Below are 221,383 nucleotides of genomic sequence, written 5' to 3' on the forward strand. Positions count from 1 at the left end.
CTGGAGGACGTTCAGCGCCGGCTTCCCGGCGGAGCCGGTCGGCTCGCCGTCGTCGCTCGAATACTCGCGGAGCAGCACGTCTCCGGGCGCCGTCGACGCGTCGTCGCCGGCCGGGACGCGGTAGGCGGGGACGTTGTGCGTGGCGTCGTCGTATTCGGCTTCGACGGCGGCGACGAACGCCTCGGCTTCGTCGACGGTGTCCGCCGGGGCGACGTGGCCGATGAACTCCGAGCCCTGCACGACGAACTCGGCGGCCGCCCGCTCTGCGACGGTCCGGTACGACTCCATGGCGGCCGTTGGGCGTCAGCGCTGAAAGGTCACTCGTCCGGCGCGGACTCCGCCGCGCCATCCACGTCGTCCACGCCGTCCCTGCTGTTCGCGCTCTTCGCGCTGTTCGCGCCGTGCTGCGCCTCCGGGTCGCCGACGAACAGCGCGAGGAACGCGGCGACGCCGACCAGTTCCGCGGCGAACGACACCAGCGCGAGCGCGTCGGTCGCGAGGTGGCCGGCGACGATGGTGACCGGGTTCCCGACGCCGTGGCCGGAGTAGAGGCCGCCGTGGCCGGTGAGGTGCCACCAGCAGTAGCCGACGAGGTACGTCCCGAGGACGCCGGCGGTCAGCGCGTACAGCCGACGGTGGTGTGCGCCGCGGACGACGACGGCCGCGAGCACCAGGAGCAGCACCGCCGACGGGACGAACAGGTACGGGCGCGGGTCGGCCGCCGAGAGCAGCGGCAGGTACACCGCCAGTTTCGGGAGTCCGACGAACAGGTGGACGGCGGCGGCGACGGCGGCGGCCTGTACGCCGATGATTCGGAGGACGGTCGCGGCGCGGTCGTTCATGGCTCGGCGTCGGGACTCGGCGGCGAAGAACACGTCGGTTCCGTCCGCGCGGCCTCAGAATTCGAGGCTCTTGACGTACGGCAGCTCCCGGATTTCGACGAGCAGGTCGCCCGGCACCGGCTCGTCGGTGATGACGTACAGCTTCGGGTCGTCGGCGAACTCCGGGTCGTCCGACAGCACCTGCCGCAGCGAGATGTCCGCGTCCGCGAGCATCCCCGTGATGTCGGCGACGATGCCGGCGGCGTCCGGGTCGCCCACCTCGACGGTGAGCACTGTCAGCCCGAGCACCGGCGCGAGGTCCATCAGGCTCGGCACGGACGTGATGTTCTCGAAGATGCTGCGTAGCTCGTCGTCCTCCAGAATCGCGGTCGTGGTCGTGTCGACGACGCGGCGGTCCACGCCGGCCTCCCGCGCGATGCCGGTGTTCGGGATCTCGATGCCGCCGGAGACGACGCGGCCGTCCTCGTTCACGGAGAAGCCCCGCTCCAACAGCAGCCGGATGACGGCCTGCTGACCGGGCGACCCCTCGAACTTCCCCATGATTTCGTCGAACATCCGTGTCCCACAGTGTACAGGGTTGGGCATAACAGTTCGGTGTCGCCGTCGCCGCCGCGTCGCCGCCGGGCCGGTGTTCCGTCGCTGCCGGGTCGCCGGGTCGACGCGGTCGGGCGTCACACCTCTGTCCGACGGAAGGCACTTGGCCTCCCGCGCCGACGTGGCTGACATGCGCGAACTCGACTGCGACTTCTGCGGCGCGCCGGCCGCCGGCGCCTACGAGGTCGTCCCGGAGGAACTCGACCCGGCGCCCGCCGAACAGGTCCGCGTCGTCCTCTGCGCCGACTGCCGCGCCACTCTCGACACCGTCGTCGGCCCGCTGCTCGACCGCCTCGGCGTCGACGACGCCGCCGACACCGCCGCCGCGGGCGACGTCAGAACCGGCGGCGGCGACGCCGACGCCAACGCCAACGCCGCGGCCGGCCAGGAGCGCACCCCTGGACCCGACGCGGGCGGAGACGCAGGCGGCGCGGGCGGCGACGACGACGGCCCCGCGGACGCCGAACGCGGCCGGAAACTGTCGCCGGCGGACGACGCCGTCATCATCGACCCGGCGGGCCGCGTCGACAGCGAGGACGGCGCGCAGGCGGCGGCCCGCAGCGGCGACGACGGCGGCGACGCCGGATTCGACGACGGCGGGGACTCGCTCAACAGCCTCGTCACCGAGGCCGGCGGCGGCGACGCCGACGCGGAGAACGGGGCCGGGGACGCGGCGCGCGGTTCCGGCGACCCGACCGCCGCGGACGCCGACTCGGGCGGCGCCGACGACGCTGACGACGACGACTCGGCCGCCGGCGCCGGGGCCGAACCGCCGAACTTCCGGAAGGTCATGCGGCTGTTGAACAACCGCGAGTTCCCGGTCGACCGCGCCGAAATCGTCGAGCTCGCCAGCGGCGCCTACGAACTCGACACGCGCGATGTCGACGACATCATCGACTACGCCGTCGACCGCGGCGTGCTCGCCGAGGAGAACGGCGCGCTCACGAAGGCGTGAGGCGCTGCGGCGGCGGCCGCGGCGGCGACGGTTCTGGTGAACGGTAGCGGCGGTGACGGCGACGGCCGCGGCGGCGACGGTTCTGGTGAACGGTAGCGGCGGTGACGGCCGCGACGGGCGCCTGTTACAGTTCGCCTTTCGTGCTCGGCGTGTCGCTGCGGCGGTCGTCGAGCCGCGTCGCGTCGTCGAGCGCCCGGGCGAGCGCCTTGAACAGCGCCTCGACCTCGTGGTGGGCGTTGACGCCGCGCTCCACCTCCGCGTGCAGCGTCAGGCCGGCGTTCGTCGCCAGCGAGTACGCGAAGTGCCGCGCCATGTCGCTGGTGAAGCCGCCGACCTGCGCCTGTGAGAACTCGCCGCGGAACTCGAAGTACGGCCGGCCGGCGACGTCGACGACGACGTTCGCGACGGCCTCGTCCAGCGGGACGCGCCGGTCGGCGTACCGCCGGATGCCGCGCTTGTCGCCGAGCGCCTCGTCGAGCGCCTCGCCGAGCACGATAGCGACGTCCTCGACGGTGTGGTGGTCGTCGACCGCGAGGTCGCCGTCACACCGCACCGTCAGGTCGAACAGGCCGTGTTTGGCGAGCGCCTCCAGCATGTGGTCGAAGAAGCCGATGCCGGTGTCGACCTCAGCGTCGCCGTCGCCGTCGACGGTCAGCGTGACCTCGACTGTCGTCTCCGCGGTGTCGCGGCTGACGGCCGCCGTGCGCTCGGTCATCGTCGGACCGACGACGCCGCGCGACAAGACCGTTGCGGAACCGCGGGTGTGGCGGAACCGCGGGTGTGGCGGAACCGTGGGTGCCCTGGAACCGCGGACGTGTCCGGCCGCCGCGTCGCCCGTGTCACCCCTCCGCCGTCTCCCCTGCCGTCTCTCCTGTCGCGGCGTCAGACCGCCATCGCCTCCTGCAGCGTGAACCGACCCTCGTACAGCGCGGTGCCGACGACGACCGCGGCGGCGCCGGCGTCCCGGAGTTCCTCGATGTCGTACAGCGTCGCGACGCCGCCGGAGGCGATGACCGGGATGTCGACGGCGTCGGCGACCGCGGCGACCGCGTCGCGGTTCACGCCCTCCAGTTGCCCCTCGACGTCGACGTCGGTGAACAGGATGGCGCCGGCGCCGAGGTCCTCGTAGCGCGCCGCCGCCTCGGCCGGGTCCAGCCCGGTGGCTTCGGTCCAGCCGGAGACGACGACCTCGCCGTCTTTCGCGTCGAGGCTGACGACGACGCTGCCGGGGTGCTCCGCCGATATCTCCTCGACGACGTCGGGGTTCTCGACGGCGGCGGTGCCGAGGATGACGCGGTCGACGCCGTACTCCAGCAGCCACGTCGCGTCCGCGACCGACCGGATGCCGCCGCCGACCTGCACCGCCACGTCGTCGCCGACGGCGTCCACGACCGCCTCCAGCGCCGGCGCGTTCGCCCGCTCGCCGACGAACGCCCCGTCGAGGTCGACGAGGTGCAGCGTCTTCGCGCCCGCGTCCACCCACCGCTGTGCGACCTCGACCGGGTCGCCGTACCGCGACTCCGTGCCCGGCTCCCCCTGCACGAGCTGGACGGTTTCGCCGTCTTTCACGTCGACCGCCGGGATGACCTCGAACTCCGGAAACAGGCTCATGTCCCCGTGGTCAGCGGCGCCGGGCAAAACGTTCGTGGTCCCGACGGACCTGGTGCATCGACCGGAATCGGGGAGTCGACCCGGCTCGGCGGTCTCGGGGTCGCCGTCGCGGCGCTGCCCCACACTTATCTCGGCGCGCCGCGTCGGTCCGACGACAGATGACGGTGTACGAGTCGGATCTGCCGGGGGTGGGGAAGAAACACGAACTGGAGCTGAGCGACGGCGCCAGGCTCGTCGTCGTGACGCACAACTCCGGGAAGCGCGAGGTGTTCCGCCGCGCCTCGGCGGACGCGGACGCCGAGAAGCTGTTCGAACTCCCGGACGAACTCGCGCGGACGTTCGGGACCGTCCTCGAGGGCGCGTACTTCCAGCCGGTGCAGTCCGCCGGCGCCGAGACGGTGCTTGGCGGCGACACGCTCCTCGAGTGGCACGAACTGCCCGCGGACTCGCCGCTCGTCGGGCAGACGCTGCAGGACGCGGACGTCCGCGGGCGGACGGGCGTCACCGTCATCGCGGTGCAGCGCGGCGACGAGACGATTCGGAACCCGTTCCCGGACACGACGCTGACGGACGGTGACACCGTCATCGTCGTCGGCACCGACGACCAGATGGACGCGTTCGCCGCCGAGTACAGGCTGGACTGATGGCGGGCGCCGGAGTCGGCGGCCTGCTCGCGCTCGGCGTCCTGTTCGCCGCCGTCGCCGCCGCCGGCGCGGTCGGTCGCCGCGTCGACCTCCCGTCGGTGCCGCTGTACGTCGTCGCCGGCGTCGTCGTCGGCCCGCACGTCGCCGGCGCGGTCGCTCCGTCGCTCGCCGTCCAGCCGACGGCGGGCGTCACGCTGCTCGCGGAGGTCGGCGTCGTGCTGCTGCTGTTCTTCCTCGGCCTGGAGTTCAGCATCGACCGGCTGCTCGCCGCGCGCCGCCGCCTCACCGCCGCCGCCGGCGTCGACCTGCTGGTGAACTTCCCGCTCGGCGTCGCCGTCGGCCTCCTGTTCGGCTGGGGGCCGGTCGCGGCGTTCCTGCTCGGCGGCGTCGTCTACGTCTCCTCGTCGGCGGTCATCACGAAGTCGCTCGTCGACCTCGGCTGGATCGCCGACCCCGAAGCCGAGCCGGTGCTCGGCGTCCTCGTCGCCGAAGACCTCGTCGTCGCCGTCTACCTCGCGCTCGCCGCCGCGCTCGTCGCCGGCGGCGACCCGGCGACGGCGCTGCCGTCCATCGCCGTCGCCGTTGGGTTCCTGCTCGTCGTCGCCGCCGCGGCGCAGTTCCTCGCGCCCCGGGTCGGCCACCTGTTCGGCGGCAACGACGAGGAGCTGGTGCTCCGGGTGCTCGCGCTCGCGCTCGTCGTCTCGGGCGTCGCGCTCGCCGTCGGCGCCTCCGAGGGCGTCGCCGGCTTCTTCGTCGGCGTCGGCGTCGGCGGCACGTCGCTGCACGACCGCGCCGCGGAGACGCTCGCACCGGTCAGGGACGCCGTCGCCGCCGTCTTCTTCGCGTGGGTCGGCCTCCGGACCGACCCGTGGCTGGTGATCGGCGTCGCCGCTCCGCTCGTCGTCGCCGTCGCGGTCACGGTGCCCGCGAAGGTCGTCTCGGGCACGTTCGCCGGGCGGCTGTACGGGCTCTCCGACCGGCGCGCCGTCCGCGTCGGGCTCGCGATGGTGCCGCGCGGCGAGTTCTCGCTCGTCATCGCCGCGCTCGCCGCCGCCTCCCCGAACCCGGTCGTCGCCGCGACGGTTCCGGCGTTCGCCGTCGGCTACGTGCTGTTCACGGCGTTCCTCGGCACCGTCGGGATGAGCCAGGCTGACCGCGTCGGCCGTTTCGTGGGCGTCGGTGACTATCACAACTGAATCGAGGGGCGAAACTGTCAAGTCCTCCTGGGTGTAGCGAAGAGTATGACCGAGTCGGTCGTCGCGGACTTCATCGGCCGGTTTTTCGTCCCCGGCGTTCGGGGGGAACCGCCGACCGGCCGCATCATCCTCAGCCAGCGCCGGCTGGTGCTGGCGGCCGACGACCACAAGGAGACGGTGCCGCTCTCGAAGGTGTTCGACGTGAAAGTCGGGCAGGTGCCGCCGGAGATGGCCGGCTACTTCAACGACACCGTCACCGTCGCGTACCGCTCCGGCGACGAGCGCCGCGTCGCCGCCATCGAAGGGAAGGACAAGAACATCGACCGGTTCGCGACGGTGCTGTTCAAGGTGCTGCTCAACGGCACCCCCGCGCTCGTCCGCCACCCGGCGCGCGTCGGCGGCCGGGTCACGGACGCCGACTCCGCGAGGGCGACGCTGGACGTCACCCGCGGCGCGCTGACGTTCGCGGACTGCCCGGAGCCGTTCACGGTCGACCTGAGCGCCGTCATCGACGTCGAACGGGAGGACCGCAACATCGGCGGCGGGAAGACCGCCGTCATCTCGTTCCGGCACATCCCGGACGGCACCGCCGTCACCTCGGAGGTGTCCATCGACTCCCCGCGGCTCACCAACATCCTCGGCCGCTACATCCGCCTGAAGTACGCCGACGTCCGCGAGGAGCTCGACGACGTCGACCTGCAGGAGCCCGAACTGGAGGTGCTCACCGCCATCTACTCCGCGGGCGAAGCCGTGTCGCTGTCGGCGGTCATCGACATGGAGCCCCAGCGGCTCACGATGCTGCTCAACGGCCTCGCCGACGACGGCCTCGTCGCCGACACCGAGTCCGGCACGACGCTCACCGCGAAAGGCCGCGTCGTCGTCGGCCAGCGCCTCGAATCCGTCAACACCTGACGCGGCCGCCGCAGCCGCGGTTCCTGTTCAGCCGGCCGCGACGACCTGGTTCTGTCAGCCGCCGTCGTCGACCCGATCTGTTCCGCCGCCGGCGACGCTTTTCACCTCGCGTCGTCCCTGCGGCTCCGGCCGGTACGCTTCGAAAATAGCGGCGTCGTTACTGTTCGTTCATCGCCTCGCTGGCGATGTTGCGGCCGCGCGGCATCAGGTTCACTTCCCGGCGCGTCCGGACCTCCTCGAGCACGTCGAGTTCGATGAGCCGCTCGAACGTCTCCTCGACGCGGTCGACGTCCATCCCGAGGAAGTTCGGGACCTCGAACGAGGAGACGCCGGAGTACAGCGCCATCAGGACTTCGCGCTCGGCCTCGGAGAGTTCGACGGCGCCCTGGTTCTGCTGTTGGCCCTGCTTCAGGTACGACTTCAGGACGGCGACGTGCCACGTCTCCCCGGAGAGGTACGTCTGGACGGACGTGCCGTTCTCGTCGGTGTGTTCGGCTTCGATGACGCCGCGCTTCTCGTCGAAGACGGTGCGCTCCACCTCTTCGAGCGTCCCGATGTCGTCGAGTTCGAGCCGGACGAACGCGCCGCTCTGGAGCGCGACGCTGACGCCGTCCGCCTCGATTTTGACGCGGGCGCGCTCGAACTCGGTGTCCTGGACGACGCCGCCCTCGACGGCGGGGTGGCGCGCGAAGATGACTTTCCGGTCGAGGAACGCCCGGTAGAGGTTCGTCCGGAACTCCTCGTGGTCCTCGGTGGTGAGCAGGAACACCTCGTCGTCGAACCGGAGGCTGACGTAGTTCGAGACGCGCGCCACCTCCTGGCTCGCGTCGTAGCGGCCGCCGAGCCCCTCGACTTTCGACAGCGACAGGGTGCGTTTCCCCTCGTTGCCGACGAGGACGATGCGCTTGTTCGACAGGATGATGCGGCCGTTCGTCCACGACACGTCGTTGATCTTCCGGCCGCCCTTCATCGCCTGCGCGAACCGGCCGCGGGTGTCCGTCACCTTGTACTCTTCTTGCTCCTGCTCTTTGCGTTGCTCCGTCATTGTCTAGCACCTCCGAGTTTCGACAGCGAGGCGAACGCTCGCTTCCGCACCTCCTTTTCGACGTCCTCGTCCGTGATTCGGTCGAGCGCCTCCTTCGCCCGCGACCCGCCGACGTCGCCGAGCGAGTACGCCGCCTTCGCGCGCGCCTCCGTCGACGCCTCGTCGTCGCGCAGCAGCGAGATAAGCGTCGACTCCACGTACAGCCCGTCGAGGTTGCTGATGCTGGTCGCGGCGAACTGCGCCGTCATCTTGTCGTCGTCGCCGAGCGCCTCCACGAGCGCGTCCACGACGGCGTCCGGCGGGTCGTCGCTGGTGACGCGCCCGAGAAACCAGACGGCGTTCCGTCGCTGACGGGCCTGCGAGGCGTCCTCGAGGATCTCGGTGAGCGGCCCGAGCACGGTCTCGTCGTCGGCCTGCTTCAGTTCGGAGACGACGGCGTCGCGGACGGCGTGGCTCTGCTTCGTCGGCGCGTTCGACAGCAGCTCGATGATGGAGAACACGGCGGTCCGCCGCACCGTGTCGTGCTCGTCGCCGAGCGCCGACGCCAGCATCGGCACCGGCTCCGCGCTGGAGGCGTTCCCGAGCGCGTTCGCGGCGACGCGCCGGATGCTGGGGTTGTCGTCGTCCAGCAGGTCGACCAGCGCGCTCAGCGCCGGCTGGGAGGCGATGGTGCCGAGCGCGTCCGCGGCGGCGGCCTTCACGGCGCCGTGGTCGTCGTCGAGTCGCTGCTTCAGTTTGCCGACCGGCCGCGGGTCGCCGATCTGGCCGAGCGCGTAGCAGGCGCGTTCGCGGACCCGCGGGTCATCGTCGCCGAGCCCGCCGACCAGCGGCTTCACGGCGTCCGAGTCGCCGAGGTCGCCGAGCGCGTTCGCCGCCGCCATCCGGAACTCCGGCACCGACGACTGCAGCGCCTTCGCGTACGCCCGGACCGCCGCCCAGTCGGCCGCCGCCGGGTCGACGCCGAACTCCTCGGCGAGCAGCCGCTCGACGCAGCCGTCGCCGAGGTCGCCGAGCGCGTCGACGCCGGCCGCCCGCACCGAGTCGTCGTCGTCGTTGCGCGCGAGGTGGATGAGGACGTCGACGGTCCGGTCGTCCCCCGGGTCGCCGACGTCGCCGAGCATCTCCGCGGCGCGGCGGCGAACAGCGGCGCTGTCGCTGTTTTTCGCTCTGTCGGTGAGCGTCTCCATGTCGTTATCGCGGGCGAGTTTGTACAGCGACATTATCCCGTGTACTGGTAGATTCGGCTGCGTTTCGCGACGGCGTCGAACGCGTCACGGCAGCCGGGCGGCACCGTCTCGGTCTTCCCGACGACGAGGTAGCCGCCCGGCCGCAGCGCGGTCTGCAGCGTCTCGAACAGCGGCTCCTTGTACGCCGCGTCGATGTAGATGAGCAGGTTCCGGCAGAACAGCAGGTCGACGTCGGTCCGCGGCCGGTCCTGAATCAGGTCGTGCGTCTCGAACGTGACCCGCCGCTTCAGCGACTCGCGGATGCGGAACGTCGCGTCCTCCTGTTCGACGTACGGCTCGTAGCTCGTCAGCGGCCCGAGCTCCTCGCCGATGTCGGTGGTGCGCGTCGTCTCGTAGATGCCGGTGCGCGCCGCCTCGATGGCCTCCTCGCTGATGTCGCAGGCGTAGATGTCGAGGCTGCGGTCGTCGATGTCCGGGTCGTCCGCCGCCAGCATCGCCAGCGAGTACGGCTCGCGGCCGTCGGCGCACGGCGCGCTCCACGCCGTCACCGACCGCTGCTCGGCGGTGAGTTCCTGCACCACCGGCCGGAGGTCCGCCCACATGTCCGGGTCGCGGAAGAACCCGGTGACGTTGATGGTGAGCGCGTCGAGCAGCGCCTGCCGCTCGTCGTCGTCGCCGCGGAGGACGCCGAGGTAGTCGTCGTGGCTGTCGGCGTTCCGCCGCTGCATCCGCGCGGCGATGCGGCGCTGCAGGTACGCCTCGTTGTAGTACCCCGGCTCGAACGGCACCTCGTCTTCGACGTAGCGGATGACCCGCGACAGCCCGTCGTTCTCCACGGAACTCATCGCGGCTCCCCCAGCGTCTCCACGTCGAGGATGGTGACGACGTCGCCGTCGCCGAGCACCGCCGTCCCGGACAGCCCCGGGATGCCCGACAGGATGCCTTCGAGCGGCTTCACGACGACCTCCTCCTGGTGGAGCACGTCGTCGCAGTGCAGCGCGATCGGCCGCTTCTCCTCCCGGATTCGGAGCAGCATCCCGTCGTCCTCGTCGCCGCCGGCGTCGGTGCCGGCGCTGCCGGCGTCGCCGCCGTAGCCGTCCGCGTCCCGGTCGCCGGGGACTGCGGCCGGGTCGTCCGGGTCGCTGCCGCCGTCGGCGTACGCCGCGTTCGCGGAGTCGCTGAGCACGTCGCCGAGCCGGACGACCGGGTAGATGTCGTCGTCGTGCCGGACGACCTCGTCTCCGTGGGCCGTGTCGATGCCGCCGGCGCGGGACACCTCCGCGATGTTCTTGATGGGGACGCCGTACTCGACGCCGTCGACCTCGACGAACATGACGCGGACGATGGCGACCGTCACGGGCAGCCGAATCTCGAACCGGGTGCCTTCGCCGGGCGTCGACTCCAGCGTGACGGCGCCGTCGAGCTGCTTGACGGTGGTGCGGACGACGTCCATGCCGACGCCGCGGCCCGACACGTCCGTCACTTCGTCGTTCGTGGAGAACCCGGGGTGGAACACGAGGTCGCGGGCCTCCGCGTCGTCCATCGCGTCGACTTCGGCCTGGGTCTTCACGCCCTTCTCGACGGCCTTCTCGCGGAGCGCGTCCGCCTCGATGCCGCCGCCGTCGTCCTCGACGACGATGGTGACGTGGTCGCGTTCGCGGCTCGCCCGGAGCTCGATGGTTCCCTCCGGGTCCTTCCCGGCGGCCTCGCGCTCGGCGGGCGGCTCGATGCCGTGGTCGACCGCGTTCCGCAGGATGTGCACCAGCGGGTCGCGGATCTCGGTGAGGATAGTGCGGTCGAGTTCGATGTCGCGGCCGTCGATGTCGAACTGCACCTGCTTGTCCTGGTCGCGCGCCAGGTCGCGGACGAGCCGCGGGAACGTGTCCACGACCGCCGACAGCGGGATGAGCCGCATGTCCATCACGGTGTTCTGGAGGTTCGACGAGATCTTGTCGAGCTCGTCGAGGTTCTCCGACTCGATGCCGGCGGTCTCCATCTCGCGGCGGAGCTTGATGCGGCTCGTCACGAGCTGTTCGACCAGCCCGTACAGGTCGTCGAGCTGCTCGACGTCCACTCGGACCGACGAAATCGTGTCCGAGGAGCTGCTCGACCCGCCGGAGTCCCCGGTTTCGCCGTCCGCGGCGTCTCCAGCGTCGCCCTCCGCGTCGTCCGCGGTGTCGGAAGCGTCGGCGGCGGGCTCGCCGGTCGAACTGCCCGCCGCGGCTTCGTCGCCACCGGCGGCGTCGTCGCTGTCAGCGTCGCTGCCGGCGTCCGCGGATTCCGGAGCGTCGTCGCCGGGCGCCGGGTCGACCGCGTCCACGGACACCTCGTCGACCTGGCTGACGGCGTCGAGGCCGGCGGCGACGGCGTCGCCGGTGGTCGCCGGGACGTACACGTCGAACGTGTCGTCGTAGTCGCCGTCCTCGACCGCGTCGCGGTCCGGGTCCGTGCCGACGGCGCCGAACGCCTCCTCGACGGCCTCCAGCACGAACATCGCGTCGACGCCCGGCATCTCGGTGTCGCCGAGCGAGACGGTTCCGCGGTAGACGCCCTCGTCGTCTCCCGGCTCGATGCCGTGGTCGACGTCGACGTCGACGCCGGCCGACTCGGCGTCGCCGCTGCTGGGTTCCGATTCGAGGTCCGTGTCCGCCGTCGTCGCCGACTCCGATTCGGCCGCCGATTCCGTGTCTGCGTCGTCGCCGTCGCCCTGGCCGACGTCGGCGTCGAGCGCCTCGGGGCCGTCCTCGGCGAGGGTGCGGAGCGCCTCCTCGGTGTCGGTCGGGTCGACGGCGGTGTCGCCGGTCTCGTCGATGTCGCCGAGCATCTCGTCGAGCAGGTCGACGCCCTCGAACAGCAGGTCCATGAGCTCCGGCGACACGTCGATGTCGCCGTCGCGGACCTCGTCGAGCAGGTCCTCCATCGCGTGCGCGAGCCCGGAGAAGTCGCCGAACCCCATCGCCGCGGCGTTCCCCTTCAGGGTGTGCGCGGTCCGGAAGATGGCGTCCATCGCCTCCGCGTCGTCCGGGTCGGATTCGAGCGCGAGCAGCGAGTTGTTCAGCTCCGTGATTCCCTCCTCGGACTCGCGGACGAACGCCCGGATGTGCGCTTCGGACATCAGCGCTCACCTCCGACGATGCCGACAGCGACGTCGTCGAGCGGCACCACGGAGTCGACGCTGCCGGTCTCGGCGGCGCGCTTCGGCATCCCGTAGACGACGCAGCTCTGTTCGTCCTGCGCGACGACGCGGCCGCCGGCGCGGCTGATGGCCTCGACGCCGTCGGCGCCGTCGCTCCCCATTCCGGTGAGGATGACGCCGACGAGCGGACCGTCGATGACCGCGGCCGCGGACTCCATCGTGACGTTCGCGGACGGCCGGACGCCCTGCCCGCGGTCCTCGTCGACGAGTTTCACGCGGAGCCGGCCGTCGCGGTAGTCCGACACCTCCATGTGGGCGCCGCCGCGCGCGACGAGCGCCTCGCCGCGGCCGATTCGGGCGCCGTCGGTCGCCTCCGACACGTCGAGGTCGCAGGCGTCGTCGAGCCGCTCGGCGAACCGGCCCGTGAACGCCTCCGGCATGTGCTGGACGACGAGGACGCGGATGTCGGCGTCGCCCGGGAGCCCCGAGAGGACGCGCTCGACGGCGTCCGGTCCGCCGGTCGACGAGCCGATGACGACCGTCGTGTTCGGCTCCACGTCGTGCGTCGACGTCGCGGTCGACGCCGCGGTCGTCCCGGTCGCGGACCGGCTCGCTGTCGTCGTGGACGCGCCGCCGCCCGAGATGTCGGCGCCCGCGACCGACCGGACCGTGTCCACGAGCTGGTCTTCGAGCCGTGAGACGCCCATCGACACCTCTCCGCCCGGCTTCGCGAAGAAGTCGACGGCGCCCGCGTCGAGCGCTTCGAACGTCTCCTCGGCGCCGTCTTCGGTGTACGCCGACAGCATCAACACCGGCGTCGGGTGTTCGCGCATCAGTTCCTCGACGGCTTCGATGCCGTCCATCTGCGGCATTTCGACGTCCATCGTGACGACGTCCGGGTCGGTGTCGCGGACGACCGACAGCACCTCCGTGCCGTCTTTCGCTTCCCCGACGACGTCCACCCCGCCCGCCTCCAGGATGTCCGTGATGAGTCCCCGCATGAACCGGGAGTCGTCCACGACGACCGTCCGCGGCGCAGCGGTGCCGCCGCGTGCGCTCCCTCCGGGCCGCGTGGCGTGTCGCGTCATGGCTTCAGCTTCCAACACGCCGTTCTTCAAGGCTCCGTCCCGAATTTCAGCGGTGATACCTCGGGGAGTACGGTTAAGGTCGGCGACCCGCCCGAATCGGGTATGGCGAGCACGCAACGCACATCTGACGGCGACGCGGCGGCGGAGGCGGACGTCACGCAGGTACTCGAGTTCGGCCTCGGCGAGGAAACGTACTGTCTCGACATCGCGTACATCGACGAGATCGTCGACGCGGCCGACCTGACGGCCATCCCGAACTCGCCCCGGCACGTCGAGGGCGTCATGGACCTCCGCGGCAAGACGACGACCATCATCGACCCGAAGACGCTGCTCGGCGTCGCGGAGAGCGGCGCGCGCGAACGAATCATCGTGTTCGACCCGGACGAGGTCAACGACGGCAACACCGTCGGCTGGGTCGTCGACGAGGTGTTCCAGGTCCGCGACGTCGCCGCCGACCAGGTCGACGAGGCGACGACCGCCGGCGACGACGACGTCCGCGGCATCGTCAAGGGCGACGACCGGTTCGTCGTCTGGGTCGAACCGCAGACCGAGTAACCCGGCCGCGTCGCGCCGGCGAAACTCCGATTCCAGTTCCGCGGTGTCGCTTCGACACCGCTTCACTGACGGTTCGATGATGGTTCTACGGTGCTTCTTCGACGCTTTAGTGACGCTTCGATAGCACGTCGACGTATTATCGACATCGCTTTTCTGCGGCTCCCCGGCGAAGCTGTCCGGGCTCTCTTCGCTCGCGCCCCCAGTCCGTTATCACGCCTGAGAGTCGGGGACGAATCCTTATGCGGCGCGTCGGCGCAGCACGACCATGCGCGTATCGAGCGGCGTGGACGGGTTCGACCGCCTGGTCGACGGCGGGCTCCCGGGCGGCAGGCTCTACGTCATCTGCGGCCCCCCGGGCAGCGGCAAGACGACGTTCTCCGCACAGTTCGTCGCCGACGGCGCCACCGACGGCGAGCGCTGCCTGTTCATCAGCATGCACGAGAGCCGCGATGACCTCGAACAGGACATGGCCGGCTACGACTTCGGCTTCGCGGAGGTGCTCGACTCCGGGAACGTCACGTTCCTCGACGCCTTCTCCTCCGACGGCAAACGGTTCTTCGGGATGCCGGGCGAACGCCGCGACCTCAACAGCATCTCCAACCGAATCACGTCGTTCGTCGAGTCCCGCGACGTCGACCGCGTCGTCATCGACTCGACGATGCTGCTCCGCTACTACCTCGACGACACCGACGACACCGTGATGCGGTTCCTCTCGTCGCTCAAGCGGACCGACGCCACGACGTACCTCATCTCCGAGATGACCGACCCGTCCGCGTACGCCGACGAACACTACCTGGCGCACGGCGTCATCTTCTTCCACAACTACATGGAGGACGACGGGATGCGCCGCGGCGTCCAGGTCGTGAAGATGCGGGGCACCGACGTCGACACCGACATCCACGACCTCCGGTTCACCGACGCCGGCCTCGCCGTCGGCGACGCCGACACCACGATTCCCCAGTGATGTACGAGGAACGACTCGGCACCGACTGGACCGACATCTCCTCGGACGAAGCCATCCGCCGGGCGTACGCGCTCGGCGTCGCCGCCTCGTTCGGCTACCGGAACGACGACGAGTTCGACCGGCTCCGCGACGCCCTCGACACCTCCTACGACCGCAGCATCATCGACCTCGCCTACCAGGAGGGGAAACAGACCGCGACCGAACTCCGCGGCACCGACGACGTCGACGGCGCCGACGACGTCTGGACCCACCTCGTCACGGGCGCGTCGCCCACGGACCCCGGCGACGTCGACGCCGAGGACGACCCGGGGACTCCCGGCCCTGCCGGCGAGTTCCCGACGATGCTCGACCGCGCCGCCCTCCTCGACCGCGCCGAACTGCTCGACGGGGGCGCCGACCTCGGCGCGCTCGGCTTCCCGTCGCTGCTCGGCTCGCCAACCGACCGGTCCGACGCGGAGGAGTGACTCGCCGTGTACTCCCCGAAGCGCATGGCGGCGCGGGCGTGGACAAAGGTTTTAGCCGTCGACCGCGTCGTTTCTCGTATGTTGGAGGACGCCCCGTTCTCTATCGACGGCACCCACGAGGGCCGGAGCCTCCTCATCGCCGGGCCGCCGATGACGGGGAAGTACGACCTGATGTTCCGGCTGCTCGCCGAGAACGCCGACCGCGGCATCATCATCACGACGGGTGACGCCGCCGAGGACGTCCGCGCCGACTTCGCCGAGGCCGCCGGCGTCGACCCGGAACTCGTCGGCGTCGTCGACTGCGTCTCCCGGCAGCGCGGGGCGTCCGTCACCGACTCCGAACGCGTCCGCTACGTCTCCTCGCCGAAGAACGTCACCGAAATCGGGATGAAGTTCACGGACCTCTTCGAAGTGTACCGCGAACACGGCGCCCCGGTCGGCGTCGGCATCCACTCGCTGTCGGAGCTGCTGATGTACCTCGATCCGCAGGACGTCTACCAGTTCGTCCGCGTGCTCACGAAGCAAGCCGAGAGCGAAGGCTGGTTCACCGTCTCCGTCATCGGCTCGACGATGCACGACGAACAGACGCTCCACACCATGTACGAGCCGTTCGACACCGTCATCAACACCCGCGAACAGGACGGCGCCCGCGAACTCCGCGTCCGCGACCGGCAGCAGACCGCGACCGCCTGGACGTCGTTCTGACCCGGGCCGGCCGGCTCCCGGCTCGGTGACTCCGCGGCCGCGCGACTTTTCCCGCGTCACGGCCCCGTCGACTCGGCAATCCGTGGAACCGAAAGTTCAATCATCGGCCGAGGGGAACCGTCGGCCGTGACAGACCACGTTCCGTTCACCGACATCTACGTCGACGACGACATCGTCGACGAGGTCACGGAGGTTCTCCAGAGCACCCGCTACGTCAAGGGCGAACGGCTCGAACAGTTCGAGGCGGCGTTCGCCCGCGAGGCCGGCGTCGAGCACGCCGTCGGACTGTCGAGCGGGACGGCGGCGCTGCTGTTGGCGCTCGAAGGGCTGGGTCTCGGTGACGGGGACGACGTGTTCGTCCCCGGCCTGACCTTCTTCGCGACCGCGAGCACGGTTCTGAGGGCGGGTGCGACGCCGAAGTTCGTCGACGTCGACCCGGAGACGTACACGATGGACCCCGCGGAGCTGGAGCAGGCGGTCGAGGCGTCGGAGAACCCGGCGGCCGTCGTCCCGGTCCACATCTACGGGCAGATGGCGGACATGGAGGCCATCAACCGAATCGCCGACGAACACGACCTCGCCGTCGTCGAAGACGCCTGTCAGGCTCACTTCGCGGAACGTGGCGGCGAACTCGCCGGGACGGCGGGCGACGCAGGCGCGTTCAGTTTCTACCCGTCGAAGAACATGACCGTCGGCGGCGACGGCGGGATGCTCGTCACCGACGCCGGCGGCCTCGCCGACAAGGCGCGCGCGCTCCGAAACCACGGGCGGGGCGACGACGGCGTTCACCGCTACCTCGGCTTGAACTTCCGGCTCGACGAGGTCAGCGCCGTCGTCGGCGACGCGCAACTCGACCACATCCGAGCGTGGAACGACGGGCGCCGCCGAGCGGCGCATCGCTACACCGACGCGCTGGCCGACGTCGACGAGGTGGTCACGCCGACGGAGGCCGAAGACGCCACACACGTCTATCACCTGTACGTCGTCCAGGCTCCGGACCGGGACGCGCTTCGGGCACACCTCGACGACCGCGGCATCGACACCGGCGTCCACTACCCGACGCCGCTGCACGAACACCCGGCCATCGAGGAGCGCGTCGGTGACGTGACGCTCGAACGGACGGAGGCGCTCTGTGACCGCATCGTCTCTCTCCCGATGCATCCCCGGCTGTCCGACGAGGAAATCGACGAGGTCTGTGCGGCCATCGAGGAGTTCTACCGATGAAGTACGCCGTCATCGGCACGGGCTACTGGGGCAGCAACCACGCCCGAATCGCCTCGGAGCTCCGCAGCGAGGGGGTCATCGAGGAGGCGTACCTCTGTGACGCCGACGAGGAGCGCGTCTCCGAAATCGCGGAGGCGTACGACCTCCCGTACGTCACCGACTACGCCGACCTCCCGGACGAAGGCGTCACCGCGGCGACGCTTTCGACACCGTCGCCGACACACCACGACATCGCCGTCGACCTCCTCGAGTCGGGCGTCGACCTGCTCATCGAGAAGCCGCTGGCGCTCGACAGCGACGACGCGTGGAGCATCGTCGAAACCGCCGACGCCGAAAACCGGGTTCTCGCCGTCGGCCACATCTTCCGGTTCCACCCGGCGCTGAAGGAACTCAAGCGCCGCATCGACCGCGGCGAACTCGGCCGAATCAAGTACATGAACACGCGTCGCTTCTCGTTCCGCGTCCCCCGCGCGACCACCGGCGTCCTCTACTCGCTCGCCGTCCACGACGTGGACATCTCGAACTACCTGCTCGACGACGCGCCGAACGACATCTACTGCCGGCTCGACAGCGTCGTCCGCGACGACATCGACGAGACGGCGACGCTCGTGTTGAACTACGACGAGGCGACCTCCGTCATCAACGAGTCCTGGCAGGTACCGGTCTTCGGGAAGCAGCGAGACCTCGTCGTCGTCGGCTCGGAGAAAGCGGCGTACGTGGACTACCTCGAGGACAACGTGGTCGAAATCCACGAGAGCCGCGTCGTCAAACACGGCGACGAACTCCGCGCGCTCGAAGAAGGCGGGAAGACGTACGAGGTCGAAAACGACGAGCCGCTCCGGGTCGAAGTCGACGACTTCGTCTCAGCCTGCAAGGAACGGACGGAGCCGAGTTCGCCGGGGAGAATCGGTGCGGAGGTCGTCGAGCAACTCGAACTCGCCGAAAAGTCCTCCGAGCGGAACCAGACGGTTCCGCTCGACCGGTAGCTACTCCCGGGAGTACCCGGTTTTCGTCAGGTAGATTCGTCGGCCGTTCAGCTCCGTGTACGCCGGTTCGAACGGCGGGAAGTCGACCGCGCGGATGCGGTCGTACAGTTCGACGTCGTCCGGGTCGCCGAGCTCCTCCGGGTCGACCTGCTTCACGTCGTTGAGGCTGTCCTTGGTGTAGAAGTACCGCTCGCCGCCGAACTCCGACTGCGGCGTTCCCATCTCCATGACGTCACCGGAGACGATGTGCGGAAGCATGTCCTCGAACAGCGCCTCGGACGCTTCTCGGGTTCGCTCGTACAGCGACCGCGCGGTGTCGTCATCGTCGATTTCGACGAACCGGCGGTCGATGATGTCGCCGGCGTCGACGTCCTCGGCCATGAAGTGCATCGTGGTGCCGTGCTTCCAGTAATCGTCCTTCCGAGCGTTCATGATCGAGTGGCTGAAGACGTTGCTTCCGCGGTACCGTGGGAGTTCGGCCTGGTGGAGATTGATCGGCGCCTGGTCGGGGTGGTTCAGGAGTTCGGGGCCGAGGATGTTCGGGTAGTAGACGCTGATGAGGTAGTCCACCGGGTGGTCCAGCACCTCCCGCTCGGAGTCGATTGGCAGGACGTTCTCGTAGCCGAGTTCGTTCGCCCGCTCTCGAACCGACCCCTCCCACCACCGGTCGGAGTCGGCTCGGTACGTCACGATGACTTCGACGTCCACGTCGGGGTGCTCGTGGAGCCGTTCGAGACACCGAACACCCAGCGTGTGGCTTCCCAGAAAAGCGACCGTAACCATGCCGTTAGGTGCGGTGTACGAGACTAAACGCTTGCGATGGTGCCTCCCCTCGCCGTAAATCGATTCACCACTTTCGAACCCCCGCGACCCGCACCGGATTCTGTATCGCGGCATAGGATTTATGGTCTGGACCGCCGGGCTTACGTCCGCGCCGCCGAATCCTTCGGTAATGGCCGAGTTCGACCCCGAGCAGTTCGAGGACAAGTACGCGAACTACTTTCCGGAGCTGCAGCGCGCGTACAAGAACGCGTTCGAGACGATGAACGACGCGTACGACTCGGAGCTGATTCACGCCATCGACCAGCAGGTGCTCAACGAGTCCGAGCCGTTCTACGACGAGGGGGCGTTCCGCGTCGAACTGCCCGAGAATCCGACGGAGCGCGTCACGGGCGTCGTCGTCGACGACGAGAAACTGGAGCGGACGCTCGACCGCTACGTCGAGGAGATCGAAGCGGAGCTGTACCGCGTGTTCGCCGTCGAGCCGCCCGCTGACGCGGACGTGTCCCCTGACGAGCACAAGGCATAAACCCACGTACTCCCAATTCGGACGTAATGAGTACCGACTCACAGGACGGCGACGACCTGCGTGACCGCGTCACGAACTTCCTGCGGCGGAACTTCCCGCAGATTCAGATGCACGGCGGCAGCGCCGCGATTCAGCACCTCGACCGCGAGACCGGCGAAATCAGTATTTCGCTCGGCGGCGCCTGCTCCGGCTGTGGCATCTCGCCGATGACGATTCAGGCCATCAAGTCCCGGATGACGAAGGAAATCCCGGAGATCACCCAGGTCCACGCCGACACCGGCATGGGCGGCGGCGCCGACGGCGACCTCGGCGGGATGAGCCACTCGAGCGACGGCATGTCCCCGTCGTTCCCCGGTGAGAGCGACGACGGCGAGGACGACGAAGGCCCGCAGGCCCCCTTCTAACTCGGCACTTCTTCCCTCTGTTTTCGCGGCTCGATAGCTACAGCGCCGTTCTACCGCCCAAATTCGGGTTCGCGGAGCCTCGGCGTTGCCGCCACGGCACGGCTGACTCTGTACGGGTGAATCCGTCGGTGTAAACCCGTACTCGCTATATCGAATCTGCCGTATCGGGGTGTCCGTCCTGGATTGCCGCGTCGGTGGTGGAGACCAGAAGACGGATTAACGGCGAGCGGGATTCCGCAGGTAATGAGCAACGACTCGCCGGAGAACGTCCTCTTCGTCGTGTTAGACACGGTCCGGAAGGACCGACTCGGTCCGTACGGCTACGACGGCGGCACGACGCCGGGGCTCGACGAGTTCGCCGCGGAGGCGACGGTGTTCGAGAACGCGGTCGCACCGGCGCCGTGGACGCTTCCGGTGCACGCGTCGCTGTTCACCGGGATGTACCCGCACCAGCACGGCGCGGACCAGGAGAACCCGTACCTGGAGGGCGCGACGACGCTCGCGGAGACGCTGTCGGGCGCCGGCTACCGGACGGCGTGCTACTCGTCGAACGCCTGGATTACGCCGTACACGCACCTCACCGACGGCTTCGACGACCAGGACAACTTCTTCGAGGTGATGCCCGGTGACCTGCTCTCCGGGCCGCTCGCGAAGGCGTGGAAGACGATGAACGACAGCGACGCCCTCCGCACCGTCGCGGACAAACTGGTGTCGCTCGGCAACGTCGCCCACGAGTACCTCGCGTCCGGCGAGGGAGCCGACTCGAAGACGCCGGCCGTGATGGACCGGACCCGGGAGTTCATCAAGGCGGCCGACGACGACGGCGACGACTGGTTCACGTTCATCAATCTGATGGACGCACACCTCCCGTACCACCCGCCCGAGGAGTACGTCGAGGAGTTCGCGCCGGGCGTCGACTCCACCGAGGTCTGCCAGAACTCGAAGGAGTACAACTGCGGCGCCCGCGACATCGACGACGACGAGTTCGACGCCATCCGCGGGCTGTACGACGCCGAAATCGCGCACATCGACGACCAGCTCACGGCGCTGTTCGACTGGCTGAAAGACACCGGCCGCTGGGACGACACCGCCGTCGTCGTCTGCGCCGACCACGGCGAACTCCACGGCGAACACGACCTGTACGGCCACGAGTTCAGCCTGTACGACCCGCTCGTGAACGTCCCGCTGATGGTGAAACACCCGGACCTCGACGGCGGCCGCCGCGAGGACACCGTCGAACTCGTCGACCTCTACCACACCGTCCTTGACGCACTCGGCGTCGACGGCGGCGACCCGGCGTCGGCGGGCGACGCAGCCGTTCCGCGTGACTCGACTCGGTCGCTGCTGTCGGCCGACTACCGCGAGTTCGCCGGCGTCGACGACCCGGACCCGGGGCAGGTCGGCGGCCCGACCGGCGAGTACGGCTTCGTCGAGTACTCCCGGCCCGTCGTCGAACTGAAACAGCTGGAGGAGAAGGCGTCGGCGGCCGGCATCGACCTCCCGGAGGACTCCCGATTCTACTCGCGGATGCGGGCCGCACGCGGCGCCGACGCCAAGTACGTCCGCATCGACCGCATCCCCGACGAGGCGTATCGGCTCGACAGCGACCCCGGCGAAACCCGGAACCTCGCCGGCGGGAGCGACGACCGCGTCGCCGACGCGGAAGCCGCACTCGGCGAGTTCGAAGCCGAAGCCGGCGGCGCGTGGACAGGTGCGGCTGACGGCGACGTCACCGACGACTCGCTCGACGAGATGGACGACGAAGCGAAAGACCGACTCCGCGACCTCGGCTACGTCGAGTAGGTCGGGCTCCGATTCGTTCCGCAGCACCGCGGTTTCCGACTATCGGTCGCGGTCGGATTCGGCGCCGCTCGCGCCGCGTCGGGGCTGCCGCGTGCTCCGCGCGTCGCGGACGCGGCCGCCGTCGCGAATCTTGTCGTCGCAGAACGGGCAGCACCGCGGCTGGTCCATCGACTCCGGCGTGAACACGCGGAGGTAGTCGTCCGAGACGTACTCGCCGCAGTTCGCGCACTCTGGCATACCTCACCGAGGGGTCGCGGACGCAGTATACCCGCGCAATCGGTCGGAGTCCGCCGGGCGTCGCCCGCCTCACACGGACGTTCCCGGCTTCGGAGCGGCCCCGAATTGGTTCCTCCAATTCGCATCTCAGTACTGCGATTATTCGAATATTCGTTACTCAGCGAAATCCGCGTGCTGACTCCCACGTCCGGAGTATATCCACGAGCGTCCGATTCGTCGCCGCCGCGACGTCGTGGCCGGCGGCGCGGTCGACGACCGCTCCGTTGATCGCGTCCACCTCGGTTCGTCTGCCGGCGTCGACGTCTTGCAGCATCGACGACCGGTTCGCGGCCGTGTCGTCCGCGACGGCGTCGAGCGCGTCCACGGCGTCGCCGTCGGACAGCGGAACGCCCTCTGCGCGGGCGACTCGGGCGGTTTCGCGGGCGGCGCGCACCGCGGGCTCGCGGCCGGGCGCGTCCGTCACCGCGCCGTTGCGGACCCGCGCGAGCGCCGTCACGGCGTTGATGCCGGCGTTGACCGCGAGTTTCTCCCAGCGGCGACGCGGCATCTCCGGGTCGGCCGCACAGCGCAGGCCGGCGTCGCGGAACGCCGACGCGACCCGCTCGGCGCGGTCGCTGCCGCCGCCGTCGAGTTCGCCGACGTGGATGCGGCCGACGCCGGTGCACTCGACGCGACCCGGCTCCGCGAGTTCGGCGCCGTAGCTCGCGGTGCCGGCGAGCACCCGGTCGCCGAGCGCCTCGGCCAGCACCGCCTCGGTCAGGCCGTTCTGGAGCGAGCAGACGACCGTCGGGTCGCCGTCGCGGAGCGCCGCGGCGGCGTCGGCGGTGTCGTACGTCTTGACGGTGACGAGCGCGAGGTCCGGCCCCGCGCCGTCGACGTCGCTCCCGGCGTCGACTCCGTCGTTGCGTTCGGCGTCGCGTCCGCCGCGTTCGCCGGGGCTCGGGGGCCAGTCGGTGACGGCGTCCGGGTAGGTGTGCGCGTCGAGCGCGCCGGTGACGCGGAGCCCGGCCTCGCGGACGCGGCTGACGTGCGGGTCGCGTCCGACGAGCGTGACGTCGTGTTCCCGGGCCAGCACGCCGCCGACGAGGCTGCCGAGCGAGCCGGCGCCGAACACCACGATGTCCATGGCGACGCCTCGTCGCGCGCCGAAAAGAGCGGTTCGGTGCCGCCCGCCGAGCGGGCGTGCCGTCGCGTCGCTGCCTCACGGTGCCGTTGGCTCACGGAGTCGCTGCGTCGCGGTGCCGTCGTGCTGCGTCGCTGCGGCGCCTCGCCGTTTCAGTCCTCGGTCCAGTAGTAGAGGTACTCCCTGGCGGCGCCGCAGTCCGGGCACTCGTCGGGGAGTTCGTCGATGTCACCCATCGCGCCGCACTCGCTGCAGCGCCACACCAGTTCGCCCTCGCCGAACTCGTGGCCGGCGCGCTCGTGTTCGACGGACAGCGACGCGATTCCCTCCCGCGTCGTCACGTAGAAGCCGTCCTCGTCGAACCCGCGGACCGTGCCGAGTTTCTCGCCCGACTCCGTGTACACTGCCGCTCCGACGCCGACTGACGGTTCGTCTTCGGCCATACCCGGACGTGACACCGCATCAGGCAAAAACACGCCGGCCGATTCGGGGTCCCGGCGGCCGATCGTCGGTCACCACGGCCGCGTCAGTCCGTCGCTCGAACGACGAGCGGCATGAGCGCACCGCCGACGGCGACGACGCTCGACCCGACGACGATGACGGTCGGATTCCCCCGAAGAACCCCGGCGACGACGGCGGCGGCGCCGGCGACGACGGCGAGCAGACAGCAGCCGAGCAGCACCGACGAACGGGTCGCGTCCACCATCACGAGACGGATTGCGGCGCCGCCGGAGTAAAGGCTCGGTCGGCCGCCCGGCGCGCTACATGAAGTCCGCGATGCTCCCCTGCTTGTTCTTGTCGTTCTCGAAGATGGACTCCAGCGACCGGTCGAGGATTTCGAGCCGCTGTTTCGTGTACTCCCGGCAGCCGAACTCCTCGGCGACCTGCTTCGCTGTGTCCATGTACTTGTTGACGGAGCCGCGGTGCACCGTCAGCGTCATCCGGCCGCCGCACTCCCGGCAGTCCCCGGTCAGCGGCACCCGCCGGTACTTCTCGCCGCAGTCGAGACACCGCGTCTCCTGCCGCGAGAACGCCCGCAGATTCCCGATGAGGTCCGGCAGGAAGTGGTACTCGATGACGCGCTCCGCCACGTCCGTCTCGTCGACCGCGCGGAGCTTCCGCGCCAACTCCAGCTGCGCGTCCATCTTGTCCATCATCGACCCGAGCGTCTTGTACGCCGACAGGTCCGGGCCGAGCGCGATGTCCGACGTGTCGTGCGTGTGGTCGAACCCGCGGTACTCGTCGTCCGTCCCGAGCGTCTCCTCCGCGATCTGGACGTCGACCTCCTCCGGGTCCGCCATCTCCAGCGTCGCCTCGTAGAACTCCCGCGGATACCGCCGCACGATGTCCATGTTGTGCGCCTCGTCGTCGATTTCGCTCGGGTCGATGCGCGACGACATCACGAGCGGCGCGTCCATCTGCCCGCCGCGCTTGTCCGGCAGGAACTCCTTCGAGAAGTTCAGCAGGCCGTCCATCAGCAGCATCACGCAGTCCTCGTCGCCGTCACAATTGCGACGTTTCGCGGCGTGGAAGTACGGGTGTGCGTAGCCGACGGCGGCGCTGGTGAAGCCGACGACGCGGCCGACGACGGCGGCGGAGGTGTGCGGCGCCATGCCGAAGACGAGTTCGCCGACGAGGTCGTCGCGTTCGTTCACTTCGTAGAACGGGTCGAGGCCGTAGAAGTCGGTGAGGAGTTCGTCGACGAAGTCCGCGGTCTTCATCATGTGTTCGGCGGCGCCGTCCGACAGCACGATGTCCTGGACGCGGAGTTCGACGAGCTGGTCGTCGTGGACGAGCGGTTCGCCGTCGATGTCGGTTTCGTAGCCGAGTTCGTGGAAGTGGTCGGCGGTGACGTCGAGCTCTTCGGGGCGGACGGCGGTGACCGGGAGGTCGGTCATGTCGTAGCGGACGGTGCCGTCTTTGAACGCGGAGACGCCGTGTTTGGCGCGCAGCACGCCTTTCTCCATCGCTTCGGGCGTCTTGTTCGCGGAGGTGAGCCCCTTGACGCCTTTCAGCATCTCGAAGGAGGCTTCGCGTTCGCCGAGGGCGTCGAGCGCGCTCCAGTACTCGTCGTTGAGGTCGACGGTGTGCCAGTCGGTGCTGTCGACGACGCGTTCGCAGTGCGGGCATTCGACGCGGCCGGATTCGTCGGGTTCGCAGACGGTGCCGCAGTCGTCGCATTCGAAGTACGGCTCGGTGTGGGTGTCGCAGTCCGGGCAGCTGACCTTGTAGGTGTGGGTGCCGCAGCCGGGGCATTCGCGGTCGCCGAGTCGGACGTCGACGACGCCGCGGCCGCGGTCGGTGTGTTCGGAGGCGGCTTCGCCGACGGAGCGCTGGCTGCCGCCGGCGTCGTTGATTGGGAACAGCGTGTGGACGGCCGGGGAGAGGTCGCGGCTCTCGGATTTCTCGGGGCGACCCATCCGGTTGCCGATGCGGGTCGGGGCGCGTTCGCGGACCGTGAACGGCGCGACGTCGTTGACCGCGCGGACGGCGTTGTCGCCGCCGGCCCAGTTCCGGGCGTCGGCGCTGAGTTCCTCCCATTCGCGCTGCAGTCCGTCGGTTACGCCGAGTTGACGGAGCAGCGGGCGGAAGTCGGGGATGCGGAGCGAGTCCGGCGTCTGGCTGTGTTCGACGAGCAGCGATTCGAGGGTGCGTCGAACCCGGTCGGTGTTCTCGACGACGAGCAGGTCGCCGGTGACGTCGCCGTCGGTGACGGCGTCGACGAGCGCCTCGAAGTCGTCGACGCTGACGTCGTGCCACAGGTAGGTGTACGCGGGGTGGAGCGGCGCGTCGTACTCGGCGGCCCATTCGAGCGCGCGGTCGGCGGCGGGGTCGTCGAGGTCGACGCGGCGGTCGTCGCGGAGCGCCTGGAGGTCGGCGCCGGCGGCGGCGAGGTCCTGCTCCCACCACTCGACGACGTACGAGGCGGGGGCGAGCGGATGGTTGTTCTCGACGAACTCGCCGTAGTTCACGAGGTACTCGCCGAGGTCGAGGATCTCCTCGACGCCGTTCCGGATTTCGAGCGCCTCCTTCGGGTCGTCGATGCGGCGGACGTCGCCGTTCGCCAGCCGAACCGTCGGGCCGTCGATGGAGTCGACGGGGACGACGCCGCCGGCTTTCCCGGGCCGCTCGGTCTTGATCTGGGTGCCGGTGGCGAGGAAGTCGTCGACGAGGTGCATCGTCGCCGGGTGGACGCCGGCGGTCGCGAAGCCGTGGTTTCGCGACCGGCCGTACCGGAGGCGGAAGCCGCCGGGCTCCGACGGGTGGCCGAACACGGGGCGGCCGGCGATGAGGTCGCGCAGGAACTTCTCGGACGGCTCGACGCGCTTTGGGCCATCCGGCTCAGCGCCGTCCGGCAGGCCGCCGTCGTCGGCGTCGTCGGCGTCGGCGGACGCGGCTTCGCCGTCGGGTTCTCCCCCGTCGTCGCCGCCGTCACCGTCAGCGCCGTTCTCCTCGCCGTCCGCGTCGCCAGCGTCGCCGCCGCCGTCGGCGTAGGTGCCGTCGATGAGGTCCTGGAGCCACGGCCAGTCGACCTCGTCGAGCTGGCGGGTGTACCGCTGAATCTTCGGCGCCTTCAGCGCGATGCCCTCCGCGAGCACGAGACACATGCCGCCGCGGGCGGAGTTCGTGTCGACGCGTTCGAGGTCGCGGAAGCCGGACACCTCCTCGTCGCCGGTGGCTTCCCCGTCCAGCATAATCGGCATGTGCTCGGCGATGAACTTCGTCTCCTTGTCCTTCGGCGTGTACTGCAGCCCGGTCTCCTTGTCGTACAGCGACACCTCCTCGGCGTACCGCTCGATTTCGTCGGTGCGGGCGCTGTACTCCTCGATGCCGAGCAGCGACCGGGCGTAGTCGCCGACGAGCACGGACAGCGCCTGCGCGGTTCCGCCGGCGGACCGGATCGGGCCGGCGTAGTAGACGTTCACGAACTCCGTGCCGTCGTCGTTCTCCAGGAGTTCGACGCGGTCGATTCCTTCGATCGGCGCGGCGACGACGCCTTCGGTGAGCAGCGCGACCGCTGTGCGGACGGCGCCCTCGACTTTGCCTTCGCGGCTGTCGAAGTCGCCGACGGTGCCCTCGACGAAGTCCGTGACCAGTTCGAGCGCCGCCTCCTCGCGGCTCATCTCGCCTTCGAGTTCCCGGACGCGCTCGGCGACGCCGGGGATGCCGAGGATGTTCTCGACGCGGTCGGCCATGTCGCGCGCCACCGGAATCTCGATGTCGGTGCCCGGGTCCTTCCCCTGTGCGCGCGCGGCTTCGGCGCGCTCGAACGCCTCGTCGAGCCGGTCTTCGATGCGGGCGAAGTAGCGTTCGTCGTCCGGTCTCATCGCGGCCGCTCCCTCCGTTCTACGGGTGACGTCCCCTGCGTCGCGGGCCGCGTCGTCGACGCGGCGGCCGCGGCTCTGTTCGAAGTTCGGGGTCGTCGATACACGTCACTCTCCAGCGCAGGCCAAGGTAAAAACAGTTCGTCCCGCACCGGCCGCGCGGCTGTCCGTCCCTGGCGTCGACCCGCCGATAGACCCCGGTCTGCCACGGTTTTCGGCCGTTACAGCCAGAGGTCGAGGTCGGTGACGTCGTCGTGTTCGCGGTCGAGCGGCGTCTCGAACGCGCGGAGGTACACTTCGCCGGCGAAGACGGTGCCGGCGTTCAGGTGGCCGGCGAGCGCCTGGCCGCTCCGCCGGGACAGCACGGCGTGGGTGTGCGCGAACCGGTCGCCGTCGAGACGTGCGACGTTGCCGACGCAGGCGGCGACCTCCAGCGGTTCGTCGAACTCGACCGAGCGGTACTCGGTGTCCTCCTGGTCGTAGAACCACACCTCGGCGTCCTGTACGGCGCCCATGGCGTTGAACCACGCGGCGTCCGCCTCGACGCGGTCCGCGAGCGCCTCGATCTCTTCGCGCCAGTCCGCGCCGTTGTCGAGGCTCGCGAGATACTCGCCCGACACCTCCACTTCGCGGTAGTTCATGCGGGAACCGTCGGCCGTTCCGGAGTAAAACCTTGCTCCCGTCTCCCCCGGCGCGCCGAGCGGAACGCCGAGCCGAACGTTCAAACCAGAAGCCGCGGCCAGTCGCCGCCGTGACCTGACAGTGGCCGCGCGGCGCCCAGCGGGTGCGCGACACGCCGCCGCGCGGACAGCAGCGCGCCGTGTCGCCTGCCAGCCATCCGTTCAGCCGCGCCGCTGCAGCGCCGCGCCGCCGTGGCCTGAAGCCCGGATCGTCGGTGTCACCCGGAGAACAGGCTGGCGTGCACCGGGGCGCGCTCGCTGCGCTGCTCCTCGCGGTCGTCGTCGCCGCGGTCCTCGCCGCGGACCGCGCGGCCGTCGACGCCGTCGGCGAAGAAGTCGCGGAGCGGCGGCCCGACCGACTCCGGCTCGACGAGGAAGGCGTCGTGGCCGTGGTCCGAGTCGACGACGTGGTGGGCGACCGGGACGTCGACGTCGTCGAAGGCGGCGGCGAGCGACCGCGACGCCTCGACCGTGAAGTGCCAGTCGCCGGTGAACGAGACGACGAGCGCCTCGCCCTCGAAGGCGGCGAGCGCGTCGGCGTCGGAGCCGTAGCCGGCGGCGAGGTCGTAGTCGTCCATCGCCCGGGTCAGGTAGCGGTAGCTGTTCGCGTCGAACCGCTCGACGAACCGGTCGGCGTTGTAGTCGAGGTACGACTCGACTTCGCGGTACGGGAAGAACGACGCCGCCGGGTCCTCCGGGAAGCGGTCGCTCCCGGCGTCGCGGCCAGCGGCGCGCCGCCCGAACTTCCGCTCCATCGACGCCTTCGAGAGGTACATGACGTGGCCGAGCTGCCGGGCGAGCGCGAGCCCCTGGTCCGGGTCGGGGCCGTCGCCGTAGTAGTCGCCGCCGTTCCAGTGCGGGTCGGTGGCGATGGCGCGGCGCGCCACGGCATTGATGCCGAGACACTGCGGGTCGAGCCGCGCCGCGGTCGCGACGGCGGCGACGCGCCGGACGTCGTCGGGGTAGCGTTTCGCCCAGTCGAGCGCGTTCATCCCGCCGACGCTGCCGCCGACGACCGCGTGCAGCCGCCCGACGCCGAGCTCGTCGAGCAGCGCGCGCTGCGCCCGCGTCCAGTCCGCGACCGTGACCGGCGGGAACTCCGTCCCCCACGGATCGCCGTCCGGCGCTTCGCTCGCGGGGCCGGACGAGCCGTAGCAGGAGCCGGGGACGTTCACGCAGACGACGTAGTACTCCGTGGTGTCGATTGCCTTCCCGGGGCCGACGACGTCGTTCCACCAGGCGCGCGCCTGCCCGGCGGTGCCGCCGGCGCCGTCCGCGTCGCCGCCGCTGTCTGCGTCGCCGTTCCCGCCGTCCGCAGCGTCGGCGTCGCCGGCGTCGTCCCGTCGCCAACTGTCGCTGCGCGGCGGCTCGGCGACGTGGTGGCTGCCGGTGAGCGCGTGACAGACCAGCACGGCGTTCGAGCCGTCGAACTCGCCGTAGGTCTCGTAGGTGAGTTCGAGCTCCGGGATGGACTCGCCGCACTCGAACTGGAACTCGCCGAGCGTCTCTGTGGACGGCATTCAGACCACCTCCGCGATGGCGCGGTCGAGGTCGGCGATGACGTCTTCGGGGTCTTCGATGCCGACGGAGCACCGCAGCAGGTCCGGGGTGACGCCGGCGGCGCGCTGCTCCGTCTCGCTGAGCTGTGCGTGGGTGGTGCTCGCGGGGTGGATGATGAGGGTGCGGGCGTCGCCGATGTTCGCGAGGAACGACGCCAGCTCCACCTCCTCGCAGAGCCGCTTCCCGGCGTCGAACCCGCCTTCGAGGCCGAACACGACCATGCCGCCGTAGTCGTCGAGGTACGTCGCGGCGTTGTCGTGGGTCGGGTGGTCCTCGAAGCCGGGGTAGGTGACCCACGCGACGTCGGGGTGGTCGCGGAGGTGTTCGGCGACGACGCGGGCGTTCTCGCAGTGGCGGTCCATGCGGAGCGGGAGCGTCGCGAGCCCCTGGATGGTCTGCCAGGCGTCGAACGGGGACTGGCAGTTGCCGAGTGCGCGGACGCTGCGGTGCCGGACGACCTCCGCGAAGGCGCGCTCGCCGAACCGCTCGGTGAAGTCGACGCCGAACGCCTCGTTTTCGCCGCTGAGTTCGTCGTAGTCGGCGTCCGGGTGGTCCCACGGGAAGGTGCCGCCGTCGACGAGGATGCCGCCGACGGTGGTGCCGCTGCCGTGTATCCACTTCGTGGTGGAGTTCCAGACGACGTCGGCGCCGTGGTCGATTGGGTTGCAGAGCGCCGGCGTGCCGAACGTGTTGTCGACGACGAGCGGGACGGCGTGGTCGTGGGCGATGTCGGCGACCCGTTCGAAGTCGGGCGTGACGAGCGACGGGTTCGCGACGGTTTCGACGTGGACGAAGGCGGTGTCGTCGTCGATGGCGTCGGCGTAGGCGTCGTAGTCGGTCGTCTCGACGGTGGTGAGGTCGACGCCGCGGCGGGACGCCATGTGGCTGAAGTAGGCGCTGGTGCCGCCGTACATGTCGGCGGACGCGACGATGTTGTCGCCGGCGCGCGCGAGCACGGAGGTCGCGGCGTCGAGCGCGGCCATCCCGGATGCGGTGGCGATGGCGTCGGCGCCGCCTTCGAGCGCGGCGAGTCGGTGTTCGAGGACGCGGGTCGTCGGGTTCGAGATGCGAGTGTAGACGTCGCCGTCGCGTTCGAGCGCGTACAGGTCGGCGGCGACGTCGGCGTCTTCGAACCGGTACGACGTGGTCTGATAGATGGGCGGTGCGCGCGCGCCGGTCGCGGGGTCGCCCTGCCACCCGGCGTGTAGCGCCGTCGTGCGGGCGCCCCAGCCGTCCTCGGCGGCCCGTCGGCCGTCGTCGCCGGGGCTGTCTACCCCGCCAGCGTCCTCGGTCATGTGTACGAAACATATTCCTCTTCGCTCTTATGCACGTCAGTTACGGCAAGCGCTGCCGGACGATGCCCGGACTCCCAAACGCTTTAGCGGAGACCGCGGGAACCGGCGGACATGGCCGCCATCGAGTTGGACGGCGTCACGAAGCGGTACGGCGACGTGACCGCCGTCCGCGACCTCGACGTCACCGTCGAGGAAGGCGAAGTGTACGGCTTCCTCGGGCCGAACGGCGCCGGGAAGTCGACGACCATCAACATGCTGTTGGACTTCGTTCGGCCCTCCAGCGGCAGCGTCGAGGTGCTCTCGCGCGACGCGCAAGCGGAGTCCGTCGCGGTCCGGCAACGCACCGGCGTCCTCCCGGAGGGATACGACGTCTACGACCGGCTCACCGGCCGGAAGCACGTCGAGTTCGCGATGCGGTCGAAGGAACTCGACGGCGACCCGGACGCGATTCTCGACCGGGTCGGCATCGCGGACGCCGCCGACCGGAAGGCGGGCGACTACTCGAAGGGGATGCAGCAGCGACTCGTCCTCGGGATGGCGCTCGTCGGCGACCCGGACCTGCTCATCCTCGACGAGCCGTCGTCCGGGCTCGACCCGGCGGGCGCGAAGGAGATGCGCGAAATCGTGCGGGCGGAGGCGGACCGCGGCGCGACCGTGTTCTTCTCCAGCCACGTCCTCGGGCAGGTCGAGGCGGTGTGCGACCGCGTCGGCATCATGCGCGACGGCGAACTGGTCGCGGAGGACAGCATCTCGGGGCTGCGCGAAGCGGTCGGCGGCGAAGAGCAGCTCGTCATCACCGTCGACGCGGCGTCCGACGACGACCTCGAAGCGGTGCGGGCGCTCGACGGCGTCTCCACCGCGGACACGGACGGCGGCACCGTCACGGTGACCTGTGACAGCGACGCGAAGACCGCGGTCATCTCGGCGCTCGAAGACGCCGGCGTCGCAGTCAAGGACTTCTCGACGGAGGAGGCGAGCCTCGAAGACCTGTTCTTGCACTACACGAGCGCGGAGGACACGGAGACGGAGGTGACGGCATGAGCCTCGAAGCGGTCGCGCGCAAGGACTTCGAGGACGCGGTGCGGTCGCGGTGGCTGCTGGCGCTGTCGGCGGTGTTCGTGCTGCTGGTGACGCTCGTGGTCTTCCTGGTGCGGCCGGGGCAGGGGCAGACGCTGACGACCGGCGACCTGCTCGGCTCCATCTTCATCAAGGACGCGCTGGTGACGACGCTCATCCCGCTCATCGCGCTGGTCGTCTCGTACAACGCCGTGGTCGGCGAGCGCGCGACCGGGTCGCTGAAACTGCTGCTGTCGCTGCCGCACAGCCGGGCGGACGTCGTCTTCGGGAAGGTGGTCGGCCGCGCCGGCGCCATCGCGGTCCCCATCGTCGTCGGCTTCCTGCTCCCCGGGGTCGTCGCGGCCGTCGGACCGCTGCAGCTCCAGCCCGGCGTCTTCGTCGGCTACGTGCTGCTGACGGTGCTGCTCGCCGCGACGTTCGTCTCCATCGCCGTCGGCTTCTCGGCGGCGCTGGCGTCGAACCGGCTCGCCATCGGCGGCGCCGTCGGCCTCTACTTCCTGTTCGTGCCGCTGTGGGGCGCGATTCAGTTCCCGCTCCGGCTCTACCTCGGAATCGGCGGGACGCCGTCGTGGCTCCCCGTCTCCGGGTCGTCGCTGCTGCGGTTCCTGAAGCTCGTGAACCCGACCGGGTCGTTCAAAATCGTCTCCGGCGAGTTCGTCGGCGGCGCGCTGCTCGCAGGCGGCGCCGCCGGTCAGGGTGCCGGCGGCTTCGCGATGAACACCGAAATCGCGGCGTTCGCGATGCTGCTCGCCTGGCTGCTCGTCCCGCCGCTTCTGGGTCTCTGGCGGTTCGAACAGGCCGACCTGTAAACCGTCGCTCGCTTCCGCGAGCAGCCCGGCTCAGCCCTCGACTTCCTCTTCGGGCGGCCACTCGATGCCGTTGTCGGCGAGCAGGTCGGCGAAGCCCGACTCGTCGAGTTCGGGGACGCCGTGCTCGTCGGCGTCCTCCCGCTTCGTGGTGCCGGGGTCGTCGCCGACGACGAGGTAGTCGGTGTTTCCGGAGACGGAACTGGTGGCGTCGCCGCCGTTCGCCTCGACGGTCTCTTCGGCGGCGCGGCGCGGCACGGAGAGCGACCCGGTGAACACGAACGTCAGGCCGTCGAGCGGGCCGCCGGCTTCCACGCGGGCTTCCTGCGGCGTGACGTGTTCGAGCAGCGCGTCGATTTCGGCCTGGTTCTCCTCGTTCGCGAAGAAGTCGCGGATCTTCTCGGCGACCGTCGGCCCGACGTCGGGGACGTCGCGGAGCGCCGCCTCCGAGGCGGACCGGACGGCGTCGAAACTGCCGAACTCGCGGGCGAGCGCTCGGGCGGTCGCCGGGCCGACCTCCGGGATGCCGAGCGCGACCAGGAAGTCCGGGAGCGCCGGCTCGGTCGACGCCTCGATTTCGCTGACGAGGTTGTCGGCACTCGTCTCGCCCCACCCGTCCAGCGCCGCGAGTTCGTCCCGGCGGTCGGGGAGGTCGTACAGGTCGGAGACGGCTTCGAGCAGCCCGGCGTCGTGGAGCTGCTCGACGGTCTCCTCGCCGAGCCCCTCGATGTCGAGCGCGTCGCGGCTGGCGTAGTGTTCGATTGCGCGTTCGAGCTGTGCGGCGCACACCAGTCCGCCGGTGCAGAACGCGAGCGGGCCGTCGCGCTCCACGTCGCTGCCGCACACCGGGCACTCGTCGGGGAACTCGAACGGCTCTTCGGTGTTCGACTCGACGACCTCGGCGACCTGCGGGATGACGTCGCCGGCGCGTTTCACCCGGACCTTGTCGCCGACGTTGACGCCGAGCTCCTCGATTTCGTCGGGGTTGTGCAGCGTCGCCCGCGACACCGTGACGCCGCCGACGTCGACGGGGTCGAGCAGCGCGACCGGAGTGAGCCGGCCGGTCCGGCCGACCTGCACGACGACGTCCTCGACGGTCGTCTCTTCCGAGCGCGCCGGGAACTTGTAGGCGTACGCCCACCGGTAGCTCCGCGCCGTCGTCCCGAGTTCGTCGCACTTCGCCTCGTCGTTCACCTTGATGACGGTGCCGTCGATTTCGTAGTTCAGGTCCTCGCGGACCGCCAGCAGGTCGTCGCGGTAGTCGATGGCGGCGTCGACGTCGTCGACGAGTTCCGGCCGGTCGTTCGTGTGGAGGCCGAGCGCGTCGACGCGCCGCAGCTCCTCCCAGTTCGTCGCCGGGCGGTCCGGGCCGCCGTCGCCGGCGTCCCAGCCGAGCACGTCGTAGAAGAAGCAGTCGAGCGGCCGCTCCGCGACGGCGTCGAGGTCCAGCTGCCGAAGCGTGCCGGCGGCGGCGTTCCGCGGATTCGCGAACGGCTCCTCGCCGCGCTCGACGCGCTCGCGGTTGTACTCCTGGAACGCGTCGCGCGGCATGTACACCTCGCCGCGGACCGCGAGGAACGCGGGGGCGCCGCCGCCGAGCCGCTCCGGAATCGACCGGATGGTGCGCACCTGCTCGGTGACGTCGTCGCCCTCCTCGCCGTCGCCGCGGGTCGCCGCCCGGGTGTACCGGCCGTCCTCGTAGACGACCTCGACGGACAGCCCGTCGAACTTCGGCTCGCAGACGTAGTCGACGTCGCCGACTGCGTCCCGGACGCGCCGGTCGAAGTCCCGGATGTCCTCGGCGTCGGTCGACTGGTCGATGCTGAGCATCGGCGCGACGTGCTCGACGGTCGCCAGTTCGTCGAGCGTTCCGCCGCCCACCCGCCGCGTCGGCGAGTCAGCGGTCGCGAGGTCGAACGCCTCCTCCAGCTCCGCCAGCCGCGCGAACAGCTCGTCGTACGCCCGGTCGGAAATCAGCGGGTCGTTCTCCGCGTAGTACCGGTAGTCGTGTTCGCGGATCGCGGGCCTGAGCAGCTCGACCTGCCGCTCGGCCTCCGTCTCGCTGAGCTCGTCGACCGGCGCGAACTCCGTGTCCGGGTCGAGCAGGTACGGATTGTCGGGGTCGGCGTGACGGAGGTCCTCCGCGTCGACCTCGGCGGACTGGCTCATCACGTGGCCGTTGGAGTGGTTCCGCCTAAAGCGGTGGGGCGGCTCGACTCGGCGGTGGCTGCGGGAGTGCGGCGTCCGGGGAGGACGGCGATGCTTGCGTAGCCCGCGGGGCTTATCCCGTCCGCGTGGCACGTCCCGGTATGGACGACGACGACGAGGAGTTCCTGCTCCTCAACCCCGGCCCCGTACCGGTCCGAGACCACGTCCTCGACGCGATGAGCGAGCCGATGGTGTCCCACCGGTCGGCCGACTTCGAGGCGGTGTACGAGCGCGCGCAGTCCGGCGTCGACTACGTGTTCGAACACTCCGACCCGGACGGCGGCCGGACCGCCGCGGGCGGCACGTCGCTGCTGTTGAACGGCACCGCGACGATGGGGATGGAGGCGGCCGTCGCGAACCTCGTCTCCGACGGCGACGAGGTCGTCGTCCCGTACAACGGGAAGTTCGGCCGCCGGTTCGCCCGCATCGCCGAGCGCCACACCGACGACGTCGTCCGCGTCGACGTCGACTGGGGCGAATCCATCCCGGTCGACGCCGTCGCCGACGCCGTCAGCGACGACACCGCGCTCGTCGCGATGGTCCACAACGAGACCTCGACGGGCCTGCTGAACCCGGTCGAGCAGGTCGGCGAACTCGCCGCGGACCACGACGCCCGGTTCGTCGTCGACGGCGTGACCAGCGTCGGCGGCGACGAGTTCCGCGTCGACGACTGGAACGTCGACGTCGCCGTCACGGACGCCCAGAAGGCGCTCGAAGCGCCGCCCGGCATCTCCGCGCTGTACGTCGCCGACGGCGCCGCAGCCCACTTCGACGGCGAGGACGCGCCCTTCTACGAGGACCTCGACTGGCACCTCCGGAAGGCCGACAGTCACCAGACGCCGTTCACCTCGGCGGTGCCGCTGTTCCGCGGGATGGCGGAGGCCGTCGAGGCTATCGAGGCCGAGACGATGCCCGACCGCATCGCCCGGCACCGCCGGCAGGCCGCGGCGTTCCGCGACGGCTTCGACGCGATGGGGCTGGAGCGGTTCCCGGAGCCGACCGGCGACACCGAACTGTCGAACACGGTGACGGCCATCGCGCTCCCGGACTCGATTCGCGGCGACGCCGACGACTTCTTCGACGCGGTCGCCGCCCGCAACGTCTCCATCTCCGGCGGGCAGGCGCACCTCGGCGGCGACATCTTCCGCGTCTCCAACATGGGGTCGCTCACCGACGCGCAGATACTCCGCGGCGTCCGCACCGTCGGCGAAGCGATGACCGACGCCGACGTCGACGTCGACGTCGCGGCCGGCGTCGACGCGGCGGACGCGCGGCTGGACTGACCGGCGACCACGCACCGGCGACTCGCGGACCGTCTACGTTTCCGGCTCCGTTTCGGCGGTGAGCAGGCCGTCCTCCTCGAACAGCGTCGCGAGCGCGGCCATCGAGTCGACGACGACGTCGCAGGCCGGCTCGACGGCCGGCTTCGGCTCGTAGCCGACGGCGAGCCCCGCGACCTCCAGCATCGGCAGGTCGTTCGCGCCGTCGCCGACGGCGACGGTTCGGCTCAGCGGGACGCCCTGCTCGTCGGCGAGCCGTTCGAGCTGCTCGTCTTTCGTGCCCTCGATGAGCGGCCCGTCGACCTCGCCGGTGAGCCGGCCGCCCGACACCGGGAGCCGATTCGAGACGATTTCGTCGACCGCGACGCCCTCCCGCTCCAGCGCGCGCTGCACGCCGCGCTCGAAGCCGCCGGTGAGGATGGCGACGTAGTGGCCGTCGTCGCGGAGCCGCCGAATCACGTCGGCCGCGCCGGGCCGAAGCCGGACCTCGCCGTAGGCGGCTTCGGCGTCCTCGTCCGGGAGGCCGTCGAGCAGGTCGGCGCGCGACCGGAGGCTCTCGGCGTAACTGAGTTCGTCGTTCATCGCTCGCTCCGTGATGTCTTGCATCTGGTCGGCGACGCCCTTCCGGTCGCCGAGCAGCACCGTCATCTCCGAGTCGGAGAGCGTCCCGTCGAAGTCGAACGCGACCAGTTTCGTCATGGACGCCGATTGGCGCTCGGAGGCTTGAAACCACGCGGTCCGCGGCGAACTTCGCGGTCCGTGCCGTCTCCGCCGGGCCGACCCACGCGGCTGCGGAGCCGAGTCGCCTCCGGCGCCGACCGCGACCTGACGGCACGTCTCGGTGCATCGGCGGGATTTAACCGGATTCACGCCTAGTCGTAGCCATGGCCGACACGCCGGACATGGAGGACCTCATCGACACTGAGGACCCGAGCTTCGGGCACGTGATGGCGTGCGTGTTCGGGATTCAAGAACACGAGAGCCGGACGTACCTCCGGCTGCTCGACCACCCGGGCAGCACCGTCGAAGAGCTCGCCGGCGTGCTCGACCGCGACCGCTCGAACGTGAACCGGTCGCTGACGACGCTGCTGGAGAAGGGGCTAGCCGAACGCGAACGGCGGCTGCTCGACCCCGGCGGCTACGTCTACCAGTACACGGCGACGCCACTCCCGGAGGCGAAAGAGCTGCTGCACGAGGCGCTCGACGAGTGGGTCGAGAACGTCCACGACCGCATCGAGGAGTTCGGTGGCGACGACGCGCTCCCGACGGAATCGGACGCGTAGCGCCCGCGGACCGCCGACGCAACGACGCGGAACCTCGATTCCTCCCGGCGCCAGTGGCCGCTCGGCATCACTTAGCCTCACGGCGCCAGTGGCCGTTCGGCATCACTCTCCTCCCGGCGACGGTTGCCGTTCGGCATCACCCGCCCCAATCCGCCGCTTTTTCACCGGCGAGGCCGACTGCCCGACCATGACCGACCTCGTCCTCGACGCGCCAGCCCAGTCCGCGCCGCCGGAAGCCGACGACGGCGTCTGGCTGGAGTGTATCGCCTGCGGCGAGCAGTTCGCGCCGTTCGACGCCGTCCGCTACACCTGCGACGACTGCGACGGCCTGCTCGAAGCCCGGTACGCCGACCACCCGACGTTCGACGACTTCTCCGGCGAAGGCGTCTGGCGGTACGCCGCCGCGCTGCCGTTCGCGGAAGACGAGATGGGGGGCGACGCGGACGGCGGCGCCGAATCCGGCGGCGCCTGGTACTCGCTGCCGGAGGGGCACACGCCGCTGCACGAGGTGCCGCGGCTCCGCGAGGAGGTCGGCGTGAACCGCCTGCGCGTGAAACACGAAGGGATGAACCCGACCGGGTCGTTCAAGGACCGCGGCATGACCGTCGGCGTCCGCGTCGCCCGCGAACTCGGCGTCGGCCGGCTCGCGTGCGCCTCCACCGGCAACACGTCGGCGGCGCTCGCGGCGTACGGCGCCCGCGCCGGCATGGAGACGCTCGTGCTGCTCCCCGCCGGGAAAGTCGCCGCCGGGAAGGTCGCGCAGGCGAGCCTCCACGGCGCCCGAATCCTGGAGGTCGACGGCAACTTCGACGACTGCCTCGACATCGTTCAGGAGCTCGCGACCGACGGCGAGGCGTACCTCCTCAACTCCCTGAACCCGTTCCGGCTGGAGGGGCAGAAGACCATCGGCTTCGAGATTCTCGAACGGTTCCACGCCGACTACGGCACCTACCCGAACCGCGTCGTCCTCCCCGTCGGCAACGCCGGCAACACGGCGGCGCTGTTCAAGGCGTTCCGCGAACTCGTCGCCGCCGGCGAACTCACGCCCGACCAGGTCCCGGCGCTCACCGGCGTCCAGGCCGAAGGCGCCGCGCCGATGGTCGAGGCCATCGAGGACGGCGCCGACGAGGTGCGCCGCTGGCCCGACGTCGAGACGCGAGCGACCGCCATCCGCATCGGCAACCCGGTGAACGCGCCGAAGGCGCTCCCCGGCATCCGCGAGACCGGCGGCACCGCCGTCGCCGTCTCGGACGACGAAATCACGGACGCCCAGCGCGCCCTCGCCGGCGAGGGGGTCGGCGTCGAACCGGCGTCGGCCGCCTCCGTCGCCGGCCTCCGAAAACTCCGCGACGCCGGCGAAATCGCCGCCGACGAGGACGTCGTCTGTCTCACCACCGGGCACCTGCTGAAGGACCCGGACGCCGCCTTCGCCGCCGGCGACGACCCGGAGCCGGTCGCGAACTCGACCGAAGCCGTCCTCGACCTGCTCGAATAGCCGGCCCGGCAGCGACACCCGGCACCGCGTCTGCCGCCCGTCTCCCGGCCGTTCGACGCCCGTCGGACGGACGCTGACGCCCGTCCGACGGGTGCTTTTGTGCGCTCGCTGACTACGTGATAGCATGGCACTCGCGAGCGACGACGGTCCGCGGGAGTCCCGCGAGGGCGGCGGGGCCGAGGCGTCGGCGGCCGCCGCGCCGCCGACGCCGGCCGAACTGGCGCGGCTCCGCCGCGAGAACGAACGGCTTCGGGAGGCGGTCGAGGCGGAGCGCCGCCGCAGACGCCGCGTCATCACCCGCTACGAGTCGGTGCTGCAGGCGGACGACGAGGACGCCGCCGTCGTCACGCCGACGCCGCCGGCCGCCGCCGGGGATTCGGCCGCCGACTCGGCCGTCGACTCGGCCGCCGACGCTGCCCCGCGGAACGCCGGCGACGGCGCGGCGACCGTCTCCGGCGACGACAGGGGAACTGACTCCGGCGCCGACCGGGACGCTCACACCGGAGACCGGTCCGCTCTGCGGCGCTTCGCGGCGTGGGTCGGCAGCGTCACCCATCGGCTCACGCTGGTCGGCAGGCGGTAGCAGCCGGCAGCCGCCGGTCGCGCGGTGGAGCGCACGGAATGCGGACAGCGAGGGTCGTGCCGCCGGTACCTCCAGCCGGGTGTTCACCACCGATGTCAGACACCGCTCCCTGCTGTGCCGACTGTGCGTGTACGACCGCCGAACCGCCCTGCGAGTGCGACGACTGCACCTGCGACCCCTGCTGCTGCTGAGCCGGTCGCGCGCGCGCTGACGGCGCCGCAGCGCCCGCCGCCATCGGCACCGACGTTTCTTTTAAATACTGGTAGGGCGTCTCGCTGGTGACTCGTCGCGTCCGTCGCCGTCTTCACAGCGCTCGCGCCGCCTCGGCGACTCACTCAGCCCATGGCTCTACAGGTGACCCCCGAACTCTGAGCGTCGGTGTTCGCGGCCGTCGTGAGCGGCGCGGTCGCCGGTGCGATGTGGCGCCGACGCGGCACGCCCGGGGCGAAGCCGCTCGCGCTGTTCGCGGCCGCCGTCACCGTCTGGACCGCCGGCAACGCCGCGCAGGTCGCGGCGACGACGCTGCCGCTGAAACTGGCCGCGGTGAACCTCCAGTACGTCGGGCTGCTGGTCATCCCGCCGGCGTGGCTGTGGTTCGCGGCGGCGTACACCGGCCGGTCGGACCTGCTGACCCGCCGCGTCGCCGCCGCGCTCGCCGTCCAGCCGGCCGTCACGATGGCGCTCACGCTCACGAACTGCTCACACCACCTGCTCCGGCTCACCGCGGAACTCGCCGTCGTCGACGGCGTCGTCGTGTTGACCCGGACGTTCGGGCCGTGGTTCTGGCTCACGATGGCGTACTCGAATCTGCTGCTCGCCGCCGGCACCGTGCTGCTGCTGCGAGCGATGGTTCGCTCCCACCGGCTCTACCGCGGCCAGGTCGTCGCCGTCATCGGCGGGACGCTCGCGCCGTTCGTCGCGTCGCTCGCGTTCTACGGCGGCGTCTCGCCCATCGAGCCGGAGGTGTTCTTCTCGGTGACCGCCGCGGGGTTCTGGCTGGCGCTCACCCGCTACGGTCTGTTCGACGTCGCGCCGGTCGCCCGCGACGCCATCATCCGCGACCTCCCCGACCCGATGTTCGTCGTCGACGGCACCGGCCGCGTCGTCGACGCGAACCCGGCGGCAACAGCCCTGCTCGCCGGCGCCTTCCCGGGCCGCGGGGATTCCGCCGACGCCGCCACCACCGCCGACGGGTCGCGCTCTGCCGACCCGGTCGGGTCGTTCGTCGACGACGCCGTCGCCGGCCTCGACGACGCGTGGCGCGGCGACCTCCGGTCCGTGCTCGCCGGCGACGACGCGCCCGAGGTGGTGCGGTTCGTCGGCGGCGACGAGGTCAGGTACTTCGCGCCGCACACCGTCCCGGCGCCGGGCCGCGACGCCGCCGCCGGCCGCATCGTGCTGCTGCGGGACGTCACGGACGTCGTCGAGCCGCACCGGCAACTCGAACAGCGGAACCGGCAGCTCGAACACGTCGCGGACGTGCTGAGCCACGACCTCCGGAACCTCATCAACGTCGCCGACGGCTACCTCGAACTGGCGCTCGCCGGCGAACCGGACGCCGAAGACCGCGTCCACTCCGCACACCGCCGGATGAACGAACTCATCGAGGAGACGCTGGAGGCGTCCCGCGCCGGCACCGGGACGCCCGACGTGGAGCCGGTGTCGCTGTCGGCCGCCGCGACCCGGGCGTGGAGCAACGTCGACACCGCGGACGCGACGCTCGACGTCGCCGAGGACGTGACGCTGCTCGCGGACGGCTCACAGCTCCGGACGCTGCTCGAGAACCTGTTCCGGAACAGCGTCGAGCACGCCGGCAGCGACGTCGCGGTCACCGTCGGCCGGTTCGCGGACGGCGACGTCGACGGCTTCTTCGTCGCGGACGACGGCCCCGGCATCCCGGCGGCCGACCGCCGCAGCGTCTTCGACCGCGGCCGCACCGGCGACGACGGCGGCACCGGGCTCGGCCTCTCCATCGTGAACGGCGTCGCCGACGCGCACGGCTGGGTCGTGTCGATTGCGGACGCCGACGGCGGCGGCGCGCGGTTCGAAGTCCGCGGCGTCGACGTGGCGCCGACGGCGGCCTCAGCGCCGGATTCGGAGTCAGCGTCAGGGCCAGCGTCGGAGCATTCGTCGGCGTCGTCGGGGGCGGTCGCCGCCGACGAAGGGAGCGGCAGCAGCGACGACGCCGGCAGTCGTCGCGGCGGGAAAAACGGCGGTGCGGCCAGCGCGGAATAGGCGGCGTCGCCGGACGCGGCGGCGGTGCCGACCCGGGTTTCGTCGGCGCTACTCCTCGTCGAGCGTGATGCTGGTCGCCTCGATGATGCGGTCGTCGTCGTGCAGCCGGTCGAGCGCCTCGTCCGGGACGGGGCCGTCGAGGTTGTAGACGGTGAGCGCCTCGCCGCCGATGGTCTCGCGGGCGTTGAACATCCCGGCGATGTTGACGTCGGCGTCGCCGAGGACGGTGCCGATGAAGCCGATGACGCCCGGCTCGTCGCGGTTGCGCGCGACCAGCATGTGGCCGTACGGGACGGCGTCGACGCGGTAGCCGTCGATGCGGACGACCCGCGGGTCGTCGCCGGCGAACAGCGTCCCGTCGACGGTCATCGAGCTGTCGCCGTCGTTGACGGTGACCGAGACGAGCGACTGGAAGTCCTCGGTCTGCCGCGTCTTGCTCTCGGTGACCTCGATGCCGCGGTCCTCCGCGAGCTGCGGCGCGTTCACCGCGTTCACCTCGTATTCGAGCTGCGAGAACACGCCCTTCAGCGCCGACGCCGTCACCAGTTCGACCTCCTCGTCGGCGATGTCGCCCTCGTAGCTCACCTCGACCGACGAGATGCGCTTGCCGAGGAGCTGTGCGGCGATGCGGCCGGCGGTTTCGGCGACGTCGATGTACGGCTTCACGCGCGGGAACGCCGACTCGTCCATCGACGGCGCGTTCAGCGCGTTCATCACCGGCTCGTCGTCGAACGCGGCGAGCACCTGCTTCGCCGTGTCGACGGCGACGTTCTCCTGGGCGGCCTCCGTCGACGCGCCGAGGTGCGGCGTCACGATGACGTCGTCGACGTCGAGCAGCGGCGAGTCCTCGGGCAGCGGCTCCTCCGCGAACACGTCGAGGGCGGCGCCGCGGACCGGGCCGTCCTCGACGGCGTCCGCGAGCGCGGCCTCGTCGACGATGCCGCCGCGGGCGCAGTTCACGAGGATGCCGTCGCCGAGCGCCTCCAGCTCCTCGGCGCCGACCATCCCCTCCGTCTCGGGGAGCAGCGGCGTGTGGATGGTCGCGAAGTCCGCGCGGGAGAGACACTCGTCGAGCTCTTCGACCAGTTCCGCGCCGAACTGGTCGGCGCGCTCCTCGGAGATGTACGGGTCGTAGACGACGAGGTCCATGCCGAGCGAGTCGAGCCGCTTCGCCACCTCCTGGCCGACGCGGCCGAGCCCGACGATGCCGAGCGTCTTGTGGTTGAGTTCGCGGCCGAGGTAGTCGCCTTTCGCCCACTCGCCCTCCTTCAGCCGGGCGTGCGCCTGCGGGATGGAGCGCGCGGCGGCGAACGCCATCGCGACGGTGTGCTCGGCGGCGGCGCGGACGTTCCCCTCCGGCGCGTTCGCGACGATGACGCCGTGGTCGGTCGCGGCGTCGATGTCGATGTTGTCGACGCCGATGCCGGCGCGGCCGACGATGACGAGTTCCGGCGCGGCCTCGAACAGTTCCTCGGAGACGTCGGTGCCGGAGCGAACGATGAGCGCGTTCGCGTCGGCGACGGCGTCCAGAAGCGCCTGCCCGTCGAGGTCGTAGCCCGTTTCGACCTCGTGGCCGGCGTCTCGCAGCAGCTCCAGCCCGGCGTCGGACACCGGGTCGGTGACGAGTACCTTCATGCTCCGAGGGAGCCTCGGCGCTCGGGTAAGCCTTTCTCCGTCGGCGGAACCTGCCCCGCCGAACCTATCCACGGACGCGCACACCGAACCCCTCCGTTTCGGGTGGAGTATCCGAACACCTGGGGTGAAACCGAGTCACAAACCGCGTCGCCGGCGCGGTCGGCGCTGCGTTGCCGCCGGCGTTGCGTTGCCACCGCCGCTACATCGCTGCCGCGTCGCCGCCGCTGCTGCACCGATAGTCGACGTTGCTGCCGCCGCGTCGCCGTCACTCGGCTTCCGCTTCCGGGGCGCGGCCGTACCCCATCTCCTCGATGCACGACCGCATCTCGTCCTCCTCGGCGTGCTTGTGGAGCCGCGTCGGCGTGTCGCAGTAGAACACGTCGCCGTCGTGCCGCAGCGTCAGGTCGCGCTCGTCGCCGAACAGTTCCGCGGTGACGACGACTCGGCGCCCCTCGCGCAGCGTGTCGAGAATCTCCTCGGTCGTCAGCTCTCCGGCGTCGACGCGGAGTGGGTCCATGCATACCGCTCGGGGTCGGCGGCTAATGGATTTGTCGCGCCGCCCCAGAATCGCCGGCGGTCAGGAGTCGGTAGCGGTCGGCAGGGGGCAGTCGTAATCGGTCGTCAGCGGTCGGCCGTCGCCGTCAGTTCGTCGTGGATTTCGAGCCGCCTTCGCTGGCCTGCTCGACGCTCTCGACGGGCGGCTCCGCGCCCTCCGCGGCCTCGGCGCCCGCCAGTTCCTTGTCGGTGTCGACGTGCCACCGGTCGACTTCGCTCTCGTACTCGGCGAGCCGGTCGGACACCGCCTGCTTCAGGTCGTCGTCGTTGACGTTCACCTCGAAGACGAACTCCTCGTCGGCGCCGCCGCGGTTCGTCTGCTGGATGTTCGCCGACACCAGTTCGTTGTCGAAGTAGTACGGCGCGAGCTGCGTCATCACGTTCCGGTAGACGGTGTCCTCCACCTTCCGGACGGCCTTCCGGCCGGCGGAGTCGGCGGCGCGGGCGACGTGGTCGATGGAGTCTTTCCACGACGACAGCGCGCCCTCGCTGTCGCCCTCCTCGACTTTCTCGTACGCGCCGGAGAGCTTTTCCCCGGCGGTCTGGAGGTCCTCCTCCGGCGTCTTCCCCTCCTTCTCGCCGGCGCCCTCGCCGACGCTGGCCTGCTCGGCCGTCTTCTCGGAGACGTCGCTGCGGAGATGCTCGTGCACCTTCGGCCGCCACTCGTTCCACGCCTCGAAGGCGTCGGGGTACTCCTCGCTGGCGTCGGCGTCCCGGAGCGCGCGAGTGATGCGTTCGCCGTGTTCGACGACGTCGCCCCACTCGCCGCGCTGTTTGAACCCGGAGATGCTCTCCTCCATTGCGGTTGGCGACCCGCTACGTGGCGGAACCGTATAAACGTCTCTCCGCCGTCGTGCGGTCGTCTGACGCGTGAACGGTTCCCACGGACGCGGTGGGGTTGCCGCCGGATTCGGTCGTCGCCCACGGCGGCTTACAGCGTCTCCTTGTACGCTTCGAGCGTCTCCTCGACGTCCTCGTCGGTGTGGGCGTACGAGACGAACTGGGACTCGAACTGGTTCGCGGTGAGCCAGACGCCGCGGTCTTTCATCTCCTGCCAGAACACGCGCTCCCAGCGGTCGGTCGCCGCCGCGGCGACGTCGGCGGCGTTCTTCGGGCAGAGGTCGTACCGCGGACACGACTCGCGCTGCCGGCAGCCGGCCTGACAGTGCCCCTCGAACGTCTCGGGCGCCTCGCGCGTGAAGACGGTCTTGAACATCGAGTCGGTGCCGACGACCGTGTACTCCGGGGCGCGGTCCTCGCAGATGTCCTGGATGCCGGCGCGGAGCTTCTCGCCGAGCCGGTTCACGTGGTCGTACACGTCGTTTTCGGCGGCGTAGCTGAGGTACTCGTAGCCGGCCGCCATCGTCACCGGGTGGCCGGAGAACGTCCCGGACTGGAAGACGTCGCCGGCGGGCGTGAACTGCTCGACGATTTCGGCGCGGCCGCCGACCGCGCCGACCGGGAAGCCGCCGCCGATGATCTTCCCGAACGTCGTCAGGTCCGGCGTGACGCCGAACTTCCCCTGCGCGCACTGCAGGCCGCCGACGCGGAAGCCGGTGATGACCTCGTCGAACACGAGCAGCGCGCCGTGGTCGTCACACAGCGACCGCAGCGTGTCGTGGTAGCCGTCGACCGGGTGGACGATACCGGTGTTCCCGAGAATCGGCTCGGTGAGCACCGCCGCGATGTCGTCGCCGTGCTCCGCGAACACCTCGGTCACCGCCGCCTCGTCGTTGAACGGCACCGCGATGGTGTGCTCGGCGAACGACTCCGGGACGCCCGGCGTCGACGGCTGCGTCTCCGTCGGGTCGTCGCCCGCCTCGACCAGCGTCGACTCCTGCGCGCCGTGGTAGCCGCCCTGCATCACGACGATCTTGTCGCGGCCCGTGTAGCCGCGCGCCAGCCGCACCGCCGACACCGTCGCTTCGGTGCCGGAGTTCACGAACCGCAGCATCTCTACGGACGGCACGTGCCGCTCGACGAACTCCGCCAGCTCCACCTCGATTTCGGTCGGCGCGCCGTACATCGGCCCCTGGCTGCTGTGCTGCTGAATCGCCGCCTGCACCGGCTCCGGCGCGTCGTGGCCGTACAGCAGCGGCCCGTACCCCATCACGTAGTCCACGTAGCGGTTCCCGTCCGCGTCGACGACGTGCGCGCCGTCGCCGCGCTCGACGAAGAACGGGTACGGCCGCGTCGCCCGCACGGAGGAGTTGACGCCGCCGGCCAGCACCGAAAGCGCCCGGTCGTACAGCTCCCGCGAACGCTGATGATTCATGGGCGACGCTACGACCGGACCGCTGAAAGTAGTTTCCGGCTCACGTCGCGTCGCGCGCGGGCTCGACGGGCCGGACTTCGCTGCAGTACAGCGACCGCGCCTGCCCGTCGTCGTCGGTCGGCGGGGACGCCGGCCGCACGACGTAGCCGTCCTGCAGCCGCGAGAGTTTCACCGGCGCCCGGTCCACGGTCGGCGGGTTCTCCGGCGCCTCGTCCCAGTCGTCGGAGCAGTCGTCACACCACTGCATGTCTGCGCCGACGGCTGGCACACAGGAGTAGGCCGCAGAATCGGCGGACTGCGTCGGAGTCCGTCGGGCGTCGCTGCCGCGTCCGCCGGCGGAGACCGGCGGTCCGTCGGGACGGGCGTGTCGACGGCGCGCGCCGCCGACAGCCGGTCCAGTGGTCCAACCTAGACGCGTCGCCGGGTCGGCGACTGCGGCGGCCACGGGGCGTGGCGGATACATCCACGTGGCGGCGCCGGCCGCCCGGATGAGCACCAGCGGAGGCGGCCGAACGCGCCCCGAGGCCGCGTCCGCGTCGGCGACGCGACGGGCGTCGAGGTCGGAGGGCGATGGTCGTGAAGCGGTACGTGCTTGCTGCGGAGCGATACTGCGTCGAGCGCGCGGCCGAGGGAGGCCGCGGACCGAATCGGGACAAGACCGCGGACCGACCCGAGACGAGCCGGCGGGCCGAGCCGGGACGAGTCAGCGAGCCGATTCGAACCGGAGTCGGTGCCTACACCGCGTCGGGCCCGGTCTCTTCGGTCCGAATCTGGTAGGCCTCGTCGACGGGGAGGACGAACACCTTCCCGTCGCCCTTCTCGCCGGTCCGCGCGGCGTCGCTGATGGCCTCGGCGACGTCGGACGCGGGGACGTCGGCGACGACGCACTCCACTTTCACCTTCTGGTGGAGGTCGACGGTGTACTCCTCGCCGCGCCACTGGCCCTTCTTCGCGGGCTGGCTGCCGCGGCCGGAGACGTTCGTCACCGTGAGCGACGGCGCGCCGATTTCGGCGAGCCCCTTCTTCACGTCTGAGAGTTTGTCGGGCCGAATGTACGCCATCACCATCTTGATGTCGCGGCTCTCGGGTTCGCCGCCGTCGGTGCGGATTTCGCGACCGCCGTCAGTACGGATTTCGCGGCCGCCGTCGGTGCGAATCTCCTCGCCGCCGTCGGTCCGCACGTCGGTGCCGCCGTCAGTGCGGGCCTGGGCGCCGCCGTCGGCGACCGCGGGCTCGTCGGTTCCGCTCGTGAACTCGGGGTACGCGGAGAGGCCGTGCTCGCTCTGGTCGAGACCGGCTTCCTCGTCCTCGTGGCTGACGCGGAGGCCGATGACTGCGTCGATGGCTTTCATCGTGATGTAGGTGGTGACGACTGTCCAGGCGACGATAACGGCTGCGCCGACGACCTGAATCGCGAGCTGCGGGACGGAGAAACCGGCGACGTCGAAGAACGGGATGAGGATGGTCCCGATGATGCCGGCGGAGCCGTGGACCGCGAAGACGCCGCAGACGTCGTCGATCTTCAGCGAGTCGACGACCCAGCGGTAGACGATGGGCGTCTGCGCGCCGCCGATGAGACCGATGACGATGGCACCGGTCCAGGTGACGTGCGCGCAGGCGCCGGTGATGGCGACCAGGCCTGCGAGCAGGCCGTTCGCGGCGAACAGCGGGTCGGTGTCGCCGGTCCGCATCGAGGTCACGATGGTGGACGCGATCGCGCCGGTCCCCATCGCGAGCGTCGTGTTCAGGGCGACGCGGCCGAGCGCCGCGCCCTGGAAGGCGCCGTCGGCCGTGAGCACGGTCGCCTGCGTTCCGACGTTGAACGCGTACCAGCCGAACGCGAGGATGAGCGTCCCGATGACCGCGAACAGGACGCTGTGGCCCGGAATCGCGTTCGCGGAGCCGTCCTCGGAGAAGCGGCCTTCGCGCGGCCCGAGGACGTACGCCGCCGTGAGGCCGGCGACGCCGCCGAGCGCGTGGACGACCGTCGCGCCGGCGAAGTCCTTGTAGCCCGCGCCGATTGCCTGGCCGAGGTAGCCGGCCGACGAGAGCAGGCCGTTGCCGCCCCACGCGAACCCCTGAATCACGGGGTAGATGACGGCGGTCATGACGACCGCGAGGACGACGTACGCCTCGAACTTGATGCGGCCCGCGACGGCGCCGGAGACGATGGTCGCCGCCGTCATCGCGAAGACGGCGCCGAACAGCCAGCCGATCCACGCCGTCGGGTCGTTGACGTAGGCGAACGCCGAGGCGACGCTGAACGGGTCACCGTCGGTCGTCAGGTAGCCGGCGAGGCTCGCGATGCCCGCGCCGAGCAGGAAGTAGACGACGACGCCGAGCGACCAGTCCATCAGGTTCTTCATGACGACGTTCCCGGCGTTCTTCGCCCGGACCTGCCCGGCTTCCAGCAGCGCGAACCCCGGCTGCATGAAGAAGATGAGGAACGACACCATGAGCACCCAGACGGCGTTCACGCTGTTCGCGATCGCCGTCACGTCCGTCTGCAGGAGGAACGGTTCCATCACTCGACCCCTCCGATTGGTACACACTTGTTCACCGATTCCGTTGTATCCGTTTGGTCTGCGCACATCTGCACGCCGAGTAGGCTGAAACGGAAGGGCATAAAGGTTGGAGTTGAAAAATAACAAATTGCGGCTGGAAAATCGGCCAAACTGCCAATCTATTGCGGAATCAGATGTGTATAAGGACGTATTACCGCGAACTGGTTGGCAAACGTTGCAAAGAAACTCGACGCTCGTAATGTAAACAATCTGTCTATTCGGGTACTATCCGGCCGATTTCCCTCGCGCGCGCCACACCGACACACGTGTGAGACACTCACGCTCGCAAAAACTGCCGGCCGCGTCGGGGTGCCGCGCATCGTCGGTCGCCCGTCGGTCTGTCGGCCCGTCGCGCGTCGCCGCCGCCGCCGGCGGTCGCCGCCTCGGCTCGCTACTCGCGGAGCACGACGAGGTAGGTCAGCGCGGCGATGACGACGGTCGCGACCGCGAGGTTCCTCGGCGTGAACGACGCGACCCCGACGTAGTCCGCTGCGAACAGCGCGACGGCGCCGAACACCGCCGACAGAACCAGGTCGATACCGATGAGCACGCGGATGTCGCCGTCTGAAGCCATCGTCCGTGCCGTGTCGCGCGCGGACTTCAACCCTCCGCCGACCACCGCCGGACGACTGCCCCGGGCGACTGACCCAAGACGGCTGCCCGGGTCAGAGCGCGACGGCGTCGTCCTCCAGCGTCGGGAACCGCTCGGCGGCGTCCGACCAGTCCGCCTCCAGTTCCTCGTCGGTCAGGAGGCAGTCGTCGAGCGCCGCGCGGAGCGCCGCCTCGTCGACGTCGCGGCCGATGACGACGAACTCGGTGCGGCGGTCGCCCCACTCGTCGTGCCACTCCACGTCCGGGTGCATCCGGCGCTGCATCTCCCGGCGCGACTCCGACATCGCCGCCATCCACTCGCCGGACGGCTCCACACGGACCGACGGCCCGGCCTGCTCGACGTGCAGCGCGACGTCGTTCCGCCCCGCGACCCACACCCGGCCCTTCGACCGCAGCACCGACGACGGCAGGTCGTCCAGCAGCGACGCGAACCGCTCGGGGTGCAGCGGCCGCCGCGCGCGGAACACGAACGAACCCACGCCGTACTCCGCCTCCGGGCCGTGTTCGTGCCCGTCGTGGCTGTCGTCGCCGTGTTCGTCGTCGTGACCGTCACCGTCGCCGTGGCCGTGCTGGTCTGCGTGTTCGGCGGCGCGCTGCCACGCCGCGGTTTCGCTGACCGTGTCGTGGTCGAACAGCCCGGTGCCGAGCAGGTCGGCCGGGTCGACCGCGCCGTGCGTCGTCTCGACGATTCGGGCCTCCGGGTTCAGCCGCCGGAGCAGCTCCACGGTCTCCGCGAGCGCGTCGTCGTCGACGCGGTCGGTCTTGTTGCACAGCAGGACGTTCGCGCACTCAACCTGCGCGACCAGGAGCTCCGACAGCGGCCGCGTCTCGCCGGCGTCCCGCTCGACCTGCCCCGGCCGGCGACGCCGAATCTCCTCGGTCTCCACGACGTCGTCGTCCGCCAGCGTCTCCCGGAACGTCTCGGCGTTGACGACGGTGGCGAGCGTGTCGAGGTCGTACGGCGCCGAGGCCGCGCCGGTGGTGAACTGCTGAGCGACCGGCGCCGGCTCCGAGATACCGGACGACTCCACGACGAGCGTGTCGAAGTCGCGTTCGCGCGCCAGCCGACTCACCGCGACCTCCAGGTCGTCCCGGAGGTCACAGCAGATACAGCCGTTCGACAGCTCCGCGACGCCGTCGCTGCCCGCCTGCACCCGTTCGGCGTCGACGTTCACCTCGCCCATGTCGTTGACGAGGACGGCGATGCGGCGGTCGCCCGGATTCGACAGCAGGTGGTTCAGCGTCGTCGTCTTCCCGGCGCCGAGCGCCCCGCTGAGGACGGTGACGGGAATCCCACGGCTCATAGTGGTCTGGTACCGCCACGCACACTTAGCCTCCTCGCCTCCTCGCCTCGTCGCTTCCGCCGCCCCTCGCCTCGTCGCTTCCGCCGCCCCGGTCGCTTCCGGCTGCTGCGCTTCCCGCGGCAGCGCGACCGCCCCGACACGCTTTTGGGTTCTTCATGGTAGTTGTGGGCATGAACCTCACTGACCGAATCGCCGCGTTCCGCGAGACGGTCGAGGAGTGGCTCCGCGGCCTCTATCACGGCATGATCTCCCACCCGGCGTACGAACTCATCGAGAAGGAGGCCGAAGACCAGGAGGACGCGTTCCTGCTGGCGTGCTTCCCGGACGCGTTCGGCATCCCGAGTCCGGTGTCGTACTACACCGCCGAACTGCTGCCGTACCTCGGCGAGGAGTTCGAGCAGTGGGAGCGCCGGATGTGGGACCGCGGCTCGGTGCTCGAACGCAAGGGCCAGCAGTACCACTTCTGATGGACCCGTTCGTCTTCTTCGGCGGCAAGGGCGGCGTCGGCAAAACCACCGTGTCATCGGCGTACGCGCACAGGTGCGCACGCGAGGGCGTCGACACGCTGCTCGTCTCGACCGACCCGGCCCACAGCACCGCCGACGTGTTCGACCAGTCGTTCTCGGACGACCCGACGCCGGTCGACGGCTACGACGCCCTCGAGGTCATGGAGATCGACCCGGAGGAGGCCGTCGACGAGCACCTGCTCGGCATCAAGCGCCAGCTCGGCGACCAGGTCAGCCCCGCCATCGTCAACGAGATCGACCGGCAAATCGAGCTGGCCCACCAGACGCCGGGCGCCCACGAGGCGGCGCTGTTCGACCGCTTCATCGACGTGATGCGCGACGCCGACCACGACCGCGTCGTCTTCGACACGTCGCCGACCGGCGGGACGCTCCGGCTGCTGTCGCTGCCGGAGTACCTCGGCGGCTGGATCGACCGGCTGCTCGAGAAGCGCGAGTCCAGCGTCGACCTGTACGAGAAGGCCGCCATCGGGAACCGCGAGCCGCGCCGCACCGCCCTCGGCGACCCCATCATCGCGCGGCTCCGCGACCGCAAGGAGAACTTCGAGTTCGCCGGCGAGACACTCCGGGAGGACGCGTCGTTCTACCTCGTCGCGAACCCGGACGAACTCTCCGTGCGGGAGACGCGCCGCGCCGTCGACAGCCTCGCCGACCGCGACCTCTCGGTGGCTGGGCTCGTCGTGAACCGACTGACTCCGGAGCCCGACCCGGACGAGAACGGCCGCGGCGCCCGGTTCCTCCGCGACCGCGTCGAGACCGAACGCGAACGGCTGGCCGAACTCGAATCCTCGTTCGACCCGCCGGTCGTCGCGACCATCGAGACCCGCGTCTCGGAGGTGAAAGGCGACCTGCTCGACGAGGTCGCCGCCGAACTAGACGTCCCGGTCGACGCTCCCGCCTGAACGCCGCGGGGTCGCGCGACTGACGGCTCACCGCCCACGCCGCCGGCGACGATTCTGCGGTCGCGTCGGCGCCGATTCCGCGTTCGCGTCGGCGTTGACTCAGCACCAAACCTCCTTCTCGGCGCCGCTGCGGTGTGAATTCGTGAGCGATACAGAGGTATCAGTACACGAACGTAACACTTAATGACTATATATCCTTGGGGGACGGTGGACCATGGTACAAATTGCCGTGCTCGTCATCGCCTCGCTCATCACGTTCACCGCGGGGTACGTCGCGTACTCCCGCTACCTGAGCCAGTTCGTCGAACTGGACGAGGAGGCGGAGACGCCGGCACACAAGTACGAAGACGGCCAGGAGTACGTACCGGCGAAGAAGTCGGTACTGCTGGGGCATCACTATTCGAGCATCGCGGGCGGCGCGCCCATCGTCGGCCCGATCACGGCGGGGGCGGCGTTCGGCTGGCTCCCCGCCATCGCGTGGATCGCCATCGGGAACCCACTGATGGGCGCCGTCCACGACTTCATGTCGCTGTCCGCCAGCGTCCGACACGAAGGGAAGTCCATCGGCTACATCGTCGGCGAGTACGTCGGGGAGCGCGGGAAGGACATGCTGCTGTGGTTCGCCTTCCTCACCATCATCCTCGTCATCGCCGTGTTCGCGCTGGTGGTCGGCGTCGTCTTCGACGCCTACCCGTCGTCGGCGACCGCGAGCATGATCTACATCACGCTCGCGCTGCTGTTCGGCGTCTACCTCTACCAGCTCGACCTGCCGTTCCTGCCGGGCGCCGTCGCGTTCGTCGCGCTGGTGTTCGGCGGCGTCTGGGTCGGCCTGCAGTTCCCCATCGCGCTCGTCGACACCGGGTCGCACGCCGCCGACACCGTCTACCTGCTCGGCGACGCCGCCGCGTGGAACTGGCTGCCGCTGTCGGAGGCGCAGAACCCGAACGTCGCCGCGTGGGTGCCGGTCATCCTCGTGTACGGCTTCGTCGCCAGCGTCCTCCCGGTGTGGGTGCTGCTGCAGCCGCGCGACTTCCTGACGTCCAGCCTGCTGTACGTCGGCGTCGGCGGGATGCTGCTCGGCGTCCTCGTCGCGACGGTCATGGGGCTGTTCGGCGGCGGCTTCTCCGTCGCCTTCTCCGGGACGACCTACACCAGCCTGCAGACGAATCTGCCGGCGTTCCTCGGGTTCAACAGCGCGCTCGGGCCGCTGTTCCCGTTCCTGTTCGTCACCATCGCCTGCGGCACCATCAGCGGCTTCCACTCGCTGGTGTCGTCCGGGACGACGGCGAAACAGCTCGACCGGGAGACCGACGCCCGCGACATCGGCTACGGCGCGATGCTCGGCGAGGGGCTGCTCGCGACCACCGCGGTCGCCGCGCTCGCCATCATCGGCACCACGAACTTCGGCTCCGGGCTCGCCGGCGCGCTCGCCAACTTCCCGGCGGGCGGCGCCGTCATGCTCGGCGCCGGCTTCGGCATCCCGACGGCCGCCGGCGCCGCGTTCATCGGGCTCGTGTTCGTCAGCTTCCTGCTGACCTCGACCGACACCGCGGTCCGGCTCGGCCGCTACATGTTCGAGGAGATCATCGGCACCCCGGAGACCAGCGTCGAGCAGGCGACGACGAACCGCTACGTCAACGCCGGCATCCTGCAGTGCATCCCGGCGTACCTGCTCGTCGCCTCCGGCCAGTGGGCGAGCCTCTGGCCGCTGTTCGGCAGCGCGAACCAGACGCTCGCGGCGCTCGCGCTGCTGGCGGCGACGCTGTGGCTCGCGAACTGGGACGACAGCAAGCAGCTGCTCAGCACCGGCGTCCCGCTCGTGTTGATGCTGGCGGTGACGCTCACCGCGCTGCTGTGGATCGGGCTGTACCGCGCCCCGACGTCGCTGCTCGCGGCGGACGGGCTCGTCAACCAGATATCGTTCGTCGTCCAGATCATCATCTCGCTCACCCTGGTCTACCTCGCCGCCTCGCTCGCGAAAATCGGCTACGACAACATCAAGAAGGCGCGCGGCTCGCTCCCCGAAGGCGCGATGCCGAGCGACGACTGACTCGCGGGCGAACGCCGCCCTCGAACCGCGGTTCTTTTCGCAGCAATCCCCGGCAGCGACTCGGCTCCAACGCGGGACGAGCGCCGGCCGCTACCGGCGGAGCAGCCGCGAGAGCCGGCCGAGAATCCTGCCTCCTTTCGCGTCGTCCTCGTCGTCCGCCCACGGCGCGAACGCGCGCCAGACGTCGGCGGAGTCGCTGGCGACGTGCGCCTCCTCGTCGGGGGCGACGACGACCAGGTTCACCTCGTAGTGGCCGTAGTAGCCGTACTTGATGAGGGTCCGGTCGCGGAAGCCGGCGACGCGCGACCGGACGTCGTCGGTGAGTTCGGGGACGACGAACACGAACGTGAAGTCGGTGCGCTGGTGCTCCTCGTCCGGGTCGAGCCAGTCGTCCGCGAGGTCGTGGCCGAACGCGACCGCGTCGTCGAGGTCGGCGACGGTGAGCCGGTCGGCGCGCCGGGCGAACACGTGCTCTTCGACGGAGTGGTTCGCGTAGTTGATGGAGGGGTGGATGAACTGCTTGTGGTTCTCCATGCGGAGCTGGCCGTACAGCGCGTAGCGCTCGCCGTCGACCCGACGGTCCCGTTCGAGGTCGTAGTTGAACCGCAGCGTGTCGGCGACCCGGTCGAAGTACTCGTCGTCCCAGGCGGGCGCGTCCGGCGCCGGCTGGTCGTCGTCGACAGCCGCGTCGACAGCGTCGTCAGCGTCCCCTGGGTTCGCGGCGTCGTCCGCCGGGCCGCCGTGGCTCATCCGTCCGCCTCGGCGTCGCCGTCCGCGTCGTCCGGCTCGTACGGGTGGACGTCGTCGACGGACGGCGCGCCGACCACGACGACGCGCGTCGCGACGCCGTCCTCCGGGACGTGCGCGTACTGCGGACTCGCCGGTTCGACGACGAACGCCTCGTCGGCGCCGACGACGTACTCGCCCTCCGGCGTGTCGACGTGGAGTTCGCCCTCGACGACGTAGAACACCTCCTCCTGGTCGTCGTGGTAGTGGTACGCGAGCGGGATTGCCTCGCCGGGGGCGACGTCGTACCGGTGGACGGCGACGTGTTCGAGGCCGGCGACGTCGCTGACGGACCGCTGTTCGGACGGCCGGTCGGGCGTCGGTTCGAGTTCGTCGACGTCGACGTGATGGTAGCTCATACCACCCGATTGTCGCGGGCGGCTAAAACTGCCACGACAACCGTTACAGTTCTCCGGTGCACACGGACGCCCATGGGAGGAACTGACACCGAGGCCTGCGGCCGCTGCGCGATGAGTTCGACCGCCGGCCTGGTCGACGGCGACGCCGACCCGTTCGACGGCGACCGCATCGAACTCTCCGACCGCGAGGCGCGCGCCGCGTCGCCGGCGGCGTGGCTCGGCGGGGTCGTCTCGCGGCTCGACGGCTGGGTCGAGTCGCTCACCTACGACCGCTGACCCACGGACCGCTAACACGAATCAGCGCCGGAAAACCAGGTCGTACCGGGCCGAGGCGGCTGGTCTGACCGTCCGACCCGCCCATCCGCAGCGTCGCCCGCCGCGAGTCGCTACGACTCTTCGTCCTGCCGGAGCCGTTCGACGACCGCCTCCGCGAGCGACGCGAACGTCGCCTCCGCGGGCACGACGTCGACGTCGACGCCGGCGTCCTCGGCGGTCTCCCGCGTCGGATGGCCGATACAGCCGACGACGGCGTCGGCCAGTCCGTCCCGGGCGGCGTCGCGGACGCCGCGCTCCTCGGCGGCGTCGAGGAAGTGCGTCACCGTCAGCGACGACGTGAAGCAGGCGCCGTCCAGGTCGCCGGCGGCGGCGCGTTCGGCCGAGTCGCCGCTGCCGTCCGGCCGCACCAGCCGGTATAGCACTGTCTCGTGGACGTCCGCGTCGGCGTCGCGGAGCCCGTCGAGCAGCACCGGGCTGCCGTGGTCCGACCGCGCCACCTCGACGGAGACACCCGCCGCGCCGTCGCTGAACGCGCGGACCAGCCCGGTCGACGAGTACTCGTCGGGCACCAGGTCGACGGTCCAGCCGGCGTCGCGCGCCGCGTCGGCCGTCGACGGGCCGATGGCGGCGACGGCCGTCTCCGACGGCTCCCAGCCGCTCTCGGCGGCGAGTTCGACGCCCGTCTTCGACGTGAACACGGTCCAGTCCGCCGGCGCCGGCGTCGCGCCGGTCGGCTCGACGGCGAGCATCGGGTCCGGGACCGGCTCGGCGCCGAGCGAGTCGAGCAGTTCGACGGCCGAACTGAGCCGGTCGTCGTCGGGGCGGAACACCGCGACCGTCGGCGTCGCGGCGTCGTCGCCGCCGTCCGCCGCCGAATCTGCGGCGCCCGATTCGGTCCGCCCCGTGGTTTCGACGTCGGTTGCGTCGCCGCCGTCGACGTCGACGTCGGCGTCGCGGTCGGCGTCGCTGGCGCCGGTCATTCCGCATCACCAGCCGAGTCGCGCTCGCCGTCGGCGTCACCGGGCGCGTCGGGCGTTGCGACGGCAGTCGCCGCGGCGTCGCCGCGGCCACGCAGGAACTCGACGACGCGCTCGCGGGTCGCGGCGACGTCGCCGATGACGGTGACTGCGGGCGGTTCGATGCCGGTCTCGTCGCGCACCGACACGATGCTGTCGAGGGTGCCGACGGCGACCCGCATGTCCGGCCACGTGCCGCGTTCGACCAGCGCCACCGGGGTTTCCGGCGGCATGCCGGCGTCGCGGAGCACCGCGGTGTAGTCGGGGAGCCGGCCGACGCCCATCAGGACGACGATGGTGCCGCCGGTGTCCGCCAGCGCCGGCCAGTCGACGGCGGACTCGTCTTTCGTCGGGTCCTCGTGGCCCGTGACGAACGAGACGGAGGAGGCGTGCTCGCGGTGGGTCACCGGGATGCCGGCGACGCCGGGCGCGGCCACCGCCGACGTGACGCCCGGGACGACCTCGAACGGGACGCCGTGGTCCGCGAGGTGTTCGGCCTCCTCGCCGCCGCGGCCGAACACGAACGGGTCGCCGCCCTTCAGCCGGACCACGGTCTCGCCGTCGCGGGCGAGTTCGACCAGCCGGTCGTTCGTGTACTCCTGGCTGGTGCGGTCGCCGCCGGCGCGCTTCCCGACGTCCTCGCGGCGCTCCGCCGGGACGGTGGAGAGGATTTCGGGGCCCGGGAGCTTGTCGTGCAGCACGACGTCGGCTTCGTCGAGCAGGCGCCGCGCCTTCACCGTCAGCAGCTCCGGGTCGCCCGGCCCGGAGCCGACGAGGTAGACGGTGCCGACCCCGTCGTTCGTCGCCTCCGTCTCCTCGTCCGACTCCGCGTCCGCGTCGGCGTCCGCGGAAGCGTCGGCGTCAGCGTCGTCGCTCACACCGCCGTCACTCATCGGCCCCTCCGGCGTCCGCTTCCCGTTTCGCCTCCGCGGTCCCGTCGTCGGCGTCGCGTTTCGCCTCGGCGATGAGTTCGGCGGCGCCGCGGTCGGCGAGTTCCGCGGCGAAGTCGGCGGCGGCGCTGGCGTGCTGCTGCACCGGAAGGTCGCGGGACGCCGACACTTCGTCCTCGCCGTCGGCCGACAGCACCCGGACGCGGACCTGGACGTGTTCGCCCTGCAGCAGCGCGTGGACGCCGATGGGCGCGACGCAGCCGCCGCCGAGCTCCGCGAGGACGGTGCGTTCGACCGTCGTGCAGACCCGGGTGCGCGGGTGGTCGATCGCGTCCCGGACCGCCTCGACGACGTCGCTGTCGGCGGCGGTGACGGCGATCGCGCCCTGACCGGGCGCCGGGACGAACTCGCCGCGTTCGAGCCGCTCGACCTCGTACTCGTCGCGGTGGAGCAGGTCCGACCGCCGGAGGCCGGCCTCCGCGAGCACGATGGCGTCGAGTTCGTGCTCCGGTTCGTACTCCATCGCGCCGCGCTGGAACTCCGAGAGGTCCTCGAACCACTCCTCGACGGTGCGTTCGTACGCCGCGTCGTCGTCGTCTCCGTCGTCGTCCCGGCTGGCGTCCGGGTCGCCCTTCCGGTCGCGGTCGGCGTCGACGCGCGCCTCGTGTTCGCGCTGGAGGCTCGGCGCGATGAGCTTCTGGAGCCGCGTGTCGACGTTGCCGCGGAGCGGCACCACGTCGAGGTCCGGCCGCGCCGACAGCAACTGGGCTTTCCGCCGGAGCGACGACGTCCCGACGGTGGCGCCCATCGGCAGGTCGTCGACGCCGCCGCCGTCCGGCGTCACCAGCACGTCGCCCGACGGCGCGCGCTCGGGGACGCCGGCGACCGTCAGCCCGGCCGGCATCTCCGTCGGCATGTCCTTCATCGAGTGGACGGCGGCGTCGGCGTCGCCGTCGAGGACGCGCTCGTCGAGCGCGCGGACGAACGCCCCGGTCTTCCCGAGCCGCGTGATGAGTTCGTCTGTGAGGCGGTCGCCGCGCGTCTCGACCTCCAGCAGTTCGACGTGGCGGCGCCGGCGTTCGAGCGCCTCCTGTACGCTCACGGCCTGCCGGCGCGCCAGCGCTGACCCCCGCGTGGCGAGCCGCAGCGTCCAGTCTGTCATACCGTTCGATGCGTCGCCGCCGGCGAAAAGGTCCTCGCTTTGCCGCGCAGTGCCGCCGGCCGACTGCCGCGCCGCTCGACGGCGACACCGCTGGGCCTCGAACGCGGTGCCGCCGCGCGGTCGGCGGGACGTTTATGCGCTGCGCGACGGTATCACGGACGATGCCCCGGCTGAGTTCGGCGGCCGGCGGCGCGGCGCTCGCGGCCTGCGGGACCGCGCTGGCGGCGGTTCACGCCGTCCACGCGACCCAGATGCCGTTCGTCGCCGGGCTGTTCGAGGCGTGGGCGCCGCTCGTCGTCGCCGTCGGCGTCGCGGGCTACGGCGTCTGGCTGGCGTGGAGCGGCGCCGACCGCGTCAAGGTGCGGGCGGTGCTCCGCGGCGCGGCCATCGGCGTCGCCGTGATGCTGGTCGTGTTCGTCTGGACGGAGGGGCACCGAATCCTGACGGGCGCCGAAATCGAGCACCTGCCGTTCGTCGTCGCGAACGTCCTGACCGCCGGCATCGCCGTCGGCGTCGTGCTCGGCTCGTACGACGCGCGGTCCCAGCGGGAGCGACGCCGCGCGGAGGCGCTGTTCGCGAACCTCCCGAACCCGGCGCTGTACGTCGAACGAACGCCGAAGGGCCGCCGCGTCGAGGAGGTGAACGAGGCGTTCTGCACGACGTTCGGGACGACCGAGTCGTCGGTCGGCGGCCCGCTGGACGACTGTTTACCGCAGCCGGCGCCGGAGTCGCAGCCGCTGTCGGCGGTGCTGACGAACGACTCGTGGACCCGGTTCCGCTGCGCCGCCGCCGGCGGCCCGGGCGTCCGCGAGTTCGTCGTGACCGCCGCGCCGGGCGGCCAGCCCGGCCACGAGTTCGTGCTGCTCGTCGACATCACCGACGAGGGCCGCCGCGAACGCCGGCTGTCCGTGCTGAACCGGGTGCTGCGCCACGACGTCCGCAGCGCCGTCAACGTCATCGTCGGCCACGCCGAGCAGCTCGCGCCGCCGGACGACCCGCACCGCGAGGTCATCGAGACGCGCTCGGAGGTGCTGGTCGACCTGAGCCGCCGCGCGCGCGACCTCGACCGGCTGCTGTCGGGCGAGACGCCGTCGAGCGTCGTCGACCTCCGCGACCTCGTCGAGCGGCACGTCGACACCTTCGCCGCGGACGCGCCGAGCGTCTCGGTCGACTGCGACCTGCCGGACGACCCGGTGCTGTTCCGCGACAACGGCCTCGTCGGGACGGCCGTCGACGAACTGTTCGCGAACGTCCGCGAGCACGCCGGGCCGTCGCCGTCCGTCACCGTCAGCGTCACCGTCGACGGCGACGCGGCCCGGCTCAGCATCGCCGACGACGGCCCCGGCATCCCCGAGAGTGAGCGCGCCGTGTTGAGCCGCGAGGAGGAGACGGAACTGGACCACGCCAGCGGCGTCGGCCTCTGGTTCGTCACCTGGGTCGTCTCGGACCTCGGCGGCGACGTCGAGGTCGCGGTCGACGACGGGACGACCGTGACGCTGGTGCTGCCGCTCGCCGCGGACGCCGCCGCGGACGACGCCGCCGGGCCGCTGGCCGCCTCGGCGGGCCGCCGCGGCTACCCCGAGCGCGTCCCGCTCGACTCGGCTGGCGGTGCGGACAGCGGCGTCATCGACGCGGACGGCGGTGGCGACGTCGACGACGCGGACGGCGGCGACGTCGAGGACGACGTGGTCAGCGGCGGAAACGTCGACGAGGGCCGCGACGGCGACGTTGACGGCGACGACGCGGGCGCTGGTGCGGACGGGGACGCCGGCGGCGACGCGGAGTCGCGCTGAGCGGCGGCGCAACGTTCGCCGCACCGAAACGGTTTAAGCGGCTGGAGACGGTACCATCGTTCGTGATGCCTGACGCCGTCGTTCCCGCCGGCCGCTGCCCGGAGCGACGCGTCCGAGTCCCGCGACGGGCCCTTTAGGCCCTACTCAATTTCTTCCCCCGATTGCTGGCGGACGATTCACTCGATAGGGACGCTGAGCGTGCGGTATATCGTTAAATTACTAATTCTAAAACGCTGAATTTAAGGGTGTGTGCCGGGCAGTACCGGTAATGACACGCGTGGCACTTGCGTTCAGTGGCGGACTCGACACGACCGTCTGCGTCCCGCTGCTCGAAGAGGAGTACGGCTACGACGAAGTCGTCGGCGTCACCGTCGACGTCGGCCAGCCGGCCGAGGAGTTCGCGGAGGCCGAAGAGACGGCCGACGCGCTCGGCCTCGAACACTACGTCGTCGACGCCCGCGAGGAGTTCGCGGCGCTCTGCATGGAGTCGGTCCGCGCGAACGCGACCTACCAGGGCTACCCGCTCGGCACCGCGCTCGCCCGCCCCGTCATCGCCGAGAAGATTCTCGACGTCGCCGACGAACACGACTGCGACGCGCTCGCACACGGCTGCACCGGGAAGGGGAACGACCAGCTCCGGTTCGAGGCCGTCTGGCGCGCCTCCGACAAGGAGGTCATCGCGCCGGTCCGCGAACTCGGCCTCACCCGCGAGTGGGAAATCGACTACGCCGCCGAGAAAGACCTGCCCGTCGAGGGCGGCAACGAGGGCGCGTGGAGCATCGACACGAACCTCTGGTCGCGCTCCGTCGAGGGCGACGACCTCGAAGACCCGACGTACGTGCCGCCGGAGGACATCTACGACTGGACCGAGACGCCGGGCGGCACGGAGGCCGAGCTCGTCGAGGTCGGCTTCGAGGACGGCTACCCGGTGTCGCTGAACGGCGACGCGGTCGACCCGGTCGACCTCATCGAGGAGCTGAACGACCTCGCTGGCGCGCACGGCGTCGGCCGCACCGACATGATGGAAGACCGCATGCTCGGCCTGAAGGTCCGCGAGAACTACGAGCACCCGGCGGCGACCGTGCTGCTGACGGCGCACGAGGCGCTCGAACAGCTCGTCCTCACGAAGTCCGAGCGCGACTTCAAGCAGACCGTCGACGAGGAGTGGGCCCAGCAGGGCTACAAGGGCCTCGTCGACACGCCGCTGATGACGTCGCTCGAAGGGTTCCTCGAGGCGAACCAGTCGAAGGTCACCGGCACCGTCACCGTGAAGCTGCAGGGCGGACAGGTCCGGCCGGTCGCCCGCGACTCCGAGTTCGCCGTCTACTCCGAGTCGGCGGCGTCGTTCAACACGGAGACCGTCGACGGCATCGAGCAGGCCGACGCCACCGGCGTCGCGAAGTACCACGGCTTCCAGGAGCGGCTGGCGAACGCGGTCGCCGCCAACGCCGCGACGGACGCCGACGCACAGCCCACCGCCACCGACGGCGGCAGCGAGGAGTAACGACGGATGACCGACGGCGACGACGCTGGCGAGGGCCACGCCGGCGACGGCAGCGCTGACGACGGTGACGGCGGCCGCGGCGGCAGCGACGCGGACACCGTGGTGCGCCGCGACCGGTTCGCGGGCGGCCCCGCGCGGTCGTTCCTCTCCAGTCTCGCCGCCGACCGCCGCATCTTCGACGCGGACCTCGCCGTCGACCGCGCGCACGTCGTGATGCTCGCCGAGCAGGGCGTCGTCGCGGACGACGACGCCGCGGTCATCCTCGCGGCGCTCGACGACGTCGAGGCCGCGGGCCACGGCGACCTGCCGGACGGCGAGGACGTCCACGAGGCCATCGAGTCGGCGGTCGTCGACCGCGTCGGCCCCGCCGGCGGCCGGATGCACACGGCGCGCTCGCGGAACGACGAGGTCGCGACGTGCATCCGGGTCAGGCTCCGCGAGGACTTGCTGGACGCCGCCGAGGCGACGCTGACGCTCCGCGAGGCGCTGCTGTCCGCGGCGGCCGAGGAGGCCGAGACGGTGATGCCGGGGTTCACTCACCGGCAGCCGGCGCAGCCGACGACCGCCGGCCACCTGCTGGCGTCGTACGCCTGCGCGCTCGAACGCGACACGGCGCGGCTGCTCGACGCGTACGACCGGACGAACCAGTCGCCGCTCGGCGCCGCCGCGTTCGCCGGCACGCCGTTCGACGTCGACCGCGAGCGCACCGCCGACCTGCTCGGCTTCGACGGCGTCGTCGAGAACGCGACCGACGCGGCGACCGGCCGGGACTTCCTCACGGAGTCGGCGGCGTCGCTGGCGTCGCTCGCCGCGACGCTCTCGGGGCTCGCCACCGACGGCGTCGAGGCCGCGAAGGACGGCTACCTCGTCCTCGACGACGACTACTCTTCGACCTCGTCCATCATGCCGCAGAAGGTGAACCCGGACACGCTGGAACTGGTCCGGGCGGTGTCGGGCGACGCGGTCGGCGACCTGACCGCGCTGCTGACGACGCTGAAGGGGCTGCCGCGGGCGTACAACCGCGACCTGCAGCGCGCGACGCCGCACGTGTGGGACGCCGTCGACGACGTCTCGGAGGCGACGGAGGTCGCCGCCGGCGCCGTCGCGACCGCCGAGTGGGACGAGGCGGCGTGTGCGGCCGACGCGGGCGCCGGCTTCTCCACGGCGACCGGCGTCGCGGACGCGCTCGCGATGGCCGGCGTCCCGTTCCGCACCGCGCACGAACTCGTCGCGGAGGCGGCCGCCGCCCTCGACGCCGGCGGCACCGCGGCCACCGGGAGCGACGACGGGGACGGCGCGGGCGGCGTCGACGCGGAAACGCTGGCCGCAAATCTTGACGCGGCCGCTGAGGAGGTACTTGGGGAGTCCGTGTACGAACACGTGAGCCGCGAGGAACTGCAGTCCGTGCTCGATCCCGCCGGGAGCGTCGCCTCTCGCGACTCCCGCGGCGGGCCGGCGCCCGACGCGCTGGCGGACTCCCTCGCGCGCATGGAATCGACGTACGACGACCACGCCGCGGCGGTGACCGCGCGCTACGAGGCGCTCGACGCCGCGGCCGACGACCGCGAGGAGGCGGTTGCCGACTATGTCTGAGCCGACCCGGCGGCGCTCGCGTCCGCTCCCGCGACGGCGACCACGGCCGCGACGACGAGCGACGGCGCCGCGACCGGCGCCGCGTCCACGACGGCCGGGGATTCCGACCCCGCCGCCGGCCCGTCCGGGCCAGCGAACTACTCGGGTTTCGGATACTCGGTCCGAATCCAACGGCGCGACGGTTTCTCCCCTTCGATAGCGCCGACGCCGTCATTATTTTTCGCTGACAATATCGACGGATTCAAGTCCGTTAGCGGGATACGTGGAGGTACAGCATGACCGAAGCCGAATGCGTCGAGTGTGGGGCGACAGTGACCCTGCACGACGACCTGGAGACCGGAGAGATCATCGACTGTGACACCTGCGGCGCCGAACTGGAAGTCGTCGACGTCTCCCCGCCGGTCCTCGAGCGAGCCCCGGAGCTCGAAGAGGACTGGGGGGAGTGAGATGAAGTTCGGTATCCTCTACTCGCGCATCCGGAAGGACGAGAAGCTGCTGCTGTCGGAGCTCCGCGACCGCGGCCACGACGTCGAGAAGATCGACGTCCGCTCCCAGCGGTTCGGGCTCGACGGGAGCGGCGGCGCGCTCGACTGCGACCTCGTCGTCGACCGGTGTCTCGCGACGTCGCGGTCGCTGTACGCCACGAAGTTCCTGCGGCACTACGGCGTCCCGGTCGTGAACGCGCCGGAGACCGCAGAGACGTGCGCGAACAAGGTGAAGAACACGCTCGCGCTCGACGCCGCCGACGTCCCGACGCCGAACACGGAGGTGACGTTCACGGTCGACGCCGCGCTCGAATCCATCGAGTCGTTCGGCTACCCGTGCGTCATCAAGCCCGTCATCGGCTCGTGGGGACGGCTCATGGCGAAAGTCGAGTCGCGCTCGGCCGCCGAGGCCATCCTGGAGCACAAAGAGACGCTCGGCCACTACGAGCACAAGGTGTTCTACGTCCAGGAGTTCGTCGAGAAGCCGGGCCGCGACATCCGCGTGCTGGCCTGCGACGGCGAACCGGTCGCCGCGATGACGCGCAGCTCCGACCACTGGCTCACCAACGCCGCGAAGGGCGGCGAAACCGCCGCGTTCGACGTCGACGACGAGGTCGAGTCGCTGGTGAAGGCGGCGAGCGACGCCGTCGGCGGCGGCCTGCTCGGCATCGACCTGATGGAGACCGGCGACGGCTACACGGTCCACGAAGTGAACCACACCGTCGAGTTCAAGGCGCTCACCGACGCCGTCGACGTCGACGTCCCGGCGGCGGTCGTCGACTGGCTCGAACTGAAAGCGGACGTCGCCTCCGGGGTGGCGCAGGCGCGATGACGCTGACCGCCTCGGTCGTCGGCGGCTCCGGGTTCACCGGCGGCGAACTGCTGCGGCTCCTCGTCGGCCACCCCGAGTTCGCGGTGGCGCAGGCGACGAGCCGCGAGTACGAGAACCGCACCGTCGGCTACGTCCACCCGAACCTCCGCGACCTCGACCTCCGGTTCACGTCGCCGGAGGACCTCGAGTCGGTGGACGTGCTGTTCGCGGCGACGCCGCACGGCGTCTCGATGCAGCACGTCGACGAGTTCCGCGACGCCGCCGACCTCGTCGTCGACCTGTCGGCGGACTTCCGGCTGCCCGAGGCGGACGCGTACGACGAGTGGTACGACGGCCACGTCGCGCCCGACCACCTCGCGGACGCCGAGTACGCGCTGCCCGAACTGAACCGCGAGAACCTCCCCGGCGCCGACCTCGTCGCCGCCGGCGGCTGCAACGCGACCGCGACGCTGCTCGCGATGAAGCCGCTCGTCGACGCCGGCGTCGTCACCGCCGACGACCGCGTCGTCGTCGACGTCAAGGTCGGCTCGTCGGAGGGCGGCGCCTCCGGCGGCAAGGCGTCGTCGCACCCGGAGCGCTCCGGCGTCGTCCGGCCGTACGCGCCGACCGGCCACCGCCACGAGGCGGAACTGGAGGCGTACCTCGGACTGTCGACCGCGTTCACCGTTCACGCCGTCGACATGACGCGCGGCGCGTCCGCGACGTGCCACGCGTTCCCCGCCGACGCCGTCTCGAAAGGCGACCTGTGGAGCGCGTACCGCGACGCCTACGACGACGAGCCGTTCGTCGACCTCGTCGCCGGCGGCGGCGGCGTCTACCGCTACCCGGAGCCGAAGTCGGTCGCCGGGACGAACCGCGCCGAAGTCGGCTTCGCGCTCGACCCGACGAACGGACGCGTCGTCGCCTTCTGCGCCATCGACAACATGATGAAAGGCTCGGCCGGGCAGGCGGTCCACGCCGCCAACGTCGCGCTCGGCTTCGACGAAACCGCGGGCCTCGAACAGCTGGGGCTGCACCCCGTGGGTGCGCCGTGACCGACGCCCGCACCGACGGCGGCGAGCAGCCGCCGGTCGTCGTGAAACTCGGCGGCGCGCGCGCCGTCGACCCGGCGGGGGCAATCGGCGACGTCGCCCACCTCGTCGCGAACGGGCGGCGCGTCGTCGTCGTCCACGGCGGCTCCACCGCCGTCGACGACCTGCTCGCCGACCTCGGCCGCGACCCGGAGTACGTGGAGACGCCGAGCGGCGTCACCGGCCGGTTCACGGACGAGGCGACGATGGAGGCGTTCGAGATGGCGCTGCCCGGGAAGCTGAACACGGAGATGGTGGCGGCGCTGCACGGCGCCGACGTCGACGCCGTCGGGCTGTCGGGCGTCGACGGCGGCCTCGTCACCGGCCCGCGGAAGTCCGCGGTCCGCGTCGTCGAGGACGGCAAGAAGAAGATTCGCCGCGGCGACCACTCCGGCGTCCCGAAGGCGGTCAACGACGCGCTGTTGACGACGCTGCTCGACGACGGCTACGTCCCCGTGGTCTCCCCGCCGATGCTCGGCGAGGAGAGCGACGGCGACGTGACGCCCGTCAACGCCGACGCCGACCGCGTCGCCGCCGCGGTGGCGGGAGCGGTCGGCGCCGAACTCGTCGTCCTGACCGACGTCGCCGGCGTCTACGCGGACGCCGACGACCCGGACACGCTCATCGACGCCGTCACCACCGCCGCCGAGTTCGCGGACCTCGAAGCCGCCGCCGAGGGGTTCATGACGCGGAAAGTGATGGCGGCGAAGGAGGCGCTGGAGGGCGGCGCGGTCTCCGTCCACGTCTCCGACGCGAACGCCCGCGACCCGATCGTGGCGGCGCTCGACGGCGCCGGCACCCGCATCGACCGCGCCGCGGTCGTCGACGGCGACGCCGACGACGCGACGGAGGTGGAGCAGTGACCGACCGGTCAGTCGACGACGCGGCCGGCGGCGACACACCCGACGACGCCGCTGGCGTCGCCCCGCGCGACATGTCAGCGGCGGCCGTCGAGGGCGCCGGCGAGGGGTTCGTGTTCTCGGAGAAGCCCATCGAACTGGTGTCGGGCGACGGCGTCCACCTGACGGGCGCCGACGGCACCGACTACCTCGACTTCGGCGCGAGCTACGCCTGCGCGCCGCTCGGCCACTGCCCGCCCGGCGTCGTCGACGCCGTCCAGGAGCAGGCCGCCGAACTGCTGTACGTGCAGGGGTCGTACCCGGTGCGGGCGCGCACCGAACTGTACGACCGGCTCGGCGCCGTCGCGCCCGGCGACATCTCGAAGGTGTGGCTGTGCAACTCCGGCACCGAGGCGAACGAGGCGGCGATGAAGTTCGCGCGCTCGGCCACCGGCGACCAGAAGGTGGTCGCGACGAAGCGCGCCTTCCACGGCCGCACGCTCGGGTCGCTCGCGATGACCTGGAAGAAGCAGTACCGCGAGCCGTACGAGCCGGTCGCCGGCGGCGTCGAGTTCGTCGATTACGGCGACGTGGACGCGCTCGCGGACGCCGTCGACGACGACACCGCCGCGGTGTTCCTCGAACCCGTGCAGGGCGAAGGCGGCGTCAACCCGGCGACGGCGGAGTACCTGCGGGCCGCCCGCGACGTCACCGCCGACGCCGGCGCCGCGCTGGTGCTCGACGAGATTCAGACCGGGCTCGGCCGGACCGGGACGCTGTGGGCCTGCGAACAGGCCGGCGTCGTCCCGGACGCGCTCACCACCGCGAAGGGGCTCGCCTCCGGGCTGCCGATGGGGGCGACGCTCGTCGCCGACTGGCTCGCCGAGGACGCCGGCAACCACGGGTCGACGTTCTCCGGCGGCCCGGTCGTCTCCGCCGCCGCGAACGCGACGCTGACCGAACTGGTCGAACGCGACCTGCCCGGTCACGCCGCCGACGTCGGCGACTACCTGCGGACCGAACTGTCGGCCGCCGTCGACGCCCACGACCTCCCGGTGCGCGAGGTCCGCGGCGAGGGGCTGCTCGTCGGCGTCGAAGTGAAACGCGGCGCGAACGCGATGCTGCGCGACTTCGCGCTCCAGCACGACATCCTCGCGCTGCCGGCGGGCCGCAGCGTCCTCAGGCTGCTCCCGCCGCTCGTCGTCGAGGAGCGCCACGTCGACCGCGTCGTCGACGCCTTCGTCGAGGTGCTCGGTGAATGACGCCGAACGCGGACGCCGCGGGCGACGCGGACGGCGCGGGTGACGCGGACGGCGCAACTGACGCGGACAGCGGAGGCGACGCCGCCGACTACCACGACGCGCTCGACACCGAGGGCCGCAGGCTGCTGTTCGACCTCGTCTCCACGCCGTCGCCGTCGGGCGAGGAGGAGGCGGCGGCCGAACGGCTCGCCGCGTTCTTCGAGGCGCACGGCCGCGACGTGTTCGTCGACGACGTCGGGAACGTCCGCGCGCCGGCCGACGACGCCGTGCTGCTCACCTCCCACGTCGACACCGTCCCGGGCGAGATTCCGGTGCGGATCGAAAGCGAAGCGGACGGTGACGGCGCCGACGACGAAGCGCCCGACGGCGGCCCCGTGCTGTGGGGCCGCGGCAGCGTCGACGCGACCGGCCCGCTCGCGGCGATGGCCGTCGCGGCCGTCGAGACCGGCGTGTCGTTCGCGGGCGTCGTCGGCGAGGAGACCAGTTCCCGCGGCGCCCGCCACCTCGTCGCGGACCGCGACGAGCCGGACGCCGTCGTGAACGGCGAGCCGTCCGGCTGGGACGCCGTGACGCTCGGCTACCGCGGCTTCCTCGCAGGCACCTACGTCGTCACCAGCGAGTCCGGCCACACGTCCCGCCCCGACCCGAACGCCATCGAACACGGCATGAACTGGTGGCGCCGCGTCGAGTCCGCCTTCGAGGCGGACGACTACGAGGCCGTCTTCGAGCAGGTGACGACGAAGCCGGTCGGCTTCGACGGCGGCCTCTCCGAGGACGGCCTGTCGATGGAGGCGACGATGGACGTCCAGTTCCGCGTCCCGCCGTCGCTCGAACCGGCCGATGTCCGCGAACGCGCCGACGCCGAACTCGACGAGGGGACGGTCCACTGGGAGGAGCCGATTCCGCCCGTGATGACCAGTCCGCGCAGCGACGTCGCCACCGCGTTCCGCGCCGCCATCCGCGACGTCGGCGGCGACCCGCGGCTCCTCCGGAAGACCGGCACCGCCGACGTGAATCTGTACGCCGACGCCTGGGACTGCCCGATGGCGACGTACGGCCCCGGCAACTCCGAACTCGACCACGCGCCAGACGAACGACTCCCGCTCGCGGAGTTCGACCGCGCAGTCGACGTGCTGTGTACGGTCAGCGAGCGCTTCCTCGACTCATGAGCACGAACCCGACCGCGTCCGAGACAGGCCCGTCCGACGACTTCCCGGCCGACTTCCTCGACGTCGACGACCTCACGGCCGCCCAGCTCGACGCCGTACTCGACCGAGCCGAGGCGCTGAAAACCGGGCGGGACGCGACGACGCTGCCGCGGACGACGCTCGCGATGCTGTTCGAGAAGCCGTCGACGCGGACCCGCGCGAGCTTCGAAACCGGGATGACGCAGCTCGGCGGGCACGCCATGTTCCTCGGCCCCGACGACATCCAGCTCGGCCACGGCGAGCCGCTGAAGGACACGGCGCGGGCGCTCGCCGGCTACGCCGACGCCATCATGGCGCGCACCTTCGACCACGGCGACGTCGAGACGCTCGCCGAGTACGCGGACGTCCCGGTCGTCAACGGCCTCACCGACGAGGCCCATCCGTGCCAGACGCTCGCCGACCTCCTCACGATTCGCCAGGCGTTCGGCGGCCTCGACGACGTGTCGGTCGCGTGGGTCGGCGACGGCAACAACGTCGCCCGGTCGTTCGCGGTCGGCTGCGCGCTCGCCGGCGTCGACCTGACGGTCGCCACGCCGGACGGCTTCGGCCTCGGCGACGACGTGCTCGACCGGTGTACCGGCCTCGGCGCGGCGCCGACGCTCGCCGACGGCCCCGCCGACGCCGTCGCCGACGCCGACGTCGTCTACACGGACGTCTGGGTCAGCATGGGCCAGGAGAAGCGCCGCGAGGAGAAGCTCCCGGCGTTCGACGGCTACCAGCTCAACGAGGCGCTGCTCGCCGGCACCGACGCCGACGTCATGCACTGTCTCCCCGCCCACCGCGGCGAGGAAATCACGGACGACGTCATCGAGTCGGACCGCGCGCTCGTCTGGGAGCAGGCCGAAAACCGGATGCACGCCCAGAAGGCGCTGCTGGTCGAACTCCTGACCTGACCTGACCTGACCTGACCTGACCTGACCTGACCTGACCTGACCTGACCTGACCTGACCTGACTCCGCCCGCCGACCCGGCGGTTCCCGTCACAGTTTTTATCGTTCCGTCGCGTCACCGACGGAGCATGGACCGCCGAACCCGGGTGGCGCTCACGGCCGTGATTCTGTTCGCGGGCGCGGTGCTGCTGTTCGGGCTGACGGTGTACCCGTTCCAGTACGGCCCGGTGAAGAGCGCGCTCGTCGCCGCGGGGTTCGTCGCGCTGGCCGCGTTCGAAACCGTCCTCGACGACACGTCGTTTTAGCGTCGCCGCGGTTCGGCGCAGCCGGCTACGGCTCCGGCGGCTGGCCGTCGTAGGCGTCGTGGTCGGTGTAGAAGTTCAGCATCGCGAACTTCAGTTTCTCCGGGCCGATGTCGACCAGTTCCTCGCGCTCCTCCCGCGGGAAGGCGTCCCGGACCGAGTACTTCCCCATGTCGGCGGACGTGTAGCGCTTGTCGAGCAGCAGCCGGACGCCGAAGTCGTCGGGCGACCGGATGACGCGGCCGAGCGCCTGCCGCGTCTTCCGAATCGTCGGGATTTCGACGGCGTACTCCCAGCCGGCGTCCCGCGAGCGGTCGGCGAACGCGCGGTCGTAGGCGTCCTGCACCGCCTCCATCCGCTCGGAGAGCCGCGGGTACGGGACGCCGACGACGGCGACGGTGCGGGCGTCGTCGTCGTCGAAGCTGACGCCCTCGGCGAGCGTCCCCCACAGCGACGTGAACAGCGCGGCGTCGTCGCTGTCGACGAGGCGCGTCCGGAGCTGCTCGGTGTCCTGGCCGGAGCCGTCGAGCAGCAGCGTGCCGAGTTCCGGGTCGCCGGCGAGCAGTTCGTGGTACCGCTCGGCCTCGCCGTACGACGGGAAGAACAGCAGCGTGGAGCCCGGCGTGAACCGGACGGCGTCCGCGAGCGTCGACGCCACCGTCTCCTGGGTCGCCGGGTCGTCGCGCTCGGAGGCGAACAGCGCCGGCGTCGCCACCGAGTACGTCCGGCGGTTCTCCTCGGGGTACTCCATGCCGTACGCGAGCGTCGCCGGGTCGGTCAGCCCGAGGACGTCCTTCGTGACGTCGAACGGGCGGAGCGTCGCCGACATCAGCACCGACGCGTACACCTCGCCGAACAGCTCCTCGGTGACCTCCCGCGGGATGCAGGTGTACAGTTCGGCGCGGCCGTACACCTCGTCGGTGCCGGCGTCCCGGCGGACCGAGACGACCGGGTGCTGGCCGAGTTCGGCGCCGCCGTCCATCCACGCCGAGACGAAGCCGGCGGCCTGCAGCGTCTGGCACTCCCGGCGCGTCGTCGCCTCGCCGTTCTTGTAGGCGTCCTCGTAGTCCTCGTCGAGGCTGCGGCCGAGCTGCAGCGCGAGGTCGCACTCGGCGCGGATGCCGCTGCCCTCGTAGCGGTCGAGGAACGCGAGCGTCAGGTCGTCGCGCCGGTCGTCGTTCGCGATGGAGACGTCGGTCCAGTTCTCGCCGACTGACTCGCGTTCGCCGTAGCCGAGCCGGTCGTCGTACGTCGCCCGGAGCGCCTCCGCGAACGCGCGGAGGACGTTCTCTGCGGGCTCGGCGCGGGAGTCGTCGGTCTCGTCCAGCTCGTTCAGCGCGGCGTCGAGCGTGTTCTCGGTGAGGCTCTTCGAGGCGTGGTCGCGGGCGGCGTCCTCGACGTTGTGCGCCTCGTCGAACACCGTGATGACGTCGTCGGGGTCGCGGTCGAGCCACCGGAAGAACTGCTCGCGGATGGTCGGGTCGAGCAGGTGGTGGTAGTTGCAGACGACCAGTTCGACGTTCTCCATCCCCTCTTTCAGCAGCTCGTAGCCGCAGAAGCCGCGGCTGCCGGCGTACTCGTACACCTCGTCGGGGGTGCGGACGTCGTCGAACAGCCACGAGAAGAACTCGTCGGTGTCGCCGGTGAGGTTGTTGTAGTAGTAGTCGCAGGTGTTCGTCGCCTCCTCGATGTCGTCGTCGAGCGCGTCGAGCTCCTCGGCGACCGCCTGCCGCGCCTCCGCCGCGGAGCCGTCGCCGTCGTCGCGGAGGTCGTCGGTGAGCTGCTCCATCCGCTCTTCGAGCTGTTCGCGGTCGGCCTGGTCGTCGACCAGCGACCGCGTCGTATCCCGGAGCGTCTGGCACTCCTGGTAGTCCACGTCGATGTGGCACATCGAGGACTTCCCGCGGAACACCGTCGCCCGAATCGGCTCGACGGCGTTGATGGCGCGGGCGTCCTCGACGAACTGCCGCATCTGCTGGTGGACGTTCGTCGTGATGACCACCGTCCGGTCGTGTTCGCGGGCGTGGCTCAGCGCCGGGACGAGCGCGGACAGCGTCTTCCCGGTGCCGGGCGCCCCCTCGAACAGGACGTCCTGGCCGCGGGCGAGCGCGTTGTCGACGCGGTCCATCGCCTCGCGCTGGTTCGGGTACGGCTCCTCGTACGGGAAGAACCGCAGGTGGTCGTCCGTCGTCGACACACGTCTCCTACTGCCTCACGGGATTTGAAGGTGCGGAAAGCACGGTGAATCTGAAACCCGGATTCGTCGCCGTGCCGGCGCGAGGCGTGCGTCGCCGCCGAATCCGGCCGGACGTCGCTGACTTTTTCGCCGCCGACCACGTTGACGGCGATATGAGCGACACCGACGCCAACGACGCCGGGGCGGGCGACGACTCCGGCTTCGACAAGGAGGCAGAGCGCGAGAAACTCCGCGAGAAGTACGAGCAGGACCGCGAGAAGCGCGAGTCCACCCAGCGGATGAGCGAACTGCTGCTGCAGGGCGCGACGATGACGAACAAGCACTGTGACGCCTGCGGCGACCCACTCTTCCGGCAGAACGGCGAGGAGTTCTGCGCGACCTGCGACCAGCCCGGGCAGGGCGGCCAGCAGCCGGCCGACGGGCAGGCCGCCGGCGAACAGGCAGGCCAGCAGCAGCCGGCGCAGGCGGGTCAGCAGTCCGCTGGTCAGCAGCCGGCGCAGGCGGGTCAGCGGTCAGGTGGCCGGGGGACCGGCTCCGAGCGGCAGCCGAACTCGGCGCCGACGCAGCCGGGCGCTCGGGGCGACGACGCGGCACGGCGGCCCGCCGAGCCACGGCAGGCGGCGACTCGGTCGGTCGACGTCGGGGCGTCGACGCGCGGTGACGCCGCGGATTCGGCGGGGACCGCCGGCGGCGACGCGGGAAGCCTCGACGGCGCGCGGGACGCGCTGGTGACGGCGCTCCGGCGGCACGCGCAGGCCGGCGCGGACGCGTCGGACCCGCGGACGGCCAGCGACCACCTCGACGCGGCGCGGGAGGCCGCCGAGGCGCTGTCGGCGCTGCGCCGGTGAGCGGCCTTCTCCCCGCGCCGCCGCGGCGTCGCTGCGGCCTGAACTGACCGCCGGAACCGTTATTTCGTCGCCGCCGCCCTGCTTCTGCATGGACGTCCTCGCCGCCGTCGACGGCTCCGAGAACAGCATGCGCGCGCTCCGGTTCGCCACGGAGTTCGCCGCGCGCTACGACGCCGCGCTCCACGTCGTCCACGTCACCGACCAGCGAACCGAGGCGACCGAGCGCATCCTCGCCAGCGCCGAAGCCGTCCTGGAGGAGGCGGACGTCGACTCGGACGTGGAACTCGCCGTCGTCACGGAGATGGCGGTGCCGACGGCGCGCGCCGCCGGGAAGGAGCTGCTCGACCTCGTCGCGGACGAGGGGTTCGACCACGTCGTCGTGGGCCACCACGGCGCCGGCCGCGTCGAGCGCGCCATCCTCGGGAGCGCCAGCGAAACCGTGGTTCGCGGCACCACCGTCCCGGTGACCGTGGTCCCGTGAGGCGGCGTCGGCGCCGCCCGTCGCCCGCTATTCGGGGTAGTCGCTGCCGACGACGTCGCGGATGCGTTCGGCGGTGACCTCGCCGACGCCGGACACCTCCAGCAGGTCGTCCTCGCGGGCGGTCATCACGGCTTCGACGGTGCCGAAGTGTTCGAGCAGCGCCCGAGCCGTCACCGGGCCGATGTCGGCGATGGCGCTGACGACGTACTCCTGCTGCTCCGGCAGCGTCTTCGCGGCCTTCTCGCCGTGTGCGGACACCTCGCGGTCGTTCGTCTCCTGTTCGCGCTTCGCGATGACCTCCAGCAGGTCCGCGGTGTCCGCCTGGTCTTCGGTGCGGAGCACGGACGCGTCGAAGTCGATGGCGAGCGCCGAGAGCGCGCCGCGGACCGCGTTCGGGTGGACGTTGCGTTCGCCGTACAGGTCGTCGCCCTCGACGACGACGACCGGCCGGGCGTACGCCCGCGAGAGGTCGCCGACCTGCTCGAACATCGACCGGTCGCCGCCGACGAGCGTGTCGAGGAAGTCGGCGACGGACTTCCGCTCGACGGCGACCCGGTCGGACAGCACGTAGTCGCCGACCGCCAGCGTCTCCAGCCGCGTCGTCACGCCGTCGCGCGTCGACAGGTCCCGCGCGATGGTCGACTCCAGTTCGCGCTGGTCGATGACGATCTCCGTCCCGTCGACGTCGCCCGCGGTCGCGACGACGCTGTCCTCGGAGCTGTCGTCGGATTCGGCGTCTTCGGCTTCTGCGTCCGCTGCGTCGCCGTCGCCGCTGGAGTCGCCGTCGGAGTCGCCGTCGTCGTCCGGGCCGTCGTCGTCGACGTCGGCCGAGAAATCAGCGAGCCCCGGCTGCGTCTCCGAGCCGGCGCCGGCCGCGGTGTCAGCGCTGGCGCCGGTGTCGTCGTCGGCTGCGTCTGTACCCGCTTCTGCGGCGCCGTCCGCGTCGCCGTCGAAGTCGTCGAGGCCGGCCTGGCCGTCGCCGTCGAGGTCGGCGCTCACCTCGTCGGCGACGCCTTTCAGTTTCCGGAGTTCGTCCTCCATCTGCTGTTCCTTCCGGCGGCTAATCCAGAAGTACGCCTCGTCGCGGGTGTCGTTCGCCATCAGCACGACGACCTCGCCCTCGTCCTGCCGGCCGGTCCGACCCTTCCGCTGAATCGACCGAATCGCGGTCGGCACCGGCTCGAAGAACAGCACGAGGTCGACCTCCGGGACGTCCAGCCCCTCCTCGGCGACGGAGGTGGAGACGAGCACCTCGAACTCGCCGGCGCGGAAGGCGTCCAGCGTCTCCTGCTGTTGCGTCTGGGTCATGCCGTCGCTGCCCTCCTTGTCGCCCTGCCCGACGAACCGCCGGGTGTCGAACGACTGCGAGAGGAACTCGGTGAGCGCCTCGGCGGTGTCGCGCGACTCCGTGAACACGATGACGCGCTCGCCGCCGCCGATGCCGAGCGTCTGCGCCAACAGCACCCGGGTCTGCCGGAACTTCGGGTGGAGGTCGTCGAACGCCTCCGCCTTCCGCATCGCCTCGCGCACCTTCGGCTCGGCGACCAGCCGCTGGCTCGCCTTCGACGCCCCCGACGACTGCGCGGCGTTCCGCTGCCGCTCGAAGTACCGCCGGAGCGCCTCGACGCTCTGCGTCTCCACGAGTTCGACGGCGCGGCGGAGCTTCATCACCTCCGCGTGCGTCGACATCCCCTTGTAGGCGTCCGACTTCCCGGCGTCCATCATGCGCTGGAGCTCCGCGCGCATCTTGTTCAGGTCCGTCTGGGAGACGGACGGCTGGGTCGTACTGGAGACGCCGAGCGACTTCAGCTTCTCCAGGCGGTCGCTGATGACGTCGTTGAGCGCGTCCCGTATCTCGATGATTTCGTCGGGCAGGTCGATGCGCTCCCACTGGACGTCCGTGTCGTGGGTGTAGTCGGCGACATCGGAGTCGTCCTCGGTCATCACTTCGACCTGGTCGAGCCCGAGGTTCTCACAGACCACCCGTATCTCCTCTTCGTCGCCACCGGGGGAGGCGGACATGCCGGTGACGAGCGGCGACGCGGCGTCGGCGTGGTAGCGCTCGGCGATGTAGACGTACGCGTAGTCACCGGTGCCGCGGTGGCACTCGTCGAACGTGAGGTGGGTGACGTCGCGCAGCGACACGCGGTTGCCGACGAGGTCGTTTTCGACGACCTGCGGCGTCGCGATGACTATGCGGGCGTCGTCCCAGACGGCGGCGCGGTCGTCCGGGCTGACGTCGCCGGTGAACACGACGATTTCGTCGTCCGGGACGTTCAGCGCCTCGCGGTAGAAGTCGGCGTGCTGCTGGACCAGCGGCTTCGTCGGCGCGAGAAACAGCGCCTTCCCGCCGTCGTTGTGGAGGCGGTGTGCGGTGACCAGCAGCGACACCGTCGTCTTCCCGAGTCCGGTCGGGAGGCAGACGAGCGTGTGGCCGCGTTTCGCCGTGTCGGCGAGTTCGACCTGGTAGCGCCGCCGCTCGATGAACTGCGGCGACAGCAACGGATGGTCGACGTACTCCGTCTCGGGGTCGGCGGCCTCGGCCATCGGCGGGGCTAGGCCGTCATCGCGGGTAAACCTTCGCGAACCGCGGCGGAAGTGAAACGGCTCACTCGTCGGCTCGGTTGCCGGCCAGCCGGCGGTCCTCGCAGGCCCGCTCCGGCACCGACGAGTCCATGAGCGCCGCCCACTCCGGAATGTGACACTCCTGGGTCATCCTCAGCGTTGACATCACGAGCATCCGGCATAACCGTTTGGCTCGCACGACTCCGGGCTCCGGCCGGCGTCAGATGAGCTGTTCGCCGTCGTCGTCGTACAGTTCGATGGCGTCGACCGGGCAGGTGCGCGCCGCGAACTTCGCGTCGAGTTCGTCGCCCTCCGGGACTTCCAGCGAGAACAGGTCGTCGTCTATCTCGTCGGCGCCGGCGAGGTCCGCCTTGCCGTCGTCCATGTTCTTCTCGAAGGCGTCCCACTCGGCGACGCACTGGAACATCCCGACGCAGGTGTCGCGGTCAAACTCGATGTGCATACCGGACGGTTCGGCGGCGACGACGTAATGGCTTCGCCCGCGGCTGTCGCGGTCGGAGTCGTTGCTGTCGCGGTCGGGGTCGTCGCTGCGGCGGCCCGTCGACTCAGTCGGGTACTCCCAGCCCGCGGATTCAGCGGAGCAGCCGCGCGACGACGCCGCGGAGACCGGGCGCGACCGCGCCGTCCGGGACGAACGTGACGGCCGTGTCGCGGTCGATGCCGTCGTCGCCGCCGTTCTCGCCGGCCCAGCGGACGGCCGATTGCGTGGCGTTTCCGTCGCCGATGCCGCCGGCGACGACGTAGCCGTCCGGGGCGTGTACGACGAGTTCGTCCGCGCCGGGGTAGACGGTGCCCTCGCCGCCCATCGCGAGCGGCGGCGGGCTGCTGGCGTGGAACGCAGTGAACACGACTGCGCCGGCGCTCCGCACGGCGGCGTCGCGGCGCAGGTACGTGACGACGAGCGTCTCGCCGTCCATCCGGCTGGACACGGCGAACCGGTCGACGCGGTAGCCGACGACGTCCTCGATGACGGCGCCGCGCACCGTGTCGTTCCGGAGCGCGTCGGCGCCGTCGGTCAACTCCACGCGGGCGGTCCACCGGGTCGACGCGTTCTCGTACACCTGGACGGTCACGGCGGCGTGGCCGACTGCGACGTCGACGCCGTGTTCGGCCGCGGTCGCGGTCAGGCGCTCCCCGCAGACGTCACACGCGGGCTGCGGCGGCGCGCGGGCGGCCGCCGGTGTCGACGCGGCGGCGACGACGAGCAGGAGCGCGACCAGCGCGACGCTCCCGACCGTTCGGGCTCCGTTGGAGGGCATCGACTCCGGATTGTGCGCCCCGTGACAAGTATGTTCGTGCGGTGGCGGCGGCGCGGACGGGCAACTGTTTTGCGGCGCGGGGCTGACCGGCTACGCATGAAATCGGATTCGGGCGGCGAAGCGGCGAAGCGCGCGGCCGGCGTGGCCGCCGCCGACGAGGTGGAGCCGGGCGCGCTCGTCGGGCTCGGAACCGGGAGCACCGCGGCGCACGCCATCCGGCGGCTCGGCGAGCGCGTCGCCGACGGCCTCGACGTAACCGGCGTCACCACCTCCTACCAGTCGCGGCAGCTCGCGCGGGACGTCGGCGTCCCGCTGGAGTCGCTCGACGCCGTCGAGTCGGTCGACGTCGCCATCGACGGCGCCGACCAGGTCGCGGCGGACGCGAACGCGCTCGTGAAGGGCGGCGGCGCGGCGCACGCCCGCGAGAAAATCGTCGCCGGCGCCGCCGACCGGTTCGTCGTCGTCGCCGACGACACCAAGCTCGTGGACGCGCTCGACTTCCCGGTGCCGGTGGAGGTGCTTCCGGACGCCCGCTCCACCGTCGCCGCCGCGGTGCGGGACGCCGGCGGCGACCCGGCGCTCCGCGCGGCCGAACGGAAGGACGGCCCGGTCGTCACCGACAACGGGAACCTCGTGCTGGACTGCGAGTTCGGCGGCGTCGACGACCCCGCGTCGCTGTCGGCGACGCTGTCGGCGACGCCGGGCGTCGTCGACCACGGCTTGTTCGTCGACCTGGCGGACGCCGTCGTCGTCGGGTCGGCGGACGGCGCCGCGGCTACGCGGACGCTCAAATAACGGGAGGAAAACTACCTGGTTACAGGTCGCGCGGCTGGACCGTCTTCCGGTCGTTCGCCTCGGCGCGGCGGGCGGCGTCGTCGAGCAGCTCCGCGACTTCCTCGTCGAGCGCGTCGTAGAAATCCGACGCGACGTTCTTCTCTTCCAGGTACTCCTTGACGGCTGCCTTGACGATGAGGTCTGCCATGCAGCCGGGATTTTCTCCGCCCTCCATATAAGATTTCCCAAGTTCGCCGCTCACGAAGGGGTGAGGCGGCCGTTCGCGGGGGTCTAGGGGGTGAACTTTTATGGTGTTCCCTATCGACGCCGGCAAGTCACCCCGCTCCGTCCGCCCCGGTATGCGCGAGACGCTCGACCGGCTTCACGCCGGCGAACTCACGCCCGCGGAGGCCGAAGCGCGGCTCCGCGGCTACGCCACGTCGACGGCGGGCAGGCTCGACGCCGCCCGCGACCGCAGACGCGGCGTCCCCGAAGGGATTCTCGCAGAGGGGAAGACGCCGGCGGAGACCGCCGCGATGGCGTCGACGTCGCTCGAAACGACCGGCCGGGCGCTCGTCACCCGCGCCGACGACCGCACCGTCCAGCGGCTCCGGACGTACCTCGCGGAGTCGCACCCCGACGCCGACGTCGACGTCGACACCCGCGGCGGCACCGTCGTCGCTCACGCGCCGGGCTACGACCCCGAATCCGTGGACGCCGACGTGCTCGTCGTCACCGGCGGCACGTCCGACGCGCCGGCCGCGCGGGAGGCCGCGACCGTCGCGCGGGAGGCCGGGCCGCGCGTCGAACTGGTCGAGGACGTCGGCGTCGCCAACATCGACCGCGTCCTCGACGAGAAAGACCGGCTCAGAGGCGCGGACGCGCTCGTCGTCGCCGCCGGCCGAGAGGGCGCCCTCCCCACGGTCGTCGCCGGACTGGTCGCGGCGCCGGTCATCGCGCTCCCGACGTCGATCGGCTACGGCGCCGGCGGCGAAGGGCAGGCGGCGCTGCTCGGCGCGCTCCAGTCCTGCACGGTGCTGTCGACCGTGAACGTCGACGCCGGCTTCGTCGCCGGCGCGCAGGCGGCCCTCATCGCTCGCCGGGTGGCGGCCGCACGCGACGACGGCTGACCGCGTCGACTGGCGGACCGGCTGTCAGCGTCGACGCACCGAATCGCGCTGTATCCGCGGTGTGGCAAGGGTATATGTTGGATGATGCTGTATGGTGACACACCGGCACGGTGGATGCCGGACGACCATGCCACGCTGCGACCACTGCGGGTCGCACGTGTCGGACCGCTTCGCACGCGTCTTCACCGACGAACACGGTCGGTTGAACGCCTGTCCGTCCTGCTCGGCGAACGCGGGCATCGCCGAAGCGGCGCGACACCGGACCCGCGCAGACGACTGAACAACGCTGCAAGCACCCGACGACGCCGCGGCCGCCGCCACCGACCCGGTGCCCGGTGGTTCCCCCGGGCGGCGCGGCGACCCGCTTTTATTCGCGCCCGACGACCCACCGGCAGTGACCGATCACCACGTCTACGTCCTCGAATGCGCCGACGGGACGTACTACACCGGCTACACCACCGACGTGGACCGACGCGTCGCCGAACACGACGCCGGCGAGGGCGCGAAGTACACCCGCGGCCGCACCCCGGTCGAACTCCGCCACGTCGAGACGTTCGACTCCAAGTCCGCCGCGATGAGCCGCGAGTACGAACTCAAACAGCGCTCGCGCGCCCAGAAGGAAGCGCTCCTCGACGACTGACCACCCGCGCTACGCGGCAGGTCCACCGGAATCGTCGTCGCCGTCGCTATCGCCGCTGCCGCTGCCGTCGTTGCTGCCGCGGTCCGCGGCGGCGGTGACGGCGTCGCCCGCGGATTCGACGGCCGCGCCGGCGGCGACGACTGCGTCGCCGGCGACCGAGGTCGCCTCGGCGGCCGCGTCGACCGCGAGGTCGCCTGCGGCGTCGAGTTCCGCGGCGACGTCGCGCTCCGGGACCGGTTCGTCTGGCCGGTGGGCGAGGTAGATTCCGAGCGCGAGCAGCCCGCCGACGACGGCGCCGAACAGGAACAGCACGCCGACCGTGGCGCCCCAGAACGGCGCGTTCTCCACGCCGCGGGCGTCCGCGTCGCGGTACACCCAGTAGCTCACCGCGCCGGTCAGGAACGCGATGATGACGAGCAGGCTCGCCTGCATGCCGACGACGGCGTCGAGCGGAGCGGACATACCCGCGGCTTCGGCCGCCCGGAACAAGCCGGTCGGTGATTCGTCGGAGTCGCACGGGGCCCGTCGAACGCCGAGCCGGTCAGCCCGGCCGCTGCGGCGCCGAACTCAGCGAATCACGGCTCGCGGTTCGCGGTTCGCGGTTCGCGGCTCACGGCTCGCCGTCCCGGCGGTCGAGGTAGCCGTTGACGAGCAGCGGGAGGAGGACGCCGAGGCCGACGAGGACGGCGCCGCCGGCCCACGTCGGCGGGTTCGTGAGTTCGGCCAGCGCGAACAGCGCGACGACGGCGAGCGCGATGCACGCCACGATGACGGTGTTTTCGCGGGAGACCATGCGCGAACCCAGCCGCGACCGCCGGAAAACTGTTCCGACGGTCCGGGCGCTTCGACGACGCGCCGCAGAACTATTCAGGGGTGTCGAGGAACGGCGCTTTCGTCGCGGCGTAGTGGGCGACGCGGCGGCCGAGCGTGACGGTGCGGTCGTACGTCGGGTCGTCCGAGAGCGCGTACCGGGAGTCGGCGCCGATTCCGTCGCCGGCGTCGGGGTCGTCGCGGTCGTCGAACTTGTCGCTGGCGTTGCGGACGCCGACCTGGAGCGGCGGCACCCAGCCGTGGACGCCGCGGACGGTCGCACGCATGTGTTCGAGCGTCGCCTCGAACGACCCGCCGCCGGCGACGACGAACAGGCCGACGACGGTGTCTTCGTACTCGTCGTGCGAGCACCAGTCGTGGAAGCTCCGGAACGTCGAGGAGTACGAGCCGTGGTACACCGGCGAGGCGAGGAGGACGCCGTCTGCGGCCCGCACCCGTTCGAGCAGCGCGGCGACGTCGCCGGCCTCGGCGGCGTCGACGTCGGGGTGGTACAGCGGCACGTCGAGCGACGGATCGCCGAGGTCGATGAAGTCGGTGTCGGCGCCGGCGTCGGCCGCCGCGTCGAGCGCGTACCGCAGAATCGCCTTGCTGTAACTGCCGTCGCGCCGCGACCCGCAGACGGCGACGACGCGCGGGGAGTCCGTCATACCGTCGGATGGTCCACCTCCGACGAAAAGGCCGTCGGAACGCCGAGCGGCGCCGTCCGTCGACGTTCGGGCGGAGGGCGAGCCGTCGGTCGGGCGGCGGCCCGCCGCGTGCCACCCGGATTTTTCTTTCCGCCAGCCGACGACTCGGCCATGGACGCCATCTCGTTCGGAACCGACGGCTGGCGGGCGACGCTCGACCAGTTCACCGACGACCGGGTCCGCGTCGTCGGGCAGGCGGTCGCGGACTACCTCGCCGCCGAGGGCCTCGACGGCGAAGTCGTCGTCGGCTACGACGCCCGCCCCACCTCCGAGGGGTTCGCGGAGTCGCTCGCCGAGGTGCTCGCCGGGAACGGCTTCGACGCGGTGCTGCCGGAGCGCGACTGCCCGACGCCGGTGGCGGCGCACGCCGTCGTCCGCCGCGAGGCCGTCGGCGCGCTGATGGTGACGGCGTCGCACAACCCCCCGGAGTACAACGGCGTGAAGTTCATCCCGGCCGACGGCGCGCCGGCGCTCCCGGACGTCACCGAGCGCATCGAGGCGAACCTCCGCGAGCCGGAACTGGACGCCGACGCCGCCGGCGACGTGACCCGCGCGGACCTCGCGACGGGCCACGCGACGCACGCAAGAGACGTCGTGGCGGAGCGCGTCGGCGTCGACGACCTCGACCTGTCGGGCGTCACGGTCGCGTACGACGCCATGCACGGCAGCGGCCGCGGCGTCACCGACGCGCTGCTCGAAGCCGCCGGCGCCGACGTCGTCCGCCTGCGCTGTGACCGCGACCCCGAGTTCGGCGGGTCGCCGCCGGAGCCGTCCGCCGAGCACCTCGAAGCGCTCATCGAACACGTCGAACACGGCGACGCGGACCTCGGCATCGCCAACGACGGCGACGCCGACCGCCTCGCGCTCGTGACGCCCGGCCGCGGCTTCCTCGACGAGAACCTCTTTTTCGCGGCGACGTACGACCGCCTGCTCGACACCGACGGCGGCCCCGCGGTCCGCACCGTCTCCACGACGTTCCTCGTCGACCGCATCGCCGACGCGCACGGCGAAGACGTCTACGAGACCGCGGTCGGATTCAAGTGGGTCGCGGAGGCGATGGGCGAACACGACGCGCTGATGGCCGGCGAGGAGTCCGGCGGCTTCTCCGTCCGCGGGCACATCCGCGAGAAGGACGGCGTCCTCATGGCGCTGCTCGCGGCCGCCGTCGAAGCCGACGAGCAGTACGACGACCGCGTCGACCGGCTCGAAGCCGAACACGGCCGCATCGTCGCCGACAAGACCAGCGTCGACTGCCCGGACCACCTGAAAGACCGCGTCGTCGCCGACCTCGCCGACGAAATCCCGGAGGAAGTCGCCGGCCAGCCGGTCGCCGACGTCGTCACCGTCGACGGCTTCAAGCTCCTGCTCGCGGACGGCTCGTGGATGCTCGTCCGCCCCAGCGGCACCGAACCGAAGATGCGAATCTACGCCGAATCCGGCTCGCAGGCCCGCTCAGACGCCATCCTCGCCGCCGGCCGCGACCTCGTCGGGCCGGCCGTCCAGGCGGCCGAATAGCCGCGGCTCACCGTCGCCGTCGAGGTCCGCGTCGCCGTCCGCGTTGCTGTCGCGGTTTTGGTCGTCGCCGTCGCGGTCTGCGTCTCGTTCTTCGATGCGGAATCCGAGCGCCGCGTAGAACGGCCGGACGTCCGGCCGGAACTCGGCGGTGAGCGCGCCGTCGACGCGGTCGGCGGCGGCCGCAAAGAGCGCGCTGCCGACGCCCTGCCCGCGTCGCCGCCGGCGGACCGCGACCGCCTCCACGTGGGTGCCGTCGAGCACCAGCACGCCGAGCGCCGATTTCTCGCCGCCGTCTCCGTCACCGCTGCCGCCGTCCTCGGCGAGGAGCACCTCGCCGGCGGCGACCCGGCCGTCGAGGTCCGGCGGGACGTCGAGCAGCGCGGCGTCGACGAGCCGCCGCGCGTCCAGCGCGTCGTCGGCGTCGGCGACGCGGACGCGGACGGTCATCCGCCCTTGATGAGCCGGAGCACCTTCACGCGGGCCGCGTCGACCGCGCGGTCCTCCGGGACCGGGCTGCCGTCCACCAGCACCGTCACCTCGTGGGGCGAGTAGCCGACCTCGCGGCACACGTCGGCGTACGTCGCGTCGTCGGCGAGCGAGAGCTCCGCTGTGGTCTCGCCGACGACCTCCGCAGTCACGTCCATGGGCGACCTGGGCGCTGGAGCGAGTTGAGCGTTGTTCCCCGCGGGCGCGCCGCGACCGAGGCCGGCCGTCAGGACGCGGCCCCCGCGGCGGCGCCGAGGCCGACGAGCGCGAGCGCGGCGGCCACCGGCGGGCCGACCGCGGGAAGGGCGGCGACGACCGCGACGGCGACGACGACTGCCGGCGGCGACCCCGACACGGAATCAGGGAGTCGCGCGGTGACGGCGTCGGCTGCCGCGGTTTCGCCGACGGCGAGCGCGAACAGGACCGCGGCGGCGACGACGGGCGCGGCGATGCCGAGCAGTGGCAGGCCGACGAGCGACGCGGCGAGGGCCGCCGCGCCGACCGCGGCCGCGACGCAGACCGCGACGCCGCGAGCGGCGCTCCGAACCGGGCGGCTGCGGGCCCGCGCCGTGAGTCCGGGCGCGGCGGCGCCGACGTGGGGGAGCGCGACCGCGAGCGCGCCGGCGAGCAGCGGGACGAGGTGCGGGAGCCACCCGGCGAACCGGACGACCGGGCCGACCGGGCCGAGCAGCGAGTCCGTCTGGCGGACGGCGCCGGTGACGACGCCGCCGCGGTCGACGAGCTGGGCGTCGTACTCCAGGTCGCCGTCGACGCGCGCCGCGTCCGCGAGGACGACGCGGCCGCCGAGCACCGTCGCGTCGCCGGTCCGCCCGGCGATTCTGACGGTTCCGCCGCCGGCGTTCAGCCCGCCGACGTCGCCGCGGACGACCACGGTTCCGGCGTACGCCGTCACCGGCCCCTCGACCGTGCCGTCGACGACGACGCGGCCGCCGAACGCCTGGACGTTCCCGGTGACGACGGCGCTCTCGGTCAGGACGACGACGCCGCCGTACGCGCGGACGGTGCCGTCGACGGTGCCGGCGATGACGACGCGGCCGCCGGTCCCGGTGACGCGCCCCGTCGCGGTCTCGTTCGGCCCGAGCACGACCGACGTGAACGGCCCCGAGGGGAGCGCCGACCCGGTTCCGGTCCCGTTCGCTGCCGACTCGGCGTCCGGAGCAGCGGCGCTTCCGGCCGCTCCGCCGCCGACGCCCGAGAACGCCGCGGCGAGCAGCACCGCCGCCAGCACCCCCACGGTCAGCAGCGCCGCGGCGCCGGTGCGGGACGCGGCGCTGCTCCGGCCGGCCGTGTCCGCCGCTGTCTCGTCGGTGTCGGGCGGCACGCGCCGGCGTTTTCGGCGCGGTGGCATATGTCTCGTGGTCCGACGCGTCGCCACGGAAGGCTTACGTCGGCGACCGAGCAATCACCGGCAAGATGGCCGACATCCTGCCCTCCTTCCCCGACGTCGGCGGCGCCGAGGAACGCGAACCGCGCGTGCTCGGCGTCGACGCCGACGACGCCGACGACGTGCTGGCGGCGCTGTCCTCCGACACCGCCCGCCAGGTGCTCGCGACGCTGCACGACGACCCCGGCCCGGCGAGCGACGTCGCGGGCCGCGTCGACACCAGCCTCCAGAACGCCCAGTACCACCTGAAGCGGCTCCGCGACGCCGGCCTCGTCGAGGTCGCCGGAACCGCCTACTCCGAGAAGGGCCGCGAGATGGACGTGTACGCCCCCGCGGACCGCGCGCTGGTGCTGGTCGCCGGCCGCGAGGAGGACACTCGCGGCCTGAAGTCGACGCTGACGCGGCTGCTCGGCGGGGTCGCCGTCGTCGGCGTCGGCGCGGCGGTCATCGAGCAGCTGCTCGGCGGGCCGTTCGCGCTCCGGTTCGGGATGGCGTCGAGCGGCGGCGCGGGCGGCGCGGACGGCACGACGACGACGAGCGAGAACGTCAGCGCCCAGGCCACGCCGACGCCGACGGCGACCGAAGGCGGATTCCACGTCGCGGAGGCGACGACGACCGCCGCGCCGACGGAGACCGCGGTGCAGACCACCGCGACCGCGACGAGCGCGGCGCCGACGCTGCTCGACCAGGTCGCCGCCTCGCCCGGCGCGCTGTTCTTCCTCGGCGGACTCGTCGCGCTCGCGCTCGCCGGCGTCTGGCTGACCCGCCGATAGACGGCGTCGCTCCCGCCGCAGTCCGGCTGATTTCTCGGACACGCGGGGTAGCTAAAAGGCGTCTTTGACTCTACGGTAAGTACTTGCTCGGGGCGATAGTAGCGAGTGGTACGGTCCCGGCGCTTCGGCCCTCCCCCGCGACGCGACGCCCTCCACGCGCCCCGACGGGACCGCGCACCCACCCGTTCCTCCGGCGACGCACGACCCGACAGCGGCGGCGACGCAGATGCAGACGGACAGCGGCGGCGACGCGTGTGGCTCCGAGAGCCGCCCGGTCAGTCGTCGCTCCGGTCGCGTTCGCGGAGCCTGAACCGCTCGAAGACGTCGCCGTCCGGCGTGACGAACCGGCCGGTCAGTCCGTCGCCGTCGACCGCTTCCTCCAGTTCGACGTGCGCGGCGCGGTTGCCGCGCGGTTCGGCGTGGCTCCCCGGGTTCAACAGCGGGACGTCGCCGGAGTCGTCGAACGTCGGCCGGTGGCTGTGCCCGAACACGACGACGTCCGCGTCGCGCTCCCGGCCGAACATGACCAGCCCGGTGCGTCCGCTGCGGCTCCGGTGCCGGACCGCGAACGTCAGGCCGCCGTAGCCGACGACGCGCTCGGTCGGCAGGCGGTCGCGGAGCGCCGAATCCGCGTTGTTTCCGGTGACGGCGTACAGCGACTCGTTCACGTCGAGGAAGGCGTCGAGGACGGCCTCGTGGGAGAAGTCGCCGGCGTGAATCACGGCGTCGGCCGCGCGGACCGCCTCGAGCGTGCGGCCGCGGAGCCGGTGGCTGTCGGTGCCGTGCGTGTCGGAGACGACGGTGAGCATACCGGGCGGTGCGACGCCGCCGTACTGAAACGTTCGGGTCGCGCCGGCTACGCCGCGTCGACGAGTTCGATGGTGTCGTCGCCGTTCGGGACGCAGCAGATGAACGCCGCGTCGTCGCCGCCGTCGTTGCGGTACCAGTGCGGGACGCCGGCCGGAATGAGCAGCGCGTCGCCGGCCGACACGGTGTACTCGTCGTCGCCGATGCCGACGGTGTACTCGCCGGCGAGGACGTACTGTTCGTGTTCGACGGCGTTGGTGTGCTCCGGGACGGTCGCGCCGGCGTCGAGCGTGAACCGCCGCATCGCGAACTGCGGCGCGCCGTCGGACTCGTCGACGAGGACGCCTTTCCGCATGCCGTCGGCGGCGTCGACGGGGTCGTAGTCGACGTCGTCGCCGCGGCGGACCAGGTGGTCGGCTTCGTCGGTCACGCAGCCGAGTACGCGGCGGTTCATCTTAAGGCCCGGCTTTATTGGCGCCGCGACGGAACGACTTCTCATGAAAGGCATCCGCATCGGGACCGTCGCAGGGATACCCGTCCAGTTGAACTGGACGTTCCTGCTCGTTCTCCCGCTGTTCGCGTGGCTCATCGGAACGCAGGTGACGCAGTTCGTCGAACTCATCAACGTCGCGTACGGCGCGTCGCTGGACGCGGCGGCGCTCACCGGCGGCGCGCTGCCGTACGTCCTCGGCACCGCGGCGGCGCTCGGCCTGTTCGTGTCCGTGCTGCTCCACGAGTTCGGCCACTCGCTCACCGCGATGCGGTTCGGCTACAGCATCGACTCCATCACGCTGTGGCTGTTCGGCGGCGTCGCCAGCTTCACCGAAATCCCGGAGGACTGGAAGCAGGAGTTCACCATCGCCGTCGCCGGCCCCGTCGTCTCCGTGCTGCTCGGCGTGCTGTCGTACGTCGCGTTCAGGGCGTTCTCGCTGCCCGCGGAGGTCGCGTTCGTCGTCGGCTACCTCTCGCTGATGAACATCGTGCTCGCCGCGTTCAACATGCTTCCCGGCTTCCCGATGGACGGCGGCCGCGTGCTGCGCGCGCTGCTCGCCCGGAACCGGACGCACGCCCGCGCCACCCAGATTGCGGCGGAGGTCGGGAAGGTGTTCGCGTTCCTGCTCGGCCTGTACGGGCTGCTCCAGTTCGACCCGCTGGTCATCGGCCTCGCGTTCTTCATCTACATCGCCGGCGCCGGCGAAGCCCAGCAGACCGTGCTGCGCGCCGCCTTCGAGGGCGTCACCGTCGACGACATCATGACGCCAGGCTCGGAGCTGAAGACCGTGACGCCGGACACGTCGGTCGCGGCGCTCATGGAGCGGATGTTCACCGAGCGGCACACCGGCTACCCGGTGTTGGAGAACGGCCGGCTCGTCGGGATGGTGACGCTCGAAGACGCCCAGTCGGTGAAGGAAGTCGAACGCGACGCCTACACCGTCGGGGACGTCATGGAGACCGACGTCGCGAGCGTCACGCCCGACGCGGACGCGCTCGACGCGCTCGACACGATGCAAGACCGCGGCGTCGGACGGCTCGCCGTCGTCGACGCCGACGGCGAACTCGTCGGACTCATCTCCCGGACCGACCTGATGACCGCGTTCAACGTCATCCAGTCCGGCGGCCGCGACTCCGCCGGCCTCGGCCCCATCGGCGGCTCCGACGGCCTCCCCTCCGTCTCCGGCCGCTGACCGCCCGAACCGTTCCGCTTCCTCGATTTCGGCGCCCGCGTCGGACACCCCCGCGGAGCCGCGGCTCGTCGGTCGGTCGCAGCGAGAAGGTCCAGGTGCGAGAATTGAACCCGCGTCTCAGCCTCCACAAGGCTGAAGGATAGTCCACTACCCCAACCCGGACACGCACTCTCGTGTAGTCGGCTACGACTCAAATACGTTACGAACCCGGTGCGGCGGTGCGACCGCGGCGCACGCGTGGCGCAGAGCGCCGACCGACCGGACGCCGACCCGCCGGTCCGGCGCGGCGGCGCCGACTCACCGCTGGGCTTTTTGCGGCGAGCGCGCTACGAACAGCCAGCAGTGGCCATCACGGACAAGATTTACCTGAAGAACCACCGGCAGATCGCCTCCCAGCTCGACACGAGCATCCCGAAAGGGGCGTTCAAGGGGGCGACGCTGGACCTGCTGTTCACCGGCGACGGGCTCGCCGAACTGGACGAGACGACCCGCGACCGGGTGCTCGACTTCGCCGAGGACTTCCTCGACTGCGGCTGCGAGGACGCGCCCTACTGCGGCCACCCGGAGCGGAAGTTCATCCAGTACCTGCTGGAGCTGCGCGCGCAGGGGCTCGGCCCGGACGCCATCGTCGACGTGATGGGCGACGACTACATGCTGTACGCCTACCCCGGCGACGTCCTCTCGTTTCTCGACTCCGCGGTGCGGACGCTCGAAGCGGTCGAGTCGCTCGCGGACGTGGAGGGCGAACAGGAGATGACCGAGCGGGCGCGGCAGGCGAAGCAGGAACTGTCGGGCTGACCGTTCTCGGAGCCGACTGACGAGCGACTCGCCGACGACCGGTCCGCCACCGACCGGGTCGCTGACGAGGCGGCGAGCCGCGCGGAGTCAGCCGAGCTGGTACGGCTCGTCGGCGTCGACGTCGAACTCGCGGTCGTCCTCGTCGTCGCCCTCCTCGTCGAGCGCGTCGAGGTCGACGACGTCCTCGCCGCCGTCGTCATCGAGCCGGTCCTGCAGGTACGCCGCGTAGCGCTTGTACTCGTCGAGCTGCTCGCGGAGGTGTTCGGACTCCAGTTCCAGCCGCTCGTGTTCGCGGACGAACCCCTTCGGCACCTCGACGGTCGGCGGGAACGGCGCGTCGCCGTCGGCGGACGCCTCGAACTCGTGCTCCGGGACGACGCGCACCTGGCCGTCGTGCTCGACGAGCGCGTCCACGTAGTCGCGGAACAGCGCCGACAGCGACAGGTCGCGCTCGTCGGCGATGTCGCGCAGCGCGGCGAACGTGTCCTCGTTCACGCGGAACGAGATCGTCTTGTTCTTGTTCCCCATCTGTCGGCTCTTCGGTGCTCCCGCCACTTAACGGTTCGTCAGACGTTCACAACCGGACCGCTGACGGCCGCACTCGCGACCGCTGACGCCCCGAACGGGCTTCCGAGGCGCTGCGGCGGGTCCGGCGAGTCAGCCGTCGACGCTGGCGCGTCGGAACGCAACCGCGAACACGACGAGGAAGGAGACGCCGATGACCGCGAGCGACCGCGCGAAGAACGCGAGGAACGACCCGGGCGGCCCGGTGAGGTACAGCGACAGCGTGAGCGCGACGAGCGTCCCGGCGCACGCTGCCCCGAAGGCCCAGTAGGCGGCCTTCTCCATGGACGGTGGACGCTACTCGCCTCGGAAAAACGCGGCGACTACCGGAGACGGAAACGGGGAAGAGCGGTGTGGGTGGGGGAACGCCGGTGACGGTGGGGAATGCGGCCGGCGGCGACCCGCCGGCCGACCGGTCGCGGGTGGCTGTGCAGTTACGCGGGCGCCTCTTCCTCGGGCTCTTCGAGTTCGTCGGTGTCGTCGAGTGACCCGAGCGCGGAGGCGGCGGCGTCGACGTAGTCGTCGACCGGCAGGTCGTGCTGTTCGCGGGCCATCCGGGCGTACTCGTTGCCGTCGTCGTCGAAGTGGTCGACGCGGTCGAGGGTGCGCTCGGCGGTCTCGACGACCCAGCGGTCGCGGGTGGCGGCGTCGACGGTGCTGATGGACTCCGGACGGACGGAGACGTTCATGGAGCCGTCGTCGGTCTCGTAGGTCCGCGGCTTCCCGACTACGGCGACGTACGCCGGCGGTTCGAGGTCGCGGAGCGCGCTGGCGGCCTCCGGCTGGTACTGGCCGGCGTACACGAAGAAGGTCCCCGTCGGGTCGACGATGCGGCCCCGCCAGTACTCGTTGTCCTCGCCGACGTCCTCCTTCTCGGTGAGCGTGCCGACGAGGAACACGCGGTTCGCGCGTTCGCCGGTCGGCAGCAGGAGGTACAGCGGCGCGCGCTCGTCCTCGGACTCCTTGAACGTGTAGCTGCCGTCGTTGAACTCCCGGGCGAACACGCGCCGGGCGACTTCTCGGGTGGGAACGGTCTGGTTCTGACTCATTTACATCGACCTCGCGCGGATGAGAACCGATTCGGCGTCAGCCGGACCGGTGAGCTGTTCGAACTCGTCGGCGAGCACGTACCTGCCGAGCGTCGGGCCGTGGACGCGGTAGTACCGGCCGACGACCATGTCCGCCATCTCCTCGGCGACGACGGTGGTGTCGAGGGCGTCCTGGGCCATCTGCTGGGCCTCGTCGAGCGAGATGCCGGTGAGTTCGGTCGTCGCCTCCTCGTTGAAGACGACTTCGTGGACCTGCTCGCCGTCGTCGATGACGGCTTTGATGCGCAGGTCGAACTCACCGTCGACCTGGCCGTGCTCGGAGCAGCGGCCGTTCTGCAGGACGCGGGTGCAGTCCTCCTCCGGGCAGCGCTTGATGAGCCCGGAGCCGGACTGGATGTCGACGAGCGCCCCCTCGACCTCCGAGGAGTCCTCGCCGACCTCGACGTCCTCGTCGAGTTCGGTGATGGTCGTTGTCCGGTTCAGCTTCACGGAGTAGCTCCCCTGGTACTCGTCGGTGACGACGTTTCCGAGGGCGTAGCTCGCGCCTTCCTCCAGTTCGTCGAGTTCGCTGGTGGCGAACGAGACGAACCTGGTGGTTCCCGACTCGTCTCCCAACAGGCCTTCCTGCGCGATTGAGTCGTGGTCGGGGTCCCAGAGGTCGACGACCTTCACGCGAAGGTCGACCCACTGCTCGTCCTCGTCGATGTCGCCGACGAGCACCTGCTCGGCGCCGCCTGCGCCGAGTTCGTCGCGGTCGAGGTCCGCCTCGTCGAGGTACGAATTGACGACGCTGCGGCGCGCTTCGTCGACCGGGACGCGGTACTCGTTGACGAGCGAGTCGAGGCGCTCCTCGACGTCGTCGACGGTGAGGTCCAGGTGGTCCGAGAACTGCTCGCGTATCTCCTCTGCGTGGCTTCGTAAGTCTGCCATGGTTTCTCCTGCCTCCGATGTGTTATCCGGTGGGAGGCGTACGCCGGTTGGTGCTCGATAGTATTTAATATTCCGTGACCACGGCGGAAGTGAATCGAGGCGGTGCAGGCCGTGAAGTGGCCGATTTCGGGCTCGGGTCGTCGCAGTCGAGCGGTTTGAACACCCGAATCCGGTCGGCCTCGGCTGTCTTCTCCCGGCCGTGGCCGCACTCGGCCGGGCCGGCGGGCGACGAATCTATACCGGGCCGGACCGCACGCGGGGACGTGACGCTGACCGACCGATTCCGGCGCGTCCTCAGACAGCAGGCGCGGAAGGCGGGCCGCGAGTACGCCCGGAGCAGGCGGGCGTACCGCGACGGCCGCGACGGCGACGACGCGGAGCGGACGTGGGTCGACCCCGCGGAGTTCGACCTGCCGACGGACGCCGACGGCCGCGCCCGAATCGTCTGCCGGCGACACGCCGAAGAGCGCGCCGTCGCCGTCGACGCCGCCGGCCGCCCCGCCTGCTTCGACGCCGACCACCCGGACTGCGAGGGCTGCGCCGAGGACGTCCGCGACGGCCGCGTCCAGACGTGGTGACGACGGGAAGCCGGGAACGACGACCGACCTGCCGGCCGACCCGCTGACCTGGCCGTCGGTCCGCCCGCCGCGGTGCTGCCGTGTGCTTTTCAGTGCGGCCCGCGACCTGCGGGCATGGACCGTCCCGTGGTCGCGGTCGTCCTGGCGGGCGGCACCGGGTCGCGACTGTATCCGGCGTCGCGGAGCGACCGGCCGAAGCAGTTCCTGCCGCTGGTGGGCGAGCAGTCGCTGCTCGCCGCAACCGTCGACCGCGCCGGATTCGCCGACGAGGTACTCGTGTCGACCGCGCCCGCGTACGCCGCCGACGTCCCCGAGCACGCGCCGGACGCCGAAGTCGTGGTCGAGCCGGCGGCGAAGGACACCGGGCCCGCGCTGCTGTACGCGACCCACCGCGCCCGCGGCGCCGCCGACCACGACGACCCGGTCGTCGTGTGTCTCCCCGCAGACCACCACGTGCCGGACGGCGACGCCTTCGCGGACGCGATGCGGCGCGGCGCCCGCGTCGCGGCGGACACCGGCGCGCTCGTGACGTTCGGCGTGACGCCGACGCGGCCCGACCACGGCTACGGCTACATCGAGCGCGGAGACGAGCGCGAGGACGAACGCGTCGACGCATACGACCTCGCCGCGTTCCACGAGAAGCCGGACGCCGACACCGCGGGCGAGTACGTCTCGCGCGGCTACCTCTGGAACGCCGGCATCTTCGCGTGGACGCCGTCGGCGCTGTTCGCCGCCGCGCGCGACACGCCGCTGGCACCGCTCGCGGACGCGCTCCGCCCCGCGGACGCGGCGGACGGTTCGGCGACGAACGCCGCCGGCGCTGAACGCGCAGCCGTTGACACCGACGCTGGTGACACAGCCGCTGCCGCCGTCGATACCGTCGACACCGACGCCGTCGTCGCCGGGTTCGACGCGGTCGACGCGGTGAGCATCGACTACGCGGTGCTGGAGCGCGTCGACGACGCGGTGGTCGTCCCCGCCGACTTCGCGTGGGACGACCTCGGCTCGTGGGACGCGCTCGAACGAGTGCTGCCGCAGGACAGCGACGGGAACACGCTCGCGGCCGACGCGGTCACCGTCGACGCCGCCGGCAACGTCGTCGCCGGCGACAAGCACGTCTCGCTCGTCGGCGTCGACGACCTCTGCGTCGTCGCCGTCGACGACCGCGTACTGGTCGTGCCGAAGGCGGACGCACAGCGCGTCCGCGAGGTCGTCGCCGAACTGAAACGAACCGGCGACTTCTGACCGGCCGATCAGCTCTGCAGGCCGCCGCCGTCGACGGGCAGCGCCGCGCCGTTGACGTACGACGCCCGGTCGGAGGCGAGGAACGCGACGACGTCGCCGAGTTCCTGCGGGTCGCCGACGCGGCCGAGCGGAACGTCCGCGGCCCACGACTCCAGACCCTCCTCGTAGCTGTCGAACTCGCCGCGCTCGATGCTGTCCTCGATGAGCTCTTCGATGCGCGCCGTCTCGTGCGACCCGGGCAGCACCGCGTTCGCCCGGACGGACGGCGCCCACTCGCGGGAAATCGTCTTGACGACGCCGATGACGGCGCGCCGGACGGCGTTCGACAGCACGAGGCCGTCGATGGCTTCGCGGACGCTCGTCGACGTGATGCAGGTGACGGTGCCGGCGTCGCTGTCGGCGAGATACGGGTGGGCGGCGCGGAGCGTCCAGACGACGCTCATCACGAGCGTGTCGAACGAGCCGTACCACTGGTCGTCGGTCAGCTCGTCGAACGTCCCCGGCGGCACGCCGCCGGCCGACGTGACGACGTGGTCGATGCCGCCGAACTCCTCGACGGTCGCCTCGACGAGCGCCTCAACGTCGCCGCGGTCCGTCAGGTCGGCCTGTACCGCGGCGACGTCGCCGGGTTCGACCGCGAGCGCGTCTGCCGCCGCGTCCAGCCGGTCTCGCGTCCGGCCGCAGATGACGACGTTTGCCCCCTCGCTCGCGAGCGCCTCCGCGGCCGCGAAGCCGAGGCCGCTCGAACTCGCCGTCACCAGCGCCGTCTCTCCGTCGAATCCGAGGTCCATGCCTCCACAGTCGCGGCGGCTCCACAAAAAAGTGGATTCGTCGGCGACCGGCCCGAGCGGCAGCGGGTCGGTGGTGCCTCTGCGCCGCAGCACCGCGGCGCCGCTACTCGGAGCGCCGGACGCGAACCGCCCCGTTCGCGGTGACGCCGACGAGCACCGGCGCGGCGACTTCGCGGCCCTGCACGGCGCTGCCGGCCTCGTCGCTCACCAGTTTCATCAGGTCCGGCGCGGTGCGGTTCACCTTCACCCCGGCGGCGTCACACGCCTCGTACACCCGGTCCGGGACGTCGTACAGGTCCGCGCCCGCCTCGATTTCGACGCGCACCGGCGCGGCGAGCGCCTCGGCGAACGAGACGGTTTCGCGGGCCCGGTCGACGTTGTCGCGGGCGCTCGCCTCGACGTTCGAGACGTTCGCGCGGGACGTCCCGAGCAGCGCCGCGATGTCCGCCTGCCGGACGCCCCGCTCGCGGAGCGCCAACACCTCCGCTTGCCGCCGGGTCAGCACGCTCCGGTCGGCGTCGAACCCGGCGCGGTCGAGTAACTCGTCCACGTCGGCGTCCACCGCGTCGGCGCTGCCGTCCTCGGCCATGCTGAACACGAGGAGCCCCAGCGTACAAAAAGGATAGTTCGGACTGTCCGTCCGCGGCACCGCGACGACAGCGGGCTACGCGCCCCAGAAGTTGTCGCGCGAGCCGAGCCGCTCGTCTTCGTCGCGTCGGGACCGCCGCTCCGACTCCTCCGATTCGCCCGCCTCGCCCTCCTCGTCCTCCGCGGACTCCTCGTCTTCGTCCATGGGGAGCCGCTCGAGGATGGTTTTCGCGCGGGCGTGGTTCTGTTTCACCTGGTCGATGCGGACGCGAACGCGGCACGGCGGCAGCGCGCCGTCGACCATGACGATGAAGCCGTCCTCGGTCCGGCCGACGCCGGCGCCGCTCTCGTGGATGTCCTCCACGTCGAGAACGACCTCCTCGCCGGGCTTGACCGGCTGCTGTTTCAGGTCGGATATCGGCATGTCGTAGCTGTTACACCACTCGGCGCCGCCGCGGTCGCCGTAGTGCTGACACCCCATCCCCTGAATCCGTTCGGAGAAGCGGGGGCAGTCGTCTGCCAGTGGACAGTCCGGCATACAGACCGTTTGGCCGGGGGCGGTCTAAACGCTTCCGTCTGGGACTCGGACGGCGCTCCGGAGGCAGCACCGACTCCCGCGGCACCCGGGCGACTTTTCGACTGCCGGTCAGTACCGACGGTCGTGAACGACCGGGTTCCGGAGCTGTCGCTCGTCGCCGGCGGCGTCCTCGCCGCGTCGCTCGGCGGCTTCGCCTACTGGGGGACCGGCGACGCGTCGCAGGCGCTACTCACCGCGGCCGTCCTGCTGTACCCGTTCGCGGGCTACGCGGTTCGGCACGACGACGACCCGACGACGGTGCTTCCGCCGCGCGGCGTCGCCGCGGCGGCGGCAGCGGCGGCGACGCTGCTCCTGCTGGACGCCGTGGTCACGCCCGGCCCCGCGGTCGCCGTGGCGGTGCTGCGCGCGGCGTGGTTCGCGCTCCTCGTCGCGCTGCCGCCGGCCGCGTACGCGCTCCGCTACGGCGACCCGGTCGGCCGTCGGTCGGGGTGGCTGATGCTCGCCATCGGCGGCGGCGTCGGCCTGGTCCTCCTCGTCGCCGGCGTCGCCGCCGGGACGCCGTTCGGCGTCGCAGCGGCCGGGATCGCGGCGCTCGCGGGGGCGCTCGGTGCCCGGTTCTGCGGCGTCGCCGCGACGGAGACTGCTCGACTGGTCGCCGTGGCCGCGGGCGTCGTGGCCGGCGGCGCCGTGCTGGCCGCAGCGGCGCTCGCCGGTGCCGTGACGACGACCGTCGTGGTTGCGGCGTCGGTCGCGGTGCTGGTGCCGTCGCTGTACGCGGCGCTGTCGGTCGAGACGTCGGCGTTCGACTGACTCGGCAGCCGGTGGATTTGGCGGGCAGGCGGCCGTGCTCGAAGCGTCGTCGGTGCGCCGTCGGGCCGCACAACCGCGTCCCGGCGCACCGCGTCGGTCAGCGCATCGGGGACGCTGGGCGCGGCATCCGATTTGAAGCCTCGGGCGAAGCGGCGGCTCAGAGGAAGTCGTGGACTTCCGAGTACCACATGTCGTGGTGGTCGACGCGGCCGACCCGTTCGGCGACGTCGACGGCGAGCGCGTGCCAGCAGCGCTCGTCCGGGTCGTCGGCGTCCAGGTTGTAGGTGGCGTCCGGGCAGTCGCAGCCGCCGTCCTCGACGACGTGTTCCTGCCGGTGCCCGACGACGACGGTGAAATCACGGTACTGCTTCACGCGGCCCTCGGAGACGGCTTCGATGGCGCGGCGGCCGCGGCTTCCGTGCCGGTCGATGATGGCGGCGACGATGGGCGGGCGAAGTTCGCCGGCGGCGGCCAGCGCGGCGCGCCAGTCCTCCGACGGCTCGACCGGGTCGTGGGGGACATCGTCGGGGGCGTCTTCGGAGGTGCCGTCGCCTGCGCGGTCGGCGTCGCTCTCGGCGTCGGCGTCCGCGTCGGGCACGTCGGCTCCGCCGGCGGTCACGAGCCCCGATTGGCGTCCCCGAGGCAAAACGCTTCGGAACCGCCGGGTCGACGGCGCGAGAACCGGGAGACGACGCGGCGTCGCGGCGGGCGGCGTGGCGACGCCCGGGACGCCGGAACCGAAAGCATATTCGGCGGCGTGGCCACCGTCGACAGGAGAATGGACCCACGCATCCGCGAACACGCAGAAACCATCGTCGACCACTCCATCGACCTGCAGTCCGGCGACGACCTCGTCGTCCAGCTCCCGAGCGCCGCGGAGGACCTCGCGGTCGCGCTCCACGAACTGGCCGGCGACGTCGGCGCGAACCCGGTGTACCTCAACAACTCCGACCGCGCCGAGCGCGCCTTCCTCCGCGCCGGCGACGACGACTTCGAGACGCCGGAACACCAGCGCGTCCTGTTCGAGGAGGCCGACGCGTTCGTCATCGCCCGCGGCGGCCCGAACGTCTCCGAGAAGGCCGACGTCGACCCGGAGACCACGGCCGCGTGGAACCGCGCGTTCCGTCCGGTGCAGCGCGAGCGGCTCTCCAAGCGGTGGTGTCTCACGCAGTTCCCGACGTCCGGGCACGCCCAGCTCGCCGGGATGAGCACCGCCGAGTACGAGAACTTCGTGTACGACGCCGTGTCGCTCGACTGGGAGGCCCAGCGGGAGTTCCAGTCGCAGATGGTCGACATCCTCGACGACGCCGACGAGGTCCGCATCCGGAGCGGCGACCGGACCGACGTGACGATGTCCGTCGCGGGCAACTCCACGCTGAACGACTACGGCGAGAAGAACCTCCCGGGCGGGGAAGTGTTCACCGCGCCGGTGAAACACGAAGTCGACGGCGAGGTGTACTTCGACCTGCCGCTGTACCGGCAGGGCCGCGAAATCGAGGGCGCACACCTCCGCTTCGAGGACGGCCGCGTCGAGTCGTTCGCCGCCGAGCGCAACGAGGACGTCCTGGAGGGCGTGTTCAACACCGACGAGAACGCCCGGTACGTCGGCGAACTCGGCATCGGCATGAACCGCGCCATCGACCGCTTCACGTACAACATGCTGTTCGACGAGAAGATGGGCGACACCGTCCACATGGCGGTCGGGTCGGCGTACGGCGAGTGCGTCGGCGAGGAGAACGAAGTGAACGACTCCGCCGAGCACGTCGACATGATCGTCGACATGTCCGAAGACTCCGTCATCGAGGTCGACGGCGAGGTCGTCCAGCGGAACGGGACGTTCGTCTTCGAGGACGACGCGTAGCCGGGACTGCCGCGACGGCCGACTCCTGCGACGGCGGACCTACTCACGGTTCTCCGGTGCCGTCGGAGCAGACAGTTATGGCAGCCGAATTACTAATGTGTTGCTGTCCCAGGGGGCGTCATGAGTTTTATGGCCGTGCAACCGAGTGACACAGGTGTGCCGAAAGTTCACTGTCCAGACTGCGGGCGTCAGATCGGGATGCACGAACTCGAAGCGAAGACGACGACCCAGTCGAGCGGCTTCTCCACCAGGTACCGCTGTCCGTTCTGCCGGACGGACATGGACGACGTCACCGAACTGTTCGGGTAGCGCCCGGCGGTGCCGGCGCCGCGCGGGCCGCGCCCGGCTTACTCGTCGACGTCGAGTTCGAACTGCCCGTTCTCCGTGACGGTGTTCAGCACGACCGACGTGTTGGTCTCGCGGATGTCGGTGTCCGACAGCAGCCCCTTGATGCCCTCGTTCATCTCGTCGGTGTCGCGGAACTTCCCGATGGCGATGACGTCGTAGTCGCCGGTCACCTCGTACACCGACACCATCTGCTTCTGGTCTTCGAGGCGGTCGGTGATGTCCGGAAGCGCCTCGCCCTCGACTTTCAACTGGACGATGGCGGTGACGTCGTAGCCGAGCCGGTCGTAGTTGACGCGGGGCGTGTACCCCTCGATGACGCCTTCGTCTTCGAGTTCCCGGAGGTGGTTCGACACGGTCGTGACGGAGACGTCGAGCTCTTCGGCGAGGCTGCGCAGGCTCGCCCGCCCGTTCCCGAGCAGTTCGTTCACTAGCTTGGCGTCGAGGTTTTCGTACGTCATTACACCCAACCACGACTCCGGGGGTTTAGAATTTTACGAACGTCCACTCGAACGGCTCGATGGGGAAGGTTGCACCGACCGACAAGGATTTTATACTGGGTGTGTACCGGATACACGTCAGAAGGTATGACGGACGAAAACACGGTAGCAGACGGCGGCCTGAGCACCGAAGAACAGCGCGTACTCGACGAGATCGACGAGAAAGGAGTCGACTTCCTCCGGCTTCAGTTCACCGACATCCTCGGCACCGTCAAGAACGTCTCCATCCCGGCCACGCAGGCCGAAAAGGCGTTCTCCGAGGGCATCTACTTCGACGGCTCCTCCATCGACGGCTTCGTGCGGATTCAGGAGTCCGACATGCGGCTCAAACCGGACCCGAGCACGTTCGCGGTGCTCCCGTGGCGCACCCGCGAGGAGGGCGAAGGCGGCGCCGCTCGCCTCATCTGCGACGTCATCAACACGTCCACCGGCGAGCCGTTCGAGGGCGACCCGCGCCGCGTCCTGAAGGACGCGCTCGACCGCGCCGCCGACATGGGATTCACGGTCAACGCCGCGCCGGAACCGGAGTTCTTCCTGTTCGAGGAGGACGAGGACGGCCGCGCCACCACGAAGACCAACGACGCCGGCGGCTACTTCGACCTCGCGCCGAAGGACCTCGCCTCCGACGTGCGCCGTGACATCATCTACGGCCTGGAGGACATGGGCTTCGAAATCGAGGCCAGCCACCACGAGGTCGCCGAGGGCCAACACGAGATCAACTTCGAGTACGACGACGCGCTCACGACCGCCGACAACGTCGGGACGTTCCGCACGGTCGTCCGCGCCATCGCGGCTCAGCACGACCTCCACGCGACGTTCATGCCGAAGCCGATTCCGCGCATCAACGGCTCCGGGATGCACACGCACATCTCGCTGTTCACCGAAGACGGCGAGAACGCGTTCCACGACGAGGACGACGAGTTCAACCTCTCGGAGGAGGCCAAGCAGTTCACCGCCGGCATCCTCGAACACGCGCCCGCCATCGCGGCCGTGACGAACCCGACCGTGAACAGCTACAAGCGGCTCGTCCCGGGCTACGAGGCGCCCGTCTACGTCGCCTGGTCCGACCGGAACCGCTCGGCGCTCATCCGGAAGCCGGCCGCCCGCGTCCCGTCGGCGTCCCGCATCGAGGCGCGCTTCCCGGACCCGTCGTGCAACCCGTACCTCGCGTTCGCGGCGCTCATCCACGCCGGCCTCGACGGCATCGAGCGCGGCCTGGATTGCGACGACCCGGTCCGAGAGAACATCTACGAGTTCGACGCCGAGAAACGCGACGAGTACGGCATCACGACGCTCCCGTCGAACCTCGGCGAGGCCGTCGAGGAGTTCAAAGACGACGAGGTCGTCCAGGACGCCCTCGGCGAGCACATCACCGAGAAGTTCATCGAGGCGAAGACCGCCGAGTACGACGAGTACCGCGTCGAGGTCTCCCAGTGGGAGCTCGACCAGTACCTCGAAACGTACTGAACACCGCTCGGCTTCGAGTCGGGTCTTTTTGCGCCGCTGCGGAAGCGCTGCCGGCTCGCCGCGACTCTCGCTGAACAGCCGGTCGGCCGGTGTTCGAGGTCCGCGGTGAGTCCCGCCAGGGGCGACCGACGCCACCCGGTGAGAATCGCCGATGTGGATTTCTCCTCCCGGAGGAATACGCTCGCATGGGAACCGTACTCGGAGTGGAAGGAGACCCGATTCGGCTGAACGTCCTCCTGTACCCACTGGGAGTCTGGGTGGTGATGGCGGGTATCGCCGTCGCCAACGGTGGGCTTCGGGAGATAGTACTCATTCCCCGTGTCGGGGACTACGCGGGACACGTGCTGAGCACGGCGCTGCTCGTCGCCGCGATACTCCTCGTCTCGGGCGTCTATTTCTCGTGGACGTCCATCGGCTACACACGGAGCGAACTCGTCCTCGTCGGCGTGGTCTGGACGGTGCTGACCGTCGGCTTCGAGTTCGCCGTGGGGTACGTCGAGGGGACGCCGGTTTCGGTCACACTCGGCCAGTACGACGTGCTCGCAGGGCAGGTCTGGATCGCGGTCCCGGTCGCGCTCCTCGTCTCCCCGCTGCTGTTCGGCTGGTACTTCTCCACCTAACTTCGGACCCCTTCGAAAACGCGGCCAACCTCGGGGCGACACTGGAGCCGCTCACCAGCCCATCCCGGGAGTCTATCACCAGCCCATCCCGGGATTGTCTGCGGCTTGACGGACCCAGGAAGCGACCTGCTCTTCGTCCAGCGTGTCCGCTTCCTCCACGTCTAGGGCCTGTCTCTCCGGCCCGGTCCCGCTTGGCGGTCTCGGGTCGAGGTACGATTCGCACACGAACGCGAGTTTCACGTGGTTCGAGAACGCGCTGAACGACGCGAACCACCCCCTGTCTTCGACGCCGTAGAACGGCTGGTGCCACTTCACGGCACGGCGTACCTCGGGCACTTCCCGCTGGAGTATCTCGTCGAACTGCGCCGCGACCGTGCGCTTCCACCCCGGCAGCGATGCGACGAACGCCGCGACCGCTGCTGACCCGTCACTGTCATCCGCCCTCCGCGCCGCCTGGTACCGCTTTTCGCGGTCGGTCCACTCCGTCTCCGACGGAACCCGGTCTGGGAGTTCGACGTCACCGAAGTCCTCGTCCACGATGGAGTCGGCTCCTGCCCGCCCCGTTATCGCGGTCACGACCACGACCGGGTCGGACTCTTCGCCCTCCGAGAACAGGTCGAACTCCAGGCGCAGCGTCCCGCCTCGCCAGTGGCGAGCGAAGCCGACCCAACTGTCGGTGTGGTCGTCCCGCGGGTCTCGTTCGACCCGGAAGAGACCCAGTAAGGCTGGAACGACGTCGGCCCCCCACTGAAGCCCCCGCTCTCGGTCCGTGAACTGGACGCCCTCGTCGTGGGCTTTGCTGTAGTCGGGCGCTCTGATCACTCGGTTCTCCATCACGAGTTCGGATACCTGCTGGGCCGAAACCGGGGCGGACGCGCTCATAGTCCCGCTTCTGTAGGCTGTGTGAGGGCATCAAGATTTCCTCGGGCCCCGTCAGCCCGATTCGCGTGTTGTCGCTGTCGCGAGACGTGACTACCGATCGGCCTCGTCGCCGTCGGCCGACTCCGCGTCGTCGCTGTCGCCGTCGGCGTCGCTGTTGACGTCGCTGTCGCCGTCGGCGTCGACGTCGCCCGACTCCGCGTCGTCGCCGCCGGCCTGCTCTGCGTCGTCGGCCGCGCTGTCACCGTCGTCGTTCGCTGGTTCCGCGTCGGCGTCCGAGTCCGCGTCGACGTCGCGGACGCGGCTGACGACGGTGGGCCACGCGACGATGAGCGCGACGGCGCCGAACGACAGCGGGACCACCGCGAGCAGCCGGTACGGCGGCGTGTCCGGGACGACGCCGAAGACGTACGGGAGGCCGACGCTGGCGACGAAGGCGGCGGTGACGAACAGCGCCGCGACGACGCCGAGTCCGACGGCGGTGTCGACGCGGGACACCGGCGCGGTTTCGGTGCCGCGGAGCCGCCAGACCGCGTAGCCGCCGAAGCCGCCGCCGGCCGCGACGCCGGCTTCGACGAGTTCGGTGCCGTGGCCGCCGGCGGCGGCGACCGCGGCCGCGACGACGCCGAGACAGCCCGCCAGGAAGAACGGCCGGTCGGGGTGCGGGACGAACCCGGAGCGGGCGACGCGGCCGAACAGCCACAGCGCGGCGGCGCCGGCGACGACGCCGGCGACGACGTCGAGCAGGTGGTGGACGCCGAGCAGGAGCCGCGTCAGGCCGACGACGCCGATGACGGCGCCGGCGGCGGTCCAGCGGCGCCGGCGGTCCCAGACGTCGAGGAACGTCGCGAGCCCGCCGTAACACATCGTCGCGGCGATGGCGTGCCCGGACGGGAAGCCGAAGCCGTCGCCGGTCGCGGCGTTCTCGAAGACGACCGCGAGCAGCGTCGGGAGCCACGTCGGCGCCGGCGCGGTCGACGCGCCCGGCGGCCGCGGCAGCGCGAACAGGCTCTTCAGACCGACCGTGACCGCGAGCGCGCCGATGGCGACCGCGATGAGCGTCGCGCCGACGCGGCGCGGGTTCGCGGCGACCCGGCGGTCACCGAGCCAGTACAGCAGCCCGAACGACAGGTAGATGAACCAGGCGTCGCCGAGCTGCGTGAGCGCCGCGGCGACGACGACCACCCAGCCGGGGAGGCCGGCGACCAATTCCGGAACGCCGAGGCCGTGCATCCGTCACCTCACCGCCGCCCCCGGACGGCGTCGAGCGCCTTCCCGGGGACGTCGAGCAGATTCAGGCCGAGGCCGACCAGCACGAACAGCACGTACAGCCCGAGCGTCGACAGGAACAGCACGACCATCGCGCCGATGGCGAACCAGCCGTCCTCGTAGACGAACGCGCCGAGCGTCAGCACGACGCCGTACAGCAACACGAGGTACGGCCCCCAGCCGCGGGCGTGGCCGCGACGCATCCGGCCGCGGACGTAGCGTTTCAGTTCGTCCTCCAGCGCCGGTTTCTCCACGGTCCGCCCGTCGAGGTCGTCCAGCTCCGCGCGGAGCTCCGCGACGCGCCGTTCGAGGTCCGCGATGTCGGGCGCCGGCTCGTCGCGGTCGTCCTCGGCGTCGGTCATTCGTTCCCCGGCACGCGCGTCTCCCCCTTTACCGTGCCGGTCTCCGCCGTCGCTGACCGCCGAAGCGTCGCCTCCGGCTCCCTGCGCCCCGATTCCGCCGGCTCCGTCGTCGGGGCCGGGCGACCGGTGCGGGGTCAAGACGACGTTGACGACGACGCCGACGAGCACGACGATCCCGGCGAGGTACAGCCACGTCACGAACAGCAGGACGCCGCCGATGACGCCGTACACGTCGGCTTTCGTCCCGCTCCCCGCGGCCTGGAACTCCAGGTACGCCTGGAACGCCGCCTGCAGCACGGTCCAGCCGACGCCGGCGAACAGGGCGCCCGGGAGCACCTCCCGCAGCCCGACCCGCGGCTCCGGGAAGAAGTAGTACATCGGCAGGAACGCCGCGGTCAACACGGCCGGCAGCACCAGGATGCTCGCGACTTCGAGGAGCACGCCGAGCTGGAGCGCCGCGACGACGCTGCCGATGCCGACCATCACGGCGACGCTCGCGACGACGGACACCGCGACGACCGCGGAGTCTTTGAGCTGGTCGACGAGCCCCGGCGACTCCACGACGCCGTAGATGTTCGCGAACGCCGTGTCGACGCCGCGGAACACCTTCAGCGCACCCCACACCGCCAGCGCCAGACTGAACGCGGTCGCGCCGCTCCGCCCCGCGCCGCCCCGGAGCGCGTTCACCAGCAGCTCCTGCCCTGCCGGCGTGAGCAGGTCGCCGCTGGCGGCCACCACGACCTGCGCCAGCTGCTCGCCGCCGACCGCGGTGGCGACGACGAGCGCCAGCACAGCCGCCGGCAACAGCGAGACGAATCCGTAGTACGCGACCGCGGCCGCCAGGAACGTCACGTCCTGCTCTGACGTCGTCGCCGCCACCGCGCGAACCCCCGCAGCGAACCGGCCCGCGCGGCCGTCGAGGCTGTCGAACACGACCCACTGTTCGGCGGACTGGCGCTTCAAAGCCCGGGCTTCCCGGACGCGCCCGGACTGGCTCCTGGCTGCTCGCTGACTGTCCCCGGACGGCTCCCGAATCGGCACCGGACGGCTCCGGTCACCGCCGGGTCGCCGCGGGACGTCCTCCGCGTGTCGGTCAGGCGAGGTCGGCGGTCGCCTCGCGCATCTCCGCGACGGAGGCGGTCGTCTTCACGGCGGTGCCGGAGTAGTGCGCCCGGGAGGCGTCGTAGCCGGCGTCACGGAGCGCGTCGACGAACTCGTCCATGCCGCGCGCCGGACGGCCCCACAGCTCGCAGAGCCGGTGCTGGTCGTAGTGCGTCGGCGTGTCGAGTTCGTCGGCGACGGCGCCGAGCAGTTTCCGGGCGCGCTTCACCTCGCCCATGTCGTCGGTGAGTTCGTCGCGGGCGGCCGCCGCGAACTCGTGGTCGGCGACCGGGCCGAGCCACAGCGGCCCGGCGGTGACGAGCCGCGCGGAGCCGCAGTGCGGGCAGTCGCCGGGCGGGTCGGCGACGAGGCCGCGTTCGGCGTCGCGTTCGAGGCAGTCCTGGCAGTGGTAGACGTGGCCGAGCTCGTCGATGCAGTCGTCGGCGGCGGAGGCGGAGGCGTCCAGCTCGAGGTAAGTACGGGCGTAGTGCCGCGAGACGTGCGACAGCACCGGCCGCGCGGCCTTGTCGCGGCTCGCCGCGCGCCGCACCAGCGCCGAAATCAGGATTCGCAGCCCCATCTCGGCGTGGTAGTCGGTGTTCCGCGGCACGGCGGAGTAGCGCCTGACGCCGGCGTCGAAGTGCGCGCCGCACAGCGGCGCCGTGTCGGTCGCGGTGGCACACAGCAGGTTCCGGGTGCCGGCGACGGCGGCGTCCGCGAACGGCATCGGCGACCCGTACGGGTCGAGGTCGACGACGTCGAAGAAGTCCTCGTGCAGCAGCGCGTTCACGTCGCGCTGGACGGCGCCGCAGCCCTGGTAGTCCGCGAGGTTCCGGTCGGCGAGCGCCACCGCGTCCGCGTCGACGTCGGCGCAGGTGACGTCCCACCCCTCCGCGGCGGCGCGGGTGCCGCGGACCCCGGAGGCCGCCATCGCGTCGAGGTACGTCTCTGCGCGGGGCTCCCGGTCGCCGTACGCGCGGAGCGCGGCGACGGTGACGTCCCGGTTCAGCTCCATCTCCGGGTTGTAGAACACGTCCTCGCCGCTCCCTTCGCTGGCGCCGTCGCGCGCCTCCGCCACCTCGACGGTGACGCCGCCCTCCGTGATGTTCATGGTGGCTAGCTGCGGCGCTCGGCCGGATAAGCGACGCGGACTCCTCGACGCCCCGGTTCTTCGTCGAGTCGGCGCTGCCGCTCGTTCGACGGCGTCGCCGTCGGCGAACACTCCTTTGTCGCCGTCGGGCGTAGCCCGGACCGATGCCGCCGGAGTGCACCCGGTGTGGCCGGGCCATGGACGCGAAGACGGGCGGAATCGCGGCGCTGCTCGGGCTGGCGTCGTACGACGGATACGAGTGCGAGAACTGCGGGACGCTCGTCTGTCAGGACTGCTACCGGAAGCGGGTCGTCGAACTCGCCGGCGCCGGACACGACCGGTGCCCGGCGTGTGACGGGCTGCTGTCGCCGCGGTGACGGCGACGAGCGCGAGTGGGCGGGGCGTCGACAGGCGGGAGTTCGGCGTCGACGTCGCCGGTCAGGAGTCGGCGCCGAGTTTCTGCCTGAGCAGCGACGGGACGTCGTCGAGCGCGTCGTCGAGCGCGTCGACGTTCGGGCCGCCGCCCTGCGCGAAGTCCGGCGGGCCGCCGCCGCCGCCGCCGACTCGGCCCGCGAGTTCGCCGACGAGGTCGCCGGCGTTCACGGCGACGTCGTCCGGGACGCCGACGACGAACGTCGCCGCGTCGCCGGCGCCGGAGCCGAGCACGGCGACCTTGCCGTCGTCGACCAGCGCGTTCGCGGTGGCGCGGAGCTCGTCGGTGTCGGCGTCCATCCGCTGGACGACCGCCGTGGCGCCGTCGACGTCGACCTCCTCGCCGCCGGACTCGGCGCGCAGCTCGGCGAGCTCCTCTTTCAGCCGGTCGATGGTCTTCCCGCGCTCCTTCCACTCCGTGAAGAACCGCTCTGCGGTCTCCGGGACGTCCTGCGGGTCGACGTCGAGCACGTCGGCGGCGTCGTACAGCGCGTCCTCGGTGCGGTGGGTGGCGTCGAGCGCCGCCTCGCCGGCGGCGAACACGACGCGCTCGACGCCGTCTTGCACCGGCTCGGTTTTCAGGACTTTGACGGTGCCGATGTCGCCGGTGTGAGCGACGTGGGTGCCGCCGCACGCCTGCACGTCGCTGCCGACCTTGATGACGCGAATCTCCTCGCCCGGCGGGATGCCGCCCTGATACAGGTCGAAGCCGTACTCGGACTCGGCGGCGTGGCGGTCCGGCCACTCCTGTTTCACCGGGAGGTTCTGCCGAATCAGGTCGTTCGCGACGCGCTCGATCTCCTTCACCTCCTCGCGGCTGATGCGGTCGTAGTGGGTCAGGTCGAGCCGCGAGGACTCGATGCCTTTCTGCGCGCCGGCCTGCCGGACGTGTTCGCCGAGCACCTGCCGGGCGGCGTGCCCGATGACGTGCGTCGCGGTGTGGTGCCGCATCAGGCGGCCGCGGCGCTCCGCGTCGACGTGGCCGCGGACGAACTCGCCCTTCCCGGGGTCCTCGTCGGTGCGGTGGAGGATGACGCCGTCGCGGATCTGGACGTCCTCGACCTCGACGGTCGCGTCGTCGGTGGACAGCGTCCCGCGGTCGGCGGGCTGCCCGCCGCCCTCCGGGTAGAACATGGTCTGGTCGAGCACGACGTCGAAGCCGCCGTCGCGTTCGAACACGTCGAGCACGACCGCCTCGAAGTCGGTGCGCTCCTGGTCGTCGTAGTACAGCCGCTCCGTCTCCGGGAGGTCGGCGAGCCGCTCGTCGCCCTCATCGTCGCCGTCGAACGCCTCGGCGGAGTCGTGGCGCGCCGCGACCAGCCCGTAGAAGTCGTCGGGGACCTGGACGGAGGCGCCGCGCTCCTCCGCGATTTCGCGGACCATGTCGGGCTGGATGCCGTGGCTGTCGTACAGCTCGATGAGCTCCTCGACCGGAATCGGGTCGCCGGTGCCGGCGTACTCGTCGGCGAGCGCCTCCACCTTCCGGCCGCCGCGTTCGAGCGTCTCGCGGTACTTCTCGACCTCGGTGCGGACGATGTCGCGGATGGTGTCGCGGTTCTCGTAGCCGAGCCGCTCGGCCTGCATGTCCACCAGTTCGTCGAGCGGGGCGTCGACGCCGACGTTGTCGACGAGCCGCTTCGTCCGGCGGAGCACCATCCGGGCGAGGTAGCCGGTGCCGACGTTCGACGGGACGATTTCGTCGCCGAACATGTACGCGAGCGTCCGGCAGTGGTCGGCGATGGCGTAGATGTCTTCGAGCGGCCGGAGCAGCTCGGTGAGCCGCTCCGTCTCGACGTCGAGCTTGTCGGCGATGTTGTCGCGGGCGGCGTCGACGTCCTCCACCTCGTCGATGTCGAGGTGGCCGGAGAGCTTCGAGGCGCGGTGGACCAGCGTCTCCTCCTCGTCGGTGAGGTCGACGCCGGCGTTCTCCTTCAGGAACTCGATGGCGTCCGGGTAGACGGACTCGTAGACGGTCGGCGTCCCCTGGCTCATCCACGTCCACCGCTCCAGCCCGTAGCCGGTGTCGACGATGTACGTGTCCATCTTCGAGTACGTGTTTCCGTCCTTCAGTTCGTAGTCGCCGTCGGGGTCCTGCTCCATCGACATGAAGACGAGCGTCGCCAGCTCGGCGCCCTTGTAGATGACTTCGATGGCGGGGCCGGCGTTGCCGCCGCCGACCCACGGGTCCTCGATGTACGTGATCTCGTCGAGGTCGGCGCCCATCTCCTCGAACAGGCCGTCGCAGTACCGGACGGTTTCGTCCTTCCAGTACACTTCGCCGGAGTAGGCGTACTCGTCGCCGACCTCCTCGCGGGCGTTGAACGCGTGGTGCGCCATCATCTCGAACGCCATGGTGTGCCGGCCGGTCTTCCCGACGTTGTCGATGTCCTGCATCCGGATGCACGGCTGGCTGACGCACAGCGGGTTCGCCGGCGGCGGCGTCTCGCCGGACGTGACGAGCGGCTGGAAGTCGTAGATAGAGGCCTGCGTCAACAGCACGTCGTCGCGCCACCGGTTCGCGGCGACCGGGTACGGCTCGATGCGTTCGTGGCCGTGCGCTTCGAAGTACGACAGGAACGCTTCGCGCATCTCCTCCAGCGTGTACTGCTCGTCGAAGCCGGGGTCGTCGATGAAGGAGTAGTCCTCACACGGCGGCTCCCCGCACAGCTCCCGCTCGGAGTCGCGGCTCCAGAAGTGGTCCCCGCAGGAGGCGCACTCCGTCCGCGTGAACCCTTCTTCCTCGAAGTAGTCGAGACGATACTCCGCGGTGAGGTCGCTCATTACGGACAAATTCTCCCGTCACCGTGCAAAAGGGTTCCGGGGACGGCGCGGACCACTTCGCCGACCGACATTCTTATGGCTCCGTTCGGCAACGTACGACAGAACCGGGGGTACTCCCCATGAACAGCCCACTCACGATTCTCGTCGCGGGCGCGGACACCGGCGTCGCGCGGGCGCTCGCGGCCCGCGACGTCACCGCGGAGCTCGTCGACCCGGGCGACGTCGCCGACGCGGTCAGGTCGCTGCGCCCCGACGCGGCCGTCCTCGCCGGGGACGTCGACCTCGACGCCGACGCGGTCGACGCGCTCGACGCGGCCGGCGCGCCCGTCGTCGCGTTCGGCGCGGAGCCGCCGGCCGCGACGTACGTCGACGGCTTCGCGCTCGACAGCGACGACCCGGTCGACGCCCTGCTCCGGGAGGTCAGGCAGGCGCTCGACGGCGAGACGCGGCTCCAGCTGCAGCGAACCCGGCGCCGCGTCACCCGGCTCCACGACAGCGCCGCTAGCATCGCGGCGTGCCGCAGCATCGAGGAGCTGTTCGACCGCACCGCCGACGCCGCCGACCGCGTGCTCGCGTTCGACCAGTGCTGGGTCGGCGTCCGCGACGGCGACAGCTTCCTGACGAAGGCCCGCGTCGGCGACTCCGACTGGCCGAAGGGCGACCGCGTCGACCTCGACGAGGGCGTCGCCGGCGAGACGTACCGCACCGGGAAGTCACGGCTCGTCGCCGACACCGCCGACAGCGACGTCGTCGCCGACCCGTACGGCGAAATCCGGTCGCTGGTGTCGGTCCCGGTCGGCGACAGCGGCGTCCTGCAGGCCGCGTCGGCGACGCCGAACGCCTTCACGGCCCGCGACCTCGAACTCGCCGAACTGCTCGCGACGCACGTCGGGCAGGCGTACGGCCGGCTGCGCGCGGAGGCCGACCTCCGGAGCCGGCAGCGCACCGTGACGGAGCTGCACGAGGCGGCGCCGGAGCTCATCGACGCGGAGTCCCGCGACGACCTGTTCGGGCTGACCGTCGACATCGCCGAGCGCGTGCTCGCGTTCGACCGGTCGTACCTGCTCGTCGCCGAGGACGACCGGTTCGCGATGGCGGCGACGTCCGACCCGGACGCGCCCGAGTCGGTGCCGCTGGACTTCGGCGTGGTCGCCCGGACCCACGAGACCGGCCGGTCGTTCGTCGTCGAGGACGTCTACGACCACCCGGTCGCCGAGTCCAGCGACGCGGACGCCGGCCACTCCCGGTCGCTGCTCAGCGTCCCGGTCGGCGACGACGCCGTCTTCCAGGCCGTCAAGGACAGCGCAGGCTCGTTCGACGACCGCGACCTCGAACTCGCTGAGCTACTCGTCTCGTACGTGACGGCGACGCTCGAACGCATCCGGTCGGAGGCGGCGCTGCGGGAGTCCCGCCGCGTCATCGAACGGCTGCACGCCGCGAGCGCGACGGTCGCCGCCGCCGAAACCGAGCAGGAGTTGCTCGACCGCACCATCGACGTCGTCGAGGACGTCCTGTCGCTGGAGAAGTCGACGCTGCTGCTCCGCGACGGCGACGTGCTCGTCCCGGTCGCGGAGTCGGCGGGCAGCCCCGAGAACGCCGCGCGGCCGATGCACGTCTCCGAGGGGCTCAGCGGGAAGACGCTGCGGACCGGCGAGTCGTCGCTCGTCGACCGCGTGGACGAACACGAGGACGCCGACCCGGCGCGGCCCGAGTACCGGTCGGGAATCAGCGTCCCGGTCGGCGACCTCGGCGTGTTCCAGGCGGTGTCGACGGAGTACGACGCGTTCGACGAGGACGACCTGAACCGGGCGGAGCTTCTGATGACACACGTCGCGGTGTCGCTCGAACGGGTGCGGGCGGAGGAGGACCTGCGCGCCGAACGCGACCGGCTGTCGGCGCTGTTCGAGAACATCCCGGACGCCGCCGTCTCCTTCGAGATGGTGGACGGCAAGCCGATCGCGCGCTCGGTCAACAGCGCCTTCGAAGAGACGTTCGGCTACGACGCCGACGACGTCGTCGGCGCGAACGTCGACGACTTCCTCGTCCCGGAGGACGCCGCAGAGCAGGCCGACGAACTGAACGAACGGCTCCGCCGCGGCGACAACGTCCGCCGGGAGTGCCGGCGCCGCACCGCCGACGGCGTCCGCGACTTCCTGATGTACGTCGTGCCGCTGACGCTCGGCGAACAGAACGTCCGCGGCTACGCCATCTACTCCGACATCACCGAGCGGAAGGAGCGCGAACGCGCGCTCGAACGGCAGAACGAGCGGCTCGACGAGTTCGCGTCCGTCGTCAGCCACGACCTCCGCAACCCCATCTCCATCGCGGAGGGCTACCTCGAACTGGCGCGCGAAACCGGGGACGAGGCGCACCTCGACACGGTCGCGGACGCCATCGAGCGGATGCGGAGCCTCATCGAGGACCTGCTCGCGCTCGCCCGCGAGGGCCGCGTCGTCGGCGACCCGGAGCCCGTCGACCTGAGCGGCGTCGCCCGGGAGGCGTGGGCGCACGTCGACACCGCCGACGCGACGCTCCAGGTCGACGTCGACGCCGAGGTGCCGGCCGACGAGGACCGGCTGCACGAACTGTTCGAGAACCTGTTCCGGAACGCCGTCGAGCACGCCGGCAGCGACGCCGAAATCCGGGTGGAGTCGCTCGCGGACGCCGACGGCTTCGCGGTCTGCGACGACGGCCCCGGCGTCCCCGCCGACCAGCGCGACCGCGTCTTCGAAGCCGGCGTCACCACCAGCGAGGAGGGGACCGGATTCGGGCTCCCCATCGTCCGCCGCATCGCCGAGGCGCACGGCTGGACCGTCGAACTCGGCGACAGCGACGACGGCGGCGCCTGCTTCCGATTCACCTTCGACTGAGCGGCGCGGTTCGCCGTCGGGTGACGGCTTCGCCGCTCGTTCGGCGCGGCCTCAGGCGTCGGCGACGACGTCGCCGATGCGGTCGAGCGCCTCGTCGACGTCGTCGCGGTCGACGTCGAGGTGGGTGCAGAGCCGGCAGGTGTAGTCGCCGAACGCGGAGAAGGAGACGCCGCGCTCCTTGCACGCCGCCGAGAGCTCCTCGCCGGTGAGCCCGGCGTCCTCGCTGTTCACCATCACGATGTTGGTGTCCGGGTCGGACGCGGCGAGGCCGTCGACGTCGTTCAGGCCGTCGGCGAGCCGCTCGGCGTTGGCGTGGTCGTCGGCGAGCCGGTCGACGTTCTCCAGCGCTTCGAGCCCCGGCGCGGCGACGATGCCGGCCTGCCGCATCGCGCCGCCGAACAGCTTCCGGACGCGGCGCGCCCGGTCGACGTACTCCTCGGTGCCGCAGAGGACGGAGCCGACGGGGGCGCCGAGCCCCTTCGACAGGCAGAACATGACGGAGTCGACGTGTTCGGTCATCGCCGCCGGCTCGACGTCGAGGGCGACGCAGGCGTTCAGGAACCGGGCGCCGTCGAGGTGGACCGGGACGCCGAGGTCGCGTGCGGCCCGCGCGGCCTCGTCGACGTGGGCTTTCGGGACGGCGACGCCGCCGCGGGAGTTGTGCGTGTTTTCGAGACACAGCAGCCCCGTACCGGGGCGGTGGAGGTCCTCCTCGACGAAGCCGTCGCGGACCTGCTCGGCCGTCGGGACGCAGCGCTCGCCGGCGTCCAGAATCCGCGGCTGCACCTGCGAGAGCTGCGGGATGCCGCCGAGCTCCCACTTGTAGACGTGCGCCTGCTCGTCGCACAGCAGCTCCTCGCCGCGGTCGGTGTGCGTCCGAATCGCGATCTGGTTCCCCATCGTCCCGGACGGCACGAACAGCGCCGCCTCCATCCCGACGAGGTCGGCGGCGCGCCGCTCCAGTTCGTTGACGGACGGGTCGTCGCGGTAGACGTCGTCGCCGACGTCGGCGTCGCGGGCCGCGTCGCGCATCGCCGCCGACGGCTTCGTCACGGTGTCGGACCGGAAGTCGATCATACGAACCGATGCGGCGGCGCCGCGGAAATATCGCGCGGTCCCCCTGCGTCGTTGCTGATTCGTCGCCCGCGCGGGGCCGGAGTCGCAGTCGGACACGGCGCGGCGGCCCGGAGCCACGGCCGGGGTCGGAGCGACGGCCGGAGCCGCGGAATACAAGCCGAGTCGCCGCGAACGTCGACGTAGTGCCGTACGCTACGCACGACGGAGTCGACGTCTACTACGAGTCGGACGGGAGCGGGGAGCCCGTGGTGTTCCTCGGCGAAATCGGGCTGGGGCCGTGGCAGTGGGGGTGGCAGCACGCCCGGGTCGCCGGCCCGTACGAGGCGGTGGTGCCGGCGACTCGCGGCACCGACGAGTCGGGCGCGCCGCCGGCGCCGTGGACGATGGCGGACCTCGTCGGCGACGTTGACGCGGTGCTGGCGGACGCCGGCGTCGACTCGGCGCACTTCGTCGGCGTCGGCTTCGGCGCGGCGCTCGCGATGCGCATCGCGCTCTCGGAGGGCCGCGCCGAGACGCTGACGCTCGTCGGAGCCGCGGCGTCCGGCCGGGGTATCGACGCGGACGCGCTGTGGGCGGACCCGTCAGACCCGGAGGCGCTCCACCGGTCGCTGGAGGCGGCGCTGTCAGCCGACTTCTTCGACCGGCAGCCGGACGACGTCGCCCGGATGGTGGAGTGGCGCGGCGCCGAGGACGCCGACCGCGACGCCTGGACGGCCGCCAAGGGCGCGCTCGACGACTTCGACGTCTCCGACCGGCTGTACGAGCTGACGACGCCGACGCTGGTGCTGCACGGCACCGAGGACGCCGTCTGCCCGCCGACGAAAGGGGAGGAGCTGGCGGCGGGGCTGCCGCGCGGCGAGCACGTCCCGGTCGACGGCGCCGGCCACCTCGCGAACGTCGAGCACAGCCGCGTCGTGAACGACCACCTGCTGGCGTTTCTCGACGAACACACCGACGAGTGAGCGGTGCCGGCCGGCGACGTGAGGCCGGCGTTCGCGCGGCGTTCGAGACGGCGGCAGGCGATGCGGGGCGACGCAAGCCCTATGGTGCCGAGCCGCCCATCCTCGGTAATGACACGGCTTCGGCTCGCGCTGCTGAACGCAGCGGAGGACGACGAGAACACGGCGCGGAACTTCCGGCGCGAACTCGACGCCGACCTCGCGGAGTTCGACGTGAACGCGGGCGACCTCCCGGACCACTTCGGGTTCGACGGCGTCGTCATCACCGGGTCGCGGTCGTCGGTGTACTGGGACGACGAGTGGATTCCGCCGCTCGTCGACTGGGTCGGCGACGCCGCCGACCGCGGACTCCCGGTGCTCGGCGTCTGCTACGGCCACCAGGTCGTCGCGGAGGCGCTCGGCGGCCGCGTCGCCGGCATGGACGACTTCGAAATCGGCTACAACGAAATCGAGCAGGTGGACGACGACGAACTGTTCGACGGCATCGACGACCGGTTCACCGTGTTCACGACCCACGGCGACGCCGTCGTCGACCTGCCGCCCGGCGCGGAGCTGCTCGCCCGCAACGAGTTCGGCGTCCACGCGTTCCGAAAGGGCCGCTGCTGGGGCGTCCAGTTCCATCCCGAGTACGACGTGGAGACGGCTCGCGACGTCGCCGACGGGAAACGCGACCGCATCGGCGACGAGAAAGTCGACGCCGTCCTCGCCGACATCGACCCGGAGCGCTACGACGCCGCCTGCGAGGCAAAACAGCTGTTCGACAACTTCACGTCGTTCTGCCGCCGCGTCCGCGACGAGGCCGACGCCGCTGGCGCCGAAGCCTGACCGCTGCGGCGACGACGTTTCTGACGCGGAATCTGACCGCACAGGCGACGACGGCGGGGATTCGCGCTTCTCCGCGGACTGCTCCGACCGAGGAGTACCGACAAGTATTGCGAACGCCTTTTCACGGGCCGCTTCGGAGTCGGCGCCATGCTCGACTACGTGGGTCTCGAGGAGGACCTGTCCGCCGAGGAGAAACTGATTCGGGACACGGCGCGGGAGTTCGTCGACGAGGAGGTGCGGCCGGACATCGCAGAGCACTACGAGAACGGGACGTTCCCGACCGAGCTCATCCCGGAGATGGGCGAACTCGGCTTCTACGCGCCGAACCTGGAGGGGTACGGGTCGCCGAACGTCTCCGAGCGCGCGTACGGCGTGCTGATGCAGGAACTGGAGGCGTGCGACTCGGGGCTGCGGTCGATGGCGTCGGTGCAGGGCGCGCTGGTGATGTACCCGATTCACGCCTTCGGCTCGGCGGCCCAGAAGGAGGAGTGGCTGCCGGCGCTCGGCGAGGGCGAGGCGGTCGGCTGCTTCGGGCTGACCGAGCCGGAGCACGGCTCGAACCCCGCCGGCATGGAGACGCGCGCGGAGAAGGACGCCGACGGCTACGTGCTGAACGGCGCGAAGACGTGGATTACGAACGCGCCGATTGCGGACGTCGCCGTGGTGTGGGCGCGGGACGTCACGGACGTCGACGGCGACTCGGACGCGGACGCCCCGATTCGCGGCTTCCTCGTCGAGACGGACCGCGACGGCGTGACGACGAACGAGATCGACGGGAAGCTGTCGATGCGGGCGTCCGTCACCGGCGAAATCGGGCTGAACGACGCCCGGATTCCGGCGGAGAACGTCCTGCCGGACGTCGAGGGGATGAAGGGGCCGCTGTCGTGTCTGACGCAGGCGCGCTACGGCATCGCGTGGGGCGCGGTCGGCGCGGCCCGCGACTGCTTCGAGACGGCGCGGGACTACCAGCGCGACCGCGACCAGTTCGGCGGCCCGATCGCGCGGTTCCAGTTACAGCAGGACAAGTTCGCCGAGATGGCGACCCAGATCACGACGGCGCAGCTGCTCGCCTACCGGCTCGCCGACCTGAAAGCGCAGGGTCGGCTGCGGCCCCAGCAGGTGTCGATGGCGAAACGCAACAACGTCCGGATGGCGCGCGACCAGGCCCGCGTCGCCCGCGAGATGCTCGGCGGCAACGGCATCACCGGGGACTACTCGCCGATGCGGCACCTCAGCAACATGGAGACCGTCTACACCTACGAGGGCACCCACGACATCCACACGCTGATTCTCGGCGAGGACCTCACCGGAATCGCCGCCTACGAGTAACAGGCGACGAAGCCGACTTGAACGAACGGCGTGGCCGCGCGTCAACTGCCGGTAGTCGGTGTTTCAAGCGCCGGCCGCGCCTCCTGTTTCGGTTCCACAGGAGGAGTGGTACACGTCGACTTCTCCGGACGTATTGATCATCACAGTCACCGTCACGCAGTCGTCTCGAGTCTCGGTCAGGTCCGTTTCGCTCCACTTCCAATCGTCCACCTTCGTGCGCAGCCGATACGAGCCCGCCCCCCGAACGACGTTCTCCCAGACTGTCGAAGGGGCCTTCTTGGCTCCCTCGTCAGTTGTTGGCGCAGCATCGAACGAGACGGATTCATCGAACACTCTCTCCGCTCCGTCGAGTACGACGAGAGTGATCGTGTGTGCTGTGTCGTCCCAGTTCGATGCTGTTGAGCGTAGAAACACGAACCTCGGGCTCTCTACTTACTGCGCATCCTGAAAACGGGACTATGCTCCCCACCGCCGCCAAATACCCGCGACGAATCACGGCTCAATTATATATAGAGATGTAGTAATTTTGTTCTTGGGATATCGGTATCGCCACGGCGTTAACTGGTGCTCCCGGCCAAATGGGACCGGCTCAATACGAGAGTAGATTCGCCGCCCGGCTCGGTGCCCGCCGCACCGGCGACGGAACTGCCCGCTCGTCCACCGTCTGGGAACCATGCACACACCTAAGTAGGTCGCTCCTGTTTCGACCACCGAAGCGATGCCAGCACCAGTCCGTGACCGGCCGACCGTGCTCTCGTTCACCCGCGAGGAGGCGTGGGTCGCGCACGTCGCGCTCCTCGCCCAGCTCCGCGCGGCAGTCGACGCCGACGACTCGAAGCCGGACTATCCGGAGGTCGACGCGCTCGACGCCGTGGAAGCCGACAGCGACCGGTTCGAGCCGCAGCACGTCCGCGTCATCCGGGACGCGCTGGTGTCGTATCTCGGCGACGCGCCGGTGCGCGACCGGGCGCCCGGCCGCGACGCGCTGCAGGCCGTGAACGCCGCGCTGCACTGACGGCGCCGCGACTCGGTTTCTCCGCCGTCACGCTCATTCGCCGGCTTCGTCGAGCCAGTAGTCGACGGCGTCGCCGCGGCGGAAGTAGGCGTCGACGTCGCGGTCGCCGTCGCCGCCGGGCGGCGCGCCCGCCATCACGCCGACCTTCTCCGAATCCGGGTACACCAGGACGTCCGGGTCGCGCATCGTCGAGACCGCCAGGTAGCGCAGCGGCCGGTCGCCGTCGTTGACGACGCGGTGCGCGCCGGACTCGTCGGCGGGCAGCGCGACGTAGTCGCCGGCGCGGATATCGTGCTGGTCGCCGTCGAGCCGGAGCAGGCCGTCGCCGTCGAGGACGTACAGCGCCTCCTCGTTCGCGGTGTGGTAGTGGTACGGCCACGCTCGCTTCCCCTGCGGGAGTTCGTAGAGGCTGCAGCCGATGTCGTCGCCGTCGGCAGCCGCGCCGAGTCGCTTCCGGCGGAACGCGACGTCCTCGCCGCGGGTCGTCTCGGTCCACTCCACGTCCTCTTCGTTCACCACGGGCATGTCCGCGGCGTCTCGCCGCGCCGACATAGTAGCAGCGCCCGTCCCGCGCGCCGATGCCGACGTTTTTGTACGCGACGCCGTATCCCTCTAGCAATGGGTATCGACCCGAACTTCGACGAGAACCGGGAGAAGGTCGGCGAGGAGAACGGCGTCGACGTGTGGGGCGAGGTCGACCCGCCGGAGAAACTCGGCATCCACGGGAGCCACGTCGCCGTCGACTACGACATCTGCATCGCCGACGGCGCCTGCCTGGAGAACTGCCCGGTGGACGTCTTCGACTGGGTGGACACGCCCGGCCACCCGGAGTCCGAGAAGAAAGTCGAGCCGACCCGCGAAGACCAGTGTATCGACTGCATGCTCTGCGTCGACATCTGCCCGGTGGACGCCATCGACGTCGACGCGTCACGGTCGTAACGACGCGGCCCAGGTCGGCTCCGGTTCGGCCTGCCCAGTTCTATCGGAGACTGTCCCGCCCGGTCCGCGACGGCTCAGTCGGCCGTCGCGGGCGACCCGGCGGACCCCGGCACGGACGCGCCGCGTTCGTCCAGCGCCTCACACAGCAGTTCCGCGATGTCGACGACGTCGATGTCGTCTTCGAAGTCGCCGGTCTTCCGGCCGTCCTCGTACATCGTCCCGCACATCGGGCAGGCGACGACGAACTTCTCGACGGCGTCGCCGGCGTCGGTGTCTTCGAGCGCCTCGCGGAGCCGTTCCTCGCTCGGCTTCGTCTCCTCGTCGTGGTCCATCCAGAGGCCGCCGCCGCCGCCGCCACAGCAGAACGACTCCGAGCGGTTCCGCGGCATCTCGTGGAGGTCGACGCCGGTCGCCCGGATGACGTCGCGGGGCGCGTCGTACACGTCGTTCATGCGGCCGAGGTGGCACGGATCGTGGTAGGTGACGGTGTAGTCGAGTTCGGTGCCGTCGAGGCCGAGCCGCCCCTGCTCGACGAGGTTCTCGACGACTTCGGTGTAGTGGAACACCGGGTCGTCGAACTCCGAGACTTCGGGGTACTCGTTGCGGAACGTGTTCATCGAGTGCGGGTCCGTCGTGACCACCTTCTCGAACGTCGCGGACGCGAACGCCTCCGTGTTGTCCTCGACGAGCATCTCGAACAGCCCCTCCTCGCCGACGCGCCGGACGTCGTTGCCGTCGTGCTGTTCGTCCTCGTAGAGGATGCCGTAGTCGACGTTCGCGCGCTCGAACAGCGTGGCGAGCGACCGGGCGACCCGTCGGTTCCGGTCGTCGTAGCTCGGGTACTCGCCGACGTACCACAGGAACTCGACGTCCTCCTCGCGGGCGTCCGGCACGTCGAACGGGAGGTCGTCGGTCCAGTCCGGGCGGTTCCGGGCGGGGTCGCCGAACGTGTTGCCGTTCTGGAACACGTTCATCATGGCCTCCTGCACCGCCTCGTCCATCTGGCCGGTCTCGGTGAGCCGACGGTTCAGCTGCGTGAACTGCGGGACGTGCTCGATGTCGACGGGGCAGGCGTCCATGCACGCCATACACGACATGCAGGACTCCATCGACTCCGCGGCGACGACGGAGCTGCCGCCGTCGGCGACGATGTCGACCGCCTCGGTGCGGCCGGCGTCCAGCTCCTCGCGGTACCGTTTCAGGTCGAGGATGACGTCGCGCGGGTCGAGGTTCCGGCCGGACGCCTTCGCCGGGCAGGCGGACGAGCAGCGGCCGCACTTGGTGCAGGCGTCCTGGTCGAGGATGTGCCGCCACGAGAAGTCCTCGATGCTGCCGTAGCCGATTTCGTCGGGCGCGGCGTCGGCGGGGACGCCGGGGAGCCGGACGCCGGCCTCGTCGTCGCGGGTGACGACGTTCGCGAAGCTCGACACCATGTGGAACGGCTTGCCGTACGGGACGAGCGCGATGAAGCCGAACGCGAGCAGCGCGTGGCTCCACCACCCCCAGTGGTACAGCGTCTCCGCGAGCGCGGGGCGGAGGCCGAGTTCGGCGAACACGCCGGCGAGGAAGAAGCCGACGAACGACACCTGCTCGAACGCCAGGAACTGCAGGCCGGAGCCGGTTTCGGTGGCGGTGCCGACGATGCGGAACGCCTCGATGACGTAGCCGCCGACGCCGAGCGCGAACAGCGTCAGGACGAACGCGTCGTCCTCCAGCGACGTGTGCTTCCCCCAGAGCCGGCCGTCGCGCTCCGTGTACCGCCGGTACATCGCCATCGCGAGGCCGACGACGAACAGCAGCCCCATCGCGTCCATCACGAACGAGTACGACAGGTAGAAGTCGCCGACGAAGAACGACTCGCCGGTGACGGGCCGCCACAGGTCGATGTCGATGCCGAGGATGGTGGTGCCGATGAGCAGCGTCAGGAACCCCCAGAGGACGAACGCGTGCATCACGCCGGCGTACGCGTCGCGGTCGAACTGGTTCCGGTTCGAGAGCACGACCGACGCGGCGCTGACGACCCGGCCGGGGAGGTCGTCGAGGCGGTCGAACCAGTCGTCGTCGCCGTCGGCGTAGCGGGCGAACCGCCGGTAGGTCCCGTAGAGGAACAGGGCGACCGCGACCGCCGCGAGGTAGTAGAAGACGGCCTTCCCGACGGGCCCGACCGTCCAGAACGTCTCCCGTGTCACCTGGTCGGCTGGCATACGCATACGCCGGCAGCCCCCGAAGTTAACTCTTCGCCACCCGGCCGCGGCGCGACTGCCCGGGCCGCCGCCGCGTCGTGCGGTCCGTCCGCGGCCGTCTCGGCAGCATTCGCTCGAACCGAAACGAATCCGCGGTGTCGGGGGCGGCAGCGCTGTGGCGTCGTGGTCTGGCGGTGTGGCCGAGCGTGACGACGTGAGGCGTGTCGTCGCGCCCGACCGTGAACGCCGGCACGCTCGGCCATCTGTGGGTCGAACGCTCCGGGATTCGGTGCCAGCAGGCTTTTCTGTCCGCACGGCGTGAGACCCACGTCATGGACGAGAAGACCGCGGAACTCCGCGAAATCTTCGTCGACGCGACCGGAGCGGACACGGTCACCGAGAGCCAGGAGGAGACGCACGGCTCGCTGGCGGAGGAGCGCGGTGACGCGGCGGAGCGGCTCGGCGAACTCGTCGCGATGATGCGCGACCGCTACGAGTTCGACTCCTCGCTCGGCGACGACGACCTCGAGCGCGTCGTCCGGCGCTACTTCGACGGCGACGACGACGACGACGCCATCGCCGACGCGCTCGGCGTCGACGCGGACGAGGTGTTCGACGCCCGGATGGACCTCCACCTCGTCCGGGACGCCGACCGCGACGCCCCGTTCGACCTCGACCGCCTCCGGTCGCTCCACATCGAAGACGCCCCGATGGCCGACCGCGTCGACGCGCTCGACGCCGACGAGGACGCCGTCGCGCACTTCACGGCCGTCGTCGACGCGGACCTGGAGTCGACCCGGGCGAACGACCGCTTCCGCGACGAGTTCGCGGACCTCCTCGACGACGCCGACCTTCAGGGCGGCCACACCACGGAGGCGCACGAGGACGGCCTGCGGGAGGCCACCGAAGACATCGAAACCGACGTCTCGTTCTGACCGCTCGCCCCGTTCTCCGCGGACGGCCCGTTCACCAGGCGTAGACGAGGCCGGCGAGCCCGGCGACCACCAGTCCGATTCCGGCCCACAGCAGCGCGTGGCTGACGCCGAAGCCGCGGTCGACGCGCTCGTGCAGGTCCGAGGCCGCGTGTATCGGCTCCACCGACGCGTCTGCCGCCGCGCTCGGCTCAGACGTCGTCGCGCCGAAGAACGCGAGCAGCAGGGCGCCGCCGAGCACGGTGACGCCGAGCATGCCGGCGCCGAGCGACGCCACCCCGATTCGTTCCGCGGCGGCGGCGAGCCCCGCGCCGACGGCACCGGCTCCGACGCCGGTCAGCGCCGCCGTCCGCAGGTACCGCCAGTTGAGCCCGCTGTCCCGGTCTCGAGGCATGCTTCGCGGTTGCCGCCGCTGAACTAAATAGATCGCCCGCAGGACGCGCACGCCCGCGCCGACGACGCATCGTCGTCGACACGTCGTCGCCGGCTAAGAGCGTCTGCACGCGAACCTTCAAATACGGAGACGGGACCAGACGGCGCATGCCCCCGCCGGAGCACGACCGAGTCGCGTTCGCCGACCTCGCCGCCGCCGCGTACTGTCCGCGCCAACTGTACTACGCCCGCCGCGCCGACGACCGGGCGCCGCCGGCCGACGCCCGCGACCGAATCGAACTCGCGTTCCACTACCCCGAACTCCGTCGACTCGACGACGCGGCGCTCCGCCGGAAACCAATCGCGCTCCCGCCGGCCCGGTACCGCGCGACGCTCGACCGGCTCGCACGCAGCGACGACTGGGACGCGCTGACGTCGCCGGCGGCGACCCGGGCGGTGCTGACCGGGAAGGACTGCCGCGGCGTCGCCCACAAGATACTGGTCGGCGCCGGCGCTGGCGCCGATGCCTCCGGCGGAGACGCCGCCGCCACCGCAGAGAGCAGCGCCGCCGCTGACAGCAACGGAGCCTCCGAGGCGGCCCGGACCGACGGCGGCGACGGCTCCGCGGGCGCCGGTCCGCCGATTCCGGTCGTCGTGTCGCCGGGCGAGCCGGCCGAGCGCGGCGTCTGGGAGCCACAGCGAGTCAGAGCGGTCGCGGCGGCGAAGGCGCTCGCGTGGGAGTGTCAGCGACGGGTTCCGAAGGCGCTCGTCGAGTACCCGGCGTACGGCGTCGTCAGAACGGTGCGCGCGACCGCTCGGAACGCGGCCGCGTACCGCCGCGCGCTCCGCGCGGTCCGGTCGATGGACGGGCCGCCGCCGCGGCTCCGCGGCGACGCGAAGTGCGACGGCTGCGCCTACCGGGAGCAGTGCGGGGTGCGGACGCGGAGCCTCCGGTCGCTACTCGGTCTCTGAGGCGAGCCACTCGCGGACCGCGTCGGCGTCGAGCCCGGCGCGGTGGACGACGCCGCGCGCCGGGTCGACGACGGTGCTCTCGCCGCCCGGCGTCTCTCCGCCGTCGACGACGACCGCCGCCGCCTCGCGCACCGCCGGGTCGAGGTCGTCGACGCGGCGGACGCTGCCGGCGCCCGACCGGTTCGCGCTGGTCGCCGTCACCGGTCCGGCGGCGTCCGCCAGCTGCCGCGCCGTCTCGTTCCCCGGGACGCGGACGCCGACGCGCGGGTCGCCGCCGGTGAGCTCCGGCGGGAGGTCGTCGCCGCGTTCCACGACGACCGTGACCGGGCCGGGGAGGAACGCCCGCATGAACCGCTCCGCGCGGTCCGTCGGGTCGACGTACTCCAGCGCCGCGTCGACCGCGGCGAACCCGACGGAGAGCGGCTTGTCGCGCGGCCGGCCTTTCACCGCGAACACGCGGTCGACCGCGTCCGGGTCGGTCGCGTCGGCGCCGAGGCCGTACACCGTCTCGGTCGGGTACACGACCACGTCGCCGTCGCGGACGGCGGCGGCGGCCGCGGCGACCGCGTCGTCGGACGTCGCGGTCGTCATCTATCGGTCAGCGAACGCGGCTTCCACCGCGTCGTAGTCCGGGAAGTCAGGCCACTCGGACGCCACCCACGCGTACTCGACGGTTCGGTCCTCGTCGAGGACGAACACGGCGGGGCGGGGCTCCACGACGCCCGCCATGCCGTCGAGGTCGTGTTCGACGTCGTAGGCCGCGGCGACGTCGGCCGCCGGGTCGGAAAACAGGTCCGCGTCGATGCCGCGCTCGGCGATGAACTGCTTGTGCTCGTACGGCGACGAGATGGAGACGCCGACGACCGTCGCGTCGTCGGTCCAGCCGCGGTCCCGAATCTCGTTCCAGATGTACGTCGCCGGGAACGCGCCGTCCATCGGGTAGAACACGAGCACCGTCGGGTCGTCGGCGACGGCCGACAGCGACCGGTCCGTCCAGTACTCGTCGGTGACGAGCGGCCGCGTGAAATCGGGCGCCGTGTCGCCCTCCTCGGGGTGCGGCGTCTCGGGCAGTTCGACGACGTCGAAGTCGGGCATTACGCCTCACCTCCGTACGTCCGGTCGAGGAACTCCACGATGTTCGCGGACTCCGACATCGTGACGCCGGTGTTCTCGTCGACGATGGCCGGCACGGTCCGCGCGCCCGTGAGCCGCGCCACCGCGTTCCGGTCGGAGTGCATCGGCTCGACGAACCGGGACTCGTACTCCAGGTCGTACTCGTTCAGCTTCCGCACGACGCGCTCGCAGTACGGACACGCCTGCAGCCGGTACAGCGTAATCGGCGGTTCGTCTGGCATATCCGGACGTACGGCCGCGGCTGAGGTAACATCTTCGCCCGCGGCACCGGGCCGCCGGCCACCGGACGGTCATCGTGCGGTCGCCGGGCGGCACCGGACGGTCACCCGGCGACCCCTGTTCGTCGTCGGACCGGTCCGTGAGAGCCGGACGAATACGGTCGGGAGCGCCCGTGAGGACAACGCTTAATTCGGGGGGCGGACAAGCCTGCGTATCCCATGGGTTTGTCGACGGCACACACCCCCGTAGTGACGCCCGCGCCGCTGCAAGCCAGCGGTCTCCTCGGCGCGCTCCCGATCAACGACACGACCGTCACCATCGCGGGCAGCGTCACCATCCTCCTCCTCATCGGGCTCTCCGCGTTCTTCTCGTCGTCGGAGATCGCGATGTTCTCGCTCGCCTCCCACCGCGTCGACCACCTCGTCGAGGAGGGGCGGCGCGGCGCCAACGCCGTCGCAGAACTCACGTCGGACCCGCACCGGCTGCTCGTCACCATCCTGGTCGGCAACAACCTCGTCAACATCGCGATGTCGTCGCTGGCGACCGTGCTCGTCGGCATCTACATCGAGAACGCCGGGACCGCGGTGCTGGTGTCGACGTTCGGCGTCACGTCGCTGGTGCTGCTGTTCGGCGAGTCCGCGCCGAAGAGCTACGCCGTCGAGAACACGGAGTCGTGGGCGCTCCGCATCGCGCGGCCGCTCAAGATATCCGAGTACGTGCTGTTGCCGCTCGTCGTCACGTTCGACTACCTCACCCGCATCGTCAACAAGGTCACCGGCGGCCGCTCCGCCATCGAGACGTCGTACGTCACCCGCGACGAAATCCAGAACATGATTCAGACCGGGGAGCGCGAGGGCGTCATCGAGGAGGACGAACGGGAGATGCTCGACCGCATCTTCCGGTTCAACCAGACCATCGCGAAGGAGGTGATGACGCCGCGGCTCGACGTGCAGGCGGTGCCGAACGACGCCGCGCTCGACGAGGCCATCGAGACGTGCGTGCAGGCGGACCACGAACGCATCCCGGTGTACGAAGGCAACCTCGACAACATCATCGGCGTCGTCAACATCCGCGACCTCGTCCGGGCGCGCTACTACGGCGAGGGCGAGACGGACCTCGCGTCCGTCGTCCAGCCGACGCTGCACGTCCCCGAGTCGAAGAACGCCGACGAACTGCTCGAAGAGATGCAGGAGACGCGGATGCAGATGGTGGTCGTCATCGACGAGTTCGGCACCACCGAAGGCATCCTGACGCTGGAGGACATGGTGGAGGAAATCGTCGGCGAAATCCTCGAAGGCGACGAGGAAGAGCCGTTCGAGTTCGTCGACGACGACACCGTGCTGGTGCAGGGCGAAGTGAACATCGACGAGGTGAACGAGGTGCTCGACATCGACCTGCCGGAAGGCGAGGAGTTCGAGACGCTCGCCGGCTTCGTGTTCAACCGCGCCGGCCGGCTGGTCGAGGAGGGCGAGGAAATCGAGTACGAAGGCGTCAAGATCCGCATCGAGCAGGTCGACAACACCCGAATCATGCGGGCGCGCGTCACCATCACCGACGCCGCCCGCGGCGCCGAGCCCGGCGAACCGGCGGAGGGCGACGAATCCGCCGCCGAGCAGAGCAGCGCGCAGGAGTAGCCCGTCGCCCGTCACTCGTCGCCCGTCGTCGAGTTCGCGCTGCGGACGGCCGCCGCCACGGTTACGGGCGCGGCGACGCATCTCCTCGACGTGTACGAGAAACTGGACCGGAGCAGCGACGGCGTCGTCGGCTACGAACTCGGCGGCGAACTCACGGAGCGCGAGTTCGACGACATCGTCGGCGACCTGGAGGCGGAGATCGACGAGCACGGCTCGGTGCGGCTGCTGGCCGCGCTCGAAGACGTCCCGCGGCCCGACCTCTCGCTGCTCGACGACGACGTCGCGTTCTGGCTGCACCACCGCGACGACCTCGACCGGTACGCCGTCGTGAGCGACGGCAGCCTCGTGGAGTGGGCGGTCGACCTCGGCGACCGCCTCGTCGACACGGACGTCGAGCACTTCGACGACCGCGACGCAGCGTGGCAGTGGCTCGAACGCGACGGAGCGGCCGAGTAAGGGATGGTAGCGGGACGAACCGGGCGGGCTCAGAGGACGGCGTCGACGACGGTGTACACGCCGTAGCCGAGGCCGAACGCGAGCACGAGCGAGCCGACCCAGGCGAGCACCGTGTACGCCATCTTCCGCGTGCTGACGCCGGCGCCGCCGGCGGCGTAGCCGGAGCCGATGATGGCGGAGACGATGATTTCGTTGAACGACACAGGGATGCCGAACGCGACGGCGGTCTGCGCGATGGCGAAACTCGGGATGAGCGCGGCGATGCTGCGGCGCGGCCCGAGGTTCGAGTAGTCCTGCGCCAGCGCCTTGATCATCCGCGGCGCACCGGTCCACGACCCGGCGAGCAGGCCGAGGCCGCCGCCGACCAGCACCGCGGTGAGCGGGACGTCGAGCCCGGAGTCGAGCAGCGGGACGAGCGGCCCGATTGCGAGCCCCACCTGCGAGCCGCCGGCGGAGAACGCGACGAGTCCGCCGAGCGTCAAGAGGAAGTGGCGCTGGCCGGCGGCGGCGTCCCGTTCCATGTCGCGGAACAGCGCGACGGCGGCGGCGAGGGCGACGGCGAGCGTGACGGCGACGACGACCGGGTCGACGCCGGCGACCGTCGCGTCGGTGAGGTCGAGCCGCGCCGCCGCTGCTTCGGCGAGCGACGCGGACGTGTCGCCGGGGCCGAGCAGCGTGAAGCCGATGTTGGCGACGATGACGCCGACGAGGCCGGCGAGCCCCGGGACAACGTAGCGTTCGGGGACCCGGTCCGCGCGGAGGAGCCGCGCGGTGACGTACGCGACGAAGCCGCCGACGAACGGGACGGCGACCCACAGCGACGCGATTTCGGTGTACTTCGCCCACGCCGGGTCGCCGCCGAGCGCGAGGCCGACGCCGACGACGGCGCCGGTGACGGTGAACGCCGTCGCGATGGGGTAGCCGGCGAACACGCCGAACGCGACGAGGACCGCGGCGGTCACCAGGCTGACGATGGCGGCGGTCGCGGTGATGGTGACGTCGCCGGCGATGAGGCTCGTCCCGACGGCCTGCGTGACGTTCGCGCCCTGTAACACCGCGCCGAGAAACCCGAGGACGCCGACGACGAGCCCGGCGCGCATCACCGAGATGGCGTTCGCTCCGACCGCGGGCGCGAACGGCGTCGACCCGGACGAGCCTGCGCCGATGGCCCACGCCATGAACAGCGACGCGACACCGGCGACGACGAACGTGGCGAGCGTGCCCGCGGCGACCATGTCCCGGCGGTCGGCGTCCGTGGATAAGTGACTGTCCCTGTGACACCGCGCGGGTCACCGGCAACTCGCCGACGGCTCACGGCTGAGTCGCCGGCGGCTCACGCCGTCATCGCCGCAGAATCGCCGCCAGTCCGACGCCGACCGACCGGCGTCTCGGGCCGCCCGCCGCTCCGCTACTGTTTCCCCTGCTCGTAGCCTTCGCGTGCGCTGACGAAGATGCGGCGAACGAACAGGTACGCGCCGAGCAGCAGCAGCACGATGACGACGAGGATGCCGGTCAGAATCGGGTTCTGCGCGGCCGCCTCGCCGACGACGTCGAGCACTCCCATATCCCGGCAGTCGGGCAGTCGCCGGATAGGCGTTTCGACCGGAGCGACGACGCGCCGCGGTCGGCTCTCGGGGCGTTTATGCCGGCGGCGCGCCCACGGTTCGGTATGAGCGAGGCCGAAGAGGCTGACGGGGACGCGCCGGCCGGCCGGGAGGTCTGGATCGAGAAGTACCGGCCGCAGACGCTCGACGACGTCGCCGGCCACGAGGACATCGTCGAGCGGCTCCGCAGCTACATCGACCAGAACGACCTGCCGCACCTGCTGTTCGCCGGCCCCGCGGGCGTCGGGAAGACGACCTGCGCGGTCGCCATCGCCCGCGAAATCTACGGCGACGACTGGCAGACGAACTTCCTCGAACTGAACGCCTCCGACCAGCGCGGCATCGACGTCGTCCGCGACCGCATCAAGAACTTCGCGCGGTCGTCGTTCGGCGGCTACGACTACCGCGTCATCTTCCTCGACGAGGCGGACTCGCTGACCGACGACGCGCAGTCGGCGCTCCGACGGACGATGGAGCAGTTCTCGGACAACACGCGGTTCATCCTGTCGTGCAACTACTCCAGTAAAATCATCGACCCGATTCAGTCCCGCTGCGCCGTCTTCCGGTTCTCGCCGCTGGCCGACGACGCCGTCGCCGAGCAGATCTGGGAGATCGCCGACCGCGAAGGCATCGAACTCACCGACGACGGCATGGACGCGCTGGTGTACGCCGCGAACGGCGACATGCGGCGCGCCATCAACAGCCTGCAGGCCGCCGCGACGACCGGCGAGGTCGTCGACGAGGAAGCCGTCTACCAGATCACGGCGACCGCGCGCCCGGAGGAGATTCAGGAGATGGTGGAAGACGCCCTTGACGGCGACTTCTCGAAGTCGCGGGCGACGCTGGACACGCTCCTCACCGAAACCGGGATGGCCGGCGGCGACATCATCGACCAGCTCCACCGCTCCGTCTGGGACTTCGGGCTGAGCGACCGCGAAGCCGTCCGGCTGATGGAGCGCATCGGCGACGCCGACTACCGCATCACCGAAGGCGCGAACGAGCAGGTCCAGCTCGAAGCGCTGCTCGCGTCGCTCGCCATCGACTCGGTGTAGCGACGCCGCGGCGTCGCGGACACTCAGTCTCCCATCTCTTGGTGGATGTGCATGTCCACCTGCCTGAAGAGGAGGAGTGCGGCGAACAGTCCGTTCAGAACGATGCCGACCGTTCCGACCAGCCCTTCAGTGCCGAGGACAGTCAGCAAAACCGCCGCCACCACGGCGGTTTGCACGAACCAGATCGCACCCCTGAGATACCACGCTACGTAGCCGTGGAACCAAGTCGCACTTCCAGAACTCATCAATATTGACGGGAAACCCACGGCGTAAATATCTTCTTCAGCCATTCAGTCTCGTCGACCACTCGAATGCTGTTCGATTTCACTGACCGTGCTGAATACGGGGCGCGTACCCCGCATGAGGTTCGCTTTGATTTGGGACTGTGGAGACCGCTCGGCACAGCCTATAGAACTGACACTCAAGACGCTGTACTCGAATCCAAAAATAATCGGGAACCGCAAGTGAGGGATTCGCCCCGTCGGACGGGCTACTGGGCGGGAGACACGTGAGACAGCCGAGCGACGGCCCCAACCCCTTTAGCCGACCCACAAATCACATCACTCGATGGACGTCCGTCGTGCTTTCTTCGGCACCCCCGGTGCGCGCCGCGGTCTCGCCAGCACTATCGCTGTCGCGTTCGCCCTCTTGTTCCTCATTTACGCCGCCTACTGGCGGTCGCCCGCAGCCTATATGGTGGGCGCGAACACCACCAGCGGAGCAGTTCTCGTCGTCGCCCCGGCGCTCGCCGTCGTCGTCCACTATTACGGTGACGCCGTACTGTACACGTTCGCGGCGGCGCTCGTCCCGCCGGTCGCGTCGCTGCTTGCACGCGCGGCGCTTGGCCCGTGGTCAGCCGTCAAGGGCGACCGCATCGGCTTCCTCCGCGACGCACTTCTGGCCTTCGTCGGCCTCGGTCTGGCTGTCGGTGTCCTTGCCGTCGCAGTCGGGTCTGCGCTCCGCCGATGGACGCCACCGAGCGAACGTCCGCTGTCGGAACGCTTCTTCGGCCCACCAGAGGGCCGTCGCCTGGCGTACGCCGTCATCGTCGTAGCTGCCGTCCTCGCAGCCGGCCTCTCGCTCTGGTTGTACGCTACCTATCCGACCTACCAGCCCTTCGCGTACGCCGTGTTCGGCGTCCCGGTCGCGGCGCTCGTCTACTTCCACTGGCGCGGGGTCGCACTTGCGTGGCTCGGGGATGCTGCGGTCGTCCTCGGGCACTCCGCCGCAATCGCAGTCATCCGCGCCGATCTCGACTACGTCGCCGACCCCGGTCTCCTCGTCCCCGCGCTCACGACCGCGATCTCCCTCGGATCGCTCGCTGCGGGCGCTGCTGTCGTCCTCCGAGAACTGTACGCTGTGGTCAGCCATCGCCTCAACACCGCGTCGTAGCCCCTCGGAGGGTAGTTCGGGAAAGAGGGACTCACCGGCTGGTCCCTCGGCAATTCGCTTGAACAAACGACGGACTCGTGCTGACTGTACCCTCCGCATTCAGCACATCTTTTGGTCAACTGGTTTGGATTTCGACGGGGCCAGCTATTCCGGGATTCGGTAGCAGTCGAGGGGCGCACTGGTGCCGTTCGATTCTACAGTTCCGGCTCGATGTAGACGATGCGGACGCGGTCGTCGAGGTCGCGGAGCGTCGATTCGATCTGTGAGATGTCCTCGTCGATGTCGCCGGTGACCAGGTCGGGGTCGAAGCTGACGTCGGCGGTGACGAGCGCTTCGCCGGGGCCGATGAACATGGTGCGGAAGCCGTCGATGTGGACGACGCCGGTGTGGTCGGCGACGGCGCCGCGGAGTTTCGCTTCGGTCTCCGACGGCAGCGACTCGCCGAGCAGCAGCCGCTTGTTCTCCCACGCGAGCGCGACCGCGAACGTCATCAGCAGCGCGCCGATGAGGATGGACGCGACGGCGTCGTACGCCTCGTTGCCGGTGACGCGGGTGAGCGTGATGCCGACGAGCGCGACGCCGGCGCCCGACAGCGCGATGGCGTCCTCGGTGAACGCCGTCAGCGTCGTCACGTCGCTGGTCGCCCGGAACGCCTCGTAGATGCCGTCCCAGCCGTACTTCCGAATCTGCCGGGTGAGCTCCGCGAACGCCTTCCGGAACGCGTACGCCTCGAAGACGATTGCGCCGACGAGCACCGCGACGTTCACCCAGAACGGCTCGACCGGCACCGCGGCGCTGACGTTGAATCCGGCGATGATGACGTCCGCGGCCTCCTCGGCGTGGCCGGTGGCGACGACGGCCTGGTAGCCGTGTTTCAGCGACTCCCAGCCGGCGATGCCGAACAGCAGCACGGAGACGAGAAACGAGTAGAAGAACTGCGCCTTCCCGTAGCCGAACGGGTGCGCCTGGCTCGGCTTCCGAGCGGAGTACTGGATGCCGACGAGCAAGAACACCTGGTTCCCGGTGTCGGAGACCGAGTGGTACGTCTCCGACAGCATCGACGGGCTCCCGGTGAGCAGATAGCCGAGGAACTTGAGCACCGCGATGGCGGCGTTCGCGACGAGCGCCGCGAGCACCACGGACTTGCTACCAGCCATACGCGGCCCGTCTCGGCCCGGCGTATAGAAAGCCGGTGCTCCGGCGACGACGGCGCGGAGGCGAACCGCTGAAATACCTCATCCGCCTAGGACGGCTAACAACGTGTCCGAGCAGATTCCGCAGGTCGAGACGCTGTTCCTCCACGAGCACGGCGACGAGTTCACGGTCGTCGTCACCCGCGACGGCGAGCGGGTGCTCCGCGGCGTCCTCGAACTGAAGGAGGCCGACGCGGGGCCGCGGCCGCGGCGCTTCCGCGTCAAGGACGGCTCCAGCGAGGAGCCGCGGCAGCCCGACCAGTTCGTCGACGTCGCACGCTCCGCCGAACGAATCCGCATCTCCGAGCAGACGTCGCCGTCGGCGCGCGACCGCCTCCAGTCGATGCTGGACGCCTACCAGCTCGACGCGCTGCAGGTGCGGACGTGCCGGTACTGCGCGAACGCCGGCCGGTACTCGCCGGTCACGGAGGACACGGCCGTGAAAGCCGACCGCGACCACATCTGTCCGGACTGCGCGAAACAGGAGCTGGAGCGCGAACTGTCGTACAAGGGGCAGTTCACCGGCTCCGCGCAGGACCGGCTGGAGGAGCTGCTGTTGGAGGTGCAAGACCTCGACCGCATCACGAACCTGCTGGAGGGGAACCTCGACCCGGACCTGACGAAGTTCGACACGATCTCCGCGACCGTCGAGGACGTCGACGCGGTCCGCACCGACGAACTGGACCTGCATCCGGCGCTGCAAGACCGCACCGAAGACCGGTTCGACGAGCTGCTGCCGGTGCAGAGCCTGTCGGTGCGGAACGGGCTGTTCGACGGCGACGACCAGCTCGTCGTCTCCGCGACGGCGACCGGGAAGACGCTGGTCGGCGAACTCGCCGGCGTCAACAACGCCCTGAACGGCGACGGGAAACTGCTGTTTCTGGTGCCGCTGGTCGCGCTCGCGAACCAGAAACACGAGGACTTCGAAGAGCGGTACGGCGACGTCCTCGACGTCACCATCCGCGTCGGCGCCTCCCGCATCAACGACGACGGCAACCGGTTCGACCCGGACGCCGACGTCATCGTCGGCACCTACGAGGGCATCGACCACGCGCTCCGTACCGGCAAGGACATGGGCGACGTCGGCACCGTCGTCATCGACGAGGTGCACACGCTGAAAGAGGAGGGCCGCGGGCACCGCCTCGACGGCATGATTTCGCGGCTGAAACACTACACGGAGCAGCGCGACTCGCTCGCGCAGTGGGTGTACCTGTCGGCGACCGTCGGCAACCCCGAGTACCTCGCGCGGAACCTGGAGGCGACGCTCATCGAGTTCGAAGAGCGCCCCGTCCCCATCGAGCGCCACCTGACGTTCGCGGACGACCGCGAGAAGCTCCGCATCGAAAACCGGCTCGTGAAGCGCGCGTTCGACTCCGAGTCGTCGAAGGGCTACCGCGGACAGACCATCATCTTCACGAACTCGCGGCGGCGCTGCCACGAAATCTCGCGGAAACTGGAGTACTCGTCGGCGCCGTACCACGCCGGGCTGGACTACCGGCGGCGGAAGACCGTCGAGCGGAAGTTCGGCGACCAGGACCTCGCCGCGGTCGTCACGACCGCCGCGCTCGCGGCCGGCGTCGACTTCCCGGCGTCGCAGGTGCTGTTCGACTCGCTCGCGATGGGCATCGAGTGGCTGTCGGTCCAGGAGTTCGAGCAGATGCTCGGCCGCGCGGGCCGCCCGGACTACCACGACCAGGGGACGGTGTACCTGCTGGTGGAGCCGGACGGCGTCTACCACAACTCCATGGAGATGACGGAGGACGAGGCGGCGTTCAAGCTGCTGAAAGGCGAGATGGAGGACGTCACGACCGTGTACGACTCGTCGGCGGCCGCTGAGGAGACGCTCGCGAACGTCGTCGTCGCCGGGAAGGGCGCGAAGCGGCTGAACGACCGGATGCTCGGCGACGTCCCGACGACGCACGCCGTCGGGAAGCTGCTGGAGTGGGAGTTCATCGACGGCTTCGACGCGACGCCGCTCGGCCGCGCCGTCACGCGGCACTTCCTCGCGCCCGACGACGCCTTCCGCATCCTCGACGGCGTCCGCCGGGACGCCCACCCGTACGAAATCGTCGCCGACATGGAACTCGCCGACGAGGAACTGTAACGGCACCGCCGGGCCGCCGGCGGGCCGGGCGGGAACGCCGCACGGCTCCCCGGGAGCGTGGAACTTTTACCGGCGCGAAGCGTCGGCTTCGCCGTGCTCGCGCCCGAGATACTCTTCGTCTTTCTCCTCGTCGCCGCGGCGCTCGCGCTGTTCGTCCTCGAACCGGTCCCGGTCGACATCACGGCGCTCGGCGTCTTGGTGACGCTGCTCGTCGCGACGCCGGTGACGACGGCGCTCGCCGACCTCGGCGTCGTCGCCGCTCCGCTCGACCTGGTGTCGGTCGACGAGGGCCTCTCCGGGTTCGCGAACAAGGCGACGCTGACGGTCCTCGCGATGTTCGTGCTGAGCGAAGGCGTCCGCATGACCGGCATCGTCCAGCGGCTCGGCACCCTCATCGCCGGGCTGACGGAGGGAGACGAGACGAAACAGCTCGGCGCCACCATCGGCGTGGTCGGCCCGATCTCCGGCGTCATCAACAACACGGCGGCGGTCGCGATTCTGCTGCCGATGGTGACGGACCTCGCCGAACGCGGCCGCACCTCGCCGTCGAAACTGCTGTTACCGCTGAGCTACGCCTCCATGTTCGGCGGGACGCTCACGCTCATCGGCACCTCAACCAACATCCTCGCATCCGACCTGTACGCGCGGCTCGCGCCCGCCGCAGTCGCCCGGCAGTTCCGAATGTTCGAGTTTCTGCCGCTCGGAGTCGTGCTGCTCGCGGTCGGGACCGCGTACCTGCTGACGGTCGGCCGGTGGCTCACGCCGGAGCGAATCAAGCCCCGAACCGACCTCACCGAGGAGTTCGGAATGGCCGACTACCTCACCGAGGTCGTCGTTCGCGAGGACTCACCGCTCGTGGGTCAGCGCGTCGAAACCGCGCTCGGCGACGTCGACTTCGACGTCGACCTCGTCCAGCTCATCCGCGGCGACAGCGTGTTCCTCGAACCGCTCGGGCAGAAGGAGATACAGGCCGGCGACGTGTTCGCCGTCCGCACCGACCGCGACACGCTCGTCGACCTGCTCGACGTCGAAGGGCTGGACCTCGTCCCGGAGGCGACGGTCGACGAGTCGGAGCTGGAAGCCGCCGAGAGCAGCCAGAACCTCGTCGAAACCGTCATCGCGCCCGGCTCGTCGCTGGTCGGCGAGTCGCTCGCCTCCGCGAGCTTCCGGCAGCGATACGACGCCACGGTGCTCGCGCTCCGCCGCGGCGGCGACGTCATCCGGAAACGCATGGACAACATTCCGCTCCGCGTCGGCGACACGCTGCTCGTGCAGGCCAGCAGCGACTCGCTCGAACGGCTCGACTCGAACCGGAACTTCATCGTCGCCCAGGAGGTCGAACAGCACGACTTCCGGGAGTCGAAAACCACGGTCGCCGTCGGCATCGTCGCCGCCGTCGTCCTGCTCGCCGCACTCGACGTCATGCCGATCGTCGTCTCCGCGCTCGCCGGCGCGCTCGCCATGGTCGCCACCGGCTGTCTCAACCCCGGCGAAGTGTACGACGCGGTCCAGTGGGACGTCATCTTCCTGCTCGCCGGCGTCATCCCGCTCGGCATCGCGATGGAGAACTCCGGCGCCGCCGGCCTCCTCGCCGACACCATCGTCGCCGCCGGCGGCGTCCTCCCGCCGCTCGTCCTGCTCGGCTCGTTCTACGTCGTCACGGCGCTGCTCACCAACGTCATCAGCAACAACGCCTCCGTCGTCCTCATGATACCGGTCGCGCTCGAAGCCGCCGCTCAGCTCGACGCGAACCCGCTCGCGTTCGCCATGGCCGTCACGTTCGCCGCCTCCACGGCGTTCATGACCCCGGTCGGCTACCAGACCAACCTGTTCGTCTACGGCCCCGGCGGCTATCGATTCACGGACTACCTCCGCGTCGGCGCGCCGCTGCAGGCGCTGTTCGCCGTCGTCACGACGCTGCTCATCCCCGTGGTGTTCGGACTCGGACTCTGACCCGGCCACGCCTCGCCCGCCGATGGAACGTTTTATCTCCGTCCGACGGGAATCACGAGCCGCGGGACCGTGGGTTAGCCTGGTATACTTCGGGCCTTGGGTGCCCGTGACCCCGGTTCAAATCCGGGCGGTCCCACTTTTCGCGCCGGCCGCGGCCCGGCGTCAACGCCGCCGTTCGACAGCGGCGTACACGGATTCGCGGGACGGAACTACTTCCGCTCGAAGGCGATACTTCTTACCGCTTGAGGGGCGAAGACGTGTGCAATGAGTCAGGTCGAGCGGGGTGAGCTGGAGCAGTTCCTGAGCTTCTACCGCACCTACTACAGCGACGAAATCGCGCGGCTCGCCCAGAACTACCCGAAAGAGCAGCGGTCGCTCTACGTGGAGTACGACGACCTGTACACGTTCGACGCCGACCTCGCAGAGCAGTACCTGAACCGGCCGGCCGAGATGCAGGAGTTGGCGGAGGAGGCGCTGCGGAACTACGACCTCCCGGTCGACATCTCGCTCGGACAGGCGCACGTCCGGCTCACCGGGCTGCCGCGCGAGAACACCATCGACATCCGCGCGGTCCGCGTCAGCGACGACCACATCGGGTCGCTCGTCGCCGTCCAGGGCATCGTTCGGAAGGCGACGGACGTCCGCCCGAAAATCGTGGAGGCGGCGTTCGAGTGCCAGCGCTGCGGGACGATGACGTACATCCCGCAGAACGACTCCGGGTTCCAGGAGCCGCACGAGTGCCAGGGCTGCGAGCGGCAGGGGCCGTTCCGCGTCAACAACAACGAGTCGCAGTTCATCGACTCCCAGCAGCTCCGCGTCCAGGAGTCGCCGGAGGGGCTCCGCGGCGGCGAAACCCCGCAGAGCATCGACGTGAACCTCGAAGACGACGTCTGCGGCGAAGTCACGCCCGGCGACCACGTCACGGTCGTCGGCCGGCTGGAGATGGAGCAGGTGACGTCCGGCCAGGAGAAGACGACGGTGTTCGACCCGTACATGGAGGGCGTCTCCGTCTCCATCGAGGACGAGGAGTTCGAGGACATGGACATCACCGAGGAGGACAAACAGGAAATCATCGAACTCGCCGCCCACGACGACATCTACGAGGAGATGGTGGGGTCGGTCGCGCCGTCCATCTACGGCTACGACGAGGAGAAGCTCGCCATGATTCTCCAGCTGTTCTCCGGCGTCACCAAGCACCTCCCGGACGGCTCGCGCATCCGCGGGGACCTCCACATGCTGCTCATCGGTGACCCCGGAACCGGGAAGTGCGTCGCCGGCGACACCCGCGTCACGCTGGCCGACGGCCGCGACGTCCCGATTCGGGAGCTGGTCGAGTCGAACCTCGACGACCCGAAGCCGGTCGACGACGGCGTCTGGGACGACGCCGACTTCGCCGTGCAGTCGCTCGGTCCGGACGGCGAAATCGGCGTCCGTGACGCGACGAAGGTCTGGAAGCGCGAGGCCCCGGACCACCTGCTCAGGGTGCGCACGGAAGGCGGCCGCGAACTCGACGTGACGCCGTCGCACCCGCTGTTCACGCGGTCCGGAGGCGCGACGACCGCGGTCCGGGCGGACGAGCTGTCTGCGGGCGCGTTCGTCGCGACGCCCCGCGCCATGTCGACACTCGGAGACGACGCCCTCGCCGTCCCGTTCCGCCGCTCGAGGTCCAACAACGCCGTCCGCCTCGACCTGCCGGACGAGTGGACGCCGTGGCTCGCGCGGCTCGTCGGCTACGTCGTCGCGGAGGGCTACGTCGAACAGCGCGACGACGACTCGGGATTCGTCTCCGTGACGAACGTCGACCGAGAAGTCCTCGACGACGTCGCCGACACGTTCGATCGGCTCGGCGTGAACTTCACCGAGCGGACCCCGCATCGCGGCGGGTCCGCCCGTGAACTGCGCTGCGGTTCCGGTGAGTTAGTCAGCTTCCTCGCGAACCTCGACCGGGCGCTGCTCGCCGGCTCCGCCGGGCAGCGCGTCCCGGACGACCTCATGTCGGCGAGCGCGGAAACCGCCCGCGCGTTCCTCCGCGCGTTCGTCGAGAGTGAGGGCCACGTCTCGGCCAGCCAACGCGAGCTCTCGGTCGCGTCGATGAGTCGAGGGCTGCTCGAGGACGTCCGGACGCTTCTGCTCCGCGTCGGTGTCCGCTCGCAGCTTCATCCGCGCGCAAACGGGAGCTACCGCCTCCGAATCAGCGGCGCGGACTTCGGGACGTACGTCGACCGCGTCGGATTCGTCACCGACCGGAAGTCGCTGGCGAGCACCGAGCTCACCGACGTCCGCGGGAACACGAACACCGACGTGGTCCCGGTCGGCGACGAACTCCGCGGTATCCGCGAGCGCCTCGGGCTGACGCAGGCGGACTGCGGGCTCCCCCGGTCGACGTACCAGCACTACGAGCGCGGCGACCGCACCCCCAGCCGGGACAGCCTCTCGCGCGTCGTCTCAGCGTTCGAGGCGGCCGTCGAAGACCACCCGGAAACCCCGACAGCGCCGGGGACAGGCGAGGAAGCACCACCGCTCCCAGACGGCGGCGCGTCGGTAGCCGAACAGGTGTCCGGGCTCCGTCGACTGGTGGACGGCGACGTCGCGTGGGAGCGTATCGACTCCATCGAGCGCGTCGAACCGGAGACGGAGTGGGTGTACGACCTCGAAGTCGAGGACACCCACAGCTACGTCTCGAACGGCGTCGTCTCGCACAACTCCCAGATGCTCTCGTACATCCGAAACATCGCGCCGCGGTCGGTGTACACGTCCGGGAAGGGGTCGTCCTCGGCGGGGCTAACGGCGGCTGCGGTCCGCGACGACTTCGGGGACGGCCAGCAGTGGACGCTGGAGGCGGGCGCGCTGGTGCTGGCGGACAAGGGGATTGCGGCGGTGGACGAACTCGACAAGATGCGGCCCGAGGACCGGTCGGCGATGCACGAGGCGCTGGAGCAGCAGCAGATCTCGGTGTCGAAGGCCGGCATCAACGCGACGCTGAAGTCGCGGTGTTCGCTGCTCGGTGCGGCGAACCCGAAGTACGGCCGGTTCGACCAGTACGAGCCCATCGGCGAGCAGATCGACTTGGAGCCGGCGCTGATCTCGCGGTTCGACCTGATTTTCACGGTGACGGACCAGCCGGACCCGGACCACGACGCGGCGCTCGCCGAGCACATCCTGACGACGAACTACGCGGGGGAGCTGAACACGCAGCGGAACGAGCTGGCGACGTCGAACTTCACGGAGGAGGAGGTCGAGAACGTCACCGAGGAGGTGGAGCCGGTCATCGACGCGGAGCTGCTCCGGAAGTACATCGCCTACTCGAAGCGGAACTGCTTCCCGACGATGACCGACGAGGCGAAGGCGGCGATTCGGGACTTCTACGTCGACCTCCGGGCGAAGGGGGCCGACGAGGACGCGCCGGTGCCGGTGACGGCGCGGAAGCTGGAGGCGCTGGTTCGGCTGTCGGAGGCGTCCGCGCGGGTGCGGCTGTCGGACACCGTGGAGCTGGCGGACGCCGAGCGCGTCATCGACATCGTCCGGTCGTGCCTGCAGGACATCGGCGTCGACCCGGAGACGGGGCAGTTCGACGCGGACGTCGTGGAGACCGGGACGAGCAAGAGCCAGCGCGACCGCATCAAGAACATCAAGGAGCTCGTGTCGACGGTGGCCGACGAGTACGACGACGAGCCGGGCGCGCCGGTGGACACGATTCTGGAGCGCGCCGACGAAATCGGGATGGACCGCGAGAAGGCCGAGCAGGAGCTGGAGAAGCTCCGGACGCGCGGCGAGATTTACGAGCCGCAGAGCGGCTACGTCCGGACGACGTAATGGACCGAATCTCCGCGCTCCGGAACGTCGAGGACGCGCTGCGGGCGTTTGAGGACGGCGACGCGGACCTCGCGGCGACCGAGCGGCGCGTGGAGTCCGTGCTGCGGACGTTCGCGACGGAGTTCGAGACCTCGGAGCGCCGGGCGTATCGGGCCGTCGGCGACGCCGCGGCGGGGACGGTCGTGGTCGCGTCGTCGCCGGCGGAGGCGCGCGAGCGGGTCGCGGCGCTCGTCGCCGACGACGTCGACGCGGCGGCGCTGTCGGTCGAGCCGCTCGACTAGTTCGGCGGCGGACGGGACGGGTGCCGCAGGTGTCGGTCCGTACACCTGTCGGAATTAGTTAGAAAGGAAACGCTTTATTTGCTGCCGCGCGAAGTGGTTCGTAGTGTATCGGGGGTATCGACGTGACCGTACGTGAACTCACGGGCGGCGTCCGCGACGAACTCGGCGACGCGTCGACCGTGTTGCTCCTCGCGCCGTCGCTGTCGAGCGGCGGCGGCGACGTGTGCGCCGACCTGCTGGTTCCCGACGAGGGTGCCGACGAGTGTGCGCTGTGGGTGTCGTACACGAAGTCGCCGGACGAGCAGGTCCGGCGGTTCCGGTCGCGCGCGAACGGCGAGCCGCGGCAGGTCGGCGTCATCAACGTCGACGACTCCCGCTCTGCGGCGACCGCCGCACAGAGCGGCGCGTCGCCCGACGGCCCGACCGAGACGGTGACGAGCCCGAACGACCTCACCGGTCTCGGGATTCGAATCACTGAGTACCTCCGCGAGTGGAACGGCGTCGACGGCCGAACAGTCGTCTGTTTCGACTCCATCACTGCGATGCTGCAGTACGTCGACCTCCAGACCGCCTTCGAGTTCCTGCACGTCCTCACCGGCCGGCTGGCGTCGGTCGGCGCGTTCGCGCACTTCCACATGGACCCGACGGCGCACGACGACCAGACGGTGCAGACCCTGTTGACGCTGTTCGACGCCGTCGTCGAGGTCGACGCGGACGGCGGGGCGCCGACGGTTCGGAAGCGCTGACTCGCTCCGCTCGGTTTCGTCCCGCTCTTCCCCGTTTCGTCCTGCTCCGCCCCATTTCGTCGCTCTCTGTCCCGCCCCGCCCGCCTCGGTTCCGGCGCCCGGCCGTCCGCGCTGCGGTCGACGCGCCGACACCTTTATTTCTAACCGGGTGGCATCGAATCCATGATTCTCGTCGCGACGTACTCGCAGGCTGCGCGGACGACGCTCCGGAACGCCTGCCGCACCCACGACGACGTCGTCGTCCGGCGGTTCGGCCGGGCGGCGCTGCTCGAAGCCACGGAGTTCGGCGCGTTCATCGCCTGCCGGCTCCGCGCGAAACACGGCGCAGACGTGCAGGTCGAACGAACCGAGCCGTTCAACGAGTTCACGGCCGTCCGCTCGGCCGTTCGGGCCGCGGCCGACGCCTACGAGGCGCGCGACCAGCCGAGCACGCCGTACGCCAAGTTCGCCGCCGGCACCGACCACCCGTCGCCGTCGACGATGCGCGATGCGGAACTGTGAGCGGCGGCGCGGCGAATCCGCACCGCCGGGTGCGACGGCCGCTGTTCTCGCTGCCGGCCGTCCGGCCCGCGTCGAGGTGCAGCGGTGACCGCGCGGCTCACCGTCGCGGGCCGGACGTATCGCGGCCGCGCCATCGACCTCCGCGGGAGGAACGACGTCGACGTGGCCGCCGTGTTCGACGCGCTGGGCGTCGACAGCGCGGACCCGTTCGCGGCCGACCCGCTGGTCGCGGTCACGGCGTCGCCACCGCCGCTCCGCCGCGCGCTCGCCGCGGCCGCACGGAGTCACGGCCACACCGCGCCGCAGGACGACCGAATCGCCGAACTGAACCGAGAACTGGCCGAACTCGGCGAGTCCGGCGACGCCGACGACCGGGGTGGTGCTCGCAGTGCCCGGGGCGCCCGCGGCGCCGGCGACGCTGCGGGTTCGGCTGAATCGTCGCCGCGGGCGTCGCTTCGGGCCGCGCGGGAGCGCGTCGCCGACGCAGGGGCCGACGTGGAGCGGCTTCGCGAGCGGGCGGCGACGCTCCGCGGCCGGCTCATCGCCGCGCGCGACGCCGCGGAAGAGCGTCCGGCTTCGGACGGTGCGGACCGGGCGAACGGGGACGGGACCGCCTCCGACGACGTCGCCGCGGCCGAGGCGGCGCTGACGGAGACGGTGCAGGCGCTGACGACGGCCGAGACCGACCGCGTGGCCGCCGAGCAGGCGCTGACCCGCGCCGCCGAGCGGATGCGCGCTGCGCGCGACGCCCGCGAGCGCCGGCTTCGACTGACCGACGCTCGCGGGAACCGTCGCCGCGAGGCCCGTGCGGCGCTTGCCCGTGCAGTCTACCCCGCGTTCGCGGCGGCGACGCGGGCCGTTCCCGGCGCGGCGTCACCGGGCGCGGAGCCGGGCGAATGGTCGGGGGACCCGGTGGCGGCACAGCTCGGCGCGGTGCGGGTCGCAGACCGGGGCAGCCCGGTGGTGCTCGCGGTTCGCCGGTTCGACTCCGCCGCCAGGGCAGCCGACTGCCTCGGCACGCCCGTGATTCTGGTCTGACCCTCCCTGCCGCGGCCGCGCCGTGAGTTTATCGGCGATGACGACGCCAGACCCCGCATGTCAGTCACCGTCGACGCCGCCACGGACGTCCGGTCCGGCGTCGCGCTCGTCACCGTCCGGGTCGCGAACGCCGCTGCCGTCGACCGCCGCGTCCGCGTCGAGAACCGGCTGCCCGGCCCGGTGTTGCCGCCGCGTCGACGCGGCGTCCCGGCTGCCGGCTGGGACGACGGCGGCTGCTCGGTCGTCGTCGCCGCCGACGACGCCCGCGCGCTCGGCTACGCCTGCCCAGTCGGCGACCGGCCGCTCCCGGACGCTCCGGTCGAACTCGCCGCCGTCGGCGACCCGGAGAGCCACCGCGGCGACCCGGTCGACGCCGCGGTCCGGGAACTCGGCGACCACCGGCCGCCGCGCGACGCGCTCCCGACGCCCGACGCGGACGCGTCGGCTCTGACTACCGCCTCAGACGATGCCACCACCGACTCCACCGAATCCGAAATCGACACCGAGGCCGTTGCCGCCGGGGTTGCCGCCGGCGACGACGACGCGCTCGTAGCCGAACAGTCGGACCCCGCCGAGGTTCCCGAGTCGGTGGCCGCGTACTTCGACTGCGTGGAGCGCCGCGTCAGCGCCGCCGAACGGCTGACGGGCGCGTCGGTTCCGGAGGCGACGCGGGCGCTCTCGGAACAGGAGGGTAGTCCGGAGGCGCTCGCGTCGGCGGTCGCGGCGGACGCGGAGGCGGTTCGAGCCGTCGCCGTCCGGGCCGCGGCGCTCGCCGACCGGGCGGAGGCGGTCGACGTGCCGGTCGACGCGCTCCGGAGGCTGGCGTGATTCTCGCGGTCACCGGCGGGAAGGGCGGCGTCGGGAAGTCGACGCTCGCGTACAACGTCGCCGCCGCGCTCGACGCGCTCGTCGTCGACGCCGACCTCGCGATGGCGGACCTGCCCGGCGGCCGCGGCCCGGACCTCCACGACGTGCTCGCCGGCCGCGCCGACCCGTCCGAGGCGGTCCGGCCCGGCCCGGTCGACGTCCTCCCGTGCGGCCGCTCGCTCGCCGGGGCCCGCGCCGCGGACGTGACGCGGCTCGCGGACGCCCTCCGGTTCCCCGAATACGGACTCGTCGTGGTCGACTGCCCGGCCGGCCTCCGGGCTGACGTCGGCGTTCCGCTCGCCGTCGCCGACGCCTGCGTCGTCGTCGCGTCGCCGCGGCCGTGGGCGCTCGCTGACGCGGTGACGGCGCGCGAACTCGCCCGAGAACTGGACTGCGGCGTCGCGGCGGCCGCGCTCAATCCGGTCGTCGAGGCGCCGCCGCGGGAAGCAGTCCGTCGGGCGCTCGGCGCGCCGACGGTGGCGGTGCCGGCCGACCCGCGGCTCGGCCGGTCGGTCGCGGTCGAGTCTCCGGTGTCGACGTCGGCGCCGGAATCGACGGCCGCGCGCGCTGTCGACGAACTCGCCGACGCGGTCCGGCGCTGCCGGGACGTCTGAGAAGTAGCCGGTACGGCGTCAGTCGCGGAGGTCGGTGTAGGTGTTGCGGAGCGTCACCGGCGTCACGTCGGCGACTTCGGCCGCGTCGGCCTGCGTGCAGCTCGCGCCGTGGTCGCGGGCGGCGGCGTACAGGCACGCCGCGGCGACGCCGCTCGGATTCCGGCCGTTCGTCGAGCCGTCGTCCCGGAGCGCTTCGAGCGATGCCCGGGCGGTCCGTTCGACCGCGGGGTCGAGGCCGAGTTCGGAGGCGTACCGCGGCAGGTACTCCGCCGGGTCGATGGGGCCGACCGGCAGGCCGAGCTCGCGGTTCAAGGCGTCGTAGGCGGCCCGGAGTTCGTCGGCGTCGGCTTTCGCGTCCACGAGCAGTTCCGCGCGGGTGCGCGCGATACCGGCGACCCGGCAGGCGGCGTACACCGCCGCGGCGGCGAACCCTTCAAGCGACCGGCCGCGCAGCAGGTCTTCGGTCTGCGCCGCCTCGAACAGCGAGCAGGCCTGGTCGCGGACCTGGTCGGAGAGCGACTGCACCGACGTGAGCCGCCGAATCTCGGTGAAGCCGTACACCTGGTTCCGTTCGCGTTTCGTGGAGATGCGCGCGCGGGTGTGCTGCCGGCGCATCCGCGCCCACTGTCGACGCTTCCGGCCCTTGACGCGCGTGTAGCCGATTTCCGTGGAGAGGCCGCGGTCGTGCCGCGACCGGGTGAGCGGAGCGCCGGTGCGCCGCGGGTCGGTGTCGTCGTCGCCGAAACTGCGCCACTCCGGGCCGCGGTCGAGCCGGTCTTCGGCGACGACCAGCCCGCAGTCGCCGCAGACGGTTTCGTCGCCGTCGGCGCGCAGTCGGCCGTCGCATTCGGGGCAGGCAGCTGTTGTCTCGCTCATACTCGAAACTCGGTCCCGAACCAATACTTAACCACAGGGGGATTCCGGGGTGTCGCCGCCGAACGAGCCCGATGAACGTACCGATAACCGGTACGTTACGCCCCAGTATCGGGTAGATGTCTGTCAAATGGTGGAGACAACTGACCCCGGCAAACTAACTCCTACCCCTCTAATCGAGTCGTCCGACCGGCCGCCTCTTTCATTCATCGACAGCCCGTAACTCCGACCAAGCGGCTGTTTCACGTGGAATCAGCCAGTGAGTCTCCAAAAGCCTATGTCGGAATCGGCCGAATTTCCCAAAACGTGGACAAACTGCTTCCCTGGATTTCGTACATCAACGCACTCGGAGTCGGTCTCATCGCGGCGATGGTCACTGCCCTCGCGATTCAGTTCGTCCCGATACGCGGCGCTCCAGATTGGACACTGTGGGCAGTGTTTCTGCTCGTTGCTGTTGGATACGGACTTTACACGAGGAGACAGTCATAGATGCTGCCGCTACCGACTAACCGTCCCTTCAGGTATCGGCGCGGTGTAACCGTGAGATCTGCAGATCAGCCGAGCGGTTGATTCGTCTCGCCAGTATCGAACCGAACAGCGGACCTCCAAATCTACACAATTCCGGGTTGTATTTCTGTCTCTACACGTGAATTTATATCGGATGCGGGCGTGAGTTCGCGTATGGCGCTGTCAGACATCGCCGCGGGACTGGTCGTCGTCGACGAGCAGGACGACCGCGGCGTCGCGACCGTCGACGACACCGGCGTGGGGCTCGCCGAGCGGTTCGCGGCGCACGCCGACGCGCTCCCGTGTACGCCGGAGGCCGCGGCGACGGTCGTCGAGACGTACGGCCGCGGCGTCAGCGTCGGCGACAGCGCCCGCGCGGCCGGCGTCGCCCCGATGACCGCGGCGAAGGCGCTGCACCGCTGCGGCGTCCCCGGCGTGTCCCCGCTGGCGCCGACGGCCCGCCGCGTCGTCCGCGACTGGGTCGCCGGTCACCTCTCCCGCGCAGACGCGCTCGAACTCACCGGCGGCGACGACGCGGCGTTCGCGCTCGCCGGCTACGTTGAGACGCACGACCCGGTTCCGGCGCTCGCCGAGGCGACGGACGCGGCGCTCGACCGCCGCGGCGACGCCAGCGTCGCGAAGCGCGAGGCGCTCGCGGAAACGATGAGCGCCGCCACCGACCTCCGCTGACCGCTCGGCGCTCCGAAGAACGCGAAAATTCTTTTCGGGCGTTTCGGCCCGTCCTCCTCGGTTCCTGCCGGCCCCGATTCGACCGTCCGGTCAGCCGCGGAGCCGTTCGTCCGCCGCGTCGACGAGGCGGTTCAGGGCGCCGCGCTCGTCGAACTCGACGTCGAGCGGCAGGTCGCAGACGGTCCGCGTCGCGTCGGCGACGCCGGCGGCGAACGCGTCGTCGCCGAGACACGCCGGCGCCGCAGCCACCTCGGTCGGCCCGGTCGGAATCGCGGCGTCCGCGTCCGCGAGCGCGCCGCCGACGGCGACGACGTGGTCGGGCGACGCGCCGACGTCGATGAGGCGGTCGGTCATGCGTCGCGCGGCGTCGGCGCCGTGCGTGTCCGCGGACGTCACGACGGCGACGGTGTCGGCGGCCGTGACGGCGGCGACGCTCTGGTTCGCGGCGACCGGCGGGACGTCGACGAGCACGGCGTCGAACCGGGCGTTCAGCTCCTCGATTCGGGCTTCGAGCGCCTGCGCGGCCTCGACGGTTTTCGCGCGGGCCACGCGCTCGAACGGAGCGAGCGCCGGCGCGACGGCGACCCGGCCCGGCGTGGCGTCGCCGTCGGAGCGCGAGGAGTCGGCGTCGGCTCCGGCGCCGGCGAGCGGCACCTCGACGAGCCCGTCGACCACCGGTCGGTCCGGGTCGAGACAGAGCGCCGTGACGTCGGGGTCGATTCGGCCCGGGACGTACTCGGAGAGGCCCTGCGTTGCGTACGCGGCGTCGACGACGGCGGCGTCGAAGCCGTCGCGTGCGAGCATCGCCGCACACTCGACGGCGGTTCGGGTGGTGCCGACGCCGCCGGCGGCGCCGACGAGCGCGACTGTTCGGCTCATACCCGCCGTGGTCCGCCGCTCCGAGATAAAATTTCGGGTCTACGCGGACGAAATCTCTTCGGCGATGCCGTCCAGTTCGTCGTCCGAGAGGTCCGGGCGCTCGCCGGCCACGGCGTGGATCGGGCCGCCGCCGTCCCCGTCGAACCGCGGGACGACGTGGACGTGGACGTGCGGAACCTCCTGGCCCGCGGCCTCGCCGTCGTTCACGCCGATGGTGTGGGCGTCGGCGCCGACGGCGTCTTCGATACGCGGCGCGACGTCGTACAGCAGGTCGAACACGGCGCGCGACTCCGCGGCGGACATGTCGCCGAGGCGCTGGTGGTGCGACTTCGGGACGACCAGCGTGTGCCCTTCGGCCAGCGGGTTCGCGTCGAGGAACGCGACCGCGTCCTCGGATTCGGCGACGATGCGGCCCGGGATGTCCCCGGCGACGATGGCGCAGAAGATGCAGTCCTCGCTCATGGGTCAGGTGGGGGATGTGCCGCGCGGCGCTTGAATCTACGGGGCCTCGGTCACTCCGTCAGCGGGAGGAAGATGCCGATGACGAACACGGAGACGAGCAGCCCCAGCACGCCGAACGCCTCGATTTCGACGAGCAGCGTCTCCTCCCACCCCGGCAGCGACACGCCGGCGAGGGCGGCACCGACCTCCACGGCCACGGCGAGCAGGAACGCGCCGAGGCTCACCGCGATTCCGCGCTTCGTCAGCGCGGACCAGTTCCGCTTCCCGTATCGTCCAGCCATATCTGCTGTGTCAAACGCACGGTAAAATGCGTTCTGTTATGGGAAGCGAAAGACTCAGGGGGCGGTGAAACCGTGGGCGGGTATGGAAGAGACGCTGTTCGACGCCGCGTGGCAGGTCGCCGAGTGGCTGTTCGTCGCGGCCGCGAGCGTCCTGTTCACCGGCGTCGGCGTGCACTTCGAGGAGGCGGGCCGCGCAGCGCTCGCGGCCGCGAACCTGAACTACGCCGCGGTCGACCTCGCGCTGGCGGCGCTCGCGCTGCTGTGGGGCGTGTACCTCTGCGGCTACAGGCAGTTGCTGCCGCGCACCCGGTCGCTGTTCGCGAACGCGGACTGACGCCCGCCACGACGCCCCGTCTCCGTCCCCCCGGTCAGCCGTCGAGCGCGTCCGCGAGCGCCGGCGCGACCGAGACGTCGCTCTCCTCCCGTTCGACCGTGTCGGTGGCGACGACGCGCTCGACGCCGGCGGCGGCGAGTTTCGTCCGGGCGTTCCCGACGAGCATGCCGTGGACGCAGGCCGCGAACACGCGGCCGCAGTCGCGGTCGTGCAGCGCCTCGACGGCCTCGCTCACGGTGGACCCGGTGGCGACGATGTCGTCGACGACGACGACGTCACGGCCGGCGACGTCGGCGTCGCTCGGCTTCACGGACACCTCGCCGGTGTCGTAGTCGCGCTCCTTCTCGAAGAAGTCCGTGTCGCCAGCGCCGTAGGCGTCCCGGACGGTCCGCGCGAGCGACTCGGCGCTCTCGTCCGGACCGAGGAACAGCGGCTCGGTCAGGTCGCCGGGAAGCGGCGCGGCGAGCCGCGACGCGGCGTCGACGACATCGACCGGGCAGTCGAAGAAGTCCGCGACGCCGGGCTCGTGCGGGTTCACGAGCACGACCCGGTCGGCGCCGGTCGAGACGGCGCGGGCGACGGCGCGGGCCGACACGGGCTCGCCGTGTTCGAACGCCCGGTCCTGCCGGGCGTACCCCATGTACGGCAGCACCGCCGTCACGTCGTCGGCGCCGGCCTCCCGGACGGCGTCCTGTAACTGCAGCAGTTCGACGAAGGCGTCGTTCGACGTGGTCGCGGCGACGACGACGGCGTCGTCGCCCGAAAACCCCGGGACGGCGGCGCACTCCTCGCCGTCGGGGAACCACCGGTACTCGGGCGTCGCGAGCGGGCGGTCCGTCTCGGCGGCGAGCGCGGCCGCGAGCGACTGCGAGGCGGACCCAGGGACGAACATACGCGTCGATATCCGCCGCCGGGTACAAACCGGTTCCTACTCGGCGCGGCCGCCGGATGCGCCCGGGACCACCACGGCCGAGGCGCCCGGGACGCCGAGGTGTCGGCCGCGCCACTCGCCGTCGCGGTTCACGCGGAGTTCGCCGTCCGCGGTGACCGCGGCGAGTAGGTCGTCGCCGACGGCCACGTCCGCGACGCCGGACTCCGCCGCGGCGACCCACGCCGAGCCGTCGGTGTCGCCGTCTTCGGCGTCTCGCCCGCCGCGTTCGTACAGTTCGTCGCCGGTGGCGGCGACGGCGCGGTCGCCGGCGGCGTCGGTCGCGACCGCGCGGAAGTCGCCGTCGAGGTCGCGCATCCAGCCGTTCCCGAGCGCGTACAGCGCCTCGCCGGTGACGGCCAGCGGGACGCCGCCGCCGGCGACGTCGCGGGCGTCGTCCAGCCCGGCGTACTCCACGTCGCCGTCGCGGACCCGGTGGACGCCGTCCGCCGCCGCGACGAGCGTCCCGGCTATCCGTCGCGGGTCGTCCACAGCGCCGACCGCCGCCCACTCGTCGGCGTCGCCGGCGAGCCGCGAAACCGTGCCGTCGGGCGCCGCCGCGAGCACAGCGTCGCTGCCGGCGTCGACGCCGACCGCGACCGCCGGGCCGTGACCGGACGGCTCGAAGTCGCCGACGAGGACGTCGTCGTCCGTCGCCACGGCGAGCACGTCGCCGGCGGCGGCGAGGTCGCGCGCCGAACACCGGTGGTCGATGCCGAACTCGCCGACGATGTCGCCGGACACCTTCGCGCCGACGACGCCGACCGTCGACGCCACCAGCGCCCGCGTCGCCCCCGTCTTCGCGTCGTACACCCGCTTCTCGTCGATCGTGGGCATCGCTCTCGTCGTGAACGGTGTGCGTCGCCCCCGATAAGCGGTCGGGTCCGCGTCGGCCGCGAGGAAGACACGGCCGGCGCCGAAACGGGCTGCCGCGGACCGCCGCCGTCGGACGCGGTCGACCCCGGAAGCCGTCCGGGATTCGCCGCCGCGAGCCGCGCAGTATTCATCGAAACGCTTACCGCCGGACCCCGCAAACCCCGGATTATGCAGAAGCTCATCGTCCACGGCGACCCCGGCATCCGGAAGGACGCCGTCATCGACTACGACGGCGAGGAGCAGACGGTGTTCGCCATCCAGCGGCAGGGCGACTACCACGGCCCGGACGAACCGCAGCTCTGGTGCACCATCGGCACCGAGGACGAACGCGAGGCGTTCGAAAAGCGCGAGTTCGTCCCGCACTGGCTCGACGTGGACAGCGTCGACGCCGACGACATCGACGTCGTGACGGCGAAAGGCGACCTCGCGGTCTGATTCGGCGTCGCCGCCGCTCCGACCGTACTGCCGTCGACCGCTTCTCTCCTGCCGCAGATTCTCGCCGCGTCCGATTTCGCTGGACGCGCCGTCGCAGCGCCGCGGTCAGGCGTCGCCGTCGCCGTCGTTGGCCGCGCCGGGGAGTTCGGATTCGGTGACGCGGTACACCGTCACCGACTCCGTCGTGACGACCGGGTCGACGCCGCTGATGGCGGCGAAGTCGACGACGCGGTCGCCGTACCGGGTCCGCTCGCTCGGGCCGACCCAGACGTACTCGACGTCGTACTCGCGGAGCACCGCGGCCGTCCGGTTCGGGTTCGTGTAGGCGTCGTCGACGTCGCGGACGCGGGCGAAGTACGCCTCCGGGCCGCGGTAGCCGACCTCGTGGTGCCAGCCGGCGACCGTCGGGACGCCGGTGAGGCTCGCGGCCGGGCTGGCCTGCCACTGGTACATGCTCGGCCCGTGGCCGTACCGGCTCGGCGCGCCGGGGTAGACGCCGGTCGCGGGCGCCGACAGCATCGTCGGCTGGCCGGCGCGGTCGTCGAGGTAGTCGATTGCGGGCGCCGCGTCCGGGTGGAACTGCGCGACGAAGTCGGTGGCGTTCAGCGTCGGCTCCGCGGGGTAGTCGGTGTCGTACGGGCTGCCGACCTGCCCGTTCCCGCCGCCGAAGTGCGCCGACAGCGCGAACCCGGCGTACAGCCCGGTGGAGACGACGAGCACCGCGGCGCCGACGACGGCGAGCGTCCGCCGGGTCGACGCGTCCGGCCACCACGTGAGCGACGGGCGGGCGACCGGGCGAAGCAGCGACGCCACGGCGGCGCCGGCGGCGACGGACCACAGCGGCCACACCTGCGCGTACGTCTTGAACACGGTGTTCATGCGGCCCGGGCCGGCCTGCTCGTTCAGGTAGACCAGTTCGACGAGCAGCACCAGTCCGGCGCCGGCGACCGCGAGCACCGTCTCGAAGCCGGCGCGGTCGGCTCGGACCGCCACCCAGCCGGCGACGACGACGCCGCCGACGAGGCCGAGCGCCGGGACGCCGACGGCGACGCCGGTGCCGACCAGCGCGAGCGCGGCGGCGGCGACCTGCACCGGGTGGTCGCGGCCGACGGCGCCGAACAGGTGCGCGGCGAACACGGCGAGGAACGCGCCGTGGACGAGCAGCAGGCCGCCGAGCGACGACCGCATCGACGGGCCGAGCAGCGCCGGCGTCCGGCTGCCGCCGCCGACGGCGCCGAACAGGAACGGCGCGGCGACGACGACCGCGACGAGGCCGGCGACCGCGACGAGGCCGGCGGCGACGGCGGGCCGCGCGAGTTCGGCGCGAAGCCGGCTGCTTCCGACCGCGTCGTCGACGGCGTCGCGCGCCACGCCGGGGAGGAGCCGCCACGGCGCCGCCGGCGCGAACGTCAGGCCGAGCCACGCCAGCCCGAACACGGTCGGGAAACTCCACGTGTTCATCACCGCCTGGAAGCCGCCGACCACCGGGACGACGCCGAACAGCACCAGCCGTCTGCGGCGCGTCGCCGCCGCGTCGCCGCCGCGGTCCCGGTCGCCACCGTCGCCGGTATCCGCGTCGTCGCTGCCGCTGCCGTGTCTGCCGTCGTCGCTGTCGTCGTCGCCGCCGCGGTCACCGGTCGCGTCGGCGCCGGTGCGGTACAGCGTGAACGCGAGCGCCGCGGCGAGCACGAGGAACGGCGTCGCCGTCATGTGCGCGTGCAGGTCGCCGTTCAGCCAGCCGAACAGCGGGAACTCGTTGATGGTGCCGGGGATGACGCGGCTCGCCGTCCAGTACGAGAAGTCACCGAGGACGGCCGACGGGTCGAAGCCGAACCGGCGGCCGACGGCGGCCTGCAGTCCGCTCGGAAGCGCGCCGAGCACCACCCACGCCGCGGTGTGAAGATTCGACCCGAGACCGACGAAGAAGGCGGCGAACAGGCCGGCGACGCGCCGCGAACGCCCGCGGGAGGCCGCGACGGCGCCGGCGAGGTCGAAGACGGCGGCGACGAGCGTCGCGTAGAACCCGGCGAGCGCGAGGTTGTACGCGAACCGCGCCGCGGTGCCGGTGAGCGTCGCGAGCACCGCCGTCAGCAGGTGGCCGCCGTAGTAGTACCGCACCGGCTCGTTCGCGAACCACGGGTCCTCCGGCGGGAGCGCCGCGCCGCGGAGCAGCGACTTCAGCAGCCCGAAGTCGAGGAACTTCTCGCCGCCGGCCGGGTGGACCGCCGGGTCGACGGCGCGGACCGCGACGAGCAGCGCGAACGCGGCGAGAAACACCGCGACGGTGTCGGTCGCCGCGTCACGGTTCACCGACATCCCGGAGGCGAGTCGAACGTCGCCGTCCCGGAGCGCGTCGCGGTCCAGCGCGGCGGCGGCGGCGAGCGCGAGCAGCACCAGCAGCGCGGCGGCGACCGCCGGGACGCCGAACGCGACGCGGCCGACCCAGAACGAGACGACGCCGCAGACCAGAAGCGACACCGGCAGCGCCAGCCCCGCGCCGCCGGTCGCCGACTCCGGGAACAGCCGCCGGGCGAGCGGGTAGCCGAGCGCGGCGAGCGCGGCGTACGCGACGACCCAGACGGCGACGAGACCGTACTCCATTGGCTGTGAGAGTCGGTGCCGCGGCTAAGTCCTTTTTGGGACGCGACGCCGCCGTGCGGCGACGGCCGAGCGGTCCCGGGGCCGGCCGGCGCTGCCTCGCCCCGCTCTGGCCCGCCGAGGTTCCGCACGGCTTTTACCGACCGGTAGGGTACGGGTGGGTATGCCGCCGACCGTCGGGGTCGTCGTCCCCGCCTACCGCCCCCGCCCCGACCGGCTTCGCGCGTACCTCCGTGACCTGCAGGCCGCCCTCCGCCCCGACGAACTCCGCGTGGAACTGGACGCCCCCGGCCCCGACGGGCCGACCGACGCCTCGGACTTCGACCTGCCCGACGGCGTCGACTGCCGCGTGGTGACGCGGCGCCGCGGGAAGGGCGCCGCCGTCACGGCCGGCTTCGAGGCGCTCTCCACCGACGTGCTCGCGTTCGCGGACGCCGACGGCGCGACGCCCGCGGACTCCATCGCCGACGTCGTCGCTCCGGTCGTCGCCGGCGACGCCGACCTCGGCGTCGGCTCGCGCCGCCACCCGGACGCCGACGTGCGGTCGCACCAGACGTTCGCGCGTCGGTTCCTCGGCGACGGCTTCGCCTGGATGGGCCGCCGGCTGCTCGACGCTGCGCTGTACGACTACCAGTGCGGCGCGAAAGCCGTCTCCGCGGACGCGTGGGACGCCGTCCGCGGCCACCTGTACGAGCCTGGCTTCGCGTGGGACATCGAACTGGTCGCGGTCGCCGCGGCCCTGGAGTACCGCATCGCCGAGGTGCCGGTGACGTGGGAGGACCAGCCCGGGTCGACCGTCTCGCCCGTGACCGACACCATCGACATGGGCCGCGGGCTGCTGGTCGCCCGGCACCGCGCGCGGCTCATCCGCGACGACCGGCTCCACCGGCTGCTCGACCGCGACGACGCCACGGCGCTGGTCGACCAGCGGGGCGACGACCGCGACCGCGTCGGCGACGCCGGCGCCGCCGCGGGCGCCGGAGGCGACACCAGATGACCGGCGACGACGGCGGAGACGGCGATGCGGCCGCGGACGACGGCGCCCGCGAACTGCTTCACGGCGCCCGCATCGGCCAGTTCGTCTCCGTCGGCGCGGTCGGGTTCCTGTTCGACATGGCGGCGTCGACGGCGCTGTCGGAGTTGGGCGTGTTCCCGGAGGTCGCCGCCGCCGTCGGCATCGAGGTGTCCGTCGTCGTGATGTTCCTGCTGAACGACCGCATCACGTTCGCGGACCAGGGGCTCGCCGGCGTCGCGCCGACACTGCGCCGCCTGGTGAAGTCGAACCTCGTGCGGGCCGCCGGCATCGCGGTGCAGCTCGTCGTGTTCTCCGCCGTCTACCGCGGAATCGACGTCTCCGTCTCCGTCGCCGGCATCGACGCCTGGTTCGTCGTGTCGCGCGCCGCCGGCATCGGCGTCGGAATGGTCGTGAACTACGTCGCCGAGAGCCTGTTCACGTGGCGCGTTCTCAAGTGACCGACGCGCCGAATCGTGGTGAAGAGTGCCATACGGCGGCGACCTGCGAAACACAACCCTTACAAACGCGGCCCGTTTCCTCACACGTAGCGGGATGGGATAGCCAGGAGATTCCGCCGGGCTCATAACCCGGAGATCGGTAGTTCAAATCTACCTCCCGCTATGTTCTCCTGCGCACCGACCGACCACGACCGGTCGGCTTCTCCGCCGCTCCGAACTCACCGCTCGTGAGCCGCGGTTCGGCGCCGAGTTAGGAGCCGGTGAAGTCGATGCGGCTCCCGCCCTCTTCGCCCTCCTCGCCGGACTCGCCGCGGTGTTCGAACCGGTAGTCGTCGTCGACGAGGTACACCGCGCCGTCCGCGACGGCGACGTCGACGGCCTCCAGCACCGAGCCTTCACACGGCCCGAAGTCGCAGAAGCCGCTGTCGAGCTGGAACGTCGCGCCGTGTTTCTGGCAGACGACTTCGCCGTTCCTGACGAGCGCGCCGTCGCCCTTGTCGAGCCGGACGTCGGTCCAGTGCTGGCAGTAGTTCCGGAAGGCGACGACGTCGCCGTCGACGCGGGTGAGGAACGCCTCGCCGAGTTCGTCGTCGTCGCTCCGCACCGTGAACAGCAGCGTCGACTCCGCCGGCACCTCGTCGGCGTCCGCGACGCGCGAAGCCTCGTCCATGACTCCCGTACCGCGTCCGAGGGTTGTATGCCTATCCGTCTCGGCCGGCGTCGGCGGCGTCCGGGCCGTCCCGGCTGTCGGCGTCGGCTCCGCCGCGCTCGCCGTAGCAGGCGGCTTCGACGCGCTGGTCGTACAGCCGCGAGACGAGCCGCGTCACCGGCCCCGGCTCGGGGTCGTCGCCGATGGTGACGCCGTCGTAGACGCCGACCGGCCGGATTTCGCGGATGGAGGAGGTGATGAACGCCTCGTCGGCGGCGCGGACGTCGTCCGGGGCGTAGCTGCCCTCCTCGACCGGGAAGCCCTCGTCGCGGACGACGTCGAGGACGACGCGGCGGGTGACGCCGGGCAGCACCGGGCCGGCGAGCGACGGCGTCCGGACGACGTCGTCGGCGACGAAAAACAGGTTCGCGGTGGCGCACTCGGCGACGTCGCCGTCGGCGTCGAGCAGCACCGCCTCGTCGGCGTCACTCACCCGGGTTTCGGCGCGGGCGAGCACGCCGTTCAGGTAGTTGTGCGTCTTCGCGTCGCTCGGCAGCGACCGGTCCGGGACGCGGCGCGTCTTCGCGGTCTGCAGCGTCGCCGGGCCGTCCCACACCGATTCGCCGCCGCGGTCCGCCCGGCCGCCCCGCGGCAGCGGCGTCACGAGCGCCACGACCGTCGGCTCCGTCTCCGTGGCCGGCGGCGGCGTGAAGCCGTCCGTCTCGCCGCGCGTCACCGACAGCCGAACCGACGCGTCCGCGAGGCCGTTCGCGGCGAGCGTCTCGTCGACCCGCTCCCGCAGGCCGTCGGCGGTCAGCCCCAGTTCGTCCGCGGGCATCCCGAGGCGGTCGAGCGAGCCGAACAGCCGGTCGACGTGGGCGTCCCAGCGCCACGGCGTCCCGCCGTACACCCGGACCGTCTCGAAGGCGGCGTCGCCGTACAGGAAGCCGCGGTCCCGCACCGACACCGCCGCGTCCGCGGCCGCGACGAGGTCGCCGTCGACGTAATACGTCAGCGACTCCGACGCCGCGTCGCCGTCGCCGCCGCCACTGCTGCCGGCGCCGCCATCGCCGCCGCTGCCGCTCCCGTCATCGTCACGTTCGCCGCCGCCGGTTTCGTCGCGCTCGTCGCGGCCCGCTGCGTCTCCGCTCATCGTGTCTCGCCGTCGTCGCACAGGCCGATGAAGTTGGCGACGACGTCCTTCCCGGTCGGCGTCAGGATGCTCTCGGGGTGGAACTGGACGCCGACGTGCGGCTTCTCGCGGTGGCGGACGCCCATGACGACGCGGCGCTCGTCGTCGGTCCACGCCGTCTCGGCGAGCGCCGCCGGCACCGCTCTGCGGTCGACGGCGAGCGAGTGGTACCGGCCGACCTCGACGCGGCCGGGGAGCCCCGAGAAGACGCCGCCGCCGTCGTGTTCGACCACCGACGGCTTCCCGTGGACGACGTCGGGGGCGCGGCCGACCGCGGCGCCGTTCGCGGCGCAGAGCGCCTGGTGGCCGAGACAGACGCCGAGCGTCGGGTAGTCGCGGTCGCGGAACACCGGGATCGAGACGCCGGCGTCCGCCGGGGTGCCCGGGCCGGGCGAGACGACGACGCCGTCCGGGTCGAGCGCGTCGACGCCCGCGAGGTCGACGCGGTCGTTCCGCCTGACCACGACGTCGTCGGCGAGTTCGCCGACGTACTGGACGAGGTTGTACGCGAACGAGTCGTAGTTGTCGACGACGAGGACGCGGGTCACCGCCGCACCTCCATCGACTCGTCGTCGAGCGCCTCGTCGACGGCGGTGACGAGCGCGCGGGCCTTCGCCAGCGTCTCCTCGTACTCGGCGTCCGGGTCGGAGTCGTGGACGACGCCCGCGCCGACGCGGAGGTGGTAGCGGTCGCCGGTTCGCACCAGCGTCCGAATCACGATGTTGAACACGGCGCGGCAGTCGAAGCCGACCGCGGCCATCGACCCGGTGTACGGCCCGCGCCGGGTCGCCTCCAGTTCGTCGATTATCTCCATCGTCCGCGGCTTCGGCGCGCCGGTGATGGTGCCGCCGGGGAACGTCGCCGCCAGCGCGTCGGCGAGCGACCGGTCGCGGCGCTCGTCGCCCTCGACGCGCGAGACGAGGTGCATCACCTCGGCGTAGCGGTCGACGCGGCGGTACTCCGCGACGTCCACGGAGCCGTACCGGCTCACCTTCCCGAGGTCGTTCCGTTCGAGGTCGACGAGCATCGCGTGCTCCGCGCGCTCCTTCTCGTCGCCGGTCAGTTCCGCCTCCATCGCCGCGTCCGCGGCCGCGTCGTCGCCGCGGGGCCGCGTCCCGGCAATCGGCTCCGTCTCCAGTCGCGCGGCCGCGTCGTCGCCGCGGTGGCGGTCGGCTGCGTCGGCGCGGTGGCGGCCGGCTGCGTCGGCGTCGCCGGCGTCAGCCACGTCGTCGCCGCGGTCCGGGTTCGGGTCGCGCCGCAGCAGCAACTCGGGGCTCGCGCTCACCAGGTCGACACCGGGGAACTCGACCAGCCCGGAGTACGGCGCGGGGTTGACGCGGCGAAGCGCGGCGTACGCCGCGACCGGGTGGACCGCGGCGGGCGCGGTGAGCCGCTGGCTGACGTTCGCCTGGAAGGTGTCGCCGTCGCGGACGTACCGCTTGACGGCCCGCACCCGGTCGGCGTACGCGTCGCGGCCGCAGTCGCTCTCGAACGCGGCGGCGTCGGCGTCGACGCGAGCGGGGCCGACCGCCGGGTCGCCGCGGCGGATGCGCTCCGCGAGCGACTCGGCGGCGTCGAGCGCCGCGTCGTACGCCGCGTCCGCGTCGGCGTGGTCGGAGAGCCGCGGACACGACGTGATTCGGAGCGTGACGGGGCCGTCGCCGTCCCGCGGCTCCGTCCACGACGCGACGGTGTCGTACAGGCCGAACTGGAGGCGCGGGAGCCCCCGGTCGTCGACCGCGTCGCCGGGGAGCGATTCGAGTTCGCGGGCGACGTCGTACGACAGCCAGCCGAACAGGCCGCACGGGTACGGGACGTCGCAGTCGCCGCGGACCAGCGTCTCCGCGTCGACGACGCCCTCCAGCGCCTCCAGCGTCGGCGACGGCTCGGCGTAGTCGCCGTGGCCCGGATGCTCCGGGTCGCGGGTGACCGCGTCGGCGCCGACCGTCAGCCGCTCCGCCGGGTCGACGCCGAACAGCCCGAACCCGGACTGGCCGCCGGTGGTCTCGTAGAACACGCCGCCCGGCCGGTCGGAGCCGGCGTCGTCGTCCGCCGCGTCGGTCTCCTCGCCATCCGCTCCGTCGTCCTCCGCTCCGTCGGTCTCCGGCGCGTCGTCGGCCGCGTCGCTGCGGGCGCGCCGGTACGCCGCGAACGGGTCGTCGACGGCGACCCGGCCCTCGACGGGGATGCGGGCGTCCGCGGGGGCGTCGGCCGCGAGCCGGCGGTACGTCTCGCGGTCCGTGACCGTCTGCATGGCCGAACGCGCGGCCGCCGAGGAGAAAGTGGTTCGGTTCCGATTCGGCTCCGTGCTGGCTCTGGTCGACGGCTCGCTCTGACCTTGGGGCTACGGCTCGAACTCCTGCGCCCGGTCTATCCAGCGCTCGACGCGCGATTCGGACACCGTGGTCCGCTCTGCGACCTCCGCGGCGTCGGCGTCCGCGAGGTCCGCGACGGTGTGGATGCCGATTTCGCCGAGCCGCTCGGCGTACGCCGGCCCGATGCCCTTGATTTCGTCGACCGGCGTCCCCTCGGTTTCGCCGCCGGCTTCGACCTCGTCCTCGGACGGCTCGATGTCCTCGACGTCGGTGGTCACGTCCTCGGACTCCGGCCCGGCGGCCTCGGCGGGCTCGGCGGCGCCGGCGGGCTCGCTCGTCGCCTCCTCCTCGTCGACGAGCGACTCGGTCGACGCGTCGGCGTCCGTCCCGGCAGCGACGGGTTCGCCGTCGGCGTCGACCTCGTCCTCCGAGGGTTCGACGTCCTCGACGTCGGTGGTCACGTCCTCGGACTCCGGCCCGGCGGCTTCCGCGGGTTCGGCGGCGCCGGCCGGTTCGCTGGCCGCCTCCTCTTCGTCGACGAGCGACTCGGTCGACGCGTCGGCGTCAGTCTCAGCGGCGACGGGCTCGTCGACCGACTCGTCCGTTTCCGTCTCGGTTTCCGTCTCCGCTTCGCGCTCCCGTTCGACCGTGACCGACGTCTCGGCCGACCGGTCTTGCTCGTCGGCGCGCCCGATGCCCAGCAGGCGCTTAATCTTCCGCAGTAACACCATATCGTCGGGGACGACGACGGCGCTATTTAAAAAACCAGCGGGGAAATCGCTACAGTTCGGCGCGGAGCGCGTCGTTCATCGCCTCGACCGGCGCGTCCTCGCCGGTCCACCGCTCGAACGCCGCGGCGCCCTGGTACAGCAGCATCCACGCGCCGTCGATGGCGGTCGCGCCGGCGTCGCGGGCGTCACGGAGGAGCCGCGTGTCGAGCGGCGTGTAGACGGCGTCGAGCACCGCGAGGTTCTCGTGGAGCAGGTCGGCCGGCACCGGCGTCTCGTCGGACTCCATCCCGACGGTGGTCGCGTTCACCAGCACCGACGCGTACGGCACCCGGTCGTCGAGGCTGTCCAGCCCGCCGCAGGTGACGTTCGTCGGCGTGTCGAGGTCCGACGGCAGCCACGACGACAGGTCGTCGACGAGCCGTCGCGCCCGCCGCTTCGTCCGGTTGGCGACGTGGAGCGCGACGGCGTCGTCGGCGAGCGCGAACGCCGCCGCCCGCGCCGCCCCGCCCGCCCCGACGACGACGACGTCGGCGCCCTCCGTGTCGACGCCGTGGTGGGTCAGCGCGCGCCGCACCCCCTCGACGTCGGTGTTGTGCCCGGTCGGCGCGTCGCCGCTGAAGTCGACCGTGTTGACGGCGCCGACGCCGGCGGCGAGTTCGTCCGGCTCGACCGCGCTCAGCACGTCCTCCTTGAACGGCACCGTGACGTTCAGTCCGGCGACGCCGAGCGTGTCGGCGGCGCCGACTGCGGCCGCCGCCTCCCCGCGCTCCGGCTCGAACGTCACGTACCGCGCGTCGACGCCGGTCGCCTCGTACGCCGCCTCGTGCATCGGCGGCGACAGCGAGTGCCCGACCGGATTCCCGATGAGTCCGTACACGTCCATGCGTCGGCGGTGGGCGCCGGGCCGCATAAACCCCGGCGGGGTCGTCGCGGCGGCCGGTGCCGCGCCCGCTCCGTCCCGCCGCTTATTTCGACTCTGGCTCTCAGAACTGATGTTTTCGGGGACGGGCTTTTCAGTGCGACTCCGGCATCGACGGGAGATGACGTTTCAGCTCCTCGGCACCGCTCTCCCACTCTACGGCACGACTGACACGGTCGTCGAACTGCTCACCGGCGACGCGGGAATCGCCTTGCTGCTCGGCGTCGTGCTCCTCTACGTCGGCGCCGAGTCGCTCGTGAAAGGCGCCTCGAACCTCTCGGTCGGACTCGGGATGCGCGCCGCCGTCGCCGGCGTCACCGTCGTGGCGTTCGCGACGTCGGCGCCCGAACTCGCCGTCGGCGTCCTCAGCGGCCTCGACTTCGGGACGACGCTCGGCCTCGGCGCCATCGTCGGCTCGAACATCGCCAACATCGGGCTGGTGCTCGGCCTCTCGGCGCTCATCCGCCCGCTCGACGTCGCGGAGGAGACGGTGCGTCGACACGTCCCGTTCATGGCGCTCGCCGCGGTGCTGCTCGTCGGCTTCGGCCTCGACGGAACCGTCGGCCGGTTCGACGCAGCGGTGTTCCTCGTCGCGCTCGCCGGCTTCACCTACGTCCTGTTCACCGCGACCGACGACGGCGACGCCGACCTGGACGTCGCCGTCGACGCGGACGCGGACGACTCGGTCGCCACCGACGGCGGCGCCACCGCCGAGGGCTTCGGGTTCCTCGCGAACCGGGACATCCGGCTCCACGACCTCGCGTTCGTCGCCGTCGGCCTGCTGCTGCTGCTCGTCGGCGCCCGCCGACTCATCAGCGGCGGCCAGACGTTCCTCTACTACCTCGGCTTCGGCGACCGGTTCGTCGGTCTCACCGTGCTCGCGCTCGGCACCTCGCTCCCCGAACTCGCCGCCTCCGTCGTCTCCGCCATCCGCGGCGAAGCGGACTTCTCCGTCGGCAACGTCGTCGGTTCGAACATCTACAACGTCCTCGCCGTCCTCGGCGTCCTCGGGCTCATGACGCCGATTTCGGTTCCGGCCGGCACCAGCACCTTCGACTTCCCCATCCTCGTCGGCTTCACCGGCGGCGCCATCGTCCTGATGCTCCGGAACCGCGAACTCACCCGCGTCGACGGCGTCGTCCTGCTGGCGGGCTACGCGCTGTTCGTCCACTTCCTGCTGTAAGCCCGGGCGCCCCGAGTCGACGCCTCCCTCGCGGTCGCCGTCCCGAACCGGAGCGTATTCGCCGGTCGACGCCCGACAGACGAACACACCGTGATCGGACTCGTCGCCTCCCGCGCCGACCGCGCCTCCGAACACATCGCCGAGCAGTTGCTCGACCTGGCGGACTGGTCCAGCCGCGTCGACGACGACCGGCCGGACGCGCGCGGCGGCGGCACCTACCACCGACTGCACCGCGCCGGCGACGCCGTCGAACTCCGCGCCTTCGACGACCTCCACATCTACCTCGACGACCCGACGGCGGCGTTCTCCGAGCGCCCGGACTACCTCGTGTTCCTCTCGCGGCACTCCGGCGACACCGGGCCGCTGCTCACCTGCCACTTCACCGGGAACTTCGGCGACGCCGAGTACGGCGGCGCGTCCCGGGCGGTCGCGCCGGCCTGCCCGGGCGTCCAGCGCGCGCTCGTCGCCGGCTTCGACGCGCACGCCCCCGACGGTTACGACGTCGCCATCGAAGGCACCCACCACGGCCCGACCGACCTCGCCGTCCCGGCGGTGTTCGCCGAACTCGGCAGCGACGACGCCCAGTGGGACGACCCGGCGGGCGCCGCAGCGGTCGCTCGGGCCGTCCTCGAACTCCCCGACCGCGACGCCGCGGTCCACGTCGGCGACCCCGCCGACCCGCGGCACCTCGTCGGCTTCGGCGGCGGCCACTACGCGCCGCGGTTCGAGCGCGTCGTCGGCGACACCGCGTGGGGCGTCGGCCACATCGCCGTCGACTGGCAGCTCGACGACCTCGGGAACCCGAAGGCGCACCCGGACGTCGTCGACGCCGCGTTCGACGCCAGCGACGCCCGGTTCGCGCTCGTCGAGGGCGACCGGCCCGTGCTCCGCGAGGCGCTGGAGAACCGCGGCTACCGCGTCGTCTCCGAGACGTGGGTCCGGGTCGTCGGCGACCGCCCGCTCGGCCTCGTCGCGGCGCTCGAATCCGACCTCTGCAGCGTCGACGACGGCCTCCGATTCGGGGCCCGCACCGACGACGTCGAGGGGGACGGTGGCGCTGACAGTGACGCGGACCGCGATTCGGACAGTGCCGCGGACAGGAGCGCAGACTCCGGTGACACCGCCGACCGGTACGTCGTCGCCGACCTCCCGGACGACCTGCTCGCGGCCGCGCAGGGAATCGACCCGGACCGGACCCGCGACGCCGTCGAAGCGCACACCGTCGCCTTCGAGACCGCCGAAAGCGGGACGCGGGCCGTCGGCGAGGCCGCGCTCGCCGACCCGGCGGACCGCGCGGCCCTCGTCGACGCGCTCGCCGACGTGCTCCGCGAGAAGTACGACGACGTGGAGCGCCGCGGCGGCGCCGTCGTCGCCCGCGTGGACGCGTTCGACCCGGCGCTCGCCCGCGACGCCGGCGTCCCCGAGGGGCCGAAGTTCGGCCGGCTCTCGTCGGGCGAACCGGTCGACGTCGACGGCGAAACCGTCGAGCCGGCCGACGTGCGGAGCGTCCGAGAGGAGCGATTCCCGGCGTAGCAGCGCCGTGCAGCCCGGCGATACGCGTCGTCGCTGACGCGCCGGAGTGGCTGCCGTCGCTGTCGACGCGCCGAATTGTCTGACGTCGGCAAGACGCGAGGGGGAAAGGTAATAACTCTCCGTCCGCAACCCCTCCCCATAACTATGGACTCTATCGTCGAAGACGCTATCGACGAGGCCGAAGGGGAGGGGGAGGCGCAGGACGCCGGGTCCGTGCCGCCGGCCTCCGACGGCGTCTCCGGGACCGACTCCGACGGCGGCGGCGACGCGCCGCGAACCGGGAAGATGACCGACGACGAGCTGCAAGACGTCCTCAAGGACCTCCAGACCAACATCACCGTGGTCGGCTGCGGCGGCGCCGGCGGCAACACGGTGAACCGGATGGCCGAAGAGGGCATCCACGGGGCGAAACTGGTCGCCGCGAACACCGACGTCCAGCACCTCGTGAACATCGAAGCCGACACGAAAATCCTGATGGGCCAGGAGAAGACGCAGGGCCGCGGCGCCGGGTCGCTCCCGCAGGTCGGCGAGGAGGCCGCAATCGAGAGCCAAGACGAGATCCGCGAATCCATCGACGGCTCCGACATGGTGTTCGTCACCGCCGGCCTCGGCGGCGGCACCGGCACCGGCTCGGCGCCCGTCGTCGCGAAGGCCGCCCGCGAAATCGGCGCGCTCACCATCGCCATCGTCACGACGCCGTTCACCGCGGAGGGCGAGGTCCGGCGGACGAACGCGGAAGCCGGCCTCGAACGGCTCCGCGACGTCGCCGACACCGTCATCGTCGTCCCGAACGACCGGCTGCTCGACGCCGTCGGCAAACTCCCGGTCCGGCAGGCGTTCAAGATCTCCGACGAGGTCCTGATGCGGTCGGTGAAAGGCATCACCGAACTCATCACGAAGCCCGGCCTCGTCAACCTCGACTTCGCCGACGTCCGCACCGTCATGGAGAAAGGCGGCGTCGCGATGATCGGCCTCGGCGAGTCCGACTCCGACACGAAGGCGCAAGAGTCCGTGCAGTCCGCGCTGCGCTCCCCGCTGCTCGACGTCGACATCTCCGGTGCGAACTCGGCGCTCGTCAACGTCACCGGCGGCTCAGACATGAGCATCGAGGAGGCGGAGGGCGTCGTCGAGGAGATCTACGACCGCATCGACCCGGACGCCCGCATCATCTGGGGGACGTCCATCGACGAGGAACTCGAAGGGTCGATGCGCACCATGATCGTCGTCACCGGCGTCGAATCCCCGCAGATATACGGTCGCAACGAGGCCGCGCAGGGCGAGGCGGAAGACCGCCTCAAAGACATCGACTACGTCGAATAGTCCGTCAGCCCGGCAGTCGTCCCGACCCGACCAGGTCCGGCCGCCCGGCCCCGACCCGAATCGGCTCGGTCCGTGCTACGCCCGACGCGACCCCTTCGGCTTCGGGCCCCCGCTCTCCCGCCTTCTCGGTTCTTCGCTCTTCGCTTTCCGTGTCGAGGACGCGTCGCGTCGCTCCGCGACGGCAACGCGGCACCGTAGGTACCATTCAATAGATAGAAAAGGCACGGGCCCATTTCTCCGACCAACATGGACGTCAAGTACGACCTGGCAAGCTACGTCAGGGTGCTCAAGCTGGCGAGCACGCCCTCCTGGGGGGAGTTCTCCCAGATCGCGAAGATCGCCGGCGCCGGCATCTTGCTCGTCGGGTTCCTCGGCTTCGTGATCTTCGCGGTCATGGAGCTGCTGACCGGGGTGGTCTAGATGCCGATTTACTCCGTGAAGACGACCGCTCGGCAAGAGCAGACCGTCGCCGACATGATCGCCAGCAAGGAGATGCCGGACATCCACGCCGTGCTCTCCCCGGACCAACTCACCAGCTACGTGCTGGTCGAAGCGGACGACGACTCCGTCATCCGGCGGGTCCTCGAGGAGGTGCCGCACGCCCGCGGCCTCGTCGAGGGGCCGGGCGGCGAAGCCGGGAAGTCGTCGATGTCCGAAGTCGAGCACTTCCTGTCGCCGACGCCGGACGTCGAAGGCATCGCGGAGGGCGACATCGTCGAACTCATCGCCGGCCCGTTCAAGGGCGAGAAAGCGCAGGTCCAGCGCATCGACGAAGGGAAAGACCAGGTGACGGTCGAACTGTACGAGGCCACCGTCCCGATTCCGGTGACGGTCCGCGGCGACCAGATTCGCGTCCTCGACAGCGACGAACGCTAACCGCCCGCGTCCGCCGCCGGCGGTCCGCGGTTCGTCCGCTCCGTTTTTCTCCGAGCCGGGACCCACGACGCTCGAACGATTCCCAGCGCCGAGCGCGCCGCTCATCGGCGGTCGGTTCGGCGGAGAAACCGCGGTTCGGGGCGGCCTGCGGTCAGGGCGCCTGGTTCAGCCGGTCGACGACGGCGTCGATATCGGCTTCGGCCTCGATGTCGTCTTTGACGTCCTCCCGTTCGCGGACGTCGTCCGAGTCGGCGTCGTACGCCCGCACGAACTCGGCGCGGGTGTGTTCGTCGAACGCGTGCTGGATGGCGAAGTAGCCGTCCGGCACCTCCGTGCCGCACACCTTGCACTGGTGGCGGTCGTGCGCCGACGCCTGATGGACGATGGCGTCCTCCACCGCGTCGAACGCGGCGTCGCAGCCGTCGATGCCGCAGGCCCACGGTGACATACCGATTTCGACGCCGGGCAGACGCAAAAGGGTTTCCCGCCGGTGGTCACGCCTCGGCGCCGTCGCCGTTGCGTCTCGGCGTAGCGTGGCCGTGTCGCCGCCGAATCGTCACCGCGTCGTCGCCGTGTCGCCCCGGCGTGGCGTCGTCGACACCGATGGCGCGTCGCTGCCGTCCGCCGCATCGGTGCTGAAAGCGGAACCCATTACTTCCCGGACAGCGGAGTTCACGGCCGTGAGCAGAGTCGACCTGCACGTGAAACGGCTCGACGAGCAGGTCGTCGAGCGCGCACGCTCCGCGGGCCTCGACGCCCTCGTGTACGCCCCGCACTTCACGCGGCTCCCCGAGATTCGCGACCGCGCCGAGCGCTTCTCGACGCCCGACGTCACCGTCGTCCCGGCGCGGGAGGTGTTCACCGGCGACTGGCGGAACCGCCGGCACCTCCTCGCCGTCGGCCTCGACGACCCGGTCCCCGACTTCATCACGTTCGAGGCGGCGCTCGCCGAGTTCGACCGGCAGGACGCCGCCGTGCTCGTCCCGCACCCCGAGTTCATGAACGTCAGCCTCACCCGGGCCGAAGTCGGCGCCTACTCCGACCGCATCGACGCCGTCGAGACGTTCAACGCGAAGCTGTTCGACCGGCAGAACCGCCGCGGCGCCCGCATCGCCGAGGCGTTCGACCTGCCGGTGTTCGGGTCCTCGTACGCCCACCTCCGCGGCACCGTCGGCTCCGCCTGGACCGAGTTCGACGACGACGTCCGCACGGAGGCCGCGCTGGTGGACGCGCTGAAAGCCGGCGCGGACCGGACCGTCGTGAAGCGCCGCGACCCGGCCACCCGGGTCCGCCGGCTCGCGGAGTACGTCCACCTCGGCGTCGAGAACAGCTGGGGGAAGCTCGACCGGCTGTTCCTCTCCGGGATGGAGCCCACGAACCCGCGGCACATCGCCTACGAAAACCGGTTCGACGACGTCGCAGTCTACTGATTTTCGGTTCTCGGAGCGGTTCGGGGCCGGTCACACCATCGCCGCGAACGACGCCGTCTTCGCCGCCGCGGTGTTGAGGTCGACGACGTAGAAGTGGACGGCCGCCAGCGCGCCGAGTTCGACGAGCGTGATTGCCACCGTGACGACGTCGGCCCAGCCGCTGCTCGTCGGAACGCCGACCGGCAGGTCGAACTCGTCGTCGAGCAGCGGGTAGAACAGCGCGATGCCGCGCTTGCTGCCGGCGAGGTCGAGCAGGTAGTGGGTGGCGACGCCGACCCAGACGAAGTGGAGGTTGTCGAACACGACCGGGTAGGCCGCGATGACGCCGAGAACCGGGAGGTTGTGCAGCGTCTTGCGGTGCCGGCCGAACGCCGTGTCGACGTCCGGGAACAGCGCGCCGAGCACCAGCGGCACGAACAGCGACGCGATCTTCACGAACGTCGTCACGTCGCCCGCGGGCTCCAGAATGTACCCCAGTCCGACCGCGAGCAGCGCGCCGTTCAACACGTGTCCCTTCTTGTTCACGACTGCTCGTCTCGCCGCCGCCGTCCAAACGTTTTCGGCCTCGACCCGCCCGGTTCAGCGCCGCCGCTCGACGGCCGCGAGCAGGTCCGTCAGCGCCTGCCGCGCGATTTGCTCTTTGATCTGCGTCCGGTCGCCGTCGAACTCGTAGCGCTCCACGGAGACGGCCGACGCGCCGCTCCCCCACTCGCCGCGGTACGCGACGCCGACGTACACCGTTCCGACTGGCTTCTCGTCGGTGCCGCCGGTCGGCCCGGCGATGCCGGTCGTGGAGACGCCCCACGTCGTTCCGGCGACGTCGCGGACGCCGCGCGCCATCTGCCGGGCGACCGGCGCCGACACCGCCCCCTCCTCGTCGAGGGCTTCGCGGTTCACCGCGAGGTCGGTGAGTTTCGCGTCGTAGCTGTACGTCACGGCCGACCGGTCGAAGTAGTCGCTCGACCCGGGGACGTCGGTGAGCAGCGACCCGATGAGGCCGCCGGTACACGACTCGGCCGCGGCGACGGTCGCCTCCGTCTCGCGGAGGGCGTCGCCGACGCGCTCTTCGACGGGCGGCTCCTCGGCGAACTCGCGCATACCGACGCTTCCGGCGGCGACCGGAAATAGGCGACGGGCGCCGCCGGGTACGGCCGACGAGGCCGTCCACCTGTCCCTGCACATCGTCGCGCTGCCGAGACCGCGGAAGCCAAGTGCGCGCCGCGCGGACGACACGCCGTGACGTACGAGCGCCCGCAGTTCTTCCGCGTGATGCAGTACGCCGCGGCCGCCGACCGCGACGTCGTGGACATGGTGTCCGGGAACCCCGACTGGGAGCCGCCGGCGGCGCTCCGCGACGGCCTCAGGGAGTACGCCGACGCCGACCCGGACGACTTCCAGTACCCGCCGAGCGAGGGGCTCGTCGAACTTCGAGAGGAGATCGGGGCGCGCCGGAACGTCTCGCCGGACCGCGTCGTCGTGACGAACGGCACCGGCGAGGCGAACTACCTCGCGATGGCGGCGGCGCTCGACCGCGACGCCGGCTCCGAGGTGTTGCTCACCGACCCGGTGTACCCGTACTACCCCGGGAAGGCGGCGCTGCTCGGCGGCGACGTGACGTACGTCCCGGCCGCGGAGGACGGCGACGTGGACCCGGAGGCGTTCCGGGAAGCGGCGTCGGAGGAGACCGGTCTCATCCTCGTGAACACGCCGAACAATCCGACGGGAGCCGTGTACTCGCGGGAGACGATGCGGGCGCTCGCCGACCTCGCCGAGGACGTGGACGCGACGCTCGTCGTCGACGAGGTGTACGACCACTTCGACCTGACCGGCGAGTTCGAGTCGGCGCTGACGCTCGACTCCGACCGCGTCGTCGTCACCACCGGCTACTCGAAGTCGATGGCCATCACCGGTTTCCGCGTCGGCTACGCGGTGCTCCCGGAGCAGTTCGTCGACGGCGCGAAGACGCGGCACATGCTGGTGAACGTCGCGACGTCGCGGCCGCCGCAGGTCGCCGTGCTCCGCGCGCTCCGCGAAACAGACCCGGCGTACTACGCCGACGCCCGAGCGCTGCTCCGAGACCGCGTCGAAACGTTCACGGACGCGCTCGACGCCGCCGGCGCGGACTACACCCGCCCCGACGGCGCCTTCTACGTGCTCGCCCGCTTCGACGGCTTCCCCGGAACTATGGCGAACGCCGAGACGCTCATCGACGAGGCGGGCGTCGCCGGCATGCCGGGCGAAACCTTCGGCTCGGCGCGCGACGACTGGCTCCGGTTCGCGCTCGTCACGCCGCGCGTCGACGAAGCGGCGTCGCGGCTCGCCGACTACTTCGGCTGACTGGGTGCTCGGGCCGCGCGGCCTACTCGGACTCTCGGTCGCGCCGCCTCCCGCGACCCCGCTGCGTCCGGGTCGTCTGGCCGCGGCTTCCTATTTAACGGTTGGCCGCAGAGCCGTCGCGTCCGGCCCCGTTTCGGGGCGGCGACGCCGCGGGACCAACGGATAGACAAGTGCGCGCGACCTGCTCCGGGTAATGAGCGACATCGACGTGGAGGCGGTCGACGACGTCGACGCGGCCGTCGACGAGGCGGACGAGGCGGCCGCTGACGAAGTGGCCGCAGACGAGACTGACGGGGCGACCGACATCCCCGCGGCGGTCGGCGCGGAGGCGCCGGAGTACGTGCTGTACGGCGGGAAGGGCGGCGTCGGGAAGACGACCTGCGCGGCGGCGACGGCGCTCGCGTCGGCGGCCGACGGGACGGCGACGCTCGTCGTGTCGACCGACCCGGCGCACTCGCTGTCGGACACGCTCGGCGTGGACGTCCCCGCGAGGCCCGCCCGAATCCGCGAGGACGTCCCGCTGTACGGCGCCGAAATCGACCCGGACGACGCCATGGCCGACGGGCTGTTCGACGGTGCCGCCGGCGACGCCGATGGCGACGGTGCGGGCGATGCGGGCGCCGGCGCGAACCCGCTCGGCGGACTGGGCGGCCTCGGCGACGCGGCGGGAGAGTCGCCGCTCGCCGGGATGCTCGGCGGGCAGATACCGGGCGCGGACGAGGCGGCGGCGATGCGGGAACTGCTCGAACACCTCGACGACCCGCGGTTCGACCGCGTCGTCGTCGACACCGCGCCGACCGGCCACACGCTCCGGCTGCTCCAGCTCCCGGAGCTGCTCGACTCCATGGTCGGCCGGATGATGAAGCTCCGCCAGCAGTTCTCCGGGATGATGGACGGCGTCAAGGGCGCGTTCGGGATGGGTGGCGACGACCCCGCCGAACCGGACCTCGACGAACTGAAAGAGCGCATCACGCGGCTCCGCGCGACGCTGCGCGACCCCGAACGCACCGACTTCCGCGTCGTCGTGGTTCCCGAGGAGATGAGCGTCGTCGAGTCCGAGCGGCTCGTCGACCGGCTCGACGAGTTCGAAATCCCGGTGAACACGCTCGTCGTGAACCGGGTCATGGAGGACCCGAACGACGTCGCCGCCACCGACATCGACGACGACTGGGTGGTCACCCCGAACCTCGGCTCCTGCGACTTCTGCCAGCGCCGCTGGGAGGTCCAGCAGAACGCGCTCTCGCAGGCCACCGACCTGTTCCGCGGCCGCGACGTCAAGCGCGTGCCGCTGCTCGCCGACGAGGTCCGCGGCGAGGACGCCCTGCGCGTCGTCGCCGCCTGCCTCGCTTAACCCCGGTCCTCCGTGGCGTCCGGCTCGGCGGCCAGTTCGGCGGCGAGCGCCCGCGCGGCGTCGACGTGGCTGTCCGCCTCGTCGTCGCCGGTGCCGTCCAGTTCGTCGAGCAAGTCGACGACGTGGCCCGCCCGTTCGCGGACCACCGCCGGGTCGGCGTCGTGGTCCGCGAGGTCGCGGGCGACCGCGGCCGCCTCGCCGAGATACGCGTTCGCCTCCCGCGTCACCGGCCGCTCCTCGGTGGCGTCGAGACGGTCCGCGAGCCGCTGTATCCGGGCTTCGCGCTCCGATTCGTCGTTCGGCGAGCCGTCGGTCATCTACGAGAGCTTCGCGGCGAACGACCAGACGGAGTCGGCGACCCACGTCGGCGCCAGCCGGGCGAGTTCGGCGGCCTTCGCGAGCGGCCCGACCGGGTAGCGCGGCGCCGGCTTCGTCGCGCTCGCCGCGTTCACGACGTCCTCGGCGACCCGTTCGGGCTGGACGGCGCCGACGCCGTCACCGCCGCCGCCGACGCTGTAGTCCTCGATGAGCGAGTACACCGCGTCGTAGGCGCCGGACCGCTCGACGCCGCTCAGTTCGGACTCGACGCGGGAGTCGAAGCCGGTGTCGACCGGGCCGGGCTCGACGAGCGACACCGTGATGCCGTACTCCCGCACCTCGTTCCGGAGGGCGTCCGTCATCGCTTCCAGCGCGAACTTCGAGCCGCAGTACGCGCCGCTGCCCGGAATCGACACGCGGCCCGCCGCCGAGGAGACGTTGACGATGGCGCCGTCCTCGCGGCGCCGCATCGCCGGCAGCACCGCGCGAATCAGCCGGTGTGGCCCGTACACGTTCACGTCGAACTGGGACTCGACGGCCGGCGTCGGGACGTCCTCCACGGCGCCGAACTGGCCGTAGCCGGCGTTGTTCACGAGCGCGTCGATGCGGCCCTCCTCGTCGAGGATTCGCTCGACGACGCGCTCGACGTCGTCCGACTCGGTGACGTCGAGCGTCGCGATTCGGCAGCCGTCGCGCTCCCCGAGCGTCTCGACGTCCGCCGGGTTCCGCGCCGTCGCGTACACCGTCCACTCCTCGTCGAGGAACGCCGCCGCCGTCGCGCGGCCGATGCCGGACGAGCAGCCCGTGATGAGAACCGTCCGTTCCATACCCGCGAATCGTCGGCCGCCCTGTTAACTCCCTGCGTCTCCGACGGCGCCGTCGTTCGGGAGGGCAGCGAGCGACGACGGCCGGCACCGGGCCGCGTGTTCGTTTAAGTTGTTCTCGTCACAAGGGATAGATACGACAGGGAGTCGGGCCGTGGACTCGGCCCGGATTCGCCGCTTTTCGGGTGGTTCGTCGCTTCGAGCGTCGCCTCGACCTGTGGCTTCTTCGGCCGTCAGTTCTCCAGCACGTCCGTCTTGGGTCAGTTCTCCAGCACGTCCGTCTTGGGTCAGTTCTCCAGCACGTCCGTCTTGGGTCAGTTCTCCAGCACGTCCGTCTTGGCTTCGTCCGCGTACGCGTCCGCGCGACGCGTCGGCTCCGGCAGTTTGTAGTCGCCACACAGCGCCTCGACGAGGTCGACGGTCGTGTCGGCGCCGACGCGGTGTCCGGGGCTGACGTACAGCGGATTGATGATGCGGCGGTTCTCGTACTGCCGCGACTGGAAGGCGTAGCCGATGACGGTCCCGTCGGGCGCCTCCACGGAGTCGTCGGCGACGACCGGGGTGCGCCAGCCGGCCTCGTGGCCGTCGACGTCCGCCTTCGGTTCGCCGCACAGCAGGCTCTTCGCGACGCCGACCGCGGGGGCGTCCAGCGTGACGCCGATGTGCGTCGCGATGCCGGCCTGCCGGTAGTGGATGCGGCCGCTGCCGTCGAAGACGTACAGGTCGGGGTCGGCCTCCAGCGTCGCGAGCGCGTCCAGAATCGGGCCACCTTCGCGGAACGCCAACAGCCCCGGTATGTACGGAATCGTCAGCGGCGACACCGCGTACGTCCGCTCGACGACGTCGCCGCCGCGCATCACGACGACCGCGGAGACGACGCGCTCGTCGAGGAACGCCTGGTCGACGCCGGCGACGAGCGGCGCGTCGGCGCCACCCGCGTCTTCGGCGCCGGCGGCGTCACTCCCGGTCAGCGTCGTCGCGTCCGGGTCGGACAGCCCGACTGCGGCGGGGTCGAACGGGAGGTCGTCGGTGAAGACTGCCTCCGCGGCGAGTTCGCGCTGGAGCGTCTCCATCTCGTCGTGGCTCAGCGACGGGTCGGGGCGGAACTCCGGGTGGACGACGTCGGGCATTCAGAACCGCCCGCCGGGGCCGCCGGGGCCGCCCGGGCCGCGGCCGCCGCCGAACTGAATCGATTCGGGCGCCTCCCGTTCGCCCTTGATGACGGCGCCGTACGCGAAGCCGATGCCGAGGCCGACGAGGTGCGCCCAGTTCGCGACGCCGGCGCCGCCGCCGAGCCACGACACCGACGACAGCCCCCAGATAATCGAGAGTATCGCGAAGCCGACCGTCAGCACCCACAGCGGCATCGGGATGATGAAGTAGAGGTACACCTTGAGGTTCGGGCGGAGAATCGTCAGGACGCCCATTATCGCCATAATCGCGCCGGACGCGCCGACGACGCCGGTGGCGACGCCCGGGGCGAGCAGGCTGCTGGCGCCGATCTGTGCGAGGCCGGCGAGCACGCCGGCGCCCATGAACAGCGCCGTGAACCGCTTCGAGCCGAGGCGGCGCTCCACGACCGGCCCGAAGAAGTACAGCGCGATACTGTTGAACAGGATGTGCGTGAAGCCGCCGTGAGAGAACACCGACGTCACCCACGTCCAGACGTACAGCGGGTGGTTGCTCGACAGGACGAACGCGGCGTCCCACAGCGGCGACGGGTCGGCGCGGGTCGGCACCTCGATGCCCAGCAGGAACGGGAACACGAGATACTGGAAGGCGAACGTCACCCACATCAGCGCGAGGAACGTGAACGTCATGTTCCCGCGGAAAAAGCCCATCGTGCCGCCCGTCGAGGTCTGCCGGTCGAGGTACGACTTCGCCTTCGCGGCGACGCCGCCGGAGCCACCGCCGGAGTTCACGGAGTCGTCGAACCCGGAGTCGAAGACGCCGCTCGGGTCGTTCCACTCGTTCAGCCCGGGGCAGTCGTGGTTCTCCGGCAGCCGGTGTTCGGCGCAGAACGTCCGTCCGCAGCGCCGACACTGGTACGGCATGTTCTCGTAGGCGCCGCACTCGTCGCACTCAGCCATCACCGGGAGTTGCCGCGGCCCGGTTATATGGTTTCGCCTCCCCGGCGCGGCGTTACGCGTCGGCAGCCGACTGCTCGTCGTCGTGGCTGCCGGCGTCCTCGCCTGCCCCGTCGTCGCCGGCGTCGAAGTTCGTGGGGACGACGGTCAGGTGGTTCATCCCGTGGGTCGGCTGTTTCGCTGCCATCTCAGGCAACCATTGCCGGCACACCGACTAAAGATTACCCATAATCATAACACATCCGGCGGCAGCGTTCCATGTCCACGGCTAATCCCGGACGGCGAACGCGGCGGCTCGCCGGGCGAGCGCGGCAAAAACGGGGATTCGTCGCCGACGCGGCGCCGACTTACCCGAAGTGCTCCTCGTAGAGGTCCTGGGCGTGTTCGATGGCGTCCTTCGCGGACTGCGCGTCCTCCCAGCCCAGCGTTTCGACCTCCTTCCCCTCCTCGAGGTTCTTGTACGTCTCGAAGAACTCCTCGATTTCGGCCTTCTTCTGGTCGGTGATGTCGTCGACGTCCTCGACGTGGTCGTACCGCGGGTCCTCCGTCGGCACCGCGATGACCTTGTCGTCCTTCTCGCCGTCGTCGTCCATCTTCATCAGGGCGACGGGGCGCGCCTCGACGATACAGCCCGGGAACGTCTGGTCTTTCACGAGCACCAGGACGTCGAAGGGGTCCTCGTCGTCGTAGTAGCTCTGCGGGATGAAGCCGTAGTCGGACGGGTAGTGGACGTTCGAGTGCAGCACGCGGTCGAGGACGACCGCCGGCACGTCCTTGTCGTACTCGTACTTGTTGCGCTCGCCTTTCAGGCACTCCACGACGGCGTAAATCTCGTCGGGGGCGTCCGGGCCCGTCTCGAGGTCTTCCCAGAGGTTCGTCATGCGCCGGATGATTCCGGTAACGGCCGCAAATGCCTTTCGGGATGCCGCTCCCGGCGCGCTGCGGGGTCTGACGCGGCCCCTGCACGTCCGAGCATTTATCTGTCACCTGCGTCTTCGTTCAGCGTACGCACACGTCCGGCGCAACGGGGGGATCGTTCCGTCGGAACATCCGTGAGCGGCAGCTACAGCCGCTCAGAAGGCGAATCGGGATTCCGAGTTGCCAAGCGTTAAATATCCAGCCAACCTTTCAGCCAGTATACCATGTCAGAGGCACAAACTGACGGTACGGGCGTGGGGATCGCCCGCGATCTCACGGCGTTCCAGCAGAACATCCTCGTCATCCTCTCCGAGGAGGCGATGTACGGGCTCGCGATCAAACGCGAACTCGAAGCGTACTACGACGCCGAAGTCAACCACGGCCGACTCTACCCGAACCTCGACGAGCTCGTCGAGATGGACCTGGTGGAGAAGAGCGAACTCGACAAGCGCACGAACCAGTACGAGTTGACCGAGACCGGCCGCGAGGCGGTGCTCGACCGCATCGACTGGGTGCTCTCGAAGTACGTCACCGACGACGACCGCGCCGACGACGTCCGCGACGTCATCGACGCCGCGCTGTAAGGCGAAACCGACGGCGGCCGGGCTACAGGGGGAACGGCTCGTCCGCCGCCTCGAACACGGAGCGAAGCGACGCGCGCACCGCGTCGCGCTGTTCTTCGGACGGCCACGCGTTCCGCGGATAGTACTCCGTCAGGAACTCCTCTACCTCCGCGGCCGTCGCCGACTCCACGGGCCGCGCGTAGTGGTTCCCCATGAAGTCGGCGAACGCCCGGGCGTTCGCCCCGTGGACCGAGCCGTACTCGTCGCTCACGGTTTCGACCACCGCGGAGTTGTGCGATTCGACGTCGTTCCAGTCGTCGGGGTCGCCGGCGCCCGACAGCGACACCTCGATGGCGCGGTCGGTGTCGTCGATGCGGTCGAACTGGACGGTGCCGTCCTCCAGCCACTCCTCGGGGTGTAACACCAGCGTGTCGTCCTCGTCGCGGACCCGCGCGGTGAAGCCGTGGGCGTCGAGGCGGGACTCGCGGTCCGCGCGGTACGCCTCGGCCTCCTCGTCGACGACGGCGTCGCGGGCGAGCCGCGTCAGCCGCTCGACTTCGTCGACCGTGGCCGGCGGAACCTCGGGCTCCTCGTCGGCGTCGCCGTCTGATTCTTCGACTTTCACCGGCTGTTTCGGGTCGGCGTCCGCGCCGCGGGCACCGTCGGTGCCGCCGACTGAGCGGTCCGCCACGTCTGCGTCTCCTCGGGCGTCGTCGTCCTCACTCATCGAAAGCCTCGTTCGCGAGTTCGTCGGCGCGCTCGTTTATCTCCCTCGGGACGTGCTCGATGCTCCACCGGTCGAACTCGTCGAGCAGCTCCCGCGCCCGGACGCGTTGCTCGCGGAGCTCCGGGTCGTTCGCCTGCCACTCCCCGCGCACCTGCTTGACGATGAGCTGGGAGTCGCCGCGGACGTCGACCTCGTCGAGGCCGTAGTCTCGGGCGGCTTCCAGCGCGCGAACGAGCGCCGCGTACTCCGCTTTGTTGTTCGTGGTTCGGCCGATTCGTTCGCCGCCGTCGGCGACGACGCCGTCGCTGGTGACGATGGCCCAGCCGACGGCCGCCGGGCCGGGGTTGCCGCGCGAGGCGCCGTCGAAGTAGACGTGGCCGCGGCCGCCGCCCTCTCGAAGCAGCGTGGCGAGCCGCTCGGGGTCGCTGCCCTGCACGACGACCTTGTCGTCGTACGCGACCGCGGTGGCGCCGTCGCGTTCGGCGCGCCACCGCTCGTGGTCGGTGTTGCCGTCGGTAACGTCGACTCCGGCGTCCGCCAGCCGTCGGCGGGCGGCGTCGGGGTCGCACTCGATGACCGGCATGCCACGGAGTCGGCGGCGACGCGGCGAAAACGTTCCGTTCGGCGGACCGCCCCGGACTCCGCGGTCGCCGCAGCCGACCGCCGGAACTGTGGCACGCTATAGCGGGACAAAGTCTTAAGGCCGGCGCGCGAGAGAGCGTAAAAATGCGATGACACGGCCCACTCGCCAGCGGGAGGAACGTGAGCGACGACAGTGGCAGGGGCAAGAACAGGACGAATCCGAGGAGGCGGACGGCGACGACGAACTCGACCTCGACGACATCGACGAGGAGGACCTGGTGCGGACGGCGGACGGCGAACTGATGCACGAGCCCACCGGGCTCATCGTCGAAGAGGAGCGCATCGACCCGGGGCCGGAGTGGCGCGCGTTCAACCACTCAGAGCGGCAGGAGAAGAGCCGCGTCGGCGCCCCGGTCACGGAGACGATGCACGACAAGGGGCTGACGACCACCATCGACTGGAAGGACAAAGACGCCTACGGCCGGTCCATCAGTTCGAAAAAGCGCAGCCAGATGCATCGGCTGCGGAAGTGGCAAGAGCGCATCCGGACGAAGGACGCCGGCGAGCGGAACCTCCAGTTCGCGCTCTCGGAGATCGACCGGATGGCGTCGGCGATCGGCGTCCCGCGTTCGGTCCGGGAGGTCGCCTCCGTCATCTATCGCCGCGCGCTCAAGGAGGACCTGATTCGCGGCCGCTCCATCGAGGGCGTCGCCACGTCGGCGCTGTACGCCGCCTGCCGGAAGGAGGGCATCCCGCGCAGCCTCGAAGAGATATCCGACGTGTCGCGGGTCGAACGAAAGGAAATCGGGCGGACGTACCGCTACATCTCCCAGGAACTCGGGCTGGAAATGAAGCCGGTCGACCCGAAGAAGTACGTTCCGCGGTTCTCCTCCGAACTCGACCTCTCCGAGGAGGTGCAGTCGAAGGCGAACGAAATTATCGAAACCACCGCCGAACAGGGCCTGCTCTCCGGGAAGTCCCCGACCGGCTACGCCGCCGCCGCCATCTACGCCGCGTCGCTGCTGTGCAACGAGAAGAAGACGCAGCGGGAAGTCGCTGACGTCGCGCAGGTCACCGAGGTCACCATCCGCAACCGGTATCAAGAGCAGATCGAAGCGATGGGCATCCACAGCTAGGCGGCGCGGACCGCCCTCGACGGCCCGTCTCGCTCCGGCGAATCGACCGTTCCGTCTCCGCCGCGTCTACCCCTTCTGTCGCGTCGGTATCGTCCCCGCGGCGTCGACGCCGGCGTACCTTTAACTCCGATACCGCGCCCAGCACCCGCAGATGCGCTGACTATCGCCGGACGGCGTCCGCGGCTGCGCGACGCAGCGCCGTTCGTCACCGACGGCCGAATCGGCGGACCGCAGCCCGGACGCGGCGGTCGACCGTCGACTCCCCAGACTCCGCGTCGCCTGCACGCCACTCTCTGAACCGAGCGCAGCGCTGAAACCGGCGGTGACGGGAACGTTCAAGCCCGCGTAGCCGTAATTGCCGCGCGTGAAGCTGGACGACTTCATGGAGTTCGAGGTGAACGAGCGCGCCGAGCGCCGCCGCCTCGCCGAGGAGAAGTCCTACGAACTCATCGACCACCTCGAGTCGTTCCAGCACCGCTTCGACGAGGTGACCAGCGGCGACGCCGTCTTCGGCTCCGTCTCGCCGAGCATCTTCGTCGGCTCGTCCAACTACCCCGACCTGTCGACCGGCATCCTCTCGCCGGTCGGCCACGAGGCGGACGCCGAGGCGTTCGAGACCAGCGCCGCCTGGTACGACGAAGGCGTCTCCATCTCGGACGTCTTCCAGCGGCGCACCTCGCTGCTCAACTCGAACCGGTCCGTCGACGCCACGAACGTCCACGACGCCTGGGACGGCTTCCTCGGCGTCCAGCGCGAAGTCGCCATCGCGGACCGGCCGGTCGACGTCGAAATCGGGCTGCAGGACGGCCCGAACCTCGACTTCGACGTCACCGCCGACGATATCGCGACGCCGACCGGGCCGCGCGCCCGCGCCGAGTCCGCCGACCTCGCGGAGAACCCGCACGTCCCGCGGCCCGTCAAGAAGACGCTGGAGGACGACGACTGGCGCGCCGAGGGCGCCATCAACTACCTCTACCGGCGCGGCTTCGACGTCTACGACATCAACACGGTGCTGTCCGCCGGCGCGCTCGGCCGCGGCGAGCAGCGACGGCTCGTCCCGACGCGCTGGTCCATCACCGCCGTCGACGACACCGTCGGGAAGTATCTCCGCGGCACCATCCGGGGTGCTCAGAGCGTCGACTCCGTCCAGGTGTGGCGCAACGACTACCTCGGCAACGCCTTCTGGGTGATTCTCGCGCCCGGCGACTGGGAGTACGAACTCGTCGAGATGAAGTCGCCGGGCAGCATCTGGAATCCCGACCCGCAGGCCGGGCTTGCGCTGTCGTCGGCGCACGAGAACCGCGACGGCCGAACCGGCTACGTCGACGAGACGGCGGGCGCGTACTACGCCGCGCGGCTCGGCGTCCTCGAACACCTCTCCGAGGTCGGCCGACAGGCGAAGGTGTTGGTGCTCCGGCACGTCTCCGACGACTACTGGGGGCCGGTCGGGGTCTGGCAGATCCGCGAAGCGGTCCGGAACGCGTTCGACGGCGAACACGGCGAGGCCGAGACGTTCGCCGACGCCGTCCGCTCCGTCACGGAGCACCTGCCGGCGTCGCTGGGGCGGCTCCGGCAGAAATCCACCATGGCGGCCGGGCTCCAATCCAGCCTCAGCGACTTCACCGCGGGCAAGAACTAACCGCTCGGACGCCGTTGCGCCGGCCATGGTCCCACTGTTCGGCGCGGTTCCGGGCGGCCCGGAGCTGCTCGTCATCCTGCTCGTCCTCCTCCTGCTGTTCGGCGGGAGCGCCCTCGTCCTCGTCGTGCTCGGCGTCGGCGGCTACCGGCTCTTCGGCGGGTCCGCCGGCCGCGACGACCGGGTCGACGAACTGGAGCGCGAACTCGAAGCGACGCGCGCGGAACTGGCGGAACTCCGCGAGGACCGCGGCAGCGACGCCGAGGACGAGGACGACGCAGACCGCGGCGGCGACGACGCCGAACCGGACGGCGACGCCGGCTACGACGAGTCGAGGTCGGCGTAAGCGGCGTCGATCAGTTCGCCGGTGTCCGCGATGATTTCGTCCATCGCGTCCTCGTCGGCGTCGAGCCCGAGCAGCCGCGCGATCCGCATGATGCTGACGTGGTACACCGCCTGGACGCCCGGCGCCTCCTGCCAGACGACGACGTTACACGGGAACAGCGCGCCGATTCGGCCGTCGGTGGCGTCGAGCGCGCGGTCGGCCATCTGCGGATTGCAGGCGCCGAGCACGTAGTACGGGTCGCGGCCGGCGTCGACTTTCTCGTTCAGCAGTTCGGACGGCGAGAACTCGACCGGGACGCCGAAGCCGTGGTCGGTGAACGTCTCGCGGACGTGTTCGACGGCCTCGTCGTGCGCCATTTCGAGGGTCGCGCGCTTCTCGCCGTAGTCGCCGGCGCGAATCGCGTCGGGGTCGATTGGAAGCGTCATGGGCGTCGGTTCGGCCGACGCCGGGAAAACTATTCTGCGGTCTGCACCGGGCCGCGTCCGACCTCGTCTTCGACGGCGTCGACGAACGTCTGCCGACGGTCGAAGTACGAGACGTCGACGGCCTCCAGGACGTCTGCGAGTTCGCGCGGCCCGTCGGGCGTCCGGATGACTGCGTCGCCTTCCTTCTCGACGATGCGGGACTTCTCCTGGGGCCACGTGAGCCGTGACGCGACGCGGGCGAGCGGAGCGCCCTCCACGTCCGGCCCGTCGCCGAGTTCGACGGCGGGCGCCTCTTCCTCCTCGGATTCGTCGTCGGCCATGGCTCCGGGTTCGCGGACCGGCGGCGTAATCCTTTCGAACCGGACGGCTCCGGCGGGTGGCCGCGCGAATCGGGGACGCGGCCGTTGGCGTCGCGGCGCCGTCAGTCGCTATGCCGTCCGTCGCTGTCCCGTCATCGCGGCGTCTGACATACCGTTTTGTGTGATGACTGTGTAGGCGGGTGTATGACCAGTCTTTCGGAGGTGTACGAGGGCCAAGTAGGCGAGTACGCCAGCCTCCGGCGACTGTACCTCGGCGTCGGGCTGTTTTCGCTCGGCGCCTTCCTCGTTATCAGCGGCATCGTCGTCGCCGCCACCGACCTCGGCGTCGGCACGTTCGGGCTGACGATGGCCCGCGAGTACGGCGGCGTGCTCGCCGGTCTCGGCGTCCCGGCGACGTTCCTCGGCGTGTTCACGGTGCTGCCGGCGGGCCGGCGGACGCAGGCGGCGGCGGTCGTCGGGACCGGCGTCGCGGTGCTCGGCGTCGCGCTGTTCTCGCACGCGTACCCGTGTCACTGGTCCGGGACGAACTGCGGCGCCGGCCTCGCGAACCTGACACTTCCGACCGTCGGCGTCTACTTCCTCGGCGCGATCACGACGTTCTGGTGTCTGTTCGCCGGCGTCGCGAACTTCAAGTCGCGGAACGACCCCGGCGGGACGGTGTCGCTCGAAATCACCCGCGAAGGCGAAACGCAGGTCATCGAGGTGCCGAAGTCCCAACTGGAAGACGTGCAGGGAGCGAAGGGCGCCACCGGGTCCGTCGGCGGCGTCGGCTTCCTCGGGAGCACGCCCGACGGCAACGTCGAAACCCAGACGAACCAGCGAGGCGCCGGCGACCGCGCCGCGACGGATTCGACGGTGAGCGACGGCGGCGCCTCCACGAACGACATCACGTCGCTCGCCGACGACGCCACCGTCACTCGGTCGGCATCGTCGTCGACGAACTCCGGGTCCGCCGGGTCACCGCCGACCGCTGACTCGCCGCAGTCGCCGTCAGGGCCGTCGGCGTCGTCTCCGGCCGCCGGCGGCGACTCGGCGTCCGAGCAGCGCGGCGGGGCGGCGAAGCCGAAGAACACCGGCGACGCCTACTGCGGCAGCTGCGGGCACTTCCAGTACGTCCGCACCGAGAACGGCATGCAGCCGTACTGCGCGCTCCACGACGACCTCATGGACGACATGGAGGCGTGCGACGAGTGGACGCCGCGGTGACGACTGCGGTCGCTCTCACAGTTTTTCCAGCGTCCGCTCGACGTCGGCCCAGTGGCTTCCGCGCCAGAAGCACTGCCCGCAGTCGACGCAGCGCCACACCGGGCCGTCGTCCGGGGCGTGGTCCGGCCGCGGTTCGTCGTCGCGGAGGCGGCGCAGGTCGCCGTTGCAGGCGCTACACCGCGTCGGCTCGTCCGGGAGCGACAGCGCGAAGCCGGCGTCGCGGAGTTCGCGGAGCTGGTCGTCGACGTCGCGTGCGGTGAGCAGCACCGCGCCGGGCGTCCGGTCCGCGAGGTCGCGGTCGCGGGTGAGCAGCCGTCGGTCCTCGTCGGCCGCGAGCGCCCTGATTCGGTCGTCGGCTTCGACGCCGCGGTCGAGCGCGTACGCCGCGTCGTAGCCGCACATCCGGAGGTACGTTGCCAGCTTCCCGAGCATGACGTCGAGCAGCAGCGCCGACTCGTCGGGGGCGACGACGTCGTCGTCGGGGCCGTCGGCGGGGCCGTCTCGGTTCGCGGCGTCGCGGCGGCCGTCGGCCATCAGTCGGCGAGGAACTCGCGGAGGCCGTCGGCGTCGCGCGCGTTCAGCACGTCAGCCGGCTCCGCCCAGCCGCGTCGAGCCGTGTGGACGCCGAATTCGACGTTGTCGAGTTCGGGCGGCGAGTGCGCGTCGGTGTTGACGGCGACGGTGGCGCCGGCGTCGACGGCGGCCCGGACCGCGTCGCCGTTGAGGTCGAGCCGCGCCGGATTCGCGTTGATTTCCAGTGCGGTCCCGGCGGCCGCGGCCGCCTCGGCGAGCCGGTCGAAGTCGACGTCCAGCCCGGGGCGTTCGTTGATGAGTCGGCCGGTCGGGTGGCCGAGCACGTCGACCTCGGGGTGTTCGACGGCGCGGACGAGCCGGTCTGTGGCCTCGCCCTGGTCGAGTGCGGCGTGCGGCGACGCGACGATGATGTCGAGGTCGGCGAGCAGGTCGTCGCTGGTGGTGACGTCGCCGTCGGCGTCGACGTTCGCCTCGACGCCGTGGAAGATTTCGAGGTCCGCGTCGTCGCGGACCGACTCGATTTCGTCGGCCTGCTCGCGGACGTCGTCGTCCGACAGCCCGGTGTCTCCGAAGACGCCCGGCCCCTCCGCGTGGTCGGTGACGCAGTGGTAGTCGTAGCCGCGCTCGGCGGCGCCCTCGACCATCTCCTCGACGGTGTTCGAGCCGTCCGACCAGTCGGTGTGGGTGTGGAGGTCGCCGCGGACGTCGCCGCGCTCGACGAGGTCGGGGAGATTTCCGTTGGCCGCGGCCTCGACTTCGCCGTCGTCCTCGCGGAGCTCCGGCGGGATGACCGGGAGGTCGAGCGCGTCGTACATCTCCGCCTCCGTCTCGCCGCCGACGCGGTCGCCGGCGCGCTGGTGGTCGTCGGCGTCGCTCACGTCGGAGACGTCGAAGACGCCGTACTCGTTCATCTTCAGGCCGCGGTCGATGGCGCGGTTCCGCAGCACGACGTTGTGGTCTTTCGACCCGGTGAAGTACTGCAGCGCCGAGCCGAACTCGTCGGGGGAGACGACGCGGAGGTCGACGCGGACGTCGTTCGCCCACAGGCTGGCTTTGGTGTCGCCGGCCTCGATGAGTTCGTCGGCGTTCGGCAGGTCCTGGAACGCGTCGACGACTGCGGGGCCGTCGGTGCTGGCGGCGAGCGCGTCCACGTCGCCGATGGTGTCTTTCCACCGCCGAATCGACCCGGCGATTTCGGCTCGCTCGACGGCGTCGACGCCGTCGAGGTACGACCGGACGTCGTCGGCGAGCGGCTTGACGTCGCCGAGCCGTTCGCGTTCGCCGGCCTGCCGCGCGAAGTCGACGTTCTCCAGGATGTTCTGCTCGGTCTTCGGGCCGAACCCTTTCACCTCCTGAACCTCGCCGGCTTCGGCGGCCGCCTTCAGCTCGTCGAGCGTCGTGATTCCGAGCTCCTCGTACAGCGTCCCGACGGTTTTCGGGCCGACGCCTTCGACGCGCGTCAGCGCCTCCATGTCGACCGGGAGGTCCTCGCGGAGCTCCGCCAGCTCCTCGATTTCGCCGGTCTCGAAGTACTCGACGACCTTCGCGGCGATGGCGTCGCCGACGCGGTCGATTTCGCCGACGGCGTCTTCTCCCTCCGCGGCGAGCTCCTCGATGGCGCTCGGGTAGTCGCGGATGTTGTCGGCGGCGCGCCGGTAGGCGTTCGGCTTGTACGAGACGTCTTTCGCCTCCAGCAGGTCCGCGAACTCCTCGAGCCGCTCGGCGACCTCGGCGTTCCTCATGGCGCCCTCCGCGCCGAGTCCGCGTCGTCGTGGCCGAGCGCCTTCTTCAGGAACCGCATCCAGCGCTTCCGGTCCATCGTCTCCTGCCGCTCGATTTCGCCCTCGATGTCCGCCGGCTCCAGCTGTTCGAGCGCTTCGAGCGCCCGGTCGATGCCGATGATGCTCGCCGCCAGCTCCTCGCCGGTCTCGAAGTCGACCTCGTTCTCCTCGATGGGTTCGAGCCGCTCCAGCCGCTCGCGCCGGAGGTTCCGCTTCGCCTGCTCGACGCGCTCGCGTTCGCCCGCCGGCACCGTGTCGCGGCGCTTGATTTCGAAGACGAACTCGCGCAGGTCGACCTGTTCGCCCTGCACCTCCAGCCGCTCCGGGATGTCCGCGCCGATGGTCGCGCCCTCCTTGTTGACGCGCTCCAGGAGCTGCTTGCGCTGAAACTCTTTCACTGTCTTGCCGGGACTACGGCGGTCCGGCTCTTTTGTGTGTCGGCGAGACGGGACGTGACCCGCCGGTCGCGGCTCCGTTCTCCGCTTCGTTGCGGCGGCGCCGCTCCGCCGTCAGTCGCCGCGGCGTCGACGCCCCCGGAGAGCCGGGGTGCCCACCCGAATCCTTAATGGCTGTTCCGGCAATTCTTGGGTCATGTACGACGAGGAGGACCTCGCCGATATCCGCGAGGCACGCGAAGAGTGGGAGGCCGAGACCCGAGACCCGGCCGTCGAGGCGCGCGGCGAGCGGAAAGACCGGTTCGCGACGGTGTCGAACCTCGAAATCGACGACCTGTACACGCCCGAGGACGTCGCCGACATCGACTACGAGGAGGACATCGGCTTCCCGGGCGAGGAGCCGTACACGCGCGGCCCGTACCCGACGATGTACCGCGGGCGGACGTGGACGATGCGGCAGTTCGCCGGGTTCGGCACCGCGGAGGAGACGAACGAGCGGTTCCACTACCTCATCGAGAACGGGCAGACCGGGCTGTCGACGGCGTTCGACATGCCGTCGCTGATGGGGAAAGACTCCGACGACCCGCTGTCGGACGGCGAGGTCGGCCGCGAGGGCGTCGCGGTGGACACGCTGCGAGACATGGAGATACTGTTCGACGGCATCGACCTCGACGAGGTGTCGACGTCGTTCACCATCAATCCGAGCGCGCCCGTCGTCTACGCGATGTACGTCGCGCTCGCCGACCAGCAGGGCGTCCCGCGCGAGGAGCTCCGCGGCACCCTGCAGAACGACATGCTGAAGGAGTTCATCGCGCAGAAGGAGTGGGTGATTCCGCCGGAGCCGTCGCTCGACCTCGTCACCGACACCGTCGAGTTCGCGGTGGCGGAGACGCCGAAGCTCTACCCGATTTCGGTGTCCGGCTACCACATCCGCGAGGCCGGCTCGACCGCGATTCAGGAGCTGGCGTTCACGCTCGCTGACGGCTTCGCGTACGTCGAGGACGCCGAGCGGCGCGGACTCGACGTCGACGAGGTCGCCCCGCAGCTCTCCTTCTTCTTCAACTCGCACAACTCCATCTTCGAGGAGGTCGCGAAGTTCCGCGCCGCGCGCCGCGTGTACGCGAACGTCATGGACGAGTGGTACGGCGCCGAGGCCGACGCGGCGAAGCGGCTGAAGTTCCACACGCAGACCGCCGGGCAGTCGCTGACGGCTCAGCAGCCGCTGAACAACGTCGTCCGCGTCACGATTCAGGCGCTCGCCGGCGTCCTCGGCGGCACGCAGTCGCTGCACACCAACAGCTTCGACGAGGCGCTCGCGCTCCCCTCCGAGGAGGCGGTCCGGGTCGCGCTGCGCACCCAGCAGATAATCGCCGAGGAGTCCGGCGCCGCCGACTCGGTCGACCCGCTCGCCGGGTCGTTCATGGTGGAGAGCCTCACCGACGAGGTGGAGGAGAAGACGATGGCGTACCTCGAAGAGATTCGGGAGATGGGCGACGGCTCGGTCCGCGACGGCGTGCTCGCCGGCATCCAGAACGGCTTCTTCCACCGCGAGATTCAGGAGGCGAGCTACGAGTACCAAGAGCGCGTCGACGACGGCGAAGAGGTCGTCGTCGGCGTCAACAAGTACGCCGTTGAGGACGACGCGGACCCGGACCTGCTGCACGTCGACGACGAGGTGCAAGACCGCCAGCTCGCCCGGCTGGAGGAGGTGAAAGCGGAGCGCGACGACGACGCGGTCCGGGAGGCGCTCGCCGCGCTCGACGACGCCATCGACGCCGACGAGAACGTCATGCCGGCGGTCATCGACGCGGTGAAGGCGTACGCGACGATGGGCGAAATCATGGACGTCTTCGAGGCGCGCTACGGCTCGTACCGCGAGAAAATCGGGCTCGCGTCGTAGCCCCGCCGCCCGCTTTCGCCGGTTCGTCGGCCGAGCCCGCCGAAACCGCAAGCAAGCGGCTAGCTTCGCGAAGTGAGGTAGGTTTATCACGGTCGATTCCTACTTTTCCGGTGACTATGTCAGACGATGACGTGGAACTCGAGGCGCGGCTCGAAGAACAGGAGGAGTTCGAGCCACCCGCGGAGTTCGTCGAGCAGGCGAACGTCGCGGACCCCGACATCTACGAGGAGTTCGACGAGAACTGGCCGGAGTGCTGGCAGGCCGCGGCCGACCTGCTCGACTGGGACGACGACTACGAGCAGGTGCTCGACGACTCGAACCCGCCGTTTTACGAGTGGTTCACCGGCGGGTCGCTGAACGCCTCCGCGAACTGCATCGACCGCCACCTCGACGAACGCGGCGACGAAGCCGCGATCGAGTGGGTGGGCGAACCGACCGACGAGGAGAACGTCACGCTGACCTACGAAGAGCTGCACGAGCAGGTGAACGAGTGCGCGGCGGCGCTGCGCGACCTCGGCGTCGAGGAGGACGACGTCGTCACCATGTACATGCCGATGATTCCGCAGCTCCCGGTGGCGATGCTGGCGTGCGCCCGCATCGGCGCGCCGCACTCCGTCGTGTTCGCCGGCTTCTCCGCGGACGCGCTGGCGACCCGGATGAACTCGGCGGACTCCGAGTACCTCGTGACCTGCGACGGCTACTACCGCCGCGGCGACCCGCTCGACCACCTCGACAAGGCGAACGAGGGGCTCGAAGGCGTCGACCACGACGTCACGTCCGTCGTCGTCGACCGGCTCGGCCCGAACGGCGACGACTTCGGGCACGACCTCACCGACGACCAGCGCGACTGGGACGACCTGCTCGCCGCCCACGAGGGCGCCGAAGTCGACCCGGTCGAGCGCGACGCCGAGGACATGCTGTTCTTGATGTACACGTCCGGGACGACCGGGCAGCCGAAGGGCGTGAAACACACCACCGGCGGCTACCTCGCGTGGACCGCCTGGACCAGCCAGTCGGTGCTCGACATCAAGCCGGAGGACACCTACTTCTGCTCGGCAGACATCGGCTGGATCACCGGTCACTCGTACATCGTCTACGGGCCGCTCGCGCTCGGCACGACGTCGATGATGTACGAGGGGACGCCGGACTACCCCGAACGCGACCGGCTGTGGGAGATCATCGAGGAGTACGAGGCGACGCAGCTGTACACGGCGCCGACCGCCATCCGGTCGTTCATGAAGTGGGGCTCTGAGTACCCGGACCGCCACGACCTCTCCAGCCTCCGGCTGCTCGGCACCGTCGGCGAACCCATCAACCCTCGCGCATGGAAGTGGTACTACAAGTACATCGGCGACGAGTCGTGCCCCATCGTCGACACGTGGTGGCAGACCGAGACGGGCGGCATGATGGTGACGACGCTGCCCGGCGTCAACGAGATGAAGCCGGGCTCTGCGGGGCCGCCGCTGCCGGGGCTCGACGTCCAGATCGTCGACACCAACGGCGACGAGGTGGAGCCGGGCCGCGCCGGCTACCTCACCGTGAACAAGCCGTGGCCGGGGATGCTGCGGACGCTGTACAAGAACGACGAGCGGTTCATCGAGGAGTACTGGGCTGAGTACTCCGACACCGACTCCGACGACCCGGACGACTGGGTGTACTTCCCGGAGGACGGCGCGAAAATCGACGAGGACGGCTACATCACCGTGCTCGGCCGCGTCGACGACGTCATCAACGTCTCCGGGCACCGCCTCGGAACGATGGAGATCGAGTCGGCCATCGTCGGCGTCGAGGGCGTCGCCGAGGCCGCGGTCGTCGGCGGCGACCACCCGGTGAAGGGCGAAGCCGTCTACGCGTACGTCATCGTCGAGGAGGGCCAGGACGAATCCGACGAGTTCCGCCAGGAGATCGTCGGCGCCGTCGAGGACGCCATCGGCCCCATCGCGCGGCCGCAGGAGGTCATCTTCACGCCCGAACTCCCGAAGACCCGCTCCGGGAAGATCATGCGTCGGCTCCTCGAAGACATCGCGAACGAGGCCGAACTCGGCGACACGTCGACGCTCCGCAACCCGGACATCGTCGAGGAGATCCGCGTCAAGGTCCAGGAGTAACGACCGGCCGCCGCGCCGTCTCCGCGTTCGTTTTCTTTCCGCGTTCCGTCTCCCGGTTTCTCTCCGCGCGTTCTGCTCGCGCGCCGCAACCGGGGCGCACCGGCCGGCTTCGTGGAGAGCAGAAGCTTTAGGCGCTGGCGGGCGTCGGGCCGCCCATGGATTCGCCCTCCACAGCCGACGACGACCCCGACGCCGGGGACTCAGCGGACGACGCCCCGGACACGGCCTCCCCGGCCGACGAGCGGGACACCGCGTTCTGCCGGTCGTGCGGCGACCGAATCGACGCCGACGCGGCGTTCTGTCCGTCGTGCGGCGCGAGCCAGTCCGGGCCCGCGTCGTCGGCGTCGTCGCTGGACAGCGCGCTGGACGAACTGGTCTCCGGCGGGAACCCGTTCGTCGCCGCCGCGCTCTCGCTTCTGGTGCCGGGGCTCGGCCAGTTCTACAACCGCGAGCCGATGCGCGGACTCGCGTTCGTCGCGGCCAGCATCGTCTCGGTGCTGTCCGCGCTCGTCCTCGTCGGCTTCGTGCTGTACCCGGCCGTCTGGCTGTTCTCCGTCTACGACGCGTACACCCGCGCCGAACAGCAGGCCGCACAGCTCCCGTCCCGCGGCGTGAACGCCGCCGGCGACGAGACGGCCGTGGGCACCGGCCGCGACGAGGAAGCGGAGAGCGGCGACGGAGCGGACAGCGACGGCGGGACAGCCGGCAGCGACGACGGCGCTGAGCGGAGCGACGGCGAGACGGACGCCGCCGGCGACGAGACGACCGTGGACACCGACCGCGACGAGGAAGCGGAGAGCGGCGACGACGCCGGCGGCGCGGACCGCGGAGACGACCCGGCGTAATCGCCTGTCGCTGCCGGGTCAGTCCTCCGAGAGCCAGCCGTCGACGCACTGCTCGTCACAGAGGTGGTGGCGTTCGTCGCCGCCGACCGGCTGTGAGAGCGTGACGAGGACGTGCCGCTGGGACAGTTCGAGTTCGGTGCCGCAGTGGCGGCAGCGCGCCCGGACCACGCCGGCGGGCTTCCAGCGGTAGTGCGGCGTGGCGCGCGCGACGGTCGCCTCCTCGTTCGGGTGCCGGGTTCCCACGTACTCTGTGAGCTCCATACGCCGCGTTCGACCCGCACGCATATGTCACTTTTCTGGGTAGTGTTCCCCTGCAGTCCCGAGCGCTCCCGAGCGGTTCGTACGCGCACGGAACCGCTGGAGGAAAGTGGTGTGTGGTAGCAATCCCCGCAAGGATTATCATGAACGTACCGGAAGTTTCCACCGAGCATGGAGAAACCGCTGTTAGTCACGGACTTCCTCGACCGGGCGCGACGGAACTACGGCGACCAGGAGGCGGTCGTCACCGTCGACGGCGACACGTACACCTACGACGAACTCGGGCGGCGCGCGGACGGCTTCTCCGCGGCGCTCCAAGAACGCGGCGTCGGAAAGGGCGACCGCGTCGCGGTGCTCGACCCGAACACGCACTACCACCTCGAAGCCGCCTACGGGAGCTTCCAGGTCGGCGCCGTCCACACGCCGCTGAACTACCGGCTGGTCGCCTCCGACTTCGAGTACATCCTCAACGACGCCGGCGTCACCGCCGTCTACGCCGACGCCGAGTACGCCGACGCCATCGAGGAAATCCGCGACGACGTCCCGACGGAGGTGTTCATCACGAACGACGCCGACGCCGTCGACGGCGACTGGGAGTCGTTCGACGACGCCGTCGACAACGACGGCGCCCACGACCGGCCGGAGATGGCCGAAGACGAGGTCATCACCATCAACTACACCTCCGGCACCACCGGCGACCCGAAGGGCGTCTGCCGCACCCACCGCACCGAGACGCTGCACGCCTACCTCATCTCGGTCCACCAGGAACTCAGCGACGACGACACCTACCTGTGGACGCTGCCGATGTTCCACGTGAACGGCTGGGGCCACATCTACGCCGTCACCGGCATCGGCGCCCGGCACGTCTGCACCCGCGGCGTCGACGCCGCCGAGGTGTTCGACCGCCTCCGCGAAAACGACGTGACGTACTTCTGCGCCGCGCCGACCGTCCTGAAACTGCTCAGCGACCACTACGACGACCACGGCGGCCCCGTCGACGCCGGCCAGGACGTCCGGGTCGCCACCGCCGGCGCCGCGCCCCCTGAAGCGACGATTCGGACCGTCGAAGACGAGTTCGGCTGGTACCTCAAACACGTCTACGGCGCCACCGAGACCGGGCCGCTCATCACGACCAGCGACGCCCGCCGCTACTTCGACGACGACTCCGACGACCGGTTCGCCGTCAAGAAGACGCAGGGGTTCGGCTACCTCGGCACCGAGGTCCGCGTCGTCGACGAGGACGGCGACGACGTCGCCGAGGACGGCCAGACCGTCGGCGAAATCGTGGTGCGCGGCAACCAGGTGATGGACGGCTACTGGGAGAAGCCCGAGGCCACCGAGGAGGCGTTCCACGACCGCGTCGACGGCTACTACCACACCGGCGACCTCGCCGTCGTCGACGAGGACGGCATGCTGACGATTCAGGACCGCAAGAAGGACATCATCATCTCCGGCGGCGAGAACATCTCCTCCATCGAACTGGAGGACGTCCTGTTCGACCACGACGCCGTCGGCGACGTCGCCGTCATCCCGGCGCCGAGCGACGAGTGGGGCGAGACGCCGAAGGCGTTCGTCGTCCCGGCGAACGGCGACCTTGACGACCCCGGCGTCACCGAGGCGGACCTGCTCGCGTTCTGCCGGGAGCGGCTCGCGTCGTTCAAGGTGCCGAGACGAATCGAGTTCGTCTCGCAGCTCCCGAAGACGGCGACCGGGAAGATTCAGAAGTACGAACTCCGCGAGCGCGAGTGGGACGACGAAGAGCGGATGGTCGGCGAAGGATAACGCGACCGCCGTCCCGCCTCGCACGCGGTGCCCTGCACTGTTCTCGACCGCTGCCGCCGATTCCGGCGGCTCGTCGCGCGCCGCTTTCTCTATCGGAAGAACCGGTCCGTGCCGCCGTCTGCGGCGGCGTCGTCGCCGAAGCGGAAGCCGCCGCTGTCTGCGGTGACGGTCATCCCGAGCATGTCGGGGCGGCGGCGGAGCGCGGCGGCGACCTGCCGGTAGGCGGAGGCGGCGTCGCTGTGCGGGGCGTGCGCGACCGTCGGGACGCCGGCGTCCTGCGCGTCCGGAATCGCCTCGTCGTGCGGGACGTGCCCGAGCAGTTCGGTGCCGAGGAACGCGGCGATGCGCTCGGCGGGCGGCGACCGGCCGGTCCCGGACTTCGTCAGGACGACGCCGCCGACCGGCGCGTCCGCGCGCTCCGCGACGGTCATCGTCTTGTCGGCGTCGCGGATGGAGGCGACCCGCGGCGTCGACACCAACACGGCGCCGTCCGCGCTCGCCGTCGGCACCACGGTTTCGCGGCTGACGCCGGCGCCGGTGTCGATGATGACCGCGTCGTAGCGCGCCCGGAGCGTGTCGAGCGCCGGCGGGAACCGGTCGAGGTCGGCGTTGACGAAGCCGTCGAGGTCGACGCCGCTCGGCACGACGTCGAAGCCGCCGGGCGCCGGGTAGGTCGCGTCGCCGACGCCGGCGCCGCCCGCGAGCACGTCGTGCAGCGTCTTCCCGCCGTTCACGTCGACGTCGAGGAAGTCGACCGCGTTCGCCATCGCGAGGTCCGCCTCGACGACGACGACCGCGCGGCCGTCCTCGGCGAGCGCGGCGGCGAGGTTCAGGCTCGTCGTCGTCTTGCCGACTCCGCCCTTCGCGCCGACGACGGCGAGCACCCGTCCGTCCATACGCGCACCGGCACGCGTCGACACCTTAACTCACGCCCCGCAGCTATCGACGCTGAGACTCGGAGCGGCGTCGTGGGCCGTCGCGGGGGGGGGGGCGGCCGCGATGGAGAACCGAGGGTCCGTGGAGGACTCGGGTGGCCGCCGGGCGGTTACAGGTACGCGGCGTCCCACCGCGTCGGCTTGCTGTGGTTGCCGCAGTCGTTGCACTCGACGCGGCCCATCGTGTTCATCGCCGTGTCCAGCGAGTCGCAGTTCCCGCAGAGGTATCCGTACCGGTCGTCGCGGTCGCGGTCGCTGTACGTCGCGTAGAACGGCGCCTCGGTCGCCCGGAGGCTCTCGTCGTACGCGACGTAGACGGTGTCGCCGTCGTCCGTGGTGCGCTCTTCGACCAGCACCTCGTCGTCGCCGACGTCGGCCGGCGTCTTCGTGTAGACGCGCTCGGTGAACCGTTCGCCGCCGATGTCGACGTCGCGCTCGGCGGTCTCGGAGAACCCTTCCTCCTCGTAGAACGCGGCGCCGGCCTCGTTCGCGGCGAGCACGCGGCCCTTGATGCGGTCGGCGCCGCGGTCGAGCAGTTCGGTCTCCACGCGCCGCAGCAGGTCGACGCCGATGCCGCGGCCGCGGTAGTCCGGGTGGACGTGCAGCCAGTCCAGTTCGCCGATGGCGGTCCGGCCCTCGACGGCGTGGCTCTGTGCGAACCCGACGACGTCGCCGTCGTCCACCGCGACGACGAACACCGTGTCGTCGTCGGCCAGTTCGTCGGCGATGGTGTCGGCGCCGTACCACGATTCGACGGCGTCGTCGATGACGTCGTCGTCCAGCGCACCGTACGACGATTTCAGCGACGCGCGCGCCACGCGCCGAATCCCGTCGACGTCTTCCTGCGCAGCATCTCGGAGGTCCATACGGGCCACGTCTCTCCCCGACCACACTAAACGTCGTGGCCGTTCTCCCGGGGCGGAGCCGGGGGTGCTACTTTGTACCGTGAGTCCCATTCACTCGTATGGCCGAGACCGAGACGATCTGCTTCGACATGTACGGGACGCTGTGTGACACGAGCAGCGTGACGGCGGCGCTCAGCGCGGAACTCGACGCGCCCGAGTCGGTGGTGGCGGAGATTGACGCGACGTGGCGGTCGAAACAGCTCCAGTACTCCTACCAGCGCGGGCTGATGGGGGCGTACGAGCCGTTCCAGTCGGTGACGCGGGACGCGCTCGGCTTCGCGCTCGACCAGTGGAACGTCGACGCGGACGCGGCGACGGAGGACGCGCTCATCGACGCGTACGACCGTCTCGACCCGTACCCCGACGCGGTCGACACGCTTCGTCGGCTGTCGGACGCCGGCCACACCGTGACGGTGCTGTCGAACGGGAACCCGGCGATGCTCGACGCGCTCGCGGAGAACGCCGGGCTCGCGCCCGAACTGGACGACGTCATCAGCGCGGACGAGGTGGCGACGTTCAAGCCGAACCCGGCGGTGTACGAGAACGCCGCCGACCGCACCGACACCGCGGTGTCGTCGTGTCGGCTCGTCTCCGGGAACGCCTGGGACATCGCGGGCGCCGCGAACGCGGGGCTGCGGACCGCCTGGGTGAACCGAGCGAACGACCCGTTCGAGCGCCTCGGCGTCGAACCCGACCTCGAGGTCGGCGGGCTGGCCGGCGTGGCTGACCACCTCGGCTGACGCGCGGGCCCCGCGCCGTTTTCCGCAAAACCTGCCGACTTCAACGCTGTGGTGTGTTATCTATCCTCATTATATGCTGGCGAAGGACTATAATCAATATTAACATTATCTAAGGGGATATACACAAAAAGTTCATTAAGAATGTGGCCTGCGGTAGGGGCATGGCACGGGATACCAAAGCGCTTAGCAGGCGTGATGTGCTGAAGACGTCAGGTGCAGCAGGCGCCGCAGGACTCGCCGGCCTCGCCGGTTGTTCAGGAGTCACCGGCGGCGGCAGCAGTGAATACCCGGCGCTCGGGAACTACCCGGTCGAGGGCAGCGAAGTCGTCTACGGCTTCAACGTCCCGCAGTCCGGCTCCTACTCCCAGGAGGGACAGGACGAACTGCGCGGCTACAACCTCGCGAAGAAACACCTCAACAACGGCGGCGGCTGGGTCGACAGCTGGAACGACCTCAGCGGCGACGGCGTGCTCGGCAAGACGGTCGCGTCCGTCACCGGCGACACCGCGACCTCGCCGGACACCGCCCGGCAGTCTGCCCAGCGGATGATTTCGCGGGACAACGCCATCATGATCACCGGCGGGTCGTCCTCGGCGGTCGCCATCGCGGTGCAGGAGCTGTGCCAGCAGGAGAAGGTGCAGTTCATGGCGTGCATCACGCACTCCAACGCCACCACCGGCTCGGAGTGCAAGCGGTACGGCCACCGCGAGATGTTCAACGCCTACATGACCGGCGCCGCGCTGGCGCCCATCCTGAAAAGCGAGTTCGGGGCGAACAAGCAGTTCTACCAGCTGTACGCCGACTACACGTGGGGGCAGTCCCAGCAGAAGTCGATGAAGAAGTTCCTCACGGAGGCGGGCTGGTCGCAGATCAACTCGGTGCCGACGCCGCTCGGCACCTCCGACTACTCGTCGTACCTCTCGGACGTCCCGCGCGAGAAGACCGACGTCCTCATCCTGAACCACTACGGGCTGGACGGCGCGAACTCGCTGCCGCAGGCGATTCAGGCGGGTCTCGACAACGACATGAAGATCGTCGTTCCGCTGTACAACCGCCTGATGCTGAAGGCGGCGAGCGACTCCATCGGCGGCGTGTACGGCACCGTCGACTGGAACTGGAAGCTCAACGACGACGCCTCGAAGTCGTTCCTCAGCGCGTTCCAGAACGAGTACAACCGCGTCCCGTCGTACGCGGCCCGCATCGCGTACACGCAGGCGCTGCAGTACTCCGCCGCCGTCGAGCGCGCCCAGACGTTCTACCCGCCGGAGGTCATCCGCGAACTCGAAGGCTACTCGTACAACGAGGCGGGTCTCGGCGAGGAGCTGATGCGGAAGTGCGACCACCAGGCGATGCGCGACGTCCTGGTCGGCCGCGGCCTACCGCCGAGCGAGCAGACCGACAAGAACCTGCTCGAAATCGTCGAGCGGACGCCCCGCGACAAGGTCCAGTACGCGTGTGACGCCGGGCCGGCGGCGAACTGTACCCTCGGCAACTACGGCGGCGAGAACAGCGGATAGCCCACGTCGCCGTCTTCGACCGTTCTTTCCACCGTCGTAGTGTCAATGAATGACCTTACCGACAACTACTAACAACCGGCCGGGAAATCCGGTCGAACAGAAACAATAATCATGATATTGCAAGCTGACATCGCAACGATTCTTCTCAACGGGCTCCAGCAGGGGGCGATTTACGCGCTCCTCGGAATCGGGCTCACCATCATCCTCGGGACGATGGAGTTCCTTAACCTCGCCCACGGCGCGCTCTACCTCGTCGGCTCGTACACCGGACTGCTGGTGTTCCGCGAGGTGTCGCTCACGACCGGGCTCTTACACAGCTTCGGCATCACGACTCTCGGCGTCGACGGCGGCTTCCTGGCCGCGCTCGTCGTCGTCCCGATAGTCGGGTTCGTCGTCGGGCTCGGCATGGAGAAGTTCGTCGCCGAACCGTTCTACGACCGCCCGGAGACCGACCAGCTACTGGTCACGTTCGGGTTAGCGCTCATCGCCGAAGAGCTGGTGCGGAACGTCATCGGCGGGAACACGTTCCAGTCGATCACGCCCCAGCAAGTGTTCGGGGTCAACATCGCTCAGCCCGTCGACCTGCCCATCATCGGGCTGTACCCGTCCTGGCGGCTGTTCATCGTCGGTATCGCCGCCGTCGTCATCCTCGTGACGTTCATCATCGTCGAACGCACCGACTTCGGCCTCGTGGTGCAGGCGGGGACGCACGACTCCGAGATGGTGCGGCTGCTCGGCATCAAAATCAACCGGTCGTACAGCCTCGTGTTCGCGCTCGGCGCGGCGCTCGCCGCGTTCGCCGGACTCATCGGCGCGTCGATTCAGACCGTCAGCCCGCAGGTCGGCACCGAGCGCGCGCTCGTGCCGGCGTTCCTCACCATCGTCGTCGGCGGCGCCGGCTCGGTCCGCGGCGCCATCGCCGGCGGGATGGTGCTCGGACTCATCGTCGCCGCGATGACGCAGACGTACTCCCAGTGGGCGCAGATCGTGCTGTACCTGTTCGTCGCGCTGATGCTCATCGTGCGGCCCGAGGGCATCTTCGGCAGTACGGGGGTGTCCGAATGAGTAGCGACACGAACGCGGCCGCCAGCCTCGTCGGCCGGCTCCGCGACCGCGACGACGCCGTCGTCATCGGCTCCGCCGTCGCGCTGCTGTTCTTCCCGTTCGTCCTCATCGACGTCCTCGGGTTCGTCGGCGCGCTCACCGGCTTCTCCATCGGCGGCTACGCCGGGCTGCCGGCGCTGGTGCTCGCGTTCGGCGTCGTCGTCATCGGCTTCAACCTCCTGCTCGGCTACACGGAGCTGCTGTCGTTCGGTCACGCCGCGTTCTTCGGCACCGCGGCGTACACCGCCGGCATCGTCAGCTCCAGCGACCTGCCGCTGCTCGCCACCGTCGGCAGCAGCCCAATCGTCATGGTCATCGCCGGCGCCATCGTCGCGACGCTGCTCGCGTGGCCCATCGGCTACGTGTCGATTCAGCGCTCCGGCGTCTACTTCGCCGTGCTCACCCTGACGTTCGGGCAGGCGCTGTACTTCTACGCGCTCGCACCCGGCGCGTGGCTCACCGGCGGCGACAACGGCTTCTCGAACGTCCAGGTCGGCCACCTGCTCGGCGTCATCGAGCTGGAGGCGCAGCTGCCGTTCCTCGGCACCTGGATGTACGTGTTCGTCGCGGCGTTCATGCTGCTCGCCATCTGGTCGGCGAACCGCATCGTGAACTCGCCGTACGGCCTCATCTTCGAGGCGCTCGGGCAGAACGAACAGCGCGTCGAGTTCGTCGGGCTGAACGTGTTCCGCTACAAGCTGATGGCGTTCGTCATCTCGGCGGTGTTCGCCGGCGTCGGCGGCGCCCTGTTCGCCATCCACGAGTCGTACATCCACCCCGGAACCGTGCTGTACTGGATCACGTCCGGCGACTTCGTCATCATGACCGTGCTCGGCGGCACCGGCAGCATCGTCGGCCCGGTGTTCGGCGCGTTCATCTTCGAGTACGTCTCGAACGTGATTCAGGGCGTCAGCCTCCCGTTCATCGGCGCCATCGGGTCGCTGTGGCGGCTCGTCCTCGGCGCCATCTTCGTGTTCGTCGTGTGGGTGTTCCCGCGCGGCGTCCACGGGGCGCTGAACGACCTGTACGGGTTCGCTCGCCCGGGCGGCGACGACGGAGGTGACGAGCAGTGAGTCTGCTCCGAACCGACGGGCTCACCAAGGAGTTCGGTGGGCTGGTCGCCGTCGACGAGGTGTCCTTCGAGGTCGAATCCGGCGAGACCCGCGCGGTCATCGGGCCGAACGGCGCCGGGAAGTCGACGCTCATCAACTCCATCACCGGGATGCTCGAACCGACCCGCGGCACCGTCGAGTTCGACGGCGAGGACATCACGCACCTCTCGCCACACGAGTCGGTGCAGCGCGGCATCAGCAAGTCGTTCCAGACGGCGTCCATCTTCCCGGAGATGACCGTCGAGGAGAACGTCACTATCGCCGCGCTCGCCGCCGAACACGGCTCGTTCCAGTTCAACTTCCTGAAGAAACTCGGCGGCTTCGACGAGGTGCACGACACCGCGGCGCGGATGCTCGACGCCGTCGAGCTCAGCGGCGTCGCCGACGAGGAGGCCGGCAGCCTGCCGTACGGCGACAAGCGCCGACTGGAGATCGCCATCGCGCTCGCCTCCGACCCGGAGATGCTGTTCATGGACGAACCGACCGCGGGCATGTCGCCCGACGAAACCGAAGCGACCGTCGAGCTCATCGAGCAGCTCCAAGACGAACTCGGGCTCACCATCCTCATCGTCGAACACGACATGGAAGTCATCTTCCGCATCGCCGACCGCATCCTGGTGTTGAACCGCGGGGAAGTCATCGCGGACGGCACGCCGGACGAGGTGCAGGGCAGCGACGCCGTGCAGGACGCCTACCTCGGCGGGGTGGAGCTATGAGCGACGACGCGCTGCTGTCGGTGGAGGGCGTGGACGCCTACTACGGGCAGAGCCACATCCTCCGCGACCTGTCGATGCACGTCGAAGAAGGGGAGGTGTGCGCCCTCCTCGGCCGGAACGGCGCCGGGAAGACGACGACGCTGCGCTCCATCGCCGGCGCGCGGCCGCCGGACGTCCGCGACGGCGCCATCCGGTTCCACGGCGACGACATCACCGACGACACCACCGAGGACATCTCCTCGCGCGGCATCTCGCTGGTGCCCGAAGAGCGCCGCGTGTTCCCGAACCTGACCGTCGAGGAGAACCTGCACCTGTCGGACGTCTCCCGGAACTGGTCGAACCGGGTCGGCCGCGACATCACGATGGGCCGGCAGGGGATGTCGACCGCCGAGGTGTTCGAGGAGTTCCCGCGGCTCGAAGAGCGCGCCAGCCAGAAGGCCGGGACGCTGTCGGGCGGCGAACAGCAGATGCTCGCCATCGCCCGCGCGCTCAAGCAGGACACCGACCTGCTGATGCTCGACGAGCCGTACGAGGGGTTGGCGCCGCAGATCATCGCCTCCGTCGAGGACGCCATCGAACGCATCGCCGACGCCGGCACCACCATCCTGCTCGTCGAGCAGAACGCCGTCGCCGCGATGAACATCGCCGACCGGGCGTACGTGCTCGACCAGGGCGAGATGGTGTTCTCCGGCGGCGCCGAGACGCTCCGGGAGGATGAAGAGACCCGCGAACAGTACCTCGGCGTATGAGCACCGACCCGGCCGCCGACGTCGACCCGGAGGCGCTGCTCGACCGACTGGTCGCCGCCGGCGTCGTCGACGAGTTCGACGACGGCACGCTCGTCACGACCGACGAGTTCGAGTCGACGCACGCGGTGTACCGGGACAGCTACCTCGACGCCGACGACGCGCGGTTCCACGACAGCGTCGCGGACGCGTTCGGGCTGGACCGGTCTGAGGCGGAGCGGCGCGTCGACGAACTCGGCGTGACGCGCGCCGAACTCGCCGCCTACCTCGCGCTCCAGTCGTTCCTCGACGACCCGCCGGCGCAGCCGGCGCTCGCCACGATGGCGGCGCTCGTCGTCGAAATCGAGCCGGCGTCCCCCATCCCGGACGGCCAGCACGAACTCACCGACGAGACGTACGAGATGTTCCGGACGGAGCACCCGGACGCCGCGGTGTTCGTCTGGAAACGCGACTGCAAGCCCTGTGAGGCGATGAAAGCGGACCTGCCGGAGATACTCGACGCGCTCCCCGCGGACGTCGAATCCGCGGGCGTCGCGGTCGGCGACGACGCCACCGAGTTCCTCCGGGCGTTCGACGTCTCGAAGGCGCCGACGCTGCTGCTGTTCCGCGACGGCGACGTCGCAGACCGGCTCGAAGGCCGGCAGCAGCCGCTGGACGTGAAGGAGGCCGCGGACCGCGTGTACGGCGACGCGGAGAACTGACCGCGGCTCGGGCCGCTCCGTCCCCGCTGCGTCTCTTCTTTTCTTCTTCGAGTTCGAGTCTCCGGCTACGCTGCGGCGCCGGCTACGCTTCTTCGGTGACGCCGGTGACCATCACCGGGCGGCCGGCGTTGAGGATGACGGCCTGCGTGACGGAGCCGAACAGCGCCTTCCCGGTCGGCGAGCGCTTCCGGCCGCCGACGACGACGAGGTCGGCGTCGACGTCGTCCGCGATTTCGATGATGGCGTCCGCCGGGTCGCCGCTGGACTCCGCGATGTCGACTTCGATGCCGGCTTCGGTCAGGACGTCCTCGGCTTCGCGGACCGCGCCGACCTGCCCGGCTGACGCGCCGCTCGGGTTGTCCTGGAAGACGTGGACGAGCGTCACTTCGATCTCGTCGGTTCCGGGGAGTTCCGTCACTTCGCGGGCGGCAGCGGCGGCGTGTTCCTCGTCCTTGTCGACGCCGAGCACAATGTGGTACATTTCTACTCGATTGTTCAGTCGGCACCGAATTAGTCGTTTCGACGGACCCCGCGCCGTGAGAGCGGCCGGAGCGAAGCACGCCGGCCGCGCCGCCCGGGCAGGTGCCGACGGATTCGGTCGAGGTCAGTCGCGGCCGACCGCGTCCGGGTCGTCGACGCGGTGGGAGACGTAGACGACGAGCGCGAGCGGGACGCCGAGCACGAACGCGATGGTGACGGCGCCGTAGACGGCGAATCCGGCGGGCGATACGGGGAGTGCGAACACGCCGAACAGCGCCGGCGCGGACAGGTCGTCGACGAACACCGGGATGAGCGCGCCGCCGACGCCGGCGATGCTCACCAGCGCGCCGTACAGCACCAACACCAGTCTCGGCCCGCGGCGCCCGCGCGCGTCGTCCGCCTGCTCGGAGTCGGTCACGGCCGAAATTCGGTGTGTCCGCGAATAGGGTTTACGTTCCCGGGGGCGCCGAGCGGCCACACCGACGCGCCTTTGCTGCTCCGCGTCGAACCGCCGACGATGACCGACAAGGACCTCCTCGGCGTCATCCTCGGCGCCGTCGCGCTGCTCATGTTCGCGACCGGACTCGTCCTCGTGCTCGCGTAGCCCCGTCACGCGGCGGGTCGCTGGTGCGGTCGTGGACCCGCCGGTCGCTTCTCTCGTCTCAGTCAGCCTGGAGCGCCGCGGCTGGCTGTCCGTGCATCGTCGGCTCCGGCACGAAAGTCGCCCTGAATCGCAGAAAACCGCGGTGTCCGCGTCGGACGCGGCTTACTCGTCGCTGCCGCCGTCCGTCCGAACGTCAGTCTCCTCGCCGCCGTCGGTGACCGCGGGGACGTCGGAGTCGCGCTGCTGTTCGAACCAGTCCCACTCGGCGGTGTTGAGGTCGTCCGCTTCGAGGTTCCACGGGTCGCCGCTCTGCACCCGCGGGCCTTCCAGCCAGGAGACGACGACGTTGTACACCCAGATGATGCCGCCGAGCAGCAGCATGAACGCGCCGAGCGTCGCGATCTGGTGGAGCGTCGCGAACTTCGGCAGGTAGGTGGCGTACCGGCGCGGCATGCCGCCGTAGCCGAGCAGCACCATCGCGAAGAACGTCACGTTGGTGCCGACCATCCAGAGCCAGAAGTGCGCCTTCGCGAGGCGGCGCTGGTACCAGCGGCCGCTGACCAGCGGGAACCAGTAGTAGATGCCGGCCATGCCGGCGAACGTGATGGCGCCCATGACGATGTAGTGGAAGTGGCCGACGACGTAGTACGTGTCGTGCAGCACCAGGTCGACCGGGATGGACGCGAGGAACACGCCGGTGACGCCGCCGATGATGAAGTTGCTGACGAACCCGATGCAGAACAGCATCGGCGCGGTGAGCCGGAGCCGGCCGTTCCACATCGTCGTGATCCAGTTGAACGTCTTCACGGCGGACGGGATGGCGATGGCGAGCGACACCGCCATGAAGCTCGCGCGGAGCCGCGGGTCGATACCGGTCGCGAACATGTGGTGCGCCCAGACGCCGAACGACAGCACGCCGATGGCGAGCGTTGAGTAGACGACGAACTTGAACCCGAACAGCTTCCGCCCCGAAAACCGCGGGAGGACGTAGCTGACGATGCCCATCGGCGGCAACACCAGGATGTAGACTTCGGGGTGGCCGAAGAACCAGAACAGGTGCTGCCACAGAATCGGGTCGCCGCCCCCTACCGCGAAGAACGTCGTCCCGAAGTTCCGGTCGAGCAGCAGCATGACGAGCGCGGAGCCGAGCAGCGGGAACGCGAACAGGATCAGGCCGGACTGCGTCAGAATCGTCCAGCTGAAGATGTCGAGGTTCGCCCAGGTGACCTCCTCGGCGCGCTCGGTGAAGATGGTCGCGATGAAGTTGATGGCGCCCATCGTCGCCGAAACCCCCGTGAGGTGGAGGCCGAGCAGCATCAGGTCGACGCCGACGTTCGCCTGGTTCCCGTTGCCGACGCCGGCCGACAGCGGCGTGTACATCGTCCAGGCGGTCTGCGCCGGGATGACGTCCGGAATCGGGAAGAACCCGGCCCAGATGAGCAGCGCGCCCGGCGGCAGCAGCCAGAACGCGATGGCGTTGATGCGCGGGAACGCCATGTCGTCCGCGCCGATGACGAGCGGAATCAGGTAGTTCGAGAACGCCGCGATGACGGGCGTCCCGAACAGGAACAGCATCGTGATGCCGTGGCTCGTCATCAGGGAGTTGTAGAACGTCGCGGAGCCGAGCACGTCCATCGACGGCGTCGCGAGCTCGGTCCGCATCCCGATGACCATCAGGCCGCCGACGACGAACGCGATGACGGCGTACGTCCCGTACAGCAGCCCGATGTCCTTGTGGTCGACGGTCGTGAGCCAGCGAATGAGTCCAGCCGGCTTCTCGCCGTGGCCGTGCTCTGTCTCACCGACGGCCCCCCCGGCGCCGATGGGGGTGTACGACCGCCAGTCCTCGACCCTCGCGAGGAAGGCGGCCACGCCCACGAGGAGCAGCCCCATGAGCGCCGTCAGCAGTAGTTGGCCGGTAATCTCCATGGGAAACGGTCAGAATCGGAAGCACAAGAAAGATTCGGGTCCGGCGCGGCCGCCGCCCGGCCGGCGGTTACTCCTCGTCGTCCTCGTCGTCCGCGTCGGCAGCGGCGTCCTTCTCCTCGTCGTCCGCGTCGTCGCCGTCGGCGGCCTCTTCGGCCTCGTCGGCGACGTGCGTCTCCGCTTCGGCTTCCTCCTTGGTCGGTGCGTCCTCGAGGGTCGCCTGCCCCTGGAAGAACACCTTCGCGCGGTGTTCGTCGCCGGCGACGGCCTTCCCGGAGACGTACGTGAGGATGGCGAGCGCGACGAACGGGAACGCGAGCAGACCCATCTGCAGCACCTTCCCGAGCGTGTCCATGCCTCCCCACGGGTCGAGCGCGAGGAACACGGCGACGAAGAACAGGATGATGCCCAGCGGGATGGCGTTCACCGTCAGGTCCAGCAGGGTGTCCCTGTCGAAGATGGTGGCCATACGCGGACCTCGTACAGCGCGGCCAAATACCTTGTTGATTCGGCGGGCGTCGCGACCGCCCCGGTGAACGCCGCGGCCGACGGTCGCGACTCCGCGTCGGCGTCGAGAAAATCCGGCGTCGCCGCGTCGCGTCGACGCTGGGGCTGCTCCGGCGTCAGACCGCGACGTCGGTGTCGTAGCTGAACAGTTCGCCGACGACGCCGGCGAGCAGCATCACGGCGCCCGCGCCGACGGCGGCGTAGCCGCGCGCCGCCACCGAGACGGACGTGTACGATTCGGCGTACACCAGCGCGGCGCCGAGCAGCACGGTCAGCACGGCGACGACCGCGAGCGCGCGCCACGGCGTCTCGGTGTACCCCGCCTCCTGCACCATCCCGGCGATGCTGCCGCAGAACAGGAACAGCCCGCCGACGGTGAGCGGAAGCAGCCCGAGCAGCAGCCCGAGCTCCGCGATGGGGAGCCCGAGCGCGACGAACAGCGGCCACGGGCTCGCCATCCGGTACTGGTCGCTCAGCCCCGGAGTCTCGTCCATACCGGTGGTTACGTCCTGTGGATGGTAAGCGCATCGGTGTCGCGGCCCGGACGGCGGGCGGCGAGCGTCGGGTCAGGGGAGCGTGACGCCGTGGCGCGCGAGAAACTCGGAGACCGCCTTGATTTCGACCGGACTCCCGATGATGCGGCACTCCGCGTCGTCCACCGAGAACACCGTCACTGTGAACTCCGCTTCGAGATCGGTGCGGACGCCGTCGAGCGCGTCGCACGGGAGGACGATCTGCGTGCTGTCTCGGAGACGGGACGGGTCCGGCATCTCGTTCGTACCAGCAATCTGACCAGCACCACGTATAACCGTATCGAAGTATTCAGCGGCGAGACTCCGAGGAGAACCGGTTCGCGAGCGGCTCGCCGGCAGCGACCCGGAGATGCGGCCACGGCGAAGGGAAGCGTTTAGGCGGCCGGACCGCCGACTGTTCAGTGATGGGACTGGAGGAGGAGATCGAGGAGTTGCGCGAGGAGATCGCGGAGACTCCGTACAACAAGTCGACCGAGGCGCACATCGGCCGGCTGAAGTCGAAACTCGCGCAGAAGAAGGAGAAACTCGAAAACCAGTCCTCCTCGGGCGGCGGCCACGGCTACGCGGTCGAGAAGACCGGCGACGCCACCGTCGCCCTCGTCGGATTCCCGTCGGTCGGGAAGTCCACGCTGATCAACGCGCTCACGAACGCCGAAAGCGAGACCGGCGAGTACGAGTTCACGACGCTCGACGTCAACCCCGGCATGCTGCAGTACCGCGGCGCCAACATCCAGATTCTGGACGTCCCGGGGCTCATCGAGGGCGCCGCCGGCGGCCGCGGCGGCGGCAAGGAGGTGCTGTCGGTGGTTCGGACCGCCGACCTCGTCGTGTTCATGCTCTCGGTGTTCGAAATCGACCAGTACGAGCGGCTGCGGTACGAACTGTACGAGAACAAGATTCGGCTGGACACGGAGCCGCCGAACATCTCGGTGCGGAAGACGCACAAGGACGGCATCCGCGTGACGATGCGCGACGACGTCTCGCTCGACGAGGAGACGGTGAAGAGCGTCCTCCGCGAGCACGGCTTCGTCAACGCCGACGTCACGATTCCGCACGACCTCACCATCGACGAACTCGTCGACGGCGTCATGGACAACCGCGAGTACGTGCCGTCCATCGTCGCCGTCAACAAGGCCGACCTCATCGACGAGGCGTACCTGCCGACGGTCCACGAGAACCTCCGCGAACACGACATCGACCCGGAGGACGCCATCTTCATCTCCGCGGCGGAGGAGAAGGGGCTCGACGGCCTGAAAGAGGAGATCTGGGAGGCGCTCGGACTCATCCGCATCTACATGGACAAGCCGGGCCGCGGCGTCGACTACGACGAGCCGCTGGTGCTCCGGGAGGGCGCCACGGTCGGCGACGCCTGCGAGAAACTCGGCGGCAGCTTCGACGACCGATTCAAGTTCGCGCGGGTCTCCGGCGACTCCGCGGTCCACGACGACCAGCAGGTCGGCCGCGACCACGAACTCGCCGACGAGGACGTGCTCCGCATCGTCGCCCGGAAGTGATGGCGGACTCGGCGCGGCTCCGCGACCGATTCGCGCGGGCGCTGCCGGCGTCGTCGCCGCGCCGCGTGCTGGCCGCCGTGCTGCTGTGCGGACTGGTTCCGTGGTCGATTCAGGTCTCGCCGGGGAGCCGCGCGTTTCTGCGGTTCGCGTGGGGCGGCGTCAGCCTCGACCCGGTCGTCGCGCGGACGCTCCTGACGTACCTCGCGTACTCGTCGTCGCCGCTGCTCGGCCGCTGGGTCGCCGCGGCGGCCTGCTGGCTGCTCGCGGTCGGCTCCGCCGCGCTCGGCTTCGTCGACGCCGAGGACGGCCGCGTCACCGCGGGGCTGCTCGCCGTCGCCGGCGCCGCCAACGTCGTGGTCGCGTCGTCGTTCGCGGCGTCGCCGGCCCAGCGCACATACCCGGTCGGCTCGCTGCTTCTGTGGGCGGTCGCGGCGTGGCGCTACCGCGCCGCTCGCGCCGCTCGCTCCGACGCCTGAACTGCTCGGGCCACCGGGACCGAGAATCAATCGCGGTACTCGGCGGGCAACGGTTATCCCGGCCGAGCGGGCGATGGGCACGCATGGACTCGGACGCCCTCGTGTGTTTTCAGCAGAACCGTCGCGGCGGCGGTGACAGGCGGTTCAAGGTGTACCGCGTGGACGTGGACGCCTCGGTCGACGAGTTCGTCGGTCGGCTCGACGACTACGTCGCGCGCGAGACGTTCCGCGACGGCGTGACGCCGCCGCACTGGCTCGACACCGACTCCGCGGTGATGGACGCCCGGCTCGCCGACATCGGCGACAAACTCGTCCCGTTCGCCGGTTTCCACCTGTTCGTCGTGACCCGCGACGGCGTCCGGCCGTTCCTCGCGGTTCCGCTCGCCGTCGACGTGATTCCGGCGCTCGCCGACGGCATCCGCACCCGCGAGTACGCCGCCGACGACTGCGACCCGGAGACGCTCGCGCCGGCCGCGGACGCGACGCCGACCCGCACCGTCGACGCCGACGCGTTCGGCTGGCCGCTGACCGGCGACGCCGCCGCGGACGGCCTGCTTGAGTGGTGGCACCTGTTCGCGCTCCGCGCCGGCTTCCGGCTGCTCGTCGGCCCGCGGACCGGCGTCGTCGACACCGACGGCGACGCGCCGACGATGCGGGTGCGCCACGGCGGCGACGTGGTCTGCGTCGACGTGCTCGACAAGACGCCGCTGCAGCGGCTCTGCCGCGACGTGGTCTACCTGAACTACCGCGTCAGCGACGTCGCCGGCGCGGACGCCTCGCTCGACGACCGGGTGACCGACGGCCTCCGCCGCACCGCTCGGCTCCGGTACCGGCACGCGCGGCACCTCTGGGCGGTCCGGCACGGCGAACACGACGACTGGCTCGTCGACGTCGACGGCCGCTCCGCCGCCGACCGGACGCTCGCCGACGAACGAAAGACCGCCCGCGCGCGGCTGTTCGCGGACCTCGAATCGACGTACGGAGACGCGCTCGCGCCGTTCTCCGCCGGGTCGTACGGCGCCGCACTCCGCCAGGCGACCGCGACCCGCGCCGACACGTACGAACTGAACGAGGCGCCCGGCTTCGCCGCCGACACCGTCGAGGCGACCGTCGACGACGTCGACCCGAACTTCACGCCCGACCGCCGCCCGCAGCGCTTCTGAACCGGGCCTGTGACGTCGCGGCGGCGTCGCCCGGCTCCGGTAGGGATATGGGTCCGGCGCCCGACGCATCGCGTATGACGTTCAATCTCGACCACGTGATGATGCGGGTGGAGGACCTCGACGAGGCGATGGAGTTCTACACCGAGCTGTTCGGCTACGAGGAGAAGAGCCGGTGGGACGCCGAGACGTTCACCAACGTCCACCTCGGCCCGGAGGACATGCACGAGGAGGGGTCGACGCTCGAACTCACCTACAACCACGACGACCGCAGCTACGACATGGGCGACGCCTGGGGCCACATCGCGGTGCGCGTCGAAGACCTCGAAGCGTCCTACCAGGAGCTGATGGACGCCGGCGTCGAGGACTACCGCGACCCCGAGTCCTGCGGCGGCAACTACGCGTTCGTGAAGGACCCGGACGGCCACGAAATCGAGCTGGTGCAGCGCGACCACGGCGCCCGCTGGAGCCTCGACCACACCATGATTCGCGTCGAGGACGCCACCGAGGCGCTCGGCTACTGGCTCCGCACCTTCGAGTACGAACACACCGGCCGCTGGGAGGCGGACACGTTCGCGAACTACTTCATGAAGGCCGAGGGCGCCGCCGAGGAGGCGATGTCGGTCGAACTCACCTACAACTACGACGGCCGCAGCTACGACCTCGGCGACGCCTGGGGCCACCTCGCCGTCTCCGTCGACGACCTAGAGGAGGACTGGGCGACCGTCCTGGAGCGCGAATCCGAAGACTACCGCGACCCCGAGTCCTGCGACTTCCGCTACGCGTTCACCAAAGACCAGGACGGCCACGAAATCGAACTGGTCTGACGCCGACCGCCGTTCCGCGACCTGCTGACCCGGTTCCGTCCCGAAGCTGACCTGGTTTCGCGCCGCACCCCCGCTAATTATCTCGCGTAATAGTTCGGCCCAAGCGTACATACCGGTCGGCGTCGTCCGGCCAGCCACACCTGCTGAACGGCGCGCCGCCCGGATTCGGCGGTGGGCCCGTTCGGCCATCGACTGCTATGACCGACTCACTCAACGAGGGCGCCGGCTGGCTCCCGCGCCTGATTTCCGGCGCCGACGCCGCCGTCGCGGCGGTCGCCCACCGGGTTCGCCCCGCGGACGTCCTGGTGGTCGCCGGAGTTCCGGCGGTGCTGCTCGCCGTGTTCGCGCTGCCGCGACCGACGAAGCTGTCGTACGCGCTCGCGTACGCGGAGCCGACGCTGCCGGCGATGTACGCCTCCCACTTCGTCCACCTCTCGGTCGGCCACCTCGCGTCGAACCTCCTCGTCTACCTCGCCGTCGTCCCCGTCGCGCTCGCGCTGAGCGCCCGGAGCGGCCGCCGCCGCCTGTTCTTCGTCACGTTCGTCGCGGTGCTCGTCGCGTTCCCGTGGGCGCTGTCCGCGCTGAACATGCTGTTCCCGCGCCACAGCATCGGCTACGGCTTCTCCGGGCTCAACATGGCGTTCCTCGGCTTCCTGCCGCACGCCATCACCTGGGCGGTCGCGGACTGCGTCGACGGCGCGCCTGGAGACGTCGACGCGGACGCAGACGCCGACGAAGGCGCGTACGCGACTACCGACACCGACGCCCCCGTCAGCGGCGCCGCCGTCGCCGCTGTCGCTGACGCGTCGCCGGCGCTGTTCTTCGTCGGGACGGCCGTGGTGTCGTTCTGGGCGGTGCCGCTGTCGACGGCGAGCGCCGCGGCGGGCGTCGCGAGCGTCGTCGCCGTCGCGGTGTACGGCCGAGCGGTCCTCCGGTCGGCTGGCGGTGCTATCGCCGACACCGTCGTCGCGCCGGCCGGAACGGGCGACGGATACGGCGGCGTGGTGCTGGTCGCGGCGGCGCTGTCGGTGCTGCTGTTGTTCCCGGCGTTCCCGGCCGTCTCGCCCGGCGACGGCACCGTTCTGAACGTGTTCACGCACCTGCTCGGCTACTGCTTCGGCTACATCGTCCCGTTCGTCGCGTTCCGCCTCACGCCGCTGGCCGACTCGCACGTCGGCGCCTGACGGCGGCGTTCGTCGACGCCCGACGCGAACGAACGGCCGCTTCCGGTTCGCTGTCGAAAAAGAGGGTCGGAGACCGCCGAGCCGCAGCGGCGTCGTCGTCGGCGTTGTCGGCGGCGGCCGGTGCGGCTTACTCGCGGCGGCGGAGCGCGACGAACGCGCCGACGATGACGAGCAGGAGCAGCACCGCGGCGACGACGCCGAGGTCGAAGCCGGCCGGCTCCTGCACCGGTTCGCTCGTCGCCGGCTCGTCCGTCGGCGTGTCCGCGGGCGTCTCAGTCGGTTCGTCCGTCGGCGTCTCGGTCGGCGTCTCGCCGTCGGTCGGCGTGTCCGTCGTCGGCTGCTGTTCGGCGGTCGAGCCGACAGCGAACAGCGAGAAGCCCGGCGTCCGGGCCTCCAGCACGACCGTTTCGTCGGTCGCGGAGACGAGGCTGGTGTCGAGCGTCGACCAGGAGCCGTCGTGGTAGTGGTACACCACGAGGCCGCTCGGGTCGGCCGTGCCGACCGCGTCGCGGTTGACGGTCAGCCGGACCGTCGCGCTGGAGTCGGTGAGCCCGGACGGGACGGTCACGTCGATGAACGCGACGTCGCGGGCGCCGTCGGGCAGCGGCGGGACGGACGCGGGCCGGCCGTCGAGCTGCTGCACCGTGACGATGCCGGACGCGCCGGCGTCGTCGAACGTGATGTCGACTCGGGAGACGCTCGTGCCGAGGTCGACGCTCGCGACCCCGCCCTGCAGCACGTCGGAGACGCGGACCTGCGTCGGCGTCGACGGGCCGGTCGACGGCGAGTCGTCGTCATCGTCGGCGGTGTTGCCGGGGGCGCTCGGCGAGTCCGTCGCGGGAGCGGCGACTTCGACGGTGACGGACTCGGTGACCGTGTTGCCCTCGGCGTCGACGACCGTCGCCGTGACGGTGTGCGTCGACCCGTTCGTGAGCCCGAGGACGGTGTACGTCAGGCCGTCGGCGGTGACGACCGCGTCGCCGGTGACGTCGGTTCCGTCGAGCCGGACCGTGACGTTGCTGGCGTCGATACTGCTCGTGGCGTCGGTGTACTCGAACTCGACGGTCGCCTGCGTCGTCCCCATCGGGAGTTCGCCGTTCGTCGGCGTCGGCGAGATGGTGGTCGACGTGACCGTCGGAGTGTCGGTGTCGCCGGCGACGACGAACGACTCGGTGACGGTGTCGGTGTTGCCGGCGGCGTCGGCGACGGTCAGCGTCGCGGTGTGCGTGCCCGGCCCGAGACCGGTCGCCGTGTACTGGACGCCGGAGGCCGTGACGGTCGCCGGCCCGGTGACGTCGACGCCGTCGACGGACAGCGTGACGGCGGAGACGTTCACGCCGCTCAGGCTGTCGGTCAGCCCGAACGACAGCGGGACCGACGTGGTTCCGTACGGGTGCGAGTCCGTGATGGACTCGGTGACCTGCGGCGCGTCCGTGTCGCGCGGCACCGTGAACGAGACGTTCTCGGTCTCGGCGTTGCCGGCGGTGTCGGGCACGGAGACGTTCAGCCAGTGGGTGCCGGAGCCGACGAGGCCGGACGCGGTGTACGTCACCTGCGACCCGGAGACGCTCGTCGCGGCGCTCCCCGTGACGTCGGCGCCGTCGAACCGCACCGTGACGTTGCCGGCGTCGACCTGCTTGTTGTCGCTGTACTGCACCGTCACCGTCGCGGTCGCGGTGCTGTACGTCGGGCTCGTCGGCGACACGGCGGTCGAGTCGATGCTCGGCGCGGTCGTGTCGGGCGCGACCGGGCCGTACGTCGAGAAGTGCTCGACGGTCGCGACGAAGTACTCGGTGCCGTCGATGACGCGGACCTCGGTGGTGCCGACGGCCTCCCACGACCCGGTGGTCGCGTTGTACCGCCGGATTTCGACGTCCTCCGTGTCGACGCCGGCGGGCGTGTTCCCGGCGGTCGGGATGCGGATGGAGGCGTTGTCGAGGTTCGCTGTGAGCCCCGGGCTCAGTTCGCCGTTCAGGAACGTCGACCCGACGTTCGTGCCGAGTTCGGCGAGCGGCGTGTCAGAGCTGGTGAACGCCGCATACTGATTCGAGACGCTCGCGCTCGTGTTCAGCACGACGACGGTGCCGTCGCCGCCGCGGATGGTGAACTGCCGCCCGGTGAGCGCCGTCGAGACGTTCGCAGTCGCGGTCGACTTGCCGGCGTTACCGGCGGCGTCGGCCGCGCTCGCGTTCAGCTCGTACTGGCCGCTGCCGGTGAAGCTGAAGGTGCCGGAGTAGACGTTCGTCGACCCGACTTCGCTGAATCCGTTGACGGTGACGTCGTTTCCGTCCGGGTCGTCGAGGTTGAGCGTCGGCGCGGACGGGACGTCCTCGGAGACGGTGACGTTCACGTAGCCAGTGGTGCCGTCCTTCGGTTTCACGACCGCGCTGACGGTCGGCGCGGAGGTGTCGACGGCGAGTTCGTCGCTGCCGACGGCCGCCGCGTCGTTGCCGGCGGCGTCGGTCGCGGTGACGCGGACGGTGTAGTTGCCGTCGACCGTGAGGTTCGCGGCGTCGAACGTCGCGGTCCACGTCCCGGAGCCGTTCGTCGCAGCCCTGGTCGTCCGGTAGTTCACGTCTTCGGCGACGAGCGTCACGTCGACCGCGTCGACGCCGGAGCCGCCCGTCGCTGCGTCGGCGGCGGTGACGTCGACTGTCACCGTTCCGCCGCCGCCGAGGTGCAGCGGCGACACCGAGTCGACGCCGACGGACGGCGCCGCGTTGTCGACGGCGACCGTCGCGTTCGCCTCCGCGGTGAGCCCACCGGCGTCGCTGGCGTTCAGCGCCAGCGTGTAGGTGCCGGAGGGAACCGGGTCGCCGGTCGCGTTCGTGCCGTCCCAGCGGACGGTGGCGGTTCCGTCTGCGAGTTCGTCGCCGACGTCGGCCGCGTACACCGCGTCGCCGCCGGCGTCGCGGACCACGAAGGTCGCGTCGCCGGGGTTCGCGTCGGTGACGGAGAGGTCGACGGCGACGCCGCGGTTCGCGCCGACCGCGTCGGTGCGGCTCGGCGTCACGTCGACCGTCGGCGGCGTCGAGTCGACGGTGAACGTCCGCGTCTTCGGCGGCATCGCGTTGCCGAGGTTGTCGACGAGCCGCACCGTGACGGTGTGGCTGCCGTCGCTCAGCCCGGTGAGGTTCACGGCGGTCCGGTTCAGGTCCGTGACGGACTGGGTGGCGCCGCCGTCGACGGCGTACCTGACCGCAGCGATGCCGGCGTCGGCGTTCCGCAGCGCGTACGTCAGCGTCACGTTCCCGTCACTGACCGTGGCGCCGGCGGTCGGCGACGTGATGGAGACGGACGCCTGCGGGTTCGTCGCGCGGTCCGCGACGACCGTCTTCGCGGCCAGCGTGTTCACGGAGTCGTTCACCGTGACGGCGTGGGCGCCGACGGCGAACCGGTGCTGGAACGTCACTGTTCGCGAGGTATTCGCGGGCACCGTCACGGCCTTCGTGCCGACGGTGGCGCCGTCGACGAGCAGCCGCACGGTTCGGTCGGCCGACCGGTTCCCGACGTTCCGGACCGTGACGGTCACGTCGACGACGTCGGTGTTCAGCGGCGTCGCGTCCGAGACGCTGAACGTCGTCGTCGTCTCGGAGTCGGTCGACAGGTCGACCGGGTTCGTCGACGCCGAGCCGACCGCGCCGCCGCGGTCGGTCGCGACGACGGACAGCGCGTAGCTCGCGTCGACGGACGCGGCCGCGGCGTCGACGGTGAACGTCGCCTCGTAGACGCCGTCCGCGTCGCCGTCGGTGAGCGTGACGGTGCCGGCGCCGAACGGTCCGGCGTCCACCCGCACCGAGTCGACGCCGCTCGCGTCGGTCACGCGCGCGGAGACGGTGAGTCGGTCGCCGTCGCCGACGACGCCGTTGCCGTCGGTCGCGTCGACCAGCGTCGCGTTGCTGACGGCGGGCGGCTCCGTCGACAGCGTCGTCATCGCGGCGTCCACGTAGAACGGCGACACCGTCACGTTCGCTGTGACGTTCGCGCCGTCGCCCGGTCCGGCGCCGCCCGGTCCGGTCGGCGCGCCCCAGTAGTTCAGCGTGGCGTTGACCGTGCCGGTCGCGTTCGCCGAGTCGGCCACGAACAGCCCGTCCGTCCGGAAGGCGGTGATGCGGTTCTGGTGAACCTCCACTTCGTCGCGGTCGGCGAGGTTCGAGCCGATTTTCACGGCTGCCTGCGGATACGTCGTGTTCGCGGCGCCGGCGTTCGTGAACGTGTTGTTCACCACGTCGACGTCCCGTGTCGCCGTGTCGAAGACGGCGCTGAACGGCCCTTCGACGAACACGCCGGCTTTCGTGGAGTTCGTCACCGTGTTCTGCGCGACGACCGCTCCGTCGACGCTGATGAGCGACACGGCGGACCCGGAGACGTTCGTGAAGTCGTTTTCGGTGACGGTGAGTTCACCGAGGTTCCACAGACGGAACCCAGTCGAGGCGTTCGTCACCTCGTTGTCGGCGATCGTCCACCCGGTCTTGACGTGGTCCTGGCCGCCGGATTCGCCGCCGTGGATGACGGGGTTCGCGACGTCGACGAACCGGTTGTTCGTCACTGTCAGGTCGTCCCCGGCGTTGTTCGCGTTGATGGCCTTCTCGGTGTCCGTGAACGTGAACCCTGTCACGGTGACGCCGTCCGGGTGGGCACCCGTGAAGCCGATGCCGCCGTGAATCGTCGCGCCGTCCGCGCCGACCAGCGTGAGGTTCGCGGTGTCGACCGCGACGGACTCGTCGTAGCTGCCGGCGGCGACGTGGATCGTGTCGCCGGACGCGGCGTCGTCGACGGCGGCCTGAATCGAGGCGTACGAGTCGCCGGTGTCGGTGTTCGTGACGGGGCTGACCGTCGACGCGGTGCCCGCGCCGGTGAGCGATGCGTTCAGCCACGGCGCGAACGCCACGTCGCCGGTGACCGCCGCGCCCTGGCTGCCGGCGTTGTAGCGGTTCGCGTCGGCGGCCGGGCCGTTCGCGCTCCCCCAGTAGTTCAGGGTGGCGTTCAGTTCGCCGGCGCCGTTGTTCGCGACGGCGACCGCGTCGCCGCCGGACTGGCCGGTCGTCCCGAAGTCGTTGAACTGCAGCGTCACCGCGGCGGCGTCGATGCCGGCGGTGACGTTCACGGCGACGTCGGTGTGCGTGAACGTCGTGCGGCGGACGGTGAGCGACCCGGTCGGCTCGTAGCCGAGCCCCGTGAAGTCGTTGAACTTCACGCCGGTCGTCGTGTTCGCGACGCGGCTGTCCTCGATGACGAGGCTGCCGACGCCGCCGACTTCGAACGCGCCGACGTCGCTCGTCACGTTCCGGACGGTGACGTTCTCGAACGTCGCCCGCTCGGTGTCGAACAGGCCGACCGCGGCGACGCCGCCCTCGACGACGGCGTCCTCGACGGTGACGTTCCCGGTCTCGTAGTCGTCGTCGGTGTTCGAGACGGTGTGCAGCCCGATTTCGCCCGGGGCGGCCCGAACGGTCAGGTCGCGGACCGTGACGTCGTCGACCCTGATGCGGTCGCCGCTCGTGACGTTCTCGATGCTGACGGCGGTGCCGCTCTCCGGCGCGATGACGGTCCGGCCGGCGCCGGCGCCCTCAAGCGTCACGGACGTGTCGACGACGACGCTCTCGGTGAAGGTGCCCGCGGAGACGCGGACGGTGTCGCCGGCGGCGGCGTGGTCGACGGCGGCCTGAATCGTGCCGTAGACGCTGGACCCGCCGGAGACGGTGGCGACGCCGCCCGTGAAGTTGTTGCTGGCGACGAGCGCGGCCGCGTCGAGCCCGGAGCCGGTCGTGACGTCGTACACCGGGACGTCGTAGCCGGTGAACGTGTTTCCGGCGACGGTGACGTCGGTCGGGCCGGCGTTGCCGGCGCCGGGTTCGCCGAACCGGAGCGCGACGCGCTCGGAGTCGTCCTCTGCGACGAACGTGTTGTCGACGACGGTGACGCCGGTCAGCGTCGCCGCCGGGGTGTCGCTGTCGTTGTAGTCGCCGTCGTCGCGGGCTTTGATGGCGAGCGCGCCCGAGAAGTCCCGGCCGGAGACGGCGGACGTGAACTCGCCGGAGCCGACGAACCGGGAGTCGCGGACGGTGACGTTCTCGTAGTCGCCGGCCTTGAGGTTGATGTCGAAGCCGTTGTTGTACTGGTAGGTGTCGTCGACGCCGCTGTCCTCGACGGTGATGCCGTCGAACACCGCGTCTTCGAGCTTCTCGACGTACAGCCCCTTCTTGTCGTTGTCGGCGAAGGTGACGTCGACGAAGCTGACGTTGCTCACGGTCGAGTCGCCGGGTGTGTCGTACTTCTTCGCGAAGTAGACGCCGAACGTGTTGTTCGCGAAGCGGCTGTCGGCGACGCGCAGGCCGTCGACGGACTGCGTGCTCGCGACGTCGAGGCCGGTGTTGAAGTTCCGGACCGTGACGCCGCGGATGACGACGTCGTCGGCGGCGAGCGAGATGCCGTCGCCGCCGCCGCTGCCGTTGACGACGACGGCGCCGGCGCCGACGAGCGACAGCGGCTCGTCGACGGTGAGCGACTCGTCGTACGTCCCGTTCGCCACCCGGACGGTGGCGCCGGCGTCCGCGGCGTCGATGGCCGTCTGGATGGAGAGGCCGTCCGCGACGACGTACGTCGACCCGAGGTCGACCTCGTCGCCGGCGCTGTGTGTCAGCGTCCGGACGGTCGAGCTGCTGTTGTTCGCGAGGCCGCGCGCGAGCGAGACGGCTTCGGACTCCGTCTCGGTGTAGAACACGAAGTCGTCGCCGCGCGGTCGGTGGTCAGGGTTCTGCACCGCGTAGTCGTACGCGGGCGCGTACAGCGCGCCGAGCGTCCCGCCGAACGCCTGGTCGGAGTACAGCGAGATGGACTCGTTGAGGTCGCTCGACGGCGCGACGGTGACCTCGGAGGTGTTCTCGACGAGCGTCCAGCCGCTCGGGTAGTTGTTCTTCACGCTGGTCGAGACGTCGTACAGGCCGACGCCGCCCCAGCCGTTCCCGGTCGTGTCGACGTCGTCGAGCGTCACGTTCCGGACCCCCGAGAGCGCGACGCCGACGCCGCCGGTGCCTTCGCCGTCCGCGTCGACGTTCCGCAGCGTCGCGTTTACGACGTTGTTCAAGTCGAGTTCGTTGCCGGCGGAGCCGTTGACGGCGACGTTCTCGATGGTGAGGCCGTCCACGAACGCGGCCTTGATGGTGTCGTCGGAGCCGGACTGCTCGGTGCCGTAGACGGTGAGGTTCCGCAGGGTGACGTCGCTCTGGTTGTGGACGTATATCGGCCACGACGCGCCGGAGCCGTCGACGACGACGCCGGACTTCGACTCGCCCTCGATGGTGATGCCGTCTTTCGACACGTCGACCCGGTCGCCGCCGAGGTCGTAGTACCCATTCGCGACGTGAACGGTGTCGCCGGAACTGGCACCGCTGACCGCGGCACTGAGCGTCCCTACGATGGACGCACCTGTCGTACCGGTGGCGTTTCCGGCGTACGCTGCGGTGTCGAAGTCGTTGCTCTCGAAGATGGTGGTCGTGTCGAGGCCCCCGGTGTAGTCCGCAAGGTGCCAGGTGTTGTTCGAGAAGTTGTTGCCGGTTACCTCAACGTTGGTCGAACCGGACACAGCGAGCGCACCCATGCTGTTCGATAGCGTGTTGTTCGCGACCACCGTTGTCTCGTTTGTACTGTGACCGGATAGGAGGATATCCGTCGCGAGCCAGTTTCCGGGTGTGTAGTCGTGTCCACTGACCGTGTTCTCCTTTATTATACCAACTGCAGATCCAGAAATCTGAATGCCGTTCTGCGCGGTGACGTCCGTCGGCCCTTGACCCGTTACGTCGTTGTCGATGACGCGCGCGGTGAGCCCGCTACCGCTCGCGACGAAGCCGCCCTTCTGATAATCGACGAGCGTCGAGTCTTTCATCGTGAACGTCCGCTGTTGACCGTCGAGGTTGTATACCGCGACGGCGGTGCCATGCTGGCTGCCCGAGAACTGAGAGTTCATCACGTTCTCCACGGTGACGTTCGCGATTGTGCCGCTCGCATTCGCATACGCGATGCCGTGGAACTCGACGTTTCCGTCGCCGTTGTTTGCGCCGTCGACAGTCAGCCTCCGCACGTCAGCGTTAGCGTTCTCCACGACGAGGGCGGCGTACCCGGCTTCGCCGCCAGCCGTCGTGAACGAGTGGGCGAGGGAAGACGGTGACTTGATCGTCGTCGCTTCCTCGCCCGCGCCGACGATGCTCACGTTCGTCTCGATAACGACTTGCTCGGTGTAGGTGCCTGCGGCGACGCTGACCGTGTCGCCGTCCCCGGAGGCGTTCACGGCGTCCTGAATCGACATCCCGGAGCCGACCAGGTACGTTCCCTGTCCGTCGGTGACGACGGCGTCCGGCATGGTGGCGCCAAAGGAGAGCGCGTCGGATTCGGTGGCGAAGTAGACCGTCGTGTTCGGGTAGGCGCTGGTGGTGGCTTCGTAGCCGTAGCCGTCGAGCGAGACGTTGCTGACCGTCCCGGAGATTGCGCCGACGGAGATGCCGTTCGAGTTCACGCCGGCGAGCGTGTTGCCGGAGACGTCGACGCCGTCGACGCTGCCGCCGTAGTTCGCCGCGACGGCGAGCGGCCCGGCGAACCCGGAGACGTCGTTGCCGGTGACGGTGACGTTCGCGACGGTTTCGCCGGTCGCGTCGCCGCTCTCGTCGTCGAGGACCATGATGCCCTTGTTGTGGAGGTCGGTGAATCCGGACCCGACGACGACGTTGTTCTCGATGCGGACGTCGCTGCCGGAGACCCGGATGCCCTGCGCGAACGGCGCCGACGAGCCGCGGCCCGCGGCGGCGACGCGCTCGACGGTGAATCCGGAGACGGTGGCGCCGTCGTGCGTGACTTTCACCGCCGGCTGGCCGGTGGCGCTCCCGGGCGCGTATCGAATCGTCGCGCCGTGTGGCGACTCGGCGGTCAGCGTCACGTCCTCGTCGACGACCACCTGGCCGTCGTAGGTGCCGTCGCGGACGACGACGGTGTCGCCCGCGTCGGCGAGGTTCATCGCTTCCTGTATCGTCGCGGTCGCGTTGGTCCCGACGACGTAGCCGTCGCCGACGGTGTCGCCGCCGCTCGCGCCGCTCCAGTCGTCGTCGACGTAGATGGTCGTCGGGTCGGCCGCGGCGGCGGGGGCGGCGAGCGTCGCGAGCGCGGCGACCGCGGCGAGCAGCACCGCCCGCCGAACCGCGCTGGCGTCCGAGCGCGTCATCGGTCCTCCGGCGGTGCAGGCCGCTTGTCCGCCGGCGATGTCGGTCTGTTCGCCGCCGATACTGGTCTGGTCGGGACCGTCGATTCTGGTCTGAGCTGTTCGCGCGTCCGCGGCCCGTCGTCGGGCGGCGCGGGCCGCGTCGGCTGCCGAGCCTTGTGCAGGGGAGACATCTGGTATCAACACACCCACAGATCCCCGACGGCTTATTCAATGGCCAGTTAACCCCCGCTTAACGGCTGATTATGCGTGGCGTGAGCGGCTGAACGGACCGTTTAATCGAGCGCCTCCGGAGCGGTCGGCGCGAGAAGCAGAAAATTTAGCTGTATTCTGCGTGAGCAAATCACACAGATTGATTACTCGGGTGACCTATTCTCCGCACAATGATCGCCGGTGCGTCACACTACCGCGGCAGCACCGACACTCCGGAGCTCCCGGAGACAGCAATCCACGACGTGTTGCGCAACGAGCGGCGGCGCAGACTGCTCTCGCTGCTCACCGACCGGGCGACCGCGTCCGTGAGCGACCTCGCCGAACGCATCGCCGAACAGGAGTCCGACGAGGTGCCGGCGCCGCGCGACGTCCGGCAGAGCGTCTACGTCTCCCTCCAGCAGACGCACATCCCGAAGCTCGTCAGGCTCGGCATCGTCGAGCAGGACGGGGACGGAATCCGGCTCAGCGACCGCGCGGACGACGTCACCGTCCACCTCGAAGTCGTCTCCGGGTACGACATCGCCTGGAGCGAGTACTACGTCGGCGTCGGCCTGCTCGGCCTGCTGGCCGTGCTCGCCGTGGAGGTCGGCGTTCCGGGGTTCGCCGCGCTCCCGTCGGTGTGGGTCGCGGCGCTGTTCCTCGCCGTCGTCGTCGCCTCCGCGGTCTACCAGACCTGGACGCTCGGCAGCACCGTCTTCCACCGGGCGCGACGCGACGGCGACCGCTGACGGCCAGCGGCCGGGACGACGACCGCTGACGAACACACGACGCGTCGAGTCGCCCCGTCGTGCCGCGGAGGTACGTGGCGCGCCCCGGCGACCGCGCTGACCGAGTGATTCAAGTCCAGTTGCAGGAATCCAACCACAGTGGCAACTTCGTTCGACCTGTTCGGGACGCTCGTGGCGGTCGCGCGGCCCGCCGACCCCGCGACGGCGGTCGCCGACGCGCTCCGCGACCGCGACGTCCCGGTCCCGGACGACTGGGCGGCGGCGTACCGCGAGCCGCACGTCGACGTGCCCGCCGGCGCCGAGTGCTCGCTCGGCCGGCACGTCGCGGCGGCGCTCGACAGCCGCGACGTCGACGTCGCCGAACCGGTCGCCGCGGCCGCCGTCCGCGACGCGTTCGACCGGCCCGTCACCGTCCGCGACGGCGCCCGCGACGCGCTCGCTGCGGCCGCTGACCGCGGCGCAGTCGGCCTGCTGTCGAACTGCAGCGTCCCCGGGCTCCCCGAGCGTGTCCTCGACCGCTGCGGCGTCGGCACGGACCGGTTCGACGCGGTCGTGACGAGCGTTGGGTGCGGCTGGCGGAAGCCGGACCCGCGGGCGTTCGACGCCGTCGCCGCGGCGCTCGACGTCGACTCCGCGGAACTGGTTCACGTCGGCGACGACCCGGACGCGGACGGCGGCGTCGAGGTGGTCGGCGGCCGCGCGGTGCTGCTCGACGAGTCCCGGTCGCTTCCGGCCGTCGCCCGGGAACTCCGGGCGGAGGGCGAGCCGTGAGCCTGCCCGCCGCGGCGGCCGTCGCTGTGGCGGCGCTGCTCGACGCCGCCGTCGGGGAGTTCCCGACGCGCGCACACCCCGTCGTCTGGTTCGGGGCGGCGGTCGCGCCGTTCGACCGGGAGTGGTCCCGGCCGCTGGCCGTCGGCGTCGCCGTCGCGGTCGCGCTCCCGCTCGCGGCCGCGGTCGCCGTCGCCGGCGTCGTCGCGGCCGCGGGACGGCTCCACGTTGCGGCCGCGGTCGCCGTCGCGGCGCTCGCGCTGTTCAGCGCGACGAGCCTCCGGATGCTGCTCGACGAAGCCCGAGCCGTCGTCGCGGCGACCGAAGGCGACGTCGACGCGGCCCGCGACCGGCTCCGGTCGCTCGCCGGCCGCGACCCCGCGGGGCTGTCCGCCGGCCAGATTCGGAGCGCCGCCGTCGAGAGCGCCGCCGAGAACCTCGCGGACGGCCTCGTCGCGCCGCTGGCCGCGTTCGCGGTCGGCGCGTCCGTCTCGCTGCCCGTCGCGGCCGGCGCCGCCGCGTGGGTGAAAGCCGTGAACACGCTGGACTCGATGCTCGGATACCGGTCGAAGCGCGTCGGCACCGCGAGCGCCCGACTCGACGACGCCGTGATGTGGCTCCCGGCGCGGCTGAGCGCCGCCCTCGTCGCCGCGGCGGCGCTGGACCCCGGTGCGCTCCGGCGGGCGTGGCCGCACGCGTCGACGCCGCCGTCGCCGAACTCCGGGTGGCCGATGGCGACGCTCGCCGCCGCGCTCGACGTGCGGCTGGAGAAGCCGGGCGCGTACGAACTGCCGTGCGGGCCGGCGCTGCCGACCGCGGCGGCGGCGCGACGCGGGATTCACGTCGTCGGCGCCGCGGGGCTGCTGGCGACCGCGCTCGCCGCCGCGGGGGTGGCTACGTGGCCCTGAGCGACGCCGCCGACGCGGTCCGCGGCGCGCTCGGCTTCCTCACGCGGCTCCGCGTCGGCCACGACGACGCCGGCTGGGCCGCGTTCCGCGGGTCGCCGTGGGCGTTCCCGGCGACGGGCTACGCCGTCGGCGCGCTGCTCGCCGTCCCGGTGGCTGCGGGCGTCGCGGCCGGGCTTCCGGCGACGGTCGGCGCCGCCGCGTACGTCGGCTCGGTGCTGTTGCTCACCGGCATCAACCACCTCGACGGCGTCGCCGACGTCGCCGACGCGGCGGTCGTCCACGGCGACGCCGCCGACCGGCACGCCGCGCTGAAAGACACCACCGTCGGCGTCGGCGCCGCGGCCGCGGTCGGCGTCGCGCTGCTCGCGCTCGGCTTCGGCGCCGTCGGTGCCGCCGGCCTCCCGCTCCGCGTCGCCGCCGCGGTCGTCGTCGCCGCCGAGGTCGGCGCGAAACTCGGGCAGGCCGCCGTCGCCTGCGTCGGCACCGCGACCCACGACGGACTCGGGTCGCAGTTCACCGGCCGCGCCGCCCGCAGCGACCTGCTTCCGGCGGTCGCCGTGGCGGTGCCGGCCGCGCTGCTTTCGGCGCCGTCACCGGCCGCGGCGGGCGCGCTCGCAGGCGCCGTCGTCGGCGCCGGCGCGGTGCTGTGGCGGGTCAGGCGGCTGCTCGGCGGCGTCAGCGGCGACGTGTTCGGCGCCGTCAACGAGGCCGGGCGAATCGCGGGGCTGCACGCGGGGGTGATGGTGTGGACGCTCTCGTGATGTGCGGAGGCCGCGGCACCCGGCTCGACGCCGACGCGGAGAAGCCGCTGTTCGCGGTCGGCGGCGCACCGATGGTCGACCGCGTGCGCGACGCGCTCGCGGCCGCAGACCGCGTCGACGCCGTCTCCGCCGCCGTCTCCCCGCACACGCCCGACACGCGCGACCACCTCGCGGACGACGACGCCGTCTCCGTGATTCGGACGCCCGGCGACGGCTACGTCGCCGACCTGCAGGCGGCGCTCGACGTGACGGGGACGCCGGTGTTGACCGTCGCCGCCGACCTGCCGCTGCTCGCCGGCGACGCGGTCGACGCGGTGCTCGTCGCCGCCGACGGCTCGACGACGGTGCGCGTCCCGGCGGCGCTGAAGCGCGAACTCGGCGTCAGCGTCGACAGCGTCGACGCCGGAGACGCCGGAGACGCCGGGGACGCCGCCGACGCAGCTGCGGCGTGGGTGCCGACGGGCGTCAACGTCGTCGCCGACGACGGCGACACTGCGGTCCGGAGCTACGACGCGCGGCTCGCCGTGAACGTGAACCGCCGCGCGGACGCCGCGGTCGCCGAACGGCTGCTCGCGGCCCGACGCGCGCCGGCCGGCGGGGAGGTGGCCGATGGAGCCTGACGCCGTCCGCGACGCGGCGCGCGTCCCGCACGGCGGCGCCGACGACCCGGACGTCCTCGACTTCAGCGCGAACGTCAATCCGCGGACGCCGCCGGGGACCCGCGAGGTGTACGAGGCCGCCTTCGACGACGCGACCCGGTACCCCGACGACGACGCGCCGGCGTTCCGCGCCGCCGCCGCAGACTACGTCGGCTGCGACCCCGACCGCGTCGTGCCGACGCCGGGCGGCCTCGCCGGCATCCGGCTCGCCATCGAGACCCGCGTCGGCCCCGGCGACACCGTGCTGGTCCCGGCGCCGAGCTTCGGCGAGTACGCCCGCGAAATCGAGCTGCAGGGCGCCGATCCCGTGTTCG

Annotated in this window: 227 protein-coding genes and 3 tRNA genes (2 of these 230 only partly in view); 117 read left to right on the forward strand and 113 right to left on the reverse strand. The window is 70.8% G+C overall.

Going from position 1 to position 221,383, the window contains the following annotated elements:
- The 3 genes in view from ACQUST_RS06020 to ACQUST_RS06030 are tightly spaced (at most 54 nt apart) and all read right to left on the reverse strand, a layout consistent with a single transcriptional unit that may run on beyond the window.
- A protein-coding gene (locus tag ACQUST_RS06020) for an IMPACT family protein (protein ID WP_435126268.1) crosses the window boundary here: on the reverse strand, positions 1-288 show its start. Its footprint begins 336 nt before the window's first position; only the first 288 of its 624 coding nucleotides appear in the window; its start codon is at positions 286-288; its stop codon lies off the left edge, out of view.
- Between the two features lie 29 nt (positions 289-317).
- Positions 318-842, reverse strand: a complete 525-nt coding sequence (locus ACQUST_RS06025; protein ID WP_435126271.1) for a hypothetical protein — start codon at positions 840-842, stop codon at positions 318-320.
- A 54-nt stretch (positions 843-896) separates the two neighbouring features.
- Complete coding sequence (locus ACQUST_RS06030) at positions 897-1,397, reverse strand: amino acid-binding protein (RefSeq protein ID WP_435126274.1); 501 nt, start codon at positions 1,395-1,397, stop codon at positions 897-899.
- Positions 1,398-1,566: 169 nt separating this feature from the next.
- Here ACQUST_RS06030 and ACQUST_RS06035 point away from each other — a divergent pair, with 169 nt between their 5' ends.
- On the forward strand, positions 1,567-2,391 hold the full coding sequence (locus ACQUST_RS06035) for a hypothetical protein (protein ID WP_435126276.1): 825 nt from the start codon (positions 1,567-1,569) through the stop codon (positions 2,389-2,391).
- A 124-nt stretch (positions 2,392-2,515) separates the two neighbouring features.
- Here the strand turns inward: ACQUST_RS06035 and hisB are convergent, their stop codons facing one another.
- Both hisB and hisA read right to left on the reverse strand, forming a co-directional pair.
- Positions 2,516-3,106 (reverse strand): imidazoleglycerol-phosphate dehydratase HisB, encoded by a 591-nt coding sequence (gene hisB / locus ACQUST_RS06040; RefSeq protein ID WP_435126279.1) that lies wholly within the window; start codon positions 3,104-3,106, stop codon positions 2,516-2,518.
- Between the two features lie 167 nt (positions 3,107-3,273).
- A complete protein-coding gene (hisA, locus tag ACQUST_RS06045) occupies positions 3,274-3,996 on the reverse strand; it encodes a 1-(5-phosphoribosyl)-5-[(5-phosphoribosylamino)methylideneamino]imidazole-4-carboxamide isomerase (RefSeq protein WP_435128139.1) in 723 nt (240 codons plus the stop codon).
- Positions 3,997-4,160: 164 nt separating this feature from the next.
- On the opposite strand from hisA, the gene ACQUST_RS06050 reads away from it, so the two are divergent.
- Genes ACQUST_RS06050 through ACQUST_RS06060 form a run of 3 tightly spaced genes read left to right on the forward strand, consistent with a single transcriptional unit; the run spans position 4,161 to position 6,754 of the window.
- Entirely contained in the window at positions 4,161-4,646 is a 486-nt protein-coding gene (locus tag ACQUST_RS06050; RefSeq protein WP_435126282.1) for a cation:proton antiporter regulatory subunit, read from the forward strand.
- Entirely contained in the window at positions 4,646-5,842 is a 1,197-nt protein-coding gene (locus ACQUST_RS06055) for a cation:proton antiporter (RefSeq protein WP_435126284.1), read from the forward strand. The genes ACQUST_RS06050 and ACQUST_RS06055 overlap by 1 nt, the downstream gene beginning before the upstream one ends.
- A 45-nt stretch (positions 5,843-5,887) precedes the next feature.
- Complete coding sequence (locus ACQUST_RS06060; RefSeq protein WP_435126287.1) at positions 5,888-6,754, forward strand: CheF family chemotaxis protein; 867 nt, start codon at positions 5,888-5,890, stop codon at positions 6,752-6,754.
- A gap of 157 nt (positions 6,755-6,911) precedes the next feature.
- On the opposite strand, the gene ACQUST_RS06065 is transcribed toward ACQUST_RS06060, so the two are convergent.
- Genes ACQUST_RS06065 through ACQUST_RS06085 form a run of 5 tightly spaced genes read right to left on the reverse strand, consistent with a single transcriptional unit; the run spans position 6,912 to position 13,210 of the window.
- Positions 6,912-7,799 (reverse strand): CheF family chemotaxis protein, encoded by an 888-nt coding sequence (locus tag ACQUST_RS06065; protein ID WP_435126289.1) that lies wholly within the window; start codon positions 7,797-7,799, stop codon positions 6,912-6,914.
- A complete protein-coding gene (locus ACQUST_RS06070) occupies positions 7,796-9,019 on the reverse strand; it encodes a HEAT repeat domain-containing protein (protein WP_435126291.1) in 1,224 nt (407 codons plus the stop codon). Before ACQUST_RS06070 ends, ACQUST_RS06065 begins: the two co-directional genes overlap by 4 nt.
- The gene (locus ACQUST_RS06075; protein WP_435126294.1) at positions 9,019-9,831 is read right to left on the reverse strand and encodes a CheR family methyltransferase; all 813 of its coding nucleotides are present in this window, start codon (positions 9,829-9,831) and stop codon (positions 9,019-9,021) included. Before ACQUST_RS06075 ends, ACQUST_RS06070 begins: the two co-directional genes overlap by 1 nt.
- The gene (locus ACQUST_RS06080; RefSeq protein WP_435126297.1) at positions 9,828-12,101 is read right to left on the reverse strand and encodes an ATP-binding protein; all 2,274 of its coding nucleotides are present in this window, start codon (positions 12,099-12,101) and stop codon (positions 9,828-9,830) included. Before ACQUST_RS06080 ends, ACQUST_RS06075 begins: the two co-directional genes overlap by 4 nt.
- A complete protein-coding gene (locus ACQUST_RS06085; protein ID WP_435126300.1) occupies positions 12,101-13,210 on the reverse strand; it encodes a protein-glutamate methylesterase/protein-glutamine glutaminase in 1,110 nt (369 codons plus the stop codon). Before ACQUST_RS06085 ends, ACQUST_RS06080 begins: the two co-directional genes overlap by 1 nt.
- A gap of 102 nt (positions 13,211-13,312) precedes the next feature.
- On the opposite strand from ACQUST_RS06085, the gene ACQUST_RS06090 reads away from it, so the two are divergent.
- From ACQUST_RS06090 to ACQUST_RS06115, 6 genes are all read left to right on the forward strand, one after another.
- Positions 13,313-13,765, forward strand: a complete 453-nt coding sequence (locus tag ACQUST_RS06090; protein ID WP_435126304.1) for a chemotaxis protein CheW — start codon at positions 13,313-13,315, stop codon at positions 13,763-13,765.
- Positions 13,766-14,030: 265 nt separating this feature from the next.
- Complete coding sequence (locus ACQUST_RS06095; RefSeq protein WP_435126306.1) at positions 14,031-14,729, forward strand: RAD55 family ATPase; 699 nt, start codon at positions 14,031-14,033, stop codon at positions 14,727-14,729.
- Positions 14,729-15,193, forward strand: coding sequence for a hypothetical protein (locus ACQUST_RS06100; RefSeq protein WP_435126309.1), 465 nt, complete (start codon positions 14,729-14,731; stop codon positions 15,191-15,193). The genes ACQUST_RS06095 and ACQUST_RS06100 overlap by 1 nt, the downstream gene beginning before the upstream one ends.
- 78 nt (positions 15,194-15,271) lie before the next feature.
- A complete protein-coding gene (locus ACQUST_RS06105; RefSeq protein WP_435126312.1) occupies positions 15,272-15,898 on the forward strand; it encodes an RAD55 family ATPase in 627 nt (208 codons plus the stop codon).
- A gap of 126 nt (positions 15,899-16,024) precedes the next feature.
- Positions 16,025-17,122 (forward strand): DegT/DnrJ/EryC1/StrS family aminotransferase, encoded by a 1,098-nt coding sequence (locus ACQUST_RS06110; protein WP_435126315.1) that lies wholly within the window; start codon positions 16,025-16,027, stop codon positions 17,120-17,122.
- Positions 17,119-18,108 carry a Gfo/Idh/MocA family protein gene (locus tag ACQUST_RS06115; RefSeq protein ID WP_435126318.1) on the forward strand — a complete coding sequence of 330 codons (990 nt, stop codon included), beginning with the start codon at positions 17,119-17,121 and terminating at the stop codon, positions 18,106-18,108. Before ACQUST_RS06110 ends, ACQUST_RS06115 begins: the two co-directional genes overlap by 4 nt.
- Here the strand turns inward: ACQUST_RS06115 and ACQUST_RS06120 are convergent, their stop codons facing one another.
- Entirely contained in the window at positions 18,109-18,891 is a 783-nt protein-coding gene (locus ACQUST_RS06120) for a methionyl-tRNA formyltransferase (protein ID WP_435126321.1), read from the reverse strand.
- Positions 18,892-19,060: 169 nt separating this feature from the next.
- On the opposite strand from ACQUST_RS06120, the gene ACQUST_RS06125 reads away from it, so the two are divergent.
- From ACQUST_RS06125 to ACQUST_RS06135, 3 genes are all read left to right on the forward strand, one after another.
- The gene (locus ACQUST_RS06125) at positions 19,061-19,417 is read left to right on the forward strand and encodes a DUF5783 family protein (protein ID WP_435126324.1); all 357 of its coding nucleotides are present in this window, start codon (positions 19,061-19,063) and stop codon (positions 19,415-19,417) included.
- 26 nt (positions 19,418-19,443) lie between these two features.
- On the forward strand, positions 19,444-19,821 hold the full coding sequence (locus ACQUST_RS06130) for a NifU family protein (protein ID WP_435126327.1): 378 nt from the start codon (positions 19,444-19,446) through the stop codon (positions 19,819-19,821).
- A 243-nt stretch (positions 19,822-20,064) separates the two neighbouring features.
- Positions 20,065-21,624, forward strand: a complete 1,560-nt coding sequence (locus ACQUST_RS06135; protein WP_435126329.1) for a sulfatase — start codon at positions 20,065-20,067, stop codon at positions 21,622-21,624.
- 39 nt (positions 21,625-21,663) lie between these two features.
- Here the strand turns inward: ACQUST_RS06135 and ACQUST_RS06140 are convergent, their stop codons facing one another.
- From ACQUST_RS06140 to ACQUST_RS06175, 8 genes are all read right to left on the reverse strand, one after another.
- Positions 21,664-21,861: a DUF7563 family protein gene (locus ACQUST_RS06140; protein ID WP_435126332.1), complete on the reverse strand. Its 198-nt coding sequence runs from the start codon at positions 21,859-21,861 to the stop codon at positions 21,664-21,666.
- Between the two features lie 157 nt (positions 21,862-22,018).
- Positions 22,019-22,987, reverse strand: a complete 969-nt coding sequence (locus ACQUST_RS06145; protein ID WP_435126335.1) for a ketopantoate reductase family protein — start codon at positions 22,985-22,987, stop codon at positions 22,019-22,021.
- A gap of 149 nt (positions 22,988-23,136) precedes the next feature.
- Positions 23,137-23,427 (reverse strand): DUF7130 family rubredoxin-like protein, encoded by a 291-nt coding sequence (locus tag ACQUST_RS06150; RefSeq protein WP_435126337.1) that lies wholly within the window; start codon positions 23,425-23,427, stop codon positions 23,137-23,139.
- A gap of 83 nt (positions 23,428-23,510) precedes the next feature.
- A complete protein-coding gene (locus ACQUST_RS06155) occupies positions 23,511-23,690 on the reverse strand; it encodes a hypothetical protein (protein ID WP_435126340.1) in 180 nt (59 codons plus the stop codon).
- Between the two features lie 55 nt (positions 23,691-23,745).
- Positions 23,746-27,312 carry a DNA polymerase II large subunit gene (locus ACQUST_RS06160; RefSeq protein WP_435126342.1) on the reverse strand — a complete coding sequence of 1,189 codons (3,567 nt, stop codon included), beginning with the start codon at positions 27,310-27,312 and terminating at the stop codon, positions 23,746-23,748.
- Between the two features lie 218 nt (positions 27,313-27,530).
- A complete protein-coding gene (locus ACQUST_RS06165; protein ID WP_435126345.1) occupies positions 27,531-27,950 on the reverse strand; it encodes a PPC domain-containing DNA-binding protein in 420 nt (139 codons plus the stop codon).
- A 257-nt stretch (positions 27,951-28,207) separates the two neighbouring features.
- Positions 28,208-29,509: a homoserine O-acetyltransferase MetX gene (gene metX, locus ACQUST_RS06170; RefSeq protein ID WP_435126348.1), complete on the reverse strand. Its 1,302-nt coding sequence runs from the start codon at positions 29,507-29,509 to the stop codon at positions 28,208-28,210.
- Entirely contained in the window at positions 29,510-30,844 is a 1,335-nt protein-coding gene (locus tag ACQUST_RS06175) for an O-acetylhomoserine aminocarboxypropyltransferase/cysteine synthase family protein (protein ID WP_435126351.1), read from the reverse strand.
- Between the two features lie 111 nt (positions 30,845-30,955).
- Here ACQUST_RS06175 and ACQUST_RS06180 point away from each other — a divergent pair, with 111 nt between their 5' ends.
- The gene (locus ACQUST_RS06180) at positions 30,956-31,885 is read left to right on the forward strand and encodes an ATP-binding cassette domain-containing protein (protein WP_435126354.1); all 930 of its coding nucleotides are present in this window, start codon (positions 30,956-30,958) and stop codon (positions 31,883-31,885) included.
- Entirely contained in the window at positions 31,882-32,730 is an 849-nt protein-coding gene (locus ACQUST_RS06185; RefSeq protein WP_435126357.1) for an ABC transporter permease subunit, read from the forward strand. The genes ACQUST_RS06180 and ACQUST_RS06185 overlap by 4 nt, the downstream gene beginning before the upstream one ends.
- Positions 32,731-32,760: 30 nt before the next feature.
- On the opposite strand, the gene ligA is transcribed toward ACQUST_RS06185, so the two are convergent.
- A complete protein-coding gene (gene ligA / locus ACQUST_RS06190; RefSeq protein ID WP_435126360.1) occupies positions 32,761-34,896 on the reverse strand; it encodes an NAD-dependent DNA ligase LigA in 2,136 nt (711 codons plus the stop codon).
- Positions 34,897-35,036: 140 nt separating this feature from the next.
- Here ligA and ACQUST_RS06195 point away from each other — a divergent pair, with 140 nt between their 5' ends.
- Positions 35,037-36,218, forward strand: coding sequence for a pyridoxal-phosphate-dependent aminotransferase family protein (locus tag ACQUST_RS06195; RefSeq protein ID WP_435126363.1), 1,182 nt, complete (start codon positions 35,037-35,039; stop codon positions 36,216-36,218).
- 33 nt (positions 36,219-36,251) lie between these two features.
- Here ACQUST_RS06195 and serB read toward each other — a convergent pair whose 3' ends face one another.
- Positions 36,252-37,085 carry a phosphoserine phosphatase SerB gene (gene serB / locus ACQUST_RS06200; protein WP_435126366.1) on the reverse strand — a complete coding sequence of 278 codons (834 nt, stop codon included), beginning with the start codon at positions 37,083-37,085 and terminating at the stop codon, positions 36,252-36,254.
- Between the two features lie 14 nt (positions 37,086-37,099).
- Here serB and ACQUST_RS06205 point away from each other — a divergent pair, with 14 nt between their 5' ends.
- The 4 genes from ACQUST_RS06205 to ACQUST_RS06220 all read left to right on the forward strand — a co-directional run bounded on the left by ACQUST_RS06205 (position 37,100) and on the right by ACQUST_RS06220 (position 41,811).
- Positions 37,100-37,498, forward strand: a complete 399-nt coding sequence (locus ACQUST_RS06205) for a helix-turn-helix domain-containing protein (protein ID WP_435126369.1) — start codon at positions 37,100-37,102, stop codon at positions 37,496-37,498.
- Positions 37,499-37,685: 187 nt separating this feature from the next.
- Positions 37,686-38,993, forward strand: coding sequence for a threonine synthase (gene thrC, locus ACQUST_RS06210; protein WP_435126372.1), 1,308 nt, complete (start codon positions 37,686-37,688; stop codon positions 38,991-38,993).
- A gap of 124 nt (positions 38,994-39,117) precedes the next feature.
- The gene (locus tag ACQUST_RS06215) at positions 39,118-39,576 is read left to right on the forward strand and encodes a hypothetical protein (RefSeq protein WP_435126375.1); all 459 of its coding nucleotides are present in this window, start codon (positions 39,118-39,120) and stop codon (positions 39,574-39,576) included.
- A gap of 378 nt (positions 39,577-39,954) precedes the next feature.
- Complete coding sequence (locus tag ACQUST_RS06220) at positions 39,955-41,811, forward strand: histidine kinase N-terminal 7TM domain-containing protein (RefSeq protein WP_435126378.1); 1,857 nt, start codon at positions 39,955-39,957, stop codon at positions 41,809-41,811.
- Positions 41,812-41,859: 48 nt separating this feature from the next.
- On the opposite strand, the gene serA is transcribed toward ACQUST_RS06220, so the two are convergent.
- The 8 genes from serA to ACQUST_RS06260 all read right to left on the reverse strand — a co-directional run bounded on the left by serA (position 41,860) and on the right by ACQUST_RS06260 (position 50,756).
- Positions 41,860-43,446, reverse strand: a complete 1,587-nt coding sequence (gene serA, locus ACQUST_RS06225; RefSeq protein WP_435126381.1) for a phosphoglycerate dehydrogenase — start codon at positions 43,444-43,446, stop codon at positions 41,860-41,862.
- Positions 43,447-43,711: 265 nt separating this feature from the next.
- Complete coding sequence (locus tag ACQUST_RS06230) at positions 43,712-43,963, reverse strand: hypothetical protein (RefSeq protein WP_435126383.1); 252 nt, start codon at positions 43,961-43,963, stop codon at positions 43,712-43,714.
- Positions 43,964-44,087: 124 nt separating this feature from the next.
- Positions 44,088-44,801, reverse strand: coding sequence for a DUF5828 family protein (locus tag ACQUST_RS06235; RefSeq protein WP_435126386.1), 714 nt, complete (start codon positions 44,799-44,801; stop codon positions 44,088-44,090).
- A 131-nt stretch (positions 44,802-44,932) separates the two neighbouring features.
- The gene (gene hemL, locus ACQUST_RS06240; protein WP_435126388.1) at positions 44,933-46,276 is read right to left on the reverse strand and encodes a glutamate-1-semialdehyde 2,1-aminomutase; all 1,344 of its coding nucleotides are present in this window, start codon (positions 46,274-46,276) and stop codon (positions 44,933-44,935) included.
- 40 nt (positions 46,277-46,316) lie between these two features.
- Positions 46,317-46,523: a hypothetical protein gene (locus ACQUST_RS06245; RefSeq protein ID WP_435126391.1), complete on the reverse strand. Its 207-nt coding sequence runs from the start codon at positions 46,521-46,523 to the stop codon at positions 46,317-46,319.
- 487 nt (positions 46,524-47,010) lie between these two features.
- Entirely contained in the window at positions 47,011-48,801 is a 1,791-nt protein-coding gene (locus ACQUST_RS06250) for an ammonium transporter (RefSeq protein ID WP_435126394.1), read from the reverse strand.
- A 430-nt stretch (positions 48,802-49,231) separates the two neighbouring features.
- Entirely contained in the window at positions 49,232-49,414 is a 183-nt protein-coding gene (locus tag ACQUST_RS06255; protein ID WP_435126397.1) for a hypothetical protein, read from the reverse strand.
- A 91-nt stretch (positions 49,415-49,505) separates the two neighbouring features.
- Positions 49,506-50,756, reverse strand: coding sequence for a CobW family GTP-binding protein (locus ACQUST_RS06260; protein WP_435126399.1), 1,251 nt, complete (start codon positions 50,754-50,756; stop codon positions 49,506-49,508).
- Positions 50,757-50,926: 170 nt separating this feature from the next.
- On the opposite strand from ACQUST_RS06260, the gene ACQUST_RS06265 reads away from it, so the two are divergent.
- From ACQUST_RS06265 to ACQUST_RS06275, 3 genes are all read left to right on the forward strand, one after another.
- Positions 50,927-51,223: a hypothetical protein gene (locus tag ACQUST_RS06265; protein ID WP_435126401.1), complete on the forward strand. Its 297-nt coding sequence runs from the start codon at positions 50,927-50,929 to the stop codon at positions 51,221-51,223.
- Positions 51,223-52,182 carry an ArsA family ATPase gene (locus ACQUST_RS06270; protein WP_435126404.1) on the forward strand — a complete coding sequence of 320 codons (960 nt, stop codon included), beginning with the start codon at positions 51,223-51,225 and terminating at the stop codon, positions 52,180-52,182. Before ACQUST_RS06265 ends, ACQUST_RS06270 begins: the two co-directional genes overlap by 1 nt.
- 214 nt (positions 52,183-52,396) lie before the next feature.
- Positions 52,397-54,232: a carbon starvation CstA family protein gene (locus tag ACQUST_RS06275; RefSeq protein ID WP_435126407.1), complete on the forward strand. Its 1,836-nt coding sequence runs from the start codon at positions 52,397-52,399 to the stop codon at positions 54,230-54,232.
- A 90-nt stretch (positions 54,233-54,322) separates the two neighbouring features.
- On the opposite strand, the gene ACQUST_RS06280 is transcribed toward ACQUST_RS06275, so the two are convergent.
- Together ACQUST_RS06280 and ACQUST_RS06285 are read right to left on the reverse strand one after the other, a co-directional pair.
- Positions 54,323-54,982 (reverse strand): hypothetical protein, encoded by a 660-nt coding sequence (locus ACQUST_RS06280; RefSeq protein ID WP_435126409.1) that lies wholly within the window; start codon positions 54,980-54,982, stop codon positions 54,323-54,325.
- Entirely contained in the window at positions 54,979-55,377 is a 399-nt protein-coding gene (locus ACQUST_RS06285; protein WP_435126410.1) for a cupin domain-containing protein, read from the reverse strand. The genes ACQUST_RS06280 and ACQUST_RS06285 overlap by 4 nt, the downstream gene beginning before the upstream one ends.
- A gap of 72 nt (positions 55,378-55,449) precedes the next feature.
- Between ACQUST_RS06285 and ACQUST_RS06290 the strand changes: the two genes are divergently transcribed.
- Complete coding sequence (locus ACQUST_RS06290) at positions 55,450-55,653, forward strand: hypothetical protein (RefSeq protein WP_435126412.1); 204 nt, start codon at positions 55,450-55,452, stop codon at positions 55,651-55,653.
- Between the two features lie 110 nt (positions 55,654-55,763).
- Here ACQUST_RS06290 and ACQUST_RS06295 read toward each other — a convergent pair whose 3' ends face one another.
- The 3 genes from ACQUST_RS06295 to hemC are packed head-to-tail and all read right to left on the reverse strand — an operon-like array spanning position 55,764 to position 58,721.
- A complete protein-coding gene (locus ACQUST_RS06295; RefSeq protein WP_435126415.1) occupies positions 55,764-56,633 on the reverse strand; it encodes a uroporphyrinogen-III synthase in 870 nt (289 codons plus the stop codon).
- Positions 56,630-57,562, reverse strand: coding sequence for a uroporphyrinogen-III C-methyltransferase (gene cobA / locus ACQUST_RS06300; protein ID WP_435126417.1), 933 nt, complete (start codon positions 57,560-57,562; stop codon positions 56,630-56,632). The genes ACQUST_RS06295 and cobA overlap by 4 nt, the downstream gene beginning before the upstream one ends.
- Complete coding sequence (gene hemC, locus ACQUST_RS06305; RefSeq protein WP_435126419.1) at positions 57,555-58,721, reverse strand: hydroxymethylbilane synthase; 1,167 nt, start codon at positions 58,719-58,721, stop codon at positions 57,555-57,557. The genes cobA and hemC overlap by 8 nt, the downstream gene beginning before the upstream one ends.
- 161 nt (positions 58,722-58,882) lie before the next feature.
- Between hemC and ACQUST_RS06310 the strand changes: the two genes are divergently transcribed.
- The 11 genes from ACQUST_RS06310 to ACQUST_RS06360 all read left to right on the forward strand — a co-directional run bounded on the left by ACQUST_RS06310 (position 58,883) and on the right by ACQUST_RS06360 (position 70,502).
- Positions 58,883-60,514, forward strand: coding sequence for an ATP-binding protein (locus tag ACQUST_RS06310; protein WP_435126422.1), 1,632 nt, complete (start codon positions 58,883-58,885; stop codon positions 60,512-60,514).
- Positions 60,515-60,782: 268 nt separating this feature from the next.
- Positions 60,783-62,018 (forward strand): argininosuccinate synthase, encoded by a 1,236-nt coding sequence (locus ACQUST_RS06315; protein ID WP_435126424.1) that lies wholly within the window; start codon positions 60,783-60,785, stop codon positions 62,016-62,018.
- Between the two features lie 6 nt (positions 62,019-62,024).
- A complete protein-coding gene (argH, locus tag ACQUST_RS06320) occupies positions 62,025-63,611 on the forward strand; it encodes an argininosuccinate lyase (protein ID WP_435126427.1) in 1,587 nt (528 codons plus the stop codon).
- 275 nt (positions 63,612-63,886) lie between these two features.
- Positions 63,887-64,057, forward strand: a complete 171-nt coding sequence (gene lysW / locus ACQUST_RS06325; RefSeq protein WP_435126429.1) for a lysine biosynthesis protein LysW — start codon at positions 63,887-63,889, stop codon at positions 64,055-64,057.
- Position 64,058: 1 nt separating this feature from the next.
- On the forward strand, positions 64,059-64,928 hold the full coding sequence (gene lysX, locus ACQUST_RS06330) for a lysine biosynthesis protein LysX (protein ID WP_435126432.1): 870 nt from the start codon (positions 64,059-64,061) through the stop codon (positions 64,926-64,928).
- Entirely contained in the window at positions 64,925-65,962 is a 1,038-nt protein-coding gene (gene argC / locus ACQUST_RS06335) for an N-acetyl-gamma-glutamyl-phosphate reductase (protein WP_435126434.1), read from the forward strand. Before lysX ends, argC begins: the two co-directional genes overlap by 4 nt.
- Positions 65,959-66,861, forward strand: a complete 903-nt coding sequence (locus tag ACQUST_RS06340; RefSeq protein WP_435126437.1) for an acetylglutamate/acetylaminoadipate kinase — start codon at positions 65,959-65,961, stop codon at positions 66,859-66,861. Before argC ends, ACQUST_RS06340 begins: the two co-directional genes overlap by 4 nt.
- Before the next feature lie 71 nt (positions 66,862-66,932).
- Positions 66,933-68,099 carry an aspartate aminotransferase family protein gene (locus tag ACQUST_RS06345; protein WP_435128141.1) on the forward strand — a complete coding sequence of 389 codons (1,167 nt, stop codon included), beginning with the start codon at positions 66,933-66,935 and terminating at the stop codon, positions 68,097-68,099.
- Complete coding sequence (locus tag ACQUST_RS06350) at positions 68,096-69,268, forward strand: [LysW]-lysine hydrolase (RefSeq protein ID WP_435126439.1); 1,173 nt, start codon at positions 68,096-68,098, stop codon at positions 69,266-69,268. Before ACQUST_RS06345 ends, ACQUST_RS06350 begins: the two co-directional genes overlap by 4 nt.
- Positions 69,265-70,200 carry an ornithine carbamoyltransferase gene (argF, locus tag ACQUST_RS06355; protein WP_435126442.1) on the forward strand — a complete coding sequence of 312 codons (936 nt, stop codon included), beginning with the start codon at positions 69,265-69,267 and terminating at the stop codon, positions 70,198-70,200. The genes ACQUST_RS06350 and argF overlap by 4 nt, the downstream gene beginning before the upstream one ends.
- 125 nt (positions 70,201-70,325) lie before the next feature.
- The gene (locus ACQUST_RS06360) at positions 70,326-70,502 is read left to right on the forward strand and encodes a hypothetical protein (protein WP_435126444.1); all 177 of its coding nucleotides are present in this window, start codon (positions 70,326-70,328) and stop codon (positions 70,500-70,502) included.
- A 25-nt stretch (positions 70,503-70,527) separates the two neighbouring features.
- On the opposite strand, the gene ACQUST_RS06365 is transcribed toward ACQUST_RS06360, so the two are convergent.
- Positions 70,528-72,696 carry an ATP-dependent DNA helicase gene (locus ACQUST_RS06365; RefSeq protein WP_435126447.1) on the reverse strand — a complete coding sequence of 723 codons (2,169 nt, stop codon included), beginning with the start codon at positions 72,694-72,696 and terminating at the stop codon, positions 70,528-70,530.
- A gap of 152 nt (positions 72,697-72,848) precedes the next feature.
- On the opposite strand from ACQUST_RS06365, the gene ACQUST_RS06370 reads away from it, so the two are divergent.
- Both ACQUST_RS06370 and ACQUST_RS06375 read left to right on the forward strand, forming a co-directional pair.
- Positions 72,849-73,544 (forward strand): Sjogren's syndrome/scleroderma autoantigen 1 family protein, encoded by a 696-nt coding sequence (locus ACQUST_RS06370; RefSeq protein WP_435126449.1) that lies wholly within the window; start codon positions 72,849-72,851, stop codon positions 73,542-73,544.
- Positions 73,545-73,632: 88 nt separating this feature from the next.
- Positions 73,633-74,025 (forward strand): universal stress protein, encoded by a 393-nt coding sequence (locus ACQUST_RS06375; protein ID WP_435126451.1) that lies wholly within the window; start codon positions 73,633-73,635, stop codon positions 74,023-74,025.
- A 27-nt stretch (positions 74,026-74,052) separates the two neighbouring features.
- On the opposite strand, the gene ACQUST_RS06380 is transcribed toward ACQUST_RS06375, so the two are convergent.
- The 3 genes from ACQUST_RS06380 to ACQUST_RS06390 all read right to left on the reverse strand — a co-directional run bounded on the left by ACQUST_RS06380 (position 74,053) and on the right by ACQUST_RS06390 (position 77,870).
- Entirely contained in the window at positions 74,053-76,572 is a 2,520-nt protein-coding gene (locus ACQUST_RS06380) for a DEAD/DEAH box helicase (protein ID WP_435126454.1), read from the reverse strand.
- Between the two features lie 238 nt (positions 76,573-76,810).
- Positions 76,811-77,053, reverse strand: a complete 243-nt coding sequence (locus tag ACQUST_RS06385) for a ferredoxin (protein ID WP_435126456.1) — start codon at positions 77,051-77,053, stop codon at positions 76,811-76,813.
- A gap of 130 nt (positions 77,054-77,183) precedes the next feature.
- Positions 77,184-77,870 (reverse strand): hypothetical protein, encoded by a 687-nt coding sequence (locus ACQUST_RS06390; protein ID WP_435126458.1) that lies wholly within the window; start codon positions 77,868-77,870, stop codon positions 77,184-77,186.
- A gap of 96 nt (positions 77,871-77,966) precedes the next feature.
- Between ACQUST_RS06390 and rpiA the strand changes: the two genes are divergently transcribed.
- Positions 77,967-78,665 carry a ribose-5-phosphate isomerase RpiA gene (gene rpiA, locus ACQUST_RS06395; RefSeq protein ID WP_435126460.1) on the forward strand — a complete coding sequence of 233 codons (699 nt, stop codon included), beginning with the start codon at positions 77,967-77,969 and terminating at the stop codon, positions 78,663-78,665.
- Positions 78,666-78,684: 19 nt separating this feature from the next.
- Here rpiA and ACQUST_RS06400 read toward each other — a convergent pair whose 3' ends face one another.
- The gene (locus ACQUST_RS06400) at positions 78,685-78,852 is read right to left on the reverse strand and encodes a DUF1931 domain-containing protein (RefSeq protein ID WP_435126463.1); all 168 of its coding nucleotides are present in this window, start codon (positions 78,850-78,852) and stop codon (positions 78,685-78,687) included.
- A 151-nt stretch (positions 78,853-79,003) separates the two neighbouring features.
- Between ACQUST_RS06400 and larB the strand changes: the two genes are divergently transcribed.
- From larB to ACQUST_RS06415, 3 genes are all read left to right on the forward strand, one after another.
- On the forward strand, positions 79,004-79,774 hold the full coding sequence (gene larB, locus ACQUST_RS06405; RefSeq protein ID WP_435126466.1) for a nickel pincer cofactor biosynthesis protein LarB: 771 nt from the start codon (positions 79,004-79,006) through the stop codon (positions 79,772-79,774).
- A gap of 127 nt (positions 79,775-79,901) precedes the next feature.
- Complete coding sequence (locus tag ACQUST_RS06410) at positions 79,902-80,054, forward strand: DUF7563 family protein (protein WP_435126469.1); 153 nt, start codon at positions 79,902-79,904, stop codon at positions 80,052-80,054.
- Between the two features lie 114 nt (positions 80,055-80,168).
- Positions 80,169-80,414 (forward strand): GIY-YIG nuclease family protein, encoded by a 246-nt coding sequence (locus ACQUST_RS06415; RefSeq protein WP_435126471.1) that lies wholly within the window; start codon positions 80,169-80,171, stop codon positions 80,412-80,414.
- A 9-nt stretch (positions 80,415-80,423) separates the two neighbouring features.
- On the opposite strand, the gene ACQUST_RS06420 is transcribed toward ACQUST_RS06415, so the two are convergent.
- The 3 genes from ACQUST_RS06420 to ACQUST_RS06430 all read right to left on the reverse strand — a co-directional run bounded on the left by ACQUST_RS06420 (position 80,424) and on the right by ACQUST_RS06430 (position 81,892).
- Positions 80,424-80,876: a hypothetical protein gene (locus ACQUST_RS06420; RefSeq protein WP_435126473.1), complete on the reverse strand. Its 453-nt coding sequence runs from the start codon at positions 80,874-80,876 to the stop codon at positions 80,424-80,426.
- A gap of 148 nt (positions 80,877-81,024) precedes the next feature.
- Entirely contained in the window at positions 81,025-81,207 is a 183-nt protein-coding gene (locus ACQUST_RS06425) for a hypothetical protein (protein WP_435126476.1), read from the reverse strand.
- 70 nt (positions 81,208-81,277) lie between these two features.
- Entirely contained in the window at positions 81,278-81,892 is a 615-nt protein-coding gene (locus ACQUST_RS06430; protein WP_435126477.1) for an NADPH-dependent FMN reductase, read from the reverse strand.
- 150 nt (positions 81,893-82,042) lie between these two features.
- On the opposite strand from ACQUST_RS06430, the gene ACQUST_RS06435 reads away from it, so the two are divergent.
- Positions 82,043-83,446: a phosphoglucomutase/phosphomannomutase family protein gene (locus tag ACQUST_RS06435; protein ID WP_435126480.1), complete on the forward strand. Its 1,404-nt coding sequence runs from the start codon at positions 82,043-82,045 to the stop codon at positions 83,444-83,446.
- Here ACQUST_RS06435 and ACQUST_RS06440 read toward each other — a convergent pair.
- The 3 genes from ACQUST_RS06440 to ACQUST_RS06450 form a co-directional block, all read right to left on the reverse strand.
- Positions 83,384-83,893 carry a GNAT family N-acetyltransferase gene (locus ACQUST_RS06440; protein ID WP_435126482.1) on the reverse strand — a complete coding sequence of 170 codons (510 nt, stop codon included), beginning with the start codon at positions 83,891-83,893 and terminating at the stop codon, positions 83,384-83,386. The genes ACQUST_RS06435 and ACQUST_RS06440 overlap by 63 nt on opposite strands.
- Positions 83,890-84,090: a ubiquitin-like small modifier protein SAMP2 gene (samp2, locus tag ACQUST_RS06445; RefSeq protein WP_435126485.1), complete on the reverse strand. Its 201-nt coding sequence runs from the start codon at positions 84,088-84,090 to the stop codon at positions 83,890-83,892. The genes ACQUST_RS06440 and samp2 overlap by 4 nt, the downstream gene beginning before the upstream one ends.
- Before the next feature lie 68 nt (positions 84,091-84,158).
- Positions 84,159-85,274: a bactofilin family protein gene (locus ACQUST_RS06450; protein ID WP_435126488.1), complete on the reverse strand. Its 1,116-nt coding sequence runs from the start codon at positions 85,272-85,274 to the stop codon at positions 84,159-84,161.
- Positions 85,275-85,366: 92 nt separating this feature from the next.
- Between ACQUST_RS06450 and ACQUST_RS06455 the strand changes: the two genes are divergently transcribed.
- Positions 85,367-86,110, forward strand: a complete 744-nt coding sequence (locus ACQUST_RS06455; protein WP_435126491.1) for an ArsR/SmtB family transcription factor — start codon at positions 85,367-85,369, stop codon at positions 86,108-86,110.
- A 275-nt stretch (positions 86,111-86,385) separates the two neighbouring features.
- Here the strand turns inward: ACQUST_RS06455 and ACQUST_RS06460 are convergent, their stop codons facing one another.
- Together ACQUST_RS06460 and ACQUST_RS06465 are read right to left on the reverse strand one after the other, a co-directional pair.
- Entirely contained in the window at positions 86,386-86,919 is a 534-nt protein-coding gene (locus ACQUST_RS06460) for a metallophosphoesterase (RefSeq protein WP_435126493.1), read from the reverse strand.
- A 47-nt stretch (positions 86,920-86,966) separates the two neighbouring features.
- Positions 86,967-87,347 (reverse strand): cupin domain-containing protein, encoded by a 381-nt coding sequence (locus tag ACQUST_RS06465; RefSeq protein ID WP_435126495.1) that lies wholly within the window; start codon positions 87,345-87,347, stop codon positions 86,967-86,969.
- Between the two features lie 67 nt (positions 87,348-87,414).
- Between ACQUST_RS06465 and ACQUST_RS06470 the strand changes: the two genes are divergently transcribed.
- Entirely contained in the window at positions 87,415-88,602 is a 1,188-nt protein-coding gene (locus ACQUST_RS06470; RefSeq protein ID WP_435126498.1) for a M50 family metallopeptidase, read from the forward strand.
- 89 nt (positions 88,603-88,691) lie between these two features.
- Here ACQUST_RS06470 and ACQUST_RS06475 read toward each other — a convergent pair.
- Positions 88,692-88,764 (reverse strand) — tRNA-His (locus tag ACQUST_RS06475).
- Positions 88,765-88,944: 180 nt separating this feature from the next.
- On the opposite strand from ACQUST_RS06475, the gene ACQUST_RS06480 reads away from it, so the two are divergent.
- Entirely contained in the window at positions 88,945-89,400 is a 456-nt protein-coding gene (locus ACQUST_RS06480; RefSeq protein WP_435126500.1) for a DUF5814 domain-containing protein, read from the forward strand.
- Between the two features lie 87 nt (positions 89,401-89,487).
- Here the strand turns inward: ACQUST_RS06480 and ACQUST_RS06485 are convergent, their stop codons facing one another.
- The 4 genes from ACQUST_RS06485 to ACQUST_RS06500 all read right to left on the reverse strand — a co-directional run bounded on the left by ACQUST_RS06485 (position 89,488) and on the right by ACQUST_RS06500 (position 91,943).
- Positions 89,488-89,928: a CopG family transcriptional regulator gene (locus tag ACQUST_RS06485; protein ID WP_435126503.1), complete on the reverse strand. Its 441-nt coding sequence runs from the start codon at positions 89,926-89,928 to the stop codon at positions 89,488-89,490.
- 129 nt (positions 89,929-90,057) lie between these two features.
- On the reverse strand, positions 90,058-90,249 hold the full coding sequence (locus ACQUST_RS06490) for a hypothetical protein (RefSeq protein ID WP_435126506.1): 192 nt from the start codon (positions 90,247-90,249) through the stop codon (positions 90,058-90,060).
- A 149-nt stretch (positions 90,250-90,398) separates the two neighbouring features.
- Positions 90,399-91,013, reverse strand: a complete 615-nt coding sequence (locus ACQUST_RS06495) for an RPA family protein (RefSeq protein WP_435126509.1) — start codon at positions 91,011-91,013, stop codon at positions 90,399-90,401.
- Positions 91,014-91,943 carry a replication factor A gene (locus tag ACQUST_RS06500; RefSeq protein ID WP_435126511.1) on the reverse strand — a complete coding sequence of 310 codons (930 nt, stop codon included), beginning with the start codon at positions 91,941-91,943 and terminating at the stop codon, positions 91,014-91,016. It lies immediately after the preceding gene.
- A 269-nt stretch (positions 91,944-92,212) separates the two neighbouring features.
- Here ACQUST_RS06500 and ACQUST_RS06505 point away from each other — a divergent pair, with 269 nt between their 5' ends.
- Both ACQUST_RS06505 and ACQUST_RS06510 read left to right on the forward strand, forming a co-directional pair.
- A complete protein-coding gene (locus ACQUST_RS06505) occupies positions 92,213-92,521 on the forward strand; it encodes a DUF7091 family protein (RefSeq protein WP_435128142.1) in 309 nt (102 codons plus the stop codon).
- A gap of 114 nt (positions 92,522-92,635) precedes the next feature.
- Positions 92,636-93,766, forward strand: a complete 1,131-nt coding sequence (locus tag ACQUST_RS06510; RefSeq protein ID WP_435126514.1) for a mannose-1-phosphate guanylyltransferase — start codon at positions 92,636-92,638, stop codon at positions 93,764-93,766.
- 8 nt (positions 93,767-93,774) lie between these two features.
- Here ACQUST_RS06510 and ACQUST_RS06515 read toward each other — a convergent pair whose 3' ends face one another.
- The 3 genes from ACQUST_RS06515 to ACQUST_RS06525 form a co-directional block, all read right to left on the reverse strand.
- Positions 93,775-94,557 (reverse strand): SDR family oxidoreductase, encoded by a 783-nt coding sequence (locus ACQUST_RS06515; RefSeq protein ID WP_435126517.1) that lies wholly within the window; start codon positions 94,555-94,557, stop codon positions 93,775-93,777.
- A gap of 103 nt (positions 94,558-94,660) precedes the next feature.
- Positions 94,661-95,146 (reverse strand): Tfx family DNA-binding protein, encoded by a 486-nt coding sequence (locus ACQUST_RS06520; RefSeq protein ID WP_435126520.1) that lies wholly within the window; start codon positions 95,144-95,146, stop codon positions 94,661-94,663.
- Positions 95,147-95,221: 75 nt separating this feature from the next.
- Entirely contained in the window at positions 95,222-95,683 is a 462-nt protein-coding gene (locus ACQUST_RS06525; protein WP_435126522.1) for a TRAM domain-containing protein, read from the reverse strand.
- Between the two features lie 123 nt (positions 95,684-95,806).
- Between ACQUST_RS06525 and ACQUST_RS06530 the strand changes: the two genes are divergently transcribed.
- Complete coding sequence (locus ACQUST_RS06530; protein ID WP_435126525.1) at positions 95,807-96,493, forward strand: hypothetical protein; 687 nt, start codon at positions 95,807-95,809, stop codon at positions 96,491-96,493.
- A gap of 157 nt (positions 96,494-96,650) precedes the next feature.
- Here ACQUST_RS06530 and ACQUST_RS06535 read toward each other — a convergent pair whose 3' ends face one another.
- Positions 96,651-96,968: a hypothetical protein gene (locus tag ACQUST_RS06535; RefSeq protein WP_435128144.1), complete on the reverse strand. Its 318-nt coding sequence runs from the start codon at positions 96,966-96,968 to the stop codon at positions 96,651-96,653.
- 303 nt (positions 96,969-97,271) lie between these two features.
- On the opposite strand from ACQUST_RS06535, the gene ACQUST_RS06540 reads away from it, so the two are divergent.
- Both ACQUST_RS06540 and ACQUST_RS06545 read left to right on the forward strand, forming a co-directional pair.
- Positions 97,272-98,354: an aminopeptidase gene (locus tag ACQUST_RS06540; RefSeq protein ID WP_435126527.1), complete on the forward strand. Its 1,083-nt coding sequence runs from the start codon at positions 97,272-97,274 to the stop codon at positions 98,352-98,354.
- Positions 98,355-98,510: 156 nt separating this feature from the next.
- A complete protein-coding gene (locus ACQUST_RS06545; protein ID WP_435126530.1) occupies positions 98,511-98,663 on the forward strand; it encodes a hypothetical protein in 153 nt (50 codons plus the stop codon).
- Between the two features lie 38 nt (positions 98,664-98,701).
- Here ACQUST_RS06545 and lrp read toward each other — a convergent pair whose 3' ends face one another.
- Entirely contained in the window at positions 98,702-99,160 is a 459-nt protein-coding gene (lrp, locus tag ACQUST_RS06550; protein ID WP_435126532.1) for an HTH-type transcriptional regulator Lrp, read from the reverse strand.
- 126 nt (positions 99,161-99,286) lie between these two features.
- On the opposite strand from lrp, the gene glnA reads away from it, so the two are divergent.
- Positions 99,287-100,666, forward strand: a complete 1,380-nt coding sequence (gene glnA / locus ACQUST_RS06555; RefSeq protein ID WP_435126535.1) for a type I glutamate--ammonia ligase — start codon at positions 99,287-99,289, stop codon at positions 100,664-100,666.
- A 185-nt stretch (positions 100,667-100,851) separates the two neighbouring features.
- Positions 100,852-101,286, forward strand: coding sequence for a hypothetical protein (locus ACQUST_RS06560; protein WP_435126538.1), 435 nt, complete (start codon positions 100,852-100,854; stop codon positions 101,284-101,286).
- A 75-nt stretch (positions 101,287-101,361) separates the two neighbouring features.
- On the opposite strand, the gene ACQUST_RS06565 is transcribed toward ACQUST_RS06560, so the two are convergent.
- From ACQUST_RS06565 to ACQUST_RS06580, 4 genes are all read right to left on the reverse strand, one after another.
- Positions 101,362-102,168: a DUF1801 domain-containing protein gene (locus tag ACQUST_RS06565; protein ID WP_435126540.1), complete on the reverse strand. Its 807-nt coding sequence runs from the start codon at positions 102,166-102,168 to the stop codon at positions 101,362-101,364.
- Between the two features lie 90 nt (positions 102,169-102,258).
- The gene (locus tag ACQUST_RS06570) at positions 102,259-103,398 is read right to left on the reverse strand and encodes a phosphatase PAP2 family protein (protein WP_435126543.1); all 1,140 of its coding nucleotides are present in this window, start codon (positions 103,396-103,398) and stop codon (positions 102,259-102,261) included.
- 8 nt (positions 103,399-103,406) lie between these two features.
- Positions 103,407-104,729 (reverse strand): YihY/virulence factor BrkB family protein, encoded by a 1,323-nt coding sequence (locus ACQUST_RS06575; protein WP_435126545.1) that lies wholly within the window; start codon positions 104,727-104,729, stop codon positions 103,407-103,409.
- 160 nt (positions 104,730-104,889) lie between these two features.
- On the reverse strand, positions 104,890-106,008 hold the full coding sequence (locus tag ACQUST_RS06580; RefSeq protein WP_435126548.1) for a tRNA (guanine(26)-N(2))-dimethyltransferase: 1,119 nt from the start codon (positions 106,006-106,008) through the stop codon (positions 104,890-104,892).
- Between the two features lie 176 nt (positions 106,009-106,184).
- On the opposite strand from ACQUST_RS06580, the gene ACQUST_RS06585 reads away from it, so the two are divergent.
- Entirely contained in the window at positions 106,185-106,364 is a 180-nt protein-coding gene (locus ACQUST_RS06585; RefSeq protein WP_435126551.1) for a hypothetical protein, read from the forward strand.
- A gap of 61 nt (positions 106,365-106,425) precedes the next feature.
- Here ACQUST_RS06585 and alaS read toward each other — a convergent pair whose 3' ends face one another.
- Positions 106,426-109,200, reverse strand: a complete 2,775-nt coding sequence (gene alaS / locus ACQUST_RS06590) for an alanine--tRNA ligase (RefSeq protein WP_435126553.1) — start codon at positions 109,198-109,200, stop codon at positions 106,426-106,428.
- A 119-nt stretch (positions 109,201-109,319) separates the two neighbouring features.
- On the opposite strand from alaS, the gene ACQUST_RS06595 reads away from it, so the two are divergent.
- Complete coding sequence (locus tag ACQUST_RS06595) at positions 109,320-112,070, forward strand: GAF domain-containing protein (protein WP_435126556.1); 2,751 nt, start codon at positions 109,320-109,322, stop codon at positions 112,068-112,070.
- Positions 112,071-112,121: 51 nt separating this feature from the next.
- On the opposite strand, the gene ltaE is transcribed toward ACQUST_RS06595, so the two are convergent.
- The gene (gene ltaE / locus ACQUST_RS06600) at positions 112,122-113,147 is read right to left on the reverse strand and encodes a low-specificity L-threonine aldolase (RefSeq protein ID WP_435126559.1); all 1,026 of its coding nucleotides are present in this window, start codon (positions 113,145-113,147) and stop codon (positions 112,122-112,124) included.
- Positions 113,148-113,329: 182 nt separating this feature from the next.
- Between ltaE and ACQUST_RS06605 the strand changes: the two genes are divergently transcribed.
- The 3 genes from ACQUST_RS06605 to ACQUST_RS06615 all read left to right on the forward strand — a co-directional run bounded on the left by ACQUST_RS06605 (position 113,330) and on the right by ACQUST_RS06615 (position 116,260).
- Positions 113,330-114,109, forward strand: coding sequence for an alpha/beta fold hydrolase (locus ACQUST_RS06605; protein ID WP_435126562.1), 780 nt, complete (start codon positions 113,330-113,332; stop codon positions 114,107-114,109).
- A gap of 108 nt (positions 114,110-114,217) precedes the next feature.
- Positions 114,218-114,931 (forward strand): type 1 glutamine amidotransferase, encoded by a 714-nt coding sequence (locus ACQUST_RS06610; RefSeq protein WP_435126565.1) that lies wholly within the window; start codon positions 114,218-114,220, stop codon positions 114,929-114,931.
- 147 nt (positions 114,932-115,078) lie between these two features.
- On the forward strand, positions 115,079-116,260 hold the full coding sequence (locus tag ACQUST_RS06615; protein WP_435126567.1) for an acyl-CoA dehydrogenase family protein: 1,182 nt from the start codon (positions 115,079-115,081) through the stop codon (positions 116,258-116,260).
- 63 nt (positions 116,261-116,323) lie between these two features.
- Here ACQUST_RS06615 and ACQUST_RS06620 read toward each other — a convergent pair whose 3' ends face one another.
- On the reverse strand, positions 116,324-116,593 hold the full coding sequence (locus ACQUST_RS06620; RefSeq protein ID WP_435126570.1) for a hypothetical protein: 270 nt from the start codon (positions 116,591-116,593) through the stop codon (positions 116,324-116,326).
- Positions 116,594-116,978: 385 nt separating this feature from the next.
- Here ACQUST_RS06620 and ACQUST_RS06625 point away from each other — a divergent pair, with 385 nt between their 5' ends.
- Complete coding sequence (locus ACQUST_RS06625) at positions 116,979-117,275, forward strand: hypothetical protein (protein ID WP_435126573.1); 297 nt, start codon at positions 116,979-116,981, stop codon at positions 117,273-117,275.
- A gap of 33 nt (positions 117,276-117,308) precedes the next feature.
- Here ACQUST_RS06625 and ACQUST_RS06630 read toward each other — a convergent pair whose 3' ends face one another.
- Positions 117,309-117,800: a cupin domain-containing protein gene (locus ACQUST_RS06630; protein ID WP_435126575.1), complete on the reverse strand. Its 492-nt coding sequence runs from the start codon at positions 117,798-117,800 to the stop codon at positions 117,309-117,311.
- A gap of 93 nt (positions 117,801-117,893) precedes the next feature.
- Here ACQUST_RS06630 and ACQUST_RS06635 point away from each other — a divergent pair, with 93 nt between their 5' ends.
- Positions 117,894-118,214, forward strand: coding sequence for a 4Fe-4S dicluster domain-containing protein (locus tag ACQUST_RS06635; RefSeq protein WP_435126578.1), 321 nt, complete (start codon positions 117,894-117,896; stop codon positions 118,212-118,214).
- 74 nt (positions 118,215-118,288) lie between these two features.
- On the opposite strand, the gene ACQUST_RS06640 is transcribed toward ACQUST_RS06635, so the two are convergent.
- Complete coding sequence (locus tag ACQUST_RS06640; RefSeq protein ID WP_435126580.1) at positions 118,289-120,424, reverse strand: heterodisulfide reductase-related iron-sulfur binding cluster; 2,136 nt, start codon at positions 120,422-120,424, stop codon at positions 118,289-118,291.
- 305 nt (positions 120,425-120,729) lie between these two features.
- On the opposite strand from ACQUST_RS06640, the gene ACQUST_RS06645 reads away from it, so the two are divergent.
- Entirely contained in the window at positions 120,730-121,332 is a 603-nt protein-coding gene (locus ACQUST_RS06645; protein ID WP_435126583.1) for a conditioned medium-induced protein 4, read from the forward strand.
- Between the two features lie 31 nt (positions 121,333-121,363).
- Here ACQUST_RS06645 and ACQUST_RS06650 read toward each other — a convergent pair whose 3' ends face one another.
- Positions 121,364-121,723 (reverse strand): hypothetical protein, encoded by a 360-nt coding sequence (locus ACQUST_RS06650; protein ID WP_435126586.1) that lies wholly within the window; start codon positions 121,721-121,723, stop codon positions 121,364-121,366.
- 146 nt (positions 121,724-121,869) lie between these two features.
- Between ACQUST_RS06650 and ACQUST_RS06655 the strand changes: the two genes are divergently transcribed.
- Positions 121,870-122,673 (forward strand): hypothetical protein, encoded by an 804-nt coding sequence (locus ACQUST_RS06655; RefSeq protein WP_435126588.1) that lies wholly within the window; start codon positions 121,870-121,872, stop codon positions 122,671-122,673.
- Here ACQUST_RS06655 and ACQUST_RS06660 read toward each other — a convergent pair.
- The 3 genes from ACQUST_RS06660 to ACQUST_RS06670 are packed head-to-tail and all read right to left on the reverse strand — an operon-like array spanning position 122,659 to position 124,028.
- Positions 122,659-123,264: an L-threonylcarbamoyladenylate synthase gene (locus ACQUST_RS06660; protein ID WP_435126591.1), complete on the reverse strand. Its 606-nt coding sequence runs from the start codon at positions 123,262-123,264 to the stop codon at positions 122,659-122,661. The genes ACQUST_RS06655 and ACQUST_RS06660 overlap by 15 nt on opposite strands.
- A complete protein-coding gene (locus ACQUST_RS06665; RefSeq protein WP_435126594.1) occupies positions 123,265-123,768 on the reverse strand; it encodes a redoxin domain-containing protein in 504 nt (167 codons plus the stop codon).
- Entirely contained in the window at positions 123,768-124,028 is a 261-nt protein-coding gene (locus ACQUST_RS06670) for a glutaredoxin family protein (protein WP_435126597.1), read from the reverse strand. The genes ACQUST_RS06665 and ACQUST_RS06670 overlap by 1 nt, the downstream gene beginning before the upstream one ends.
- Before the next feature lie 216 nt (positions 124,029-124,244).
- On the opposite strand from ACQUST_RS06670, the gene ACQUST_RS06675 reads away from it, so the two are divergent.
- Together ACQUST_RS06675 and ACQUST_RS06680 are read left to right on the forward strand one after the other, a co-directional pair.
- The gene (locus ACQUST_RS06675; RefSeq protein ID WP_435126600.1) at positions 124,245-125,660 is read left to right on the forward strand and encodes a hemolysin family protein; all 1,416 of its coding nucleotides are present in this window, start codon (positions 124,245-124,247) and stop codon (positions 125,658-125,660) included.
- A 90-nt stretch (positions 125,661-125,750) separates the two neighbouring features.
- Positions 125,751-126,116, forward strand: coding sequence for an STAS/SEC14 domain-containing protein (locus tag ACQUST_RS06680; protein WP_435126603.1), 366 nt, complete (start codon positions 125,751-125,753; stop codon positions 126,114-126,116).
- Between the two features lie 29 nt (positions 126,117-126,145).
- Here the strand turns inward: ACQUST_RS06680 and ACQUST_RS06685 are convergent, their stop codons facing one another.
- Both ACQUST_RS06685 and ACQUST_RS06690 read right to left on the reverse strand, forming a co-directional pair.
- Complete coding sequence (locus tag ACQUST_RS06685; protein WP_435126606.1) at positions 126,146-127,351, reverse strand: anion permease; 1,206 nt, start codon at positions 127,349-127,351, stop codon at positions 126,146-126,148.
- A gap of 173 nt (positions 127,352-127,524) precedes the next feature.
- A complete protein-coding gene (locus ACQUST_RS06690; protein ID WP_435126609.1) occupies positions 127,525-127,680 on the reverse strand; it encodes a hypothetical protein in 156 nt (51 codons plus the stop codon).
- A 105-nt stretch (positions 127,681-127,785) separates the two neighbouring features.
- Here ACQUST_RS06690 and ACQUST_RS06695 point away from each other — a divergent pair, with 105 nt between their 5' ends.
- Positions 127,786-128,772: a replication factor C small subunit gene (locus tag ACQUST_RS06695; RefSeq protein ID WP_435126611.1), complete on the forward strand. Its 987-nt coding sequence runs from the start codon at positions 127,786-127,788 to the stop codon at positions 128,770-128,772.
- 23 nt (positions 128,773-128,795) lie between these two features.
- On the opposite strand, the gene ACQUST_RS06700 is transcribed toward ACQUST_RS06695, so the two are convergent.
- Entirely contained in the window at positions 128,796-129,062 is a 267-nt protein-coding gene (locus ACQUST_RS06700; protein WP_435126614.1) for a hypothetical protein, read from the reverse strand.
- A gap of 277 nt (positions 129,063-129,339) precedes the next feature.
- Between ACQUST_RS06700 and ACQUST_RS06705 the strand changes: the two genes are divergently transcribed.
- Entirely contained in the window at positions 129,340-130,164 is an 825-nt protein-coding gene (locus ACQUST_RS06705) for a hypothetical protein (RefSeq protein ID WP_435126617.1), read from the forward strand.
- A 194-nt stretch (positions 130,165-130,358) separates the two neighbouring features.
- Here the strand turns inward: ACQUST_RS06705 and ACQUST_RS06710 are convergent, their stop codons facing one another.
- Positions 130,359-131,321: a cation diffusion facilitator family transporter gene (locus ACQUST_RS06710; RefSeq protein ID WP_435126619.1), complete on the reverse strand. Its 963-nt coding sequence runs from the start codon at positions 131,319-131,321 to the stop codon at positions 130,359-130,361.
- Positions 131,322-131,424: 103 nt separating this feature from the next.
- Between ACQUST_RS06710 and ACQUST_RS06715 the strand changes: the two genes are divergently transcribed.
- From ACQUST_RS06715 to ACQUST_RS06760, 10 genes are all read left to right on the forward strand, one after another.
- Positions 131,425-133,461: a DEAD/DEAH box helicase gene (locus tag ACQUST_RS06715; RefSeq protein WP_435126622.1), complete on the forward strand. Its 2,037-nt coding sequence runs from the start codon at positions 131,425-131,427 to the stop codon at positions 133,459-133,461.
- A 93-nt stretch (positions 133,462-133,554) separates the two neighbouring features.
- A complete protein-coding gene (locus ACQUST_RS06720) occupies positions 133,555-135,414 on the forward strand; it encodes an SLC13 family permease (protein WP_435126624.1) in 1,860 nt (619 codons plus the stop codon).
- Positions 135,415-135,477: 63 nt separating this feature from the next.
- Positions 135,478-135,550 (forward strand) — tRNA-Pro (locus ACQUST_RS06725).
- 128 nt (positions 135,551-135,678) lie between these two features.
- A complete protein-coding gene (locus ACQUST_RS06730) occupies positions 135,679-139,227 on the forward strand; it encodes an LAGLIDADG family homing endonuclease (protein WP_435126627.1) in 3,549 nt (1,182 codons plus the stop codon).
- Positions 139,227-139,508, forward strand: coding sequence for a hypothetical protein (locus tag ACQUST_RS06735; protein WP_435126630.1), 282 nt, complete (start codon positions 139,227-139,229; stop codon positions 139,506-139,508). Before ACQUST_RS06730 ends, ACQUST_RS06735 begins: the two co-directional genes overlap by 1 nt.
- 122 nt (positions 139,509-139,630) lie before the next feature.
- A complete protein-coding gene (locus tag ACQUST_RS06740; RefSeq protein WP_435126632.1) occupies positions 139,631-140,254 on the forward strand; it encodes a DUF7504 family protein in 624 nt (207 codons plus the stop codon).
- Between the two features lie 162 nt (positions 140,255-140,416).
- Positions 140,417-140,755: a hypothetical protein gene (locus ACQUST_RS06745; protein WP_435126635.1), complete on the forward strand. Its 339-nt coding sequence runs from the start codon at positions 140,417-140,419 to the stop codon at positions 140,753-140,755.
- Between the two features lie 84 nt (positions 140,756-140,839).
- Entirely contained in the window at positions 140,840-141,793 is a 954-nt protein-coding gene (locus tag ACQUST_RS06750; RefSeq protein ID WP_435126637.1) for a hypothetical protein, read from the forward strand.
- A gap of 57 nt (positions 141,794-141,850) precedes the next feature.
- The gene (locus ACQUST_RS06755) at positions 141,851-142,621 is read left to right on the forward strand and encodes a hypothetical protein (protein WP_435126640.1); all 771 of its coding nucleotides are present in this window, start codon (positions 141,851-141,853) and stop codon (positions 142,619-142,621) included.
- Complete coding sequence (locus ACQUST_RS06760; protein WP_435126642.1) at positions 142,618-143,274, forward strand: P-loop NTPase; 657 nt, start codon at positions 142,618-142,620, stop codon at positions 143,272-143,274. The genes ACQUST_RS06755 and ACQUST_RS06760 overlap by 4 nt, the downstream gene beginning before the upstream one ends.
- 18 nt (positions 143,275-143,292) lie before the next feature.
- Here the strand turns inward: ACQUST_RS06760 and ACQUST_RS06765 are convergent, their stop codons facing one another.
- Positions 143,293-144,150, reverse strand: a complete 858-nt coding sequence (locus ACQUST_RS06765) for a transcription initiation factor IIB (RefSeq protein ID WP_435126645.1) — start codon at positions 144,148-144,150, stop codon at positions 143,293-143,295.
- A 303-nt stretch (positions 144,151-144,453) separates the two neighbouring features.
- On the opposite strand from ACQUST_RS06765, the gene ACQUST_RS06770 reads away from it, so the two are divergent.
- Together ACQUST_RS06770 and ACQUST_RS06775 are read left to right on the forward strand one after the other, a co-directional pair.
- Positions 144,454-144,636 carry a hypothetical protein gene (locus ACQUST_RS06770; RefSeq protein ID WP_435126648.1) on the forward strand — a complete coding sequence of 61 codons (183 nt, stop codon included), beginning with the start codon at positions 144,454-144,456 and terminating at the stop codon, positions 144,634-144,636.
- Between the two features lie 192 nt (positions 144,637-144,828).
- Positions 144,829-145,344 (forward strand): hypothetical protein, encoded by a 516-nt coding sequence (locus ACQUST_RS06775; protein WP_435126651.1) that lies wholly within the window; start codon positions 144,829-144,831, stop codon positions 145,342-145,344.
- A gap of 90 nt (positions 145,345-145,434) precedes the next feature.
- Here the strand turns inward: ACQUST_RS06775 and ACQUST_RS06780 are convergent, their stop codons facing one another.
- The 3 genes from ACQUST_RS06780 to ACQUST_RS06790 are packed head-to-tail and all read right to left on the reverse strand — an operon-like array spanning position 145,435 to position 146,966.
- The gene (locus ACQUST_RS06780) at positions 145,435-146,223 is read right to left on the reverse strand and encodes an AAA family ATPase (RefSeq protein WP_435126654.1); all 789 of its coding nucleotides are present in this window, start codon (positions 146,221-146,223) and stop codon (positions 145,435-145,437) included.
- Between the two features lie 39 nt (positions 146,224-146,262).
- On the reverse strand, positions 146,263-146,685 hold the full coding sequence (locus ACQUST_RS06785) for an HIT family protein (RefSeq protein WP_435126657.1): 423 nt from the start codon (positions 146,683-146,685) through the stop codon (positions 146,263-146,265).
- A 50-nt stretch (positions 146,686-146,735) separates the two neighbouring features.
- Entirely contained in the window at positions 146,736-146,966 is a 231-nt protein-coding gene (locus tag ACQUST_RS06790) for a hypothetical protein (RefSeq protein ID WP_435126659.1), read from the reverse strand.
- Positions 146,967-147,048: 82 nt separating this feature from the next.
- On the opposite strand from ACQUST_RS06790, the gene ACQUST_RS06795 reads away from it, so the two are divergent.
- Positions 147,049-147,300, forward strand: coding sequence for a hypothetical protein (locus tag ACQUST_RS06795; protein ID WP_435126661.1), 252 nt, complete (start codon positions 147,049-147,051; stop codon positions 147,298-147,300).
- Between the two features lie 34 nt (positions 147,301-147,334).
- On the opposite strand, the gene prs is transcribed toward ACQUST_RS06795, so the two are convergent.
- Positions 147,335-148,192 (reverse strand): ribose-phosphate diphosphokinase, encoded by an 858-nt coding sequence (gene prs / locus ACQUST_RS06800; protein ID WP_435126664.1) that lies wholly within the window; start codon positions 148,190-148,192, stop codon positions 147,335-147,337.
- A gap of 36 nt (positions 148,193-148,228) precedes the next feature.
- The gene (locus ACQUST_RS06805; protein ID WP_435126667.1) at positions 148,229-149,065 is read right to left on the reverse strand and encodes an HVO_0234 family beta-propeller protein; all 837 of its coding nucleotides are present in this window, start codon (positions 149,063-149,065) and stop codon (positions 148,229-148,231) included.
- Positions 149,066-149,272: 207 nt separating this feature from the next.
- On the opposite strand from ACQUST_RS06805, the gene ACQUST_RS06810 reads away from it, so the two are divergent.
- The gene (locus ACQUST_RS06810; protein WP_435126669.1) at positions 149,273-149,539 is read left to right on the forward strand and encodes an HAH_0734 family protein; all 267 of its coding nucleotides are present in this window, start codon (positions 149,273-149,275) and stop codon (positions 149,537-149,539) included.
- A gap of 105 nt (positions 149,540-149,644) precedes the next feature.
- On the opposite strand, the gene ACQUST_RS06815 is transcribed toward ACQUST_RS06810, so the two are convergent.
- Positions 149,645-152,140 carry a DUF2298 domain-containing protein gene (locus tag ACQUST_RS06815; protein WP_435126672.1) on the reverse strand — a complete coding sequence of 832 codons (2,496 nt, stop codon included), beginning with the start codon at positions 152,138-152,140 and terminating at the stop codon, positions 149,645-149,647.
- 160 nt (positions 152,141-152,300) lie between these two features.
- On the opposite strand from ACQUST_RS06815, the gene ACQUST_RS06820 reads away from it, so the two are divergent.
- From ACQUST_RS06820 to ACQUST_RS06830, 3 genes are all read left to right on the forward strand, one after another.
- A complete protein-coding gene (locus ACQUST_RS06820; protein WP_435126674.1) occupies positions 152,301-153,134 on the forward strand; it encodes a glycosyltransferase in 834 nt (277 codons plus the stop codon).
- Entirely contained in the window at positions 153,131-153,610 is a 480-nt protein-coding gene (locus ACQUST_RS06825) for a GtrA family protein (protein WP_435126677.1), read from the forward strand. Before ACQUST_RS06820 ends, ACQUST_RS06825 begins: the two co-directional genes overlap by 4 nt.
- Positions 153,611-153,698: 88 nt before the next feature.
- Positions 153,699-153,773: transfer RNA gene (locus ACQUST_RS06830), tRNA-Met, on the forward strand.
- 87 nt (positions 153,774-153,860) lie between these two features.
- Here the strand turns inward: ACQUST_RS06830 and ACQUST_RS06835 are convergent.
- The 6 genes from ACQUST_RS06835 to ACQUST_RS06860 form a co-directional block, all read right to left on the reverse strand.
- Positions 153,861-154,280, reverse strand: coding sequence for a Rieske (2Fe-2S) protein (locus ACQUST_RS06835; protein WP_435126680.1), 420 nt, complete (start codon positions 154,278-154,280; stop codon positions 153,861-153,863).
- A gap of 31 nt (positions 154,281-154,311) precedes the next feature.
- Positions 154,312-155,412, reverse strand: a complete 1,101-nt coding sequence (locus ACQUST_RS06840; protein WP_435126683.1) for an aminotransferase class IV — start codon at positions 155,410-155,412, stop codon at positions 154,312-154,314.
- Positions 155,409-155,999 carry an anthranilate synthase component II gene (locus ACQUST_RS06845; protein WP_435126686.1) on the reverse strand — a complete coding sequence of 197 codons (591 nt, stop codon included), beginning with the start codon at positions 155,997-155,999 and terminating at the stop codon, positions 155,409-155,411. The genes ACQUST_RS06840 and ACQUST_RS06845 overlap by 4 nt, the downstream gene beginning before the upstream one ends.
- Positions 155,996-157,705 (reverse strand): anthranilate synthase component I family protein, encoded by a 1,710-nt coding sequence (locus ACQUST_RS06850; RefSeq protein ID WP_435126689.1) that lies wholly within the window; start codon positions 157,703-157,705, stop codon positions 155,996-155,998. The genes ACQUST_RS06845 and ACQUST_RS06850 overlap by 4 nt, the downstream gene beginning before the upstream one ends.
- A gap of 90 nt (positions 157,706-157,795) precedes the next feature.
- Complete coding sequence (locus tag ACQUST_RS06855; protein WP_435126692.1) at positions 157,796-158,497, reverse strand: helix-hairpin-helix domain-containing protein; 702 nt, start codon at positions 158,495-158,497, stop codon at positions 157,796-157,798.
- A gap of 49 nt (positions 158,498-158,546) precedes the next feature.
- Positions 158,547-159,380, reverse strand: coding sequence for a shikimate dehydrogenase (locus ACQUST_RS06860; protein WP_435126694.1), 834 nt, complete (start codon positions 159,378-159,380; stop codon positions 158,547-158,549).
- Positions 159,381-159,537: 157 nt separating this feature from the next.
- Between ACQUST_RS06860 and ACQUST_RS06865 the strand changes: the two genes are divergently transcribed.
- From ACQUST_RS06865 to ACQUST_RS06885, 5 genes are all read left to right on the forward strand, one after another.
- Positions 159,538-160,599 carry a calcium/sodium antiporter gene (locus ACQUST_RS06865; protein WP_435126697.1) on the forward strand — a complete coding sequence of 354 codons (1,062 nt, stop codon included), beginning with the start codon at positions 159,538-159,540 and terminating at the stop codon, positions 160,597-160,599.
- Between the two features lie 90 nt (positions 160,600-160,689).
- Entirely contained in the window at positions 160,690-162,132 is a 1,443-nt protein-coding gene (locus ACQUST_RS06870; RefSeq protein WP_435126700.1) for a D-aminoacyl-tRNA deacylase, read from the forward strand.
- A gap of 144 nt (positions 162,133-162,276) precedes the next feature.
- On the forward strand, positions 162,277-163,452 hold the full coding sequence (ftsZ, locus tag ACQUST_RS06875) for a cell division protein FtsZ (RefSeq protein WP_435126703.1): 1,176 nt from the start codon (positions 162,277-162,279) through the stop codon (positions 163,450-163,452).
- A 246-nt stretch (positions 163,453-163,698) separates the two neighbouring features.
- Positions 163,699-163,872, forward strand: coding sequence for a protein translocase SEC61 complex subunit gamma (locus tag ACQUST_RS06880; RefSeq protein WP_435126706.1), 174 nt, complete (start codon positions 163,699-163,701; stop codon positions 163,870-163,872).
- Positions 163,873-164,328 (forward strand): transcription elongation factor Spt5, encoded by a 456-nt coding sequence (locus ACQUST_RS06885; protein WP_435126709.1) that lies wholly within the window; start codon positions 163,873-163,875, stop codon positions 164,326-164,328.
- Positions 164,329-164,479: 151 nt separating this feature from the next.
- Here ACQUST_RS06885 and ACQUST_RS06890 read toward each other — a convergent pair whose 3' ends face one another.
- Positions 164,480-164,776 carry a DUF7565 family protein gene (locus tag ACQUST_RS06890; protein ID WP_435126711.1) on the reverse strand — a complete coding sequence of 99 codons (297 nt, stop codon included), beginning with the start codon at positions 164,774-164,776 and terminating at the stop codon, positions 164,480-164,482.
- 232 nt (positions 164,777-165,008) lie between these two features.
- Here ACQUST_RS06890 and ACQUST_RS06895 point away from each other — a divergent pair, with 232 nt between their 5' ends.
- Positions 165,009-165,758 carry a PHP-associated domain-containing protein gene (locus tag ACQUST_RS06895; RefSeq protein WP_435126713.1) on the forward strand — a complete coding sequence of 250 codons (750 nt, stop codon included), beginning with the start codon at positions 165,009-165,011 and terminating at the stop codon, positions 165,756-165,758.
- A gap of 30 nt (positions 165,759-165,788) precedes the next feature.
- Here ACQUST_RS06895 and ACQUST_RS06900 read toward each other — a convergent pair whose 3' ends face one another.
- Positions 165,789-166,283 (reverse strand): metal-dependent hydrolase, encoded by a 495-nt coding sequence (locus ACQUST_RS06900; protein ID WP_435126716.1) that lies wholly within the window; start codon positions 166,281-166,283, stop codon positions 165,789-165,791.
- Between the two features lie 54 nt (positions 166,284-166,337).
- Positions 166,338-166,856, reverse strand: a complete 519-nt coding sequence (locus ACQUST_RS06905) for a CinA family protein (RefSeq protein ID WP_435126719.1) — start codon at positions 166,854-166,856, stop codon at positions 166,338-166,340.
- 138 nt (positions 166,857-166,994) lie between these two features.
- Here ACQUST_RS06905 and ACQUST_RS06910 point away from each other — a divergent pair, with 138 nt between their 5' ends.
- Positions 166,995-168,095, forward strand: coding sequence for a pyridoxal phosphate-dependent aminotransferase (locus tag ACQUST_RS06910; protein ID WP_435126722.1), 1,101 nt, complete (start codon positions 166,995-166,997; stop codon positions 168,093-168,095).
- A gap of 193 nt (positions 168,096-168,288) precedes the next feature.
- A complete protein-coding gene (locus ACQUST_RS06915; protein WP_435126725.1) occupies positions 168,289-169,446 on the forward strand; it encodes an ArsA family ATPase in 1,158 nt (385 codons plus the stop codon).
- Here the strand turns inward: ACQUST_RS06915 and ACQUST_RS06920 are convergent.
- The 6 genes from ACQUST_RS06920 to ACQUST_RS06945 form a co-directional block, all read right to left on the reverse strand.
- Positions 169,443-169,763: a hypothetical protein gene (locus ACQUST_RS06920; protein ID WP_435126728.1), complete on the reverse strand. Its 321-nt coding sequence runs from the start codon at positions 169,761-169,763 to the stop codon at positions 169,443-169,445. The genes ACQUST_RS06915 and ACQUST_RS06920 overlap by 4 nt on opposite strands.
- Entirely contained in the window at positions 169,764-170,591 is an 828-nt protein-coding gene (locus tag ACQUST_RS06925) for an SDR family oxidoreductase (protein ID WP_435126731.1), read from the reverse strand.
- A 311-nt stretch (positions 170,592-170,902) separates the two neighbouring features.
- Positions 170,903-171,718, reverse strand: coding sequence for an endonuclease V (locus tag ACQUST_RS06930; protein WP_435126734.1), 816 nt, complete (start codon positions 171,716-171,718; stop codon positions 170,903-170,905).
- The gene (locus tag ACQUST_RS06935) at positions 171,719-172,678 is read right to left on the reverse strand and encodes a rhomboid family intramembrane serine protease (protein ID WP_435126737.1); all 960 of its coding nucleotides are present in this window, start codon (positions 172,676-172,678) and stop codon (positions 171,719-171,721) included.
- Between the two features lie 52 nt (positions 172,679-172,730).
- A complete protein-coding gene (locus ACQUST_RS06940; RefSeq protein WP_435126739.1) occupies positions 172,731-172,862 on the reverse strand; it encodes a hypothetical protein in 132 nt (43 codons plus the stop codon).
- Positions 172,863-173,022: 160 nt separating this feature from the next.
- On the reverse strand, positions 173,023-173,556 hold the full coding sequence (locus tag ACQUST_RS06945) for an inorganic diphosphatase (protein WP_435126741.1): 534 nt from the start codon (positions 173,554-173,556) through the stop codon (positions 173,023-173,025).
- Between the two features lie 261 nt (positions 173,557-173,817).
- Between ACQUST_RS06945 and ACQUST_RS06950 the strand changes: the two genes are divergently transcribed.
- Complete coding sequence (locus ACQUST_RS06950; RefSeq protein WP_435126743.1) at positions 173,818-174,177, forward strand: PadR family transcriptional regulator; 360 nt, start codon at positions 173,818-173,820, stop codon at positions 174,175-174,177.
- Positions 174,178-174,199: 22 nt separating this feature from the next.
- Here ACQUST_RS06950 and ACQUST_RS06955 read toward each other — a convergent pair whose 3' ends face one another.
- Together ACQUST_RS06955 and rnhA are read right to left on the reverse strand one after the other, a co-directional pair.
- Positions 174,200-174,883 (reverse strand): DUF7108 family protein, encoded by a 684-nt coding sequence (locus ACQUST_RS06955; protein ID WP_435126745.1) that lies wholly within the window; start codon positions 174,881-174,883, stop codon positions 174,200-174,202.
- A complete protein-coding gene (rnhA, locus tag ACQUST_RS06960) occupies positions 174,876-175,466 on the reverse strand; it encodes a ribonuclease HI (protein WP_435126747.1) in 591 nt (196 codons plus the stop codon). The genes ACQUST_RS06955 and rnhA overlap by 8 nt, the downstream gene beginning before the upstream one ends.
- 148 nt (positions 175,467-175,614) lie before the next feature.
- Between rnhA and ACQUST_RS06965 the strand changes: the two genes are divergently transcribed.
- The 3 genes from ACQUST_RS06965 (at position 175,615) to ACQUST_RS06975 (ending at position 178,583) form a co-directional block, all read left to right on the forward strand.
- Positions 175,615-176,601: a transcription initiation factor IIB gene (locus tag ACQUST_RS06965; protein WP_435126749.1), complete on the forward strand. Its 987-nt coding sequence runs from the start codon at positions 175,615-175,617 to the stop codon at positions 176,599-176,601.
- A gap of 364 nt (positions 176,602-176,965) precedes the next feature.
- Positions 176,966-178,240: a DNA repair protein NreA gene (gene nreA / locus ACQUST_RS06970; protein ID WP_435126751.1), complete on the forward strand. Its 1,275-nt coding sequence runs from the start codon at positions 176,966-176,968 to the stop codon at positions 178,238-178,240.
- Positions 178,241-178,265: 25 nt separating this feature from the next.
- Positions 178,266-178,583: a preprotein translocase subunit TatA gene (locus ACQUST_RS06975; protein ID WP_435126753.1), complete on the forward strand. Its 318-nt coding sequence runs from the start codon at positions 178,266-178,268 to the stop codon at positions 178,581-178,583.
- On the opposite strand, the gene ACQUST_RS06980 is transcribed toward ACQUST_RS06975, so the two are convergent.
- Both ACQUST_RS06980 and ACQUST_RS06985 read right to left on the reverse strand, forming a co-directional pair.
- On the reverse strand, positions 178,559-179,008 hold the full coding sequence (locus tag ACQUST_RS06980) for a DUF302 domain-containing protein (protein WP_435126755.1): 450 nt from the start codon (positions 179,006-179,008) through the stop codon (positions 178,559-178,561). The two genes, ACQUST_RS06975 and ACQUST_RS06980, sit on opposite strands and share 25 nt — an antisense overlap.
- A gap of 29 nt (positions 179,009-179,037) precedes the next feature.
- Positions 179,038-179,328, reverse strand: a complete 291-nt coding sequence (locus tag ACQUST_RS06985) for a DUF5789 family protein (RefSeq protein WP_435126757.1) — start codon at positions 179,326-179,328, stop codon at positions 179,038-179,040.
- 183 nt (positions 179,329-179,511) lie between these two features.
- On the opposite strand from ACQUST_RS06985, the gene ACQUST_RS06990 reads away from it, so the two are divergent.
- Complete coding sequence (locus ACQUST_RS06990) at positions 179,512-180,534, forward strand: DUF7139 domain-containing protein (RefSeq protein WP_435126758.1); 1,023 nt, start codon at positions 179,512-179,514, stop codon at positions 180,532-180,534.
- A gap of 15 nt (positions 180,535-180,549) precedes the next feature.
- On the opposite strand, the gene ACQUST_RS06995 is transcribed toward ACQUST_RS06990, so the two are convergent.
- The 3 genes from ACQUST_RS06995 to ACQUST_RS07005 are packed head-to-tail and all read right to left on the reverse strand — an operon-like array spanning position 180,550 to position 183,247.
- Positions 180,550-181,068, reverse strand: a complete 519-nt coding sequence (locus tag ACQUST_RS06995; protein WP_435126759.1) for a Mut7-C RNAse domain-containing protein — start codon at positions 181,066-181,068, stop codon at positions 180,550-180,552.
- On the reverse strand, positions 181,068-182,810 hold the full coding sequence (gene polX, locus ACQUST_RS07000; RefSeq protein ID WP_435126760.1) for a DNA polymerase/3'-5' exonuclease PolX: 1,743 nt from the start codon (positions 182,808-182,810) through the stop codon (positions 181,068-181,070). The genes ACQUST_RS06995 and polX overlap by 1 nt, the downstream gene beginning before the upstream one ends.
- A complete protein-coding gene (locus ACQUST_RS07005) occupies positions 182,807-183,247 on the reverse strand; it encodes a DUF5788 family protein (protein ID WP_435126762.1) in 441 nt (146 codons plus the stop codon). The genes polX and ACQUST_RS07005 overlap by 4 nt, the downstream gene beginning before the upstream one ends.
- 193 nt (positions 183,248-183,440) lie before the next feature.
- On the opposite strand from ACQUST_RS07005, the gene ACQUST_RS07010 reads away from it, so the two are divergent.
- The 3 genes from ACQUST_RS07010 to ACQUST_RS07020 all read left to right on the forward strand — a co-directional run bounded on the left by ACQUST_RS07010 (position 183,441) and on the right by ACQUST_RS07020 (position 188,097).
- Positions 183,441-185,144 carry an acyl-CoA mutase large subunit family protein gene (locus tag ACQUST_RS07010; RefSeq protein WP_435126764.1) on the forward strand — a complete coding sequence of 568 codons (1,704 nt, stop codon included), beginning with the start codon at positions 183,441-183,443 and terminating at the stop codon, positions 185,142-185,144.
- A 116-nt stretch (positions 185,145-185,260) separates the two neighbouring features.
- Positions 185,261-187,252 (forward strand): acetate--CoA ligase, encoded by a 1,992-nt coding sequence (gene acs, locus ACQUST_RS07015; protein ID WP_435126765.1) that lies wholly within the window; start codon positions 185,261-185,263, stop codon positions 187,250-187,252.
- Between the two features lie 155 nt (positions 187,253-187,407).
- Positions 187,408-188,097, forward strand: a complete 690-nt coding sequence (locus ACQUST_RS07020) for a zinc-ribbon domain-containing protein (protein ID WP_435126767.1) — start codon at positions 187,408-187,410, stop codon at positions 188,095-188,097.
- 18 nt (positions 188,098-188,115) lie between these two features.
- On the opposite strand, the gene ACQUST_RS07025 is transcribed toward ACQUST_RS07020, so the two are convergent.
- A complete protein-coding gene (locus ACQUST_RS07025) occupies positions 188,116-188,358 on the reverse strand; it encodes a DUF7576 family protein (RefSeq protein ID WP_435126769.1) in 243 nt (80 codons plus the stop codon).
- A gap of 168 nt (positions 188,359-188,526) precedes the next feature.
- Between ACQUST_RS07025 and ACQUST_RS07030 the strand changes: the two genes are divergently transcribed.
- On the forward strand, positions 188,527-190,137 hold the full coding sequence (locus tag ACQUST_RS07030; protein WP_435126770.1) for a class I adenylate-forming enzyme family protein: 1,611 nt from the start codon (positions 188,527-188,529) through the stop codon (positions 190,135-190,137).
- Positions 190,138-190,226: 89 nt separating this feature from the next.
- On the opposite strand, the gene ACQUST_RS07035 is transcribed toward ACQUST_RS07030, so the two are convergent.
- Positions 190,227-191,033, reverse strand: coding sequence for a P-loop NTPase (locus ACQUST_RS07035; RefSeq protein ID WP_435126772.1), 807 nt, complete (start codon positions 191,031-191,033; stop codon positions 190,227-190,229).
- A gap of 149 nt (positions 191,034-191,182) precedes the next feature.
- Positions 191,183-191,938, reverse strand: coding sequence for a GNAT family N-acetyltransferase (locus tag ACQUST_RS07040; RefSeq protein WP_435126774.1), 756 nt, complete (start codon positions 191,936-191,938; stop codon positions 191,183-191,185).
- Positions 191,939-192,036: 98 nt separating this feature from the next.
- Between ACQUST_RS07040 and ACQUST_RS07045 the strand changes: the two genes are divergently transcribed.
- The 7 genes from ACQUST_RS07045 (at position 192,037) to ACQUST_RS07075 (ending at position 198,613) form a co-directional block, all read left to right on the forward strand.
- Complete coding sequence (locus tag ACQUST_RS07045; RefSeq protein WP_435126776.1) at positions 192,037-192,717, forward strand: haloacid dehalogenase type II; 681 nt, start codon at positions 192,037-192,039, stop codon at positions 192,715-192,717.
- A gap of 161 nt (positions 192,718-192,878) precedes the next feature.
- Positions 192,879-194,234 (forward strand): substrate-binding protein, encoded by a 1,356-nt coding sequence (locus tag ACQUST_RS07050; RefSeq protein ID WP_435126777.1) that lies wholly within the window; start codon positions 192,879-192,881, stop codon positions 194,232-194,234.
- 111 nt (positions 194,235-194,345) lie between these two features.
- Positions 194,346-195,299: a branched-chain amino acid ABC transporter permease gene (locus tag ACQUST_RS07055; RefSeq protein WP_435126779.1), complete on the forward strand. Its 954-nt coding sequence runs from the start codon at positions 194,346-194,348 to the stop codon at positions 195,297-195,299.
- Positions 195,296-196,411, forward strand: a complete 1,116-nt coding sequence (locus ACQUST_RS07060; RefSeq protein ID WP_435126781.1) for a branched-chain amino acid ABC transporter permease — start codon at positions 195,296-195,298, stop codon at positions 196,409-196,411. The genes ACQUST_RS07055 and ACQUST_RS07060 overlap by 4 nt, the downstream gene beginning before the upstream one ends.
- The gene (locus ACQUST_RS07065; RefSeq protein ID WP_435126782.1) at positions 196,408-197,166 is read left to right on the forward strand and encodes an ABC transporter ATP-binding protein; all 759 of its coding nucleotides are present in this window, start codon (positions 196,408-196,410) and stop codon (positions 197,164-197,166) included. Before ACQUST_RS07060 ends, ACQUST_RS07065 begins: the two co-directional genes overlap by 4 nt.
- The gene (locus ACQUST_RS07070; protein WP_435126784.1) at positions 197,163-197,915 is read left to right on the forward strand and encodes an ABC transporter ATP-binding protein; all 753 of its coding nucleotides are present in this window, start codon (positions 197,163-197,165) and stop codon (positions 197,913-197,915) included. Before ACQUST_RS07065 ends, ACQUST_RS07070 begins: the two co-directional genes overlap by 4 nt.
- The gene (locus tag ACQUST_RS07075) at positions 197,912-198,613 is read left to right on the forward strand and encodes a thioredoxin family protein (RefSeq protein ID WP_435126786.1); all 702 of its coding nucleotides are present in this window, start codon (positions 197,912-197,914) and stop codon (positions 198,611-198,613) included. Before ACQUST_RS07070 ends, ACQUST_RS07075 begins: the two co-directional genes overlap by 4 nt.
- A gap of 82 nt (positions 198,614-198,695) precedes the next feature.
- On the opposite strand, the gene ACQUST_RS07080 is transcribed toward ACQUST_RS07075, so the two are convergent.
- From ACQUST_RS07080 to ACQUST_RS07105, 6 genes are all read right to left on the reverse strand, one after another.
- Positions 198,696-199,094, reverse strand: a complete 399-nt coding sequence (locus tag ACQUST_RS07080) for a universal stress protein (protein ID WP_435126788.1) — start codon at positions 199,092-199,094, stop codon at positions 198,696-198,698.
- 123 nt (positions 199,095-199,217) lie between these two features.
- Positions 199,218-199,511: a DUF7520 family protein gene (locus tag ACQUST_RS07085; RefSeq protein WP_435126790.1), complete on the reverse strand. Its 294-nt coding sequence runs from the start codon at positions 199,509-199,511 to the stop codon at positions 199,218-199,220.
- Between the two features lie 348 nt (positions 199,512-199,859).
- The gene (locus ACQUST_RS07090; RefSeq protein WP_435128145.1) at positions 199,860-201,590 is read right to left on the reverse strand and encodes a cbb3-type cytochrome c oxidase subunit I; all 1,731 of its coding nucleotides are present in this window, start codon (positions 201,588-201,590) and stop codon (positions 199,860-199,862) included.
- A gap of 103 nt (positions 201,591-201,693) precedes the next feature.
- Positions 201,694-202,092: a DUF6684 family protein gene (locus tag ACQUST_RS07095; RefSeq protein ID WP_435126791.1), complete on the reverse strand. Its 399-nt coding sequence runs from the start codon at positions 202,090-202,092 to the stop codon at positions 201,694-201,696.
- A 154-nt stretch (positions 202,093-202,246) separates the two neighbouring features.
- Positions 202,247-202,624: a DUF7541 family protein gene (locus ACQUST_RS07100; RefSeq protein ID WP_435126793.1), complete on the reverse strand. Its 378-nt coding sequence runs from the start codon at positions 202,622-202,624 to the stop codon at positions 202,247-202,249.
- Positions 202,625-202,696: 72 nt separating this feature from the next.
- A complete protein-coding gene (locus ACQUST_RS07105) occupies positions 202,697-202,900 on the reverse strand; it encodes a VNG_1110C family protein (RefSeq protein WP_435126795.1) in 204 nt (67 codons plus the stop codon).
- 167 nt (positions 202,901-203,067) lie between these two features.
- Here ACQUST_RS07105 and ACQUST_RS07110 point away from each other — a divergent pair, with 167 nt between their 5' ends.
- From ACQUST_RS07110 to ACQUST_RS07130, 5 genes are all read left to right on the forward strand, one after another.
- Positions 203,068-204,177, forward strand: a complete 1,110-nt coding sequence (locus tag ACQUST_RS07110; RefSeq protein WP_435126797.1) for an OBG GTPase family GTP-binding protein — start codon at positions 203,068-203,070, stop codon at positions 204,175-204,177.
- Complete coding sequence (locus ACQUST_RS07115; RefSeq protein WP_435126798.1) at positions 204,177-204,653, forward strand: hypothetical protein; 477 nt, start codon at positions 204,177-204,179, stop codon at positions 204,651-204,653. The genes ACQUST_RS07110 and ACQUST_RS07115 overlap by 1 nt, the downstream gene beginning before the upstream one ends.
- Before the next feature lie 83 nt (positions 204,654-204,736).
- A complete protein-coding gene (locus ACQUST_RS07120) occupies positions 204,737-205,816 on the forward strand; it encodes a hypothetical protein (protein WP_435126800.1) in 1,080 nt (359 codons plus the stop codon).
- A 74-nt stretch (positions 205,817-205,890) separates the two neighbouring features.
- Positions 205,891-206,640, forward strand: coding sequence for a VOC family protein (locus ACQUST_RS07125; protein WP_435126801.1), 750 nt, complete (start codon positions 205,891-205,893; stop codon positions 206,638-206,640).
- A gap of 197 nt (positions 206,641-206,837) precedes the next feature.
- On the forward strand, positions 206,838-207,824 hold the full coding sequence (locus ACQUST_RS07130) for a hypothetical protein (protein WP_435126803.1): 987 nt from the start codon (positions 206,838-206,840) through the stop codon (positions 207,822-207,824).
- A gap of 127 nt (positions 207,825-207,951) precedes the next feature.
- Here the strand turns inward: ACQUST_RS07130 and ACQUST_RS07135 are convergent, their stop codons facing one another.
- The gene (locus ACQUST_RS07135) at positions 207,952-217,035 is read right to left on the reverse strand and encodes a right-handed parallel beta-helix repeat-containing protein (RefSeq protein ID WP_435126805.1); all 9,084 of its coding nucleotides are present in this window, start codon (positions 217,033-217,035) and stop codon (positions 207,952-207,954) included.
- Positions 217,036-217,415: 380 nt separating this feature from the next.
- Between ACQUST_RS07135 and ACQUST_RS07140 the strand changes: the two genes are divergently transcribed.
- From ACQUST_RS07140 to cobD, 6 genes are all read left to right on the forward strand, one after another.
- Complete coding sequence (locus ACQUST_RS07140) at positions 217,416-217,973, forward strand: DUF7344 domain-containing protein (RefSeq protein ID WP_435126807.1); 558 nt, start codon at positions 217,416-217,418, stop codon at positions 217,971-217,973.
- Positions 217,974-218,111: 138 nt separating this feature from the next.
- On the forward strand, positions 218,112-218,744 hold the full coding sequence (locus tag ACQUST_RS07145) for an HAD family hydrolase (protein WP_435126809.1): 633 nt from the start codon (positions 218,112-218,114) through the stop codon (positions 218,742-218,744).
- Positions 218,741-219,649, forward strand: a complete 909-nt coding sequence (gene cbiB, locus ACQUST_RS07150; RefSeq protein ID WP_435126810.1) for an adenosylcobinamide-phosphate synthase CbiB — start codon at positions 218,741-218,743, stop codon at positions 219,647-219,649. Before ACQUST_RS07145 ends, cbiB begins: the two co-directional genes overlap by 4 nt.
- Entirely contained in the window at positions 219,640-220,410 is a 771-nt protein-coding gene (locus ACQUST_RS07155) for an adenosylcobinamide-GDP ribazoletransferase (protein WP_435126812.1), read from the forward strand. Before cbiB ends, ACQUST_RS07155 begins: the two co-directional genes overlap by 10 nt.
- Positions 220,410-221,030: an NTP transferase domain-containing protein gene (locus tag ACQUST_RS07160; protein WP_435128147.1), complete on the forward strand. Its 621-nt coding sequence runs from the start codon at positions 220,410-220,412 to the stop codon at positions 221,028-221,030. The genes ACQUST_RS07155 and ACQUST_RS07160 overlap by 1 nt, the downstream gene beginning before the upstream one ends.
- On the forward strand, positions 221,020-221,383 hold the 5' portion of the coding sequence (cobD, locus tag ACQUST_RS07165) for a threonine-phosphate decarboxylase CobD (RefSeq protein ID WP_435126814.1). The gene runs 665 nt beyond the window's last position; 364 of the gene's 1,029 nt are visible here — the first part of the coding sequence; it begins with the start codon at positions 221,020-221,022; its stop codon lies beyond the right edge, outside the window. Before ACQUST_RS07160 ends, cobD begins: the two co-directional genes overlap by 11 nt.

The organism is Halobaculum sp. D14, assembly GCF_051195135.1.
GTDB lineage: Archaea > Halobacteriota > Halobacteria > Halobacteriales > Haloferacaceae > JBNTKA01.

Bases quoted from the DNA above. Each gene is read 5' to 3' on its own strand.
- ACQUST_RS06025 (WP_435126271.1), bottom strand. From the start codon at position 842: ATGAACGACCGCGCCGCGACCGTCCTCCGAATCATCGGCGTACAGGCC.
- ACQUST_RS06030 (WP_435126274.1), bottom strand. From the start codon at position 1,397: ATGTTCGACGAAATCATGGGGAAGTTCGAGGGGTCGCCCGGTCAGCAG.
- ACQUST_RS06035 (WP_435126276.1), top strand. From the start codon at position 1,567: ATGCGCGAACTCGACTGCGACTTCTGCGGCGCGCCGGCCGCCGGCGCC.
- hisB (WP_435126279.1), bottom strand. From the start codon at position 3,106: ATGACCGAGCGCACGGCGGCCGTCAGCCGCGACACCGCGGAGACGACA.
- ACQUST_RS06050 (WP_435126282.1), top strand. From the start codon at position 4,161: ATGACGGTGTACGAGTCGGATCTGCCGGGGGTGGGGAAGAAACACGAA.
- ACQUST_RS06055 (WP_435126284.1), top strand. From the start codon at position 4,646: ATGGCGGGCGCCGGAGTCGGCGGCCTGCTCGCGCTCGGCGTCCTGTTC.
- ACQUST_RS06060 (WP_435126287.1), top strand. From the start codon at position 5,888: ATGACCGAGTCGGTCGTCGCGGACTTCATCGGCCGGTTTTTCGTCCCC.
- ACQUST_RS06065 (WP_435126289.1), bottom strand. From the start codon at position 7,799: ATGACGGAGCAACGCAAAGAGCAGGAGCAAGAAGAGTACAAGGTGACG.
- ACQUST_RS06070 (WP_435126291.1), bottom strand. From the start codon at position 9,019: ATGTCGCTGTACAAACTCGCCCGCGATAACGACATGGAGACGCTCACC.
- ACQUST_RS06075 (WP_435126294.1), bottom strand. From the start codon at position 9,831: ATGAGTTCCGTGGAGAACGACGGGCTGTCGCGGGTCATCCGCTACGTC.
- ACQUST_RS06080 (WP_435126297.1), bottom strand. From the start codon at position 12,101: ATGTCCGAAGCGCACATCCGGGCGTTCGTCCGCGAGTCCGAGGAGGGA.
- ACQUST_RS06085 (WP_435126300.1), bottom strand. From the start codon at position 13,210: ATGACGCGACACGCCACGCGGCCCGGAGGGAGCGCACGCGGCGGCACC.
- ACQUST_RS06090 (WP_435126304.1), top strand. From the start codon at position 13,313: ATGGCGAGCACGCAACGCACATCTGACGGCGACGCGGCGGCGGAGGCG.
- ACQUST_RS06095 (WP_435126306.1), top strand. From the start codon at position 14,031: ATGCGCGTATCGAGCGGCGTGGACGGGTTCGACCGCCTGGTCGACGGC.
- ACQUST_RS06100 (WP_435126309.1), top strand. From the start codon at position 14,729: ATGTACGAGGAACGACTCGGCACCGACTGGACCGACATCTCCTCGGAC.
- ACQUST_RS06105 (WP_435126312.1), top strand. From the start codon at position 15,272: ATGTTGGAGGACGCCCCGTTCTCTATCGACGGCACCCACGAGGGCCGG.
- ACQUST_RS06115 (WP_435126318.1), top strand. From the start codon at position 17,119: ATGAAGTACGCCGTCATCGGCACGGGCTACTGGGGCAGCAACCACGCC.
- ACQUST_RS06120 (WP_435126321.1), bottom strand. From the start codon at position 18,891: ATGGTTACGGTCGCTTTTCTGGGAAGCCACACGCTGGGTGTTCGGTGT.
- ACQUST_RS06125 (WP_435126324.1), top strand. From the start codon at position 19,061: ATGGCCGAGTTCGACCCCGAGCAGTTCGAGGACAAGTACGCGAACTAC.
- ACQUST_RS06130 (WP_435126327.1), top strand. From the start codon at position 19,444: ATGAGTACCGACTCACAGGACGGCGACGACCTGCGTGACCGCGTCACG.
- ACQUST_RS06135 (WP_435126329.1), top strand. From the start codon at position 20,065: ATGAGCAACGACTCGCCGGAGAACGTCCTCTTCGTCGTGTTAGACACG.
- ACQUST_RS06140 (WP_435126332.1), bottom strand. From the start codon at position 21,861: ATGCCAGAGTGCGCGAACTGCGGCGAGTACGTCTCGGACGACTACCTC.
- ACQUST_RS06145 (WP_435126335.1), bottom strand. From the start codon at position 22,987: ATGGACATCGTGGTGTTCGGCGCCGGCTCGCTCGGCAGCCTCGTCGGC.
- ACQUST_RS06150 (WP_435126337.1), bottom strand. From the start codon at position 23,427: ATGGCCGAAGACGAACCGTCAGTCGGCGTCGGAGCGGCAGTGTACACG.
- ACQUST_RS06155 (WP_435126340.1), bottom strand. From the start codon at position 23,690: ATGGTGGACGCGACCCGTTCGTCGGTGCTGCTCGGCTGCTGTCTGCTC.
- ACQUST_RS06160 (WP_435126342.1), bottom strand. From the start codon at position 27,312: ATGAGACCGGACGACGAACGCTACTTCGCCCGCATCGAAGACCGGCTC.
- ACQUST_RS06165 (WP_435126345.1), bottom strand. From the start codon at position 27,950: ATGAACTACCGCGAAGTGGAGGTGTCGGGCGAGTATCTCGCGAGCCTC.
- metX (WP_435126348.1), bottom strand. From the start codon at position 29,509: ATGCCGTCCACAGAGACGCTCGGCGAGTTCCAGTTCGAGTGCGGCGAG.
- ACQUST_RS06175 (WP_435126351.1), bottom strand. From the start codon at position 30,844: ATGACCGAGGACGCTGGCGGGGTAGACAGCCCCGGCGACGACGGCCGA.
- ACQUST_RS06180 (WP_435126354.1), top strand. From the start codon at position 30,956: ATGGCCGCCATCGAGTTGGACGGCGTCACGAAGCGGTACGGCGACGTG.
- ACQUST_RS06185 (WP_435126357.1), top strand. From the start codon at position 31,882: ATGAGCCTCGAAGCGGTCGCGCGCAAGGACTTCGAGGACGCGGTGCGG.
- ligA (WP_435126360.1), bottom strand. From the start codon at position 34,896: ATGAGCCAGTCCGCCGAGGTCGACGCGGAGGACCTCCGTCACGCCGAC.
- ACQUST_RS06195 (WP_435126363.1), top strand. From the start codon at position 35,037: ATGGACGACGACGACGAGGAGTTCCTGCTCCTCAACCCCGGCCCCGTA.
- ACQUST_RS06205 (WP_435126369.1), top strand. From the start codon at position 37,100: ATGGCCGACACGCCGGACATGGAGGACCTCATCGACACTGAGGACCCG.
- thrC (WP_435126372.1), top strand. From the start codon at position 37,686: ATGACCGACCTCGTCCTCGACGCGCCAGCCCAGTCCGCGCCGCCGGAA.
- ACQUST_RS06215 (WP_435126375.1), top strand. From the start codon at position 39,118: ATGGCACTCGCGAGCGACGACGGTCCGCGGGAGTCCCGCGAGGGCGGC.
- serA (WP_435126381.1), bottom strand. From the start codon at position 43,446: ATGAAGGTACTCGTCACCGACCCGGTGTCCGACGCCGGGCTGGAGCTG.
- ACQUST_RS06230 (WP_435126383.1), bottom strand. From the start codon at position 43,963: ATGGACCCACTCCGCGTCGACGCCGGAGAGCTGACGACCGAGGAGATT.
- ACQUST_RS06235 (WP_435126386.1), bottom strand. From the start codon at position 44,801: ATGGAGGAGAGCATCTCCGGGTTCAAACAGCGCGGCGAGTGGGGCGAC.
- hemL (WP_435126388.1), bottom strand. From the start codon at position 46,276: ATGAATCATCAGCGTTCGCGGGAGCTGTACGACCGGGCGCTTTCGGTG.
- ACQUST_RS06245 (WP_435126391.1), bottom strand. From the start codon at position 46,523: ATGCAGTGGTGTGACGACTGCTCCGACGACTGGGACGAGGCGCCGGAG.
- ACQUST_RS06250 (WP_435126394.1), bottom strand. From the start codon at position 48,801: ATGGAACCGTTCCTCCTGCAGACGGACGTGACGGCGATCGCGAACAGC.
- ACQUST_RS06255 (WP_435126397.1), bottom strand. From the start codon at position 49,414: ATGGCTTCAGACGGCGACATCCGCGTGCTCATCGGTATCGACCTGGTT.
- ACQUST_RS06260 (WP_435126399.1), bottom strand. From the start codon at position 50,756: ATGAGCCGTGGGATTCCCGTCACCGTCCTCAGCGGGGCGCTCGGCGCC.
- ACQUST_RS06265 (WP_435126401.1), top strand. From the start codon at position 50,927: ATGAACCTCACTGACCGAATCGCCGCGTTCCGCGAGACGGTCGAGGAG.
- ACQUST_RS06270 (WP_435126404.1), top strand. From the start codon at position 51,223: ATGGACCCGTTCGTCTTCTTCGGCGGCAAGGGCGGCGTCGGCAAAACC.
- ACQUST_RS06275 (WP_435126407.1), top strand. From the start codon at position 52,397: ATGGTACAAATTGCCGTGCTCGTCATCGCCTCGCTCATCACGTTCACC.
- ACQUST_RS06280 (WP_435126409.1), bottom strand. From the start codon at position 54,982: ATGAGCCACGGCGGCCCGGCGGACGACGCCGCGAACCCAGGGGACGCT.
- ACQUST_RS06285 (WP_435126410.1), bottom strand. From the start codon at position 55,377: ATGAGCTACCATCACGTCGACGTCGACGAACTCGAACCGACGCCCGAC.
- ACQUST_RS06290 (WP_435126412.1), top strand. From the start codon at position 55,450: ATGGGAGGAACTGACACCGAGGCCTGCGGCCGCTGCGCGATGAGTTCG.
- ACQUST_RS06295 (WP_435126415.1), bottom strand. From the start codon at position 56,633: ATGACCGGCGCCAGCGACGCCGACCGCGACGCCGACGTCGACGTCGAC.
- cobA (WP_435126417.1), bottom strand. From the start codon at position 57,562: ATGAGTGACGGCGGTGTGAGCGACGACGCTGACGCCGACGCTTCCGCG.
- hemC (WP_435126419.1), bottom strand. From the start codon at position 58,721: ATGACAGACTGGACGCTGCGGCTCGCCACGCGGGGGTCAGCGCTGGCG.
- ACQUST_RS06310 (WP_435126422.1), top strand. From the start codon at position 58,883: ATGCCCCGGCTGAGTTCGGCGGCCGGCGGCGCGGCGCTCGCGGCCTGC.
- ACQUST_RS06315 (WP_435126424.1), top strand. From the start codon at position 60,783: ATGACACGCGTGGCACTTGCGTTCAGTGGCGGACTCGACACGACCGTC.
- argH (WP_435126427.1), top strand. From the start codon at position 62,025: ATGACCGACGGCGACGACGCTGGCGAGGGCCACGCCGGCGACGGCAGC.
- lysW (WP_435126429.1), top strand. From the start codon at position 63,887: ATGACCGAAGCCGAATGCGTCGAGTGTGGGGCGACAGTGACCCTGCAC.
- lysX (WP_435126432.1), top strand. From the start codon at position 64,059: ATGAAGTTCGGTATCCTCTACTCGCGCATCCGGAAGGACGAGAAGCTG.
- argC (WP_435126434.1), top strand. From the start codon at position 64,925: ATGACGCTGACCGCCTCGGTCGTCGGCGGCTCCGGGTTCACCGGCGGC.
- ACQUST_RS06345 (WP_435128141.1), top strand. From the start codon at position 66,933: ATGTCAGCGGCGGCCGTCGAGGGCGCCGGCGAGGGGTTCGTGTTCTCG.
- ACQUST_RS06350 (WP_435126439.1), top strand. From the start codon at position 68,096: ATGACGCCGAACGCGGACGCCGCGGGCGACGCGGACGGCGCGGGTGAC.
- argF (WP_435126442.1), top strand. From the start codon at position 69,265: ATGAGCACGAACCCGACCGCGTCCGAGACAGGCCCGTCCGACGACTTC.
- ACQUST_RS06360 (WP_435126444.1), top strand. From the start codon at position 70,326: ATGGACCGCCGAACCCGGGTGGCGCTCACGGCCGTGATTCTGTTCGCG.
- ACQUST_RS06370 (WP_435126449.1), top strand. From the start codon at position 72,849: ATGAGCGACACCGACGCCAACGACGCCGGGGCGGGCGACGACTCCGGC.
- ACQUST_RS06375 (WP_435126451.1), top strand. From the start codon at position 73,633: ATGGACGTCCTCGCCGCCGTCGACGGCTCCGAGAACAGCATGCGCGCG.
- ACQUST_RS06380 (WP_435126454.1), bottom strand. From the start codon at position 76,572: ATGGCCGAGGCCGCCGACCCCGAGACGGAGTACGTCGACCATCCGTTG.
- ACQUST_RS06385 (WP_435126456.1), bottom strand. From the start codon at position 77,053: ATGCACATCGAGTTTGACCGCGACACCTGCGTCGGGATGTTCCAGTGC.
- ACQUST_RS06390 (WP_435126458.1), bottom strand. From the start codon at position 77,870: ATGCCCTCCAACGGAGCCCGAACGGTCGGGAGCGTCGCGCTGGTCGCG.
- rpiA (WP_435126460.1), top strand. From the start codon at position 77,967: ATGAAATCGGATTCGGGCGGCGAAGCGGCGAAGCGCGCGGCCGGCGTG.
- ACQUST_RS06400 (WP_435126463.1), bottom strand. From the start codon at position 78,852: ATGGCAGACCTCATCGTCAAGGCAGCCGTCAAGGAGTACCTGGAAGAG.
- larB (WP_435126466.1), top strand. From the start codon at position 79,004: ATGCGCGAGACGCTCGACCGGCTTCACGCCGGCGAACTCACGCCCGCG.
- ACQUST_RS06410 (WP_435126469.1), top strand. From the start codon at position 79,902: ATGCCACGCTGCGACCACTGCGGGTCGCACGTGTCGGACCGCTTCGCA.
- ACQUST_RS06420 (WP_435126473.1), bottom strand. From the start codon at position 80,876: ATGTCCGCTCCGCTCGACGCCGTCGTCGGCATGCAGGCGAGCCTGCTC.
- ACQUST_RS06425 (WP_435126476.1), bottom strand. From the start codon at position 81,207: ATGGTCTCCCGCGAAAACACCGTCATCGTGGCGTGCATCGCGCTCGCC.
- ACQUST_RS06430 (WP_435126477.1), bottom strand. From the start codon at position 81,892: ATGACGGACTCCCCGCGCGTCGTCGCCGTCTGCGGGTCGCGGCGCGAC.
- ACQUST_RS06435 (WP_435126480.1), top strand. From the start codon at position 82,043: ATGGACGCCATCTCGTTCGGAACCGACGGCTGGCGGGCGACGCTCGAC.
- ACQUST_RS06440 (WP_435126482.1), bottom strand. From the start codon at position 83,893: ATGACCGTCCGCGTCCGCGTCGCCGACGCCGACGACGCGCTGGACGCG.
- samp2 (WP_435126485.1), bottom strand. From the start codon at position 84,090: ATGGACGTGACTGCGGAGGTCGTCGGCGAGACCACAGCGGAGCTCTCG.
- ACQUST_RS06455 (WP_435126491.1), top strand. From the start codon at position 85,367: ATGGCCGACATCCTGCCCTCCTTCCCCGACGTCGGCGGCGCCGAGGAA.
- ACQUST_RS06460 (WP_435126493.1), bottom strand. From the start codon at position 86,919: ATGCTCACCGTCGTCTCCGACACGCACGGCACCGACAGCCACCGGCTC.
- ACQUST_RS06470 (WP_435126498.1), top strand. From the start codon at position 87,415: ATGAAAGGCATCCGCATCGGGACCGTCGCAGGGATACCCGTCCAGTTG.
- ACQUST_RS06485 (WP_435126503.1), bottom strand. From the start codon at position 89,928: ATGGGGAACAAGAACAAGACGATCTCGTTCCGCGTGAACGAGGACACG.
- ACQUST_RS06490 (WP_435126506.1), bottom strand. From the start codon at position 90,249: ATGGAGAAGGCCGCCTACTGGGCCTTCGGGGCAGCGTGCGCCGGGACG.
- ACQUST_RS06495 (WP_435126509.1), bottom strand. From the start codon at position 91,013: ATGAGTCAGAACCAGACCGTTCCCACCCGAGAAGTCGCCCGGCGCGTG.
- ACQUST_RS06500 (WP_435126511.1), bottom strand. From the start codon at position 91,943: ATGGCAGACTTACGAAGCCACGCAGAGGAGATACGCGAGCAGTTCTCG.
- ACQUST_RS06510 (WP_435126514.1), top strand. From the start codon at position 92,636: ATGGACCGTCCCGTGGTCGCGGTCGTCCTGGCGGGCGGCACCGGGTCG.
- ACQUST_RS06515 (WP_435126517.1), bottom strand. From the start codon at position 94,557: ATGGACCTCGGATTCGACGGAGAGACGGCGCTGGTGACGGCGAGTTCG.
- ACQUST_RS06520 (WP_435126520.1), bottom strand. From the start codon at position 95,146: ATGGCCGAGGACGGCAGCGCCGACGCGGTGGACGCCGACGTGGACGAG.
- ACQUST_RS06525 (WP_435126522.1), bottom strand. From the start codon at position 95,683: ATGCCGGACTGTCCACTGGCAGACGACTGCCCCCGCTTCTCCGAACGG.
- ACQUST_RS06540 (WP_435126527.1), top strand. From the start codon at position 97,272: ATGGACCCACGCATCCGCGAACACGCAGAAACCATCGTCGACCACTCC.
- lrp (WP_435126532.1), bottom strand. From the start codon at position 99,160: ATGACGTACGAAAACCTCGACGCCAAGCTAGTGAACGAACTGCTCGGG.
- glnA (WP_435126535.1), top strand. From the start codon at position 99,287: ATGACGGACGAAAACACGGTAGCAGACGGCGGCCTGAGCACCGAAGAA.
- ACQUST_RS06560 (WP_435126538.1), top strand. From the start codon at position 100,852: ATGGGAACCGTACTCGGAGTGGAAGGAGACCCGATTCGGCTGAACGTC.
- ACQUST_RS06565 (WP_435126540.1), bottom strand. From the start codon at position 102,168: ATGAGCGCGTCCGCCCCGGTTTCGGCCCAGCAGGTATCCGAACTCGTG.
- ACQUST_RS06570 (WP_435126543.1), bottom strand. From the start codon at position 103,398: ATGCACGGCCTCGGCGTTCCGGAATTGGTCGCCGGCCTCCCCGGCTGG.
- ACQUST_RS06580 (WP_435126548.1), bottom strand. From the start codon at position 106,008: ATGAACATCACGGAGGGCGGCGTCACCGTCGAGGTGGCGGAGGCGCGC.
- ACQUST_RS06585 (WP_435126551.1), top strand. From the start codon at position 106,185: ATGGACGCGAAGACGGGCGGAATCGCGGCGCTGCTCGGGCTGGCGTCG.
- alaS (WP_435126553.1), bottom strand. From the start codon at position 109,200: ATGAGCGACCTCACCGCGGAGTATCGTCTCGACTACTTCGAGGAAGAA.
- ACQUST_RS06595 (WP_435126556.1), top strand. From the start codon at position 109,320: ATGAACAGCCCACTCACGATTCTCGTCGCGGGCGCGGACACCGGCGTC.
- ltaE (WP_435126559.1), bottom strand. From the start codon at position 113,147: ATGATCGACTTCCGGTCCGACACCGTGACGAAGCCGTCGGCGGCGATG.
- ACQUST_RS06610 (WP_435126565.1), top strand. From the start codon at position 114,218: ATGACACGGCTTCGGCTCGCGCTGCTGAACGCAGCGGAGGACGACGAG.
- ACQUST_RS06615 (WP_435126567.1), top strand. From the start codon at position 115,079: ATGCTCGACTACGTGGGTCTCGAGGAGGACCTGTCCGCCGAGGAGAAA.
- ACQUST_RS06625 (WP_435126573.1), top strand. From the start codon at position 116,979: ATGCCAGCACCAGTCCGTGACCGGCCGACCGTGCTCTCGTTCACCCGC.
- ACQUST_RS06630 (WP_435126575.1), bottom strand. From the start codon at position 117,800: ATGCCCGTGGTGAACGAAGAGGACGTGGAGTGGACCGAGACGACCCGC.
- ACQUST_RS06635 (WP_435126578.1), top strand. From the start codon at position 117,894: ATGGGTATCGACCCGAACTTCGACGAGAACCGGGAGAAGGTCGGCGAG.
- ACQUST_RS06640 (WP_435126580.1), bottom strand. From the start codon at position 120,424: ATGCGTATGCCAGCCGACCAGGTGACACGGGAGACGTTCTGGACGGTC.
- ACQUST_RS06645 (WP_435126583.1), top strand. From the start codon at position 120,730: ATGGACGAGAAGACCGCGGAACTCCGCGAAATCTTCGTCGACGCGACC.
- ACQUST_RS06650 (WP_435126586.1), bottom strand. From the start codon at position 121,723: ATGCCTCGAGACCGGGACAGCGGGCTCAACTGGCGGTACCTGCGGACG.
- ACQUST_RS06655 (WP_435126588.1), top strand. From the start codon at position 121,870: ATGCCCCCGCCGGAGCACGACCGAGTCGCGTTCGCCGACCTCGCCGCC.
- ACQUST_RS06660 (WP_435126591.1), bottom strand. From the start codon at position 123,264: ATGACGACCGCGACGTCCGACGACGCGGTCGCCGCGGCCGCCGCCGCC.
- ACQUST_RS06665 (WP_435126594.1), bottom strand. From the start codon at position 123,768: ATGCCCGACTTCGACGTCGTCGAACTGCCCGAGACGCCGCACCCCGAG.
- ACQUST_RS06670 (WP_435126597.1), bottom strand. From the start codon at position 124,028: ATGCCAGACGAACCGCCGATTACGCTGTACCGGCTGCAGGCGTGTCCG.
- ACQUST_RS06675 (WP_435126600.1), top strand. From the start codon at position 124,245: ATGGGTTTGTCGACGGCACACACCCCCGTAGTGACGCCCGCGCCGCTG.
- ACQUST_RS06685 (WP_435126606.1), bottom strand. From the start codon at position 127,351: ATGGTCGCCGCGGGCACGCTCGCCACGTTCGTCGTCGCCGGTGTCGCG.
- ACQUST_RS06690 (WP_435126609.1), bottom strand. From the start codon at position 127,680: ATGGGAGTGCTCGACGTCGTCGGCGAGGCGGCCGCGCAGAACCCGATT.
- ACQUST_RS06695 (WP_435126611.1), top strand. From the start codon at position 127,786: ATGAGCGAGGCCGAAGAGGCTGACGGGGACGCGCCGGCCGGCCGGGAG.
- ACQUST_RS06700 (WP_435126614.1), bottom strand. From the start codon at position 129,062: ATGGCTGAAGAAGATATTTACGCCGTGGGTTTCCCGTCAATATTGATG.
- ACQUST_RS06705 (WP_435126617.1), top strand. From the start codon at position 129,340: ATGGACGTCCGTCGTGCTTTCTTCGGCACCCCCGGTGCGCGCCGCGGT.
- ACQUST_RS06710 (WP_435126619.1), bottom strand. From the start codon at position 131,321: ATGGCTGGTAGCAAGTCCGTGGTGCTCGCGGCGCTCGTCGCGAACGCC.
- ACQUST_RS06730 (WP_435126627.1), top strand. From the start codon at position 135,679: ATGAGTCAGGTCGAGCGGGGTGAGCTGGAGCAGTTCCTGAGCTTCTAC.
- ACQUST_RS06735 (WP_435126630.1), top strand. From the start codon at position 139,227: ATGGACCGAATCTCCGCGCTCCGGAACGTCGAGGACGCGCTGCGGGCG.
- ACQUST_RS06745 (WP_435126635.1), top strand. From the start codon at position 140,417: ATGATTCTCGTCGCGACGTACTCGCAGGCTGCGCGGACGACGCTCCGG.
- ACQUST_RS06755 (WP_435126640.1), top strand. From the start codon at position 141,851: ATGTCAGTCACCGTCGACGCCGCCACGGACGTCCGGTCCGGCGTCGCG.
- ACQUST_RS06765 (WP_435126645.1), bottom strand. From the start codon at position 144,150: ATGAGCGAGACAACAGCTGCCTGCCCCGAATGCGACGGCCGACTGCGC.
- ACQUST_RS06775 (WP_435126651.1), top strand. From the start codon at position 144,829: ATGGCGCTGTCAGACATCGCCGCGGGACTGGTCGTCGTCGACGAGCAG.
- ACQUST_RS06780 (WP_435126654.1), bottom strand. From the start codon at position 146,223: ATGAGCCGAACAGTCGCGCTCGTCGGCGCCGCCGGCGGCGTCGGCACC.
- ACQUST_RS06785 (WP_435126657.1), bottom strand. From the start codon at position 146,685: ATGAGCGAGGACTGCATCTTCTGCGCCATCGTCGCCGGGGACATCCCG.
- ACQUST_RS06790 (WP_435126659.1), bottom strand. From the start codon at position 146,966: ATGGCTGGACGATACGGGAAGCGGAACTGGTCCGCGCTGACGAAGCGC.
- ACQUST_RS06795 (WP_435126661.1), top strand. From the start codon at position 147,049: ATGGAAGAGACGCTGTTCGACGCCGCGTGGCAGGTCGCCGAGTGGCTG.
- prs (WP_435126664.1), bottom strand. From the start codon at position 148,192: ATGTTCGTCCCTGGGTCCGCCTCGCAGTCGCTCGCGGCCGCGCTCGCC.
- ACQUST_RS06805 (WP_435126667.1), bottom strand. From the start codon at position 149,065: ATGCCCACGATCGACGAGAAGCGGGTGTACGACGCGAAGACGGGGGCG.
- ACQUST_RS06810 (WP_435126669.1), top strand. From the start codon at position 149,273: ATGCAGAAGCTCATCGTCCACGGCGACCCCGGCATCCGGAAGGACGCC.
- ACQUST_RS06815 (WP_435126672.1), bottom strand. From the start codon at position 152,140: ATGGAGTACGGTCTCGTCGCCGTCTGGGTCGTCGCGTACGCCGCGCTC.
- ACQUST_RS06820 (WP_435126674.1), top strand. From the start codon at position 152,301: ATGCCGCCGACCGTCGGGGTCGTCGTCCCCGCCTACCGCCCCCGCCCC.
- ACQUST_RS06825 (WP_435126677.1), top strand. From the start codon at position 153,131: ATGACCGGCGACGACGGCGGAGACGGCGATGCGGCCGCGGACGACGGC.
- ACQUST_RS06835 (WP_435126680.1), bottom strand. From the start codon at position 154,280: ATGGACGAGGCTTCGCGCGTCGCGGACGCCGACGAGGTGCCGGCGGAG.
- ACQUST_RS06840 (WP_435126683.1), bottom strand. From the start codon at position 155,412: ATGAGCGGAGACGCAGCGGGCCGCGACGAGCGCGACGAAACCGGCGGC.
- ACQUST_RS06850 (WP_435126689.1), bottom strand. From the start codon at position 157,705: ATGCAGACGGTCACGGACCGCGAGACGTACCGCCGGCTCGCGGCCGAC.
- ACQUST_RS06855 (WP_435126692.1), bottom strand. From the start codon at position 158,497: ATGGTGTTACTGCGGAAGATTAAGCGCCTGCTGGGCATCGGGCGCGCC.
- ACQUST_RS06860 (WP_435126694.1), bottom strand. From the start codon at position 159,380: ATGGACGTGTACGGACTCATCGGGAATCCGGTCGGGCACTCGCTGTCG.
- ACQUST_RS06865 (WP_435126697.1), top strand. From the start codon at position 159,538: ATGACGTTTCAGCTCCTCGGCACCGCTCTCCCACTCTACGGCACGACT.
- ftsZ (WP_435126703.1), top strand. From the start codon at position 162,277: ATGGACTCTATCGTCGAAGACGCTATCGACGAGGCCGAAGGGGAGGGG.
- ACQUST_RS06880 (WP_435126706.1), top strand. From the start codon at position 163,699: ATGGACGTCAAGTACGACCTGGCAAGCTACGTCAGGGTGCTCAAGCTG.
- ACQUST_RS06885 (WP_435126709.1), top strand. From the start codon at position 163,873: ATGCCGATTTACTCCGTGAAGACGACCGCTCGGCAAGAGCAGACCGTC.
- ACQUST_RS06890 (WP_435126711.1), bottom strand. From the start codon at position 164,776: ATGTCACCGTGGGCCTGCGGCATCGACGGCTGCGACGCCGCGTTCGAC.
- ACQUST_RS06905 (WP_435126719.1), bottom strand. From the start codon at position 166,856: ATGCGCGAGTTCGCCGAGGAGCCGCCCGTCGAAGAGCGCGTCGGCGAC.
- ACQUST_RS06915 (WP_435126725.1), top strand. From the start codon at position 168,289: ATGAGCGACATCGACGTGGAGGCGGTCGACGACGTCGACGCGGCCGTC.
- ACQUST_RS06920 (WP_435126728.1), bottom strand. From the start codon at position 169,763: ATGACCGACGGCTCGCCGAACGACGAATCGGAGCGCGAAGCCCGGATA.
- ACQUST_RS06925 (WP_435126731.1), bottom strand. From the start codon at position 170,591: ATGGAACGGACGGTTCTCATCACGGGCTGCTCGTCCGGCATCGGCCGC.
- ACQUST_RS06930 (WP_435126734.1), bottom strand. From the start codon at position 171,718: ATGCCCGACGTCGTCCACCCGGAGTTCCGCCCCGACCCGTCGCTGAGC.
- ACQUST_RS06935 (WP_435126737.1), bottom strand. From the start codon at position 172,678: ATGGCTGAGTGCGACGAGTGCGGCGCCTACGAGAACATGCCGTACCAG.
- ACQUST_RS06940 (WP_435126739.1), bottom strand. From the start codon at position 172,862: ATGGCAGCGAAACAGCCGACCCACGGGATGAACCACCTGACCGTCGTC.
- ACQUST_RS06945 (WP_435126741.1), bottom strand. From the start codon at position 173,556: ATGACGAACCTCTGGGAAGACCTCGAGACGGGCCCGGACGCCCCCGAC.
- ACQUST_RS06950 (WP_435126743.1), top strand. From the start codon at position 173,818: ATGTCAGAGGCACAAACTGACGGTACGGGCGTGGGGATCGCCCGCGAT.
- ACQUST_RS06955 (WP_435126745.1), bottom strand. From the start codon at position 174,883: ATGAGTGAGGACGACGACGCCCGAGGAGACGCAGACGTGGCGGACCGC.
- rnhA (WP_435126747.1), bottom strand. From the start codon at position 175,466: ATGCCGGTCATCGAGTGCGACCCCGACGCCGCCCGCCGACGGCTGGCG.
- ACQUST_RS06965 (WP_435126749.1), top strand. From the start codon at position 175,615: ATGACACGGCCCACTCGCCAGCGGGAGGAACGTGAGCGACGACAGTGG.
- ACQUST_RS06975 (WP_435126753.1), top strand. From the start codon at position 178,266: ATGGTCCCACTGTTCGGCGCGGTTCCGGGCGGCCCGGAGCTGCTCGTC.
- ACQUST_RS06980 (WP_435126755.1), bottom strand. From the start codon at position 179,008: ATGACGCTTCCAATCGACCCCGACGCGATTCGCGCCGGCGACTACGGC.
- ACQUST_RS06985 (WP_435126757.1), bottom strand. From the start codon at position 179,328: ATGGCCGACGACGAATCCGAGGAGGAAGAGGCGCCCGCCGTCGAACTC.
- ACQUST_RS06990 (WP_435126758.1), top strand. From the start codon at position 179,512: ATGACCAGTCTTTCGGAGGTGTACGAGGGCCAAGTAGGCGAGTACGCC.
- ACQUST_RS06995 (WP_435126759.1), bottom strand. From the start codon at position 181,068: ATGGCCGACGGCCGCCGCGACGCCGCGAACCGAGACGGCCCCGCCGAC.
- polX (WP_435126760.1), bottom strand. From the start codon at position 182,810: ATGAGGAACGCCGAGGTCGCCGAGCGGCTCGAGGAGTTCGCGGACCTG.
- ACQUST_RS07010 (WP_435126764.1), top strand. From the start codon at position 183,441: ATGTACGACGAGGAGGACCTCGCCGATATCCGCGAGGCACGCGAAGAG.
- acs (WP_435126765.1), top strand. From the start codon at position 185,261: ATGTCAGACGATGACGTGGAACTCGAGGCGCGGCTCGAAGAACAGGAG.
- ACQUST_RS07020 (WP_435126767.1), top strand. From the start codon at position 187,408: ATGGATTCGCCCTCCACAGCCGACGACGACCCCGACGCCGGGGACTCA.
- ACQUST_RS07025 (WP_435126769.1), bottom strand. From the start codon at position 188,358: ATGGAGCTCACAGAGTACGTGGGAACCCGGCACCCGAACGAGGAGGCG.
- ACQUST_RS07030 (WP_435126770.1), top strand. From the start codon at position 188,527: ATGGAGAAACCGCTGTTAGTCACGGACTTCCTCGACCGGGCGCGACGG.
- ACQUST_RS07035 (WP_435126772.1), bottom strand. From the start codon at position 191,033: ATGGACGGACGGGTGCTCGCCGTCGTCGGCGCGAAGGGCGGAGTCGGC.
- ACQUST_RS07040 (WP_435126774.1), bottom strand. From the start codon at position 191,938: ATGGACCTCCGAGATGCTGCGCAGGAAGACGTCGACGGGATTCGGCGC.
- ACQUST_RS07045 (WP_435126776.1), top strand. From the start codon at position 192,037: ATGGCCGAGACCGAGACGATCTGCTTCGACATGTACGGGACGCTGTGT.
- ACQUST_RS07050 (WP_435126777.1), top strand. From the start codon at position 192,879: ATGGCACGGGATACCAAAGCGCTTAGCAGGCGTGATGTGCTGAAGACG.
- ACQUST_RS07055 (WP_435126779.1), top strand. From the start codon at position 194,346: ATGATATTGCAAGCTGACATCGCAACGATTCTTCTCAACGGGCTCCAG.
- ACQUST_RS07060 (WP_435126781.1), top strand. From the start codon at position 195,296: ATGAGTAGCGACACGAACGCGGCCGCCAGCCTCGTCGGCCGGCTCCGC.
- ACQUST_RS07070 (WP_435126784.1), top strand. From the start codon at position 197,163: ATGAGCGACGACGCGCTGCTGTCGGTGGAGGGCGTGGACGCCTACTAC.
- ACQUST_RS07075 (WP_435126786.1), top strand. From the start codon at position 197,912: ATGAGCACCGACCCGGCCGCCGACGTCGACCCGGAGGCGCTGCTCGAC.
- ACQUST_RS07080 (WP_435126788.1), bottom strand. From the start codon at position 199,094: ATGTACCACATTGTGCTCGGCGTCGACAAGGACGAGGAACACGCCGCC.
- ACQUST_RS07090 (WP_435128145.1), bottom strand. From the start codon at position 201,590: ATGGGGCTGCTCCTCGTGGGCGTGGCCGCCTTCCTCGCGAGGGTCGAG.
- ACQUST_RS07095 (WP_435126791.1), bottom strand. From the start codon at position 202,092: ATGGCCACCATCTTCGACAGGGACACCCTGCTGGACCTGACGGTGAAC.
- ACQUST_RS07100 (WP_435126793.1), bottom strand. From the start codon at position 202,624: ATGGACGAGACTCCGGGGCTGAGCGACCAGTACCGGATGGCGAGCCCG.
- ACQUST_RS07105 (WP_435126795.1), bottom strand. From the start codon at position 202,900: ATGCCGGACCCGTCCCGTCTCCGAGACAGCACGCAGATCGTCCTCCCG.
- ACQUST_RS07110 (WP_435126797.1), top strand. From the start codon at position 203,068: ATGGGACTGGAGGAGGAGATCGAGGAGTTGCGCGAGGAGATCGCGGAG.
- ACQUST_RS07115 (WP_435126798.1), top strand. From the start codon at position 204,177: ATGGCGGACTCGGCGCGGCTCCGCGACCGATTCGCGCGGGCGCTGCCG.
- ACQUST_RS07120 (WP_435126800.1), top strand. From the start codon at position 204,737: ATGGACTCGGACGCCCTCGTGTGTTTTCAGCAGAACCGTCGCGGCGGC.
- ACQUST_RS07125 (WP_435126801.1), top strand. From the start codon at position 205,891: ATGACGTTCAATCTCGACCACGTGATGATGCGGGTGGAGGACCTCGAC.
- ACQUST_RS07130 (WP_435126803.1), top strand. From the start codon at position 206,838: ATGACCGACTCACTCAACGAGGGCGCCGGCTGGCTCCCGCGCCTGATT.
- ACQUST_RS07135 (WP_435126805.1), bottom strand. From the start codon at position 217,035: ATGACGCGCTCGGACGCCAGCGCGGTTCGGCGGGCGGTGCTGCTCGCC.
- ACQUST_RS07140 (WP_435126807.1), top strand. From the start codon at position 217,416: ATGATCGCCGGTGCGTCACACTACCGCGGCAGCACCGACACTCCGGAG.
- ACQUST_RS07160 (WP_435128147.1), top strand. From the start codon at position 220,410: ATGTGCGGAGGCCGCGGCACCCGGCTCGACGCCGACGCGGAGAAGCCG.